The 230,686-nt window shown below is 60.6% G+C and carries 203 protein-coding genes, 6 tRNA genes, 3 pseudogenes and 2 CRISPR repeat arrays (2 of these 214 cut by a window edge); of the genes and pseudogenes, 99 read left to right on the top strand and 113 right to left on the bottom strand.

The window, feature by feature from the left end; translation table 11 throughout:
- The 6 genes from SPITH_RS04065 to SPITH_RS04040 form a co-directional block, all read right to left on the bottom strand.
- Nucleotides 1-705, bottom strand: partial view of an ABC transporter permease gene (locus SPITH_RS04065; protein ID WP_014624449.1) — the 5' portion only. It extends 54 nt beyond the left edge of the window; 705 of the gene's 759 nt are visible here — the first part of the coding sequence; its start codon is at nt 703-705; its stop codon lies beyond the left edge, outside the window.
- Complete coding sequence (tyrS, locus tag SPITH_RS04060) at nt 702-1,934, bottom strand: tyrosine--tRNA ligase (protein WP_014624448.1); 1,233 nt, start codon at nt 1,932-1,934, stop codon at nt 702-704. Before tyrS ends, SPITH_RS04065 begins: the two co-directional genes overlap by 4 nt.
- A complete protein-coding gene (locus tag SPITH_RS04055; protein WP_014624447.1) occupies nt 1,931-3,262 on the bottom strand; it encodes a glycine--tRNA ligase in 1,332 nt (443 codons plus the stop codon). Before SPITH_RS04055 ends, tyrS begins: the two co-directional genes overlap by 4 nt.
- A gap of 2 nt (nt 3,263-3,264) precedes the next feature.
- Nucleotides 3,265-4,743: a glutamate--tRNA ligase gene (gene gltX, locus SPITH_RS04050; protein WP_014624446.1), complete on the bottom strand. Its 1,479-nt coding sequence runs from the start codon at nt 4,741-4,743 to the stop codon at nt 3,265-3,267.
- 118 nt (nt 4,744-4,861) lie between these two features.
- The gene (locus SPITH_RS04045) at nt 4,862-6,109 is read right to left on the bottom strand and encodes a pyridoxal phosphate-dependent aminotransferase (RefSeq protein WP_014624445.1); all 1,248 of its coding nucleotides are present in this window, start codon (nt 6,107-6,109) and stop codon (nt 4,862-4,864) included.
- Nucleotides 6,106-6,906: a hypothetical protein gene (locus tag SPITH_RS04040; RefSeq protein ID WP_014624444.1), complete on the bottom strand. Its 801-nt coding sequence runs from the start codon at nt 6,904-6,906 to the stop codon at nt 6,106-6,108. The genes SPITH_RS04045 and SPITH_RS04040 overlap by 4 nt, the downstream gene beginning before the upstream one ends.
- Before the next feature lie 16 nt (nt 6,907-6,922).
- Between SPITH_RS04040 and SPITH_RS04035 the strand changes: the two genes are divergently transcribed.
- The gene (locus SPITH_RS04035; protein WP_052296255.1) at nt 6,923-8,134 is read left to right on the top strand and encodes an HD-GYP domain-containing protein; all 1,212 of its coding nucleotides are present in this window, start codon (nt 6,923-6,925) and stop codon (nt 8,132-8,134) included.
- 94 nt (nt 8,135-8,228) lie between these two features.
- Entirely contained in the window at nt 8,229-9,170 is a 942-nt protein-coding gene (locus tag SPITH_RS04030) for an AEC family transporter (protein ID WP_014624442.1), read from the top strand.
- Between the two features lie 79 nt (nt 9,171-9,249).
- Here SPITH_RS04030 and SPITH_RS04025 read toward each other — a convergent pair whose 3' ends face one another.
- The gene (locus SPITH_RS04025) at nt 9,250-10,326 is read right to left on the bottom strand and encodes an alpha/beta fold hydrolase (RefSeq protein ID WP_014624441.1); all 1,077 of its coding nucleotides are present in this window, start codon (nt 10,324-10,326) and stop codon (nt 9,250-9,252) included.
- A 319-nt stretch (nt 10,327-10,645) separates the two neighbouring features.
- On the opposite strand from SPITH_RS04025, the gene glgP reads away from it, so the two are divergent.
- Nucleotides 10,646-12,259, top strand: a complete 1,614-nt coding sequence (gene glgP, locus SPITH_RS04020; RefSeq protein WP_014624440.1) for an alpha-glucan family phosphorylase — start codon at nt 10,646-10,648, stop codon at nt 12,257-12,259.
- Between the two features lie 93 nt (nt 12,260-12,352).
- On the opposite strand, the gene SPITH_RS04015 is transcribed toward glgP, so the two are convergent.
- Entirely contained in the window at nt 12,353-13,324 is a 972-nt protein-coding gene (locus SPITH_RS04015; protein ID WP_014624439.1) for an LVIVD repeat-containing protein, read from the bottom strand.
- 221 nt (nt 13,325-13,545) lie between these two features.
- Here SPITH_RS04015 and SPITH_RS04010 point away from each other — a divergent pair, with 221 nt between their 5' ends.
- From SPITH_RS04010 to SPITH_RS03995, 4 genes are all read left to right on the top strand, one after another.
- Nucleotides 13,546-14,469 (top strand): biotin--[acetyl-CoA-carboxylase] ligase, encoded by a 924-nt coding sequence (locus tag SPITH_RS04010; RefSeq protein ID WP_041624006.1) that lies wholly within the window; start codon nt 13,546-13,548, stop codon nt 14,467-14,469.
- Nucleotides 14,470-14,545: 76 nt separating this feature from the next.
- The gene (locus SPITH_RS04005) at nt 14,546-15,091 is read left to right on the top strand and encodes a biotin transporter BioY (protein WP_014624437.1); all 546 of its coding nucleotides are present in this window, start codon (nt 14,546-14,548) and stop codon (nt 15,089-15,091) included.
- Nucleotides 15,088-15,801 carry an energy-coupling factor ABC transporter ATP-binding protein gene (locus tag SPITH_RS04000; RefSeq protein WP_014624436.1) on the top strand — a complete coding sequence of 238 codons (714 nt, stop codon included), beginning with the start codon at nt 15,088-15,090 and terminating at the stop codon, nt 15,799-15,801. The genes SPITH_RS04005 and SPITH_RS04000 overlap by 4 nt, the downstream gene beginning before the upstream one ends.
- Nucleotides 15,798-16,562: an energy-coupling factor transporter transmembrane component T family protein gene (locus SPITH_RS03995; RefSeq protein WP_169311809.1), complete on the top strand. Its 765-nt coding sequence runs from the start codon at nt 15,798-15,800 to the stop codon at nt 16,560-16,562. Before SPITH_RS04000 ends, SPITH_RS03995 begins: the two co-directional genes overlap by 4 nt.
- On the opposite strand, the gene SPITH_RS03990 is transcribed toward SPITH_RS03995, so the two are convergent.
- The 4 genes from SPITH_RS03990 to SPITH_RS03975 form a co-directional block, all read right to left on the bottom strand.
- A complete protein-coding gene (locus SPITH_RS03990; RefSeq protein WP_014624434.1) occupies nt 16,531-18,516 on the bottom strand; it encodes a heavy metal translocating P-type ATPase in 1,986 nt (661 codons plus the stop codon). The two genes, SPITH_RS03995 and SPITH_RS03990, sit on opposite strands and share 32 nt — an antisense overlap.
- Before the next feature lie 10 nt (nt 18,517-18,526).
- Nucleotides 18,527-18,829 (bottom strand): ArsR/SmtB family transcription factor, encoded by a 303-nt coding sequence (locus tag SPITH_RS03985; protein ID WP_014624433.1) that lies wholly within the window; start codon nt 18,827-18,829, stop codon nt 18,527-18,529.
- Between the two features lie 104 nt (nt 18,830-18,933).
- Entirely contained in the window at nt 18,934-19,929 is a 996-nt protein-coding gene (locus tag SPITH_RS03980; RefSeq protein WP_014624432.1) for a glycoside hydrolase family 5 protein, read from the bottom strand.
- Between the two features lie 60 nt (nt 19,930-19,989).
- On the bottom strand, nt 19,990-21,528 hold the full coding sequence (locus SPITH_RS03975; protein ID WP_014624431.1) for a sialate O-acetylesterase: 1,539 nt from the start codon (nt 21,526-21,528) through the stop codon (nt 19,990-19,992).
- A gap of 152 nt (nt 21,529-21,680) precedes the next feature.
- Here SPITH_RS03975 and trkA point away from each other — a divergent pair, with 152 nt between their 5' ends.
- The 3 genes from trkA (at nt 21,681) to ilvD (ending at nt 26,435) form a co-directional block, all read left to right on the top strand.
- Nucleotides 21,681-23,075 carry a Trk system potassium transporter TrkA gene (gene trkA / locus SPITH_RS03970; RefSeq protein ID WP_014624430.1) on the top strand — a complete coding sequence of 465 codons (1,395 nt, stop codon included), beginning with the start codon at nt 21,681-21,683 and terminating at the stop codon, nt 23,073-23,075.
- Nucleotides 23,072-24,517, top strand: a complete 1,446-nt coding sequence (locus tag SPITH_RS03965) for a TrkH family potassium uptake protein (RefSeq protein WP_014624429.1) — start codon at nt 23,072-23,074, stop codon at nt 24,515-24,517. Before trkA ends, SPITH_RS03965 begins: the two co-directional genes overlap by 4 nt.
- Nucleotides 24,518-24,584: 67 nt before the next feature.
- A complete protein-coding gene (gene ilvD / locus SPITH_RS03960) occupies nt 24,585-26,435 on the top strand; it encodes a dihydroxy-acid dehydratase (RefSeq protein WP_014624428.1) in 1,851 nt (616 codons plus the stop codon).
- Between the two features lie 83 nt (nt 26,436-26,518).
- On the opposite strand, the gene SPITH_RS03955 is transcribed toward ilvD, so the two are convergent.
- The 9 genes from SPITH_RS03955 to SPITH_RS03915 all read right to left on the bottom strand — a co-directional run bounded on the left by SPITH_RS03955 (nt 26,519) and on the right by SPITH_RS03915 (nt 37,502).
- Nucleotides 26,519-26,902, bottom strand: a complete 384-nt coding sequence (locus SPITH_RS03955; RefSeq protein WP_014624427.1) for a cytidine deaminase family protein — start codon at nt 26,900-26,902, stop codon at nt 26,519-26,521.
- Nucleotides 26,895-27,305, bottom strand: coding sequence for a hypothetical protein (locus tag SPITH_RS03950; protein ID WP_014624426.1), 411 nt, complete (start codon nt 27,303-27,305; stop codon nt 26,895-26,897). Before SPITH_RS03950 ends, SPITH_RS03955 begins: the two co-directional genes overlap by 8 nt.
- On the bottom strand, nt 27,302-28,561 hold the full coding sequence (locus tag SPITH_RS03945; protein WP_041624003.1) for a DUF1576 domain-containing protein: 1,260 nt from the start codon (nt 28,559-28,561) through the stop codon (nt 27,302-27,304). The genes SPITH_RS03950 and SPITH_RS03945 overlap by 4 nt, the downstream gene beginning before the upstream one ends.
- A 238-nt stretch (nt 28,562-28,799) precedes the next feature.
- A complete protein-coding gene (locus tag SPITH_RS03940) occupies nt 28,800-29,009 on the bottom strand; it encodes a hypothetical protein (RefSeq protein ID WP_014624424.1) in 210 nt (69 codons plus the stop codon).
- 105 nt (nt 29,010-29,114) lie between these two features.
- Nucleotides 29,115-31,385, bottom strand: coding sequence for a glycoside hydrolase family 3 C-terminal domain-containing protein (locus tag SPITH_RS03935; protein ID WP_014624423.1), 2,271 nt, complete (start codon nt 31,383-31,385; stop codon nt 29,115-29,117).
- Nucleotides 31,386-31,442: 57 nt separating this feature from the next.
- Nucleotides 31,443-32,378 carry a carboxylesterase family protein gene (locus tag SPITH_RS03930; RefSeq protein WP_014624422.1) on the bottom strand — a complete coding sequence of 312 codons (936 nt, stop codon included), beginning with the start codon at nt 32,376-32,378 and terminating at the stop codon, nt 31,443-31,445.
- 93 nt (nt 32,379-32,471) lie between these two features.
- Nucleotides 32,472-34,154 carry a glycoside hydrolase family 3 protein gene (locus tag SPITH_RS03925; protein WP_014624421.1) on the bottom strand — a complete coding sequence of 561 codons (1,683 nt, stop codon included), beginning with the start codon at nt 34,152-34,154 and terminating at the stop codon, nt 32,472-32,474.
- A gap of 24 nt (nt 34,155-34,178) precedes the next feature.
- Nucleotides 34,179-35,135, bottom strand: coding sequence for an AraC family transcriptional regulator (locus tag SPITH_RS03920; protein ID WP_014624420.1), 957 nt, complete (start codon nt 35,133-35,135; stop codon nt 34,179-34,181).
- Nucleotides 35,136-35,195: 60 nt separating this feature from the next.
- Complete coding sequence (locus tag SPITH_RS03915; RefSeq protein ID WP_014624419.1) at nt 35,196-37,502, bottom strand: glycoside hydrolase family 3 protein; 2,307 nt, start codon at nt 37,500-37,502, stop codon at nt 35,196-35,198.
- Nucleotides 37,503-37,732: 230 nt separating this feature from the next.
- Between SPITH_RS03915 and SPITH_RS03910 the strand changes: the two genes are divergently transcribed.
- Complete coding sequence (locus SPITH_RS03910) at nt 37,733-38,926, top strand: MFS transporter (protein ID WP_041624169.1); 1,194 nt, start codon at nt 37,733-37,735, stop codon at nt 38,924-38,926.
- A 3-nt stretch (nt 38,927-38,929) separates the two neighbouring features.
- Here the strand turns inward: SPITH_RS03910 and SPITH_RS03905 are convergent, their stop codons facing one another.
- From SPITH_RS03905 to SPITH_RS03885, 5 genes are all read right to left on the bottom strand, one after another.
- Entirely contained in the window at nt 38,930-39,727 is a 798-nt protein-coding gene (locus SPITH_RS03905) for an ABC transporter ATP-binding protein (RefSeq protein ID WP_014624417.1), read from the bottom strand.
- Nucleotides 39,717-40,730 (bottom strand): ABC transporter ATP-binding protein, encoded by a 1,014-nt coding sequence (locus SPITH_RS03900; RefSeq protein WP_014624416.1) that lies wholly within the window; start codon nt 40,728-40,730, stop codon nt 39,717-39,719. Before SPITH_RS03900 ends, SPITH_RS03905 begins: the two co-directional genes overlap by 11 nt.
- A 6-nt stretch (nt 40,731-40,736) precedes the next feature.
- Complete coding sequence (locus SPITH_RS03895; RefSeq protein WP_014624415.1) at nt 40,737-41,573, bottom strand: ABC transporter permease; 837 nt, start codon at nt 41,571-41,573, stop codon at nt 40,737-40,739.
- 1 nt (nt 41,574) lies between these two features.
- Nucleotides 41,575-42,585 carry an ABC transporter permease gene (locus SPITH_RS03890; protein WP_014624414.1) on the bottom strand — a complete coding sequence of 337 codons (1,011 nt, stop codon included), beginning with the start codon at nt 42,583-42,585 and terminating at the stop codon, nt 41,575-41,577.
- 63 nt (nt 42,586-42,648) lie between these two features.
- Nucleotides 42,649-44,397, bottom strand: a complete 1,749-nt coding sequence (locus tag SPITH_RS03885) for an ABC transporter substrate-binding protein (protein ID WP_014624413.1) — start codon at nt 44,395-44,397, stop codon at nt 42,649-42,651.
- Nucleotides 44,398-44,629: 232 nt separating this feature from the next.
- On the opposite strand from SPITH_RS03885, the gene SPITH_RS03880 reads away from it, so the two are divergent.
- Nucleotides 44,630-45,571 carry an ArsR/SmtB family transcription factor gene (locus SPITH_RS03880; protein WP_014624412.1) on the top strand — a complete coding sequence of 314 codons (942 nt, stop codon included), beginning with the start codon at nt 44,630-44,632 and terminating at the stop codon, nt 45,569-45,571.
- 8 nt (nt 45,572-45,579) lie between these two features.
- On the opposite strand, the pseudogene SPITH_RS03875 reads toward SPITH_RS03880, so the two are convergent.
- Nucleotides 45,580-45,951 (bottom strand): annotated as a pseudogene (locus SPITH_RS03875) (carbohydrate ABC transporter permease); the annotation flags it as partial.
- A 4-nt stretch (nt 45,952-45,955) separates the two neighbouring features.
- Nucleotides 45,956-46,816 (bottom strand): IS1595 family transposase, encoded by an 861-nt coding sequence (locus SPITH_RS11770; RefSeq protein WP_014624057.1) that lies wholly within the window; start codon nt 46,814-46,816, stop codon nt 45,956-45,958.
- 87 nt (nt 46,817-46,903) lie between these two features.
- Between SPITH_RS11770 and SPITH_RS03865 the strand changes: the two genes are divergently transcribed.
- The 6 genes from SPITH_RS03865 to SPITH_RS03840 all read left to right on the top strand — a co-directional run bounded on the left by SPITH_RS03865 (nt 46,904) and on the right by SPITH_RS03840 (nt 53,903).
- Nucleotides 46,904-47,692, top strand: coding sequence for a LamG domain-containing protein (locus SPITH_RS03865; protein WP_014624411.1), 789 nt, complete (start codon nt 46,904-46,906; stop codon nt 47,690-47,692).
- A 28-nt stretch (nt 47,693-47,720) separates the two neighbouring features.
- Nucleotides 47,721-49,010, top strand: a complete 1,290-nt coding sequence (locus tag SPITH_RS03860; RefSeq protein ID WP_041624001.1) for a hypothetical protein — start codon at nt 47,721-47,723, stop codon at nt 49,008-49,010.
- A gap of 73 nt (nt 49,011-49,083) precedes the next feature.
- Nucleotides 49,084-49,821 carry a LamG domain-containing protein gene (locus SPITH_RS03855; RefSeq protein WP_014624409.1) on the top strand — a complete coding sequence of 246 codons (738 nt, stop codon included), beginning with the start codon at nt 49,084-49,086 and terminating at the stop codon, nt 49,819-49,821.
- Between the two features lie 173 nt (nt 49,822-49,994).
- Nucleotides 49,995-51,239, top strand: a complete 1,245-nt coding sequence (locus SPITH_RS03850; protein ID WP_014624408.1) for an IS256 family transposase — start codon at nt 49,995-49,997, stop codon at nt 51,237-51,239.
- 101 nt (nt 51,240-51,340) lie between these two features.
- Nucleotides 51,341-52,894, top strand: coding sequence for an arabinan endo-1,5-alpha-L-arabinosidase (locus SPITH_RS03845; RefSeq protein ID WP_245523443.1), 1,554 nt, complete (start codon nt 51,341-51,343; stop codon nt 52,892-52,894).
- Nucleotides 52,818-53,903 (top strand): glycoside hydrolase family 43 protein, encoded by a 1,086-nt coding sequence (locus SPITH_RS03840; protein ID WP_342626130.1) that lies wholly within the window; start codon nt 52,818-52,820, stop codon nt 53,901-53,903. The genes SPITH_RS03845 and SPITH_RS03840 overlap by 77 nt, the downstream gene beginning before the upstream one ends.
- Before the next feature lie 112 nt (nt 53,904-54,015).
- Here SPITH_RS03840 and SPITH_RS03835 read toward each other — a convergent pair whose 3' ends face one another.
- The 3 genes from SPITH_RS03835 to arfA form a co-directional block, all read right to left on the bottom strand.
- A complete protein-coding gene (locus SPITH_RS03835) occupies nt 54,016-55,122 on the bottom strand; it encodes a sn-glycerol-1-phosphate dehydrogenase (RefSeq protein ID WP_245523442.1) in 1,107 nt (368 codons plus the stop codon).
- 91 nt (nt 55,123-55,213) lie between these two features.
- Nucleotides 55,214-56,704, bottom strand: coding sequence for an alpha-N-arabinofuranosidase (locus SPITH_RS03830; RefSeq protein WP_014624404.1), 1,491 nt, complete (start codon nt 56,702-56,704; stop codon nt 55,214-55,216).
- The gene (arfA, locus tag SPITH_RS03825; protein WP_014624403.1) at nt 56,697-58,202 is read right to left on the bottom strand and encodes an arabinosylfuranosidase ArfA; all 1,506 of its coding nucleotides are present in this window, start codon (nt 58,200-58,202) and stop codon (nt 56,697-56,699) included. The genes SPITH_RS03830 and arfA overlap by 8 nt, the downstream gene beginning before the upstream one ends.
- 449 nt (nt 58,203-58,651) lie before the next feature.
- Here arfA and SPITH_RS03820 point away from each other — a divergent pair, with 449 nt between their 5' ends.
- On the top strand, nt 58,652-59,911 hold the full coding sequence (locus SPITH_RS03820; RefSeq protein WP_245523441.1) for a DUF1015 family protein: 1,260 nt from the start codon (nt 58,652-58,654) through the stop codon (nt 59,909-59,911).
- On the opposite strand, the gene SPITH_RS03815 is transcribed toward SPITH_RS03820, so the two are convergent.
- Complete coding sequence (locus SPITH_RS03815; RefSeq protein ID WP_014624401.1) at nt 59,884-60,360, bottom strand: FtsB family cell division protein; 477 nt, start codon at nt 60,358-60,360, stop codon at nt 59,884-59,886. The genes SPITH_RS03820 and SPITH_RS03815 overlap by 28 nt on opposite strands.
- A 155-nt stretch (nt 60,361-60,515) precedes the next feature.
- On the opposite strand from SPITH_RS03815, the gene SPITH_RS03810 reads away from it, so the two are divergent.
- From SPITH_RS03810 to SPITH_RS03790, 5 genes are read left to right on the top strand one after another with little or no spacing between them, the layout of a single operon-like run.
- Nucleotides 60,516-63,068 (top strand): hypothetical protein, encoded by a 2,553-nt coding sequence (locus SPITH_RS03810; RefSeq protein WP_014624400.1) that lies wholly within the window; start codon nt 60,516-60,518, stop codon nt 63,066-63,068.
- A 3-nt stretch (nt 63,069-63,071) separates the two neighbouring features.
- Nucleotides 63,072-64,124: a hypothetical protein gene (locus SPITH_RS03805; protein ID WP_014624399.1), complete on the top strand. Its 1,053-nt coding sequence runs from the start codon at nt 63,072-63,074 to the stop codon at nt 64,122-64,124.
- A 6-nt stretch (nt 64,125-64,130) separates the two neighbouring features.
- Nucleotides 64,131-65,594, top strand: a complete 1,464-nt coding sequence (locus tag SPITH_RS03800; protein WP_014624398.1) for a 6-hydroxymethylpterin diphosphokinase MptE-like protein — start codon at nt 64,131-64,133, stop codon at nt 65,592-65,594.
- On the top strand, nt 65,591-67,195 hold the full coding sequence (locus SPITH_RS03795) for a 6-hydroxymethylpterin diphosphokinase MptE-like protein (protein ID WP_014624397.1): 1,605 nt from the start codon (nt 65,591-65,593) through the stop codon (nt 67,193-67,195). Before SPITH_RS03800 ends, SPITH_RS03795 begins: the two co-directional genes overlap by 4 nt.
- 51 nt (nt 67,196-67,246) lie before the next feature.
- Nucleotides 67,247-67,843 carry a LysE family translocator gene (locus SPITH_RS03790; RefSeq protein WP_014624396.1) on the top strand — a complete coding sequence of 199 codons (597 nt, stop codon included), beginning with the start codon at nt 67,247-67,249 and terminating at the stop codon, nt 67,841-67,843.
- Nucleotides 67,844-68,032: 189 nt separating this feature from the next.
- Here SPITH_RS03790 and rsgA read toward each other — a convergent pair whose 3' ends face one another.
- A complete protein-coding gene (rsgA, locus tag SPITH_RS03785; RefSeq protein ID WP_014624395.1) occupies nt 68,033-69,094 on the bottom strand; it encodes a ribosome small subunit-dependent GTPase A in 1,062 nt (353 codons plus the stop codon).
- Between the two features lie 218 nt (nt 69,095-69,312).
- On the opposite strand from rsgA, the gene SPITH_RS03780 reads away from it, so the two are divergent.
- Together SPITH_RS03780 and SPITH_RS03775 are read left to right on the top strand one after the other, a co-directional pair.
- Nucleotides 69,313-69,693 carry a response regulator gene (locus SPITH_RS03780; RefSeq protein ID WP_014624394.1) on the top strand — a complete coding sequence of 127 codons (381 nt, stop codon included), beginning with the start codon at nt 69,313-69,315 and terminating at the stop codon, nt 69,691-69,693.
- Nucleotides 69,694-69,743: 50 nt separating this feature from the next.
- Complete coding sequence (locus tag SPITH_RS03775; RefSeq protein ID WP_014624393.1) at nt 69,744-70,505, top strand: glycosyltransferase family 2 protein; 762 nt, start codon at nt 69,744-69,746, stop codon at nt 70,503-70,505.
- Here the strand turns inward: SPITH_RS03775 and SPITH_RS03770 are convergent.
- Both SPITH_RS03770 and lpdA read right to left on the bottom strand, forming a co-directional pair.
- Nucleotides 70,502-71,731, bottom strand: a complete 1,230-nt coding sequence (locus SPITH_RS03770) for a glycerol-3-phosphate acyltransferase (RefSeq protein ID WP_014624392.1) — start codon at nt 71,729-71,731, stop codon at nt 70,502-70,504. The two genes, SPITH_RS03775 and SPITH_RS03770, sit on opposite strands and share 4 nt — an antisense overlap.
- Before the next feature lie 114 nt (nt 71,732-71,845).
- Nucleotides 71,846-73,234 carry a dihydrolipoyl dehydrogenase gene (gene lpdA / locus SPITH_RS03765; RefSeq protein WP_014624391.1) on the bottom strand — a complete coding sequence of 463 codons (1,389 nt, stop codon included), beginning with the start codon at nt 73,232-73,234 and terminating at the stop codon, nt 71,846-71,848.
- Between the two features lie 189 nt (nt 73,235-73,423).
- Here lpdA and SPITH_RS03760 point away from each other — a divergent pair, with 189 nt between their 5' ends.
- Genes SPITH_RS03760 through SPITH_RS03735 form a run of 6 tightly spaced genes read left to right on the top strand, consistent with a single transcriptional unit; the run spans nt 73,424 to nt 76,050 of the window.
- On the top strand, nt 73,424-73,666 hold the full coding sequence (locus SPITH_RS03760) for a sulfurtransferase TusA family protein (protein ID WP_014624390.1): 243 nt from the start codon (nt 73,424-73,426) through the stop codon (nt 73,664-73,666).
- A gap of 14 nt (nt 73,667-73,680) precedes the next feature.
- On the top strand, nt 73,681-74,673 hold the full coding sequence (gene tsuA / locus SPITH_RS03755) for a thiosulfate transporter TsuA (protein ID WP_014624389.1): 993 nt from the start codon (nt 73,681-73,683) through the stop codon (nt 74,671-74,673).
- A 5-nt stretch (nt 74,674-74,678) separates the two neighbouring features.
- Nucleotides 74,679-75,035 (top strand): DsrE/DsrF/TusD sulfur relay family protein, encoded by a 357-nt coding sequence (locus tag SPITH_RS03750; RefSeq protein WP_014624388.1) that lies wholly within the window; start codon nt 74,679-74,681, stop codon nt 75,033-75,035.
- 12 nt (nt 75,036-75,047) lie between these two features.
- Nucleotides 75,048-75,404 (top strand): DsrE family protein, encoded by a 357-nt coding sequence (locus SPITH_RS03745; protein WP_014624387.1) that lies wholly within the window; start codon nt 75,048-75,050, stop codon nt 75,402-75,404.
- Between the two features lie 15 nt (nt 75,405-75,419).
- Complete coding sequence (gene tusB, locus SPITH_RS03740; RefSeq protein WP_014624386.1) at nt 75,420-75,686, top strand: sulfurtransferase complex subunit TusB; 267 nt, start codon at nt 75,420-75,422, stop codon at nt 75,684-75,686.
- Nucleotides 75,687-75,699: 13 nt separating this feature from the next.
- Complete coding sequence (locus SPITH_RS03735) at nt 75,700-76,050, top strand: glycine cleavage system protein GcvH (protein WP_041624164.1); 351 nt, start codon at nt 75,700-75,702, stop codon at nt 76,048-76,050.
- 278 nt (nt 76,051-76,328) lie between these two features.
- On the opposite strand, the gene SPITH_RS03730 is transcribed toward SPITH_RS03735, so the two are convergent.
- Nucleotides 76,329-76,541, bottom strand: a complete 213-nt coding sequence (locus SPITH_RS03730; RefSeq protein ID WP_014624384.1) for a hypothetical protein — start codon at nt 76,539-76,541, stop codon at nt 76,329-76,331.
- Nucleotides 76,541-76,942, bottom strand: coding sequence for a cytochrome b5 domain-containing protein (locus SPITH_RS03725; protein ID WP_014624383.1), 402 nt, complete (start codon nt 76,940-76,942; stop codon nt 76,541-76,543). Before SPITH_RS03725 ends, SPITH_RS03730 begins: the two co-directional genes overlap by 1 nt.
- A 379-nt stretch (nt 76,943-77,321) precedes the next feature.
- On the opposite strand from SPITH_RS03725, the gene SPITH_RS03720 reads away from it, so the two are divergent.
- The gene (locus tag SPITH_RS03720; protein ID WP_218915791.1) at nt 77,322-77,747 is read left to right on the top strand and encodes a class I SAM-dependent methyltransferase; all 426 of its coding nucleotides are present in this window, start codon (nt 77,322-77,324) and stop codon (nt 77,745-77,747) included.
- Nucleotides 77,748-77,849: 102 nt separating this feature from the next.
- Here SPITH_RS03720 and SPITH_RS12930 read toward each other — a convergent pair.
- Nucleotides 77,850-79,917, bottom strand: a pseudogene (locus tag SPITH_RS12930) (copper-translocating P-type ATPase).
- On the opposite strand from SPITH_RS12930, the gene SPITH_RS12270 reads away from it, so the two are divergent.
- A complete protein-coding gene (locus SPITH_RS12270; RefSeq protein ID WP_041624000.1) occupies nt 79,810-80,112 on the top strand; it encodes a hypothetical protein in 303 nt (100 codons plus the stop codon). The pseudogene SPITH_RS12930 and the gene SPITH_RS12270 overlap by 108 nt on opposite strands.
- 10 nt (nt 80,113-80,122) lie before the next feature.
- On the opposite strand, the gene SPITH_RS03705 is transcribed toward SPITH_RS12270, so the two are convergent.
- Both SPITH_RS03705 and SPITH_RS03700 read right to left on the bottom strand, forming a co-directional pair.
- Nucleotides 80,123-80,746 carry a class I SAM-dependent methyltransferase gene (locus SPITH_RS03705; RefSeq protein ID WP_014624382.1) on the bottom strand — a complete coding sequence of 208 codons (624 nt, stop codon included), beginning with the start codon at nt 80,744-80,746 and terminating at the stop codon, nt 80,123-80,125.
- A complete protein-coding gene (locus SPITH_RS03700) occupies nt 80,736-81,128 on the bottom strand; it encodes a DUF302 domain-containing protein (RefSeq protein ID WP_014624381.1) in 393 nt (130 codons plus the stop codon). Before SPITH_RS03700 ends, SPITH_RS03705 begins: the two co-directional genes overlap by 11 nt.
- A gap of 526 nt (nt 81,129-81,654) precedes the next feature.
- Between SPITH_RS03700 and SPITH_RS12725 the strand changes: the two genes are divergently transcribed.
- From SPITH_RS12725 to SPITH_RS03685, 3 genes are all read left to right on the top strand, one after another.
- Nucleotides 81,655-82,305 (top strand): SHOCT domain-containing protein, encoded by a 651-nt coding sequence (locus SPITH_RS12725; RefSeq protein WP_014624380.1) that lies wholly within the window; start codon nt 81,655-81,657, stop codon nt 82,303-82,305.
- Nucleotides 82,306-82,335: 30 nt separating this feature from the next.
- Entirely contained in the window at nt 82,336-82,791 is a 456-nt protein-coding gene (locus tag SPITH_RS12380; RefSeq protein ID WP_014624379.1) for a cation transporter, read from the top strand.
- Between the two features lie 102 nt (nt 82,792-82,893).
- Entirely contained in the window at nt 82,894-85,356 is a 2,463-nt protein-coding gene (locus SPITH_RS03685) for a heavy metal translocating P-type ATPase (protein WP_014624378.1), read from the top strand.
- A 67-nt stretch (nt 85,357-85,423) separates the two neighbouring features.
- Here SPITH_RS03685 and SPITH_RS03680 read toward each other — a convergent pair whose 3' ends face one another.
- The 6 genes from SPITH_RS03680 to SPITH_RS03655 form a co-directional block, all read right to left on the bottom strand.
- On the bottom strand, nt 85,424-87,064 hold the full coding sequence (locus SPITH_RS03680; RefSeq protein WP_014624377.1) for an alpha-glucosidase: 1,641 nt from the start codon (nt 87,062-87,064) through the stop codon (nt 85,424-85,426).
- Nucleotides 87,065-87,116: 52 nt separating this feature from the next.
- A complete protein-coding gene (locus SPITH_RS03675; protein ID WP_014624376.1) occupies nt 87,117-88,016 on the bottom strand; it encodes a carbohydrate ABC transporter permease in 900 nt (299 codons plus the stop codon).
- Nucleotides 88,013-89,107: a carbohydrate ABC transporter permease gene (locus SPITH_RS03670; protein ID WP_014624375.1), complete on the bottom strand. Its 1,095-nt coding sequence runs from the start codon at nt 89,105-89,107 to the stop codon at nt 88,013-88,015. The genes SPITH_RS03675 and SPITH_RS03670 overlap by 4 nt, the downstream gene beginning before the upstream one ends.
- 71 nt (nt 89,108-89,178) lie before the next feature.
- Nucleotides 89,179-90,453, bottom strand: coding sequence for an ABC transporter substrate-binding protein (locus tag SPITH_RS03665; RefSeq protein ID WP_014624374.1), 1,275 nt, complete (start codon nt 90,451-90,453; stop codon nt 89,179-89,181).
- Between the two features lie 48 nt (nt 90,454-90,501).
- Nucleotides 90,502-91,473, bottom strand: coding sequence for a LacI family DNA-binding transcriptional regulator (locus SPITH_RS03660; protein ID WP_281047836.1), 972 nt, complete (start codon nt 91,471-91,473; stop codon nt 90,502-90,504).
- Nucleotides 91,474-91,639: 166 nt separating this feature from the next.
- Entirely contained in the window at nt 91,640-91,846 is a 207-nt protein-coding gene (locus tag SPITH_RS03655; RefSeq protein WP_014624372.1) for a cyclic di-GMP-binding domain-containing protein, MshE-related, read from the bottom strand.
- A 148-nt stretch (nt 91,847-91,994) separates the two neighbouring features.
- On the opposite strand from SPITH_RS03655, the gene SPITH_RS03650 reads away from it, so the two are divergent.
- Both SPITH_RS03650 and SPITH_RS03645 read left to right on the top strand, forming a co-directional pair.
- Nucleotides 91,995-93,164 (top strand): iron-containing alcohol dehydrogenase, encoded by a 1,170-nt coding sequence (locus SPITH_RS03650; protein WP_014624371.1) that lies wholly within the window; start codon nt 91,995-91,997, stop codon nt 93,162-93,164.
- 145 nt (nt 93,165-93,309) lie between these two features.
- Entirely contained in the window at nt 93,310-93,894 is a 585-nt protein-coding gene (locus tag SPITH_RS03645) for a septal ring lytic transglycosylase RlpA family protein (RefSeq protein ID WP_014624370.1), read from the top strand.
- Nucleotides 93,895-93,980: 86 nt separating this feature from the next.
- Here SPITH_RS03645 and SPITH_RS03640 read toward each other — a convergent pair whose 3' ends face one another.
- A complete protein-coding gene (locus tag SPITH_RS03640) occupies nt 93,981-96,395 on the bottom strand; it encodes an endo-1,4-beta-xylanase (protein ID WP_014624369.1) in 2,415 nt (804 codons plus the stop codon).
- A 190-nt stretch (nt 96,396-96,585) separates the two neighbouring features.
- Here SPITH_RS03640 and SPITH_RS03635 point away from each other — a divergent pair, with 190 nt between their 5' ends.
- Nucleotides 96,586-99,054, top strand: coding sequence for an FAD-dependent oxidoreductase (locus tag SPITH_RS03635; RefSeq protein ID WP_014624368.1), 2,469 nt, complete (start codon nt 96,586-96,588; stop codon nt 99,052-99,054).
- A gap of 12 nt (nt 99,055-99,066) precedes the next feature.
- On the opposite strand, the gene SPITH_RS03630 is transcribed toward SPITH_RS03635, so the two are convergent.
- A complete protein-coding gene (locus SPITH_RS03630) occupies nt 99,067-99,975 on the bottom strand; it encodes a DMT family transporter (protein WP_014624367.1) in 909 nt (302 codons plus the stop codon).
- Nucleotides 99,976-100,092: 117 nt separating this feature from the next.
- Between SPITH_RS03630 and SPITH_RS03625 the strand changes: the two genes are divergently transcribed.
- Complete coding sequence (locus tag SPITH_RS03625; RefSeq protein WP_014624366.1) at nt 100,093-100,290, top strand: DUF6485 family protein; 198 nt, start codon at nt 100,093-100,095, stop codon at nt 100,288-100,290.
- A gap of 4 nt (nt 100,291-100,294) precedes the next feature.
- Here SPITH_RS03625 and SPITH_RS03620 read toward each other — a convergent pair whose 3' ends face one another.
- From SPITH_RS03620 to SPITH_RS03595, 6 genes are all read right to left on the bottom strand, one after another.
- Nucleotides 100,295-101,143 carry an MBL fold metallo-hydrolase gene (locus SPITH_RS03620; RefSeq protein WP_281047848.1) on the bottom strand — a complete coding sequence of 283 codons (849 nt, stop codon included), beginning with the start codon at nt 101,141-101,143 and terminating at the stop codon, nt 100,295-100,297.
- Nucleotides 101,115-101,498, bottom strand: a complete 384-nt coding sequence (locus tag SPITH_RS03615) for a NifB/NifX family molybdenum-iron cluster-binding protein (protein WP_014624364.1) — start codon at nt 101,496-101,498, stop codon at nt 101,115-101,117. The genes SPITH_RS03620 and SPITH_RS03615 overlap by 29 nt, the downstream gene beginning before the upstream one ends.
- A 99-nt stretch (nt 101,499-101,597) precedes the next feature.
- Nucleotides 101,598-101,933, bottom strand: coding sequence for a DUF5320 domain-containing protein (locus SPITH_RS03610; protein ID WP_014624363.1), 336 nt, complete (start codon nt 101,931-101,933; stop codon nt 101,598-101,600).
- 52 nt (nt 101,934-101,985) lie between these two features.
- Entirely contained in the window at nt 101,986-102,354 is a 369-nt protein-coding gene (locus tag SPITH_RS03605; RefSeq protein WP_014624362.1) for a NifB/NifX family molybdenum-iron cluster-binding protein, read from the bottom strand.
- A gap of 168 nt (nt 102,355-102,522) precedes the next feature.
- Complete coding sequence (locus SPITH_RS03600) at nt 102,523-103,896, bottom strand: sigma-54 interaction domain-containing protein (RefSeq protein WP_014624361.1); 1,374 nt, start codon at nt 103,894-103,896, stop codon at nt 102,523-102,525.
- A 40-nt stretch (nt 103,897-103,936) separates the two neighbouring features.
- Entirely contained in the window at nt 103,937-104,347 is a 411-nt protein-coding gene (locus SPITH_RS03595; protein WP_014624360.1) for a DUF134 domain-containing protein, read from the bottom strand.
- 167 nt (nt 104,348-104,514) lie between these two features.
- Between SPITH_RS03595 and SPITH_RS03590 the strand changes: the two genes are divergently transcribed.
- Both SPITH_RS03590 and cas6 read left to right on the top strand, forming a co-directional pair.
- On the top strand, nt 104,515-105,159 hold the full coding sequence (locus SPITH_RS03590; protein WP_014624359.1) for an ATP-binding protein: 645 nt from the start codon (nt 104,515-104,517) through the stop codon (nt 105,157-105,159).
- 66 nt (nt 105,160-105,225) lie between these two features.
- Nucleotides 105,226-106,269 (top strand): CRISPR system precrRNA processing endoribonuclease RAMP protein Cas6, encoded by a 1,044-nt coding sequence (cas6, locus tag SPITH_RS03585; protein ID WP_014624358.1) that lies wholly within the window; start codon nt 105,226-105,228, stop codon nt 106,267-106,269.
- Nucleotides 106,270-106,359: 90 nt separating this feature from the next.
- Here the strand turns inward: cas6 and SPITH_RS03580 are convergent, their stop codons facing one another.
- From SPITH_RS03580 to SPITH_RS03570, 3 genes are all read right to left on the bottom strand, one after another.
- A complete protein-coding gene (locus SPITH_RS03580; RefSeq protein ID WP_169311808.1) occupies nt 106,360-106,860 on the bottom strand; it encodes a CPBP family intramembrane glutamic endopeptidase in 501 nt (166 codons plus the stop codon).
- Nucleotides 106,811-107,038, bottom strand: coding sequence for a hypothetical protein (locus tag SPITH_RS03575; RefSeq protein ID WP_155816503.1), 228 nt, complete (start codon nt 107,036-107,038; stop codon nt 106,811-106,813). Before SPITH_RS03575 ends, SPITH_RS03580 begins: the two co-directional genes overlap by 50 nt.
- A 133-nt stretch (nt 107,039-107,171) precedes the next feature.
- Nucleotides 107,172-107,660 (bottom strand): flavodoxin family protein, encoded by a 489-nt coding sequence (locus SPITH_RS03570; protein ID WP_014624355.1) that lies wholly within the window; start codon nt 107,658-107,660, stop codon nt 107,172-107,174.
- A 310-nt stretch (nt 107,661-107,970) separates the two neighbouring features.
- Here SPITH_RS03570 and cas1 point away from each other — a divergent pair, with 310 nt between their 5' ends.
- From cas1 to cas4, 3 genes are read left to right on the top strand one after another with little or no spacing between them, the layout of a single operon-like run.
- A complete protein-coding gene (gene cas1 / locus SPITH_RS03565) occupies nt 107,971-109,014 on the top strand; it encodes a CRISPR-associated endonuclease Cas1 (RefSeq protein ID WP_014624354.1) in 1,044 nt (347 codons plus the stop codon).
- 2 nt (nt 109,015-109,016) lie between these two features.
- Nucleotides 109,017-109,289, top strand: coding sequence for a CRISPR-associated endonuclease Cas2 (gene cas2 / locus SPITH_RS03560; protein ID WP_014624353.1), 273 nt, complete (start codon nt 109,017-109,019; stop codon nt 109,287-109,289).
- Nucleotides 109,286-109,897, top strand: a complete 612-nt coding sequence (gene cas4 / locus SPITH_RS03555; protein WP_014624352.1) for a CRISPR-associated protein Cas4 — start codon at nt 109,286-109,288, stop codon at nt 109,895-109,897. The genes cas2 and cas4 overlap by 4 nt, the downstream gene beginning before the upstream one ends.
- A 177-nt stretch (nt 109,898-110,074) precedes the next feature.
- Nucleotides 110,075-112,420: a CRISPR direct-repeat array (repeat unit 37 nt; unit sequence GTTGCAGCCCCCACGATCCGCTAGAGGATACTGAAAG).
- Between the two features lie 44 nt (nt 112,421-112,464).
- Here the strand turns inward: cas4 and SPITH_RS12900 are convergent.
- The 8 genes from SPITH_RS12900 to SPITH_RS12080 all read right to left on the bottom strand — a co-directional run bounded on the left by SPITH_RS12900 (nt 112,465) and on the right by SPITH_RS12080 (nt 124,177).
- A complete protein-coding gene (locus tag SPITH_RS12900) occupies nt 112,465-113,256 on the bottom strand; it encodes a hypothetical protein (protein ID WP_014624351.1) in 792 nt (263 codons plus the stop codon).
- A 56-nt stretch (nt 113,257-113,312) separates the two neighbouring features.
- The gene (gene cas7d / locus SPITH_RS03550; RefSeq protein WP_014624350.1) at nt 113,313-114,287 is read right to left on the bottom strand and encodes a type I-D CRISPR-associated protein Cas7/Csc2; all 975 of its coding nucleotides are present in this window, start codon (nt 114,285-114,287) and stop codon (nt 113,313-113,315) included.
- The gene (locus SPITH_RS11765) at nt 114,280-114,987 is read right to left on the bottom strand and encodes a hypothetical protein (protein WP_014624349.1); all 708 of its coding nucleotides are present in this window, start codon (nt 114,985-114,987) and stop codon (nt 114,280-114,282) included. The genes cas7d and SPITH_RS11765 overlap by 8 nt, the downstream gene beginning before the upstream one ends.
- Before the next feature lie 12 nt (nt 114,988-114,999).
- Nucleotides 115,000-117,360, bottom strand: coding sequence for a coiled-coil domain-containing protein (locus SPITH_RS03540; RefSeq protein ID WP_014624348.1), 2,361 nt, complete (start codon nt 117,358-117,360; stop codon nt 115,000-115,002).
- Entirely contained in the window at nt 117,360-118,130 is a 771-nt protein-coding gene (locus tag SPITH_RS03535; protein ID WP_014624347.1) for an HD domain-containing protein, read from the bottom strand. The genes SPITH_RS03540 and SPITH_RS03535 overlap by 1 nt, the downstream gene beginning before the upstream one ends.
- Nucleotides 118,105-120,864: a DEAD/DEAH box helicase gene (locus SPITH_RS03530; protein ID WP_014624346.1), complete on the bottom strand. Its 2,760-nt coding sequence runs from the start codon at nt 120,862-120,864 to the stop codon at nt 118,105-118,107. The genes SPITH_RS03535 and SPITH_RS03530 overlap by 26 nt, the downstream gene beginning before the upstream one ends.
- Before the next feature lie 208 nt (nt 120,865-121,072).
- Nucleotides 121,073-122,014 carry a phosphotriesterase family protein gene (locus SPITH_RS03525; protein ID WP_014624345.1) on the bottom strand — a complete coding sequence of 314 codons (942 nt, stop codon included), beginning with the start codon at nt 122,012-122,014 and terminating at the stop codon, nt 121,073-121,075.
- A gap of 243 nt (nt 122,015-122,257) precedes the next feature.
- Nucleotides 122,258-123,928: a CRISPR direct-repeat array (repeat unit 37 nt; unit sequence GTTGCAGTCCCCACGATCCGCTAGAGGATACTGAAAG).
- A 3-nt stretch (nt 123,929-123,931) separates the two neighbouring features.
- Nucleotides 123,932-124,177, bottom strand: coding sequence for a hypothetical protein (locus SPITH_RS12080; RefSeq protein ID WP_155816502.1), 246 nt, complete (start codon nt 124,175-124,177; stop codon nt 123,932-123,934).
- A gap of 373 nt (nt 124,178-124,550) precedes the next feature.
- On the opposite strand from SPITH_RS12080, the gene SPITH_RS03520 reads away from it, so the two are divergent.
- The 3 genes from SPITH_RS03520 to SPITH_RS03510 are packed head-to-tail and all read left to right on the top strand — an operon-like array spanning nt 124,551 to nt 127,355.
- A complete protein-coding gene (locus SPITH_RS03520) occupies nt 124,551-125,831 on the top strand; it encodes an HD domain-containing protein (protein WP_014624344.1) in 1,281 nt (426 codons plus the stop codon).
- Nucleotides 125,828-126,658: a tRNA lysidine(34) synthetase gene (locus SPITH_RS03515; protein WP_014624343.1), complete on the top strand. Its 831-nt coding sequence runs from the start codon at nt 125,828-125,830 to the stop codon at nt 126,656-126,658. The genes SPITH_RS03520 and SPITH_RS03515 overlap by 4 nt, the downstream gene beginning before the upstream one ends.
- Nucleotides 126,645-127,355, top strand: coding sequence for a late competence development ComFB family protein (locus SPITH_RS03510; protein WP_014624342.1), 711 nt, complete (start codon nt 126,645-126,647; stop codon nt 127,353-127,355). Before SPITH_RS03515 ends, SPITH_RS03510 begins: the two co-directional genes overlap by 14 nt.
- On the opposite strand, the gene SPITH_RS03505 is transcribed toward SPITH_RS03510, so the two are convergent.
- The 3 genes from SPITH_RS03505 to SPITH_RS03495 are packed head-to-tail and all read right to left on the bottom strand — an operon-like array spanning nt 127,352 to nt 129,687.
- Nucleotides 127,352-127,639 (bottom strand): DUF503 domain-containing protein, encoded by a 288-nt coding sequence (locus tag SPITH_RS03505; RefSeq protein WP_014624341.1) that lies wholly within the window; start codon nt 127,637-127,639, stop codon nt 127,352-127,354. The two genes, SPITH_RS03510 and SPITH_RS03505, sit on opposite strands and share 4 nt — an antisense overlap.
- Before the next feature lie 5 nt (nt 127,640-127,644).
- Nucleotides 127,645-128,751, bottom strand: a complete 1,107-nt coding sequence (locus tag SPITH_RS03500; RefSeq protein ID WP_014624340.1) for an ion transporter — start codon at nt 128,749-128,751, stop codon at nt 127,645-127,647.
- 3 nt (nt 128,752-128,754) lie between these two features.
- Nucleotides 128,755-129,687 (bottom strand): hypothetical protein, encoded by a 933-nt coding sequence (locus tag SPITH_RS03495; protein WP_014624339.1) that lies wholly within the window; start codon nt 129,685-129,687, stop codon nt 128,755-128,757.
- Between the two features lie 58 nt (nt 129,688-129,745).
- On the opposite strand from SPITH_RS03495, the gene SPITH_RS12720 reads away from it, so the two are divergent.
- The 4 genes from SPITH_RS12720 (at nt 129,746) to mutL (ending at nt 139,866) form a co-directional block, all read left to right on the top strand.
- On the top strand, nt 129,746-134,449 hold the full coding sequence (locus SPITH_RS12720; RefSeq protein WP_014624338.1) for a hypothetical protein: 4,704 nt from the start codon (nt 129,746-129,748) through the stop codon (nt 134,447-134,449).
- A gap of 135 nt (nt 134,450-134,584) precedes the next feature.
- Complete coding sequence (locus SPITH_RS03485) at nt 134,585-135,928, top strand: hypothetical protein (RefSeq protein WP_014624337.1); 1,344 nt, start codon at nt 134,585-134,587, stop codon at nt 135,926-135,928.
- 10 nt (nt 135,929-135,938) lie between these two features.
- Entirely contained in the window at nt 135,939-138,131 is a 2,193-nt protein-coding gene (locus tag SPITH_RS03480) for a FecR family protein (RefSeq protein WP_014624336.1), read from the top strand.
- Nucleotides 138,132-138,144: 13 nt separating this feature from the next.
- Nucleotides 138,145-139,866 carry a DNA mismatch repair endonuclease MutL gene (mutL, locus tag SPITH_RS03475; protein WP_014624335.1) on the top strand — a complete coding sequence of 574 codons (1,722 nt, stop codon included), beginning with the start codon at nt 138,145-138,147 and terminating at the stop codon, nt 139,864-139,866.
- Between the two features lie 15 nt (nt 139,867-139,881).
- On the opposite strand, the gene SPITH_RS03470 is transcribed toward mutL, so the two are convergent.
- Both SPITH_RS03470 and SPITH_RS03465 read right to left on the bottom strand, forming a co-directional pair.
- Nucleotides 139,882-141,831, bottom strand: coding sequence for a tetratricopeptide repeat protein (locus SPITH_RS03470; protein ID WP_014624334.1), 1,950 nt, complete (start codon nt 141,829-141,831; stop codon nt 139,882-139,884).
- 8 nt (nt 141,832-141,839) lie between these two features.
- Nucleotides 141,840-142,607, bottom strand: coding sequence for a tetratricopeptide repeat protein (locus SPITH_RS03465; protein ID WP_245523439.1), 768 nt, complete (start codon nt 142,605-142,607; stop codon nt 141,840-141,842).
- Here SPITH_RS03465 and SPITH_RS03460 point away from each other — a divergent pair.
- From SPITH_RS03460 to SPITH_RS03450, 3 genes are read left to right on the top strand one after another with little or no spacing between them, the layout of a single operon-like run.
- A complete protein-coding gene (locus SPITH_RS03460; protein WP_014624332.1) occupies nt 142,606-143,982 on the top strand; it encodes a tetratricopeptide repeat protein in 1,377 nt (458 codons plus the stop codon). The two genes, SPITH_RS03465 and SPITH_RS03460, sit on opposite strands and share 2 nt — an antisense overlap.
- The gene (locus tag SPITH_RS03455; protein WP_014624331.1) at nt 143,979-144,635 is read left to right on the top strand and encodes a metallophosphoesterase family protein; all 657 of its coding nucleotides are present in this window, start codon (nt 143,979-143,981) and stop codon (nt 144,633-144,635) included. Before SPITH_RS03460 ends, SPITH_RS03455 begins: the two co-directional genes overlap by 4 nt.
- Nucleotides 144,636-144,657: 22 nt before the next feature.
- On the top strand, nt 144,658-145,590 hold the full coding sequence (locus SPITH_RS03450; protein ID WP_014624330.1) for a hypothetical protein: 933 nt from the start codon (nt 144,658-144,660) through the stop codon (nt 145,588-145,590).
- On the opposite strand, the gene SPITH_RS03445 is transcribed toward SPITH_RS03450, so the two are convergent.
- On the bottom strand, nt 145,584-146,216 hold the full coding sequence (locus tag SPITH_RS03445; RefSeq protein ID WP_014624329.1) for a hypothetical protein: 633 nt from the start codon (nt 146,214-146,216) through the stop codon (nt 145,584-145,586). The two genes, SPITH_RS03450 and SPITH_RS03445, sit on opposite strands and share 7 nt — an antisense overlap.
- A 108-nt stretch (nt 146,217-146,324) precedes the next feature.
- Between SPITH_RS03445 and SPITH_RS03440 the strand changes: the two genes are divergently transcribed.
- Nucleotides 146,325-147,107, top strand: a complete 783-nt coding sequence (locus tag SPITH_RS03440; RefSeq protein WP_014624328.1) for an inositol monophosphatase family protein — start codon at nt 146,325-146,327, stop codon at nt 147,105-147,107.
- 56 nt (nt 147,108-147,163) lie between these two features.
- Here SPITH_RS03440 and rpsU read toward each other — a convergent pair whose 3' ends face one another.
- The 6 genes from rpsU to SPITH_RS03410 form a co-directional block, all read right to left on the bottom strand.
- Nucleotides 147,164-147,388: a 30S ribosomal protein S21 gene (gene rpsU / locus SPITH_RS03435; RefSeq protein ID WP_013313455.1), complete on the bottom strand. Its 225-nt coding sequence runs from the start codon at nt 147,386-147,388 to the stop codon at nt 147,164-147,166.
- 11 nt (nt 147,389-147,399) lie between these two features.
- Nucleotides 147,400-148,314 carry a M23 family metallopeptidase gene (locus tag SPITH_RS03430; RefSeq protein ID WP_014624327.1) on the bottom strand — a complete coding sequence of 305 codons (915 nt, stop codon included), beginning with the start codon at nt 148,312-148,314 and terminating at the stop codon, nt 147,400-147,402.
- Nucleotides 148,299-150,428: a single-stranded-DNA-specific exonuclease RecJ gene (recJ, locus tag SPITH_RS03425; RefSeq protein ID WP_014624326.1), complete on the bottom strand. Its 2,130-nt coding sequence runs from the start codon at nt 150,426-150,428 to the stop codon at nt 148,299-148,301. Before recJ ends, SPITH_RS03430 begins: the two co-directional genes overlap by 16 nt.
- Nucleotides 150,429-150,455: 27 nt before the next feature.
- Nucleotides 150,456-151,754 carry a thymidine phosphorylase gene (locus tag SPITH_RS03420; protein WP_014624325.1) on the bottom strand — a complete coding sequence of 433 codons (1,299 nt, stop codon included), beginning with the start codon at nt 151,752-151,754 and terminating at the stop codon, nt 150,456-150,458.
- Nucleotides 151,755-151,924: 170 nt separating this feature from the next.
- Nucleotides 151,925-152,230 carry an AzlD domain-containing protein gene (locus tag SPITH_RS03415; RefSeq protein WP_014624324.1) on the bottom strand — a complete coding sequence of 102 codons (306 nt, stop codon included), beginning with the start codon at nt 152,228-152,230 and terminating at the stop codon, nt 151,925-151,927.
- Nucleotides 152,230-152,907, bottom strand: a complete 678-nt coding sequence (locus tag SPITH_RS03410; protein WP_014624323.1) for an AzlC family ABC transporter permease — start codon at nt 152,905-152,907, stop codon at nt 152,230-152,232. The genes SPITH_RS03415 and SPITH_RS03410 overlap by 1 nt, the downstream gene beginning before the upstream one ends.
- A gap of 116 nt (nt 152,908-153,023) precedes the next feature.
- Here SPITH_RS03410 and SPITH_RS03405 point away from each other — a divergent pair, with 116 nt between their 5' ends.
- Nucleotides 153,024-153,755, top strand: coding sequence for a polysaccharide deacetylase family protein (locus SPITH_RS03405; protein ID WP_014624322.1), 732 nt, complete (start codon nt 153,024-153,026; stop codon nt 153,753-153,755).
- 69 nt (nt 153,756-153,824) lie between these two features.
- On the opposite strand, the gene SPITH_RS03400 is transcribed toward SPITH_RS03405, so the two are convergent.
- Nucleotides 153,825-155,405 (bottom strand): FMN-binding glutamate synthase family protein, encoded by a 1,581-nt coding sequence (locus SPITH_RS03400; protein ID WP_014624321.1) that lies wholly within the window; start codon nt 155,403-155,405, stop codon nt 153,825-153,827.
- A gap of 130 nt (nt 155,406-155,535) precedes the next feature.
- On the opposite strand from SPITH_RS03400, the gene SPITH_RS03395 reads away from it, so the two are divergent.
- The 10 genes from SPITH_RS03395 to SPITH_RS03350 all read left to right on the top strand — a co-directional run bounded on the left by SPITH_RS03395 (nt 155,536) and on the right by SPITH_RS03350 (nt 164,624).
- Nucleotides 155,536-156,078 (top strand): Gx transporter family protein, encoded by a 543-nt coding sequence (locus SPITH_RS03395; protein WP_014624320.1) that lies wholly within the window; start codon nt 155,536-155,538, stop codon nt 156,076-156,078.
- Nucleotides 156,047-156,658, top strand: a complete 612-nt coding sequence (locus SPITH_RS03390) for a hypothetical protein (protein ID WP_014624319.1) — start codon at nt 156,047-156,049, stop codon at nt 156,656-156,658. Before SPITH_RS03395 ends, SPITH_RS03390 begins: the two co-directional genes overlap by 32 nt.
- A gap of 90 nt (nt 156,659-156,748) precedes the next feature.
- Nucleotides 156,749-158,125 (top strand): ABC transporter substrate-binding protein, encoded by a 1,377-nt coding sequence (locus SPITH_RS03385; RefSeq protein ID WP_014624318.1) that lies wholly within the window; start codon nt 156,749-156,751, stop codon nt 158,123-158,125.
- A gap of 7 nt (nt 158,126-158,132) precedes the next feature.
- A complete protein-coding gene (locus tag SPITH_RS03380; RefSeq protein ID WP_014624317.1) occupies nt 158,133-159,014 on the top strand; it encodes a carbohydrate ABC transporter permease in 882 nt (293 codons plus the stop codon).
- On the top strand, nt 159,008-159,967 hold the full coding sequence (locus tag SPITH_RS03375; RefSeq protein ID WP_014624316.1) for a carbohydrate ABC transporter permease: 960 nt from the start codon (nt 159,008-159,010) through the stop codon (nt 159,965-159,967). Before SPITH_RS03380 ends, SPITH_RS03375 begins: the two co-directional genes overlap by 7 nt.
- 68 nt (nt 159,968-160,035) lie before the next feature.
- A complete protein-coding gene (locus tag SPITH_RS11760) occupies nt 160,036-160,896 on the top strand; it encodes an IS1595 family transposase (protein WP_014624057.1) in 861 nt (286 codons plus the stop codon).
- A 164-nt stretch (nt 160,897-161,060) separates the two neighbouring features.
- Nucleotides 161,061-162,701: a carbon starvation CstA family protein gene (locus tag SPITH_RS03365; protein ID WP_342626131.1), complete on the top strand. Its 1,641-nt coding sequence runs from the start codon at nt 161,061-161,063 to the stop codon at nt 162,699-162,701.
- 80 nt (nt 162,702-162,781) lie between these two features.
- Nucleotides 162,782-163,063 (top strand): DUF7990 family protein, encoded by a 282-nt coding sequence (locus SPITH_RS03360; RefSeq protein ID WP_014624315.1) that lies wholly within the window; start codon nt 162,782-162,784, stop codon nt 163,061-163,063.
- A gap of 11 nt (nt 163,064-163,074) precedes the next feature.
- Nucleotides 163,075-164,001, top strand: coding sequence for an ArsA family ATPase (locus SPITH_RS03355; RefSeq protein ID WP_014624314.1), 927 nt, complete (start codon nt 163,075-163,077; stop codon nt 163,999-164,001).
- Nucleotides 163,998-164,624, top strand: coding sequence for a hypothetical protein (locus SPITH_RS03350; RefSeq protein WP_014624313.1), 627 nt, complete (start codon nt 163,998-164,000; stop codon nt 164,622-164,624). Before SPITH_RS03355 ends, SPITH_RS03350 begins: the two co-directional genes overlap by 4 nt.
- Before the next feature lie 64 nt (nt 164,625-164,688).
- Here SPITH_RS03350 and SPITH_RS03345 read toward each other — a convergent pair whose 3' ends face one another.
- Nucleotides 164,689-165,210, bottom strand: a complete 522-nt coding sequence (locus SPITH_RS03345) for a gamma carbonic anhydrase family protein (RefSeq protein WP_014624312.1) — start codon at nt 165,208-165,210, stop codon at nt 164,689-164,691.
- A 113-nt stretch (nt 165,211-165,323) separates the two neighbouring features.
- On the opposite strand from SPITH_RS03345, the gene SPITH_RS03340 reads away from it, so the two are divergent.
- The 3 genes from SPITH_RS03340 to hisI are packed head-to-tail and all read left to right on the top strand — an operon-like array spanning nt 165,324 to nt 168,392.
- Nucleotides 165,324-166,397 carry a glucokinase gene (locus SPITH_RS03340; RefSeq protein ID WP_014624311.1) on the top strand — a complete coding sequence of 358 codons (1,074 nt, stop codon included), beginning with the start codon at nt 165,324-165,326 and terminating at the stop codon, nt 166,395-166,397.
- Nucleotides 166,398-166,407: 10 nt separating this feature from the next.
- Entirely contained in the window at nt 166,408-167,979 is a 1,572-nt protein-coding gene (locus tag SPITH_RS03335) for a UTP--glucose-1-phosphate uridylyltransferase (RefSeq protein ID WP_014624310.1), read from the top strand.
- A complete protein-coding gene (gene hisI / locus SPITH_RS03330; protein WP_014624309.1) occupies nt 167,976-168,392 on the top strand; it encodes a phosphoribosyl-AMP cyclohydrolase in 417 nt (138 codons plus the stop codon). Before SPITH_RS03335 ends, hisI begins: the two co-directional genes overlap by 4 nt.
- Here the strand turns inward: hisI and mgtE are convergent.
- Nucleotides 168,389-169,747, bottom strand: coding sequence for a magnesium transporter (gene mgtE, locus SPITH_RS03325; protein WP_014624308.1), 1,359 nt, complete (start codon nt 169,745-169,747; stop codon nt 168,389-168,391). The two genes, hisI and mgtE, sit on opposite strands and share 4 nt — an antisense overlap.
- 157 nt (nt 169,748-169,904) lie before the next feature.
- Here mgtE and SPITH_RS03320 point away from each other — a divergent pair, with 157 nt between their 5' ends.
- Together SPITH_RS03320 and SPITH_RS03315 are read left to right on the top strand one after the other, a co-directional pair.
- Nucleotides 169,905-170,717 carry a hypothetical protein gene (locus SPITH_RS03320; protein ID WP_014624307.1) on the top strand — a complete coding sequence of 271 codons (813 nt, stop codon included), beginning with the start codon at nt 169,905-169,907 and terminating at the stop codon, nt 170,715-170,717.
- 40 nt (nt 170,718-170,757) lie between these two features.
- Nucleotides 170,758-171,438, top strand: coding sequence for a DJ-1/PfpI family protein (locus tag SPITH_RS03315; protein ID WP_245523438.1), 681 nt, complete (start codon nt 170,758-170,760; stop codon nt 171,436-171,438).
- Here the strand turns inward: SPITH_RS03315 and SPITH_RS03310 are convergent.
- Nucleotides 171,384-172,094 carry a hypothetical protein gene (locus SPITH_RS03310; protein ID WP_014624305.1) on the bottom strand — a complete coding sequence of 237 codons (711 nt, stop codon included), beginning with the start codon at nt 172,092-172,094 and terminating at the stop codon, nt 171,384-171,386. The two genes, SPITH_RS03315 and SPITH_RS03310, sit on opposite strands and share 55 nt — an antisense overlap.
- A 73-nt stretch (nt 172,095-172,167) precedes the next feature.
- Here SPITH_RS03310 and SPITH_RS03305 point away from each other — a divergent pair, with 73 nt between their 5' ends.
- The gene (locus SPITH_RS03305; protein ID WP_014624304.1) at nt 172,168-173,460 is read left to right on the top strand and encodes a cyclic nucleotide-gated ion channel; all 1,293 of its coding nucleotides are present in this window, start codon (nt 172,168-172,170) and stop codon (nt 173,458-173,460) included.
- Here the strand turns inward: SPITH_RS03305 and SPITH_RS03300 are convergent.
- The 10 genes from SPITH_RS03300 to SPITH_RS03255 form a co-directional block, all read right to left on the bottom strand.
- Entirely contained in the window at nt 173,446-173,916 is a 471-nt protein-coding gene (locus tag SPITH_RS03300) for a metal-dependent transcriptional regulator (protein ID WP_014624303.1), read from the bottom strand. The two genes, SPITH_RS03305 and SPITH_RS03300, sit on opposite strands and share 15 nt — an antisense overlap.
- Nucleotides 173,913-176,156, bottom strand: a complete 2,244-nt coding sequence (gene feoB, locus SPITH_RS03295; protein ID WP_014624302.1) for a ferrous iron transport protein B — start codon at nt 176,154-176,156, stop codon at nt 173,913-173,915. The genes SPITH_RS03300 and feoB overlap by 4 nt, the downstream gene beginning before the upstream one ends.
- Entirely contained in the window at nt 176,153-176,473 is a 321-nt protein-coding gene (locus SPITH_RS03290) for a FeoA family protein (RefSeq protein ID WP_014624301.1), read from the bottom strand. The genes feoB and SPITH_RS03290 overlap by 4 nt, the downstream gene beginning before the upstream one ends.
- Before the next feature lie 166 nt (nt 176,474-176,639).
- Nucleotides 176,640-178,433, bottom strand: a complete 1,794-nt coding sequence (locus SPITH_RS03285; RefSeq protein ID WP_014624300.1) for an NADH-dependent [FeFe] hydrogenase, group A6 — start codon at nt 178,431-178,433, stop codon at nt 176,640-176,642.
- Nucleotides 178,430-179,686, bottom strand: a complete 1,257-nt coding sequence (locus SPITH_RS03280; RefSeq protein WP_014624299.1) for a complex I 51 kDa subunit family protein — start codon at nt 179,684-179,686, stop codon at nt 178,430-178,432. Before SPITH_RS03280 ends, SPITH_RS03285 begins: the two co-directional genes overlap by 4 nt.
- Entirely contained in the window at nt 179,661-180,155 is a 495-nt protein-coding gene (gene nuoE, locus SPITH_RS03275) for an NADH-quinone oxidoreductase subunit NuoE (RefSeq protein ID WP_014624298.1), read from the bottom strand. The genes SPITH_RS03280 and nuoE overlap by 26 nt, the downstream gene beginning before the upstream one ends.
- 206 nt (nt 180,156-180,361) lie before the next feature.
- Nucleotides 180,362-181,642, bottom strand: a complete 1,281-nt coding sequence (locus tag SPITH_RS03270; RefSeq protein WP_014624297.1) for a malic enzyme-like NAD(P)-binding protein — start codon at nt 181,640-181,642, stop codon at nt 180,362-180,364.
- A gap of 63 nt (nt 181,643-181,705) precedes the next feature.
- The gene (locus tag SPITH_RS03265; protein ID WP_014624296.1) at nt 181,706-182,527 is read right to left on the bottom strand and encodes a metal ABC transporter permease; all 822 of its coding nucleotides are present in this window, start codon (nt 182,525-182,527) and stop codon (nt 181,706-181,708) included.
- 42 nt (nt 182,528-182,569) lie between these two features.
- The gene (locus SPITH_RS03260; RefSeq protein WP_014624295.1) at nt 182,570-183,268 is read right to left on the bottom strand and encodes a metal ABC transporter ATP-binding protein; all 699 of its coding nucleotides are present in this window, start codon (nt 183,266-183,268) and stop codon (nt 182,570-182,572) included.
- Nucleotides 183,252-184,208: a metal ABC transporter substrate-binding protein gene (locus tag SPITH_RS03255; protein ID WP_014624294.1), complete on the bottom strand. Its 957-nt coding sequence runs from the start codon at nt 184,206-184,208 to the stop codon at nt 183,252-183,254. The genes SPITH_RS03260 and SPITH_RS03255 overlap by 17 nt, the downstream gene beginning before the upstream one ends.
- 140 nt (nt 184,209-184,348) lie before the next feature.
- Here SPITH_RS03255 and SPITH_RS03250 point away from each other — a divergent pair, with 140 nt between their 5' ends.
- Nucleotides 184,349-185,086, top strand: coding sequence for a FadR/GntR family transcriptional regulator (locus SPITH_RS03250; protein WP_014624293.1), 738 nt, complete (start codon nt 184,349-184,351; stop codon nt 185,084-185,086).
- Here SPITH_RS03250 and SPITH_RS03245 read toward each other — a convergent pair.
- The 6 genes from SPITH_RS03245 to SPITH_RS03220 form a co-directional block, all read right to left on the bottom strand.
- The gene (locus SPITH_RS03245) at nt 185,080-186,126 is read right to left on the bottom strand and encodes a Gfo/Idh/MocA family protein (RefSeq protein ID WP_014624292.1); all 1,047 of its coding nucleotides are present in this window, start codon (nt 186,124-186,126) and stop codon (nt 185,080-185,082) included. The two genes, SPITH_RS03250 and SPITH_RS03245, sit on opposite strands and share 7 nt — an antisense overlap.
- A gap of 49 nt (nt 186,127-186,175) precedes the next feature.
- Nucleotides 186,176-187,660 (bottom strand): tripartite tricarboxylate transporter permease, encoded by a 1,485-nt coding sequence (locus tag SPITH_RS03240; protein WP_014624291.1) that lies wholly within the window; start codon nt 187,658-187,660, stop codon nt 186,176-186,178.
- A 19-nt stretch (nt 187,661-187,679) separates the two neighbouring features.
- On the bottom strand, nt 187,680-188,129 hold the full coding sequence (locus SPITH_RS03235; protein WP_014624290.1) for a tripartite tricarboxylate transporter TctB family protein: 450 nt from the start codon (nt 188,127-188,129) through the stop codon (nt 187,680-187,682).
- An 82-nt stretch (nt 188,130-188,211) separates the two neighbouring features.
- Nucleotides 188,212-189,189 carry a tripartite tricarboxylate transporter substrate binding protein gene (locus SPITH_RS03230; RefSeq protein WP_014624289.1) on the bottom strand — a complete coding sequence of 326 codons (978 nt, stop codon included), beginning with the start codon at nt 189,187-189,189 and terminating at the stop codon, nt 188,212-188,214.
- 39 nt (nt 189,190-189,228) lie between these two features.
- A complete protein-coding gene (locus tag SPITH_RS03225) occupies nt 189,229-190,344 on the bottom strand; it encodes a M24 family metallopeptidase (RefSeq protein ID WP_014624288.1) in 1,116 nt (371 codons plus the stop codon).
- Nucleotides 190,345-190,369: 25 nt separating this feature from the next.
- A complete protein-coding gene (locus SPITH_RS03220) occupies nt 190,370-191,362 on the bottom strand; it encodes a TRAP transporter substrate-binding protein (protein WP_014624287.1) in 993 nt (330 codons plus the stop codon).
- 247 nt (nt 191,363-191,609) lie between these two features.
- On the opposite strand from SPITH_RS03220, the gene SPITH_RS03215 reads away from it, so the two are divergent.
- The gene (locus SPITH_RS03215) at nt 191,610-192,167 is read left to right on the top strand and encodes a PCC domain-containing protein (protein ID WP_014624286.1); all 558 of its coding nucleotides are present in this window, start codon (nt 191,610-191,612) and stop codon (nt 192,165-192,167) included.
- Here SPITH_RS03215 and SPITH_RS03210 read toward each other — a convergent pair.
- The 4 genes from SPITH_RS03210 to SPITH_RS03195 form a co-directional block, all read right to left on the bottom strand.
- Nucleotides 192,164-193,633, bottom strand: coding sequence for a DUF438 domain-containing protein (locus SPITH_RS03210; RefSeq protein ID WP_014624285.1), 1,470 nt, complete (start codon nt 193,631-193,633; stop codon nt 192,164-192,166). The genes SPITH_RS03215 and SPITH_RS03210 overlap by 4 nt on opposite strands.
- A gap of 55 nt (nt 193,634-193,688) precedes the next feature.
- The gene (locus SPITH_RS03205) at nt 193,689-193,991 is read right to left on the bottom strand and encodes a cupin domain-containing protein (RefSeq protein ID WP_014624284.1); all 303 of its coding nucleotides are present in this window, start codon (nt 193,989-193,991) and stop codon (nt 193,689-193,691) included.
- A gap of 151 nt (nt 193,992-194,142) precedes the next feature.
- A complete protein-coding gene (locus SPITH_RS03200; RefSeq protein ID WP_014624283.1) occupies nt 194,143-195,372 on the bottom strand; it encodes an MFS transporter in 1,230 nt (409 codons plus the stop codon).
- Between the two features lie 2 nt (nt 195,373-195,374).
- Nucleotides 195,375-195,704: a PadR family transcriptional regulator gene (locus SPITH_RS03195; RefSeq protein ID WP_041623993.1), complete on the bottom strand. Its 330-nt coding sequence runs from the start codon at nt 195,702-195,704 to the stop codon at nt 195,375-195,377.
- A gap of 129 nt (nt 195,705-195,833) precedes the next feature.
- On the opposite strand from SPITH_RS03195, the gene SPITH_RS03190 reads away from it, so the two are divergent.
- The 6 genes from SPITH_RS03190 (at nt 195,834) to SPITH_RS03165 (ending at nt 202,488) form a co-directional block, all read left to right on the top strand.
- The gene (locus tag SPITH_RS03190) at nt 195,834-196,277 is read left to right on the top strand and encodes a MarR family winged helix-turn-helix transcriptional regulator (protein ID WP_014624281.1); all 444 of its coding nucleotides are present in this window, start codon (nt 195,834-195,836) and stop codon (nt 196,275-196,277) included.
- Between the two features lie 6 nt (nt 196,278-196,283).
- A complete protein-coding gene (locus SPITH_RS03185) occupies nt 196,284-198,002 on the top strand; it encodes an ABC transporter ATP-binding protein (protein WP_014624280.1) in 1,719 nt (572 codons plus the stop codon).
- The gene (locus tag SPITH_RS03180) at nt 197,995-199,848 is read left to right on the top strand and encodes an ABC transporter ATP-binding protein (RefSeq protein WP_014624279.1); all 1,854 of its coding nucleotides are present in this window, start codon (nt 197,995-197,997) and stop codon (nt 199,846-199,848) included. The genes SPITH_RS03185 and SPITH_RS03180 overlap by 8 nt, the downstream gene beginning before the upstream one ends.
- Nucleotides 199,849-199,912: 64 nt before the next feature.
- On the top strand, nt 199,913-200,797 hold the full coding sequence (locus tag SPITH_RS03175; protein WP_014624278.1) for a hypothetical protein: 885 nt from the start codon (nt 199,913-199,915) through the stop codon (nt 200,795-200,797).
- Nucleotides 200,798-200,877: 80 nt separating this feature from the next.
- Entirely contained in the window at nt 200,878-201,393 is a 516-nt protein-coding gene (locus SPITH_RS03170; protein ID WP_014624277.1) for a flavodoxin family protein, read from the top strand.
- 57 nt (nt 201,394-201,450) lie between these two features.
- Nucleotides 201,451-202,488: a zinc-binding alcohol dehydrogenase family protein gene (locus SPITH_RS03165; protein WP_014624276.1), complete on the top strand. Its 1,038-nt coding sequence runs from the start codon at nt 201,451-201,453 to the stop codon at nt 202,486-202,488.
- Nucleotides 202,489-202,502: 14 nt separating this feature from the next.
- Here SPITH_RS03165 and SPITH_RS03160 read toward each other — a convergent pair whose 3' ends face one another.
- From SPITH_RS03160 to SPITH_RS11910, 4 genes are all read right to left on the bottom strand, one after another.
- Nucleotides 202,503-203,090: a CDP-alcohol phosphatidyltransferase family protein gene (locus SPITH_RS03160; RefSeq protein WP_014624275.1), complete on the bottom strand. Its 588-nt coding sequence runs from the start codon at nt 203,088-203,090 to the stop codon at nt 202,503-202,505.
- Nucleotides 203,091-203,121: 31 nt separating this feature from the next.
- Nucleotides 203,122-204,351, bottom strand: coding sequence for an ArsB/NhaD family transporter (locus tag SPITH_RS03155; protein WP_014624274.1), 1,230 nt, complete (start codon nt 204,349-204,351; stop codon nt 203,122-203,124).
- A gap of 9 nt (nt 204,352-204,360) precedes the next feature.
- On the bottom strand, nt 204,361-206,307 hold the full coding sequence (locus SPITH_RS03150) for a methyltransferase domain-containing protein (RefSeq protein WP_014624273.1): 1,947 nt from the start codon (nt 206,305-206,307) through the stop codon (nt 204,361-204,363).
- Between the two features lie 145 nt (nt 206,308-206,452).
- A complete protein-coding gene (locus SPITH_RS11910; protein WP_014624272.1) occupies nt 206,453-209,362 on the bottom strand; it encodes an InlB B-repeat-containing protein in 2,910 nt (969 codons plus the stop codon).
- 180 nt (nt 209,363-209,542) lie between these two features.
- Between SPITH_RS11910 and SPITH_RS03140 the strand changes: the two genes are divergently transcribed.
- The 3 genes from SPITH_RS03140 to SPITH_RS03130 are packed head-to-tail and all read left to right on the top strand — an operon-like array spanning nt 209,543 to nt 211,858.
- Nucleotides 209,543-210,094 carry a shikimate kinase gene (locus tag SPITH_RS03140; RefSeq protein WP_014624271.1) on the top strand — a complete coding sequence of 184 codons (552 nt, stop codon included), beginning with the start codon at nt 209,543-209,545 and terminating at the stop codon, nt 210,092-210,094.
- Nucleotides 210,081-211,136, top strand: coding sequence for a chorismate synthase (gene aroC, locus SPITH_RS03135; protein WP_014624270.1), 1,056 nt, complete (start codon nt 210,081-210,083; stop codon nt 211,134-211,136). The genes SPITH_RS03140 and aroC overlap by 14 nt, the downstream gene beginning before the upstream one ends.
- 44 nt (nt 211,137-211,180) lie before the next feature.
- Nucleotides 211,181-211,858 (top strand): GntR family transcriptional regulator, encoded by a 678-nt coding sequence (locus SPITH_RS03130; RefSeq protein WP_014624269.1) that lies wholly within the window; start codon nt 211,181-211,183, stop codon nt 211,856-211,858.
- Here the strand turns inward: SPITH_RS03130 and alr are convergent.
- The 3 genes and pseudogenes from alr to SPITH_RS12205 all read right to left on the bottom strand — a co-directional run bounded on the left by alr (nt 211,807) and on the right by SPITH_RS12205 (nt 215,307).
- Nucleotides 211,807-212,973 carry an alanine racemase gene (gene alr / locus SPITH_RS03125; RefSeq protein WP_245523437.1) on the bottom strand — a complete coding sequence of 389 codons (1,167 nt, stop codon included), beginning with the start codon at nt 212,971-212,973 and terminating at the stop codon, nt 211,807-211,809. The genes SPITH_RS03130 and alr overlap by 52 nt on opposite strands.
- Before the next feature lie 9 nt (nt 212,974-212,982).
- Nucleotides 212,983-213,975, bottom strand: coding sequence for an ornithine carbamoyltransferase (gene argF, locus SPITH_RS12210; protein WP_174266718.1), 993 nt, complete (start codon nt 213,973-213,975; stop codon nt 212,983-212,985).
- Nucleotides 213,976-214,063: 88 nt separating this feature from the next.
- Nucleotides 214,064-215,307, bottom strand: a pseudogene (locus SPITH_RS12205) (IS256 family transposase).
- 148 nt (nt 215,308-215,455) lie between these two features.
- Between SPITH_RS12205 and SPITH_RS03110 the strand changes: the two are divergent.
- A tRNA-Ala gene (locus tag SPITH_RS03110) sits at nt 215,456-215,532 on the top strand.
- A 37-nt stretch (nt 215,533-215,569) separates the two neighbouring features.
- Here the strand turns inward: SPITH_RS03110 and SPITH_RS03105 are convergent.
- Together SPITH_RS03105 and SPITH_RS03100 are read right to left on the bottom strand one after the other, a co-directional pair.
- Complete coding sequence (locus SPITH_RS03105; RefSeq protein ID WP_014624266.1) at nt 215,570-217,228, bottom strand: Na/Pi cotransporter family protein; 1,659 nt, start codon at nt 217,226-217,228, stop codon at nt 215,570-215,572.
- A gap of 12 nt (nt 217,229-217,240) precedes the next feature.
- Nucleotides 217,241-217,891 (bottom strand): hypothetical protein, encoded by a 651-nt coding sequence (locus tag SPITH_RS03100; protein WP_014624265.1) that lies wholly within the window; start codon nt 217,889-217,891, stop codon nt 217,241-217,243.
- An 89-nt stretch (nt 217,892-217,980) separates the two neighbouring features.
- Here SPITH_RS03100 and SPITH_RS03095 point away from each other — a divergent pair, with 89 nt between their 5' ends.
- The 10 genes from SPITH_RS03095 to lon all read left to right on the top strand — a co-directional run bounded on the left by SPITH_RS03095 (nt 217,981) and on the right by lon (nt 226,495).
- A complete protein-coding gene (locus SPITH_RS03095) occupies nt 217,981-220,206 on the top strand; it encodes an AAA family ATPase (protein WP_014624264.1) in 2,226 nt (741 codons plus the stop codon).
- Nucleotides 220,207-220,295: 89 nt separating this feature from the next.
- Nucleotides 220,296-220,367 (top strand) — tRNA-His (locus tag SPITH_RS03090).
- Nucleotides 220,368-220,377: 10 nt separating this feature from the next.
- Nucleotides 220,378-220,451 (top strand) — tRNA-Arg (locus SPITH_RS03085).
- 11 nt (nt 220,452-220,462) lie between these two features.
- A tRNA-Lys gene (locus tag SPITH_RS03080) sits at nt 220,463-220,535 on the top strand.
- A 106-nt stretch (nt 220,536-220,641) separates the two neighbouring features.
- Nucleotides 220,642-220,723, top strand: a tRNA-Leu gene (locus SPITH_RS03075).
- Between the two features lie 17 nt (nt 220,724-220,740).
- Nucleotides 220,741-220,812, top strand: a tRNA-Gly gene (locus SPITH_RS03070).
- Between the two features lie 81 nt (nt 220,813-220,893).
- The gene (tig, locus tag SPITH_RS03065; protein ID WP_014624263.1) at nt 220,894-222,246 is read left to right on the top strand and encodes a trigger factor; all 1,353 of its coding nucleotides are present in this window, start codon (nt 220,894-220,896) and stop codon (nt 222,244-222,246) included.
- Nucleotides 222,247-222,280: 34 nt separating this feature from the next.
- On the top strand, nt 222,281-222,901 hold the full coding sequence (gene clpP / locus SPITH_RS03060) for an ATP-dependent Clp endopeptidase proteolytic subunit ClpP (RefSeq protein ID WP_014624262.1): 621 nt from the start codon (nt 222,281-222,283) through the stop codon (nt 222,899-222,901).
- A complete protein-coding gene (gene clpX / locus SPITH_RS03055) occupies nt 222,879-224,117 on the top strand; it encodes an ATP-dependent Clp protease ATP-binding subunit ClpX (RefSeq protein ID WP_014624261.1) in 1,239 nt (412 codons plus the stop codon). The genes clpP and clpX overlap by 23 nt, the downstream gene beginning before the upstream one ends.
- On the top strand, nt 224,114-226,495 hold the full coding sequence (gene lon / locus SPITH_RS03050; protein WP_014624260.1) for an endopeptidase La: 2,382 nt from the start codon (nt 224,114-224,116) through the stop codon (nt 226,493-226,495). Before clpX ends, lon begins: the two co-directional genes overlap by 4 nt.
- On the opposite strand, the gene SPITH_RS03045 is transcribed toward lon, so the two are convergent.
- Nucleotides 226,496-227,185 (bottom strand): SDR family NAD(P)-dependent oxidoreductase, encoded by a 690-nt coding sequence (locus tag SPITH_RS03045; protein ID WP_014624259.1) that lies wholly within the window; start codon nt 227,183-227,185, stop codon nt 226,496-226,498.
- 166 nt (nt 227,186-227,351) lie between these two features.
- On the opposite strand from SPITH_RS03045, the gene SPITH_RS03040 reads away from it, so the two are divergent.
- The 3 genes from SPITH_RS03040 (at nt 227,352) to SPITH_RS03030 (ending at nt 229,888) form a co-directional block, all read left to right on the top strand.
- Complete coding sequence (locus tag SPITH_RS03040) at nt 227,352-227,750, top strand: hypothetical protein (RefSeq protein WP_014624258.1); 399 nt, start codon at nt 227,352-227,354, stop codon at nt 227,748-227,750.
- Nucleotides 227,751-227,905: 155 nt separating this feature from the next.
- Nucleotides 227,906-228,877, top strand: coding sequence for a DHH family phosphoesterase (locus SPITH_RS03035; RefSeq protein WP_014624257.1), 972 nt, complete (start codon nt 227,906-227,908; stop codon nt 228,875-228,877).
- A 90-nt stretch (nt 228,878-228,967) separates the two neighbouring features.
- Nucleotides 228,968-229,888, top strand: a complete 921-nt coding sequence (locus SPITH_RS03030; RefSeq protein WP_014624256.1) for a hypothetical protein — start codon at nt 228,968-228,970, stop codon at nt 229,886-229,888.
- On the opposite strand, the gene sufU is transcribed toward SPITH_RS03030, so the two are convergent.
- Nucleotides 229,798-230,238: a Fe-S cluster assembly sulfur transfer protein SufU gene (gene sufU, locus SPITH_RS03025; protein WP_014624255.1), complete on the bottom strand. Its 441-nt coding sequence runs from the start codon at nt 230,236-230,238 to the stop codon at nt 229,798-229,800. The genes SPITH_RS03030 and sufU overlap by 91 nt on opposite strands.
- On the bottom strand, nt 230,231-230,686 hold the 3' end of the coding sequence (locus SPITH_RS03020) for a cysteine desulfurase (protein WP_014624254.1). The gene runs 786 nt beyond the window's last position; only the last 456 of its 1,242 coding nucleotides appear in the window; its start codon lies beyond the right edge, outside the window; it ends in the stop codon at nt 230,231-230,233. Before SPITH_RS03020 ends, sufU begins: the two co-directional genes overlap by 8 nt.

The raw sequence follows: 230,686 nt of genomic DNA, 5'->3' as shown, positions 1-230,686 counted from the left end.
GGAGAGACCGCTCAAGACCACCCCGATCAAGGTCCAGGCGAAGACCCCAGGGGTATCGATGAAGAGCTTGGCGGTGTAGAGGGCCGTCCCCACCCCCGAGGAGGGGAAGGCGATCACCTCTGCAGCGATGACCGCCTTCCAGACGAGGCTCAGCGCCGAGCGCGCCCCGGCCAGTACGAAAGGTATCAGCGAGGGGATGTAGATCCTGGTGATCTGTACCCTGGGAGAAAGCCCGAAGGCCCTCGCCATTTCCAGCAGATCCACCGGGGCCGCCTCCATCCCCTCCAGCGTGGTGATCAGGATGATGGGGAATGCCATGGCGAGTCCCACCCAGAAAGGCGTGAGCGCGCTCCCCACCCAGATGAGGAGGATGAGGATCACCGAGACCACGGGCACCGACTGGAGCACCACCGCAGCAGCCCTGAGGGGCAGAATGAGACCTCCGGAGACCCCCCCGAGCACTCCAAGCGCTACACCTACGGTCAGGGCGCATGCGAACCCGCCCAGGGCCCTGAGCGTGGTCACGGCCACGTGGGAAAGAAAGAGGGGATCCCGGAGGATCCCCACTACCTTCAGCACCACCTCTTCGGGAGAAGGAACGATCAACGGGCTTCCCGCGAGGAGGGACACCACCTTCCAGAGAAGGAGCGCCCCGAGCACGACGAGTACGAGACCGGGTTCCCTCCCCCATCCTCGTGTACTCATCTCACCACGACCCTGAAATATCGCTTCTTGCCCGCCCGGAGGAGGATCTCCCCCGCCTCGGGCACATCCTGCAACCGCACCACCTGCTCCAGATCCTTCACTTGTTCGCCCTCGATGTAGGCACCGCCCTGGGAGATGAGACGACGGGCCTCGCTCTTGGAGGCACAGAGATCGGTCTTCACGAAAAGCTCCACCACACCGATACCGTGCTCGAGCTCTTCCCGTGGGATCTCCACGAAGGGGATGGAGGAACGGTCCTGCCCCCCCTTCCCGAATGCCGCCCGGGAAGCCTCGAGTGCCTTGTCGGCCTCTTCCCTGCCGTGGATGAGCGCGGTGAGCTCGTAGGCGAGCCGCTCCTTGGCCAGGTTGATCCGCTCGTCCGTGTGGGCCGTGAGGGTCGCTATCTCTTCGATCGGAAGGAAGGTATAGTACTTGAGGAACGTAGCCACGTCCTGGTCCGGCACGTTCCTCCAATACTGGAAGAACTCGTAGGGGCTCACCATGGAGGGATCGAGGAACAGGGCTCCCTTCTCGGTCTTCCCCATCTTCTTCCCGTCCGAGCGGGTGACCAGGGGCATGGTCAGGCCATAGGCCTCCTCTCCCCTCACCCTCCGTATGAGGTCGATCCCGGCCACGATGTTGCCCCACTGGTCGTCCCCGCCTATCTGGAGGGTGCAGCCGTAGCGCTCGTTGAGCACCAGGAAATCGTAGGCCTGGAGGAGCTGGTAGTTGAACTCGATGAACGAGAGGCCGGTCTCGAGGCGCGCCTTGTAGGTTTCGAAACTGAGCATCCGGTTCACCGAGAAGTGCCGTCCGATCTCCCGGAGGAAGTCGATGTAGTTGAGGTCGGCGAGCCACTCGGCGTTGTTCAGCATGAGAGCCTTATTCCCGTCCACGGGAAAGAAACGCTCTATCTGGGCCTGGATGGCCCGGGCGTTGCGATCTATCTCCTCCACGGAGAGGATCCTGCGCATCTCGGTCTTGCCTGAGGGATCCCCTATGCGGGCCGTGCCCCCGCCTATGAGGATGATGGCACGGTGCCCCGCGTTCACCAGGTGCGTGGCAGCGAAGAGGGGGACGAGGTGTCCCGCGTGGAGGCTCGGACCCGTGGGATCGATCCCCAGGTAGAAGGTGACGGGGCCCTCCTGCATACGGGCCCCGAGCCCCTCGAGGTCGGTGCACTGCTTCACCAGGCCGCGTTCGGCAAGAACAGCGAGGGCGTCGCTCATGTGCCGACCCTCCTGTACTCCCTGATGGCCTGCTGAATGGCAGACACGACCTCGTTCCTGTGGACCCTCACCTGCTCCATCGAGTCCCGATACCGAAGGGTGACGGTGTCGTCCTCAAGGGTCTGGTAGTCCACGGTGATGCAGTAGGGAGTCCCCACCTCGTCCTGCCTCCTGTACCTGCGGCCTATGGCCCCGCTCTCGTCGTAGAAGGTGTTGAAGTGGTCCCTCAGCTCCTCCTCGAGGTTCTGGGCATAGGTATCGAGCCCATCACGCCTCATGAGCGGGAACACCGCCACGGTGATCGGGGCGATGAGAGGATGGAACCTGAGCACCGTACGTTTTTCACCGTTCTCGAGTTCCTCTTCATCGTAGGCATCGGAGAGGACCATGAGCACGCTGCGGGTGAGTCCCGCCGAGGTCTCGATAATGTAGGGGATGTACCGCTCCCTCGTCTCGTCGTCGAAGTACGATAGGTCCTTCCCCGAGAACTGCGAGTGCCGGCTCAGGTCGTAGTCCGTGCGGTTGTGAACCCCCTCCAGCTCCCTCCATCCGAACGGGAACTCGTACTGGATGTCGACCGCCTCCTTGGCATAGTGGGCGAGCTCGTCCGGTCCATGCTGGTGGAACCTGAGCTTCTCAGGCCGAATACCCATCTTCCTGTAGTACTCCATCCGCTCCGCTTTCCAGTAGTCGAACCACTTCTTGTCCTCGGAGGGGTGCACGAAGAACTGCATCTCCATCTGCTCGAACTCGCACGTGCGGAAGATGAAGTTCTTGGTCACGATCTCGTTCCTGAAGGCCTTGCCCACCTGGGCGATCCCGAAGGGAACCTTGAGCCTGCTCGACTGCAGGCAGTTCTTGTAGTTCACGTAGATACCCTGGGCGGTCTCGGGCCGCAGGTAGACCACCGTACTCTCGTCCTCGACCGGCCCCAGGTGGGTCTTGAACATGAGGTTGAACTGGCGCGGCTCGGTGAAGGAGTCCTTCGCACCGCACTCCGGACAGGGAGCCGAGAGATCTATCTGGTCGGCCCTGAACCTGGCCTTGCACTCCTTGCAATCCACGAGAGGGTCGTGGAAGTTCTCCACATGGCCCGAGGCCTCCCACACCTTGGGGTGCATGAGGATGGCGGCATCGAGTCCCACGATGTTCCGGCGTTTCCGGACCATCTCGTTCCACCAGAAGCGTTCGATGTTGTTCTTGAGCTCCACACCAAGTGGACCATAGTCCCATGCCGACGAGAGTCCACCGTAGACCTCGCTCGACTGAAACACGAATCCGCGGCGCTTACAGAGCGACACGATGGTATCGAGGGTCACCTGTGCCATGTCTACTCTCCTTCCGTGAGCGATGAAAGTTTTTCAAGTGCGCGGTCGATCCTCTGCAACGTCTCTTCCGCTCCCAGGAGCCGTATGGACTCGAGGAGGGGTGGGGAGACCGTGGAGCCGGTGACGGCCACCCTGAGGGGCATGAGGAGCTGTCCCAGCTTGATCCCCATCCGTTCCGCGAGGGCCCGCATCCTCTGCTCGTTCTCCTCGTCCGTACGCGTCCAGTAGCCTGCAAGCTCCTCCTTGAGGGCGGCGAGGATCCTCATCGTAGCAGACGCGTCGAGCTTCTTCGGCACCAGGAGAGCCGGCTCGTAGTCGGGAACCTCGTGGAAGAGGAACCAGAGGAGGTCCTTCACGTCGCGGAGCACCTTGAGGCGCTCCTTGACGATCGGCACCGCGAGCCTGAGCTTCTCCTTCTCCTCATCGGTGGGAGGGCTCGGGAGGAGCCCCGTCTCCTCTGCGACGGGGAGGAGGAGGGCGAACAGTTCCTCATCGGTCTTCGCACGGATATACACGCCGTTGAACCACTCGAGCTTCTTGTAGTCGAAGACCGCAGGGGACTTGTTGAGCTTCTCCAGGGTGAAGACCCGCTCGAGCTCCTCCCGCGTGAAGAGCTCCCTGGAGTCGTCGTAGGCCCACCCCAGGAGGGAGACGTAGTTGACGACGGCCTCCGGAAGGTACCCCATCCTCCGGAACTCCTGCACGCTCGTGGCGCCATGACGCTTCGAGAGCTTCTGGCCGTCGGGACCGAGGACCATGGGAAGGTGACAGTAGACAGGATGTTCCCACCCGAAGGCCCGGTACAGGAGGACATGGAGCGGTGTCGAGGGGATCCATTCCTGGGCCCTCAGGATGTGCGTGATGCGCATGAGGTGGTCGTCCACCACGTTGGCCAGATGGTAGGTGGGAAACCCGTCGGACTTGAGGAGCACCGGATCGGGGTTGACGTCCGCGTTGGGGTATTCCACCCTCCCCAGCAGGTAGTCCTCGAAGACCGTGCTCCCCTCGACGGGCACCTTGAACCGGATGACATGGGGCCTTCCTTCGGCGAGGAGCCGCTCCACCTCATCGGGGGGGAGGTTCCTGCAGTGCCGGTCATAGCCGGTGGCACGTCCCTTTCCCCGTTCCTTTCTCAGCTGTTCCAGACGCTCCGGAGTGCAGAAGCAGCGGTACGCATGTCCCTCTTCGACGAGGAGACGGGCGTGCTCCTGATAGAGTTCCTTCCGCTCCGACTGGAAGTACGGACCATACGGTCCGCCCTTGCCCGGTCCCTCGTCCCAGGTGATACCGAGCCACTCGAAGGTTTCGAACAGGTCCTGGAGGGCCCGCTCGTCGTAGCGCTCCCTGTCGGTATCCTCTATCCTGAGGATGAAGGTGCCCCCCTGCGAGCGGGCGAAGAAGTAGTTGAACAGGGCCGTGCGAAGCCCCCCTATGTGCTGAAGCCCGGTGGGCGAGGGCGCATACCGTACTCGGACGCTCATGGACACTCCAGAAGTCGAAGATGTGTAAGGGATTATAAGTGAGCCTCGAACGAGGGTCAAGGCGAGGGAACGCACCGGGAAGCCGGGCAGGTGGTGCCGTCTCCGGGCGTGTGAGCCTCTAGGCCACCCCCGCCCCGTTCTGGCGGTAATCCGCGAGGAAATCGGCCAGGCGCCCGATGGCGTCGCGAAGCGTGTCCTTGTCGGGAAGGAACACGATCCTGAAGTGGTCGGGGTGCGGCCAGTTGAAACCCGTGCCCTGCACCACCTGGACCTTCTTCTCCCTCAGGAAATCGAGCACGAACAGCTCGTCGCTCTCGATGCCGAAGCGCTCGGCATCAAGCTTCGGGAAGCAGTAGAGGGCACCCTTCGGCTTGCGACACGAGACCCCCGGAATCTGGTTGAGGAGCTCGTAGCAGAGGTTCCGCTGCTCGTAGAGCCTGCCGCCCGGTCTCACGAGGTCGTCTATGCTCTGATACCCGCCGAGGGCGGTCTGGATCCCGAACTGGGCGGTCATGTTGCTGCACAGACGCATGTTCGAGAGGAGCGAGATCCCCTCGATGTAGTCCTTGGCGAACGGTCGCTTCTTGCCGCTGATCATGAGCCATCCCGCACGGAGTCCGGCGGCTCGGTAGGCCTTTGAGAGGCCGTTGAAGGTGAGACACAGGGCATCCTCGGCGATGAGCGACATGGGAGAGTATGCGGCTCGCGCATCCTCGTCATAGATGATCTTCTCGTAGATCTCGTCCGAGAAGATCACCAGGTTGTGTTCACAGGCGATCTCGTAGATCTTCTCCAGCACCTCCCGAGGATAGACCGCACCCGTGGGGTTGTTGGGATTGATGACCACGATGCCCTTCGTGCGCGAAGTGATCTTCCGCCGTATGTCGTCTATGTCGGGTATCCAGTCGCTCTCCTCGTCGCAGATGTAGTGTACCGGTCTTCCACCCGCGAGACGGGTGACCGCAGTCCACAAGGGATAGTCCGGAGCGGGGATGAGCACCTCGTCCTCGGGATTGAGGAGGGCCTGGAGGCTTATGGAGATGAGCTCGCTCACGCCGTTACCTATGAAGATATAGTCGGTGTCGGCGTCGAACACCCCCTTGGCCTGGTAGTACTGCATCACCGCCTTCCGGGCGGGAAAGATGCCCTTGCTGTCTCCGTAGCCTTGCGCATTCGGTAGATTGATGATGATGTCGTGGAGGATCTCGTCCGGGGTGTTGAACCCGAACGGCGCAGGGTTCCCGATGTTGAGCTTGAGGATCTGGAATCCCTCCTCCTCCATCCGTCTCGCCTCGTCCATGACAGGCCCGCGGATCTCGTAACACACGTCGTCGAGCTTGTGCGATTTCTGGAAAAGTTGTTTCATACGTACACCCGTTCTACCGCATCGGCTATGAGTTTGTTCATGATAAGTACCACAAGCTCCTCCCTGTGTCCATCGAGGTAGCGTCTCAGGGCGGACTTGGGTACGGCACGGAGAAAGGCTTCCCTCTTCTCCTCGAGGAGCGTCTGCCGCTCCTCGTCCTTGGGAAAGAACTCGCTGAGGGCATGGAACGAGAGCAGACGGACGGCGGGGTTCTTTCCCCCGTCGAGGAGGGAGAAAAGCACCCGTTCCGCCTCTTCGTACTCGTTGCAGAGGATGAGTCCGTAGCCGTGGAACCACTGTGACCACTCCCTGTCGGCGCCTTTGAGCCGCCCGACAGCGTTCGCATAGTGATCCCGTATCGCCTCGCCTTCGTTCGAGAGTATCAGAGGAAGTCCGAGTTCGAGGAGAAACGTCCGGTGTACCGCGGGATTCACCTCTTCGAGAAAGACATCGAGCCTCCGAATGGCCTCCCACTCCCCCCTCATGGCAGCGAGCGTGAGATAGAGCTGCACGTCCCCCCGGGAGACCCGCCTCAGCTTGAAGATCCGGTTCGAGAGGAGCTCGTAGAGGGCATCCCACTGTTCTTCCTCTAGATAGGAGAAGAAAAGACGGTTCCTCGTATAGAACAGCAGAAGGAGCACGAGGAGGAGGAGAAATCCCGCGAGCAGGTACCAGTACGAGGACCAGAAGGACACGGCATACTCCCAGCCGAGCATCCAGAAGGGGAGCAACACGAGGAGGAGGGATGCGAGGACCACCACGCCGACGAAGGCAAGAAAAAGGACCTTAAATTTCACCGTGTTTTCTCCTATAATGAAAAAGAGTGTAACGTATACCCCATGGGGCGGTCAACAGAAGATGAAACAGATCCCGGTGAAAGATCTCAAACCCGATAGCTACTGTTCGGACGACCTGTACCTGGACGAGGAATACATCCTCCTCCCTCCCGAGGTGCCCGTCTCATCGGAGCTCATCAACCGTCTGGTGCGGTGGGGATTCCTCACCGTGTGGAGCAACGGCAGTCTCTCGGATAATCCACCGGGGGGGATACTCCCTGTAGAGGAAGGAGAAGGGGGAACCGGCCAGGAGGCACCATCCCTCGTGGTCGACGCCGCCGAGCAGAAGACGCTGCAGGCGGTGCGGGAGTTTTTCTCTGATCTCGTGACCTTCTGCGAGAAGACCTATTCCGCGTTTCTCAACAACCAGCGGCTCAACCCCGGCACGGTTGCCGACAAGGCCAAGGAGGTGATCACCGCCGTCCGCCTCCACCAGCCGTTCATCTTCAGGATCCAAGAGATGGACGATCCCCGGCGCAACTACCTCATCGTCCACTCCGCCAAGACAGCCATCCTCGCGGCGGGCCTCGGGCTGCGCCTCCAGATCCCCCAGTTCAAACTGGTCGACCTCGTGACCGCCGCCCTGCTCCACGAGATAGGGATGATCCGGCTTCCGCCCCAGCTCTACCTCTCGAACAGGGTGCTCACCCCCGAGGAGAAACGCGCGATCACCGCCCATCCGGTGATCGCCTACAAGACATTGCGTTCGTTCGGGTTCCCGATTCCCGTCTGCCTTGCCGTGCTCGAGCATCACGAGCACATGGACGGCTCGGGCTATCCCCGCGGCCTCAAGGGCGACCAGATCTCCGTGGCCGCACGGATCATGGGGATATGCTCCACCTACGCCGCGCTCACCGCGGAGCGTCCCTATCGTCCACCGGCCGAAGGGCACACGAGCCTCCTCGACATGATGAAACGGGCCGGCAAGTGGTACGATGAAATGCTCCTCAGGTCGCTCATCTTCATGCTCTCGCTCTACCCCATCGGCTCGTACGTGATGCTCCAGTCCGGCGCCAAGGGCCTGGTGGTGGAGTCGAACCCGGAGAACCCCCGGTGTCCCGTGGTGAAGATACTCTTCGACGACCGGGGCCACCGGCTCAAAGATCCCATCCTGGTGCGTACCGACGAAGGCATCAACACCATCCGCCGCGCCCTCACCCAGAAAGAGGTGGAGGAACTGTTGGGGTGAGGAGCCGGAGGGATCAGGGACGGCGATCCGCGCTCCTTTCCTCGTAGACACCCCCTTCGAATGAGTGAGAAGGACTCTGTATCAAGGAGGATCGGTGCTCCAGATAGTCGACAAACTGCTCCCCGTCCTGTTGCTCATCGCGAGCGGTCATCTACTCCGGAGAATCCGGGTTCTGGAGCCTCCCGGCCTCTCGACATTGAAGAACCTCGTCATCGACCTGGGATTACCTGCCGTCATGTTCCTCTCGTTTCTCCGAATCGAGCTGGACCCTCGGCTGACCCTGGTGGTGGTCCTTATCTTCGCCCTGAATCTTCTGCTCTTCTTCCTGCGGAAGATGGAGCCCATAGGGGGGAAGGGAACCTTCGCGCCGTTTCTCATGAGCGGCTTCGAATACGGCATGTTCGCCTTTGGGGTCTTCAGCGTGGCATACGGGGAGGAGCACATCCCTCTCATCGCAGTGACGGATCTGGGACACGAGCTCTTCATCTGGTTCATCTTCGTCCCTGCACTCATCGGCACAGCGGGTGGCAGAAGAGGACTCGGCAGGACCATCCTCTCGTTCATGACATCCCCAGTGATCATCGGGATAGTGCTTGGCCTCACGGCGAACCTCCTGGGACTTCGGATTCCGCTGGAAGGGGCACCTATCTCGGCCGGCATCATCCGCATGCTGGAGATGATCGCGAGTATGACTGGACCTCTCATCCTGCTGGTAGTGGGAGCAGGGCTCGAATTCTCCCCACACGGGTTCCATCTGGCATTCAGGACCCTCGCGGTTCGCTTCCCGACAGTCCTCCTCCTGTTCTTTGCACTCAGCCGGTTCGTCTTCAAAGGATGGCTGGACCTGCCATCCGGTTACAGCACGGCCCTCTTCGTCCTCCTCCTCTCCCCACCACCGTATGTGATCCCCATCTTCATGGGAGAGCGACACGACGAAGAACAGGGCAGGATCAACACCACCCTCGCATTGTATACGCTGGTGTCCCTCGGCGCATTCCTGGTGTACTTCGCACGCTTCCCCATGATCGGGACATGAGGACGGTAGTGCCTGTCTCTCCCCCTTTCGGACGAGGAGAGGATGCCCCAGTCCGTCTGGAGTGGTATCGACCACACCTTCACGGCATGAGGAAGAAGTCTTCGATCATTCGGACAAACAGTCCAGGCCTTTCCAGGTGTACCACATGAGCGGAATCCACTCTCTCATATCTCACATCGGCTCCATGTCCCAGCAGAGAGACCGCGTGCTCGGCCTGCTCTTGGGTCATGGCCCCGTTTAAGGTATCGTCCTCGAGGTAATCGAAGTTCGCGTGAATCAACAACACGGGACAGGTGATACGCTGGAGTGCTTCGGCATGATCGAAACCCCTGTTCCATTCCCCGGTGTAGAACGAGGCCCCGAAACGAGCATCATAACGATCGAGCCCCCGGAGCATCTCCTGGACCGTCACGGGAAGGAAAGGAAGTTCCAGGGGTTTCCCGGGATTCAGCGCCCTGTAGAGGCTCACGAGCAGCCTAAGCAGGTACTGCGATAAAGGCCCCGTGTAGGTCGAGAAGAACTCCTTTCCGTGTTGCACCCAGTAATCGAGGAAGTCGCCGTCAAAGCCAGGATCACGTAAAGCCTCATGTGCTTTCCGAAAAAGCTTGTAGGAGACCGTTCGCCTGACCTCCGGATACTCCGAAGAAAAGAGGGGCGGATCCTCGAGGGCGATCGCACGAATCAGATCGGGTCTGTTCGCCGCAAGCCATACTGCAAGGAGCCCTCCCGCCGAGTTGCCCGTGGCATAGACGGGTTCTCCGATGATCGTCTCGATGAACGTCGCAAGATCCGTGCCGATCCGCTCGGCGGTCATGGGATAGTCATCCGGCACAGTCGTCTTTCCGTGTCCCGGATAGGTCACAGCGAAGACGTGGAAACGGGAGCCGAGGTCCGGCAAGACCTTTCGGTAGGAATGCCAGTCCAGTGTCTGGGCGTGGAGCAGGAGGAGCGCGGGCCCGTTGGTCGGCCCCTCCACATAGTTGAAACTCACCTCCCCAACCACGGTGGTCTTCTCGGTGATCCCTGCGTGGATGAGCACCTCGTTCTCAGGAACCTCATAGCGGACGATGTACACACCAAAGGCGAGTACCACCACGGTCAACACACCCGTGACGAGGAGCAGCACCCTCAAGGTCTTTCCTGCTCTCCCACTCATGTGTAACCTCCCCCAGTTGCTCGGCGTGCAGCGCCAGTATACGTGTACCGACCCTCACACATCAACGCACAAGCGCCGTTTGGAGAGAGGGTAATCCTAAAGAGAGTCACAACAGCAAATCAACTCTCGGTTGGGATGGTGCGGGTTGACCTACTTTATCAGATGAGCTACCATCTGGACAACGTTACTCCCCCACCATCTGCTTGTCTCTTTCTCCAGTTTTTTCAACACCAAGTAGTACGGCCTCTCTTTTTATGCAAACGCTTGCATAATTCGAAAGACCGGGGTATACTAGGCGTATACCATCGAGGAGGGTGTAATGAGCGACCGAGTACTCCCGCGTGTGGCGTACTTTTCCATGGAGTACGGCCTGGAATCCGATTTCAAGATCTACGCCGGCGGGCTCGGCATCCTGGCCGGTGACTACCTCAAGGGCGCGAAGGATCACGATTACCCCATCGTGGGGATAGGGATCCTCTGGAAACAGGGCTACACCGATCAGCTCGTCGACGAGGACGGCAGGCCCTACGATGCCTACAAGAACCATCGCTATGAGTTCCTCAAAGACACGGGCGTGAAGGTGAAGGTGCGGATCAGGCAGAGGGATGTGTGGTGCAAGGTGTGGCTGGTGGACTGCTTTGGGAACGCCCCTCTCTACCTGCTCGACACGGATCTCCCCGAGAACGAGGACAGGTGGATCACCGGTCAGCTCTACGGGTGGTTCGGCGAGGAACGGATCGCCCAGGAGATGGTCCTGGGTATCGGAGGCGTGAGAGCCCTCCGTGCCCTCGGTGTAGAGGTGGATGTGTACCACTTCAACGAGGGCCATGCGGTATTTGCGGCCTTTGAGCTGATCCGTGAAAAGATGGAGAAGGGGATGGGCTTCGAGGAAGCGGTGCGGGCTACTCGAGAGGAGGTGGTGTTCACCACCCACACCCCGGTGAAGGAGGGGAACGAGAGTCACTACCTGGACCGCCTGATGTACATGGGTGCCAACCACGGACTCACCCTGGAGCAGCTCGTGCGACTGGGCGGGGCACCGTTCAACATGACGGTGGCGGCCCTGAGGCTCTCCCGCATCTCCAATGCCGTGGCCCAGCTGCACGCCGAGACCGCCAACAAGATGTGGGAAGGCGTGGAGGGAAGGTCGGAGATCATCGGGATCACCAATGCGATACACCTCCCCACCTGGGTTGACGAACGGATGCTCAGAGCGGCCGGGGGTGCAGGAGACCTGTGGGAAATCCACATGGAGAACAAGCGGGCGCTCATCGCCTCTGTGAAGGAACGCACCGGGGTGGAGCTCGATCCCGATGCACTGCTCATCGGTTTCTCACGACGCGCAGCACCGTACAAGCGGAGTGATCTCATCTTCACCGATCCAAAGGTCATCGATCCTCTCCTCAAGGCCCGGAAGGTGCAAATCGTCTTCTCGGGCAAGGCCCACCCGCTCGACGACACGGGTAAGGGGATCGTGGCCAACCTGGTGAAGATGACCAGGAAGTATCCGGGTTCGGTGGTGTTCCTGGAGAACTATGATATGAGGATAGGGCGCATGCTCACCCGGGGTGCGGATGTGTGGCTCAACAATCCCCGACGGCCCCTGGAGGCGAGCGGCACTTCGGGCATGAAGGCGGCGATGAACGGGGTGCTCAATCTAAGCACGCTCGACGGATGGTGGCCTGAGGCCTGTCGACACGGGGTGAACGGGTGGCAGTTTGGAAACGGGTTTACGAGCCCCAATGTAGAGGAGCACGATGCCCACGATGCGAGAGCGCTCTACCGTGTGCTCACCGAGGAGGTGATCCCCACCTACTACGAACATCGGGGGAAGTGGGTGGAGATGATGCGGCAGAGTATCCTCACCACCAAAGACCGGTTCGACGTGAAGCGGATGCTCGAGGAATACTACGAGCGCATGTATCAGAAGTAAATGAAGGCCCCGCACCACACGGTGCGGGGCACCCCGTAATGGGGATGGAGGGAGGGAACCCGCCATGAAGTACAGGGAGAAGGGGGCGGCGGGTCAGTAGCCCGGCTGTATGAGAGAAGAGCCCTGATCTCCTCCTGCATAGAGATAACCGCCGTGGATCTCGAGGCCTCCCACATAAGGAAGAGAAAGGGAGGCGACCTCCACGGGAGAGGCGGGATTCGAGACGTCCAGCATGGCGATGCGCTCAGCGTCCGAGAGGTAGAGGTAGGAGTCAGAAGCAGCCACGGCGTAGACCGTGTTGGTACCGCCGTTCACATCTTTCTGCGCAACCTGCTGAGGAGAGGAAGGATCGGTGACGTTCACCACCACGAGGCCGTCTCCATCCGTACCCACGTACGCATACCCACCCATGAGGGTAAGCGCAGAGGCGGTGAAACCAGAGACCTGGGCCGCGGCCACCGGTTGGGAGGGAGTACTCACATCCACGATGAGAAGCCCGTTGTCCCCGTCTGCGAGGTAGACGTAGTGTCCCTCTTTCACCACGGCACGGGCATCGCCGGCGGTGTCGAGCCACCCTGTCATGGTGAGGTTGGAGGGGCTACTCACGTCTACGATCCCAAGGCCGGCAGGCCCCCAGGCTACGTAGGCATAGGTCCCTTCGACCATCACATCCACAGGCCACTGACTGAGAAGTGTGATGCTCCCTTCCACGGCAGGATTTTCCTTGTCACTCACATTGATCACGCGGAAAGCCCCCTCGTTGGTCACATAGGCGTATCCAAATGCGACATCGAGCCCGTGCGCCGACACATCACCGGGAAGGAATGTGGTAGAGACCAAGACAGGGCTGGAAGGATCGGCCACATCAACGATTTTAAGAGTGGCGGAAACATACGTGGTGAGGTAGGCATAGTGCCCATCGACGGCAACGTCCACCGCACTCCCGACACCGAGGTCTCCCACCACCGAAAGGCCGGGGGAGACCGGGTCAGAATCTCCCACCGGAGAGCTACACCCTGCGAGGAGGAGGAATGTGAGGATAAGAATAACATGTACGTGTTTCATGGCATACTCCTTTACGGTAGCATAAACTTAAGTATATCACTCAATTTTATGGAATTCAAAATTCGAATTTTTTTATGAATAAGTCATATTAATGGATACGAACGCAATTCCCTCCTCTCCTGCAGTGGAGATACCGATACCGGCACGAGTGGAAATTTCACCCTCTCCCATACGACGCCTTCCTCCCCCGATTGACATGTGCGCGCACATATGTTAACCAAATGATTGTTATGGTTAACCCAAAGCGGCTCATCCTCACCCGGCTCAGAGAAGGTGGAGTGATCTCGGGACAGGAACTCGCCCGGGAGCTTGGGGTCTCTCGGGTGGCGGTGTGGAAGCACATCCAGAGCTTGGTGGAGCGCGGATACGGCATCATGAGCACGGGTGGTGGATATGTGCTGGAGGAAGACGGGGACTTTGTCTATCCCTGGGAGTTTTCGAATCCGGAACTCGTCCACTGGGAGGAAGAGACGGGGAGCACCATGGATCTCGCGCGGGAGCGCGCGGCATCGGGGGCGCCCGCAGGTACGGTGGTGGCGGCAGAACGGCAACGTGCGGGGAGGGGCCGGTACGGCAGGCGGTGGGAGACGCCGCCCGGGTCCATCGCGGCCACGGTGGTGTGGCGGCCCGGGGTGGGTCTCGACCGTGCGTGGGAGGTGCTCTTCGGGGCCGGGGCGGCACTGGCCGAGGTGTTGCGGGAGCAGGGGGTGCCTGCGGTGCTCCACTGGCCCAACGATGTGTACGTGGAGGGGAAGAAGGTGGCAGGACTCCTCCTGGAAGTGCTCGCCGAGCACACGCGGCTCGTGTGGGCGAGTGTAGGAATAGGGGTGAATGTCCACTCAAGGCCAGAGGTGCCGGAGGCAGGGGCACTGGACGAGTGGACGGGTGGGAGGATACGGCGAGTCGAGCTTCTGGAGGAGGTGATCGCCCGCATGAGGCTGATGCTGGGTGAGGGGCCACAGGTGGTGAGGGCACGATGGCGGAGGGTGTGCGGGCTGTGGGGGAAGCGTGTGGTGGTGGAGGAGCACGGAAAGGTGGTGCGGGGTGTGGCGGAAGACATAGGGAGGCGGGGTGAGCTGGTGGTGCGGACGCCAGAGGGGCAGGGGGTGAGGGTGGTGACAGGGGTGTGCACGGTGGAGGGATAGGGGACTGTGGAAACGGCGTTCGTGTGTGCGCTGGCGTGGCCAGCGATGGTAACTCGCATATAGTAAGGAGTGTTTCATGGATCAGAGGACGGTACGGTATGCCGTGGTGTGTGCGCTCTTCGCGGCGCTCATCGTAGTGGGGTCGTATCTTTCGATTCCCATCGGGCCGGTGCCCATCGTACTGCAGAACCTCTTTGTGCTCCTCGCAGGTCTCGTCCTGGGGCCGTGGCTCGGCGCGGCGAGCGTGGGGCTCTTCCTCCTCGCAGGTGCGGTGGGGCTCCCTGTGTTCGCAGGTGGAACCGGCGGGCTCGCACACCTCGTCGGTCCTACGGGTGGGTATCTCTTCGGCTACCTGGTGGCTGTGGTGCTGGTGGGGCTCATCGCAGGGCGACGTGGCGATCTGGCACGTATGGTCATCGCAGTGGTCGCAGGCTCGCTGGTGATCTACCTGCTGGGCGTGCCCTGGCTTAAGGTCTCGCTCGGCATGGACTGGGGCAAGGCCATCGCCGCAGGGATGCTTCCCTTCCTCATCGGTGATGCGCTCAAAGCAGCTGCTGCGGTGGCGATCGCCCGGGCGCTCCGTCCGCTCCTCATCTCGCAGGGGTTCATCGAGTCTGCATGAGTATCGTACTGGAAGGTGTGTCCCACCGGTTCCCGGATGGCTCGTGGGGTCTCAAGGATGTATCGCTCACGATCTGGGAGGGTGAGCGTCTTCTGGTGGTGGGCCGGAACGGCTCGGGGAAGACGCTCCTCATGCGCCACCTGGTGGGGCTCGCACAGCCTACCGAGGGCAGGGTCCTGGTGGATGGTCGCGATGTCCGCCAGGATCCGTTCTTTGCGCGACGCAGGGTGGGGCTGGTGTTCCAGAGTGCCGATGCCCAGCTTGTGCGCCATACAGTGAGGGATGAGGTGGCGCTGGGGCCTGAGAACATGGGGCTGCCGGGAGAGGAGGTGGCGCGTCGTGTGGAGCAGGTGATGGCTCGTCTGGGTATCTCCCAGCTTGCGGCCCGTCATCCTCGAACGCTCTCGGGTGGTGAGAAGCGGAGGGTGGCGATTGCAGGAGTGCTCGTGATGGAGCCCGCCTACCTGGTGCTCGACGAGCCGTTCGCCAATCTGGACCTGCCTGGTATACGGAACGTGCTGGAGGCCCTGGATGCGTTGGCAGAGGAGGGTCGGGGATGGGTGGTGATCTCGCACGAGGCGTGGTGGCTCAGAGGCCGGGCTGAGCGGGTGGTGGCGATGGAGGGGGGGCGGGTGGTGCTGGAAGGAAGGCCGGATGAGGTGGCGGGAAGGCTCGAGGCTCTGGGGATATGGGAAGGAGGGGGGTGGTGAGGGATACGCTCCTCTTTTTCTACCAGCCTGGTGATGGGGTGCTCCACAGGGTGGATGTGAGGAGCAAGGCGCTGGGGTTCGTGTGGGCGTGTGCGGCTACCATGGCGTCGGGGAGGTGGGGGCTGGGGGTGCTGGGGCTGCTGGGGGTGGGGTTGTGTGTAGGGGGCGGGGTGCGGGGGGTGTGGGGGAGCCTGAGGGGGGTGGCGGTGCTGGGGGTGCTGGTGCTGGTGGGAAGGGCGCTGAGCACGGAGGGGACGGTGGTGTGGGAAGGGCTTGGGATGCGGGTGACGGCAGAGGGGCTGGTGAGGGGGGCGGTGGGGGCGGGGAAGCTGGGCCTGCTGGTGGTGTGGGCCCACCTCTTCCTCGCCTCCACCCCCCTCTCCTCCTTCGAGGCCGCCCTCGCCTGGCTCCTCTCCCCCATCCCCGTCCTCCGCCGCCTCCGCGGCCTCATCGCCGGGACCCTCTCCCTCATGCTCTCCTTCCTCCCCCTCATCGCCCACCAGGCCGCCCTCATCCAGGACGCCCTCGCCGCCCGCCTCCTCTCCCCCTCACGCCATCCCATTCGCTACCTCACCCTCCTCTCCACCACCCTCATCCAGAACCTCATCCTCCTCGCCCAGGAGACCGCCGACGCCCTCACCGCGCGCACCTACTCCTTCACCCCACCCCCCCTCCCCACCGGCCCATCACTCCTTCCTCCACTCCCCTTCCTCGCCGTCCTCGCCCCCCTCACCGCCCTCCTCGCACTCCTTCCCTCCTAGCCCCCCACCCAAACGCCCTCAGCGCATTGAGCACCGCAAGGAGCGTGGTGCCCACATCCCCGATCACCGCCTCCCACATACCCGCAAGCCCCGCCACACCGGCTGCCATGAGCCCCACCTTGAGGCCCAGGATGATCGCCACATTCTCCCACAGCACCACCCGTGCCTTTCGCGCGAGCCGCACCGCCTCCACCACACCGTGGAGCGAATCCTCCATGAGCACCACATCCGCGCTCTCGCTCGCCACCTGCGTGCCACCCGCCCCCATCGCAATCCCCACATCGGCCTGCGCGAGGACCCCCGCATCGTTGACCCCATCCCCCACGAACACCACCCCCTGTGCCTGTTCTGCACACCGCGCCACCTCGGCCACCTTGTCCTCCGGGAAAAGCCCCGCCTTCCACTCCCGGATCCCCAGATCCGCCGCCACCTCCTGCACCGCCTCCTCGGTGTCGCCTGTGAGCACCACCACGCGCCGCACCCCCAGCTTCCCGAGCTCCTCGAGCACCCGCTTCGCCTCCTCCCTCACCTCATCCTGCACCCACAGCCTCCCCACATGCCGGCCATCCAGCGCCACCTCCACCACACCCCCGCCGGAGGAGCACCCCTCGTGCGGGATCCCCTCGTCGTGGAGCAGGCGGTCGCTCCCTGTCACCACACGCCGCCCCATCACCTCGGCCACCACCCCACGCCCCGGCACCTCTCGCCATGCCCCGGAGAGCCCCTCGAGATCCCCTCCCTTCTCCCGATACGTCCTCCTCACCGCCTCGGCCACAGGATGCGCCGCGTGGGCCTCGGCCCTCGCCGCCCACTCGAGCACCTCATCGGCCGAGAACCCTCCGGCCGGCTCCACCCCTTTGACCACGAACACCCCCCTCGTGAGCGTCCCGGTCTTGTCGAACACCACTGTGGACACCCGGGCGAGCGCATCAAGCACCGTTCCCCCCTTGAAGAGCACCCCCCTCTTGGCAGCCACACCCATTGCACTCATGTACACCAGGGGGATTCCCACCACCAGGGCGCACGGACACGAGATCACCAGGAGCACCAGGGCCCGGTACCCCCACACCGACAGCGGTCCAAGCCCCACCACAGGGGGCACCACCGCCACGAGCACGGCAAGCGCCACCACCAGAGGCGTGTACACACGGGCAAACCGGGTGAAGAACCGCTCCACCCGCCCCTTCCGTTCCCTCGCCTCCTCTATCAGCCGTCGAATCCTCACAATGGAGGACTCACCATACGGCCGGCTCGCCTCAATCTCGAGGAGACCCGTGAGGTTGAGAGCCCCTGCCTGCACCTCATCACCCTCCTCCACCGCCCTGGGGAACGACTCCCCTGTGAGAACCGCGAGGGACAGGTCACTCCTCCCCTCACGTACCACGCCATCCACGGGAACCCGCTCACCAGGACGCACGAGCACCACCTGACCCGGCCGCACCTCCTCGGGACGTACCTCACGGACTCGTCCACCCTCCACGAGGCGAGCCACCTCCGGCATCACCGACAGAAGGGCCGAGATCGACTCCCTTGCCCGACGCACCGCGCGATCCTGGAGGGCCTCGCCCAACTGATAGAAGACCGCCACCGCTGCAGCCTCGGCATACGCCCCCAGCACACAGGCCCCCAGGGTAGCCACACTCATGAGCACGAACTCGTCGAGGATCCCCCCGCGTAGGAGACTCCTCACCCCCTGTTGCCACAGGGGAAGCGCAGCCCACACGTAGAGGGCAAGGAAGGCAGCATCCCACACCAGGGACGGTACTGCAGGAATGACCTCACGAAGCACGATGAAGACAAGGAGGACTCCAGAGGCAGTGAAGTACGGCCAGAGCGGCGTCCTCTTCTCAGCAGGGGAGGCGCCCACCGCAGCACACGCACTGCAGGAGGCATCCTCTCCACCGCACGCCCGTGTGGAAGGAGGTATCTCCTGTGGAACGTATCGTCTTTCCATTCCGTGCTCCTCACATCTCCTCGAGGTGCTCCCGGGCGAGCTCGTACACCTGTTTCACGTGCTCGTCCGCAAGGCTGTAGTACACATGCTTTCCCTCCCGTCTCGAACGCACGAGCCATGCATGTTTAAGGAGCGCAAGCTGGTGGGAGACCGCGGACTGCGTCATCTCCAGCCGGTCGGCAAGGGTGTGCACGCAGAGCTCCTCGTCGAAAAGGAGGGAGAGGATCCTGATACGGGTGGGATCCCCCATCATCCTGAAAAAGGAGGCCATTTCATCGATGAGGACCTCCTGTTCCTCGGAAAACTCAGGCATACATGCTCCTTGAAATGAACATATGAACAACTATTCATATATTAACAGACGATATTCCTTTTGTCAACCTCTCACCATTCGGAGTAGTCCGTACGAGCGCTCCCCTACTCCACCCGCTCCCCCACCCTCACCGGGGCCTCCATGATCTTGGCCTTCACGAAACGTCCCGACTCGGTGAGCTGGTCGTCGGGCCAGGGCCCCGTGGTGCTCGCCCCGAAGACAAGGACCGAGGCACTCTCGCGCTTGTCGTTCATGGCCCAGTTCGCCCAGCTTATCATATGTTCATCCAGAAAGGCGAGCCAACGTTCGGATTCCTCCACATCAATCGGCCCATCTCCCGAGGCCTCACACGTACCCCACTCCGTTACAAAAATCGGAAGCCCCTTCGAAAGAGCATACCGGGCCTTTTCCCTCAACTCCTCCCGGTGCGTCCCTGCGTAGAAGTGGAGGGTATAGGCGATGTTCTCGTACCCGGTAATCGGATCGTCGGCCGCCACATCAACGTCCTGCGACCAGTGCGGCGTGCCCACAACGATGAGGTTCTTCGCCCCCCTCGAGCGTATGGTCTCGATGATGCGCACCGCATAGGCCTTGATCTCGTCCCATGTCTCGGTATCAGGCTCATTGTAGATCTCGAAGATCACGTTCGGTACGTTGCCATACCGCTCGGCCATCTCGGCAAAGAAGGCCTCGGCCTGCGGAAGGTAGATGTTGTGGGAGTGCCAGTCGATGATCACATAGATTCCCTCCTCGATCGCCGCATCCACCACCTTGATGAGGAGGTTCTTGTGGTACTTGTTGCTCGTGAGGTAGGCGTTCTCCACCCCCATGGCAGCTCGAATGAGGGAGACCTTCCAGGTACGGGCGAGGTTTCTCACCAGCTCCGGGTTCCAGAACGGCGCCGACCACTGACTCCAGAAGAGGCTCATTCCCCGTAGCTGTATCCTTCGGCCATGGGCATCGCAGATCGCATTGCCCCTCACCTGGAGCATGCCGTGCCGATCCACCACCGATCCGCCGGTGGCGAGGCTGAGACCCACCCCCACGCCCGCCGCGAGCACCACCACCGCCGCGAGCACGATGATCCACTTCCGCTTCATGAGACCACCTCCTCTGCCCTAAGTATAGAGCACGCCCTCCAGTTGGTCGAGATGTCCGCCCTACTCCACCCTCAGCGAGAACGGCATGGCGGGAAGTCCCGATTCGTCGAAGAGGTTCACCTCGGGGGTGTTGCGCCACGCGTACCGTACCTCCCGCACCTCCTCGGGGTGCTCCACCTGCAGCAGCACGGACTGTCCCTCGATGAGGGCCGGGGCCGGGACCACCTCTCCCGAGGAGCGCACCACGGAGAACTCGCGGGGCGGATTCCCGTCGTGTGTCACGAGCCTCTCCGCATGGGCGAAGATCACCCGCACCCCCGAGGGCTCCCTCACCACCCGCACCGCAGTGGGGGGGAAGGGGTCGATATCATCCCGCCCGTAGACATCGTGGAGGGCGAGGAGGGCGAGGCGCTCTCCCACCTCACGCTTGCGGCGGGGATGGATGTCGTCCGGATCGCCCACATCCACCGTGGGCGCCATACCCGTGTGCGGCACCTCGAGCACCGCCGCCTGGGCCTCCCAGAACCTCGGGAGGAGCCCCTCGGTCCCATAGTCCCACGGAGCGATCTGGGCGAAGAAAAACGGAAGCGCCGGGTCACCGAAGAGGCGCCTCAGTCCCTGGATGAGGGCGCGCATCTTCACCGTATAGAGGGGTCCATCGCCCACGTCGCTCTCCCCCTGATACCAGATCACACCCTTGAGGGCGAGGGGCACGAGCGGAGCGATCATCGCGTTGTAAATCGTAGCAGGCTTGAGCTTGTCGTAGTCGGTGATCCCCTCCCATGGGTGACGTGCAGCAGGATCACGCTTCAGGGCATCCTCGTACTCCGCGCGGGCCTCATCTATCATCTCGGCATACCGTGCCAGCTCCGGGAAGGCCCGAAGCTCTTCCTCGGGGATCCAGGCGTGGATGGGGCTTCCTCCATAGGCGGCCTGGATGAGGCCTATGGGCACGCCCAGCTCCTTGTGGAGCTTCCTCCCGAACGTGTAGGCCACCGCGGAAAACCCGAACCACCCTCCGGTCACGAGGTACTCGCGCTCGGAGGGGAACCACGCGCCCGGAACATCCCTTTCCGGGAAGGGACCGGTCGACTTGGGGATGAGGTAGAGGCGGATGTGCGGGTAGTCGATGTCCTCGAGCTCCCGGTCGCGATCGGCGATGGCGGCCATGCCCATCTCCATGTTGGACTGCCCGGCACAGAGCCACACGTCACCGACCAGCACGCCCCGGAGCACCCGGACCTCGGGCTCCCCTGCGATCCGCCTCCGGTCACGCTCCGAGAGCACATAGGAGATGGTCATCTCCTCGTCCCGGGTGGACGCCTCCATGGGATCGAGCCAGACCATCCACCTCCCCTCCTCGTCCACCACGCTCCGCTTCACCTGATCTCTGAATCGCACCTCCACCGTGAGGCCCGGATGTCCGGTTCCCCACACGGGGACCGGCACCTCACGCTGGAGGACCATGTTGTTGAGGAAGAGTCTCGAGGTCTTCAAAGGGACCAGGGGTTCCGTTGTCTTCTCCATGGTTACACACCCCACGAGCAAGAGGATACTGCTCACCAGTGCGAGCAGGCGATATCCACAGGTTCTCAGCATAGTATACCTCCTCGCACCCATCCTACCAGGATAGGATGTCCCTGACAAGAGAAAACGGTTTCTTTCGTATGCTCTGAGCTCTCCCCCGCGAAATTTCCCCAGCACGCTGAATCGAGATTGACAGGCGTTCCCTCCTGCCGTATCGTGGAGCTATGAACATCATCATCCATGGTGCGGGAAGGGTGGGGTTCCAGCTCGCCCGGACCCTCATCCAGGAAGGACACGCGATCACCATCATCGAACAGGATCCCGCCCTCGCACGACACGCGGCCAATCTCCTCGACTGCTTCGTGCTCAACGAGCCGGGAAACCAGATCGAGACCCTCCGAAAGGCGGAGGTGGATAAGGCCGACTACTTCGTGAGCGTCACCGACTCCGACGAGATCAACATCATATCGTGTGGGCTCGCCAAGAGCGTGTTCCATACCCCCAAGACCATCGCCAGGGTGAGGAAGTTCGACTACAGCGCGAGCGAGGTGCTCGAGACCCCCCTCTTCGGCATCGACATCATCATCAACCCGGAGATAGAGACCGCCCGGATGGTGGTGCGCGCCATCCAGAGCGGGGCCATGAGCCCCATCAGCCTGTTCGAGACCTCGCACTTCCAGCTCCAGGTGATAAAGGTCCCTCCCTCCTCGCCTTTCATCAAGAAACCCATACAGCACCTCCGCGCCGTCGTAGGCCTCCTCTTCCTCGTCCCCCTCATCCAGCGGGGGGAGGCCTACCAGGTCCCCTCGGGCCACACTCCCATCGAGGAAGGCGACCATCTCTACATCCTCGCCCGCCCCGAAGACTTCCCCACGCTCTACAAGGCCATAGGCATCACCCCCGAGGAGATAAAGAAGATCGTCCTGGTCGGCGGCGGCGAGTTGGGCTGCTACATCCTCGACATGCTCAACGCACGAAGGGAAGAGGGCGGCTTCTTCCGGCACCTCTTCAGGCGCATCTTCACACCTCAACGCTACCAGTTCCACATCATCGACCAGGACTACGACCGGTGCAAGTACCTCGCTCACCGGTATCCCGACGCCACCGTGAGCAACGTGGATATCTCTCAGGAAGGCTTCATGGAGGAGGGGAACCTCGAGGGGTACGACGTCGTGATCACCGCCACCCAGAGTCAGGAGCTCAACCTGCTCACCGCCCTCTACGCCAAGAAGGTGGGGGTGCGCAAGTCCATCGCCGTGGTCCACCGCATCCCCTTCATGCACCTGGGGGAACAGCTCGGCCTGGACGTGACCGTGAGCCTCAACCACGCCGTGCTCACCACCATCCTCAAGGCCATCTACCAGGAGAAGGTTCACACCATCTACCCCATCTCGGGGAGTCCGTACGAGCTTGTGGAGACCGTGATCCTCCCCACCTCCCCGTTCATCGGGAAGAAGATAAAGGAGCTCGGGCTCCCGGGGGAGACGCTCATCCTCCTCATCACGCGAAAGGAGGAGCAGATCATCCCCTCAGGGGACACAGAGCTGAGGGAGGGCGACAAGCTGGTACTCATCTTCAACCAGACACACCGGCAGAAGGTGGAGGAGTTCTTCGCGTGATCCACCTGAAGGGAATCGCCCGCCTTCTGGGGTTCCTCCTCCTCCTGCTCGCAGGGTTCCTCCTCATTCCCCTGGGCATCGCCCTCTTCGAGGGGCCGCGTACGTGGCAGGCCTTCCTCTTCACCATGATCATCATGGCAGTCTCGGGCCTCGTCCTGCTTTTCCTCTCCACGGGGGAGCGCTTCATCAAGCTTCAGGTCCGCCACGCCTTCCTCTTCGTCACCTTGAGCTGGATCTCGGCAGCCGGATTCGGAGCCCTTCCCTTCACCCTCTCGGGGAGCATCCCCTCCTACACCGACGCCTTTTTCGAGACCATGTCGGGGTTCACCACCACAGGGGCCTCCATACTCACCGAGATCGAGGGGCTGCCCCGTTCGATCCTCTTCTGGCGCTCGCTCACCCACTGGCTCGGCGGTATGGGGATCGTGGTGCTCACCGTGGCACTCCTCCCGCTCCTCGGGGTTGCGGGGGCCCAGCTCTTCAAGGCCGAGTCACCCGGCCCCACCCTCGAGAAGGTGACTCCCACCATCGCCCAGACCGCGAAGGTGCTCTGGAAGATCTACGTGGGCTTCACGGCGGCCGAGACCGTGCTCCTCATGCTGGGCGGGATGGACCTCTTCGACGCACTCACCCACACCTTCGGCACACTGGCCACCGGCGGGTTCTCCCCCCGGAATCAGAGCGTGGGGGCCTACCGCTCGGCCTATGTCGACGTGGTGATCACGGTCTTCATGCTCATGGCGGGATTCAACTTCGGTCTCTATCACAGGGTGTGGTCGGGAAAGGGCCGGGATATCCTGAGGAACACCGAGGCCAGGGCATACGCCGGCATATTCGCAGTGTCGACTCTCGCCGTGGCCCTCGCGGTGCGGCCTCTCTATGGATCCCTCCTTAACGCCCTGCGATACGCCGGCTTCCAGGTGGCTTCCATCCTCACCACGACCGGGTTCGCCACGGCCGATTTCGATGCCTGGCCTGCCTTTGCGAAAGGCGTGCTCTTCTTCCTCATGTTCGTAGGAGGATGCTCGGGGTCCACGGGAGGCGGGATCAAGGTGATCAGGCTCGTCACCCTGGCCAAGCAGGCGGTGGTGGAGTTGAAATACCTCCTCTTCCCCTACGGTGTCTTCAGGCCCCGCGTCAACGGAGAGCCGGTGAGGAAGGATTTCCTCATGAGCATCTCCGGTTTCTTTTTTCTTTATATAGCGATTCTTCTCGCCGTGACGCTGGTGGTGACCTCGGGAGGATACGACCTCACCACCTCGTTGTCCTCGGCCCTCGTGACCCTGGGGAACATAGGACCGGGATTTGCAAAAATAGGACCGACGCAGAACTACGCCTTTTTCCCTGTATACATCAAGTGGGTGCTCTCCGCCGCCATGCTCCTGGGAAGGCTCGAGCTCTACACGGTGCTGGTGGTGTTCCATCCCAGGTTCTGGCGCTAGGAGACGTTATTGACGTGGGAGGCGAATACTCTTTAGAGTAACGACATACCCGAGAGGAGGCCGAGCCATGGCGCAGACACCGAAGATCCCCTTACGGAGCAGCATCACCACGAGCGGGAGGCTGATGGCGGGAGCCCGGAGTCTCTGGCGGGCGGCGGGCATGAAGGAGGAGATGATCGGCAAGCCGGTGATCGCCATCGCCAATTCGTTCACCCAGTTCGTGCCGGGACACACCCACCTCCACGAGATAGGCCAGTATGTCAAAAAGATCATCGAGAGCCGCGGCTTCTTCGCGGCCGAGTTCAACACCATCGCCATCGACGACGGGATCGCCATGGGGCACGACGGGATGCTCTACTCCCTCCCCTCGCGCGATCTCATCGCCGACAGTGTGGAGTACATGGTGAACGCCCACAAGGCGGACGCCCTGGTCTGCATCAGCAACTGCGACAAGATCACGCCGGGCATGCTCATGGCGGCCATGCGACTCAACATCCCCACCATCTTCGTGAGCGGCGGTCCCATGGAGGCGGGCGCTCTCGATGGGAAAAAGTATGACCTCGTGGACGCAATGGTCCTCGCGGCGGACGAGGAGGTCTCCGACGAGAAGATCTCCGCCATAGAGCGGATCGCCTGTCCCACGTGCGGTTCATGTTCAGGCATGTTCACCGCCAATTCCATGAACTGTCTCAACGAGGCTCTGGGCCTCGCCCTCCCGGGTAACGGCACGGTGGTGGCCACCCACAAGAACAGAGTGAGGCTCTTCGAGCAGGCGGCGCATCGCATCTGCGATCTGGTGGAAGAATACTACTACGAGGGCGATGACAGGCACCTTCCCCGGTCGATCGCCACCCGTGAGGCCTTCATGAACGCGATGGCCCTGGATATTGCCATGGGGGGCTCAACCAATACGGTACTCCATATCCTCGCGATCGCCCGTGAGGCGGAGGTGGAGTTCACCCTCGAGGACATCGACGAGCTGTCCCGTCGGATCCCCTGTATCTGCAAGGTGGCACCCAGTTCGGAATACCACGTGGAAGATGTAAACCGAGCCGGCGGCATACTCGGGATCATGGGCGAACTCGAACGGGCAGGGCTCCTGCACACCGAGGTGAGAAGAGTGGACGGCCTCACCCTTGAGGAGGCCATCGCGCGCTATGACATAAGGCGTCCCACGGCCACCGAGGAGGCAAAGCGCCTCTATGCGAGCGCCCCTGCAGGGAGGCCGAGCCTCACCATGGGCTCGCAGGAGAGCTACTTCAAGGAACTCGATCTCGACAGGACGAACGGCTGCATCCGCGACGTGGAACACGCCTACTATCCCGACGGCGGGCTTGCGGTCCTCTACGGGAACATCGCTCGACGCGGGTGCGTGGTGAAAACCGCGGGCGTGGACCCGAGCATCTTCCACTTCAAAGGACCTGCGAAGGTCTTCGAGTCGCAGGAGGAGGCCTGCGAGGGCATCCTCGACCCCGAACGTGTGAAGGCAGGAGACGTGGTGGTCATCCGCTACGAGGGACCGAAGGGGGGACCGGGGATGCAGGAGATGCTCTACCCCACCTCCTACCTCAAGGCCCGCCACCTCGGCAAGGAGTGCGCCCTCATCACCGACGGCAGGTTCAGCGGCGGCACCTCGGGACTCTCCATCGGGCACGTCTCCCCCGAGGCGGCCGAAGGGGGTGAGATCGCCCTCCTACGGGACGGCGACGTCATAGAGATCGATATCCCCAACCGGCGGATCAACGTGCTGCTCTCCGACGAGGAGCTCGCCCAGCGAAGGAAGGAAGAAGAGGCACGAGAACGGCCCTACACCCCCAGACACCGGAATCGTCCCGTATCGAAGGCACTCAGGGCCTATGCCCTGCTCGCCACCTCAGCAGACACCGGTGCGGCACGGAAGCTGCCTGACGAGGGATAGAGGGAAGATCCGTCCTCCTTGGAAGGGGCTCCACCGGAAGGAAGGGGAGGAGAGGCAGAACACTGCAGTGAGAGAAGGACATCTCAATACCACCGGAAGGGCAGGAGCTCCTTCAGAGGCACCACCCGATCCTCGCCCACCACTACTGCGGTCCGTTCGTTTTCGTCATTGATCTGTAGCATGAACTCCCTGCATCTCCCACAGGGAGGAACGATGTGTCCTCCTTCTCTGATTGCTACCACCATCTCGATACGGGTCTCACGATGCTTCAGCATCTCAGCGATGGCGGCATGCTCGGCACAGAAGCCGATCCCACAGGAAACATCGATACTGATCCCGGTGTAGATCCTTCCTGAGGTAGTACGTATCGCCGCAGCCACACCCCCTGCCGTCATCCATTCCCTGGCCAATCCGAACTCCCCGAGGTACTTCCTCGCTTCCCTTATGAGCGATGCGACCTCATCCATCTTCCCGATCCCCCTCTTCTGCGGCATCATCGGTCGGGATACTGAAGGGGCGAGGATCGAAGCGCTCACTCCCCAACCAGAGGTCTATCTTCGTGCCCTCCTCCGTCCGGGATACTGTCGCATGCTTCACCTGCCATCCTATCATCTCGAGTCTCGAGGTACCGAAAAGATCGTGCCCCGTCATGGTTCCGTAGTATTCCGCCAGCTCCGGACGGTCCTGTATCCTGAGGGCCTGGGTAATCTGCCGGATCTCTTCATCCGTCCTCACGGTTGAATCGAGGAGTGTGAGGTGGAGTCCGTCCTCTTCCTGGTGGAGGGAGATCACCATTCGCTGGGGGGCCTGGGAGAGGCTGAAGTTCGCGAGTTCCCCTATGAGGTGAAGGATCATCTCTTTCCGTATCATGACGACTTCCTTTCCTCACGATGCGTCTTGAACCATTCCATGATGGCCACCAGCAGGGAGGCGGTCAATCCTCCGGCGAATCCATTGTTGTAGAGGGCGAACCCGCCATGCCAGAACCCCGTGCGGCTCACGACCACCAGGTGCATGAAGCCGGCTATGAAGCCGACGAGCGGGCCGAACTGCCCCGCGAGGGGGGCCAAAGTGGTCCCGAAGAGCGCCGCAAGGAGGGGGCCTGCAGAGGCCGGATCATACCCGAAGACGAGAGAACTCACCCACACACCCAGGACCACGGGCCAGGAGTTGCGGAGCGTCTTCCCGAATGCACCGAAACCGATCACCGTGAGGATCCCCCCCAACACCGGTCCGTTGAAAGCCCCTCCCACCACCCACACATATGCCGCCGAGGCCAAGCCCAAGAGCCCCATGTTCATAAGACTTCCCCCAGGCGCCACCATCGTCACGAAGTCGGAGGGAAGTCTGCCCGGGATGCTCAGGATCGACCGAAGCTCCCTGAACCCCCCGCCGTGGGAGAAGATGAGTCCTGCGAGGACCAGGGTGAGAGAGAGGAGAGGGACGAGCAGAACCATCGCAAGGGGAGGATCTTCGAGGAGACGGACCCCCAAGGGGAGGAGACTGTCGGCAGAATCGAGGATCGAGGCGATGAAGAGCCCAAGGAAACCGGAGGTGAACCCGATGTTGTAGAGGTTGTATCCCTGATGCAGGTGGAGGAGTGCCACCCCCACGGGGGGGATGAGCATACCCACCAGAATGGAGGCCCCCACCCCGAGGACGGCTGAAAGAGGCAACGGGAGTCCAACCTCGAAGATGAGATACGTCGTGAGGGGACCGAGGGCCGTACCGAAGAGGGCGAAGAGGATGTAGGATTTGAACGGCTTTCTCATGAGGAGGGAAGAGAAGTACACTCCGAGTATGATCGGAGCGATGTTCAGTATGGTCTTTCCGAAGAGCGCGAATCCCATCAGCGTGAAAACCGCGGCCATGGTGGGCCCTGCGAGAAGCACGCCGCTCCATCGAATGAGGAGCAGGCCGAAGATTCCCACGAGGACAGCGTTCAGGAACGCTCCCCCCACCCCACCCCATGAGGCGAAGTCGTTCAACAACCTCGCAGGAGAGGTCTGCAATCTCACGAATCCTCTCAACGCCTGGATCAGTCCATCCTCAGCAAGGCCGAGACCAAGGAATTCCAGGAGCACGATCCCCATCACCACATAGAGAAATCGTTCATTCCGTTCCACGGCTGGCTCCCACCGGAAGATCCGGGATATTCTAACACACATCCAGGATTTGTCAAATGAAATATATCAGATCTCAGAAAGGATCGGTGAAGACCTGTCAGGAGGGCGCCCCTCCCAAGAGAGGCACCCAGTGGAAGAGAGAGACATGTCTCCACGTATAGTCATACACCGTTGAGGCATTTCGAGACAGAGGGAAAAGGACGCAAGGGCACACGGAGGCAGGGCCTCCTCCCTGCCTTCAGTCTTCGCTTTTCTGTGCTCCACCACACAGGGCGATGATGGGCGAGATGATGAGTCCCAGTCCCAGCCCCGCGAGGATGCATCCCACAAAGGCAAACACCGATGTCTGGAGGAAGAAGAATCCCACCCCCAACCCGATCATCAGCCCGCCAGCTATCGCGAGCTCGCTCTTGTCCTCGTGCTTCTTCTGTTTCTGTTGTTCTTTCATTGGTACGACACTATCATGCGGGGGGCGAAGACACAACCCATTATGACTCCAAACAGAGGGACGGGGTTTCGTCCCGTCCCTCCCGCACGTGTGACTCACGATCTCTCAAGATGAAAGCGACTCGCTGCACCGCTCGATGATGTCTGCGAGCATCTCTTCGGTGAAGGCACCCCCGCTGAAGTTCACCAGATCCCTCAAGGGGAGGTACCTGATGATCGCCTGTGCCATGTTCGGGCTCCGCTTCATGATCCCTTCCATCGGGCCGCCAGGCCGGGTGAGCCCTCCCACCACCTCTTCGCCGATGGACTTGGTGGCAGGATGGGCAAGGAGATCCCCCAGGAGGGTGTTCCGACCCACCTCGAAGGGCACACGATCGTTCGACCGCACGGTCACCCGCTCCGAGAGCCGGATATCCCGCGAGGAGGCGCCCACCAGGATCTCGAACTCACCTTCCTCCACCACCCAGTCCTGCACCTCGGGCGCGTAGTAGGCAAAGGCCCGCCTATCGAGGGTGAAGCGCACGGTCTTCTCCTCTCCCGGTTCGAGAAAGACCTTCTCGAAGCCCTTGAGCTCCTTTTCAGGCCGCACCACCGAGCTCTCCACGTCCCGCACGTAGAGCTGTACCACCTCTTTCCCGGCCCGCTTCCCCACATTCTTCACCGAGACCTCCACCACCAGTCCATCGTCGGCCGATACTTCCCCGGCGCTCACCTTCATCCCGGTATAGGCGAACTCGGTGTAGCTGAGCCCGAACCCAAAGGGGAAGAGCACCTCCTTCCCCACCGTGTCGTAGTAGCGGTAGCCCACGAAGATACCCTCCCGGTACTCGACCCTGTCCCGCTCGCCCGGGAACCAGAGGTAGCAGGGGGTATCCTCCAGGCGCTGCGGGAAGGTCTCCGCGAGCTTCCCGCTGGGAGAGACCACCCCTGCCAGGATGTCCGCCACCGCACCCCCCACCGCCTGGCCGCCCAGGTAGGCCTCCAGCACCGCCTTCACCCTGCCCAGCCACGGCATGCGCACCGGCGCGCCGTTGTGGAGCACCACCACCGTGCGGGGCTGCACCGCTGCCACGGCCTCCACCAGCCGGTTGTGGCTCTCGGGCAGCTCCAGGTGCTCCCTGTCGTATCCCTCCGACTCCCACTCCTCCGGAAGCCCCACACACACCACCGCCACCTCCGCAGCCTTCGCCGCCTCGCACGCCTCCTGGATGAGCCGCTCGTCAACCTTCCCCTCCTCCCCCAGCACGTAGCCCGGCGCATAGGAGATCTCTGCTCCCTTCAGCACCTTCGGCAGCTCCTCGTAGAGGCTCTCCACCTTGAAGGCGTTGATGTGGGAGCTCCCGCCCCCCTGGAAACGGGGATGCCGGGCAAAGGCGCCCACCAGCGCCACCCTCCTCACCCCTTCGAGGGGGAGGATCCCCTCCTCGTTCTTGAGGAGCACCATGCACTCCCGCGCCGTCTCCCTCGCGAGACGGTGGTGCACCTCCTTGTCGTAGGTACCCGAATGGGCCTCCCCGGCCCGCGCGAGCACACCCAGTATCCGCTCCACGGCCCTGTCGAGCACCTCCTCGGAGAGCCGCCCCTCCCTCACCGCCTTCACCAGATTGCCCGGCCCCACCCCGAAGCTGCTCGGCATCTCCAGATCCATCCCGGCCTTGAGCGCCTCCACGATCTCGTCCACCGCCCCCCAGTCGGACACCACGAACCCGTCGAACCCCCACTCCTCCCTGAGCAGCCGGGTGAGGAGAAACGCGCTCTCCGTGCAGTACGCCCCGTTCACCCGGTTGTAGGCGGCCATCACGGTCCACGGACGGCCCCCCTTCACCGCCCTCTCGAACGCCGCCAGGTAGATCTCGCGCAGGGTGCGCTCATCGATCACCGCATCCACACTCATCCTGCGGTGCTCCTGGTTGTTCGCCACATAGTGCTTGACCGAGGTCCCCACCCCCTGCTCCTGCACCCCCCGGATGTAGGCCGCCGCGAGCTCGCCTGCGAGGTACGGATCCTCGGAATAGTACTCGAAGTTCCTCCCGCAGAGGGGCGAGCGCTTTATATTGATCGCAGGACCCAGGAGCACATCGATCCCCTCGGCCCTCGCCTCCTCGCCGAGCACCCGGCCCAGCCCATGGAGCAACGCCCTGTCCCAGGAACTCGCGAGCGCCACCCCCGAGGGGAAACACACCGCCGGCACCGTCATCTCCTCGGCATCCACCTCCGTCCCATCCTTCATCTTCCTGAGCCCATGCGGCCCATCGGAGAGGAGCATGGACCTCACCCCCAGCTCCGGAATATCCACCGTGAACCAGAAGTCCTTCCCGCTACACAAGGCGGCCTTCTGCTCGAGCGAAAGTCGTGCAACGATATCCTTCACCTGCATATATCCTCCATAAATTGTTGATGTCTCGTGTCGATCACACGGGCTCACGGCCCGCCTCTACCGCTTGCGATGCGAGAGCAGCCACCGGTAGAGGTCTTCACCTGCGTACACCCGAACCCACACATCGTGTCCCATATCCTGTTCCGTGGTGAACCGGTAGTCCCTGTGCCCCAGATCCTCCAGACGGATGAAGGCGGGGAAGAACAGACTCGTAGGCACCACCGGATCCCTTCCGCCGGAAAAGCACCAGATGGGCATCCTCGCCTCTGCGAGCGGCTCCATCATCTCCGGGTAACCGAATCCCACCACCGGGGCGATGGCCGCGAAACGCTCGGGATACCGTGAGGCGATGATCCAGGTTCCGATCCCACCCATGGAGACGCCGGACAAGTAGACCCTCGACTCGTCCACCCGATACCGGCCGGCCACCAGATCGAGGAGCACGGGGATATCCTCGGCCACGCGGTCCCATCCCGGTGGAAGGGCCTCGATCGGAGGAAGCACCTCTGCAGGCACCGCCCCGGTGTACGGCACATCCCACTCCATCGCCGTGATCCGGGGAGGCACGCCCTCCTCGAGCCTGCGGGGAATCTGGTCACGGGACCGTCCGGTGATGTAGGGAGGGGCATCCGGCCCCTCATCCCTTCCCCACATCGGCATCTGAGGCGCCACGATGATGAACGGGAGATCCCGCTTCTGAATCCACGCCTCGTAGAGCGGACCGTAGGAGAGCACGTAGTCGAGGTCCTCCTTGCCGTCACCCCGCTCACCGTCGCCGTGAAGGAAGAGCAGGAGAGGCCACGGGTCTTTCGTGTCCTCGTAGCCTGCGGGCACGTAGACAAAGGCGTCCCGCTCCTTCCCGTCGTCCACACTCACATAGGATACGCGCTCAAGTCGCGCTTCGCTTCCTTTCATCGATCGACCCTCCTTGAGACCTGCACATGAGACCAGCACTCCCACGAGTGCACAGCCGAGCATCAACCGTACCTTCATTCTAAGACCTCCTGGCGAAAAAAGCTAGTTTCACTATTCCACATACCATCCTCTCCCGCTACCCTTTTCTTGCACCCAATGCGCGCCCCTTCTTTACCCGCCACAGGAGACCCTCACGTCCTCCATTCCACAGAACGGATCCACGGGATTCCTCCCCCGGAACTCCCTCCTCCCCATGAGGAGATCGACCAGCACCTTGAGGCCCACCTCAGCCGGGGAATACACGTTCACATACGTCCCCACCGTGGGCGCCTCGAAGAGGAAATACGGACTGCTCAGGGAAATCATCACCGTGGGGATGTCGTCCCAGAAGCGCCACATCGATCGGAATGCTCCCCCATGCAACTCCGCCCAGGGGATCGAAGCCCGCCCTTCACTCATGAAGGTGTAGTGATCGAGCAGGTAGATGGCCAGATCGTAGAGATCAGGATCGGGGAGCACATCCGCCTCCATCCTGGTCACCCAGAACCCCTCCTGCTCGAGATAGTCCTTGAAGGGGGTGAACCCCGAAGGCCCGAAGACCTCGGGAGGCCGGCTCTCCAGCAGGAGCACCCGGCGGTACCGCTGCGGCGAGATGGGCAGGATATCGTTCTCGTGCTTCACCAGCGTGATGGACGAGGCGAAACACTCTTCGGCCCACCGGGCGTGTTCCTCCCTCGACGCCCTCGCCTCTTCCATGAGCCCTCTCACGTGCGAGGACCAGTCCTCAACGCGGTGAAGGCCGAGGGCCGCTTTCCAGGCGAGGATACGCAACACCGCCTCGTCCAACCGCTCGGGAGCCACCCGCCGCGACTTCACTGCATCGAGGACGATCTGGACATCTTCCTCAGGGTCCTCGGAAAAGAGTATGATATCGCATCCCGCATCGAGGGCACGGGGCAGGAGATCCTCCCTCTTCCCCTGTGAGGCGAAACCCGCCATGGGGGTGGCATCCGAAATCACCACGCCATTGAAACCCAGACGCTCCCGAAGGAATGTGATCGTGAGATCCCCCGAGAGAGAGGCCGGCACGAAACGATCGGGACCGTCCACGAGCGCAGGGGCGCAGATGTGGGCGCTCATGATGCTCTGCACTCCGGCCTGTATCACCCCTCGGTAGACCTCACCGTAGCTCGCATCCCACACATCGCGGGAAAGGCTGTTGCACGACGTCACCAGGTGCTGATCGCGATCGTCCACCCCGTCTCCCGGCCAGTGCTTCGCACAGGCTCCCATCCCCTCTTCCTGGAGCACCCTGACGTAGACCTCGGAGAGACGCCTCACCATGTCGGCATCGCTCCCGAAGGTCCTCGCTCCGGTGATGGTACTCCTGAAGTTGTAGTTTATGTCCACCACGGGGGAGAAGGTCACATTGTAGCCCAGGGCCCGCCCCTCCCTGGCAGCGATACGGGCCATCCTCTCCACATCCCTGAGGGGATCGGACGATGCGGCCACCCCCATCTGTGTCTGGAATTCGCTCCCCTCATCACCGATCCTGACCGCAAAGAAGGAAAACTCGAGGTCGCCGGTGAGGAGGAGGGGGACGCGTGAGTGTTCCTGGAGGAACACGGCCGAGGAAGCGAGCGTCTCCCACGAGACTCCGTTCGGGAATCTATGGATCCCCCCGGGCTTGAGTCCCAGGACGTACTGCATCTTCTCCTCGGAGAGCTCATCGCACAGTAGGACGAAGACCTGACCGACCTTCTCTTCGAGAGAGAGGGATCGGAACGTCTCCTCCACCCACCGCCGGTCCTGAGGAGAAAGAGAAAACGGTGCTCGGCTCATCCACTCCATCATGGTATCTCTCCTTGAAAAATTATCTTATCGGTCCTCTTCGGAGGACACATACCGCTCGAGAAGACGAAACGCCTTCTTCCTGGACAGGGGGTTGTACACAGAGTGAGGCGGGGGGGCCAGTCGCTCCATGGTACTGGAACGCCACGCAGAGGGGGTCGATCCATAGAACTTCCTGAACGACGTCTCATACGCCTTCACACTGGGAAACCCATAGTCCATCGCGATCTCCGTGATGGTGCGGGAACTCGTGATGAGATCCCGCAACGATTTCTGCAGACGTACCATCTGCAGGTAATCTTTGAAGGCAAGCCCTACCTTCTCGTGGAAAAACCTGGAAAGGTAGCTGGGATGCACCCCTTCCCGCTCGGCGAGTTCGGAAAGGGAGATACGATCCATGTAGTGGGTGTCCAAGTATTTGAGGATGCGCGCCACTCTCGAGAAGTATCTCATGCTCTCCTCGATCTGCGACATGTCCACCTGCATCTCCCTCTCCCCCACCCTGAACTCCGAGACGAGGAGCGAGAGGATGCGAAACACCCTTTCCATCATCCTGAGGCGTGCACCCTCCTCTGTCTTCCGGGACATGGCCATGAGGGAGGCGAGTTCCGTCCTCAACCTTCGATACTTCTCTTGGTCCTTCCCCTCTCTCGAGAGCGTGGAGTTACAGAGGAATCGCATCTGCGAGAACCCTGGTTCCCACTGATCGGCATAGAGCACATCCATCTGGAACACGAGGACGATATTCTGATCACCCATGGAATGGGTGAAGTGGAGCTCCTCGCCGTGCACCAGTACCACGTCGTCGATCCCGCATACGTACTGGTTTCCCTCCACCTGCACCAGGATACTCCCGTCCAGCACGAAAAGCATCTCCAACTCCTTGTGGAGATGGAATCCGCACTCCCTCACGTTGTGGAGGAACACCTTGAACGGAAGGTGCTCCTTGTACTCCACGTTCTCTATGTAGAAAAGACCTTCCATGCTCTCACCCACCAACAATGGCGAAGGGAAGGGGCGGATCGCCCCCTCCCCACATCGATCTCAGTCCAGTGGAATCACATCAGCCACATGGACCCTATGTCCAACGGAAAAAGGTATAGAACCTACGTCCATAAGGGACGACTTCGAGATCGTGAGACGGTAGTCGCCGGCGGGAATGATCCATGCATCCGCTCCCTCGTCGAAGACGGCCAGATATTCCCTGGGAATCCTGATCTCGACACGTTCAGAGGCGCCCGGCTCGAGGATTTCTGTCTTCGCGAATCCCACCAGAACCTTCGCCGGCTCGTCACCCACAAGATCTCTCTCGAGGTATACCTGGACGACTTCTCTCCCCGGCACATCTCCGGTGTTCGTCACCTCCACCCGGAGCCGGAGTTCCTCATCTCGTGTCACCTCCCCTTCGACCCCAGCAAGGGCCAGGTCGAACGTCGTATACGAAAGTCCGTATCCGAACTCATACGCGACCGGGACGTTGTCGGTGACGAAATACCGGTATCCGACCATGACCCCTTCTCCATACTCCACACGTTCCGGGTTGTCCATCGGGGTTCCGGGAAAGTAGGAACTCGAGGGGACATCCTCGTAGTCGAGCGGGAAAGTGGTGGTGAGCCGCCCGGAAGGATTGACGCGCCCCGAAAGCACATCTGCGATTGCATGGCCTGCCTCCTGTCCAGGTTCCCAGACCAGGAGGATCGCATCGACGAGATCCCTCCAGTCATCAACTTTTATCACCCCCCCGATGTTGAGGAGGACTACCACCTTCTTCCCTTTCGCATGAAAGGCACTGGAGACCTTCCGTAACAGGGACTTCTCTTCGCTGCTGAGATAGAATTCCTCCCTGCTCCTGTCGGCGAACTCACCTGAGATCCTCCCTATGGTGACGAGCGCCACATCAGTACGGGAAGCGAGAAGATCCACCATCTCCTCAGGAAGATCCCACTCTGCGATCCTCTTCTCCGGCTCCCACCAGTTCTTCTTCGGAGGGAGGTTCGCTTTCGCCTCTTCTATGTAGTGCAGATACCTCTCCTTCAGATCACTATCCACTTGATAGCCCGCTGCGGTGAGTCCTTCCGCAGGGGAGATGCGGTACGCCTCGTTCACATCACCGCTTCCCGTCCCTCCGATGATCACATCATAGAACGAAACCCCGAAACCCGCTACCCGAAGCCCAGGATCAAGCGGAAGGGTGTTCCCCTCGTTCTTGAGAAGCACCATCCCTTCGGTCGCTGCCTTTCGGGCAAGCAAGGAGTGGGCTTCGAGATCGGGCGCCTCTGGCCGTTCCACACCACGTGCCGAGGCACTTCCCAGAACGATACGGGCCACCCGCTCCGCGTTCCGATCCAGCACTTCCTCATCCAAACCTCCCTCCTTCACCGCCGCCAGGAGAGAAGCTCGCTGGAAGGGCGTACCCGGCATGAGGAGGTCGTTCCCCGCCTTCATCTGAGCCACAGGGTCCTTCCCTGCGAACCAATCGGTCATCACGAGTCCCGAGAACCCCCACTCGTTCCGGAGCACTTCTGTGAGGAGCCAATGGTGCTCGCTGCAGTAGAGCCCGTTCACCTTGTTGTAGGCGGACATCACGGCCCAGGGCTGCCCCTCCTTCACCGCAATCTCGAAGCCCCTGAGATAGATCTCCCGAAGGGCCTTCTCCGAAACCACCGTGTCGATGGACATACGGTTCGTCTCCTGGTTGTTCGCCGCGTAGTGTTTGAGACAGGCCCCTATCCCCTGGGATTGCACGCCCCGTACGAATGCTGCCGCCATCTTTCCGGTGATGAGCGGATCCTCAGAATAGTACTCGAAGTTCCTCCCCCCCAGAGGATGTCGGTGGATGTTCATGCCGGGAGCCAGGATCATATCCACCCCGTAGGCGAGGGCTTCCTCACCCATGGCCGTACCCACTTCCTCCAGGAGAGATGTATCCCACGATGAAGCGAGCATCCGAGCGATAGGGAACGCGGTGCAATAGTAGGTCTTCTCTTCCTCCCCCTCTCTCACAGGGCTGATACGCACCCCCGCAGGTCCATCCGCCATCACCATTGCAGGGATCCCGAAGTGGAGGAGAGGGAACGTGGTCCCTGCCGCTCCCGGGACGATCCTGTCCGTTCCCATTATGGAAGGCGCAAACGCCACATTCCCCATGCCGGTCCCCACAACGAAGTATACCTTTTCCTCAAGACTCATACGGGAGACCAGATCCCTGGCCCTCTCATCCAACGGAAGTGATGGGTCCTCATAGGGAAAGACCACAGGAGCGGAGGACGTGTGTTCCTTTCCTCCCGCCCCCCAGAGGCTCGAGGTACTGAGGGCCATCACACATACGAAAAAGCACAATACCCTTTTCATACAACCTCCCTCGTAAAAGGTGTACAACAGTGTACCGGCCTTCCCCGCCCCTGTCTTTCCTCTTTTTTACATGGTATCAAGGCGTTCCTTTACCGGAGCCGTGACCGGCGACGAGACGAAATGCGGCGGCCGTTCATCAACGCTCCATCATTGACAACAAAAAACGACTAGGCTATATGCTCTTTCTCCTTTATAACCCTGTAAGCATACCCAATGCGGAGGTAGCACGAGTGAAGCACCAGATCCGATCGTCCCTCGGAGGTCCACTTTTTCTGAGCGCCATGGCGGTCCAGTTCCTCATATCCACCAGCACCTTCATGCTGTTCACCGCGCTCCCGCTCTACTTCCAGACCCAAGGGTCACCCAAGACAGTGGCCGGGCTCTCCACCACGCTCTTCGCGATCGCCGCGCTCCTCGCCCGTCCCCTGGGAGGCGTACTCTTCGATCGGTACGATCGGACGCTCGTATTCCATCTCGGAGTGGGAACCCTGATAGGCGCCACATCCCTCATGGCCCTGCCCGCCGGAATCCCCTACCTCCTCACCTGCCGGCTCTTGCAGGGAGTGGGATTTTCCCTGTTCACCACCGGGATGGGAGTCCTCCTCCCCGACTTCGTGCCCCAGGGCCGCGTGCTCCAGGCCATAGCCATTCAGGGCCTCGTCGCGTCTCTGGGCCCTGCCCTCGGAGGACCGCTCGCCGTACAACTCCTGCCCGCCGGATTCGAGCTGGTGGTCGTGACCTCCACACTCATCGGCATCGCGGGAATGGGTCTGGCCGTCCCTACCTTCCCTCGGGCACCATCCTCACGCGATGGAGAAGGAAGCGCATCCTCCCAGGATCTTCCCCACAGACTCTGGTCTCGTCTATTCCACAAGGAGGCCCTCGCCCCTTCCGCCTTCGCCCTGCTCCTTGGTCTGAGCTACGGCGCGGCCCTCACCTTCATTCCCGGCTATGCACTCACCAGGGGCATACCCAACGGCGGCCTCTTCTTCACCAGCTTCACCCTGGCCGTCGTACTCACCCGACTCTTCTTCGGAAAGGTACAGGGCGACCTCTCTCTCCTCATGTCGGGATCCTTCATCGTGAGCGGCATCTCGTTTCTCCTCCTCATCCCACTTTCCGGTTACCTGCACCTCCTCGTCTCGGGGTTGCTCTACGGTGCAGGGTATGGCGTGGCTTTTCCCATCCTCAACACAGGGGCGCTCATGAGCGCAGCTCACCATCGGAGGGGTGCCGCCGCCTCTACCTTTTTCACCGCCATGGACGCAGGAGTGGCCGTGGGCTCCCTGCTCGCAGGGGGGATCGCACAGGCTCTTGGATTCCCCGCCGTGTTCCTCACCTTGGGGATAGGGCTCCTCCTGGGAGGAGGAGTCATCCTCCTCCCGGAGGTACGACGAGCGGGATTCCTCCATACCCGGGAGTAGCAGTTACTCGAGACTCCACTCGGCCATGAGTCTCGGCACATCGGCGAGGAGGCTTCTCGTGTATTCGTGCTGAGGATCCTCTATCACTCGCTTTGCCTCACCCTCCTCGCAGATCTTTCCTCTGTGCATGATGGCGATCCGATCGCTCACATAGTAGGCGAGCCCCAGATCGTGCGTGATGAACACGATGGTCATCCCGCGTTCCTTCCGGAGGGAGAGCAACATGTCGAGGATCGTCGAACGGGAGCAGGCGTCTATCATGGACGTGGGCTCATCGGCGATCAGTACACTGGGTTTGATGATGAAGACCCGGGCGATCATGAGACGCTGCATCTGGCCGCCCGAGAGCTCGAACGGGTATTTGTTGTAGATCTCATGATAGGGGAGGTTCACGAACGAACACGCCTCCTCCTTGATCCTGCGCGCCTCTTGTTCTGAGGCCTGAATACCCGCCACCTTGAGACAGTCCTGGAGGAACCTGTCCACTCTGAAGAACTGGTTGAACGAGGCGAAGGGATCCTGAAAGATGGCCTGCACCCCGCTCCAGTAGGCCCTTCGCTCCCGCTGGCCTCGCAACCGCAACACCTCTCCTCTGTAGCGCACCTCACCGGAGCTCGGCCTGAGGAGTCCCAGGAATATCTTGGCCAGGGTGGTCTTTCCGCTCCCACTCTCCCCCACAATGGAGACGATCTCTCCTTCCCGAAAGCCGATAGTCACGTGATCCACGGCCGCGAAGCGGAGTCGCCCTATACCGAAATATCGGGTGAGATCCACCCCTTCGAGCACGTATTCATTCCCCATGTACATACCTCTCCTTGAGATCTTCTACATCGATGAGACATCTGTACATCCTCTTTCCTACGGGCCGCTCCGCCACCGCATGTTCCCTGCACGCGTCAAAGGCGTACGGGCACCTGTCGGCGAACCGGCATCCCCTTATCTCCTCCTTGAGGTTCGGCGGAGCACCCGGAATCGTGCGAATCGTGCGGGAGGAACTCATGAACTCCTCGTCCGGCACCAGGATGGAACCCATGAGGGCGTGGGAATAGGGATGAAGGGGATCGAATATCACCTCCCGGGCCGTCCCCTTCTCCACCAGCTGCCCGGCGTACATCACGGCGATGTCGTCCGCCACGTGGTAGAGGAGTGGAAGCTCATGGGTGATGAAGATCATGGCCTTGATCACGCGCTCTCTCATGAGCAGCCTGAGCATCCGGATGACCGCCTTCTGGGAAGAGACGTCGAGTGCAGAGGTGGGCTCGTCGGCGATGAGGATCTTGGGGTCGAGGAGAGTGGAGATCGCGATCACCGTGCGCTGTTTCATCCCTCCGGAAAGCTCCGTTGGAAAGGCCCTCAAAATGCGACTGGGAAGGTTGAGAGACTCGAACCTCTCGGCCGCCATCGTCAGTATCTCCTTCTCGGTCAGGGACGGTCTGTGCACCTGCACCACATCCACCACGAAGTCGCCTATCTTCCGGGTGGGGTTCAGGGCGTTCATCGCGGCCTGAGGAATGTAGGATATCTCCTTACCCAGATAGTCTACCCTCAACTTCTCGTACTCGAGCTTCATGATGTCCACCCCTCGGATGGCGATCACTCCGCTCTTGTAGTAGAGAGGGGGGAAGTAGAACCCCATCAGACTGAGCGCGAGGGTGGATTTCCCGCACCCCGATTCCCCCGCGATACCGAGAACTCTCCCCTCCTCCAGTTCGAACGAGACCCCCGAGACGGCATGCACATGTTCTCCATCCCTGGTCCTGTAGTATGTGTGGAGATCTTCCACGGCGAGCAGTTTACTGTCCATGAGCGCTTATCTCCTGATCTTAGGATTGAAGATCTCATCCAGTCCACTGTTGATGAGAAAGAGGGCAAAGGTGAAAAGAGCGATGAGGAGGGCTGGAGGAATGAACGCCCACCACGCCCCGGCACCCATGGCCTCGAACATGATGGCCCAGTTCAGCATCGTCCCCAGTGAAATCGTGTTGTAGGGACCCAGGCCGAGCATGGAGATACTCGCCTCTGCCAGTATCCCGCTCGCGGTCTGGAGGATGAAGGCCATGAATACATAGGAAGCGATATAAGGGAGTATCTGCGTGACGATGATCCTCATCACTCCATAGCCCGAGATGCGCGCAATATGGACATGGTCCCTCAATCGCAACGAGGCAGTCTGGGCCCTCACCGCCCGGGCGGTCCACGGCCACGTGGTACACCCTATGATCACCCCCACAATCAGGAGACTCCGACTGTTGAGGCCTATCGAAACCAGGATGAGAATCATGAACGAGGGTATCACGATGAACATGTTGGTCACCGTGGTGAGGATATTGTCCCAGAAACCGCCGAGATAGCCGGCGAGGAGCCCTATGACCACGCCGATACACAATGCGATCCCCCCTGCGAGAATTCCCACGTACAGAGACGATCTCGTCCCATATGCGAGTTCGAGCAGGACATCGCGCCCGAAGTTGTCCGTCCCGAGGGGGAAATCCTTGGAAGGAGGCTCATAGCTGAGCCCCACCATCTCGAACGGATCCCGGATATCCACGAACGGGTATATGAGGACGAATCCTCCTACCATCACCAATAGAGCGACGCCGATGAGGAACTTCGGCGATCGCATGAGCACTCTGGTTGCACCTTTCATCTCACTTATCCTCCAGCTGAGCCATCTTGATACGTGGATCGAGGAATCCGTACACCACCTCTATGGCGAAGTTGGCCACGAGCACACTCACCGTTACGAGGAGGGTGCACCCCGAGATGAGAGGATAGTCGAGCTGTCTGATCGCAGAGAACATATAGGTCCCTATCCCGGGATAGTTGAACACGATCTCGGCGATGAGAGCCCCCGCCACCATTGTTCCAAGGGAAAGGGCGAGGCCGGTGATCTGAGGAAGCATTGCATTCCGAAACACGTACCGAACCACCTTTTTGTCCTCTAGTCCCAGGAGTTTGCTGTAGAGCACGTAGTCCGAATTGAGCTCATAGATGGCCATCGATCGCATCCCTATGGCCTGCGTTCCTATGGTGACTATGACGATGGAGAGGAACGGCAGGGCATAGTGATATAAGACCGATCCTATGAACCGCCACGAGAGGGATGGGAGGACATCGAAGGCATAGGCTCCTCCTATGGGAAACCATCCCAGGGTCATGCCGAACAGGTAGAGCATGAGTAAGGCCATCACGAAGAACGGGAAGGAACTTATGGCGAGCGATAGAGGCATGAATATCTTGTCGAAAAGCTTGCGGCGATAGGCGGCAAGGGCCCCCAGGACGTTACCCAGTATCCAGCCCACCAAAATTGCAGGAAGTTGAAGCCCCACGGTCCAGGGGATGGCATTTCTGAGTATATCCTTCACCTTCTTCGGATACTGACCGAATGATGTGCCTAGATCACCTCTGAGGAGGTTCCGTACGTAGATCAGGTACTGGTGCCAGAGCGGCTTATCCACCCCGAACTCACTATTGAAGGTCTCATAGATCTCCTTCACTCTGTTTTCATCCGAAATCCCTTGTACGAGGTCGGTTACTATTGCATCGACCGGATTTCCCGGGACCATCCGTGGGAGGAAGAAGTTGAGCGTCACCGCCACCACGAGGGTGAGGAACGTCCAGCCCAGCTTCTTCCCAAAATACCGCAGGTAATGTCGCATGCGTTTCCCCCTCTCTGTGGATGTAGTAAGAGGGGCAGGCACGATGTGCCTGCCCCATATCCACTATTTCGCCTGTATGTAGTAGAGCGCCTTCACGAATGCACCGGAAATGGGAGTGGGGGGGATATTGTAGGGATTGTTCTGCTCATCAGGGAAACCCGTCCATACTCCCTCGTATACTGTGTAGAATGCAGAGGGTCTATACATGAGGGGAATTTGTGGGAGGTCTCTGATGAAGATCAGGTTGAGCTCTGTATAGAGTTCTCTCAACGTGTTCTCATCTGTCACCGGAGGTATAAGAGAAAGCAGCTCGTTCACCCGCTCATTCTTGTAACGGCCGTAGTTGTAGTTGGCGGTAACGGGTTTGCCGATGGGAGGAAGATTCCTCGAATCCAGAAAGGCCCTGAATCGATCCCACGGCTGGGCCATACCAGGGTTCGTACTGAGCCACATGGCGATATCGAAGTATCCGTTCTGGACATCGTTGAGCCAGACAGGGAATTCAGGAAACTTGGTTCGTATCTCTATCCCGATCTTGCGGGCCGACTGGGCCACGATCTCGAGCGTGGCGTTCCAATCCGACCAGCCGTAGGGACACGAGGCCTCCCACGGTCCCAGTCTGGTTCCGTCGGGGAGGACCCGTATGCCATCAGGCCCGGGCTTTGCACCGATGGAATCCAGGAGGGCGTTCGCCGCATCCACGTCGAAACTGTAGGACACCGACTCGAGTGTCCTCGTGTCGATGAGTTCCTGCTCATGGTAGACGGGCAGCATGAGACCCGGTCGCACGATGGTGGAATAGCCGCTCATCGCCACATCGACCACCTTGGCGTAATCGATGCACATCGCGAGGGCCCTTCTCACCTCGGGCACATCGAGTCCCTTCTTGGTCATGTTGAAGAACAGGCTCGGGATACTTCCCGGGATATAATACGGAGGTTTCCTGAGATAGGTCTTGAACGGCGCCCCCTTTTCCCACAGCGTCCACACCTTGGGGATGAACTGCTGGTTCACATCGATCTGCCCCTGTCTGAAGGCGTTGGAACTCGCCTCGTTGGATTTGTAGATGAGATGGGCAATGTATTTCGGTGCAGGGAGTTTCCCGAATACTGCCTTGCCCCAGTAGTTGTCGTCCCGCTCGAGCACGATCCTCGTATCATCGTAGAAGGCGATCTTGTAGGGGCCCGAAGCGATGGGGTGAGCATTGAATTCTTGAATGATCTTCGTCCCATCGTAGTCGTACTTCTTTTCGATTTCACTCCACACATCGCTGGGGAGCACGTATACGTTTCCGAGGCTGTCCAACACATAGAGCCTGTTGGGATTCTCGGGCTTCATACGGATGAGGACCGTGTAGTCGTCCGCTGCAACGACTTCCTTTATATGGGTCATCGTTGCACTCCAAGGCACGGGATACTTCTCACCCAACAGGTAACTATAGGCCACATCTTCGGCAGTGAGAGGCGAGCCGTCGTTGAAGTGAATCCCCTTCCGCAGTTGTATCCGTAAGGTGAGATCATCAACCCACTCGTATGAGAGACCGATGTGAGGCTCGAGACTGTTGTCCAGCTGGTTGTAGAGGAAGAGAGTCTCATAGAGCAGAGGCATTCGCCATCCGTTGTTGAGAGGGAACGAAGCCTGTGTGGAAAGAGGATTGAAGTTCTGAGGCGGACCCCACTGAAGACCACCCACATAGAGGGTCTCCTTGCGGGGAAGAGAGGAGACACCTGCCGAGCCTGTCTCCTTGCCGCCTTCCGCCCAGACGGTACCAATCACCGTCAGCAACAGGAATACAAGAAAGAGTTTTTTCATCATCACCCTCCTGAAAAAATATATGGGAACACCACATGTTCCTGGAAACACAGCCATTCTCCCGCCTCCTTCCTCAAGCCGTCTTCCCTTTTGTTAACAAATATGTTGGATGGTTTTTTACCTCATATGGGAGGTCTTGTCGTGAATAGTTGGATTTCCAAAAATATGATAAATACCCGTCTAGACTGTTGAAGGTTGTCACGGAGCAAAATAAAGAGTATAATAAAAGATCATGGAGAGAAGTGAAAAATTCTTGCTCATCAACAGTTACGAAGATGCCCGCATCCTCAAGGCGCTTTCTTCGGAGATACGGATCAACATCCTCAACCTGCTGACCACCGAAACCCTGAATGTGAATCAGATCGCCGAGCGTCTCAAGCTCCCACAATCCACCGTGGCGACCAATATCGCCATCCTGGAAAAGGCGGGACTCATCGAAACCGAGATAGTGAACGGCAAGAAGGGGAATCAGAAGCTCTGCCGCACCCGCTATGAGGAAATCATGGTCCAGTTCATCACGGAAAAGAAGCCTGAAGAGGACAACACCATAGAAGTGGAAATGCCCATAGGCCTCTATACCAATTTCCACGTGACGCCACCGTGCGGCCTGTGCTCCTCGGAAAGCATCATTGGCTATCTCGATGTGCCGGACTCCTTCCTCCTTCCCGAGAGAGCGAAAGCCGCCCTCCTGTGGTTCGAGACCGGATGGGTGGAATATCAATTTCCGAACAACAGCCTCTACCGGAAAGAGCCGCTCCAGAGCCTCGAAGTGAGTATGGAACTCTCCTCCGAGATACCCGGCACGAACAAACAGTGGCCCTCAGACATCACGGTATGGATCAACAACGAAGAGATAGGAACCTGGGAATGTCCGGGAGACTTCGGCGACAAGCGGGGGAAATATACCCCCGTATGGTGGAAGCTGGAGGGATCCCAGTACGGCCTGCTCAAGAACTGGAGCATCACCGAATCGGGAGCCTATATCGACGGGGTGAAGGTCTCCGACATTACCCTCAGCGATCTCGATATTTCGAAACACCACTCCATCAGGGTGAAGGTGGGAGTCAAGGAAGAAGCTTCCCATCCCGGAGGGGTGAACATCTTCGGACGGGGCTTCGGTAACTACGACCAGGGAGTCGTCTTGAGGCTCTATTTCAAGAACCACAAGCACTAGGTGCTTCCCTAACCTTTCAAGCCCCCTGCCATGAGCCCCGAGACAAAATATTTCTGAAAGAAGAAGAAAAGCACAAGCATGGGAAGGACCGCGCCCGAAGCTCCGGCGATCAGCATATCATAATTGTTACCATACGGGGTAAGGAGAGTGTTCAACCCTATGGGCAAGGTGAATTTGTCTCCTGTCCGCAACACGATCAGAGGCCACACGAAGCTGTTCCACGAATTGAGTCCAACAAGGATACCCATTGCGGCATAGGCGGGACGCATGAGAGGCATCCCGATTTTGAAGAAGATACCATACTCATGTACCCCATCCATTCGTGCCGCATCCAAAAAATCTTGAGGAATACCTGCTGCATATTGTCTGAAAAAGAAAAGGTGATTATCCATTATTTGCCACCCGGGAGTACTCTCTAAGTACCTCCAGCAGAAGCTCGAATAGATCCTCCTCCCTATGATTATACCGCCACTCCAATTCTTTCAAGTACAGCGGAAAACGTTCTACACTCACCCCGTGATGCTGGAGCAGCCGCCCTTTCGCATAACTCCAAAACCCCTCTATCCCATTGATGTACACTTTCCCATTCGCAAATCGCTTCCCGTGATCAATCCGCTTGTGCCTGAATCCATAGCTCACAAGCCCATCATAGCTCTTGAACCGGTCGGTATACACAAGCGACCCCCGCTTCACTTTGGCCACTGCCAGTCGTACAAGCTCCTCCGCACTTACCTGCTCCACCACTTCCACCTGCACTTTTCCCCCTCGCTCAAGAATCCCAAACACAGGAATCTTCCCTGCCGCCCCTCTCCCCCTCTTCCCCTTTCTCTTTCCTCCAAAATAACTTTCGTCCATCTCTACTTCACCTTCGAGCAGGCTCTTCCCCTCCTTCTGGGTGTGGACCCATATCGCCTTCCGAAACAATGTGTAGAGCCTCAGCGTCACCTCATAGGAGAGCCGTAACTGCAAAGCCGCCTTGTGGGCGGTAACTTCCATCTCAAAGAGCTTCATTGCCCACAGGATCTTCTCCCAGGAGAGCTTCATCCCCTCGAAGATGCTCCCTCGTCGTATGCTCCACTCTTTCCTGCACTGGTAGCACTTGTACTTCTCTCGTCTCACCTCGCCTATATGCTCACTTCCACAGAAGGGACACCGGGTGTACGTGACGAGGAGACCTTTCTCTCTCAGATAGGAGACCGTTTTCTCTCTATCGCTTGCAAGTGTTGAAAGACTTACGACGTCCATATCCGTGCCACCTCTCTCTTCGGTATTATACCACAGGTGGCTCAAAAATGGTAATCACCATCAAATATTACGGTTAGGAGGTCGGACATGAAAGGAGTGATGAAAAGCGCGTTCATTCCTGTCATCGCGACCATGATACTGGCCTGCGGTGAGCCAACCATCGGGAGGGAAGAGGTGGAAGCCTCTCAAGACAATCCAGTCACAACCACACCTCTCGATCTCACCAATTCCACAGCAGTGGTGGTACTACAATTCGAGAACACTCTCGAGGATGATTCGGGAAACAGTAACGACGCCACCATAGGTGGAAGCTCTCCTTCCTCATACTCGTTCATCACAGGCTATAGAAACACATCCCTCTATCTGGAGAACCCCGACAACACCCTGGGCTATGTGTATCTCACTCTCCCCGACAACCTGGTAGGCAAGAGCTTCACCATTTCCTACTGGGCCAAGGTGATCACCTGGAATACGAGCTGGGGAGCCATCGCTCACATGATATTCAAGGACAGCGGGGGCACGTGGGAAGGGTTTGTGAGTCATGGCAGCAACTCTGATACGAGTTTCTACGCCCGAAACCGCAGCGATCTGGCTAACGACTGGGGTGACATATTCACGACCCTCCCATCGGCCGGGGAATGGTTCCATGTCACGGAGACCATGGATTCTTCTGGTGTCGCGACACTCTACATCAACGGTGAAGAGCAAGGCACCTACGATACCGCATATGAGGACTTCACCGCCGCCACTGTATCCATCATGTTCGGACAGGATACCTGGCAGGCTCAGGGAGCGATCCTCGATGACGTAGTGATCTACGACAGGGCCCTCAGCGCCTCGGAGGTGAGCGACCTCTATGCAGGAATCCTGCCTTGACAAGAAGAGAATCCAACAGGAGGAACGTATGATGAAGGCATTACGGATTTTTGGAGTAGCACTCATTGTGGCATGTGCAGGAGGTATCCTCGCCGCTCAACAGGTGATGTTCCACGGATATGCGGACTATTCCAACTACCTCCTCACCACCTATGCCACACAGACCGGGAGTGAAGACTGGGAACAGTTCGAATACGGAGCCGGATTCGGTTCGTGGTACGGCGGACGCACCGAAGTGAACATGTTCATGGACTCCCAGAATATCCACTTCGTCCTCGGGATACGTCTCGGCAACGATCTCGACACCTGGTACGATCTCTATGGCGATGACGTTCCCTTCTATCAGGGTAACGTACGGATAAACCTTCTCAACAATCAGGTCGACCTCCTCACCGGTAAGTTCGAGGAACAGCACTTCGGATACGTCACCAATGACCTCGCATGGGGGTTCATCTACGCGCACAACGTGGCCGATCGGGACGTAGGCCCCTACTTCACCGGGCTCGAGATCAAGCCCTACATGCTCGATGGGTTTTCGCTTCTCGTTGGGGTACCGATACGAGCCTGGAGTACCAACGACGGCTGGGGATCCATGCCGGCCAACAACTATTGGCAGAACCTGGTAGACCAGTTCAAGATCAACATGAGGTACAGTCTCCCCATGGGTGTCACTCTCAAAGCCGGGTATTACCACGGACTGTGGTACTCCGCTTCCGATTACAAGGGAGACGACGACGTGGTGAGAGAGGCCTATCTGAGCGCTGAGGGATTCAACTTCCTCGGATCGGGTTTCGATCTCGCCGCAGGTTACGACTTCCAGTACCGAACAGCTACAGAAGGAATGAAGCACAATATCAACGTCTCCGGAGCATATCGACCGATCTCATCTCTCCGCATTGCCCTTGGCAACAGATTCGCCTACGCGACCGAGTTCCATGACAACGCTCAAGAGATTCTCCTTGACAGAGTCGTGCTCGACGCGCTCTACGACCTGCCCCTCCCTGGAGTCCAGGTAGGACTCAGAGGGAACTTCACCTACATGTCGGACTCTTCCGGCCAAGTGGGAAACATGATGAGCGGCGACAGCGATGATCTAGGATTCTCCACCAACATCGATGCCGCATACGTGCCTGCCAATCCCACGGATGGAACGTCCGGAATGGCCATGGGCGGCGGGGTCTTCCCGTTCATAAAGAAAAATCTCTCCAACGGATACGTACAACTGGGGTATCAGATGCACATCAACTATTACGAATCTAAGACATCGGTGAAGGCCATCTCCCATTACGTACCCCTCAATGTCGCCTTCTGGTTCTGAATAGACAAAGGTGTCCCCTGTTCCTCTGAACGGGGGACACACCATAAAGAACCACATATCGTGGAGGAGACCTATGAATAGTTCGAGCGTAACCAAAGTGGTGGGGAGAGTACTCGTCCTCATCCTCACTCTTGCGGGATGTGCCTCGATGGAAAAGAAAGGAGCACCCCTTACGGTGGATTTCGACCTCCATGCGAGGGCTATCTACACCATGGACCATATCGAGGGAGATACCCTGAAAGACGATTCAGGGAACGGACTGGACGCGCTCATCAGGGGTAAACCGGCGACCACCGAAGGAAAGTTCGGGAAAGCGCTCGTATTCGATGGGACCCAGACGTATATCGAACTCAAACCCGATGTCCTGGAGGGTAAAGAGTGGTCATTCCTCGCCTGGGTGAATGCCGAGGCATGGCCTCCCTGGGCCAGGATATTCGATTTCGGTGACGGCGCCACCGCCGACATGTGGTTCGGGTTCAGCGGCGTGGAAGGTGTGATGAGGTGTGACATCTTTCATCCATCTGGTAGCGTGAAACTGCTCGGACCTGCCCTTCCTACGGGTGAATGGGTACACCTGGCCATCACAGTGAACGGGAGAGAGATGGTCATGTACATCGACGGTAAGCGCGTGGCATCCGGTTATACGGGACTCCTTCCTTCTCATGTAGAAAAGAAGGGACTCTACATAGGTGCGAGCAACTGGCCCGATCCGCTCTTCGTGGGAAAGATGGACGAGATCCTCATCGCCGACGCGGCATACACGGACCAACAGATCAAGGCCATCATGCAGTCGGGTATCCCTGTACGATAAGTTCCCTCCTCACCCCCTGCCCCACCCCGGGGCAGGGGTTTTCCCTCAACAGGCTGCAATGGGGCGTACTTTATGGTAAAGGGACTGTAACATCGAGTGTTGAAAAAGGCGGGGAAAAAAGATAAGGGGTATCTCCCACCACACTAATCCTTTTTTCAAGGAGGAGATACCCCATGAAGCGTGGTAACACACGCGCATTGACTGAAACACAGTATACCCTCTCTGCTCTGATGAAGCAAGTAGAGGCCCAACTCCGGGAGGAGGTGCGCCACACCTACAAGACGTACCTGGAACACCTCCTTGAGACGCTGAGAGAGGAGGCAGTAGGACGACCACGATATGCACGAGGGGAGGCTGAGAAGGCACCGTACTACCGGTACGGCTACAGAAAGTGGAAGACCGTGCAGACCCCCTGGGGGCCGATCGAGGATGTACGCGTGCCCCGCATCCGCACCGGCGGGGGGAAGGAGGTGAAGCTGGTCGCCTATGAGCAGAGGCTCGTGGCCCTCGCCGAGCAGCTCCTTCTCGGGTATGTGGGAGGGATGAGCGCGCGGACGTGGGCCATCCTGTTACGGGAGCTGGGGATAGGCGAGGCTCACCCGCAGACACTCCTGCGGCTCATAAAGCGTCTTCGTGAGGAGAAGGAGCAGTGGCGGAGGAGGTCCCTTAGAGGAGTGAAGGCCCTTGTGCTGGATGGAGTGTGGGCAAAGAGGCGTGGGAGGGGTCAGAAGAAGCTGGTTGTCCTGAGTGCCGTGGGGGTGAAGGAGGACGGATCTCATGAGCTCCTCGACTGGGTCGTTGCGGAGCAGGAGGACCAGGCGAGCTACGAGCGACTCCTTACCAGGCTCTATGAGCGAGGGCTTCATGAGGTGGAGCTGGTGGTGGCCGATGAGGCTGAGGGGATCCGGCAGGCCGTGGAGACGGTGTATCCTGAGGCGAAGAAGCAGGTATGCCTCTGGCACCTGCAGGGTACGCTTGAGCAGAAGCTCCTGCAGGACATGGGGGAACGGAAGGGGAAGAACGCAGACCTCCAGAAGGAGAGGCGAGCTTTTCGAGCGGAGTACTGGAAGCTCTTTGAGGCAGGAGGGAAGGAGGACGCAGCACGTGCGTTGGAGGCATTCGTGAAGAAGTGGGCGGCGAAGGCTCCCCGGATGACGGCCTCCCTCCTGTGGCGGAAGGACCGGCTTTTCTCCTATCTGGAGTTACCCTATGAGTGGAAGGAGAAGGTGAGGACGAGCAACCTTGCGGAGAACATGTTTCGGCACATGAGAAGCTTTCTACGGAGGTATCCTGGGTATATGAGCCATGCCCATGCAGATGAGGTGGTAGGCCTCTACGTGGTGGGCATGCAGGTGATACAAGAGGTGGGGAGACGCACCCCTTATCAGCTCCAGCTCAATTTCAACACTCCCCCTTGACAATCCCTATGGTAAAGCACACCTTTTTTCTTACTACATGGTATGTCATCCTTCTTCTCTCATGCCGAGTGGGGAGTGAATACTCACCCACGGACACTCCTGTGGATGGCGGAGAAGATCCTGCAATCACAGAAAAGTACACACGTTCCATCGACATCTACGATCCCACGACGTGGGGACCTTTGAACGTCCACGACCCCGAACTATTCCAGGACGATGACGGCACCTTCTATGTGTTCTCCACCGATGCAAGCATTGGAAACACCTGGCAAGGAGGCGTCCAGGTCCGTCGATCGAAGGACCTCGTACACTGGGAATGCCTGCCTGAACCGGCCCTCGGCATGTGGGACGAGGAGATGAAGGAGTGGCTCGGATTCTCCTCTGATGCAGAGGCCTATACCTGGGCTCCCTCAGTGGTGAAACTCAACGGCCGCTACTACATGTACCACGGGGTCATCGTGGACGTCCCCGACAATGACAACCGACCCCGTGCCTGGATCGGTCTTGCCATAGCCGACACGCCTATCGGCCCGTATCTCCCGGCCGACGAGTATGATCCCTCCACCTATTCTTGTTCCACTGTGGTCCGCTACACCTTCACGAGGACTCCCGGAACGATCGACGAGGATTGCCTCAACGAGAGCGGAGGAGACTGGTCGAAAGGGTTCGGAGCCATTGACCCCGAGGTGGTCTTCGATGTGGAAGGGCACATGTGGCTCACCTATGGCTCATGGAAAGGGGGGATCGCCATACTCGAACTCGATCCCACTACCGGCATGCCGATCGACGGTTATCCTGCGGATACCATAGAAAACGGATACGGGACCCTGATCGCGGGTGGGAATGGAATAGCAATCGAAGGAGCGTGCATCTTTCAATATGGAGAGTACTACTATCTCTTCTACTCCCTGGGAGACCTCCTCTATGACTACAGTATACGGGTGGGACGTCGTCCGATCTCCGAAGGCATCGTAGGGCCATATTACGATTCCGAAGGAAGAGATCTCACCACACTCACCTGGGAGGAATCCCATAGATACGGGAACAAGATCCTTGGTGCTCATCAGTTTGAATGTCAATACGGCTGGAGGAATCCAGGAGGACAATCGCTCCTCATCACTCAGGATGGCAGGATCCTCATGGCCCACCATACGAGGACTACATTCAGAGAGAGCTGGTACTTCTATCTCCAGGTGAGACAAATCTACTTCACTGAAGACGGATGGCCGGTGGCCAATCCCAACGAATACGCCGGGGAAACCTTGAGAGAGATGAATCCTACGGAATTCGCAGGGACCTATAAAGTCATCCACACGAAAAGAGGAACCAGTTGGGGATTCGTTTCAACCTATGAAGGTACCCAGAGCTCCGACGAAGTGAATCTGGAAGATGCGATCGAGACGGTATCCGAGAATGTGACCTTTCACCCGGAGGGTACGATCTCAGGAGCCTACCAAGGCACCTGGTCGATCTCGAACCACTACCACATCACCATCCAGCTCGAGGACAACCAGGGGACCCTCCTCGGGACCTACAAGGGCATCGTGAGCGATGCCCTGGACTGGTCACGAATAGGTGATGTGGAGAGACACACTCTCACCTTCACTGCATTCTGCCCGGAAACGGGAGAATATTTCTTCGGCAACAAGGAGTAAGCCTATGAAAAACACTCAGCATCATCTACCTGCTATTCTGGGGACGCTCTTGATCCTTTTTCTCTCCTATTCCACAGGGTGTCGAATCCTACCGGAAGGCGAGGTGGACCCTACCCCCTGGGACAACCCCATCATACGAGACATCTATTCAGCGGATCCTGCAGCACTTGTCCATGGAGATACACTCTATCTTTACGTAGGGCATGATGAGGCCCCAGAAGGTGCAACCACGTATGTGATGAACGACTGGTACTGCTATTCCACGAAAGACATGATCCACTGGACCAATCACGGTCCGGTGCTCTCCGTCAGGGATTTCGCATGGGCAGATGGGAATGCCTGGGCGGGACAGGTGGTACACCGGAACGGCAAATTCTACTACTATGTGAGTGTGGCCCAGGCCTCCACAGGGGGTATGGCGATAGGGGTAGCGGTTTCGGACAGTCCGACCGGTCCCTTCACGGACGCCCTGGGAAGGGCGCTCATCACCTCCAGCATGACGAAGTTCTCCGGGCAACCGAGATGGAGCTGGGACGACATCGACCCCACTGTGCTCATCGATGACGACGGTCAGGCATACTTGTACTTCGGCAACACCTACCCCAAGTATGTGAAACTCAATGAAGACATGATCAGCTTCGACGAAGAGACGGGGATACAACCTCTTCTTCTCCCCTTCGTGGCAGGACTCCCCTTTACAGAGGCCCTGTGGATTCACAAATACAAAGGCAAGTACTACCTCTCGTGGGCTGCCGGATGGGAGGAACAGCTGGTGTACGCCACGAGTGACCATCCGACCGGCCCATGGAAACCTGGAGGGAAACTGATGACCCATGCGGAAAATTGCAATACGAGTCACCATGCGATCGTCGAGTTCAAGGGGAAGTGGTACATCTTCTATCACAACGGTACGCTTCCAGGCGGAGGATCCTACCGGAGATCAGTGTGCGCCGAATATCTCACCTACGACGAGGAGGGGAACATACCTCTTATCTCGCCCTCACCTTGAGGATTCCCACTAAGGTAAAAAAGTGGTACCATCCACTAAAGAGGGACGTCTCTCTGGGACGTCCCTCTCCTTCTCCCATGAGGTTGCCATATGGCATCAAAAGTGTTCTCTTTTATCCCCCCAGGTGGGATACCACATAGTCGGCCATGTCATCGATGAGGTCCATCTCTCGTGCCATCTGTAATATGGTGTACCGATGGGGCCGCAGTTCACTCGCTTGACGGATACTGTCATGGAGGAGATTCCCATCGATACCCAATTGTGCCGGCCTGATCTTCAACCCCGAGGACACGAGCAAGGCATGCACCTCCGAAGGAGAAGGAGGGACAAGGCCCAGATCCGAAACCAGATCTGGAAGGCGTGCGCTCATGAAGGCATAGCAGTGGGCGATACACAACGTAGCGACTCCTACGGCAGACCCATGGAAAAAGGGAGGCTCCACTCCCGCATCGAGGAGTCTGTACTCCCAGTAGTGCACGAGGTGGTGCTCCGAGCCGGAGGCAGGGCGGGAACTGCCCACGTATTCCATCGCAAGACCGGAAAGGACGAGCCCCTCCATGAGGGCAGTGACGTCCACACCCGTTGCCCCGTCTCCGGATCGAAGGGAGTCGAGCGCCGCGTCCACCGCCTGCTCCATGAGGGATGCTACTTCTGGACAGTAGTATTCCCCCTTCCTCCTGTGGGAGAGCCGCCAGTCCGTGAGGGCGGTCCTTTTTCCTATCATATCTCCCATTCCGGCCCGGATCAATTCCGCCGGTGCCTCCTGGAGCACCCTCCGGGACGCAAAGACAGCGAACGGCACATGAGCGGGGAAGGTCTGCTTCTTCCCGTTCACAAGGAGAGGGCTCACGGAAGATGCATAGCCGTCCATCGAGGGAGCAGTCGCCACCACCAGGTATGGGATGCCCAGCACGAACGACACGAACCGGCATATATCGTTGATAGTGCCGGAGCCCACGGCCACGATCATGCCCACCCCGGAATGTGCGGAAATCGTGAGCGCTCCTACGGCGTGCTCATCTGGATGAAGTCTCTTCCGACCCGGAAAGACAAACGATCGAACGGATCGCCCCAGGTGGCCTCTAAGTTCCTGGTATACCTCCTTCCCCTGTACCTCCCATGTGTACTCATCCGCCACGCACAGCACATCCCCTTCCAGATGTAGACCTTCCAGAAGAGAGAGAAGGTCCTCCTCACAGGATGCTTCACAGATACGCACGCTTTGCACCTTACTCTCATGCACCCTTCCACAGGCACAGCCCCCCCCTCCCATCGACCCACTCCTGGACACCGGATCCCCCATCCTCAAGTCACGCTCCCTTTTCCCCGGACGAGAAGTTCAGCGCCACGACGGATCTGGGAGGAAGGGCCGTCCGCACCACCCCTTCCTTCGAGACAACTCCTCCATCGAAGGGCCGAGGCACGACCCTGTCCGGATCTTCGAACGTATTGTGTGCATCGAGCGTGTCTGCGGTGAGTATATGCCCCTCCCGGTAAGCGACAGAGGTGCCCATGAACTCGCAGGTGAGTTCCACCTGTTTCTCGTGATGGAGATTGCACAAGGTAAGGTGGATCCTCCCTTTTTTCCTCGATGCGGACGCACTCACGAGAGGAATCGCCTCCTTTCCCATCCGGTACTCATCTCCCTCGTAACGGAGGGGAAGATGTTCCCCCTCCTGATGGGGAGCGTAAAGGTCGAAGACATGGTACGTGGGGGTATAGACCACCTTCTCTCCTTCCGTGAGAAAGAGGGCCTGGAGCACATTGGCGAGCTGGGCGAGATTCGCCATCCTCACCCTGTAGGCGTGACGGTTGAACACGTTGAGATGGATCCCCGCGACCAGGGCATCCCGGATGGTGTTCTGCTGATAGAGGAACGCGGGATGGGTGCCATCTTCCACCCGGTACCAGGTACCCCACTCGTCCACAATGAGCCCCACCCTTCGTTCCGGATCGTACCGGTCCATGATCGTGCCGTGCCGCACAATGAGCGTTTCCATAAAGAGTGCCTTTTTGAGGGTCTCGAACCACTCCTCCTCGGGAAAACCCGTTGCGGCCCCTTTCTCCTCCCAGGTTCCCGGCACGGTATAGTAGTGGAGGCTCAGCCCATCCATGAGGTGGCCCGCCTCTCTCATGAGCACCTCGGTCCACCGATAGTCGTCTACGTTCGCTCCCGAGGCGATCTTGTAAATCGGTTCCTCTCCGTAATCACGGACATAGGTCCGATACCGCCTGTAGAGATCGGCGTAGAACTCCGGACGCATATTGCCCCCGCACCCCCACGTCTCGTTCCCTATCCCCAGATAGGGGAGCCGCCAGGGTTTCTCACGCCCATTCTTCCTGCGCCACTCCGCCATCTCCGAATCACCACCAAAGGTCATGTACTCTATCCATTCCCCCATCTCCTGCACGGTCCCGCTTCCCACGTTGGCCGCCACGTAGGGCTCACACCCCAACAGCTCGCAGAGGTCGAGGAACTCATGCGTACCGAAGTGGTTCGTCTCGATCACCCTTCCCCAGTGGGTATTGATCCTCCTGGGCCGGTTCTCCCTCGGTCCCACCCCGTCTTTCCAGTGATACTCATCGGCAAAACATCCACCGGGCCACCGGAGCACGGGAATCCTTATCCTTCGCAGGGCCTCCACCACATCCTTTCGGTACCCTCTGATGTTGGGTATGGGAGAATCCTCCCCCACCCATATCCCTTCGTAGATACACCGTCCGAGATGTTCTGAGAAGTGCCCATAGATCTCTCGCGGGATCTTCCACGATGGCTCTGGATACACTATGACTCTATTCATCACGATTCCTCCTGAACCTGAGCACGTTCCATGACAGTCTGGGGAGGGTAACCGAAAAGACATCCGTTTTCATCGGTTCCACACGTTTCTCTCGACGGGGGTGCACCTTGTCCGGCTCCTCGAAGGTGTTGATCGCATGGAGATCAGGACCATCCAGGACTATATGCTCCGCGAAGGAAACCCCATCGAAGGACCGGAAATCCAGCTCCACCTTCACGGGGACATCCTGGGAGGTGTTGAGCACGAACACCGTGATGTCACCCGACGCCTCATCGTAGGTGGCGGCAGGATAGACCAAGGGGACCTCCTCATAGCTCCTCGTTCCATAGGTGGGAGCCTTCACGATGGGTTTGAGAGCCTCACCTCTCCCATACCTGGCAGCGAGCCGGAAAGGATGGTAGATGGTCTGCTTGATGGCCCTCCCCCCCCGTTCAGTATAGATGGGCGCGATCACATTCACAAGCTGAGCCAGACACGCCATCTTGACCCGATCGGCATTGTTTATCAATGTAGAGATCAGTCCCCCCACCACCAGCGCATCGAGCAACGAATATCTGTCCTCGAGGATGGGAGGTGCCGTCTCCCAGGGCATGAGTTTCAGCTTCTTCTGATACCACACATTCCATTCATCGAACGAGAGCATGAGCGACTTGGCGCTCCTCTTCTTCGCCTTCACGAAATCCGCTGTGGCCACCACCGCACGGATGAACCGATCCATATCCACGAAAGAAGCCAAGAAATCATCCACGTCTCCCTCGTTCTCGTAATAACGATGGAGGGAGATGTACTCCACATGATCGTAGAGGTATTCGAGAATCGTCCTGTCCCATTCCGGGAACGTGGGCATGAAGGAGGTGGAACTCCCACTCGCCACCAGCTTTATCTCCGGGTCCACCCATTTCATGATCTTCGCCGTCTCCAGGGCCTTCTTGCCGTAATCGTCTGCCTCGAGATGGCAGATCTGCCAAGGACCATCCATCTCGTTTCCCAGGCACCATACCTTGATCGAATGAGGATCCTTGTGTCCGTACTCGATCCTGAGATCGCTCCAGTACGTACCCGACGGGTGATTGCAGTACTCGATGAAGTACCCCGCCTCCTGAGGGGTACCGGTCCCGAGGTTGACGGCAGCCATCACATCCACACCCGCCTTGCGGGCCCAGTCAACGAACTCGTCTATGCCCACCTCGTTCGTCTCGATGGAACGCCAGGCGAGCTCCAACCTTCTGGGACGACGATCTCTCGGACCAATACCATCGGTCCAGTTGTAGCCGGAGGCGAAATTTCCTCCGGGATACCTCACGATGGTGACTCCCAGATCCTTCACCAGCTGAAGGACATCCTTCCTGAATCCCTGCTCATCGGCATCCGGGTGCCCCGGCTCATAGATCCCGGAATAGACTGCTCGTCCGAGGTGCTCGATGAACGAACCGTAGAGATACCGATCCACCTCTCCGATCACGAAATCACGATCGAGAATGATCTTCGCCTGTTGCATGATGCCTCCGAAATCAAAAATCTCTTGATAAATATATGGCTCCTCACGAGATGCACTTCATTCCCTCGTATCCGCAATAGGGATTTCCTCCCGTCCGCTACGAAGGAGAGACGCATCCCACGTGCCCGCGCACGCCTGTTCCCGTACCTTCCTGGAGCACAACCATCGTAGTGCACCTATGAGATCCACGCCCCGGGACCTCCTCTTTTGGGAAGGATCGAGATTGCCGCATATTCCTCTTCTCCTTGCCTCGGCATTACCCCCCCGGGGGGAAAAGCCTCCTTGCCAGAATTTTATCTATTTTCATGTTCAATATCAATCTATCGGATATATTACCCATATTATTATACCACCCTGGGCTGAGTGTCAAGGATATTTCACTCAGTATCAACTTTTTCGTAGAACACACACACCTTGCCATCTCTGAACGAGATCACTATTGTATGTGCATGAACAAGAGCACATCGCCGGACGCACTTCAAACTCTCCCCCTACTCCCCACCACCATCCTCCTCCCCGACGAGGGCGTCGACCTCCATCGCTGGGCCGTGATCGCCTGCGATCAGTTCACCTCCCAGCCCGAGTACTGGCGCGAGGTGGAGCGCATCGTCGGGGAGGCCCCCTCCACCCTCCACCTCGTCCTCCCCGAAGTCCACCTGGACGAACCCGACCTCGAGGCGCGCATCGCCCGTATCCACCACACCATGCGCACCTATCTGGACTCCCGCCTCCTCCGCCCCCTCCCTCCCGGCGCCGTCCTCACCCGCCGCACCACCCGCTACGGCCGCACCAGAACCGGCCTCCTCCTCGCCGTGGACCTGGAGGCCTACTCCTACCAGGACCCCGCCTCCGTCTCCATCATCCCCACCGAAGCCACCGTCCCCGAACGCATCCCACCCCGCCTCCGCATCCGCCGCGGCGCCCCCCTCGAACTCCCCCACACCCTCCTCCTCGTCGACGACCGCCATGCACCCCTCATCGCCCCCCTCGCCCCGCACCACACCCTCTACCACACCCCCCTCATGCTCGGAGGCGGCACCGTGGCCGGCGTCTTCATCCCCGAGGAAGACATCCTCCCCCACCTGGAACGCACCCTCCCCCTGCTCGCCGCGCAAGGCATCATCGCCGCAGTAGGAGACGGCAACCACTCGCTCGCCACGGCGAAAGCCCTGTGGGAAGAACACCTGCGTGCAGGCGCCCCCCCCACCCACCCCGCCCGGTACAGCCTCGTGGAAGTGGTGAGCATCCACGACCCCGGCCTCGCCATAGAACCCATACACCGCATCCTCTTCGACACCCCCCTCTCCGCCCTTCTCGACCACCTCACCCCCCACGCGACATCCCACCGCCCCGCTCCGCCCGACGACATCCCCACCCTCCTCGCGACACACCCCTCGTCCGCCATCCTCTATGACGGGACCAGCGCCCACCACCTCCTCCTCCCCCCCGGCACCCTCCCTGTGGAGACCCTCCAACCCCTCCTCGACACCTTCCTCTCACAGCACCCCGGCACCCGCATCGACTACACCCACGGCCTCGCCCACACCATGGACCTCGCACCCCGAGGCACCGCCATCCTCCTCCCCCCCATCCCCCGGGAAGCCATCTTCGAGGCACTCTCCCGCCGCACCGTACTCCCGAGAAAAAGCTTTTCACTTGGAGAACCAGAAGAGAAGCGCTACTACCTCGAGGCCCGCTGCATCCTGTGAACCCCGTACGGACCCCCCTCTCTCCTCCTCCGCTCGCCCGCAGGTACCACGAACCACGACAACAGGAACACCAGCAACCCCACACTCACGGCCACTCCTCTGAGGAGCGGGCGCACATCCCTCTCGGCCCCCTGGAAAAAGATCACCGCCCCCGGACTCACCGGATCCTGCGGCACAGGGAGCCCCAGCACATCGATCACCCCCTCCCCCTCACCCACCAGGAGGAGTCGGCGGGCCTCCTTGCGCACCTCCTCTCTCGAGGAGAGGAGCCGCACCTGTTCCTTGAGCCTGTTCTGGATGAAGGAGAGCTCACGGAGATTTTCCTCCATCGCCCCCACCGCACGGGACACCCGGGCGTACGACAGGAGCCCCTGGTTCCCGAAAAAGAGCGAGAGCGACAAGTAGAGCACAACCGATACCCATACGGAGACCCACACACGCCACATCATCACTTATCTTACGGTAGAAACCCGCAGAGACTTAACCTCGGAGCCGCATCCTGTGTTCCGCATTGACATTGCACACGCAGTGGCATACCATTATACTTAAATAGAGAGACCCTCATGCCGAAGATGAAAAAAACAGCTCCAGCACGGGAGAGTACATGACCGATCGGGACCGAGAAGATCTTCAGCCCTCAGACGACAACCTCGAAGAATACGGGGTCTGGGTAAAAGCCGGACCCGAGGACATCCCCGAAGACGCCTTCGATGGAGAGGAACTCGTCCTCCCCGAAGAGAGCGGCCTCACCGAAGAAGAAGAAGCCATCCTCTCCGAACTCGAGAACAGAGGCATAGAAGAAGGGACCGAATATCCCGAAATCGAAGGACTCTCCCTCGAAGGTGGAGCACCCGGGGAAGAGACATCGATCGAGGACCTCGAACCCCCCTTCGAAGAGCCCTCCGGGGCATCCCTCCCCGAACCCACAGTCGACGAAGACCTCCAGGCCTTTCCCTTCGAGGAGGAGACAGGTGAGACCACCTTGGAGGCCTTCCCCTCCGAGGAGACGGAAGAGGCACTCTTCGAAGAGGAAACACCCGCGCCCGAAGAACCCCCGGAGGAACCCGCCGGCGAGGAGACCCACGAACCCTCCCTCGAAGAAGAGACCGGTGAAGAAGCCACACCGCACGTGGACCTCGAGGAATTCGAGCTAGAAGAACTCGAGCCAGAAGAACCATCCTCCCACGAAGAGCAGACCTTCTCCGGCGATCTCGAGGCCGGAGACTTCCTCGAGATCGATCTGGGAGAGGAGGAGGTCGCACCTCCGGAAGAAATCAGCGAGGAGGCGGCAGTGGAGGAAATCCCCGTCTCCGACTTCCTCGCCGAAGAAGCCCTTTCCCCGGAGGAACCCCCGCAGCAAGAAGAGACCCCACCCTCACCGGAGGAGCAACCCTTCGGAGAGCTCCCGGAGGAATCGCTCTCCCTCGAGGAGATCCCCTCCCCTGAAGAGGAGACACCCCCCCTCTCCCTCGAAGAACTCCCGTCCGAATCATGGGGAGAGGAGTCTGCAGAGGGCGAAGGAGGAATCCGTGCTGGGGAAGAGGAGGACCTCTCCTCACTCGAGCTCGAATCTGATCTGGACCTCTCGGAGCTCCAGAAGGAATCCGTCGAAGCAGCGCCCTCCTTTCTCGAGGAACCCGGTGAGGAAGGGCACCCCGAGGAAGCCCCCTCCATGGAGGAAGCATCGGAGGAAGCGTCCATCTCCCTGGAGGAATCTCCCGTGGCAGAAGAGACCTACGAGGAGTTCGAACCCATCCTCCCGCCGGAAGAAGCCGCACCCGAGGAACCCATCGTGGGGACCGAATCTTTCGAGTCCGCGGAGCTTCCGGAGCTCCCTCCTGAAGAGGAGTTCAGCGACATCGCCGCGGTAGCCGAGGCCATGAGCGCCCCGCTGAGCGAGGAAGAAACACCGGAAACACCACCGGAGCCCCACACCATGGCTCCGCCTAAGGTCTCTCCCGAAGAGAATCTCCTGAACAGGATCGAGGAAGAACTCGCCACCATCAAACAGGAACTCGCATCCCTCAAGGCGGAACTCTCCTCCCTGAGGACCACCTCGCCTCCCGTCGTACCTGAGGGAGAAGAACCCTTCCCGGCTGCGGAGGAACCGCAGGTACAAGAGCGAGAGGAATACTCCTCCATGGAGGAAATCAGCGGACTCCAAGAGGGGGAGACCCCCGCCGAGGAGGAGGAGCTCGCCAGCCCCTCCGGAGGCGGATTCTTCGATGAAGAAGAGGAGGACGAGACCATCGCCCTCACCGGAGAGGAGCTGGAGAACATCCTCAACACCGCTGAGATCGAAGAGAAGGAAGAAGAGGGCCTCACCGAGGAAGAAGTGGAAGAGCCTCTCTCCATGGAAGAGGAAACACCGGAAACCGAGGACATCATAGAGGAGTACAACAAGGAACTCGAGGAATTCAGTACAGAACAGATCCCCGAGGTGGAAGAGGAGATCCCACTCCCCTCCGAGGAGGAACTCGAAGAGATCTCCCTCGAAGAACTCGAGATGGAGCCCTCCGAGGAAACAGAGGAGCAGGCCTTGGAAGAAGAGGAACCCCTGGGGACGGCCATCCCACCCGCAGTGGAGGAAATCTCACTCGAGGAACTCGAGGCCGCCCCCATGGAGGAGACGGCGCAGGAGAAGAGCGGGACAGAAGGACTCGAGGCCATACCTGAAGAAGAGATGGAGCTCGAGATCACAGGGGAACCCGAAGAAGCGGTGGCCTACGGGTCGTATGAAGGAATCATCCCGGAAGAGGAGCCCGAAACCCCGCCCGAGGAGGAACTCGAACTCAGCATCACACCTCGAGAAGAGACGGAAGAACCCGTCGAGGAACCCGAGGAACTCCAGCCCGAAGAGGACCTCCTCCAGGCCGCCGAACTCATAGAAATGGAGCCCTCACTTCCGGAAGAAGTGGACATGGAAGAAGTCTCCCGGGTGGCTGAGGAGGCCTTCCAGAAGGAAGAGAGCGAGCGGGGCGCGGGAGGAGAAGGAGCTAGCCTCCCCGACACTTTGAAGGAGGAACTGAAGGCGGTCCTCTCCTACATGGATCAACTCCTCGAGGCCCTACCCGAGGAAAAGATCCAGGAATTCGCTCGATCCCCCTATTTCGACACCTACAAACGACTCTTCGAAGAGCTCGGTCTGGAGTCGTAACCGATGGGACTGCTCCACAAGGTGCAGACACTCAAAGACCAACAGGGAGGTGGTGGACTCTACTCGAAGGCACGTGCCTACAGAGAAGAGGTGACACGGCCATCACCCCCCTCCCAAGACGAAAAAAAAAAGACGCCACAGACAGCTGGTCCAGACCACAGGGAACCCTCGTCTCCACGATTCCAAGACCAGCTGGAATACCTCATCCATACCCTCACCACCACTCCTGCATGCCTCCTCTACATTCACGAGACCTTCCGGGCGCTCCTGCGTATCCTCAATCCCGAGAAGGCTGTCTGGTACGCTCCTGACCTCGCCGGGACGCGGTACCTCCCCTGGATCGTCCGGGGAGAGGAAGAACCTCCCGAGCTCTCACGGGACGAAGTGGTGGACCTCCTCACCTCCACCGATTCCTCGGAGGGACGTCCCGTCCAGGAAAAGATCTTCCCGAAAGGTACACCCTCCCGTATCATCCTCCTCCCTTTCACGGAGCAGCGACTCTTCCTCCCCCTGAGTCTCGTGGTGATCGAGAAACCGAACAGCCCCTCTTCCCCTTCCGAAATCGGAACTCTCACCACCGTACTCAGGGAATTGGGCACACCACGCATCAGGGAGGTGCAACACCTCTTCCAGATCCTGGAAGAAGATCCTCCTCTCGCAGTCCGAAAGGAAGACTGCGAGGAGCGGATCGGATCGATACGTAAAGAACATCACGGACCAGTCTCCCTCGCCACCCTCTCCCTCGTACCCCTCCAACAGAAACTGGACCTGAGCGTGCAGGACCTCTTCTACAAGAGAACCACAGGGTGCATCACGGCACTCGTGAACCGGCTCCTCAAGGACAAAGGGAACATCCTCGCCATCCATCGCGAGCACCTCCTCCTGGAAATCACGGGAGAGGAGGTGGACGTGGAACTCGTGCTCCACCAGATATGGCACAGGCTCTGCCTCCAGATAGGAGGCGGACAGTGTACGGTGGCCCTTCAGGCACGCTGGGCCTCCCTCGCCGAAGGAGAGGAACCTCCCGAAGCACTCTATACCCGACTCTTTTCATGAACGTCCATGGCTGAGAGACCCCGCCTCCACTCCGCCTATGATCCCCGCAGGGAAGCACTCCGATTCATAGAGGCGCAGGAAGCCCTCAGGAGAGCACATCCCTCGTGCATACTCCTCCTCGGCGCCGGAGAGGGACATGTCTTCAAGGCCATCAAGGAACGTTTCCCCGACATCCCGGTGATCCGGATATTCTACGATCCAGAACCCGCCTCACAGGCTGAGGGGGCCGAACCCTTTTGGTATCCCGGCACTTCCGAGACAGTGGAGGGATTCCTCTCCCGGCACATCCATGACACCCTCGTCCCCGGCCTCGTGGTGCTGGAATGGCCCCCCTCCGCCAGGATATGGCCGGAAACCTCCCGCACCACAAGGGACCTGGTAGCACAGTTCGTCAGGGAGAGGACAGGCACCATCCTCACCTCCCTCCATTCGGGGAGACGGTGGCTCAGAAACCTGGTGCGGAACACCCTCATCTTCGACACCTACTATCTTCCCGACACTCCCCCACCCGAGATCCTCGTCGCAGCCTCCGGCCCCTCCCTCACCACCCTCCTCCCTTCCCTCACCCGCACCCCCTACCACCTCTGGGCCCTCCCCTCCTCCCTCGCCGCCCTCTCTGCCCACCGCATCCGCCCCCACGCCGCCGTCGCCACCGACGGCTCCCCCTACGCCCGCCTCCACCTCTCCCACCTCCCACCCGACACCCCCCTCTTCGCCCCCCTCACCGCCGCCCTCACCCCACACGCCAGACTCATCCCCCTCTCCCTCCACAGCCCCCTCGAACAGGCCCTCCTCTCCCTCCTCCCCCTCCCCCACATCCGCCTCGGCCCCCACGGCACCGTCGCCGGCACCGCCCTCCTCCTCGCCCTCTCCCTCGGCGCCACACGGATCCTCACGGCCGGCCTCGACCTCGCCATCCTTCCCCCTTGGCAACACGTGCGGCCTCACACCTTCGATCCCCTCATAGAGACCGCAGCCACCCGCACCACCCCCCTCCTCCACCTGCGGCACACCCCCATCCTCCTCCACACCCGTCCCATTCCCGGCACCCCCTGGCACACCACCGAATCCCTCACCACCTACGCCGGCTGGTTCGCCTCCCATCCCCCATCCCCCTCCCACACCCTCATCCGCATCAACCCATCCCCCCACCCCTTCCCACACTGGAAAACCACCCCCACCCTCCCCGAACCCACCACCACCCCCCACCCACTCCACCTCACCCCCCACCCCGCCCCACCACTCCCCACCCGCAGACGAGCCCTCGGAGGCCTCCTCCACCTCCTCGAAGAACGCACCCTCCTCGCCCCTGACGACCCCCGCTTCACGGAACTCGGTTTTCTCCTGGGCGGTCCTCCATTCAGACATCTCCTCACCCCGCCCGTCACCCTTGAGAAAACCCACACCTTCCGCGAGGCGGTCCGCACCTTCTTCGACACCCTCCGCCACACCTATGGACTCGACACATGAACACCACACTCGCCCGCAACCTACAGGTCCTCACCCCCAAAGACCCCTCCCTCGCCCGGCTCATCGCCCACACCTCACCACACCCCGGACTCACCCTCGCCCACACCCCCCACGGCGAGACCATTCCCGCCCTCACCACCCCCACAGGCATCCGGACCCTCCACTCACGCATCGATCCAGACCGGGAAGCCCAGCGCCTCATCAAAGCCCAGCGCCCCAAGGGATTCTGCATCGTCCTCGGACTCGGCGCAGGCTACCACCTCAAGATCCTCCTCCACACCCCCGAGGTACACCACATCCTCGTCCTCGAACACGACCCCTCCTTTCTCGCCGCCCTCCTCTCCCTCGTCGACCTCTCCGACATCCTCTCACATCCCCGCATCCACCTCCTCCTCGACCCCTCCCCGGACCTCCTCTCCCGGACCATAAGCCGCCTCTTCATCCCCTCCCTCGACCACACCTACACCATCATACCCCTCCGCTCCAGGACCCTCCTCGCCCCCACCGCATTCGACCACCTCCTCACCACCACCCGCACCATCCTCGACACCCTCAGCTCCGACCACGCCACCCAGACACGCTTCGGCACCACATGGATGCGCAACACCCTCCTCAACCTCCCTCACCTCATGCGAAACACCACCATCCCCCCCCTCCCCCCTCGCCTCGCCATCACCGGCGCAGGCCCCTCTCTCATCCACACCATACCCCTCCTCAGAAACCACCCCGTCCTCGCCTCGGACACGAGCCTCCCCGTACTCCTCCACCACGACATCACCCCCTTCCTCGTTACGAGCATCGACTGCCAGCCGTACACCCTCCTCCACTACGCAGGACTCCCCTCCACCCGCTACCCCGTACTCCTCGACCTCGCCGCCCCACCCCCGCTCGTGCGCACCCTCCCTGCACCACTCCTCGCCGCAGGCCCCCACCCTCTCCATCAGTACCTCGCCGCACACCTTCCCCTTCCCCACATCCCCTCCCACACCGGCAACGTGGCAGCCACCCTCACCCTCTTCGCCCTCTCCCACGGCGCCCGAGAGATCCTCCTCGCCGGCACCGACTTCGCCTACCCCCACCTCCTCCCCTACCCCCCCGGCACCTTCCTCTGGCCCTACCTCCTCTCACGCACCACCCACACGAGCCCCCTCCTTTCCGGCCTCCTCTCCCTCACTCTCCCCCGGATCCACGGCGATCACACTCCTCCCACGAGCCCCCTTCTCTCACACTACCGCACCACACTCCTCGCGCACCTCGAAAAGGCAGGTGGCACTGTCGTGGAATACCGACCTGGCACCTTTCACATCAGCGCCCCGGAGACACCACCCGAGACCATTCCCAGCCGACCGCCCACACTCGAAGATCTCTCCCGCACCATGACCACCTATCGGAACTCTCTCGAAGACCTCCCCCCCCTCGCCTCCCGCCTCCAGTTCGACACCCTCCCGGACGAGGCACGCGCCCTCTGGGCAACCCTGCTCCCCCTCCTCGCCTCGACACAACGCCGCACGCTCAGCGCCCCCCTCGAAGAAGCGAGCCGCCAGACCCTCACCACCGCCCTCCGCCTCCTGGACCACCTCTCTCTCACCACGCTGACATAGGCCCCTCTTCATGGTATAACCCCCTTCACACCCTCACGATCAGGAGACCTCATGGACCTCACCGCCACGACCATCTTCGTCCTCATAACCAGCCTCACCCCGGGACCGAACAACATAAGCAGCGCATCCATGGCGCTCTCACACGGATACCGGAACACCCTGCCCTATCTCCTGGGTATCAGCACAGGATTCTTCATCTTACTCACGATCGCCTCCCTTCTCTCCAGCCTCATCCTGCAACACCTCTCCTGGATCGAAGCCCCCATCTCTCTCCTCGGCGGGCTCTACATCCTATGGCTCGCCGTTCACATCCTGAAGGCCCAGTACGACGTGGAAACCGACCCCCACCCCCCGCTTGGCTTCCCCTCCGGACTCCTCCTCCAGTTCGTAAACCCAAAAGGCCTCATCTACGCCCTTACCCTCCACACCACCTTCCTGAGGAACCTCCCGAGGACCATCCCCTGGACCCTCACCTCATCCCTCCTCCTCGCCCTCATCACCTTCCTCTCGGTCTCCCTGTGGGCGTTGGGAGGAAGCGCCATCCGCACCCACATGAGCAACGAGCGGGTGAGACTCTCCCTCAACATCACCCTCGCCGTGCTCCTCGCCTACACCGCCCTCTCCCTCTGGATTCACGCCCTGCGATGAAGAGCCCGGACCCTCACCCCGGGGGGATGAAGAGTCCAGGTGCGATACGAGAGCATCTCTATCGTGGGAGTCTTCCCCGTCCCCTTCACCCCCCGCAGGACGAAGAGCGATCCTCAGGAGATGCTCGGATCGAGATCGCATACGGACTGCGCACCCCGGAAAGAGAAGACACTCAGACGGACACCCGGGTCAACGCATCCTCTTCATCTTTTTGTACTGTCGCACCATCCTCCCGAACGCCCTGTCCTTCCTGCGTCTCTCCTGCAACGTGGCTCCGAAGTGTTCCTGCTCTTTCCTCATCCTGAGGTAGTTCTCATAGGCGGCCCTCTCTATCTCACCACGCTCCACGGCCTCGCGCACAGCACAGCCGATCTCCTTCACGTGGGTACAATCCCTGAACCTGCATCCCCGGGCATAGGCCGTTATGGCACCGAAGGCCTCGTCCACTCCCTCCGCCGCGCAGGCGATCCCCACCTCCCTCATCCCCGGATTGTCGATGATCATGGCTCCACAGTCGAGCACGATCAACTCCCTGTGTGTGGTCACATGGGTCCCCTTCTTCGTATGCTCACTCACCGCCCCGGTCTTCATCCTTGCCCGGCAGGCGAGGTTGTTCACCAGCGTCGACTTCCCGACCCCGGACGAGCCGAGCATGCAGTACGTCTTGGTCCTCTTCAGGAGTCGCATCAGGTCCCCATACCCCCGACGTGTGGTGTTGCTTATCGCCACGAGGGGGATCTCCCCGAGACGCCTTCGTATGCGGTCAGTGGTTTCCTCCACCCGTGCGACGGGTACCGTATCCACCTTGGTCAACACGACGATCGGTTCCACGCCGGCAGCGCGACAGATGGCGAGGTACCGCTCGAGTCTGTTGGGATTGAAATCCCGGTCCACGGACTGGATGAGGAGTCCGTAATCGACATTCGCTGCGATCACCTGGATCGAGCCGGCGGCACCGGCTGCCTTCCTGGAGATGACCGAAAAGCGAGGAAAGACCCGGTGGATGATACCACCGTCCTCACCATAGACCTTCAGGGCCACCCAATCCCGCACCACAGGGAAGTCTTCCGGCCCCTGGGCCGAGAATCGGAGATTCCCTGCAACCTGAGCCGTCACCTCACCCTCTGTGGTTCCGACGAGGTACCAGTCCCTGTGTACCGAGATCACCCTGCCCACATCGGACCCCTCGAGTCCCTGTTCCCGCCTGAATCGATCGAGTTTCTCGTGGTATCCCAGATCGAAAAGGGTCATGTGGTCCTCCAACGGATGGGATCCCCCATTACACTCCCATCCCCTCGGGAAGTCAAGTGAAGCGTTAAAAGAAATACTTTGACATCTCATCAAAACCGGAGTAAAATGAAGTCGAACAAGGAGTAAGGAGGAGCATATCACCATGTCAAGATGTCGAGCTCCCCTCACAGAGTGGGGAGGAAAGAGCGTGACCTTATTCGGTTACCGTGGGTGAGGAGATGAAAGACTCACGCGAATTTTCCCGCATCCTCGTGGTGGAAGACGAACTCCTCGTCGGCCTCGCGATCAAGGACATGCTCAAGGAGGCGGGCTATCTCGCGGAAGGCCCGGTCGCCGCTCCAGAGGAGGTGCGGTCCCTCGTGGCAGCCCTCAAACCCCACGTGGTGATCATGGATCTCAACCTGGGCGGCCACTTCGAGGGGATCGACCTGGGCAGGGAGCTCATCCAGCAGGGAATTCCCGTCATCTTCATCACAGGGTATGCAAACGAGCCCATCCTCCAGAAGGTGAAGGCCCTCAGCCCCCGGGGACTCCTGATAAAGCCTCTCACCCCCCAACAGGTCCTCCACGCCGTGGAAGCGGTAAAAACCGGGATCTAGACGCTGCTTTCCTTGCACCGACCCCTCGAGGTCTGATAGACTAACGCTCTATGCGAGAAACACTATCTTCTGCTGAGACGAGTCCTCCCACAGAGGGACACACGAGGCCCCTCTTCTTCTCCATCATCATCCCGGCCTACAACGAGGAACGGTACATCGGGAATACCCTCACCCATCTCGCCCAAGCGGACTACCCACACGAGTACTTCGAGGTGCTCATCGTCGAAAACGGGTCCTCGGATCGCACGAGGGAGGTGGTGGAGCAGACAGCCCTCCCCCACTGGCACATCCTCCACGTGGCGCAGCACGGGGTCTCCCGGGCCAAGAACGCCGGGATCGAGGCCTGTGCGCCCGAGGCGGACTGGGTCATCTTTCTCGATGCAGACACCTACGCGCTCCCCGGCTTTCTCCGAGAACTCAACGACTTCCTCCTCGCGCACAGAGAGCACGACCTCACCTGCGGCATGGTGCGTCTGCGGCCGTATCCCGAGACTCTCAAGGCCAGAGCCTGGTACGCCTTCTACAACTTCGCCAACAGAGTCACACACACCACCCGCTCCATCCAGATCGTGCGGCGCGACATCCTCCGAGAGGTGCGGTTCGACGAAGCCCCCGCCTTCGGTGAGGACACGAGGCTCCTCTCAGCCTGCAAGAGGCGGGGCAGATACTTCTACCTTCCCACGGACAAGGTATTCTCGTCCACCCGGCGGTTCGAGAAGAGAGGATGGATGAGGCAACTCTTCACGTGGATCTACCTCCACTTCCTCCCCTATGAGCTCAAAAAACGTGCCTCCTATCCGGCCCTTCGCTAGAGAAACCTGAGGGCCAGCTCCATGAGCACGCCGGAAACCACCGACACAGTGAAGTTGTCGTCCACCTGACCGGGAAGGGCCTCGACCACCGCGGCACTCACCCCCCCTATGAGGAGCACGGGCAGGGGCAGGGCGCCGCTCACCCAGAGGAAGAATCCCACTCCCAACGCCGCCGCGAGGAAGCCGAGCGTGCCCTCGAGGGTCTTCGAGGAACGCCTGAAGAGTACGCGCCTGCCGAAATTGATCCCCACGATCTTGCCGAACATGTCCCCAAGGGCCACGAAACCCACCGCGGCGTAGGCCACGTACCGGTCGAAGAGCAGGAAGCACAGGAGGATCCCGAACAGGAAGGTGGTGATGGAGGAGATACGTCCTTCCTCTTTCTTCTTGAAGATCTTGAGATCCGTGGCGACCTCCATCTGGAGGCGGTCCTCCATCACGGGGATGAGGAGTCTGAGCAGGTCGAGGATGAAGAAGACCCCCAGGACCAGGCCGAGGAGCAGGTAGACGAGCCAGCGTCCCACGAGGAGATCGAGGGGAATGAAGACGAGGGCGAGGGGACGGGCGAGTACGCGCCAGGAGGTGCTCTTCTCCGGATAGAGGGCGATGCCATCGCGGGCGAGATTCTTCCCCGCCTCGAAGGTGATCGTACCCAAGAGCAGCCACACAACGGCGAGTGAAAGCAGGTCCTCCACATGGAGGGCGAGCCAGAAACCTGTCATGGGGAGTATGCTCACCGCAAAGAGGTCACCGCTCCCATGGGTGGCGAGCAGGAAGATGAGGGCGTAGATCCCTACAAAGGCAAAGAAGGCAACGGTCTCCATAGGGGGCACGGTGGTCACGAGGAGCATGGCAAAGAGGAAGAGGAAGAGCCCCACCGTGGCGGCGATACCCCGGCCTCCCTTGAACCCGAGATAGAAGGGGTACTTGTGGCCCAGTATGGCACAGAACCCCGAAAGATAGGCGAGCGGAAGGGGGAGGCGGAAGAGGCTATACGCCACATAGAGGGCGACGAGGGGCTTGGTGACGTCGTAGAGGGCGGTCACAATACCGTAGGCGAGTCCCATCGTGCGGGCGGCGTTCACCACGCCGGGATTTCCGTCACCCACCGTACGGATGTCCGTGCCCCTGAACCCGAGCGAGAGGAAATAGGCCGGAAGGAACGAGCCGAGGAGATAGCCCGTGAGGAGGGAGAGGAAGATACGGCCGGAGTAGAGAAGATCCATGGCAGACTCCTTGTGCGATCTCTCCACAAGTGGTACCCCGTATCCTGAGATCTGTCAAGAAAAAAGCCCTCCCGCACACGCGGGAGGGCACGAGATGTCCGAACGGGTATTCGGCTAGACGTGGATGGCCCAGCCCTGGGCCATGCGGGCCGCCTCCATGACCCCCTCCGAGAGGGTGGGATGGGCGTGTACCATGTGTGATATGTCGTCGAGGAGGAGCTCGCTCCGCTTCGCGAGGAGGAGCTCGTGGACGAGCTCGGTCGCCTCGGGTCCCACGATGAAGGCACCCAGGATCTCTTCAGTTTCCGGATCGTATACGAGCTTCACGAACCCGTCTACCTCTCCCACGGCCACCGCCTTGCCCACTCCCCTGAAGGGGAAGACCGCGGTCTTGTAGGAGAGACCCTTCTCCTTCGCCTCCTTCTCTGTGAGGCCGAAGCCGGCCACCTGGGGCTCGGTATACACCGCGGAGGGGATCTCCTCCTGGGGCAACACCTTCTCCTTGGGCCTGCCCGCCATGTGGAGCACCGCGATCTCGCCCTCCTTGGAAGCCACGTGGGCGAGCTGCGGCGTAGGCAGGATGTCGCCAATGGCGTACACCCCCTCCACCGCCGTCTGGTAGTAGTCGCCCACCTTCACGAATCCCCGCTCATCGAGCTGCACCCCTATCTCCTCGAGGCCGATGCCCCTGGTGTTGGGAGCCCGACCTATGGAGACGAGGAGCTTCTCCGCTTGAAGTTCTTGCCTGCCCGAAGCCCCTTCCACCGTGAGGACTACACCACTCTCAGTCTTCACAAGAGAGGTGGCCTTCGAGGAGGTGAGGATGGTGATCCCCCGCTTGGAAAAGTCCTTCACGAGCACCTCGACCACCTCGTGGTCCATGAAGGGCAGCACCTGATCGAGCATCTCCACCACCGTCACCTGTACGCCGAAGCTGCTGAAGACGTAGGCGAACTCCATCCCAATCGCTCCACCACCCAGGATGATGATGCGCGTCGGCAGTTCCTTGAGCATGAGGGCCCCGGTGGACGAGAGCACCACCAGCTCGTCGATCTCGAATCCGGGGATGCTCCGGGGCGAGGAGCCCGTGGCAACAAGGACGAACTTGCCGGTGTAGCGGGCATCACCCACACGCACGGTGTGGGGATCCTCCAGCACCCCTTCCCCTGTGATCACATCCACCTTGTTCTTCTTGAGGAGGTACTGCACCCCCTTGCTGAGCCTGTCCGCCACCTGTCGCGAGTAGGAGAAGACCTTCTCGTAGTCGAACCCGGAGGTATCCACCTTCACCCCGGTCCGGGAGAGGGTCTCCTGGGCCTGCCGGTAGAGGGTGGCCATGTGGATGAGGGCCTTCGAAGGAATGCACCCTATGTTGAGACACACACCGCCGAGCTTGTCCTTCTCCACCACTGCGGCCTTGAGGCCGAGCTGGGATGCCCGTATGGCAGCCACATACCCCCCGGGACCGCTTCCCAGGACCACGAGATCATATTGATAGGACATGGAACCTCCCGTGCATGAGTATTGTGTGTTCAAGATACTACGTGAATCCGGGAATAACAAGCACGAAAGAGCCGATTTATACAGAATATATACATATTTTCATATACATCACCAAATTATAAATATTTCTTGACTGATATCATAGATGAGGTATAATCATCGTATACCATCAATCCTATAGGAGGATCTATGGCGAACTACCAGGTCAGCAAGGAAATCGACGTGAGAGGTGAAGTGTGCCCCATCCCCGACGTGGAGGCGAAGCGGGCCGTGCAGTCAGCAAACGACGGGGAGATCATCCTCGTCCGCATCGACTATCCTCTCTCGAAAGAAAGGATCCCGGAAACAGTGAAGAAGCTGGGGAGCGAGGTGCTGGAAATCGAGGAAGCCGCCCCCGGTGAATGGAACATCTACATCAAAGTGAAGAAATAACCTAGGAGATACGTATGATCTGGACAGGACTTCTGGTCGGATTCCTCTTCGGGATAGTTCTCCAACGAGGGCGTATCTGCTTCAATTCCGCCTTCAGGGACGTGCTCCTCTTCAAGGACAACTATCTCTTCAAGCTCGCGGTATTCACTCTCGCCCTTGAAATGATACTCTTCGTCCTCCTTTCACAGGTGGGACTCATGCAGATGAACCCCAAGCCTCTCAACCTGGTGGGGAACATCATAGGAGGATTCGTCTTCGGCCTCGGCATGGTACTCGCAGGCGGGTGCGCCTCGGGCGTGACCTACCGCGTGGGTGAAGGACTCACCACCGCCTGGTTCGCCGCCCTCTTCTACGGCCTCGGCGCCTATGCCACCAAGAGCGGCGCATTCTCATGGTGGCTCTCCTGGGTGGGGCAGTTCAAGTCACCACTCTCCGTGGAAGAATCGGCCTACTATGTGAAAGGCGCAGGTCCCACCATCTCGAGCGTCCTCGGCCTGAACCCATGGATCCCCGCTTTGGTGATCGCAGCCCTCTTCATCTTGTGGGCGTTCGGCACGAAGACCACCTCCCGAGAGACGAAGTTCAACTGGAAGATCGCAAGCGTCTGTCTCGCCCTCGTCGCAGGCCTCGGGTTCATCACCAGCACCCTCTCCGGACGGAAGTACGGACTCGGGATCACCGGCGGATGGATCAACCTCTTCCAGGGTTTCCTCACCAACAGCCCCCTCAACTGGGAGGGACTCGAGATCGTGGGAATCATTCTGGGTGCAGGAGTGGCCGCCGCAGTGGCCGGCGAGTTCAAGCTGCGCATGCCGAAGAACCCTGTGACCTACCTCCAGGTGGGTATCGGCGGACTCCTCATGGGCATAGGGGCGGTCACCGCCGGAGGGTGTAACATCGGTCACTTCCTCACCGGTGTACCGCAGCTCGCACTCTCCTCCTGGCTCGCTTCCATCTTCTTCATCCTCGGCAACTGGACCATGGCATGGATCCTCTTCAGGAGGTAGGCGGGATGAAACTCACCATTCAGGTCATCGCTCCGCCGTACAGCTACGAGGACATGGACACAGCGATCCATATCGCCGAGGCTGCCCTGGAGAAAGGCCACGAGGTGACCATCTTCCTCTTCGCCGATGCCGTCCTCGCCACCTCGAAGCACGTGAAGCCCATGAAGATCGACAGGAACATTCCGATGAAGCTTCAGAATCTCATCCAGGAGAAGGGACTCGATGTGCAGATCTGCTCGCTCTGTATGGAGTATCGAGGGCTCAGGGTGGAGGATATCATAGAGGGCTCGTCTCCGTCGGGGCTTCCGGGTCTTGCAGAGCTCATCACCACGTCTGATCGTTTCATCAGTCTCAGTCCATAGGGGAGGAAAGCGATGAAGAAGATACTGTTCGTGGTGCATCATGCGCCGGTAGGAACCATATGGGTGAACGAGGCGTTCCGCACCGCCCTCGGCATGTACGCCGGTGACGACTTAGAACCCTCCGTGCTTCTCCTGGACAGGGCGGTGGCGGCGCTCAATGCAGCCCTTGCGCCGGACAAGGTGGGACTCCTCCCCTGCTCCCTCGCACAGAAGCAGCTCAACCGGTTCGGGACTCAGCTCTACGCAGTAAAAGAGGATCTCTCGGCATACCGAGTGGAGAATCTGGATGAGGGGTATCCCGTCACGTTGGTGAGCAAAGAGCATCTCTCAAAGCTCTTTCACGAACACAACTTCGTGATCTGGATGTGAGGAAAGGGGGAACACATGGCACTCATTCTGGTGAAACACGGACCGGAACACAAAGAAGATCAGGTCAAACTGGAGTGCGCCACTGAAGAAGACGTGGTGGTGCTCATCCAGGACGGGATCTACTGGGTGGTGCAGGGCGAGCCCGTCCCTACGAAAGGCTCTGTCTATGTATTGAAAGAGGATCTCGTAGCCAGAGGCTATGGAGAACACATTGCTCCCCGGTGTGTGGACTACGGCGGACTGGTCGACCTCATCTTCCAGCAGGGAAACATCATAAGCTAGGAGAAACGAAGTGATAAAGAAATACACGAACGATCACGAGTACATCGTAGTGGAAGGACCTAAAGGGAAGGTGGGTATCACCTCCGCAGGGGCCGAAGAACTGGGAGACCTGGTGGCCATCGAGCTTCCCGAAGCGGGACGCACATTGAAAAAAGGCGAGATCATCGCCACCGTGGAATCGGTGAAGGCGACCCAGGAGGTGAAGGCCCCCGTAAGCGGCACCATCGTGGAGATCAACGGAGCACTTCGGGAGAACCTCGAACTCCTCAGCAGCGACCCTGAGGGCGAGGGGTGGATCGCGGTACTCGAAATCGAAGACCCCAAGGAACTGGACGATCTTCTCGACGAGGATCCTCCCGTCTGATTCCTCTCTGCGGGGCCCAGAGGACGATTCAGGGCGGCCGGACGGCCGCCCCTCTTTCTTTCCAGTACATCTGAAGGGACCGTACAGAGTAACGAGATTTTCAGATGATATGACTCGATCTATCAGATCACTGTTCCGACCTAAACCTGTGAAGGATATTCTCCTCGCTCTCTTTCACCTGGCTTCAGTGACTTCGATGTAACTCTGGAGAAAGACTCACACTACTCTCTCGGAAGAACCATTCCAGATGTTCGTAAACCAAAATACAATCCTGCTCCCTACACGTACGCTCCCAGGGCGAGGAGGCCGTGGAGGAGGGCGAGCAGAAGGGTGAGCTTTCCCATTCGCATGTGCCATCTGAGGGGAAGCTTCCTCCTTCGCGCCGCATAGGCGAATCCCACGGTGAGGATGAGGGAGAGGATGCTCAGGAGCCCAAGCCAGAAGATGAGAGGCTTTCCAAGGATGGGGTAGTAGGCGATCGAGAGAAACATCAGCGCGTCTCCTCTTCCTCGAGGTAACCGATGAGATAGCGGTCGAGCAGAGCCCGTGCCCTCTCGGAGTGGGGCGTGCCCGAGCCCATGGGCCTCGTCTCGAAGAGCTCGGTGGCATCCTTGCCGCAGCCTTCGAGTATGGCCTTGCCACCCGGATGCCGGGCCACGAACTCGGTGAGGTCGTAGACCTTGTCGTGGATCACCATCCAGCACTCACCGGCCTCGGCGCGGCGGGCCACCTCCTCCATGGTGTAGAAGGGAAGGTCCGGAGGCGAGGGGGAGGCCTCCTCCGCCTGGGGGGCGGGCTCCGCGGCCTCTCCTGCGCCGAGGGCTGTGAGCAAGGCTCCTCCGGAGAGGACGATCAGTCCGAAGAGGATGAGCAGTATCGGTATCCGTCTCATGAACGCTCCTTCATACGAGGATTCACTTAAAATATATCCTTTCTGCAAAAAATATCCAGCATTTTAGTAAGATATAAGGACTACAAACATCACGATGCGAGAGATCGATGCCCCTGCGTGGTGATATACACTCCAGGCGAATGTCTTTATAGTGGGACTGTGAGCAACACCAGGAGGAAGCCCATGTCCAGTAACGCCTATTTCGACGAGGTGGCTTCGCAGTGGGATGCCATGTGAAAGGAGTTCTTCTCCGAGGCCGTGAGGGAGAAGGCCTACAACCTTGCAGGAGTAGCAAGAGGAACCGTGGCGGCAGACGTGGGATGCGGCACAGGGTTCATCACCGAAGGACTCCTTTCAAGGGGGGGTGGAGGTGAGTGCGGTGGATCAATCAAGGGCCATGCTCGAGGAGCTCGCGCGCACGTTTCCCGATGCCCTCATCGAGTGCCGACAGGGTGAGGCCGCACACCTTCCCATCGATGACGAGTCGGTGGACTACGTCTTTGCCAACATGTACCTGTATCACGTGGAAGACCCTCCCCGGGCCATCCAGGAGATGGCACGCATCCTCAAGCCGGGCGGAAGGCTGGTGATCACCGACCTCGACAGCCACGAGTTCGAGTTCCTCCGGACCGAACAGCACGACCGCTGGATGGGGTTCGAGCGGGCCGAGGTGGAGCGGTGGCTCAGAGCTGCGGGGCTTCGCAACGTGAGGGTGGAGTGCATCGACGAGACCTGCTGTGCCAGCTCTACATGTGGGTGTTCGAGCGCCTCGGTGAGCATCTTCGCGGCCTACGGGGAGAAGTGAGGCCTCCGGTGTTCCCCGTACCGCTCTTCCCCCTCTCAACGGGGGATGGGGGGAGCACACCTGTGGGGGACCCCCGTCTACCCACAAGCCACTCCCCCCCGATCAACGCCTCACCCTGAGGAAGCTCGCATTGACGGCCACGATCACCGTACTCAGCGACATGAGGGCCGCCCCGACGGCAGGCGAGAGGAGGAGACCGGTGAGGGGATACAGGACCCCTGCAGCGAGGGGAATCGCCACCACGTTGTAGCCCGTTGCCCAGAGGAGGTTCTGCACCATCTTCCGATAGGTGGCCCGTCCAAAGTCTATCAAGGCCGCCACGTCCGCCGGGCTGTCGTGTACCAGGATGATATCGGCGGTCTCTGCAGCTATGTCCGTGCCGGAACCGATCGCGATCCCCACATCCGCCTGGGCCAGCGCCGGGGCATCATTGATCCCGTCTCCGGTCATGGCCACGAACTCGCCCTTGGCCTGGAGTTCCTTCACCTTCTCCTGCTTCTCATGGGGAAGGACCTCGGCGAACACCCCATCGAGCCCCAGTTCCTTCGCCACCGCCTCCGCCACCTTTCTGTTGTCGCCGGTGAGCATCCAGCAGCGTATCCCCTTCTTCTGGAGTGTGCGTACCGCCTCACGCGACTCCGACCGTATCCTGTCGGCGAGCACAATGGCCCCTCGCACCTTCCCCTCCTCCACCACGTAGACCAGCGTGCCTATGTGGGAACCCTCAGTCTCGGGAACCGTGTACCCCCCCTCCTCGAGGGCGCGACGGCTGAGGAGGGCGATCCTCCTCCCGTTCACCACGCCCTCAACCCCCTCGCCCTTCCTCACGTAGAAGTCCTCCACAGGGAGAGGCGCAAGGCCCCTCTTCTCGGCCTCCTCCACTATCCCCCGCGCCACCGGATGCTCGGAATTGCGCTCGAGCGAGGCTGCCAGGGTGAGCAGCTCCTCTTCGGATCCCACAAAGGCCGCCACCCCTGCCACACCGAACCTCCCCTCGGTGAGGGTGCCGGTCTTGTCGAAGACCACGGTGGAGATCTTCCTCGCGTTCTCAAATGCCGTGCGGTTCCGTATGAGAAGCCCGTTGCGGGCCGAAAGCGAGGTAGAGACCGCCACCACCAGGGGTACGGCGAGCCCCAGGGCGTGGGGGCAGGTGATGACCATCACCGTGACCATCCGCTCGATGGCAGCAGCGAGATCCCCTGTGAAGACCATCCAGAGCACGAAAGTGAGGGATCCCGCCCCTATGGCGATGAAGGTGAGCCACTGCGCCGCCCTATCGGCGAGCCGCTGGGTCTTCGACTTGGTCCGCTGCGCTTCTTCGACGAGGTGGATCACCTTTTGGAGATAGGAGTCTTCACCCGTACCGGTGATGCGCACCGTGAGCACGCCATCTCCTTCACCGAACCACCTATCACCCCATCCCCGGCTCCCTTCTTCACCGGCACGGACTCCCCTGTGAGCATGGACTCGTTCACATAGCTGGTCCCCTTCACCACTTCACCATCCGCAGGGATCTTCTCCCCCGCCTTCACGAGCACCAGATCACCAGTGGCAAGCTCGGAGGTACGGACGTCCACCACCTCCTCCCCCTCCACCTTGTGGGCGGTGTCAGGCAGGAGTTGGGCGAGCTTCTCCAGCGCACGTGAGGCCCCGAGTACGGAGGCCATCTCGATCCAATGCCCCAGGAGCATCACATCGATGAGGGTGGCGAGCTCCCAGAAGAAGAACTTTCCGGAAAGCCCAAAAACCACCGCGGTGCTGTACACGTAGGCCACCGAGATGGCGAGGCCGATGAGGGTCATCATCCCGGGTTGTCTGCGCCGAATCTCGTCTCGTCCGCCTACGAGGAAGGGCCATCCGCCGTAGAAGAAGACAAGGCTCGAGAGGGCCCACAGGAGGTACTCCTGAGCGGGAAGGTCGAAAGAGAAGCCGAAGACCTCCTGAATGAGGGGCGAGAGGGCCAGTATGGGAAGGGTGAGGAAAAGGGAGACGAAGAACCTCCTCCTGAAGTCGCGGATCATGGCCTTGTGATGTTCCGCATGATCGTGCCCCCCTGGTGCTCATGTCCCCCATGGTGCGCGTGCCCGGCCTCTCCGGTGGGCCCCCCGTGGTGCTCATGGCCCTCGTGTCCCTCATGGTGGACAGGGTGATCGCCATGGGAAGAGTGCATCGGGGACGATCCGTGATCGTGCCGATGGGACGCGGGAGCATCCTCGTGAAGGGAGCCCATTCCGCCCCTCGAACGGGGAGTCCCCTCGGATGCCGGTACGAGGGGTGTCCCGTCCATAGGACACACCCCCTCCTGCTCGAAGGTCATACCACAGGTAGGACAGCGATAGCGGGTCATACGGTCCTCCCTTCATGATAGGTCTTGCTCAGGGGACCCTGCACACAAAGCGTCTGAAGACATCCACAAGGCCGAGGATCTCGTCCCTCTCGAGCACGAGTCCTGCCTTCAGGAGATTACCCCTGGTGTCCCTGTTCACGTTGAATCCAAAGAGGCTCCTCGTGAGAGGATTGTGGAGGTGCTCCCAGAGGGCGATGAGGGGGTGTCTGCTGAGCACATGCTCGAGGAAGATGAGTCTCCCCCCTGGCTTGAGCACCCGGCCGGCCTCTCTCAGGGCCCTCACCGGATCCGGGATGGAACAGAGGACGAAGGTCCCCACCACGAAATCGAAGGTGGCAGGAGGGAAGAAGAGCTCCTGTGCGTCCATCTCGAGCAGGGTCACCTTCAGACCCAGTCGTTCGGCCCGGGCCTTTGCGCGTTCGAGCATCTTCGGGCTGAGATCGATCCCCACGAGCTCCACCCCCTCGGGATAGTAGGGGAGGTTCTTTCCCGTACCCACCCCTATCTCCAGCACCTTTCCCGAGACCTGTGAGAGGGTCTCGCGCCGCCAGGGGGCGAAGAGCCGTTCCTCCACCCACGCCTCCACCCTGTCGTAGAACCGGGCGAACCTGTCGTACCTGCGCCGCGTACGCTCGGTAGCCCTATCCGACATGGTCGATCACCCGCGCGAGCTTCTCCTCCACCTGGGATGCCACCTCGAGGAGGCGTGGGTTCCCCACTACCTCCATGGCCTTAGTGGGCCGTATGGCCGCCACCACGGTGTGACCTTCCTTTCGATACACCACCACATTGCAGGGGAGCATGAGGCCGATGTCCTCTTCCAGCGAGAGGGCCTGGTGGGCGAGAGGCGGGTTGCACGCCCCAAGAATCACGTAGGGCTCCACCTCTTTTCCGAGCTTGGCCCTGAGGGTGGCCTGCACGTCGATCTCACAGAGGATGCCGAACCCCTCGCGGGAGAGGGCCTCCTTCACCATCTCGCAGGTCTCCTTTACCCCACGCGCTACCCTTTTCTTCATGGCATAGGAGGTATCCATGGAACAAGTATACATCATGCAATAATTGGTGTCAAATTTCTCGAAAATTTCGAGATCTTTTCTTGAGAAAATTAGCAATTTTTAAAGTCACCTCCCTACACAGTAAGTATTTTGTCTCTACTCAGGAGATAATTGAGTTGTTCAATAATCAAGCCTGGTTCCACAGTCGAAGTGCGATTCCTTACTCCTCCTTGCGGTTCAGTTAGGCTTCATTAGGAATGCTTTTCTCCCTATTCCACAATCGGACAGAGCCGGATCTCGTCCCTGAGGCCATCGCCCTCAACAGTGCAGGGAGCATGATCGCAGGGGGGTAGGCCTCCTGTCCGCAGTACAGTGGGGATTCAGCTCCCTTCTCTTCCTCGCCGCCGGGGGATACCTGGGTGCAGCGCTTTTGGGATTAGCAAGTAAGGATAAAGGAAACTATGATCCATAAAATCTTATAATTTTTATATACAAATCTGTAACATTTCATTGGTTTTCTTGTTTTATGTTGTAGATTTTAGTACTATATTCTCATGGAGGACGTATGAAACGATGGCTTTTGGTAGGAGTGGTTCTCTTCTCTCCCCTTCTGGGGATGGCGGCCGATGAGGAGGGTCACGAGGGACTCAGTGTGGAGGTGGTGCTCCAGGAGATCATGGCATCCCAGGGGGTAGAGCGGATTCAGGACGTGGATCCCGACAGGGTGGCGTCGGAGCTCCTCGAGGAGCTGGGCGATGCGGTGATGGAAGAGGCGCACCCCGGCGAGGCACACGAGATCATGGACGCCATGATGGGGGGGGAGGGTTCGGAGAGCCTCGCCGCCATGCACAGGGCCATGGGCTACCGCTACCTGGTGGCGCTGGTGAATGGCAGGGAGGACCTCTGGGGGTGGGGGATGATGGGTCCTGGTACGATGGGGGCCGGTATGGGTCCCTGGATGATGTACGGATGGGCCGGGGGCGAACCCGGCACCTTCTGGTACAGATACGGAGGTATCATCATGATGATCTTTGGATTTCTCATCCTTGCGGGTATCATCGCCGCACTCATCGTGCTCCTCCAGCAGAATCGGGGTATCTTCCGATCGCTGGGAGGGCAGGAGGATCCTCTCTCGGTGCTCAAGGCCCGTCTCGCGAGGGGCGAGATCACCGAGGAGGAGTACGAACGTCTGAAGAGCCGCATCCTCTCCTCTTAGGAGGAGCGGCACTACCTGGAGGAGGTATGTATGGCAGGTCTTTTCTCCTCACTCAAAGAGGGCGTGAAGCGCTGGATCGACTCCCTCGCAAGAGAGAACACCCGGACCTTCGGGACCTCCGGAAACCTTGACTGCTGCAACCTCCCTGGCAAACAGCCGGGCTCCTCTTCTGTGGCGAGGAAGAGGAGGCTCCCTACGGAGGAGGCAGCAGTCCCTGCAGGTGAGTACGACACGTACCTGCAGGCATACCAATCCATTACCACGGGAGGTTCCAGGATGGCGACGACCATACGCCTCACGATCGAAGGCATGACGTGCGATCACTGCGTCATGTCAGTGAAGAGTGCCCTCGTGAAGCAGGAGGGCGTGAAGGATGCGAAGGTAAGGATAGGGAGTGCAGAGGTGGAGGTGGAGGGGCAGGTGGATCCTCAGGCCTTAGTGAAGGCGGTGGAAGAGGCGGGCTACACGGCGAAGATCGCCTCGTGAGTGAAGGGGCGCGCTCGCGCCCCTTTTTCGATAGGCGGCTCTCCCGGATGACGGGGGGGATCTCTGTCTGTATCTTATGGGATATCATGTGAAGGAGTGGTCATGGCCGAACGAACGAGAGAGATGAGAGGGGTGCGGCCCCTTGTGCTCGATATAGAGGGGATGAGTTGCACCTCGTGCGCCCAGCGGGTGAAGAAGGCGCTCTCCTCCCGCGAGGGCGTGCGGGAGGCCGAGGTGGACTTTCCGTCCCACAGGGCCAAGGTGGTGGTGGAAGGGGCGGTTGCCATGGAGGAGCTCCTCAAGGCGGTGGAGGAGGCAGGCTACCGCGCCCGACTCGCAGAGGTGGGAGAGGTGGCGGTGAAGACCTACCGGGTGGAGGGGATGAGCTGCACCTCGTGCGCCCAGCGGGTGAAGCGGGCCCTCGAGAAGGTGGAGGGTGTGCAGGAGGCCGAGGTCTCCTTTGCCTCGGGCGAGGCGCGGGTGGTGCTGCAGGAGGAGGTGCCGGACGAGGTGCTCGCCCACGCGGTGGAGGATGCGGGCTACAGGCTCCTGTGGGAAGAGGAGGAGGATGCCGAGGAGCGGTACCTCAGACAGGAGCGGCGCAGGCTCATTGCGGCATGGGTCCTCACCGGTCCTGCGGCCGTGCTCATGGTGATGAGGATGTTCTTCGGTATCTCCCTCGTTCCTGTGGCGATCGTCCCCTGGCTGGACCTTGCGATCGCAGGTATCGTGGTGCTGGCTCTGGGCTGGCCGGTGGTGAAGTCCACCTGGTACGCCTTCAGGCATCTCTCGTTCACCATGGATTCCCTCATCGGTATAGGGGCCCTCGCCTCGCTCTCCACAGGTGTGCTCCGGCAGGTGGGAGTGGATATCGAAGATTTCTCCCTCGTGGGGGCCATGATCCTCTCCATCCACCTCATTGGCAACTACCTCAAGCTGGTGGCCACCGGCAGGGCCTCACAGGCGATACGGCGCCTCCTCGAGCTGGGGGCCAAGGTGGCCCACCGGATCCGGGAGGACGGGCAGATCGAGGACGTGCCGGTGCAGGCCCTCAGGAAGGGAGACCTGGTGCTCGTACGGCCGGGCGAGAAGATCCCCTCCGACGGGGTGATCGTGGAGGGGCATACCGCGGTGGACGAGTCGATCGCCACCGGTGAGTCGGTGCCGGCAGACAGGGGGCCGGGGGATCAGGTGATAGGGGCCACGGTGAACCAGCAGGGGGCGATCACGGTGCGTATCGAGAAGGTGGGCAAGGAGACGTTCCTCGCGCAGGTGGCCCGGATGGTGCAGGAGGCGCAGGCGAGCAAGGTGCCCATCCAGGAGTTCGCCGACAGGGTGACGGCGGTGTTCGTGCCGGTGGTGCTCTCGATCTCTGCCGCCACCTTCGTGGTGTGGCTCCTCCTCCCCGAGGCGCTCGGCGAGGTGATGCGCTGGGCGGCGGGGTTCCTCCCATGGGTGGATCCCTCGCGGGGAGTGGTGTCCATGGCCCTGTTCGCCGCCATCGCCACCCTGGTGATCGCATGTCCGTGCGCCCTGGGACTCGCCACGCCCACGGCCCTCATGGTGGGTATGGGGCTGGGGGCCGAGCACGGGATTCTCATACGGAGCGGCAAGGCCATCCAGATCGCCCAGAGCGTGCAGGATGTGGTCTTCGACAAGACCGGGACGCTCACCGAGGGGAAGCCCCGGGTGGTGGGCGTGTGGGCGCCGGGGGGTGAGGAGGAGCTCGCGCGGCTCCTGTGGGCGGTGGAGTCGGCTTCTGAGCACCCGCTCGCGCGCGCGGTGTGCGCGTGGGCGGAGGAGCGAGGGGCAGGAGGTGCGCAGGCGCAGGGGGTGGAGGCGGTGCCGGGCAAGGGGGTGCGCGGCGTGGTGGGGGGGAGCGTGGTCCTGGCCGGGAGGCAGGAGTGGCTGGAGGAGGAGGGGGTGGCGACGGAGGGCTTCGCAGGGGAGGCGGAGGCGGCCTACGGCAGGGGCGAGACCGTGGTGTGGGTGGCGCAGGACGGGAGGCTCGTGGGGCTCGTGAGCCTGGCGGATACACTCAAGCCCTCCTCGAAGGAGGCGGTGGAGGCCCTGAAGGAGCTCGGGATCCGCTGCATCATGCTCACCGGCGACAACGAGCGGGCGGCCCGGGCCATCGCCTCCCAGGTGGGGATCGACGAGGTGCGCGCCCGGCTCCTGCCCCAGGACAAGATCGGGGTCATCAGGGAGCTTCAGGCTCAGGGCCGGGTGGTGGCCATGGTGGGAGACGGGATCAACGACGCCCCCGCCCTCACCCAGGCGGATGTGGGGATCGCCATCGGCACGGGGACCGACATCGCCATAGAGTCGGCGGACATCACCCTGGTCTCGGAGAACATGCTGGGAGTGCCGCGGGCCATCGGGCTCTCGCGCGCCACGTTCCGCAAGATCCGGCAGAACCTCTTCTGGGCATTCTTCTACAACGTGATCGCCATACCCATCGCAGTGCTGGGCCTGCTCCACCCGGTGGTGGCAGAGATCGCCATGGCGGCCAGTTCGGTGAACGTGGTGACCAATTCGCTGAGGCTGCGCCGGGCGAGGCTGTGACATAGAAACGGTTCCAGGAAAAAAGAGAGGGGCACAGCGCCCCTCTCTTTTTCATGTGCGTGGAAAGCTAGATCCTGTAGATGCGCGCCTCATAGGGTCGGAGCCTTCCGGTCTCCGCATCACCCAGAGAGGAGAGAACGAGGGCAGCATCCCCTTCTTCCCATTCCTGTTCCTCAGGGGTGAGGTTGAGCACGATCCTGAATCCACCGTGCCCTGCCGTCCGGTCGTAGACCCACAGGTGGTCCGAGTCGAGATCGCGCATCAGGAGGTCGCCGTAGACCAGGACGTCGGCGTGTTCCTTCCTCATGCGGATGAGCCGCCTGTAGTAGGAGAGCAGGGAGTCGCGGTCGCTCTCCTGCCGAGCCACGTTGATGGTTCGATAGTTGGGGTTGAGCGGTATCCACGGCTCGCCCGTGGTGAATCCCGCGTGAGGGGCTGATGACCACTGCATGGGGGTCCGCGCGTTGTCCCTGCTCCTCGCCATGATCTCGGCCATCACCTCTCCCGTGTCCCTCCCCTCCTCCATGGCCCGTCGGTAGTAGTTGAGGGTCTCCACGTCTCGGTAGCTCTCTATGGAGGTGAAGTGGGCATTGGTCATCCCTATTTCGTCACCCTGATAGAGGTAGATCGTCCCCGGCATGGTGAGCAGCAGGGTGGCGAGCAGCTTGCCCGAGGGGAGCCAGTACTCCCCGTCGCAGCCGAAACGCGAGATACAGCGGGGAAAGTCGTGGTTGCCCAGGTAGAAGCTCATCCACCCTGCGCGGGAGAAGGCCCGGTACCAGGTATGCACGATGCGCTTGAACTGCGACCACCGCCAGGGATAGGGGTAGGGGTTGCCGAATCGGTACCCGTCGGGCCCAAGGTCGAGGAACATGTGGTCCATGAAAAAGATGCTCTTGAGGGCCTTGTCGTCGCCTACGAGATGGGGGAGATCGTCCGGGTGGACACCCGCACACTCCCCCACGGTGAGCACGTCCCTCCCATGGAAACAGCGCCGGTAGAGCTCTTCGAGATACTCCCCGAGGTGCGGGCCGTTCATGAAGTACGGCGTCCCGGGGGCGAGACCATCGGGGCCCACCTCTTCGCCGTCGGGGAAATCGGGATGTTTTGATATCACACTTATCGCGTCGAGCCGGAATCCGTCTATCCCCTTGTCGAGCCACCAGTTGACCATGCGATACAGCTCTTCCCTGAGCGGCGGGTACGCCCAGTTGAGATCTGGCTGTTCCCTGGCGAAGACGTGGAGGTAGTACTCCCCCGTGGCCTCGTCGTACTCCCATGCCGGGCCTTCGAAGAGCGAGCGCCAGTTGTTCGGCCGGTCGCGCCATATGTAGTAGTGCCGGTAGGGATCATCCCGCGAAGATCGGGAGGCGATGAACCACGGGTGCTGATCCGAGGTGTGGTTGAGCACCAGATCCATGACCAGGCGGATGCCCCTCGCATGGAGGGCACTGAGAAGCTCCTCCCAGTCCTCCATGCTGCCGAACTCCTCCATGATGGAGAAGAAGTCGCTGATGTCGTAGCCGTTGTCCACGTTGGGAGAGCGGTACACAGGATTGAGCCACACGGCGTCCACCCCCAGGGAAACGAGGTAGTCGATCCTCTGGATGATCCCTCTCAGATCACCGATTCCGTCGCCGTTGCTGTCCATGAAACTACGCGGATAGATCTGATAGACGATCGCCTCTTTCCACCACTGTCGAGACATGCTCCTTCCTTTCTTTCGAGTAGACTCGCGAGTATCGCGTGCGTCCCGGCTTTCAGCCCTTTATGGATCCCTCCATGAGACCACGCACGAAGTACTTCTGCAACCCGAGGAAGACGATCACCGGGAGTAACATGGTGACGAAAGCCCCCGACGTGAGCAGGTGCCAGTTCTGGCCCCTGGTATCCACCATGTTGAGGAGTCGCTGGGTGAGCACCTCCATGTTCTGGCCCACGCCGCTCAAGAACACCAGGGCCACCAGCAGGTCGTTCCACACCCAGAGGAACTGGAAGATGGCAAAGCTCGCGAGCGCCGGAGCCGAGAGCGGCACGATGAGCCGCGTGAAGATCTGGAAGTGGTCGGCCCCGTCGATGAGCGAGCTCTCGATGATGCTCCTGGGGATGGTGGAGATGTAGTTGAAGAGCAGGTACGTGGCAAGGGGGAGGCCGAACCCCGTATGGGCCAGCCAGATGCCCAGAAAGGTGCCGTTGAGACCTATCTTCTGGTAATCCCTGAGGATGGGAATGAGCGCCACCTGAAGCGGCACCACGAGGAGTGAGACGATGAGGGTGAAGAGCAGCTTCCTTCCGGGGAAGTCGAGCCAGGCGAAGCCATAGGCCGCGAGGGCGGCGAGGAAGATGGGTATGATCACCGAGGGAATGGTCACCGCGAGGCTGTTGAAGAAAGCTGAAGCCATATTGTCCCCGCGCACGGTCACCTTCCTGCCGTCTCGGGTGATGTAGGAGTAGTCGGCCCCTGCGAGCACCTGGCGGTAGTTCTCCAGGGTGAGCCCGCCTGGAGAGGAGAAGACCGTCCACCATCCCGATCTGGTTGCCTCCTCTCTGGGCCGCAAGGAGGTGATGAAGAGCCCCAGGGTAGGTATGGTCCAGACCGCGCAGAGCACTGCGAGGATGAGCCCCATGATCACCCGCCGAACCGTGGACATCTCTCTCATTTGAATACCTCCCTTCTCCCGAACTGTCTGAGGTTGTACCAGATGATGGGAATCACGGCCAGGAATATGACCACCGCGATCGCCGAACCCCTCCCGTAGTGGAGGAACTTGAACATCTGCTTGTACTGCTGGCTCGCGAGCACCTCGGTACCGTAGAGTCCGTTCGTCATGGTGTAGACGATGTCGAAGATCTTGAGCGTCACCAGTATGATGGTCGTGGAGACCGAGACGATCGTTCCCTTGATACAGGGGATGAGTATCTTCACCGTGGTGACGAGTTCCCCCGCCCCGTCGATGTGGGCCGCCTCCCTGAGCTCCTTTGGGATACCCTTGAGTGCGGCCGAGAATATCACCATGGCGAATCCTGTATAGAGCCATACGAGTATCACGATGAGGAAGAAGGTGTTCCACGGCCTCAGTACGATCCAGTTCTGCGGCTCCCCTCCAAGGGCCACCACGAGGGCGTTGAGTACGCCGTACTGAGGAGAGCCTGGGGGCTGGTAGGCATAGACGAAACGCCATATCACCCCCGCCCCCACGAACGAGATGGACATGGGAAGGAAGATGAGCGTCTTGACCGTGCGCTCGAACGGCACCCTGTCGGCCAGGAGGGCCACCACCAGGCCGAAGAAGACCACCAGACCGGTGCCCACCACGAGCCAGACGAGGTTGTTCACGAAGGCGATACGCATCGTCCTGTCGGTGAATATGTAGAGGTAGTTGGCAAGTCCCACGAACCCGGAACCCATACGATCGAAGAAACTCAGGTAGAACGTGCGCACGATGGGGAGGAAGAGATACCAGCCCATCACCAGGACCGCCGGCCCCACGAACACGAAGGGGACGATCCTCCGTTGCCATTCCATGGGAAGGCTGCGTACCAACGTGCAGGCGGCGAGGAAGAGTCCGAGGAGGGTCCCGCATCCCCACACGATGGCGAGCAGCGTCATGAGGAGCCTCGCCTCACGCATCACCTTGAGGAGCGAGAATCCGACGTAGAACCACACCGACACCCCTGCGAGGAGGAGGATTCCCGCCAACACCCTCGAAGCCAAGAAGCCCGTATTGCGAATCTCATGAGAACCATGCATACTTTCCTCCACGAAGAAGGAGGCCGAAGCCCCAGGGGCTTCGGCCCCGGCATACGGAGCTGGCTCGGGTTTTACCTGGGCCAGCTTGCTTCTATCTGGTCGAGCACGGTTTCAAGAGGCACACCGGAGACCAGGTCCGCCATCCCGGTCCAGAAGGTTCCGGCACCCACTTCGGCGGGCATGAGGTCGGAGGCGTCGAACCTGAAGACGTCGGCGTTCACGAGGATCTCTGCCATCTTCCGCTCGAGCTGGGAGCTGTAGTCGTCGAGGTCCTGATTCTTGTAGGGGAAGAGTGCCCCACCGGCCTGCGCCCAGATCTTCGCGGAGTCCCACGTGGTGAGGAACTCGAGGAACGCGCGCACTTCGGGAGTGTCCCTGAACATCACGAACTGGTCGCCGCCGCCCAGCACCGGGGTTCCCCAACGCGGATCGATGGACGGAAGGGCGAACACTCCCACCTCCTCGTCGAGGTTGGCCTGGATCTCCTCTGGCATGAATCCGGTCACGAAGTTGCCCTGGCGGTGGAGGATGGCCCGGGGAGGATTCTCGAAGAGCGGGAGCACGGCATCCTGGAACCGGGTGGTGAGGATATTCTGCGGCCCGCCGAGCACGTAGCGCTCGTTACCCCATATCTCCATCATGATCTCGCCCGCACGCTTGACCGCCGGATCGTCGAACGGGATCTCGTGATTCACCCACTTGTCGTACACCTCGGGCCCCGCGGTCCGAAGCATGATGTCCTCCATCCAGTCGGTGGCGACCCACCCCGTGGCCGTCCCGCTCTCCATACCGATGGACCAGGGCACGTAGCCTTCAGATGCGATCTGCTCGGTGAGGGCCATGAGCTCGTCCCACGTGGCGGGGATCTTCCATCCCTTCGACTCGAAGAACTTCTTGGGGTACCAGACGAGGCTCTTGATGTTCACCCGGTGGAACACGCCGTACACCTTGCCCTCGTACGAACCGAGCTCCTTCCACACAGGCTTGTAGTTTTCGTCTATCTTCGCCACCACCTCGGCGGGAAGGGGGATGATCTGCCCCTTGCCCGCAAACCGTTTCATGAGCCCGGGCTGGGGGAGGGCGGCGATGTCGGGCGGGGTCCCCGCCTCCACCTGGACGAAGATCTGGGTCTCGAACTCGGGCGATCCCTCGTAGATCACGTCGATCCCGGTTCGATCCTCGAAGGGCCGTATGGCCTCCTCGAAACGGGCGGCCTCTTCACCGCGGAACGCGCCGAACACGCGCACCACACGGCCACCTGTCTGCTGCTGCTCCTGCGTGCCGGTGGCAAGCAACAGACTGCAGGTCGAGGAGATCACCAGGAGAAACAGTGCGACACGTCTCATTACTACACTCCTCTTTGCGAAATATGCAGGATCAACGATCCTGTATCGTCAGGTGGTGGATCGCTCCACCACCGAGAGCTCCAGAAACACCTTCTGGGCCGGCAGTTCAGGGTTCTCGAGGTGCGAGAGAAGGATACGCGCGGCGATCATCCCCGACTGATCGAGCGCCTGGGAGATGGTGGAGAGTCCCAGGTAGCCGGCCATGTCGAGGTCGTCGAACCCCAGTATGGCGAGCTCGCCCGGCACGCTGATCCCCCTGTTGCGGGCGGCCGACAGCAGGCGTGCGGCCACGATGTCCGAGGCGGCGAAGACCGCCTCTCCCACCGCGTGGTGGGCCACGAACTCCTCAACCTGGTCCTGTATCGTGTGCTCTTCGAATTCGCACATGGCGACTCGTACGGAAGATCTGGATATCCCTTCCTCCTCGAATCTGGAAAGGAAACCATCGAGACGCTGCTCGGTGGCATCCAGGGTGAACCGTTTCCTGGAGAACTCCCCTATGAAGGAGAACCGACGATATCCCTTCGAGAGCAGGTAGGAGGCGGCGAGCCTTCCCCCCTCCCTGTTGTCGATGAGCACGGACGAACAGCCGGGCAGGGCGCTCTCCACCGATACCACAGGAATGCGGAGATCGAGGAGACGTTCGAGGAGCTCTCCCTCCATCATGAGGCTGAGGGAGACGAGGGCGTCCACACGCCCCCCCATGGAGAGCAGCTCGAGATACTCCTCGAGGTGGGTCTCGCTCTTCACCGTATAGATGATCACCTCGAAGTTCTCGGGGCCGAGCACCTCGGAGACGCCTCGTATGCGCTGCACGAACGAGGCCTCAGTGAAGAAGGGGGTGAGGACGCCGACCCTTCGGAGATGTTTCCTCGCTCGGGCGGCTGCATCGGCCGCGGGTTCGAACCCCAACTCCGCAATGGCCGCTCTGACCTTCTCTCTGGTGGCGGGTCGCACCATCGAGGGTGAGTTGAGTACCCGGGAGACCGTCGAGATGCTCACTCCGGCCATTCTGGCCACATCGTATATGGTAGGACGTCTGGGCATGCTTCACCTGTATGAAAGTGCTTTCATGAATACTCTTTCATTATACCACAGAAACGTCATCTGTCAAGCAAAAATTGTCATATCGGGCACAAAGGAAACAGGCCCCCAGAAGCGGGGGCCTGTCCGGAGGGAACCGCGATCAGCCTACGGTGAGGCCTGCCTCTGCATACTCCTTGAGGGCCTTCTTGAGTCTGTCGTGATTGATCGCGTAGAGGGCGACGAGGATCTCGCCTACCCTGAGATGCTGCTGGCCCTTCTCCATGCGCTCCCGCTGAATCATGAGGGCCACGTCCACCTGGGTTTCGGTGACATACCCCTTAGACACCAGGAACTCTCCAAACTTCATAAGGACCTCCTGGGAGGGCTTACTTACAGTATAGTGCGTCGATGTCGAGAATGCAAAGGAAACGAGCAGGTTGTGGCCTTTTTTTCGAAATATCGTTATGTTTATGGTACAACACATTATAACAGGCACTCTATATTAGGGAGGCGACATGAAGAGTTTCACGTTCTGGAACTATACGAGGGTGGTGTTCGGTCTCGAGGCGGAGAAGGAACTTCCCTCCTACATTCCTCTACTGGGCAAGAAGGTCCTCCTGCACTACGGCGTCGGGAGCATCAAGAAGATCGGACTCTACGACGTGGTGGTGAAGGCCTTGAAGGATGCAGGGGTGGAATGGCTCGAGCTCGGTGGGGTGAAGCCCAATCCACGCCTCAGTCTGGTCCATGAGGGTATCGATCTCTGCAGGAAGGAGGGTGTCACCGGGATCCTCGCGGTGGGCGGCGGGAGTGTGATCGATTCGGCCAAGGCGATCGCGGCCGGGGTGAAGTACGAGGGCGATGTGTGGGACTTCTATGCGGGGAAGGCCCAGCCAAAGGAGACCCTCCCGGTGGGCGTGGTGCTCACCATTCCTGCGGCGGGAAGCGAGACGAGCGGGAGTTCGGTCGTCACCAAAGAGGAGGGGCAGCTGAAACGGGGTATCACCTATGATATCCTCAGGCCTCAGTTCGCCATCCTCAATCCCAAGTGGACGCTCTCCCTGCCGTGGTACCAGACGGCGTGCGGCATAAGCGACATGCTCGCCCACGTGATGGAGCGCTACTTCACCACGGTGCCTCATGTGGAGCTCACCGACCGTATGGCCGAGGGGGTGATGCGCACCATCATCCACCAGGCGTACCGGCTCAAGGAGAACCCCGACGACATCGACGCCCGGAGCGAGATCATGTGGGCGGGTACGGTGGCGCACAACGACCTGCTCGGCACAGGGCGCGAGGGTGACTGGACGAGCCATGGCATCGAGCATGAGATAAGCGGTATCTACGACCTCGCCCACGGCGCGGGGCTCAGTATCGTGTTCCCCGCATGGCTGAAGTACGTGCTCCCCAAGCGCACCGAGAAGATCGCCCAGTTCGCCCACAGGGTGTTCGGGGTGGACTACTACTTCGACAATCCAGAAGAGACGGCACGAGAAGGTATCCGGCGGCTCGAGCAGTTCTACCGGGACATGGGGCTGCCGGTACGGCTCAAGGAGGCGGGGATCGACGGCTCCCGCATCAGGGAGATGGCCGAGAAGACGCGGGACGGGAAACGGCCTGTGGGGAGCTTCGTGCAGCTCTCCACGGACGACATAGAGCACATCCTCACGCTCGCGCTCGAGTAGGTACGAGAGTGGGTCAGCAAGGGCCGCCCTTCGGGGCGGCCTTTTTCGTGAGGGGATTCGGGGGAGTCTGCGGGGTTCCCATAGGGGATGACAAGGAGAGTGGGATGAGTGAAGGAGGTGGGGTATCCTGCCGATAGCATGAACGATGAGACGTGTGCTCTTCCTGCTCGTCTTCAGCGCCACGCTCATGGCGGAGTCCTGGCACGAGGAGGGGCTCGCCTCGTGGTACGGACCGGGGTTCGCAGGCAAACTCACTGCTTCGGGCGAGGTCTACAACCCGGAGGAGATGACCGCGGCGCACAAGAGCCTGCCGTTCGGTGCGCTGGTGCGGGTGTGGTGCCGGGAGACGGGGCACGCGGTGGTGGTGCGGATCACCGACAGGGGGCCGTTCGTGGAAGGAAGGGTCATCGATCTCTCGCGCCGCGCAGCCGAGATGCTGGGGTTCCTGGAGGAGGGGACGGCCCACGTGAAGGTGGAGCTCCTCGCGAAAGAGGGGCTTCCTCAGGGTGGTGAAGGAGAGAGGGTGGTGTACCTGCAGGTGGGAGCCTTCCGGAAGGAGGCAAATGCCCTCAGGCTGGGGGTACGGCTCGCCGAGGAGGGGGTCTGGCCGGAGGTGCACCGCGGGGAGGATGGGGTGTACCGGGTGGTGGTGGCAGCGCAAGAGGAGGAAGAGGCGCGGAGGCGGCTGGAGGGCATGGGACTCCTCGCAGTGAGGTGGAAGCCGCGCTAACCCCAGCGTTCAATATTCCCGGGAAAAAGAAGAAGGGCGATCAAACTGATCGCCCTTCCCGAGGAGGGTATGAGACGCAAAGGGCATCACTGTTCCAGGAGGGCGTCCACCCCCACGGTACTGGACCAGCTCCCCTTCTTCCAATCAGGTTCCAGACTCCAGACGAGCGTACTGCCGTCCTTGAGCTTGAGTCTGTAGAGACCGACCACCGGATTCGCACCGGAAAGGTCGGTCACAATCCGTACGAATGCACCGCTCGAGATCCGAACCGGATAGGTGGCACGTCCGTCTTTCATCGTGATCTCGGCCGCATCTTTCACGGTATTCTGATCGTCCGAGACCTCTATCCTCACCTTCACCGTATCCCCTTCACCGAGCACGGCATTCGCCTCGAGCAAAGAGATGCCAGCCGAGAGACTCCGCCACTCAGTGGTGTGCGTGCCGCTCGCCGAAATCTTGAACTCATGCGTCTCGGCGAGGGTCCTGATCTCATCGGCATTGAGGATTCGCGGGATGATACGCAGGTCATCCATACCACCCACGAGCGGACCATGATCGGGGAAGTAGGTGGGGTCGGCGTCCGCACCGAGCACGAGCGGGGAAAGCGCGCCACTCTTCCCGGGGGTCACATCCCTGGATGCCACTTCCTCTCCGTTGATGTACACCCTCATGGGGATGGTGCCTGCATTGAACCCGCCCGTGACTGCGATGTGGTACCACTTCCCTACCTCAAAAGGATATTCCACATCGATCTGGAAGTCGGCGTCGGTCTCGTCCTCGTAGTACCACCCAAGCCCGGTGGGACTTGCGAAGAGCGCAAAGTAGATGGGATTCCGGGAGGCGTCGAAGATCGACCTGAGGCCTTCTTCGTCCGTGGTGGGCTTGTACCACAGGGAGATGGTGAACACCCCCTCAGGAGGAATCACAAGCCGCTGGGCACCCTCTGTGGCCTGATAGAGGGGATCCTCGAGCACGAGGCGGGAGGAGCCGTCGAACAGCACGGCCTTCCCTGCGACCCCTTCCTCAAACGTAATGTTGCCCTCCGGCACTGCCTTCACCCCGGAGCCCGAGAGGTTCACAAAGTCTCCGTCGAAGTTGAACCACACAGGAGGCTTCCTGAGCACAAGCCCTCCCTTTAACTCTATACGAATGGGCTCAAGCCCTCCTATCCTCACCTCATGTACCCCACTCTCCTCGAAGGTGTATCTGAACGTCACGGTCTCTCCCTTGCGTGGGGGGAGGGAGAGCTTCTTCTTCTCCACCACCTTTCCGTCCACCACGAACTCCACCACACGTTCCTCTGGTTCGCGCGTGACGTTCTGTTCCTCAACCTGAAACTGGTAGAGCCCGCCCATGCGGTTCACGGCAAGGAGCCTCTCCGCGGTCATCGCCATACGATAGGCGGTGAGCACCTCTTTGATGGCGTAGTAGGCGGGCTTGGGCCTGTAGTGCTCGTCGAAGATGAGGGCGGAACCCTCGCCCGGGAAGTGCGAAGGGATCCACGAGTACTTGTCGGTGAAGCCCCAGACCTGGATCGCCTCCACCGCAGGCTGCATGAGGCACTCACGCACCACGTTCCGGTAGATCTCGGCCTGTTTCTCGAGGTGTTCCCTCGTGTACGGCATGGGAAGCCGCACGTCCATCTCGGTGACGTAGAGTTTGAGTCCCAGGTCTGCGAACCGCTGCATGTTGCGCCTGAAGCTGAGGACGTCGAGGCCTCCCACGGTGAGATGCATCTGGAACCCTATCCCGTGGATCGGTACCCCTCGGTCGAGAAAGTCCTTCACCATGGCGTAGACCGCATCGGATTTCGGATTGATGGTCTCGATGTTGTAGTCGTTGTAGATGAGGATCGCCTCGGGATCGGTCTCATGGGCCCATCTGAAGGCCTTCTCGAGGTACTCGGGCCCTATCGTGGAATACCAGATACTCGACCGCAGATCTCCGTTCTCCTCGAACGCCTCGTTCACCACATCCCATACCTTCACCTTGCCTTTGTAGTGCGTCACCACTGTGGTGATGTGGTCGTGGAGGACGCGCTCGAGCTCCTCCTTGCTCCAACTCCCGAGGGTGAGCCACTTGGGAAGCTGACTGTGCCACACCAGGGTGTGACCGTGCATCACCATGCCATTCTCGAGGGCAAAATCTACAATTCTGTCCGCCACCTCGAAGTTGTAGTCGTCCTTCGAAGGACGGAGAGAGTCCCACTTCATGGAGTTGCCCGGTGTGACGATGTTGAACTCGCGCTTCACGATCCCGGCGTAGGTCTTCGCATCTTCAAAACCAAAAAACCAATCGTCGATGCCCAAGCCGATCTTTATTCCGAGCGCATCCGCATCCTCGCGGAGCGGGGGCGGGGTGAGCGTCGTGGTCATGTGGGGGGGGGCTATCCTATCGGTCTCCACCCGGTCAGGAGCGCCTCCCGCCTCCATGGAGGTGCATCCTGCAAGAAGAGCGAACAACATCCCGCCTGTAACCAGGATCAGGGGACGGATTCTCATGCGTACCTCCTCAAGCGTGCCATCATCCCAACAAATAAAAATAAAATTTTTTAAAAAGTCTTTTATTATTGTAGGGGCATTTTCTACATCTGTCAAGTTTTTTACATCTTGACTTTTTCCGGGAATTCGCTATAATTAGAACTATAGCATTTTATCTATATTAGAATACTATTATTAATCTGGAGGAATCATGAAATACCTCATCGTAGGTGGTGTGGCAGGCGGAGCGACCACCGCAGCGAGACTGCGGAGAGTCGACGAAGAGGCCGAGATCGTCATGTTTGAGCGGGGAAGGTACATCTCCTATGCGAACTGTGGACTCCCCTATTACGTGGGCGGGGTGATCCCTGAACGCGAGCGGCTCTTCGTTCAGACACCAGATACATTCAAGGCCATGTTCAACGTTGACGTGAGGGTTCGCCATGAGGTGCGATTCATAGATCGGGAAAAGAAAGAGGTGGTGGTGTGCAACCTGGAAAGCGGAGAAGAATACCGCGAGTCGTACGACAAGCTGGTCCTCTCGCCGGGTGCAGAACCGGTGCGCCCCCCCATCCCCGGCATCAACGACGAGCGCATCTTCACCCTGCGATCGGTCGACGATACCGATGCCATCGTACACTTCATCGAGGAGAAAAAGCCTCGCAGGGTGGTGATCGTGGGGGCCGGGTTCATCGGACTCGAGATGGCCGAAAACTTCCACTCCCGGGGACTCAGGGTCACCATCGTTGAGCTCGCACCCCAGGTCATGAACGTGCTCGACTTCGAGATGGCCGCCGAGGTCCACCAGCACCTCAAGACCAAGAACGTGGCCTTCTTCCTCGGCGATGCGGTGAGCGCCTTCGAACGCAACGGGGACGAGCTCCGCGTACAGCTCAAGAGCGGGCGCACCCTGGTGTGCGACTTCGTGCTCCTCTCGATCGGTGTGCGGCCCGACAGCCGCCTCGCCAAGGAGGCGGGACTCGAGCTCGGTCCTCGCGGGGGCATCAAGGTGAACGAATACCTGCAGACCTCTGATCCCGACATCTACGCCGTGGGCGATGCCATCGAGTTCCCCAACCCCATCACCGGCAAGTCGATGCCCACCTTTCTCGCGGGCCCCGCGAACAAGCAGGGCCGTATCGTGGCCAACAACATCGTCGAAGGGAACAGGTACACCTACAAGGGCGCCATCGGCACGGCCATCGCAAAGGTGTTCGACCTCACCGTGGCCTCCACGGGCATGCCCGAGAAGGTCCTCAAGGAAGAAGGCATCCCCCACCAGGCGGTCATCGTGCATCCGGGTTCCCACGCAGGCTACTATCCCGGCGCCCAGCCCATGACCATCAAGCTCGTCTTCTCCCCGGACGATGGCCGGGTACTCGGCGCCCAGATCGTGGGCTACGAGGGGGTGGACAAGCGGATCGACCTGCTCGCCTCGGTGATCCAGCGTAAAGGCACGGTGGTCGAGCTCACCGAGATCGAGCACGCCTACGCCCCGCCCTACTCCTCTGCAAAGGATCCGGTGAACATCGTGGGCTTCGTGGCCGAGAACGTACTTCTTGGAAAGAGCCGACACATCCACTGGTACGACATTCTCAACGCACCCCAAGGTGAATACTACCTGGTGGACGTGCGGACGCCAGAGGAGTACGCCCTCGGCACCATCGAGGGGGCGGTGAACATTCCGGTACAGCAGCTTCGGGCCCGTATTGCGGAGATCCCGAAGGACCGGAAGGTGGTGGTCTTCTGCGGGGTGGGCTTCCGCGCCTACGTGGCGGAGCGCATCCTCAGGCAGCATGGGTACACAGAGGTTTTCAACCTCTCAGGTGGCTACAAGACCTACCAGCACGTCACCCAAAAGCAGGGCAACGAGGACATCTTCGAGGGCGACGTGATAGAGAAAGACGACATCCTCTACCAGCGGGGCACGGGACGACAGGGTGTGCTCGAAGTGCGCAGGTTCGAGGTGGATGCGTGCGGGCTGCAGTGTCCCGGTCCGATCATGCGTCTCAAACAGGCCATGGACGAGGCCTCCCCGGGCGACCGCATCGTGCTCAAGGCCACCGACCCCGGATTTGCGAGAGACGTAGAGGCCTGGTGTTCCATGACAGGTAACAAGCTGGTGAGTCTGGAACAGGAGCGCGGCGTGATCACGGCTGTGGTGGAGAAGGCCGGCCCCCATGGAGCCCAGACCGAGCCCGTACCTCAGGGAGAGGGGGCTACCATCATCTGCTTCTCCGACAATCTCGACCGCGCCCTCGCCGCATTCGTCCTCGCCCAGGGAGCTGCGAGTGCAGGGAAGAAGACCACCATGTTCTTCACCTTCTGGGGACTCAACATCATCAAGAAGCGGAAGAAGCCCCGGGTGAAGAAAGACCTCATGGGGAGACTCTTCTCCTGGATGCTCCCCTCCCATGCAGGAAAGCTCGGTCTCTCCAAGATGAACTTCGGCGGCATGGGTGCGCGGATGATGCGCGGGAGAATGAAGGCCAAGCAGATCGCATCGCTCGAGGAGATGATAGAATCGGCCCTCGAGGCCGACGTGCGAATCGTTGCCTGTCAGATGTCCATGGACGTGATGGGTGTATCGAAAGAGGAACTCATCGACGGCATCGAGATAGGCGGGGTTGCCACCTACATGGAGGCGGCATCCAGGAGCACCATCAATCTCTTCATCTGAAACAGTGCCCGTTCAATGAGGGGCCGGTTCCCTCGCGGAGCCGGCCCCCTTCTTTCTCCCGGGCATGAGGGCGAGCGAAACGCCTGCCACCACCACCGCCCCTCCCACCCACTTGAGGGGTGAGAGCGCCTCCCCCAGCACCACCAGGGCCGCAAGCACGGTGATGAAGGGAATGAGATTGATGAAGACATTGGCCACCGCCACCCCCAACCGGTGGATGGCCACCTGATACGTCCAGTAGGCCAGGGCCGAACACCCAACACCGAGGAAGACGACATGGACGAGGATGAGGCCATCGAGCAGCTCAACGTGCTGGGCCTCTGTGGGAAGAAAGGGGAGGAACGCGAGCGTCCCTGCCACGAAGTGCCAGAAGACCACCACCAGGCGGTCGTTTCTTTCGAGAACGGGTCGTGAGAGAAAGCCGTAGGCCACCCAGCTTGCCGCAGCACCGGCCATGAGGAGGTATCCTGCAGGCCGGCCGGTGAGCCTGAGCCCCTCACGAACGATGAGGTATACCCCGGCAAAGGAGAGGAGGGCACCGATCCCCTCCCGCACTTCCATACGCCTGTGGAACACCACCACCTCAGCGAGAAGGGACACGATGGGAATACTCGCAACGATGAGGGAGGCATCCGAGGCCGGAAGGTGTACGAGTCCATTGTTCTCAAAGTAGAAATAGAGGGTCACCCCTATCACCCCTCCTGCGATGAGGAGAGGAACCTCCCGCTGACTCACCCGAAAGTTCTTTCCCTGCAAACGCAGCAGGAGCGCGAGCACCCCTACCCCCATAGCGAACCGTATGAAGGCCAGCATCATGGGCCCGAAGGCGGCAAGGGCAATCTTTGTGGAGACAAAGGAGATGCCCCACACCACCACAGAGAAGAGCATGGCCGCCACGCCGATGAGCTTGTCTCTCTCCATGGCGTGATACTAGAAAAAAGGCCTTCCAATTGCTAGTATGTGGGCGTCCGTTCCCATCACGTGTCACGGTTGGAGAGACACATATCCCGTCACCATCACACGAGAAGGAGGCAGGCGATGCGGACCTGTACCATCGAGAAGAACAAGGCCCGGTGCAACTGCACCTATCCCTGTTCCAAAAAAGGAATCTGCTGCGAGTGCCTCGCCTACCATCGAAGCATGGGGGAACTTCCCGCCTGTTACTTCCCTCCCGAGGCGGAGAAGACCTACAACCGTTCCATCGAGTACTACCTCAAGGTGACGGGCAGGGCATAAGGAGCTAGAACGAGAGACGGAAGCCCACCTCACCGGTCACCACGCGACCTTCGAGGGAGCGGGAGAGAAAGGAGACCGCATCCTCCCCGGTACAGTGACAGGGTACGAGGGTATGCACCCCCAGACGCGCAAGGTGTTCGGCAGTGTAGGTAAGACGGGCTACCGAGGCGTGGGCGAGGTGGAATCCCCCAATCACCGCCCTGATCTTCGAGGCTCCTGCCACCCGAATCACATACTCGAGGGTGGAGACGATCCCTGCATGGGCACACCCGGAGATCACCACCAGTCCTTCCTCTGTCTCTACCCACATCGCCTGGTCCTCGAGCATGGGATCCGGGAACCTTCCTTCCTCATCGAGGAAGTACGGACCACCGGTATCCTCATGGGGACTCCTGGAAATGGGGCCAGTCACCCAGCACCCTTCCTCGATCATATGCGGTTCAGTGGTCCACACAACCCGATCGGGGGGGAGACTGTTCACCCATGCACGGGCCTCTGCCGGCATTCCGATGGGGCGTGCCTGTCCAGCCCTCACGCTGTAACGGGACTGTAACGCATAAGGAGAAAGATAGAGGGTGGGAGAGACCTCCCCCTCCCACCAGGTGAGACCTCCTGTGTGGTCGTAGTGCCCATGGGAGAGAACCACCACCTGAATCTCATCCCTGCCCACTCCCAGGACCGAGGCATTATGAGAGAGCGCGGCTCCCGCCCCTGTATCGAAGAGGATCGATCGCTGTCGCATACGTACGAGCACAGAAAAACCATGCTCAGCACGGAAACGTGGTGAAGCCTTATTGTCTACCAGGATGAGTATCTCCACCCGCTCATTCCTCCTCGTGATGGTGGTGGGCATGGTGGTGGTGATGATGGTGATGGTCGGTGCACGGTTCCTCTGCTTCGGGGAGACGCCCTTCCACATACGCTCTCACCACTTCACGGGGATCCTCGGGGGGGACACACGATCTCACTTCGATTCCCAATCTCTTGAACATCGCAAGCGCCCTTGATCCAATGCCCCCGGTGATCACCACGTCCACTCCCTGCTGTGCGAACCAGCGAGGAAAGGCACCTGGCTCGTGAGGAGGAGGTACGAATTCCTCATATGAGCGCTCGTTTCCGTTCTCGTCAACTTCGATGATACAGAACCTTTCTGAACCACCGAAATGGGAAGAGACTTTCCCTTTCTCAAGCGGCACCGCAATACGCATGGAAACCTCCTATGTGAGACCTAGGCGGGAGAGGACCTCTCTGCGACCTCTCTCCCTCGTTACGATAGAGGCGGGGAGAAGCATGTCTCCCCGTCCTCCTCACGCTTCACCGGATTCCCTGGAGAGCTCTTCCATCCTCTTCTTCAGTGCCTCCATCTCCCTCTCAAGCGCCGAAGCCCGTGCTTCCAGGATCTTCTTCTCCTCCTCGGGAGAAGGGGACGTCCACCATCCGGGGGCCTCTGGCCCCATCCAGCCCCTGGCCCAGCCTGGAAGCCCTGTAAGGTAGTACCAGTTGCGATGGCACCACCCACGACCCCATCCGCCCCCAACCCACGGGTTCGCATAGCCGGGCCTGCCAAAACCTGCACAGTATCCGGCCGCTCGCCCGGTCCTGGGGCCGGCTCCCCAGGGTCCAGTTCTATCTCCGTACGGCATATGTACCTCCCACTCATGTAGAATCAAAGGCCCACTACAGGACCTCCTATTGCTAATGCCACATCCAACCCCGTCGTCTACATCCCTTTCCCCGACGCCTGCATCCGGGCATCGTGAAAGAGCCGGTCGCAAGACGCCCCTGGTTCCACGCCTCCCATACCTCCTCCACCTCACCCCGGACGAAACTCACTGTCCTCACCCCCGCACTCTCGAGCATCTCTGCAAGTGGCCTCGAAATTGCCCCACAGATGAGCAGGTCCACCCCCCATCCCAGAAGCTCGTACACCTTTGCACTTGGGAGAGGACTCGAGAATTCCCTCACCTCCCCATGCCCGCTCCCCTCGTCGAAGATCCGTACCTTCTGTGAGGCATCGAACACCGGGGCCACCACCCCGTTCCACTCGGAAATCGCGACACGCATCGTACGACTCCTCATCCTTACCGAGCAATTTTCGTGCCATAAAGGAAAAATCAGCTTTTTCACTCTATAAACAGGATTTACACTTCTCTCACCCTTCTCCCGTACCCCATGTGTCGCACTTCTGCGACAATCCGCCTCCCCTCATGTCGCATATGCGCAACAGATTCGTCACCTTTCCTGCCGGATCCCCAACCGCTGCATCTTCCGGTAGAGCGTGCTTCGGTGCACGCCGAGGAGTCGCGCCGCCTCTTTCACTGATCCTCCTGAGGCCGCAAGCGCCTCGAGGATACGTCGCCTCTCCACACGTTCCTGCTCCGTCCGGAGGCCTCCGTACGCGGTCTCCTCCGCCCCACCAGCCTCCCTCACGAGCTCCTCAGGCAGATGCCCTACCTGGATGAACTCCTCGTGGCACACGATCACCGCCCGCTCCACCACGTGCTGGAGCTCTCTCACATTCCCCGGCCAGGAGTAGAGAAGAAACACATCCACCACCTCAGGGCTAAACCCCCTGATCCCCCGCTCGTAGGCCCTGTTGAAACGCGCAAGAAACGTCTCGGCAAGGAGAAGCACGTCCTCTTTGCGATCCCGCAGAGGAGGGAGATGAATTCTCACCACGTTGAGTCTGTAGTACAGATCATCTCGAAACCTCCCGGCCTTTACCTCCTCCTCGAGGTTCCGGTTGGTGGCCGCAATGATCCTCGCATCGAGCTTCTCAGGCCTCACCCCACCTACTGGCTCATACGCCCTGTCCTGGAGAACCCTCAAAAGCTTTACCTGCAGATGGAGGGGGAGCTCACCAATCTCATCGAGAAAGAGAGTCCCCCCTCGTGCGAGGGAGAAGCGTCCTGGCTTATCCCGATCTGCCCCGGTAAATGCCCCCTTCTTATACCCAAAAAGCTCGGCTTCGAGGAGGGATTCAGGGAGTCCTGCGCAGTGTACAGGAACAAACGGACCATCCTTACGCTGACTCATGCGATGGATGGCACGTGCCACCACCTCCTTCCCTGTGCCCGTTTCTCCTGTGATGAGTACCACTGCCTCGGTACGGGCTACTTCAGGGAGGAGTTCGAGCACGGGCTTCATCGCAGGACTCCTGGCCAGAAGATCGTCCCCCGCCGGGTCAGCACCGTCTGCACCACCTCCCCTCACCGGCCGGAAGAGCTCCACACCCCACTTCATGCGCCCCTCACCCTGAAGCACCATCCGGGAGGAGACCACCACCGGGATACGCTCCCCCTCTGCGCTCACGATGTACCCGGTTCTCTCCCGTACAGGCACACCTCTCCTCATCGCCTCCCTGAGCGGGCACGCCCCCTCACACATGCTCGACCTGAAGACCTCCCAGCAAGGTCTCCCCTCTGCCTCTTCGCGGGATACCCCGGTGATCTCAGCGGCCGTCTCATTGAAATACACAACCCGCCAGGATTCATCCACCACAAAAAGTCCGTCGGGCAGTGTATCGAGGAGCTCGAGCGTGTCGAACGTGAACCCCACCCCCCGGTCTGTGTAGCGGAATCGCTCATCGGACATCGATCGCCCCATCCTCCCCCTCCAGTGAGTACTTCCTCAGGCCTCCGGTCCCTCAGGAGGAGGAAAGCTCCACGAACTCCTCGTGACCGCACCCTCGGGCCTTCATCGACTCCGGGGTGAGCACGCCCTCCCACTGGTGCCCGCACTTCCTGCACCGAAAGTGGAGCGGCGCGGGATAGTCCACCGGCCCTGCCTCCACCCGGAGGGCCGCGCCCTTCAGCAGTGCCTCGGCCACCTTCCGCCGCGCACTCCGCACGATGGATGAGACCGTCTGCCGGGAGACCCCCATCAGGCGGGCCGCATCCTCCTGGGAGAGATCCTCGAGGTCCACGAGCCTGAGCGCCTCACACTCGTCCAGCGAGAGCCCAATCACCTCGAGATCGCTCAAAGGCACCCCTGCCGGCTTGTACACGAGATGCCGGGGAAGGCAGACAACACGTCTCGGTCTCACAGGTCGAGCCATGCCACACTCCACACATGGTGTCTTCTGCCTTCAACATACGAAGCCTTAGAATTATTGTCAAATGCTAGTTATTTCACAGGGGGTAGTACGACACTACAGCGTATCACACAAAATAGAGTATATTCTCTTTACAATATATTTTCCTTCACAGAAAGGCAGGAACCCCCATGATCCGCACCCTCACCTACACGTCAGGCTATCCCACCGCACTCCCAGGTATCCGACGCAGACCCCTTGCCTTTTCGCCCGACCTTACCGTGGTCTACGGCCCCAACGGGAGCGGCAAGACCACCATCATCCGCACCCTCGCCCACGCCGCCGGGCTCATCACCGATCCCCTCCCCTTCACCTACTCCATCGATCGCGATGCAGCCCCTGTCGTGCTCTTCGACCCGGAAGACTTCGTACGCTCAGACCTCTTCCTCTCGCGGCCCGAGCTCAGGTCTTCCGGCGAGATCCAGGCCGGCGCGATCAACACCTTCATCGACGCCATCCTCTCCCGCTTCCCCCTCTACCGCCTCTCTCCCCACCTCCGCCCCACCCTCCTTCTGGACGAACCGGACCACCACGTGGGCTTCGGCGCCCAGTTCATCCTCTGGCGCCACATCCTCCCCGCGCTCGCCCGCCACTTTCAGGTCATCGTCTCGAGCCACAGCATCTTCCCCGTGCTCCTCGCAAAACACACCCTCCTCCGGGACGACCTCATCATCGAGCTCCACCCCGGCTACACCGATTACTGCATCGACGCCCTCGCCGAGGCTGTGGACTTCTACAACGAACAGCACACCCCTCCCGGCGACGGCCCGGTATGATCCCCCGGCCGCCCTCTGGAACAACCGGCTCATCTCGTGCACTATACCCACAAAGGAGGTGATGAGATGAAGCCCTCCTCCCGCCCATCCACATCGTCCCCTTCATGCCCTGCGGCACTCCCCTTCCCCCTCACCGCCCTGAGGATGCGCCTCACCTGCGTCCCGGAGACCCCGGTGCACCTGGAAGGCCTTAAGGCCGGAACCCTGCTCCGCGGCGCCCTCCTCTCGGTGATGCTCCGCACCACCTGCCCGCTCACAGGCGTACCCTACGAGCGCCGGAAGGAAGTGGACCCCGAGCACGTCGCCACCTGTCCCGTGTGCTGGCTCATCCAGGCCAACGAGCAGCCCGGCAACGAACGCCGCGGCTACCTCATCACGCCCCCCCTCCCCCCGGCCGACACCTACCTCCCCGGACAGCCGTTCAGCTTCCACATCACCCTCCTCGGAAAAGCCACCACCTACATCCCCTACTTCATCATCTCCTCCCACGAGATGGGCAGAACCGGCGTGGGCAAGGGACGAGGCCGTTTCACCCTCCACCACATACACGCCGAGCTCTCCCCCCCGGGCACCACCTCCCGCCCCGAAGAGTGGGAGATGCGCGCCCCCGACGACCTCACCGTCCGCATGCCCCCCACCTACCTCACCCACCAGCACATCCTCAGCGCCGCCGAAGCCCTCCTCCCCCGCATGAGGCGCCCCCGGCTCACCCTCCATTTCCTCACGCCCCTGAGACTCGTGCACGAGAACCACCTGGTGAAGACCCCCGAGTTCCTCCCCTTCTTTACCCGCCTCCTCGAGCGCGTGGACATGCTCGCATCCCGTCACGCCGATGCCCCACCCCGCCCCCCTGGAGAGCGCACCCGGCTCCACGACCTCGCCGCCCGCGTCCGCCTCCACCACCACACCACCCGGTGGGAAGACGTGAAGACCTGGTCGTCCCGCACCCGCAGGCACACATGGATAAGCGGCCTCGTCGGCAGTGCCACCTACACCGCCCCGCCCGAAGTATGGGAAGCCCTCCTCCCATGGCTCCTGTGGGGCACCGTGGTCCAGGTGGGAAAAGATGCGGTGAAGGGCAACGGGGTCTTCCTGGTGAGCCTTTCGTGATCGCAGCCCCCTCTCCGGATTTCCCGTCTCTCGACCCGCCGTCCCACTCCACCCAGGCGGTACGAGGCCCCCACTCCTCCACACAGCGGGTCACTGGGTGAGCACGCGGGAGAGACTCAACGACAAGAAACCGCTGTAGGCCATGACCCCGCTGATCCCGTGACCGATCGCACTCCACCTGGCCGATTTCGTGGCATACGCCACGAACCCGTACACGAACCCGAGGGGAAGTGTAGAGGCCACGAAGAGGACCACATCATCCGCCGGTATCGCGAATTGTGGAGCCACGTGCCACAACGAGAAGAACAGAGAGGGGATCACGACTCCCCACACGACACTGTCGGGGAACTCCTTGATATACAAGCCCCTCCAGAAAAGCTCTTCGAAGAATGCATGTACCAAGGCCAGCGGCACCGAAAGCAACAACACGAGAGGAGGAGTCGACGAGAACCTGGGAAGAAAGTACATGAAGAAGGGCGAGAGTATCGTTACCGCGAAGAGGAGGATGACCCACCAGTTCTCCTTGACCCACAACCTCTTCTCATCCATGAAGAAGTCCCTCAGCGGCCTCTTCGAGATCAGCAGGGGCACGAAGAGACACCAGAATACCCAATACGAAGAGGAATCCCACGAGGTAGCCCCCGTACCTTCCCAGCGCACGGGAAGCGAGAAAGAAAACCGCCGACATGCCGGCGATGAGAATCACCGGCAACGACACGAACAGGAGCTTCCTGGACAGGGCATCATCTCTTCGCATTCTCCGCTTCACCTTTCCTCCGGCGTCCATCCTCCCAGCGGTCGGGAGGATCCTACACCCGTCCGACGCTTCGTTCAAGCACAAGGCACAGGCATCCCTTCCATGTCGCCGCCCCTCGCCTCTTCACGCGCGGGGAGCACAGCCATCACCCCCCGGCCCCGACCACGGCCTGTACCCACGCCTCGGCACGTTCGATCTCGCCCTCCACCAGTGGACCCTCGACCCCTTCCACGAAAAACCCCTCGGGAGGCACCGCGACCTCCCCTCCCCTCTTCTCCAGGATCTCAGCCATGGGGCCTGCGGCATACCCGAAGACCCGCACCAGAAAGGGGAGGAGGAAAAACGCCGACTTCATCTTCTCCAACGGGAATCGGGTATCGAATGCAGCCGTTCTCACCCCCTTCAATCCACCGTGAGGAATCCTCTTGAGCAGGAGCTTCACGGCCGGCGTGGGTCTGAAACCTCGGGTGGGGGACCCGACGATGAGCACGTCCGCCCCCACGACCTGATCCGGCGTGGCCTCGCTCACATGGAGCACCTGCACCTGGTTCCGCCCTCCGCACGCCTCGCCCATCACACGGGCGAGCCGCTCGGTGTTGCCGAAGATCGAATCATAGACGATCAGAACGTTCATGACGTATCCCTCCTTTCGAACAACGTACCGCCCCGGCACCTCCCTCGACATCTCACAGAGAAGCACCGGCCATCTCATCATAGCCCCTGCCGAACAAACATACTACCGCCGGTCCGCTCCCCTCCCTCTGCATTCTCCCCAAAGGATACGCTATCCGAGAGGCATCGAGACATGATGACCGGACTTCCTCCACCCATGTGAAGGACGCGATGTATCCCATCCGCGAGTTTCTCGAGTGAATTTCCATCCCCCTGAGGCACAAATTTTATCCCCTCTTTGCCGATAAATTTACCTGTTCCGGAGGAAGGAGATGGCCGTACTTCCCCACCTCATCGTCGATGAATACGGCGCATTCATAGGTAAGCACAGCGAACGCCTCGTGGTCACCAAAGACAAAGAGCGACTTGCCCAGGTGCCCCTCATCCACCTCGAGGCAGTGCTCATCACCGGCAACGGAGTGGGCATCAGTAGCGATGCAGTCCACGCCTGTACCGAGAGGGGCATACCCATCCACTTCCTCACCCGGAACGGCACTCCCTACGCGAGCCTCTACAGCGCCGGCCTCACCGGAACCGTGGCCACCCGCAGGGCCCAGCTCCTCGCCTACCACAACGGTCTCGGTCTCGCCCTTGTGGTGAAGATCGCCTCAGGCAAGCTCACCAACCAGGCCGCCTTCCTCAAGTACCTGGCCAAATACCGCAAGGAGACCGATCCCCCCACCCATGAGGCACTCACGCACGCCATCGAGACCATCACCACCCACAGGCGACAGCTGTCACGCATCCTCGAACGCACCCCATCCCCCGGCGACCACCTCACCCGCCTGCGCAGCGACATCATGGGCGAAGAAGGCAGGGCGGCGAACGCCTATTGGGAGGCCATCGCACACATCCTCCCCGCCTCCCTCGGCTTTCCCGGTCGGGTACGCAGGGGCGCCCGCGATCCCCTCAACTCGGCCCTCAACTATGGGTACGCCATCCTCTACGGAGAGGCAGAGCGCGCCCTCCTCCTTGCAGGCCTCGACCCCTACGCAGGCTTCCTCCATGCCGACAGACCGGGAAAACCGGCCATGGTGCTCGACTTTGTGGAGGAGTTCCGCACGCCCGTAGTGGACAGAACCATCATTGGCCTCGCCACAAAAGGCGTCTCCTTCGATCAGGAAGAAGACGGCCTCCTTGCCAGAGAGACCCGACTCATGATCGCAGAGAAGATACTGGAACGCCTCGAGACTCCTGCCCCCTTCCGGGGCAAACGGCATCCGCTCAGAGCCATCATCCAGATCCAGGCCCGCAGCATCGCCACCTTTTTTCGGGGCGAACGGAAAGACTACACCCCCTATCGCATGAGATGGTAACCATGGAAGAAAAAGACCCAAACACCCTCGTGGTGTACGACATCCCCGACGACAGAACACGCAACAAAGTAGCCGACGCATGTCTCGACTACGGCCTCGACCGCATCCAGTACAGCGCCTTTCTCGGATGGCTCCTTCCCACCCAACAGGACGAGCTCTTCCTCAAGCTCACCCGCATCCTCGGGAAAAAAGAAGGCAACATCCAGCTCTTCACCTTCTGCTCCAGAGACTGGAAGAAGCACAAAACCATAGAACAAAAGGGAAAACCCAAGTGAACGAATCGACCCACACGGTGGCGTATTCCACTTCTGAACCGGTCTTCACCGTCACCGATCTCAAACAGTGGCTCTATTGCCCCCGCATCGTGTACTATCACCTGTGCCTCCCAGACATACGGCCCACCACCTTTCACATGAGAGCAGGTAAAGAAGCAGGAAAAGGAGAAGAAACCAGGGAAGCCCGCCGAACCCTCAGGTGGTACGGAATCGAGGGAGGAAAACGACACTACAACGTGTACCTCAGCTCAGCCCACCACGGACTCCGCGGCACAGTGGACATGGTGATAGAGACCGAAGACGAACTCATCCCCGTCGACTTCAAGCTCTCTCGCAGGCCCAGATACCACTTCCGTCTCCAGGTGGCCGCCTATGCACTCCTTCTCGAAGACTGCTGGAGAAAACCGGTCCGCAGAGGATTCCTCTATCTCATACCGCTCAAACACCACTGCGAGATCCCAATAGAGGCCCCGATAAGGGAGACGGTCCACTCCACCATTGAGGCGATGTACCGCATGCTCCAGAGCGAAGCCATTCCCCCGGCCACAGAGAGCCACCACAAGTGCAGGGTGTGCGAGTTCAGACGCTTCTGCAACGACACTGTGTAGGAAAGTTCGCAAATCCCCCCGGTTTTTCTTACAAATTTCGATTTGCGAACCCACGCGGCCTCTCGCTCAAAAGAAGGAACACAGGCGCATCAACCCCCTTTTCTAATTCCAGAATACGTGGTATAATAGGGTTGTATATGGGCCGACCATCAGGCCCACGGGGCTGCAGAGGGGGCTGTTGCAGCCCCCACGATCCGCTAGAGGATACTGAAAGTTCGAACCGCACGAGCTCGAATGGCGAATCTCACGGTGTTGCAGCCCCCACGATCCGCTAGAGGATACTGAAAGGATACATATAAGACAGTAGATAAGGAGAAATTAATATCCGCAGTTGCAGCCCCCACGATCCGCTAGAGGATACTGAAAGGCGCAGTCCAAACAAGTGATCGTACTTGATGGCCCACGTTGCAGCCCCCACGATCCGCTAGAGGATACTGAAAGGCAATAGTGCCGGCTGCACCTGTAATTAATCCTCCAGTTGCAGCCCCCACGATCCGCTAGAGGATACTGAAAGACCAAATGGTAGTGTCTGAAAAGGCGCAATGTGATATACGTTGCAGCCCCCACGATCCGCTAGAGGATACTGAAAGAGCTGCCGGGGCGCTGGAGATGTATACACGGCCGCAAGTTGCAGCCCCCACGATCCGCTAGAGGATACTGAAAGTTGATCAGAGATTACCTCATCGTCATCATCGACTATGCGTTGCAGCCCCCACGATCCGCTAGAGGATACTGAAAGACATCAATTATCGCCGCAAGATAATAGATACAATGCTTGTTGCAGCCCCCACGATCCGCTAGAGGATACTGAAAGTCTGATCAGAGATTACCTCATCGTCATCATCGACTATGTATAGTTGCAGCCCCCACGATCCGCTAGAGGATACTGAAAGGGGATTTGCGCCATATTTCCGAGTTTATCGATGACTTGTTGCAGCCCCCACGATCCGCTAGAGGATACTGAAAGGTAGAACGAGCAGCTGCTCTCTGGAGAGCATATAAGTTGCAGCCCCCACGATCCGCTAGAGGATACTGAAAGCTCCTTGCGATGTATCTTTCTTTGAGTTCAGAAAGGTTGCAGCCCCCACGATCCGCTAGAGGATACTGAAAGCATTAATCGCTAACGGACGCCGTACCCAGAGGGCTAGTTGCAGCCCCCACGATCCGCTAGAGGATACTGAAAGGTTGGGAGCCCAAATGAGATAAGCTCACCAGCAGCAAGGTTGCAGCCCCCACGATCCGCTAGAGGATACTGAAAGTGATCCGCATATTTTCTGCATATTTTTTTCACCGCCGGTTGCAGCCCCCACGATCCGCTAGAGGATACTGAAAGGCGCATCAGAGCGGCCAGTCGCGCCGGTGTGCTGTAGTTGCAGCCCCCACGATCCGCTAGAGGATACTGAAAGCCACAAATAAGTTTGATTACCATGCAGCCTCCATCATCGTTGCAGCCCCCACGATCCGCTAGAGGATACTGAAAGGGCTGGTAACTCCCGCGATGTCTAGTATCGCATCTATGTTGCAGCCCCCACGATCCGCTAGAGGATACTGAAAGTGATACAGTGATATAGCAGGTGCTACACACCTACATGTTGCAGCCCCCACGATCCGCTAGAGGATACTGAAAGTACCCAGAGGGCTACGCCTCACGCGAGCGTGGCCCTCGTTGCAGCCCCCACGATCCGCTAGAGGATACTGAAAGCACCTGCACTTGCACTAGCTGAGGAGCACTACCTTACGTTGCAGCCCCCACGATCCGCTAGAGGATACTGAAAGCATTTGAAAGATCTTTTGCTGCTTTTGCCTGCTTTTGGTTGCAGCCCCCACGATCCGCTAGAGGATACTGAAAGTGACATGGACACTGTGCAGCTGTACACGCCAAGCGCCTGTTGCAGCCCCCACGATCCGCTAGAGGATACTGAAAGGCCTTTGCGGCCTGAGCAATAGCGAGGCTTATATCGAGCTGTTGCAGCCCCCACGATCCGCTAGAGGATACTGAAAGTCGTCGTCGTAATAGACCACTGCGATGTCATCGTCAGGTTGCAGCCCCCACGATCCGCTAGAGGATACTGAAAGACACATCCGGGCGAAGGATGGGTCGAAGTGATGAATAGTTGCAGCCCCCACGATCCGCTAGAGGATACTGAAAGATACGGCCTGTACAGTCTGATATCGTCGCGGTATGTCGTTGCAGCCCCCACGATCCGCTAGAGGATACTGAAAGAAGAATTTCTTTATTGACTGTTTGATATATGAGAATAGTTGCAGCCCCCACGATCCGCTAGAGGATACTGAAAGTTCCCGTGGGCACGATAACCGCCCCATCGACACGACGTTGCAGCCCCCACGATCCGCTAGAGGATACTGAAAGAGATAGAACGGCATCAATACCGACTTTAACGCCGCATTAGTTGCAGCCCCCACGATCCGCTAGAGGATACTGAAAGGTAGATGGTTATACGCATACACCCTGCACGTCTGGTATCGTTGCAGCCCCCACGATCCGCTAGAGGATACTGAAAGTGGTGAGGAAGCGGGGGAGTCCGCTCGGTGCCCCACGGCAGCCCCTACGCTCTGTCATTCAAAGGAACTGTTTTGAGATAAAAGTAAGGCAAACGAATTGTTCTCCCGTCAGAGAAGTTGAACTCCACATAGTCTAAACTATCTTTTGTCATGCCCCGCAAAATAAGATATCGCATAGTTGCTCCTAATACTTCAAAACGTTGAAACTTATCACCAAAAACCGGGGGAACTTCTATCCACCACTCTGTATCACAGTAGCCTTTCTTGTGACTTCCCTCTATTACATCAGATAGTTCTGTGATCTGAAACATCGTTCTTTTTTTCCCTAAAAGGAAAATCTGATTTCTACTAAACATGTTCAGTTCCCCTAACGAATAAGAGAAGCCATATGCTACTAGAGTATATCCAGGTAATATTGTCTCTATTTTTCCAAATGTGGGCACCCAAAAATCCCGAGGGCTTCCTAAAGGAGTACTACTTGTACTGGGATAACCTTCTGAAATCACGTTAAAATCATGAGTATCAGCAATTTTATCTTGTTTTGCAAGTTGTCTCATGCACTCGTCTACAAATACTCCGGGTGTAAACCATATAGGCTTCTGGGTGATATCATAGTCCCAGAGAAAGTAATCCGGGCTGGTAGACTTTTTTGCATCGGTTTCCAGGTCTACAAATCGCCCCTGGTGACGCCAGGTTACTCCACGGGTCAGACTGGCGTAGAGTGCCTCGGATGTGACAAAAGTATGCGTGTGGTACTGCGAGCCAAAGTCTGAACTGATGTGGGTAAAGCGACCGCAGTTACGCAACCAGATGGCTCGTGCATACAGAGTTTTCATAGCCCACCTCTTTTTGCTCTGCGCCCACGGTTTGGCTTCTCTCCCCGTGCTTGAGATTATTGTTTGGTCAAGGCTTCCATATACGCCCGGAATTGACCATCCAATTTGCTCCGAATCTCATCAATCTCTTCGCCGAAGAGAGTCACCGGATTGTTCACGGCTGTCTCAAAGTGTAATTTCTCCTTTGGGTTGGTTAGTTCTCCATTTTCCAGCCAGGTGAGCAAATCCAGAACCGAGAAGAGCGGGTAGCCGGTAGAGACGGCCAGAAACTCTGTTTTAAACTTGCCGTGGTTGGCCGAGTACTTGCCATAGCCGTGCTGATCGGCCAGTTTGACCGCAGCCAGATAGCCGGCCACATCCAACAGAGTGGGACTTTCGATAATGGTGATGAAGGGGAAGCGTGTCTCGGCCTTCACGTACTCATAGCGATGAAATGAGGCCTCGCTGCGCTCGACGCTCAGGTCTTCGCCCACCGTGTTGCCGATAGCCATCCCTTCTGGAGAGTCGTCGCTCTGGATGCACTCAGCAGCATCCTCGACCGAGAAAGTGTCAAAGTAGCGGATACGCGAGAACGTGGCTCCTTTGCCTGCTTCCATCCCACCAAAGAGGGAACAGTTCCAACAGGCCACACAGAGGCTGTCAGGAATGGTGCAGGCTTTGCCAAACTTTTCCTCGAAAAACGTTTGCCAACCCTGCTGTCCTCCGCCGTTGTTTCTCAGGTAAGTTTCTACCTTTTCGCGGAACAAGGCCATATGCGCCCTACGCTCGACGCCCTTCAGTTTGCGGGCAATAAATTCGGCGCGGGTTTTGCCCCAAAGCTCCACCTTGTCCACATAGGTCTCGTTGGAATAGCCCTCGTGGGACACGGGTAGGAAGCGAGATGTGGTCGTTTTCACACCCACAATAGTCACAACTTGACGGGTGTAAATGGCCTGGGCGATTTTGCCTACTTTTTTGTGGTCGCGGGGAACCAGTGTAGCAACAGCGGCAAGTTGGTTGGTGAATTGGTCAAGTTTGGTTTGCTCAGTCATTGGTATCCTCCTCCATAAATTCTTCTTCGAGTTCTTCTGGCTCCGGCTCGGCCTCGAGAGGCTCTTTGCCGGTCAACACTTTCAAGTAGTAATGAACATTGGTTGACAACGATTTGCAGGCATCGTCAGCAATGACTTGCCATTCATCATCGTTGTACAGTTCTTTCAATTTTTGAACGCTTGCCTCAATGCTGGACGGCAGGTTTTCACGAAACCATTCTTCCAAGTCCTGTCGTCTCGCCTCCCGTTCTGAGGCATCTTTGGCGCTGGTGACAGCTTGGAATTTTGCAATCGCCTCCTTATTACCCTTGTATTGCTGGCAAAAGGCGTTTGCCAGAACCCGCCGCGGGTAGAGATACTGGAAGACACGAGACAAGAGACTTGTTCTGAGATGTTGCATATTCGCTTTATTGGTGAAAAAGTCCGCCTGATCGTTCATCCAGCGACGCAGTTCTTCCAGGTCTGGGTAGCGCTCTTCTCTGCGAAATTCGGCGACACGCAAGATCCGGCTTTCCCATTCGCGGAAGCCTGCGTCTACGTCGTTATAACGCTGGATACTGCCGAAGAGTAGCCGGGGGTACTTTTCAAACTCCGTGGGCTTTGCCCTCAACTGCCGTGGGAGCAAGCCCAGTTCGTCCAGCACCCGAAACAGGCGAGGACAAAATTCATCTGCCAATCCACGCTCTATTTGTACAGCCATACGACTTTCCTCCTACAGTTCAGCAAGCTGTTGTATGAATCGGACATACTCGGTGAAATCCCACGAAGCCCAGTCTTGACGGTATTCAGTCTTTAACCATTTGTAACCTCCTTTCTTTTGTCCAAAGATGGTACTGTCTCGCATCACAGCGGAGAAGGTGCCTAACGGGTCGGCCAACAGTTTCTCGGCCAGTATTACTTTCTTGACAAATCCCTTGGAGCCACGTTGTGGAACCAACTGCCAGGCCAGATTGTAGACAGCGGCGTACCTGCGCTGTACTTCCTCAGCCCGGATGGCTCGGTTGCGAATGTAGAAAGTACCCGGCTGGAACGCTTCGGGAGTCAAGGTGGGTAAAGACTGGTAATAGAACGGTCCATTACAACCGCACAGGTGATTCAGAAACGATAGGAAAGCACTGATCGTGAGCCAACTGTTAGAAAAGCGACTTTGGGAATAGTCGTGCTCCTTGGCATCTTTTGGTTTGCGGATTTGAGGCAAGACAAAGAGTATCATCCGGTAGCCACCCATTCCCAGACCCAAGACGTGGCGTTCCACTTTGCTTTTGGAAAGCGAAAGATTGCTGAGCACATCTAAAGCCGGATTCTCCGGGGGTGCAGGGGATTCGCCTCCATCGCGCATCCAGGGACAGGTAGCAAAGATGTCATCTTCTACCTGGGCCACAACAGTTTGTGCTTGCTCTAAGGCAGCCTGTTTTTGAGCCACTTCTGTTTCCAGTTCCGTTCGCTCTTTCTTGCTCCGCGCTTTCTCAATCTTGGCATTCAGTTTGGTGATTTCTTCTCTAATTTCGCTTATCTTAAAGGATCCCTGACGGTGCTTGCTTACCAGGTCCCATACCTTGTCTATCTGGTCAGCCAATGCCGATATTTTATCGTCGGTGTGTTTGCCGTAGTGGAAAATGAGGTTATATGTTTTAGGAACTTGGGGTTGACCAACCGCTTCTGACCCCAGCAGCTTTACCATCAGGTAGGTAAAGATAGCACAACGCAGGCAAGCCTTGGGACCTTCCACCCCTTTCTGCTTACTTGATTGATTGTGAAATTTGTGCGTGTGTTGCCCCATCAAAATGCTTTTGTCTTCAGCTTCTGGAATTTGCATCCCACATATTCGACAACTTATCGATGCGAGTTGGCGAGAGGAAGATGCGAATGTGAAATAGCCAGCCTGGACGGGAATTAACAACTTTTCTGATAAGGTGCGTGTATCTGTAGAAAGGAATTTATCCGAGATATAGGGCATCAACCAATTATTCGGATCAGAATCCACACGCTCCCCCAGTTTCTTTACCAAAGCATTCAATAAATCCTTAAGAGCAGTGGGAGAACACATACCGATATTTGACAAACAGTATGCGGTTGAGTTTTTTAGCACCTCTTCCCAAATTTCCTTGCTACTCATTTGCGACATTTTTCTTAGCAAGCGAGCCACTGGCTTTTGATCCGAAGATTTACCTACGTCCAATGCCCACTTGCCTTTGTCAGTTTTGGCAAAAAATATTTTCAGCCACCCAAACTGTCCAGGACTCGAGAAGGTTGAGTCTATGTAATCCAACATTTCCAGAATTTTCTTGTGTCTAGATGGTTCTTCCACCAACTCATCTGGCAAAACATTAGCTGCCTCATCCTTTGCCAAAGGGACAATGTTGAGTGCTTCTTCCAACTTTGTGGCATATTTAGGGAAATACTTATAAGCAAGGAGCGCCAAGAATCTCGGAGGGCTTTGCATTTCCGTACCATCATGGCAGTAGAAGAAGGCCAGATTAGCCATAATCGAGGTTGGATTCCGCTCCATAGAACTGTTCTCAATCTTACGCAAGAGGGACTCCCTCACCGCTTTCTCCAGACGTGCTTTGTACTCTTCCGGCATTATAAATACCGGAAATGGTTCCACGTTCGCTTTGTTGAAGTCGAGCATCGTCTCGACCGAGCCGTAGATTCCTCTCGAGGGATCAGGCTCACCAAAAAACAACTCCGGCAGGCTGTTCTCCACCTCAGAGCGGAATCCATCTACTAACTTGCGTAAGTCGGTGCTGGTGCGTACAAGAAAGTAATAGTTTTCCAGATCATTGGCCACAAGTGCAGCCTGACCACCAACTTGTTTTACAGCTCGGACAAAAGCCTTACTTAAAAAATCGTTGAACAAAATGTTGCCCAGGAAGACCTCCTCACGCATTACTACCGGTGAAAGCAGACGGACAAACAGCAGTTTGTCACCACCAGCCAAAGGTTTTTCCCAGTAGACAACCTGGTGGAGAATGCTATCGGCAATCTCCGCAGGGAGAACAGCCCCTTGAGCATTTAGTTGCTGCAAGGCCTCTTCTGCTTGCTGTTGAATGATTTCTTCAGCACTTTCCATCAGTTCAAACCTCCTCCTAACAGAGCTAATAGATTTCGTAAACCGTACGTACGCGGATCGTATGCTCGAATGCTTTTTTCTACTGCTTCTACCACACCACCCTCTAAAATCCCATCTATCAACTCCCGTAGAGAACCTGCCTGGTTCAGTAAACTATCAACATCCGCAATGCCCTGCTCATAGCTAAAAGAACCCAACAAGTCACTGATAATGACCAGGCCGCCCAGCGGATGATAGTCAAATAGCAGGTCAGTCAGGGTGATTCGTCGCTGTTCACCATAGTTAAAAACTGTCCATTCCCGCCGGACACGCGGTACCACGTTATTTCCTCGTTGTTCAAAAGACAGATAAAACAGCCCGTGATGTGTCACGGCAAAAGCCAGAGTGTCATCAAGGTTATCTATTGAGCCGGAAAACTGATAACCAAACTCATTCTCGAGGTGTTGACAAACATCATCCACATTCTCACGCAGCAGGACTTCCAATTCCAATGTGCTGGCTTCGTGCTTGACCCGTTTGGTAGGTAAGGGCTTCCCACTGCGGGCAGCCTCCAACATTTTTTGAAAGTCCGGATTGAGTTTGCCCAGATCATGCATAAAGACGCTGAAGAAAAGCTGGTCCCGTTTCTGTTTGGGATAATCAGTCGGCATAAAACGGCCGTCTGTAAGAATTGTATAGGCAATCTTGGTGCAATCCATTACGTGCTCGTATAGCGTTTGTCCACCTTTTGAAGATTTCCCTAGCTTACTTTTGAACTCTCTGATTAACATACTTCAACCACTCCTCGTAAGCGGCAAAACAAGCGCCCGCCGTTTGCTCCAGCACTACTAATGAGTTATTGAATTCGACCCCATCCCAATCGTAATACAGTTCTTCCCACCGGGAGATGGGCGAGCCAGTGAGCAACTCTTGCGCCTTTTCTACGTCATCCCATCCAATGAATACAAGGTAGTTCTGGGCCGGGATGCACAACGGGTCTTGCTGGTCGTCGCATACCGGGTCAGGCTTAGGGTAGGTTATATCCTTTTCGGCCCTCTGCAGATATACGTCGCCGTGCAGGAGCAGGAAATTGCCTGGCTGGAAGGGATCCCACGTTCTCTGTTGAGGGAAATACTTTTTCATCCTCGCAATATAGTGAGAACCAACACCCGTCTGCACCCGCAATTGCCATTCCCCATTCGCCAACCAGAACCATACCCGGCTGGTCCGAAGGGTGGCTTTCAGATCTACCATCACCCTAAAGCGAGCAGACTGGAAGAGCAATTCGGTGAACCACTTGTTGGCCTGAGCTACTTCAAAGGGAGAATTCGCTGGACGTAGGTCATCGTCATCCACATAGCGAAGCACATAAAAGGGGTCCTTGCCTACCCCATCCCGAAGAGTGATTTGGGGCATTGTACTGCGGAGTCCAAAGCCAATCGGAATCTCGGCTGCTCGCAGTTTATCGGCCAGTGATTGCGCAGCCACAAGGGCCGGGTCTTGATTGAGACGCATGCCAATGCGTCCGAGTTGTTCGTTGACCAGGTAATGAGCAGCATCCACCAGGGGTGAAGCCTCGGCATAGGAACGGGTAGGGAATGTAGCCAGTATTTTCTGAGAAAACTCTTCCCGACTCATCTTTTGACCGTTCAAGTCTTGCCACTCCGCAGCCACATCACCACTCACCAGTACAATCACCCGGCTATCATTGCCGTGTCGTCCCACTCGTCCAAAGCGTTGAAGGAAACTGTTGCCTTCACACTCTTCGGTAATCAGTGTGTCAGCAGCAAAATCTACCCCTACCTCCACTGCCGAGGTAGAAATCAACACAGCACGCTCCAGATCGGCAAACGCTTCAATCAACCCCTCACGAGCCCTTTTTGCCATACTGCCGGAATAAACGATAACCGGCACATCTGTTTCCTTCCACACTCCAATGTGGCGGCAGTCGGCTTTCAGTGCGCCTGATTCCAGCCCTGTTTGTACCAGCGTACGAATGTGATCCACTTGGGATTTCTCAACCATCCAATCCAACCAGCGCAAATAAATCGGGCGGTCGTTTATATCTATGCTTTCCAAGTCTGTCTCGCCTGGGTCAACTTTAAGTTGGTGTACGAGACGGTTTACCAGCAAATCAGCCAGGGTGCTGTCCAATCCGGCGTTTTCTAGCACCTTTGCTAATTCTCGAAAATTCGGAGAGGTTGTGATTACCTCATCCTCGGAAATATCTTCCAAGTTTCGTAAGGTGTCTGCCAACCACTCATCAATCAACACCTGCTGTTGGTCCAGATTAGCCTCCATTAGACGGTTACGAATAAACCCGATAATGGTACAGGGAAGACGCCGATTGTGAAGCAAAGATTCCCAGGTTTCGCCAGGTTTCTGTTTCTGTTCCCACAAGATCCGCTTGATGTACCAGCATTGACGCTCCAGAATATCCGTCACACTCTCAATAATTTTTTCGACCGGTAGTTTAACGGAGGTGTCTGGTGCCACTTCGCTGAGAGTTATTTCCTCCTCCTGGTAGAATCCAGCCCGCAGATTATCCAAGAGAGTCTGCTCAACGCCGGAATTTTCTAACCATTTCAACAGATTTCCCAACTGGACCTTACCAAATCGAAGTTGGTATTTGACGGGCAGACCACTAGCCTTTCGTTTGTACTTTTCAAAGAGCTGGTGGGCTCTTCGGGCCGAGTTGCATACAACTAAAATCTTCTTTCGCCCCTGTTCCAAACTCTCGTTAAGAGCATCTACCATTGCAACGGCGCGGCCAAAAGGTCCGCTGGGGCGGATTTCCACAGTTACATCCTGGCATTTGGAACGACCAACGACGCGGATACCATTATTCAATCCCTGCAATGCTGCTGTAGGAGTAGCCGTAAGGATGTGCAGACGTGGTGTCTTACCCAATATTCCCGCTAGGCTTTTGATACGTCTCCACAAATGTTTAAAGTTTTCCAGCATCAAACCATTAAAAAGGTGTGCTTCATCCAGTACAAACTCATCTACTAAAGAGAGACCATAAATCAATAAGGAATTATACTTCACATTCTTTCGAAAGAACCAGTAGATTTCATCTGGTGTAGCAAGAATAATATCTTTAGTAAGTGCTTCAAGTAATTCCTTTTGAGTAAGTCCTCCTTTCAATTCTCCAATCTCAATTGTGGTTTCTTTTTGGTTTTCTTTAATAATCTCGGAGAGTCGCATCAGAACCTTCCGCTGATCCTCAAGTAATGCAACGGTGGGATAGAGAAGCAGTACTTTTTGTATTTGCTTAGAAATCACTTTCTGGAATAGAGGTATTGCAACTGCGAGGGTTTTGCCAGCCGCAGTACCAGCCACCAGAAATACCTCTCGATCGTTTTGAATTTCAGAAAAAACTCTAGCCTGATGCTCAAAGGGAAGGATATCCTTTCTATTAAAATACCTACAAAACAGTTCTTTATACGAACTTGGTATTTCTTTACCTTTGGAAAGCGAGGGAGGTGTATTCACTACAAGTATTTCACAATACTTCGGTCCCATATTCTCAATATTACATCATCTGAGTTGCAATTTATGCAAATATTGAAGGCAAATTCTATTTTTCCTTCTTTAAACAAGAGACAAAGCATATAAGAGATCTCACAACAACTATATGTTTTTCCTTCACGTTGCACAACAAGAGTCCCTCCTTTTTTATCGATGCCAGTATACTACGGTTTTGTGATCAGCGCAACTGTCCCTTTCCCCCCTACCCTCTCCTCACCCTGATACGGAAGGCCTCGCGGGGGTTGGTGACAAGGAGCTGCTCCTCCACTTCATCCCCATAGCCGCGGGCTTTCAGGGCGGGTATGAGGCTACGAGCCACGGCGGTGTAGGGGCGGTTCGAGTCCTTCCCGCCTTCCGGTTCTCCCACGGTGTACCATCCGGCATCGTGTGAGAGGAGGACTCTGCTGCCGACCCCGTGCTTCATCACCGTGCTGATGAGCTCAACGTGATACTCGAGTGGTTTGAGGCCCACGTTGTCGTACTCCAGCCAAAACCCCCGCTCGAGGAGCGAAAGGTGAAAGGACATATCTTCGACCTGATCGGCATGCACAATGATGAGGGCCGAGGGATCCACTCCCTGCTCTTCAATCACCCCGGCTACACCAAGGGCGCACTCCTTCTCTCCGGTGTGGCAGGCAATGGTGAGTCCCGTCTCAAGGTGCGTGAGAGCCGCCGCGATGATGAGTCGCCTATCGAGATCTCCAAGCGGACCGTGGTTCACCGAGGTCTTGATGAATCCGGGCTTCACCCCTGTGCCTTCTATGCCGTGGCTGAACTCGTCTATCCACAGAGAAGCAAACGTCTCCGGCGAGGCATCTCGCAGTGAGAGTGGAATGTGTTTGTAACCGCCGAAGGCGTAGAACCCGGTGTTGGAGACAATGTGGACGCCTGTAGCGCGGGAGATGCTGATCAGAGTTTCTATATCCCTTCCAAGGAATCGGGGCGTGCACTCGAAGAGGGTGCGGAAGCCGAAGTCTTTCATCTCTTGAAGGTAGGGGCTCATGATCCGCACCACCTCTTCTCTCATCGAATCATCGAGGACGTGCTGCTCGTCGGCAGGAGAGAAATCCACCATGATGTGCTCGTGCACAAGGGCCTTGCCCATCTCGCTTTCATCGATAGCACCAAGGACAGTGTATAGCATGAGAGAACCTCCTCTCCCATTGTGTAGGAAGTGAAAGGGGGTGTCCAGATATGCAAGAGGGAACCTGCTTGTTCGCAAATCCCCCCGGTTTTTCTTGCAAATTTCGATTTGCGAACCCACGCGGCATCTCACCTGAGGGGACAAAACCACGATGAAAAAACCCCTTTGCTAACTCGCGAAGATATGGTACAATACACATGTGTCTGGGGAAGAACCTCAGCTCAGGGGACTGGAGAGGGGGCTGTTGCAGTCCCCACGATCCGCTAGAGGATACTGAAAGATTCTTGATAGGCGCATCGATACGCGGCGGATCATATCGGAGTTGCAGTCCCCACGATCCGCTAGAGGATACTGAAAGCCTGGAGCGTTTGGCGCAGCCGCAGACGACTGGGGGTGTTGCAGTCCCCACGATCCGCTAGAGGATACTGAAAGAGCAGATGGTGGTGTCTGAAAAGGCACAATGCGATATGTTGCAGTCCCCACGATCCGCTAGAGGATACTGAAAGCCGATGAGGCACCATACCATATACAACCTTACTATAAGTTGCAGTCCCCACGATCCGCTAGAGGATACTGAAAGTACATCACTCAGAGGGCTACGTCTCACGGGGGCGTGGCCGTTGCAGTCCCCACGATCCGCTAGAGGATACTGAAAGGTACAGGAGGAGAGTATTATGTTTCTGTGGGATCTGAGTTGCAGTCCCCACGATCCGCTAGAGGATACTGAAAGGCAATAGTGCCGGCTGCACCTGTAATTAATCCTCCAAGTTGCAGTCCCCACGATCCGCTAGAGGATACTGAAAGGGCGATGGCAGCGCTGACATCAGCTATCGTCGTAGAGGTTGCAGTCCCCACGATCCGCTAGAGGATACTGAAAGCGTTACTATTGCATTTATCGAGCTGCTTATCAGCCAGGTTGCAGTCCCCACGATCCGCTAGAGGATACTGAAAGTACGAATGATGTATCTGTTGGCATCACAGCTTTTAGTTGCAGTCCCCACGATCCGCTAGAGGATACTGAAAGCTGGAGTTGGTTTGTGTTCGAGCGCTCGGTATATTGCGTTGCAGTCCCCACGATCCGCTAGAGGATACTGAAAGGACATGGGTAGCATGCCACCTGGGTGGGACTCGTTGGGGTTGCAGTCCCCACGATCCGCTAGAGGATACTGAAAGGACCATCCGCGACACACGCACCACATCACCAAGGCATGGTTGCAGTCCCCACGATCCGCTAGAGGATACTGAAAGTGGGCATGTCGGCAAGACAAACCGCCAGGGCCAGGGGGAGTTGCAGTCCCCACGATCCGCTAGAGGATACTGAAAGACAAATATAAGATCTGCATTATCAACGCGTACTGTGGTTGCAGTCCCCACGATCCGCTAGAGGATACTGAAAGTTTAAATCGCCAAAATCCTCACCTTGTACGTGCACTGTTGCAGTCCCCACGATCCGCTAGAGGATACTGAAAGGATGAGCAGACTGTCATCTCCGAGGAAACACAATGTGAGTTGCAGTCCCCACGATCCGCTAGAGGATACTGAAAGCTTATTAAGACCCCGCGCGAGTCGTAATCGCTATTAGAGTTGCAGTCCCCACGATCCGCTAGAGGATACTGAAAGTATTTCTCGAGGGTTGTATTGATATGATTATACAGAGTTGCAGTCCCCACGATCCGCTAGAGGATACTGAAAGCTGGAAAAAAGATGCGGTATCTCATGCAGAGGAAGCATGTTGCAGTCCCCACGATCCGCTAGAGGATACTGAAAGATCATACAATTCCAACAGCCTATCCACCACTTCATCGGTTGCAGTCCCCACGATCCGCTAGAGGATACTGAAAGCTATGAGCGCCAAGAACCCCTTTGGGGGGTTATATGTTGCAGTCCCCACGATCCGCTAGAGGATACTGAAAGTTTCTAGTGGAAGGATCGACTCTTCTCGTGATGGCCATCCACATAAAAGCTCACTGTGGGAGACGCACGCTTTATCAACTCCAGCTCAATTTCAACACTCCACCTTGACAGTGTCCTGCAACACTTCTCGTTTTCATGAGACCACCTCCTTGATTCTACACGTAGCAACTCCTCTATTTTACCATCACTTTCCCCCACGTCAAGGAAAATTTTCCCCAGTTCCCCCTGTTGTTGGGGATCACCTCTCACCTCAGAAGCCGAGAGATTTCCTCGCAGCGTTCCTCTCCTGCGCCCACCAGGAGAGGGGATGAAGTGTAGACCGAAAAAATAAGGGGAAGCCCCATGAGAGAGGACGTGCCATTTCGAGCACCCTCATCAAACCCTTTGTTTGAAGACGGAAAGACCGAGGAGTCTCCCAGAACATCTTCCCCGGCCCATGGGGACGCCTCTTCGCCGGTATGCCGGGCATACGAGAGACGCCCATGCGTATGAGAATGCATATAAAAGCACAGGCGGGGAGACGCCCCTACGAGCTCCAGATCGATGTCAACACTCCCCCTTAGACAGAGCCTTCTCATCCCCGCCCTGGACACGCCCGGACCCTCCCGCTACCATACACCCCATGAGCACCCATCCCCTCTCCTGGCTCCTCGCCCTCCCCTCCCGTCCTCTCCGCGACCCCATCTGGCGCCACATCCACCTCCCCGAGCCACTCCTCCCCCTCCTCCGCACCCCCCCCTTCCAACGCCTCACCCGCATCCGCCAGCTCGGCCCCACCCACCTCCTCTACCCCGGCGCCACCCACACCCGCGCCTCCCACAGCCTGGGCGTCTTCGCCCTCGCCTGGCGCATGCTCCTCTCGCTCGCAGAGCACCCCACCTTCCCGCACCTCACCAAGGAAGAAACCCTCGGCTTTCTCATCGCATCCCTGCTTCACGACCTCGGCCACTATCCCTACACCCACTCCCTCAAGGACCTCGTCCTTCCCGACGGTACCACCCTCACGCCACACGAACACCTGAGCGCCCGCCTCATCCAGGAGGAACCCCTCGCATCACTCATACGCGCCGCAGGATGCGACCCCCTCATCCCCGCCGCCGTCATCGACTCCACCCTCCCCACCCCCACCCCTCACACCCCCTTCCTCCGCGCCCTCCTCTCCGGCGTCCTCGACCCCGACAAGCTCGACTACCTCACCCGCGACGCCTTTTTCTGCGGCGTCCCCTACGGCGTGCAGGACATCGACCACATCCTCACCACCATCCGCCCCACCGCCTGCGGCCTCGCCATCACCCCCTCAGGCATTCCCTCCATCGAACACATCCTCTTCAGCAAGTACCTCATGTACCGCACCGTGTACTGGCACCGCACCGTGCGTGCCGCCACCGCCATGGTGAAAAAGACCATCTACCACGCGCTCACCGAAGGGGTGATCATCCCCGACCGGTTCTACCTCCTCGACGACGCCGGTCTCCTCCAGCTCATCCCACGCTCCGCAGGACCCGCCCGAACACTCATAGAAGACGTCCACAGAGGAACGCTCCACACCTGCATCTGGGAAGTCCCCTACGACCCCTCATCCCCCCTCCACCGTGCGATCGAACACCTTCCCACCCGAATCCGTCTCGACACCCACCTCGCCCGCACCCTCTTCCCCAACGCCCCTGACCACTCCATCATCCTGGACCTCCCCGAACCCCTCATCTTCGAGACCGACATCCACATCATCACCGAGGACGAACACACGATACCCTACACAGAGGCCCGCAGCGTCTTCACCCCCGAAACCGTCCACGCCTTCACCACCACCATCCGCACCATCAGACTCTTCGTGCCCCCCTCACTCGCCGACACCCGCCCCTCACCTCGGGCCATAGAAGACACACTCATGGAGGCACTATGAACACCACCGGGTTCGACCACATCCGCCGGCTCTTCGAAGGCCCCCTTCCCCCCTGGCTCACGCGCCTCGCCCGCAAGGCAGGGAGGGGCATCAACCGGTACGGGATGCTGGGCGAAGGCGACCGCGTACTCCTCGGCATTTCCGGCGGCAAGGACTCCCTCGTCATGGCCCTCATCCTCTCTCTCAGGCGCAGGTGGCTCCCCATCCACTATCACCTCGAGGCCGTGCACCTCAACTGGCAGGAATACCCCATCTCCGACGAAGAGACCGACCGCCTCGCCGCCTACTTCGACGCCATCGACGTGCCCTTCACCCAGATCACCACCACCATGTTCCCCGGGCACTACGACGGCCAGTTCAACTGCTACCTCTGCGCCCGCAACCGCAAGCGCCTCCTGTTCACCTACATGAAGGAACACGACATCCCCATCCTCGCCCTCGGACACCACCTCGACGACATCGTGGAGACCACCCTCATCAACATGGCCATGCGGGGACGCCTCTTCACCATGATGCCGGTCCAGCCCTTCTTCGGAGGCCTGTTCACCCTCATCCGTCCCCTCTGCGAAGTCCCCGAATCGCAGGTACGCACCGCCGTCGAAAAACTCGGCCTTCCGGTGGTGAAACCCGACTGCCCCTACAAGGACACCAACCTCAGGCTCAGAGTGAAACCCCTGGTGGAGCAGCTCGCGACCCTCGATCCCCTCGCGCGGGAGAAGATCTACCGTTCCCTCCTCAACATCCAGCCCGACTACCTCCCCATCTCCTTGAAAACCGGGCACGAGTACACTACAGTAGAACCAGAGGGAACAGATGAAGGTCCATAACCTCATGGAGGACATCGTCACCCGTGTGGTGGACGATCTCTGCAAGGAGAAGGCGCACACCGAACCAGACAAGTACTGCCTCACCGAAGAGTGCAGACAGGACATCGTCTGTTACGTGCTCAACAGGGTGCCGCCACGGTACGTGAGCTCGGCCCGCGGCGTGGCCTACACGAGCGTCCACTACGAGGAAGACCCCCAACTCCTCATCGACATCCTCACCCTCGCCACCGAGGGCCTCAAACGCATCACGAGCATCAGGCGCCCCTACTACCAGGCATCCTCCCCCTCGCCACCGGCCGCCGACTACCTCTTCCACTTCCCGGTCATCAGGGGCAGACTCCTCCTCGCCCCCACCTTCGAGCCCGCAGCCGACATCACCGTGCTCCTCGTCCACGAGGGGAAGGCCGTGCCCATGATCGACGCGCGCTGGCAGAACCCCTACTACATCACCAAGGCCCTTCCCGGCACCTTCGTCTTCCTCCCCGCCCCCTTTCCCGCCCCGCGGAAGGACGAGAAGGCCTCCTTCGAGCTGTGCATCCATGTCGACAAGGAGGGATACCTCCCGCTCCGGCACTACTTCACCATCGAGCTCTCCTCCCGCCCCGCCGAGGCCGAAGGCCCCCCCGAAGAGACCCTCGTACTCCCCGACCTCTACCTCGCCCCCCCCGACGAGGAGTCCGAAGAGGCCCTCTCCTAGTACTGCTCGGAGTGGATCCACACGTCGTAGACCCGGCCCGGCACCTCGGCCTCCACGAAGGCGAGGACCTTCTGGAGCACACCCTCCCCGAAGGCCGACGAATTGGAGACCACCGCACCCCCCATCTCGGCGAACCCCAAGCTGTCGTGCAGGTCCACCTCGGCGAACGAGATCTTGAACCGACGGATGAGCTTGTCCTTGAGCGACGAGACGATGCTCCGTTTCTCCTTGAGGGAGTGCACCCCAGGGAGCTCTATGAGGATACGCAGCACCGAGACCACCATAGGCACTACTCCTCCCCCAACAGATCCTCTATCCCCCCCACGGGGGTCCACCCGCCTTCCGAGAGCTTGCGGGGGAGGAGCTCCTCGTTGTAGAGGCGGGCCACCCGGAAGACCTCGTGGTCTCCATACTCTGGGTATACCCGTGCGGCGAGCTCGTAGTCCGGCTCGGAGAGACCCCGTTCTACCACCCGCAGGGGATCGGTCACCGTGAGGGCGAAGTGCGGGGCATAGACGAAGAGGAGGAGGAAGAGACACACCAGCACCGTGGAGAGCGCAAGGAGCGAGAGCCGTGCCGACTCGACATGTACGGGCCGCATGTCGAAGAAGACCTCCAGCGGACCTTCCCTGTAGTAGGCGTAGTCCTGCGGACCGAACATCCGATCGTAGAACGAGTCGTCGTAGCGGGAATAGAGCTGCTGCCCCCCGGTGCGCACCACGAGTACTTCCTCGTGCGCAGCCGCGAGGGTGAGGACCTGGTCGCGGGTGAGGGTGTCCTCCATCTCGGTGAAGACATGGCCGGTGCGCACCACCCTGGCCACGTACCGCTCCTCCACGCCCTTGAGGGGAAGGAAGACCGGGAGGATGCTGTAAACGAAGAGCACCACCAGCTCGGCGGTCACCACCAGGGAGGCGATGCGGGAGATGTGGTGCTGGGTCATGGGAGAGTCGATGTAGGCGATCTGCTTCACCAGTTTGAGCCCCCTCAGGAGCCTGAGGATACGGGCCATGCGGATGATCTTCACCACCTTGAGGAGCTTGAGTTTGCCCGCCACCCCCACGAACGCGGCCCCGCCGTAGAGGAGCGAGAACACCTCGGGCCCCGAGTTGAAGACGAGAAGAGGCACCGAGGCGAAGAAGTCGATCCACCCGCGTTCTTTCGAGAAATAGCGGGCGAACCGCCCTTCCGATGCAGCCGCGATGCTCCTCACCAGGAATTCGAGGGTGAAGAACACATCGAACCCGAAACCTGCGAGGAGGAGAGCCTTCCTCCACCTCCACTCCCACATGAGGAGCACGGCCAAGTCCTCGAGCACGGTCTGCACGAGGACGAGGAGTATGGCCGCCGTCACGAGACCTTCCAGAAATCCTCTTCGCGTCGTCTTGCCGTCCATAGGTCACCACCCGTATTCCGCAGAGATTCGGTAGAGCTCGTCGAGCATCTTGTGATCGAATCCATAGAGCCGCCACGTCCTCCTCGCCGCGGCGAACCAACTCTTGTCGGGCGACTCGGCCCCCCGGTCCACGGTGATGTCGGGGCGGAAGGTCCTGCAGCGGTGGGAAAACACGGCCACGAGACGGGAGGAGGCGGGAAGGCCGGGATTCTCCTCGAAGGAGACGTGCGAGAGGACCGCCGCTTCCACCACCTTCGTCGGGAGGAGGGGGATCTCGCGGGCGAGGGCACGTGAGAGGCGTTCGGCAAAGGAGGCACGCACCACGCCCGAGACGCGCTCACGGAAGTCGGTACCCGAGTCGGGAGTGAGCAGGTAGAGGGCGGGCCGCAGGAGGAGGAGGGTCGACAGGAACCCGCCCAGCTCCTCCTTGCCCATGGAGAGGCGTTCCACCTTGGAGAGCTCGAAGTACACATATCCCCGCTCCGCGCAGATGGCCTGGAGGTAGCGATCGAAGACCCGGTGGAACAGGGCCGTGGAGGGACCGGTGAAGGCGAGCCTCGCGTCCTGCCGGGCGAGCACCTTCCGGAGGAACGCGAGCACCTGGTCGGCCACCTGGGCGTGGGGGATGGGCTTTTCATCGAGGAGGGCGAGGAACTTCCAGGAGAGACCACGAACGATCTCCTCGAGCCGGGGGAAGAGGGCCTCGTCGGTCACCTCCCTCAGGGCGGGCACCAGGAGGGCGAGCACCTGGTTCCATGTGGAGCGGGGGAAGTAGTCACGGATGAGCCGGGGAGCGAGGACGTCGCCCTGCTGACCGAGGAGCTGGATGATGCGCTCCTCCCGCTGGAGGGGGGTGAAGGAGGAGAGCATGGGGTTCTCGAAGAAACGTCGCATAAGATCCAGGGCCGCATCCGGGATCGTTGCGGAGCGCTCCATGGGAATTCCTCTCCTTTTTCGTTTACATATTGAGGTGTTTCGACGAATAATACAAGAGGTGAGACCTCGCACGATCATCCCCATCGTCCTCGGCCTCCTCTGGGGCGTGGGGGCCCAGGAAGCCCCTCCCCCCCTTCCGGAGGAGGCGCCTCAGGAACTTTTCGCCACCACAGTGGACGACGAGGACCTCGTGCTCTACGCGGCCGGCACGTGGGAGAGCAGCGCCACCTTTGCTGCGGGCTGGGCCCGCATGCCCGACGGGACGTGGATATCCGGCTACGTGCCTGAGGATCTCACCCCGGGATTCGCCTACACCCAGCAGGCGGACTTCCTCCTCTCGCTCTGGTACATGGAGCGATACTTCGTGGAGATCACGGTGCAGGACGACCTGGACGACAGCACGTATCTCTTCGGTTACCGGGGAAAGGAAGGAGAGGTGGTGCAGTCGGTGAGGGCGGGGAACACCGGGGTGGGTATCGGGAACTACCGGTACCTCGACCTTCCAGGTCCTTCGAGGGGATCGCTCGGGGTGTCCGCCTCCTTCGTGGGACCATGGAGCTTCCACGAGTTCATGGTGCGGCTCGACCCCTCCACCACGGGACACATCCGCTACCGCGGTCTGGCCACGGTGGACGAGATCCGGAAGGGCCTCGGCTCGTACACGAGGGGACGGTTCTTCGTGCTCCCCGACACCGACCTCGACAGTCTCACCGTGTACCTGGAAGACGGGGAGGGTACCCTCACCGCAGACGACGGCACGAGGTGGAGGCGGGCGCGGGAGGACGAACTGAGCTACTCCCTGAAGGAGGGTACCCTCGCCCTGAACGAGCCGCCACCCGGCCGGGTGGCCGTCTACTACACGGTGGGGGGTGTTCCGGTGGGGGACGCCTCGCTGGGCCGCGAGGCCTTGTGCGGCACCACAGGCGGACTCCTCGATCCGGAGGCCCCGGCCGAGGACTTCGACTGGGGCACGAACTACCTGGGGATGGACATGAGCCGACTCAGGATCGACCTGGAGTCGAGGACGGCCCTCCTCGTCTACGTCCCTGCCGGTTTCACCCCCTTCGAGGCTCTCTGGGCCTACGAGGTCCCCGAGGACACGGAAGAGATACTCCTGGTCGAGCGGGATTCCGAAGAGGAGGCCGTCCTCACCCCTTCGGCCCGCCTGGTGAAGGAAGGGAGTCTGGTGACAGTCCGGAGGGAAGGTGAAGATGCGCGCACCCCTGCGGCGCGTTACCCCTTCGCCCGGGAGTATCCCCTCCTCTACGGCCCCCGGCGCACCACGCACCCGGAGTATCCCGGGCACGAGATCCTGCTCCGCACCCTCTCACCGGTGGAGGCCCTCACCATACCCGCGGACGCCCAGCCCGGCACTGTCCGCGTGCTGGTCAACGGGCAGGAGGAAACCGCGGCGCAGGTGGACTACGAGACAGGCGTCATCACCCTTCCGTACCAGGTCTCGACCGCCCACACCATCGACATCTACTACCGTACCCGGGAAGGTGAAGCCGGAACAGACCTGGTCGCAGCCAGCGGCAACACCTTCTCCCTCTCGCCCCATACCACGCTCAACCTCGCAGCCTCGGTCCGGTATCCGCTCACAGAGGAGCGCTTCACGTCCTCCCCCGGGGAGGCTTCGGGCGATATCCGGGGATCGGTCGAACTTGACCACAGGGGGGAGGGCCTCGACCTCCGGGCCGACGTGGGCATCCGCCACACCCTCACCGACACCACCGGTTACCTCAGGCTCCTCACCATGGAGAAGGGCTCGCTCACCCTGCGCTACGACGAGGCATCGCTCTTTCCCGCCGCTCCCCCCGCCGACACCACCCTCGTGAGGGATCCGGCCTCCCCGCTCTCCGACGTCGGAGATCTCACCGGACTCTCCCCCGCGAACCGGGGGAAACTCATCTACAAGGACTACTACCACTACACCGTCTACGGACGGGGCTCGCTGCAGGACTACACCTGGACCCCGCCTGAGGAGCAGATCCATCCCTACACCACAGGCGAGAAGACCGGTCCCTACCTGGTGGCGGCGGAAGGAGCAGGATTCGACGAGGCGTGCATGGCCCTCGACTTCGAACTCGCAGACGGGGAATCCTGGACGGGAGGGCAGATACCGATCGGTGATCCGCCCGACGAAGTCGCCGGGCTCTCCCTGTCATGGAAAGCCGACCGCCTTTCCGGCAGCACCTTCGATCTCTACCTCCAGATCGGTCCCCTCGCCGAGGATATCGACGCCGACGGAGTCCTGGAAGAGGAGGGAAGCCCTTACGACCCCGGCTTCCCCTTCCATGACACCGCCCACCAGGCGGTGCTCCGCCTGGGCACCGACCCCTCGAACCTCCCCGACAACCGCATGAGCAGCGAGGATGCGAACGGAAACGGCCTCCTCGATCCCGAAGACACCTCCCGCACCCTCACCTTCAGGATCGCCCAGGGGATCTCCTCGACCACCGGGTGGAACACCCTCACCATCCACCTGCCCCCCCAGCTCCGAGCCCTCGCCTCCCAGGCCCGCACCCTCCGCCTCCTCGCCGTCCGCACCGCCACCACCGGCGCCTCCTCGGGCCGCATCCTCTTCTCGGCCCCCACCCTCCTCGGCAGTCCCTTCCACACCTCCTCCACCGACCCCGACGCCACCATCACCGCCTCCACCGGCCCCGACCCCACCCTCCCCGCCTCCAGCACCCTGGTCTCCTCCCGGTTCGAGGAGGAGGCCGACCAGAAGTCACTCACCGTCACCTGGGACAACGCAGCCCCCGACCCCTCCTGGTCGTGGGCCGCCCGCACCTCCATCCCCTCCCTTCCCGCGGGTTCCTATCGACGCATCTCGATCTTCCTCAAGAACGGCGCAGCCTCATCCCTCTCCCTCCTCCTCTCCCTCACCACACCCGACGGCCGCGGCCTCCACGCCTCCGGCATCACCCTCCCCGCCGACGACACCTGGCACCTCCTCACCCTCGACACCACCGGAGGCGGCGTACTCCTGGACGAGACGCCCCTCTCCGGCGCATCCCTCGAGGACGACGCCGCGACGGGCTCCCTCACCCGCCTCGCCCTCACCTGCATCGATCCCCCCGCCACAGGCAGACTCCACGCCGACGAGGTCTTCGCCCACGACCCGGAGAACCCCACCGCCCTCCTCTCCTCCCTCACCCTCACCCTCTCCCATCCCTCCCCCCTCGTCTCACTCGGTTCCACCCCGCTCCTCCACCGGCTCACCCTCACCCAGCAGGTCGCCGCCGTCACCCCTCTCGACGAAACCCCCACCACCACCGCCTTCTCCACCCACGGCTCCCTCTCCCTCCTCACCGCGATCCTCGGCCTCGGCCTCTCCGGCACCTTCCACGGATCCGAGCCGGAAGCCTTCCACCTGGATCACTCCCTCACCCTCCCCGCAGGTCCCCTCACCCTCACCGACACCTTCGGCCACACCATCCTCCCCACCTCCTCCCTCACCCACTCCTCCTCCCTCGGCCTCTCCCTCACCCCCGTCAACGCCTCCCTCTCCCACTCCCTCTCACACACCCCCACCATCCTCAACCGCACCTGGACCCTCACCGCCGACCTCACCCCCTCTCCCTTCGGCCTCTCCGGCCGCAGCACCCTCTCCCAGACCATCCAGGACACCCCCGCCCCCCCAGACACCTACCCCGACTCCTATCTCGCATCCTGGGAGGAAGCCGTCCCCCTCCCCTCCGACGGGACCACCACCCGCACCTCCTCCCTCACCCTCTCCCCCACCTACCAGACCCCGCACCAATCCACGACCCTCACCCTCACCGCACAGACCACCACCTCCCCACCACTCGCCACCCGCACCCACACCCACACAGTCTCCCTCACCACCTCCCACACCCTCACCCCGCAACTCACCCTCAGTCCCTTCTACACCCGCACCCTCACCCTCGAAGAAGAACCCTCACCATCCGACCACTTCCCCGAGGACTGGACCTCCCACACCAGAGCCCTCGCCCGGATCCCACTCCCCTACACCTCCATCCCCTTCTACGAGCTCTTCCTCACCTCGAACGACCTCCACGTCCCCGCCACCGACACCCTCACCTACACCCCCCGAACCGGCCTCTCGCTCACCCTGCCCCCCTCCCTCACCCCCCTCGACCTCCTGATCCCGCGGACCCTCTCCTCCTCCTTCGGCGTGACGTACACACTCACCGAAGGCAGACCCCTCACCACCCGCACCCTCACATCCTCCCTCGCCTTCCAGGCCATCAACCTCTTCGGCGCCCAGGCAGCCCACCCCCTCACCACCCTCTACCTCCTCGACGAGTTCACCCGGATCCTCACCCTCACCTTCTCCCACGTACTCGAGAGCGCCCACACCACCTGGACCCTCACCTGGAACGAGACCGCAGGATTCTACATCGAAGCCCCGCAGGGGCTCCTCCTCTCACACACCCTCACCCTCTCACCTGGGAGCCCCTCCCCCTGGAAGGAAGAGGCCTCCCTCTCCTACGTATGGGACACCCCCGCCCCCTCCTGGACCTACGCCCCACCCCTCGAACCGTGGAAAGCGCACCCACCCGTCCTCCGCCACACCGAACAGGCAGACCTCACCCTCACCGGCGGGGAAGACGGAGACACGGACTACGCCGTCTCCCTCACCCACACCTCGACCCTCCTCTACGGCACCTCCGGCAACTTCAGGGCCTTCCTCTCGGCCGCTGTGGAAGAAGAGAACCAGGTGACGGTCCTCGGATGGATGGCAGGCCTAGCCATGACCCTGCAGTTCTAGTCGACCACGACTCCACGGACTCACACCTGTGAAAAAGACTCGTGTATGAGCTATACTTTAGTACTGGACAGGATCACGGACCTTACGTAGAGTGGACGGAGAGGCCCATCCTTACCATATCTTGAGGAGGCATGGATGAGAACCATACGCACAGGCGCGATACTCCTCCTGCTACTCGCCTTCACGATCACGGCGCAGGAAGCAGGGGATAGCCCATCACAGACGAGCTTCGGCATGGGGGTGGCCTTCGGCGTGGCGGCCTTCCCCAACCCGGACGGTACGGTGGAGACCTACAACGCACTCTCGCTCAGACCCGACATCAGCATCGGGAAGTTCGGCATAGGACTCAACCTCACCCTCCACTACCGCTTCGCCGACAGCGAGGGCGAGTCGGGATTCGAGGTGCGGGAGGAAGACTGGGTGCCCGACAGCGACACCTCGTTCCTCGAGCTCTACCTCCCGAAGATCCGCTACGTGCGGTACGGATTCAAGGGCGACCCCCTCTACGTGAAGGCAGGCACCCTCGACGCAGTGAACCTCGGGACCGGGTTCGTGGTGGGAGGCTACTCCAACGCCAACTATCTCCCCGACTTCCCGGTGTGGGGGCTGGAGTGGGACATGGACGGCACCCTGGTGAACTTCCCCTTCATCGGGTTCGAGAGTTTCGTGGCCAACCTGGCGGCCTTCGAGCTCTTCGGCGTACGCGGCTATGTCCGTCCCCTCGCAGGGAGCGGTATACCGATGATCAAGGACCTCCAGGTGGGGGCCACGGTGGCGGTGGACCGCGACCCCTACTACTATGCGCGCAAGAACGAGAACTATACGGGCCCGGAGGAAGCCGACGACCCGGTGGTCGCGTGGTCGCTCGATGCCATCCAGCCGATCCTCGCCTCACCCCTCATCTCCCTCTCGGCCTTCGGGGCCGTGGCCATGGAGGACGAGGCGGCAGGGGCCATGATCGGTGCAGGGGGCCGCGCCTTCGCCTTCCTCCTCTACGGCGCACAGCTCCGTTTCCTGGGCGACGACTTCATCCCCTCGTACTTCGACGTGTCGTACGACCTCTACCGGCCCCAGAAGTACGCGGTCTACGCCGGAGAGGCGCACGTTCCGGGCTCCATAGGGTGGCTCGCCACCCTGGGTTTCTCGGTGCTCGAGGACAAGATCGTGCTCAAGGCCACGATGGACGGGCCCTTCGGCTCCTCCGAGGAGGCCCTTGCGAGGCCCCATCTCCTCGCCTCCTTTGTGATGGCCGAAGGGGTGGTGCCCGGATTCTTCTTCGACATCGTCTACGACAAGAAGGACATAGGAAGCTTCTCCGATCTGGGAAGATGGCAGGAGGACTCCTACATGGTCTTCAACATCCACTACCGCAGCGGCCCCGCGGTCCTCACCCTGTTCTACACCCTGCGGTACGAACTCACCGACGAGGGTTACGAGCCGGTGACCACCAGCGGCACGGAAGTGTCCATCCAGTTCTAAGGAGGCAGGTATGAGACGTACCATCATCATGGTGAGCGCCCTTCTCCTCTTCGTGGGGGCTCTCGCGGCCCAGGAGCAGCCCATGGCGGTGCTCGAGTACTTCGACGACCCCTCGGAGATCGAGGTGATCGACAGTCAGGGTTTCCAGGTGGAGGGCGTGTACTTCGGCATGGAGATCGCGGAAGGTGAGACCATCACCACCTACAACAGCTCGGCGGAACTCAGACTCTCCCCCAACGGCACGATCATCAAGCTGGCTCCCGACACCACCTTCACCGTGGAGCAGATCCAGAAGTCCGAGGACCAGGAGAACCGCTTCGCCCTCGTGGCCGGGAAGCTCAGGGCGGTGGCCGCCAAGATCCCCAGGACCAGATACACCATCACCACCCCCACCGCGGTCTGCGGCGTGCGCGGAACCGACTTCGGCATTCTCGTGGTGCCCGGACAGGAGGAAACGCTCTTCGTGAGGGAAGGGCTCGTGGCCTTCAGCAGGGGTACCGAGGAGGTGATGGTGGGAGCGGGGCAGATGATCGACGCCCTCGCCGATGTCTTCCAGCCGGTCGCCATCCCTCCCGAAACCCTCCAGGAGCTCTATGAAGACCTCGAGTTCCAGGTCCTCGACCCACAGGAGGTGCCGGGACAGGTGGAAGAGCCCCTCGGGACGACCGAGGCCCCTGCCGCCGAGACGCCGACGCCCCAGCCGGAACCGGCCCCTTCCCAGGAGGAGAGCGCCTTCATGGCATGGCTGCGGGAGGCACTGGGCCTCGAGCTCGGGTCGGTGACCATCAACGGACAGACCTACTCCAAGGCCGTACTCCAGCCCACATTCGCGGTGGGCAAGTTCAGGGCGAGCCTCTATCTTCCCATCATCTACACCAGGGACCTCTTCGACCCCTCCGACTGGTACAGGCCGAAGGGGAACGACGAGTGGTCCTTCGGCACCGACTACGACTGGGGTGACGACCCGGTGGGAGGCGTGAGCGACTTCTTCCGCGACCTCGCATTGAAGATCCGCTACATCGAGTACGGCGAACTGCGCGACCCGTTCTTCTTCAAGGTCGGCAACATCCGAGGAGTCACCACCGGCCACGGGACCATCATGCGGAACTACGCGAACGACACCGACTTCCCCTCCGTGAGGAGAGTCGGGCTCAACATGGGCATCGACGGCGAGAAGGGAGGCATGGAGCTCGTGGTCAACGACCTGGCCGAACCCGAGATCATGGGGACACGCCTCTACACACGTCCCCTCGCCCCCTCGAGCAGGCTGGCCTTCGGCCTCACCGCCCTCGCCGACATCGATCCTGCAGGCGACATCCCTGAGGACAGCCCCAACCCCTTCGACGCCCTCGCGCGCCAGGCCGACCCCGTCTTCCTCAACCTGGGACTCGACCTCGACATCCCCCTCTACGAGGGCGAGCAGCTCAGCTTCATCCTCTTCGCCGACCTCGCCGGCATGCTCCCCTACCTGCGACACGCGGCGGAAGACCCCTGGGTGGGCTCGGTCGATTCGGGCTTCCAGTGGGACGCCCTCCTGTACGTGGACGAGTCGGAGAGAAAGGCCGAGTTGCGGAACTACGGGGTGAGCACGGGACTCTTCGGCACCATCGTGGTGGTGGACTACAGACTCGAGTACCGCTTCTTCCAGGGGACATTCAGACCGGGCTTCTACGGCCCGGACTACGACAGGATGCGGGGTCAGTACGCGAGCGCCCTCATGGCCTATCTCACGGACAAGGACGACCCTGTGTTCCACACCACCACCATGGGGATCTACGGAGAGGCTGGCTTTGATATCCTCGACAGACTCTCGTTCCAGGCGGGGTACTTCTGGCCCTGGGACCTCACCTCCTCTGGCGAGATCACCTTCTCGGACAACGACTACCTCACCATGAGACTCACGGCCGAGAAGGGCTTCATCCCGGCGGGAAGACTCAAGGACGTCTCGGCCTCGTTCCTCTACCAGCGCTCCTTCTTCATCCCCACCATCCTCGGACGTGACGGCTTCGAGAATGCCTCCCTCTTCGATGCCAACACCGTGTTCCAGGGCGAGATCGTCTGGGGTGTCGCACCCACTCTCGACATCGTCATGCTGGTGACCACGAACGTGATCTACAACGACGACGGCACCATTGCCTACGACGAAGACGGGAGCCCGAAGTGGGCGCCCTCCGTCACCATTGAAAGCAGGGTGCACTTCTAGTACACTCGTCTCCATGAACGACCGCACATCCGCCGCCTCCCCCAGGATCAAGCTCCTGGAGGAGGCGGTTTTTCGCAAGATCGCCGCGGGTGAGGTGATAGACAGACCTGCGGCCGTGGTGCGGGAACTCCTCGACAACGCCCTCGACGCCGCATCCACGGAGATTACGGTGGAGATCTCACAGGGCGGGATCGAGCGGATACTGGTACTCGACGACGGGGAAGGCATGGTCCCCGAGGACGTGCGACGCTGCTACCTCCCCCATGCCACCTCCAAGATACGCTCGGAGCAGGATCTCCTCGCAGTCACCACCCTGGGCTTCAGGGGCGAGGCCCTGGGAAGCATCGCGGCCGTGGCCACGACCCGGATCGCCAGCCGCGCACGCGGCACTCCGAGCGGGTACTTCGTGCTCGTTGACCGCGGAAGGCTCGTGGAGGAGGGCGAAACCCATCTCCCGGAGGGCACGCGGGTGGAGGTGGAGAGACTCTTCTCCTCCTTTCCGGCCCGGAAGCGGTTCCTCAAGAACCCGTCGACCGAGGGACTCCTCTGCAGGCGGATGGTGGTGGAGAAGGCCCTCCCCTTCCCCCACGTGGCCTTCCGGTTCGTGAGGGACGGACAGATGGAGTTCTATCTTCCGCCTCAGGACCTCCTCGCCAGGGTGTGCGCCGCCCTCCCCGAGCTGTTCAAGCCTTCGGCGTCGGAACGCTTCGAGGTCGAACAGGATGAGGTACGGATAGAGGGAGTCCTCCTTTCCCCGGCATTTCCTCAACGCGACAGGAGACACATCCGCATCTACCTCAACAGGCGGCTCGTCCAGGAGTTCAGCCTGGCCCAGGCCGTGGCGTACGGCTACCGGGGGGTGCTTCCGGGAGGCCAATACCCCGCCGCGGTGGTCTTCCTCACCCTTCCTCCGGAACGGGTGGACTTCAACGTGCACCCCGCCAAGCGGGAGGCGAAGATAAGAGGCCTCTCCTCCCTCCACGCCCTGCTCGCCCGGGCCGTGGAACAGGCCCTCAAGGACTGGATCGGTGTCCGGAGGATCGCCCCCACTACGGGGAGGCCGGAGACGGTGGGGGAGACCGAACGGGTCTATCGCCCGCACCCCGAGCCCTCCCGGTCGGGAACGGGCGAGCTCTTCACCGGACCTTCGCACACCTTCACCCTTCCCTCCGACTCGGGGCATCCACCCTCCCCCCGCACCGGTGAGGGCTTCACCTACCTGGGACAGGCCTTCGGCGTGTTCCTCGTGGTGGAACGGGAGGGAACACTCCTCCTCGTGGACCAGCACGCGGCCCATGAGCGGATCCTCTACAACCGGCTCACATCACACCCCTCTTCTCAGGAACTCCTCTTCCCCTACGCCTTTCCGGTGGACGCAGACGAAGCAGCCCGGCTCGAAGACGCGAGGGAGGAGATCGAGGCCCTGGGGATACGGTTCGTGCTGGAAGAGGGGAGATGCACGCTCACTCATCTCCCCGCACCCTTGAGCGACGCCCCGCACGTGGTGGCCCAGTGGCTCAAGGGGGAACGGCTGGCGGATCCCGAGAGAGACGCCTACGCCACCCTCGCCTGCAGGGGGGCGATCAAGGAGGGTGAGGTGGTCGACAGACTCACCGCCCTCGACCTGCTCTCACAGACCTTCTCCCTGGAGGAACCGTTCTGCCCCCACGGCAGACCCCTCTGGGTGGAGATCACCCGCGAGGAACTCTTCCGGAGGATACGGCGGATCGTCTGAAGTCGGTTCCAGGCCTCACAGGCCCGAGAGGAGCTTCTCCACCTCTGCTCTGCGGGAATAGTCGGGTTTCTTCTCGAGGAGGGTGGAGAGGACCTTCTTCGCCCCCTCCGAGTCCTCCAGGGTGATGAGGAGCTTGCCGAGCTGGTAGTAGGCGTCCCAGTAGGACGGATCTATCTTGAGGAGCTCCTGGAAGACCCTCACCGCCTCGTCGTACTCCTTCGCATCGAGGTACGAGAGGGCCAGGTTGTAGCGTACCAGGGTGTCCTTGGGGTCCGCCTCGATGGCCGCGCGGTAGTGCTTGATGCTCTCGGAGTAGAGCTTCTTCCGGGCGTAGAGATTCCCCAGATTGTTGTTCACCTCGAAGGAGGTGGGCTCCAATTTGTAGGCCTCGAGGAGGAGACTGAGGGCCTTGTCGTCTTCGCCCTTGTCCTGATGGAGGAGTCCCAGCTGGACCCTCGGCTTCACGTAGTCGGGCTTGAGCTCTATGGCCTTCCCGAAAGCCGTCTCCGCCACGGTATAGGCCCCGAGCTTGTAGGCGGCCAGCCCCAAGGTATACTGGTACTCCGGTACGCGGGGCGCCAGATCCACGGCCTTCTGGGCGTACGAGAGGGCTTCCTGGGCCTTGTCCTCTTCTATGAGCACCAAGGCGAGGTTGTAGGCCGAGACGGGATCATCGCTCCCCTTCTCCGTTGAGAGGGCCTCCTTGAAGGCCTTCTCGGCGTCCTGGAGCCTGCCGGCGAGGTAGTAGGTGAGGCCCAGCCCCCGCCAGGCACGGTAGTCGCCGTCGTACTCGAAGATCTTCTTGTAGTGCTTCTCGGCCTCCTGGTAGTCACCCTTCTCCCGTGCGTACTCCCCCAGCTTGAGATAGGCACCGGTGTTCTTGGGGTCGAGGGCGATCACATTCAGAAACTCCTTCTGGGCGTCGTCACGTCGACCGAGTCGTTCGTGCGTGAGGGCGAGATTATAGTGGGCGTTCACCCACGAGGGTTTGAGGTCGAGGCACCTGGTGAACGAGAGCCGTGCGTCGTTGAATTTCTGCCTGCTCCGCTCCCTGTCGCTGGAGGCGAGCGAGAGCCCCATCATGTACTGTACTTTCCCCAGCTCGTAGAGGGTCTCTGCACTCCGGGGATTGAGCTTGAGGGCCTTCTGGAACTGCTCTTCGGCCGCGGGATAGTTCTTGTTGTCGGCGTAGATCTTGCCCAGTACATAGTAGGACTGCCAGACGTTCGGATCGGTTTCGATGGCCTCCTGCGCCGTACTGACGGCCTCCCTCACGTCGCCCTCCTCGTAGTAGCTCTCCGCGCTATAGGCGAGGGCTGTCGCATGATGCTGCCTCTGTCGGGTCGTGTCTTTGAGGGAGATATCGAGCACCTTGTTGAAGTTGTCCCTGGCGGTCATGAACTCCCGCTTCTCCAGGGCCTTGGTTCCCGCCTCGAGGAGGGCCTTGATCTGCTCTTCCTTCTTCCGCTCCTCCTCACCGAGCCGTGCGAGGCGCTCTTCTTCCTGTCGCTTCACCTCTTCTTCCTGCCGCCTGCGCTCCTCCTCCGCCTTCCGGGCCTGCTCCTCCAGGGCCCGGGCGCTCTGCCCCTCGAGGGCTTCGCTCAGCTCGGAGAGCGACCGCGAGAGCTGCTCCTGCTGACGGGCGAGCTCCTCGAGCTCCTTCCGTCGCTGATCCTCCTCGTAGGCCCGCTTCTCCTCGAGAATCCGCTGTTTGAGGGCCCTCACCTCCTCGTCTCCCGGGTTCTTGAGGAGGAGGGTGTCGAGTATGTCGAGGGCCCGCTGGTACTCGTGGGCCGCGGCGTACTCCTGGGCGAGGAGGAGGGCGTTCCGGTACTCGGCCCTTGCCGACTGCACCACGAGGTAGGCGGTCCCCCCCCCGCCGGCGAGGAGCAGGGCGGCCACGATGCCTGCGATGAGGAGTCGTCTCCTCGATCGATCTTCCTTTGGATGGTCTTGCCTCGACATGGTCCCTCCTAGTCGGCGAGTTCGAGCTCTTCCGAGAACTCCTGAGCCCCTTCGGTCCCGGCCTCGACGTCCTGTGTCTCTTCGGCGGCCTCCTCCAGGGACTTGAGCACGGAGTCCAGAAGCTGTTTCCTCCTCGCCTCCTCTTCCTTCCGCCTCTGCTCCTCTTCTTCCTGCCGGCGCTGGGCTTCGAGGAGCTTCTCTCCGAGGAGGGCGATCATCTTCTCTATGTTCGTCCTCTGGGGCGTGGTGGGATCCAGCCTGAGGTAGATCGTATAGTCGTCGATCGCGTCCTGGTACTTGCCCAGCCGTACCCGGGTGTTGGCCCTGTTGAGGTAGGGCTTGGGGAATGTGGACTTGAGGGAGATGGCCTCGGTGTACATGAGCTCCGCGGTATCCTGATGCCCCAGTGCCAGATAGCTGTTACCCATGTTGAAGAAGAAGATTGCATCGTACCCATCGGTGCGGTCGATCCCCTGCTTGAAGACATCTATCGCCTTCTCGTGGAGCCCGAGGGCCTGATAGGCGGCCCCGAGGTAGAGGTAGACCTGGGGAGTAGAGGGATTCTCCCCGATCGCCCCCTCCAGGAGAGGGACCGCCTCCTGGAGTTTGTTCTGCATGAAGAGTTCTTCCCCGCGGGCGAAGAGCGAGAGCTCCTCGGCCCCGGCGGGCCATTCCCCCACGAGGGAGAAGACCAGAAAGGCGCCGCATTTGACACACACGAGAAAACGCTGTAGTGTTTTTATAAGACTCACCCGCGAGGGAAGGTGCACCTGCATGTTCATTATCATACCCGTTATTATCGTCGGTATCGGACTGGGAGTGTTTATCTTTTTCCTCTTGAAGGCCATCCTCCTCCCCCGTCGGATCTCCTCCATCGCCCATCTCATCTCACAGGAACGCTACAACCAGGCCATCAAGATGGCGAAGGCCATCGCCGAGCGGGACCCCCGCAACAGCGAAGCCCACTACCTGCTCGGCCTCGCCTACCTCAAGACAGGACGTCCCGAACTCGCCCTCATGGAGCTCAAGATGGTAGGCAGGATAGGCGTGTTCACCGAATACTGCCCCGAAATCCAGTACAGGGAAACCATAGCCGAACTCTACAAAAGCTTCAACCAGCCGGAAGAGGCGCTCAAGGAGTACCTGCTCCTCCTCAAGCGGTATCCCGAGATGCCCGACTACTACTACAAGTGCGGACAGCTCTTCGAGATGAGGAATCAGAGCGACAGGGCCTTCATCTACTACCGGAAGGCCATCGAGCTCAACCCACGGTACGCCGACGCCCACTTCAGGCTGGGAGCCCTCCTCTACCGCATGCACAAGTACCCGGAAGCCCGGTCCGAGCTCGAGACCGCACTCCGCTACGATCCCGACATCCTCCCGGCCTACTACTATCTGGGCAAGATCTACCGGGAGGCGAAGGAGTATCACGCGGCACTCCTCTCCTTCGAGAAGTCCGTCCGGCATCCCGACTACAAGCTCAGATCCCTCATCGAGCGGGGGACCTGTTACCTCAACATGGGCGATTACGAGAGCGCGATCATGGAGCTCGAGCGGGCCGTCAAACTCAGTCCCGAGGCCACCAACCCCGAGATGCTCTATGCCCGCTACTTCCTCTCCATCGCCTACGAGAAACGGAGGCGGATCGAAGATGCGCTCGAGCAGTGGGAGTTCATCTATCGCATCAATCCCTCGTTCCAGGACGTGGGGGAGAAACTGGCCCAGTACCAGGATGTGCACCACGACGACAGGATCAAGGACTTCCTCACCTGCAATGAGAACCTCTTTCTCGAGATCTGCAAGAGCATCATCCAGGCGATGAACCTCGCGGTCACCACCATCAAGCCCATCCCCAACGGGGCGGAGATCATCGCCGTCGACGTGGAGACGAAATGGAGGAACACCAGGAAGCTCCCCCGCCTCGTGAGGATCTACCGTACCACCGAGATGATAGACGAGGCCACGGTCCGGGCCACGCACGAGGCCATGAGGGAACAGAACCTCGTACGCGGGGTCATCGTGGCGAGCGCCCCGTTCTCGAAGCTCGCCCGCGAGTATGCGGAAACGCGCCCCATCGACCTCCACGACAAGAACGTACTCCAGAAGCTCCTCCAGCGCATAGACATGGATTCCGGGGTCCTCAAGGTATGAGGATACTCTGCGTCTCCGACGAGGTGGATCCGATCATCTACAGCCCCAGGGTCAAGGAACACTTCCCCGATATCGACCTCGTCATAAGCGCGGGCGACCTTCCCATGGAGTACCTCGGCTTCCTCGCGAGCATGTTCAACAAACCCGTGCTCTTCGTGTTCGGCAACCACAACCTCAAGTACCTCGGGCTCTTCAGGCCCAGTATCCCCATCCCCTTCTCCGCCCAGCCCGTCCCTCCCCACAAGTTCGGCGCCACCTACATAAGCGACAGGGTGCTGAAGGTAAAGGGACTCCTCATCGCCGGTCTCGGGGGCTCCTACCGGTACAACAACGGACTCAACCAGTACAGCGACTTCCAGATGTGGTTGAAGGTCCTCCGCCTCGTCCCCCGACTCCTCTACAACAGGATCCGCTACGGCAGATTCCTCGACATCCTGGTGACCCATGCGCCGCCCTACGGGATCAACGACAGGCCCGATCCCTGTCACCGCGGATTCAAGAGCTTCCTCTGGCTCCTCAAGACCTTCAAGCCCCGCTACCACCTCCATGGGCACATCCATCTCTACAACGGCCTCGAGAAGAGGGAGTCCCGGTACCAGCAGACCACGGTGATCAATGTCTTCAAATATTACCTCCTCGAACCGTCTCTTTGATCGAGGTATATAAGGGGGATCCATGTCCGACTTCCTTCGAGAGCAGGCGAAAAAAGACTTCGAACGAGCCCGTATGCGGGAGTTCTTCGAACGCATCCTCTCCTTCACCTCACCGCAACGACAGGAGCTCCTCCCTCTCGATGAGGTGAAGAAACTCTTGAGACCGAAGGGAGAACGCTATCTGGGGCTCAAGACCGTGCCCATCGACAAGATCGTGGGGAGCGAGGGGAGGTACCTCGACTTCAACAAGAAATTCCTCCCCCGGCATGGGCACACCCGAGGGAGATGGGAGAGCATCGATCAGGCGCACCTCGCCTACAAGGAGCTCCCGCCCGTGAAGCTCTACGAGGTGGGGGGCGTGTACTTCGTCAGAGACGGCAACCATCGGGTCTCGGTGGCAAAGAGCAAGGGGTCGAAGTTCATCGACGCCGAGGTGACGAGTCTCAACGCCGAAATCCCGCTCCACCCCGACATGACGCTCGACGAACTCCGGAAAAGGGTGATCGATTACGAGTACGCCGAATTCCGGGAGAAGACCGATATGGAGAGGGTGCTTCCGGGGGTCGAGATCAGGTTCAGCACCCCGGGACGATACGACGAACTCTACGAGCACATCCTGGTCCACAAGTACTACATCAACATGGACAAGGACTACGAGATCCCCTTCGAAGAGGCCTTCCGGTCGTGGTACGAGAACGTGTACCGTCCCATCGTGGAGGTCATCCGCAAGGAGAACATCCTCAGCATGTTTCCGGGACGCACGGAGGGCGATCTCTACCTGTGGTGCGTGAAGCACTGGGATGATCTCAAGCGACAGTACGGACAGGACTACGATTTGCGCACCGCGGTGATCCAGTTCGCCCAGCGGCACGGGACCACGTGGAAGAGGCGTCTCTCCCGCTGGTGGAAGAGGCTCACCTCGTGGCTGAGGAGACCTCCGGCCGATCCTCAGTAGACGGCGTAGGGCCCCGAGCGGAGGAGATAGTCCTCCCGCTCGATGAGGGCGTAGAGCACCGCCACCTGTTCGGGGATCTGCTCCCGAGAGAGGAAGGCGCCGGGCTTGAGCTCGCGGGAGAAGAGAAGTCTTCCCTCTCCATCGTATCCTATCACCTTGAGGGGCTCGGAACTCTTCGACTGTACGCTCCCCTGTTGTACGAAGAGGGAGGGGAACCTCTCGGCGGGGTATGAGGCCGGGTGTTCCTTCACGAGAAAGGTGCGCTCCGCCTCCCTCCCCCCGTAGTCGCGGACGAGGAGACGGTAGGTGCCGCTCGGAAACGGATCGGCTCCCGGCGAGGCGAGGGTGAAGGAGAGCCAGTGCTGGCCCTCCTGAGAAAAGATGTCCCACGCCTCTTCGTTGACCTCCCAGTAGAGACCCGCCTCGTCTCTGATCACGTACACCACCTCGATGTCGTCGATCCCGTCGTCGTCCAGGACGGCGGCGCTGCAGAGCAGAAGGAGTTCCTGTTCGCCGGATGCGGGATTCCTGGAATAGACGAGGCTGTGGGATACTTCGAGCACCGAAGGCGGGGCCCCCGTACACGCGAGCAGGAGAAAGGGTAAGAGGAACAAGAACCGTCTCATCACCGCATTTTCTCAGAAAACGCCCTCCGCTGCAAGCCGAAGGGCCTCGCTTTCCTCCCCTCGCCCTTTCTGTTATAGTAAGGCCACCTAGCATCACGAGGAGGAACGATGTCTTTCCTGTCCGTCGCACGAGAAGCCGCACTCATAGGAAGAGAGGTGCACCTCCGTTACCTCACGGGAGGCTTCCACATCTCCACGAAATCCGGGATCCGTGACAGAGTGACCACTGCCGACATAGAGGCGGAGAAGGCCATCGTAACCTTCATACGAGAGGCCTTTCCCACCCACAACATCCTGGCCGAGGAACACTCGTACGAACCCACCTCCTCTCCCTACACCTGGATCATCGATCCACTCGACGGGACCAACAACTTCTCACGGGGATTCCCCTTCTTCGCCTGTTCGGTGGCCCTCAAGGAGGGAGACGAGGTGATCGTGGGGGCCGTGTGCGATTCCGTGAGAGGGGAGATCTTCACCGCAGAGAGAGGCGAGGGGGCCTTCCTCAACGAGGAGCCCATCCACGTCTCCGAGGTGAGCGACCTGGCCACCTCGCTCCTCGTCACCGGGTTCTACCAGACCCAGACCGAGGAGGTGGTTCGGAACCTCGAGGTGCTCAGGCGTCTCTTCCGGCGGGGTATTCTGGGCATACGGCGCACCGGCGCGGCCGCCCTCGATCTGTGCTATGTGGCCTGCGGAAGGGTCGACGGATTCTGGGAACCCATCCTCAACCCCTGGGATTTCGCTGCAGGGGCCCTCATCGTGCAGGAGGCGGGCGGGATGTGCACCACCTATGAAGCCGAGCCGCTCCCTTTCGAAACATCACCCATTCTCGCCACGAACGGGAGGCTCCACCCCGTCCTCTCCGAGGTCATCAGGGAGGCCCTCTCATAGGTGTGGCACCGACCGTGCACGAACGCACAAAAAAAGAAGGGCGCCTTCCTGCGCCCTTATCGTCTGCTGGATTCTTTTTCCTGCATCTTGCGGAGCTTCTTGAGAAGCTTTCTCTGGAGAGCCTTTTTCTTCTGGTTCTTGAGTTCCGAAGGCTTTATGTAGAACTCCCGCTTCTTCCATTCCCTGATGACGCCTTCCTTCTCCACCACCCTCTTGAATCGTTTGAGGGCCTTCTCGAGAGGCTCTCCGTTGTCCACGGGTATGTGTATGATGACAATCACCCCCTCTCTCTCTAGGATCGTTCCTCCATTATAAGGAGTTCCCTCAATTTGTCAAGGAGGCTCCCTCCCACGAGCGCGAGGGGATCCACAGGCACGCCCTGCACCCGCACCTCCCAGTGGAGGTGCGCTCCGGTGGCAAGTCCGGTGGACCCCACCGTGCCCAGGAGATCGCCGGGCTCGACCTCGTCTCCCTCCTCCACCGAGATGGAGGAAAGGTGATAGTAGAGGGAGTAGATACCGGGCCCGTGTCGCAGCACCACCGTACGGCCCGTGACGATCCTGTCGCGTACCAGGACCACCATCGCCCGCGAAGGGACACGCACCGGTGTCCCTTCGGGTGCCGCGATGTCCACCCCGGTGTGGCGCGAACTGTCCGTTCCTCCGTTCGCATACCGGTAGAGGCGCTCGTCACCGAACCAGGAGGAGAAGCGTCCCTCGGAAACCGGGAGGAACCAAAGACTGGAAAGTCCCAGGGCGTCGGGAGAAACCGTGAAGAGGAGCTCGGAGAGCTCACGTGCCTCGCGGATCCTTCGTTCCGATTGATCGGTACGGATCTGCGTGAGCCCCGGGGTGAGGGGGATCTCCTCCTTGCGGTAGGCGCGGGGAAGCAGTGTGACCCTCCTGGAGAGGAGGATCACCCCTTTCCCGTCGCGCACCACGAGGGAGACGGTCGAGGAGCCGTACCCCGGAGGGACGGCGAGGAATCCGTAGAGGGTCCTTCGGGTCCCTTCAAGGGGGAAGAGAGGCGAGGCGGCGAGCGCGCTCCCCGCTTCCGACACGAGCACGGCCGTGAGGGGTCCGGATACCCGTGTGATCAGGACCGGGTAGACCTCCCCCTCCCGTGCGAACGAGGGGGCGAGGAGGGTGGGGGGATCGGCCAGGAGAGGTATCGCCGCAACGAAGAGAACGATCAGGATCCTTCGCATCGCTTCATGTCCACGACCGTGAGCTGGATGGTCTCCTGGTTCTGAAAGGTGTTCCATGTGGGGGTGAACACCACGTCCACTTCGTCGTTCTCGGAAAACTCCACGTTCACCTTGTCCGACGCCCCCCAATACACGGCAGGCCAGAGAGAGCCTCCCATGGCGAGGTGGAACTTGACGTGCGGCTGTCCGTTGCGGCCGATGAACTGGATGTCACGGACCACGGCCTCCCGGTAGAGCAACCTGAGGGGGGGGTTCTGCTCCCCGTACGGGGCGAAGAACTCCACCACCTTCATGATATCGGGCGTCATCCATGAGGGAGGTATCTCGGCGTCGATGATGAGCGGTTCCTCATCGCGAAGCGGAAGCCCCAGGTCCTCCACCACCTCGACGAGTCGCTCGATGAACTCCTCCAGGCGCTCGGGGTGCAGGGAAAATCCTGCGGCGAAGTCGTGACCGCCATACTCCATGAGGAGGTCCTCGCATGCCGTGAGAAGATTGAGCACCCCTACGCCCTGGAAGCTTCTCAAGGAACCCACGAGCCTCCCCTCTTCTTCGAGGGGGGCCAGAATGGCGGCGGGTACCTTGAATTTCTGGGCGAGCCGGGCCGCGAGGATCCCGGTGACGCCCCGCTGGACCGCATCGTGATACACGAGCACGAACTTCTCTTTGAACCGGGTGAAACTCTCGTAGGCCTGGGGCTGTATCCTCTGCCACAGGTCCTCCCCGAGTCGCTTCCGTTCGTCGTTGAGCTTGAGGAGCTCATCACCCAGGGCCTCCGCTTCGGCAGAGTCCCGACAGAGGAGGAGACGCACCGCCACGTCCGGAGATCCCATCCGTCCCGAGGCATTGATGACCGGCCCCACCTGCCAGAGCACGTCCCGGGGAGCGAGCTTCTTGCCCAGGAGTTTCTGACGTGCCATGAGGGCCCTGAGCCCCGGCCGTTCCGGATCGGAGAGACGGACGAGCCCCTCTCTCACCAGGATCCGGTTCTCGTTCCTGAGGGGCATGAGATCGGCGAGCGTTCCCAGCCCCACCAGGTCCATCACCCGCTCCATGGAGCGGAGCACCCCGGTCTCCTCCATGAGTACGGCCTGAAAGAGGGAGAAGAGGACGTCGATCTCCTCGGGAGGCTTCTCCCTGTAGAGGGCGCCCCGGGACCTGTCCTTCAATCTGAGGAGGCTCCTGCCCTTCAGCGAGGGGTAGAGGCGTTCCACCAGCGGCTTGAGGTCGAAGGCCTGGAGTTCCACGCCCCTGCCGAACGTAGCCTGGAAAAGCCGCTGCTGGAGCGGCAGATCGTACACGTAGATGGGGGACTGGGCGATGAGATCGTAGATTCTGGTGCGGTCCACCGGGACCATGCCCGGTACGATCGATTCCTGCACCCTGTCGAGCTCTATGAGGTTCTCGGTGCGTATCACTTCCACTATGTAGGCCTCGTTACCCGGCCGTATATTGAGGAGGCTCACCTCCTGGTTGAAGTGGTCGGTGAGGCCGAAGGTGAGAGCCCAGAGGAACTTCGCCACCACACCGCATCCGGCCAGATCGCGGAACGGGTAACCGGCCCCCTCCACCTTGGGATCGATGATGGCGTAGGCGGGAGGGAGTTCCTCCTTGGGTTCGTGGTGGTCGAGAACGATGACGTCGAGACCGAGCTCGGCAGCTCTCGTGATCTCCCGCACACTGGAGATGCCGCAGTCCACGGTGATGATGAGCGATCCCCCGTTCCGGGCATGTTCCTCCACTGCATCGAGGGAAAGCCCGTACTGTTCGTCCCCCATGGGGACCCGCCAGTCCACCTCCATACCCATCTCCTCGAGGAACTCCGTGAGGAGCACGGTGGAGCTGATCCCGTCCGCATCCCTGTCCCCGAAGACGAGTATACGTTCCCTCTCCTCCTTCGCCTGGATCACGCGTTCCACGGCAAGGGGCATATCTTCGAACAGGAAAGGGTTGTGCAGGTATCGGAGGTGTCGTTCCATGAAGAAGGAAAGTTCCTCGGGAGAGTCGAGCCCCCTCCTCACCAGGATGGTGGAGGTGAGAAGGTCGAGTCCGAACCGTTCGGAGATTCCGAGCACCCTGTTCTTATCGATAGGCGGTTTCTGCCAGCGTGCCACGCCCTGTCCTCCTCGTGCTGTATGATGTCATGGCGAAATCCGTTCCAGTACGAGCGAGCCGGACGGGGTCTCCTCCCCTACCCGGTACGCCTCCCCCACCATCCTCGCCGCCTCCTCCGCCCTCGTCTCGTCCCGCGCATACACCCGCGCGAGCACCTCTCCCCGCGCCACACGCTCCCCCCGTTTCCGCACACACTCCACCCCCACATCCGGCAACACCGCATCCTCCACCCTGCTCCTCCCCACCCCCAGCACCACCCCCGCCAGCCCCACCCGGTACGCATCCACCGCACCCACCACCCCCTCCTCGACCGCCCGCACCTCCCGCACCACCGGCGCCCGCCACTTCCCCAGCCGCCGCTCGAGCTCCTCCACATCCCCGCCCTGCGCCCCCACATTCTTCACCCAGCGCTCGTAGGCCCGTCCGTCGTCCAGGACCTCGCCTATCATCCGACGCCCCTCTTCCAGCGAGGCAGCCTTTCCCCCCAACACCAGCATCTCGCCCCCCAACACGCACACCAGCTCCCGCACATCCGCAGGCCCACCCCCACGCAGCACCTCCACGGCCTCCTCCACCTCCAGGAAGTTCCCCACCATCCGACCGAGCGGTTGACTCATATCGGTCACAAGGGCCACCGCCTCCCTCCCCAGCTCCCGCGCCCCCTCCACCAGCGACCGGGCGAGCGATCGGGCGTCCTCCTCCCTCTTCATGAAAGCCCCGCTCCCGGTCTTCACGTCGAAGACCAAGCCCTGCGCACCCTCGGCGCACTTCTTGGAGAGGATACTCGCCGTGATGAGGGGGATCGACTCCACCGTGCCCGTCACATCCCTGAGGGCGTAGAGTTTGCGGTCTGCGGGCACCATCTGTTCGGTCTGCCCGAACATCGCATACCCGCACTCGCCGAGGAGACGTTCCACCTCCTCCGGAGAGAGGACCGTCCTGTAGCCCGGGATGGACTCCATCTTGTCCAACGTACCTCCCGTGTGACCCAGGGCCCTCCCACTCATCATGGGCACCGGCACCCCGCAGGCAGCCACCGCAGGGGCGAGCGGAAGGGAGATCTTGTCACCCACCCCGCCCGTGGAGTGTTTGTCCACACACCTCAGGCCGGGAAAGGAGAGCACCCTGCCCGACCTCATCATCTCCCGGGTGAGGGCCGAGACCTCCTGCGGCCCCATCCCGCGGAAGAACACCGCCATGAGCCAGGCCGCCACCTGATAATCTGGCACCTCGCCCGCCACATAACCCCGCACGAGCGAGGCGATCTCCCCCGCCGAGAGTTCCCCCCCGTCGCGCTTCTTCACGATGATATCGACGATCCGCATGCACTCAAGTATAGCACGATCACCCCCTTCCTGGAAGGGAAGCCCCCCTGTTTCAGAGGAAGAGCCTTCAGGACCCACGACGACACGGCTCCCCGAGGAAGCGCCACACCATCCGGGACGCGTTCTTACACGTCGCACGCGTGGGGACACCCGCGCCCGCCCCCACCGCCTCATCCCCCCCACAGGGAAAGGAGGGCGTGGAGTCCCACCCCCACGAGGACCGAAACCCCCATCCTCCGCCAGAGGAGATAGGAGCCCAATACCCCCAGGAGGGCCAGTCCGTCACGCACGAGGGGCCACCCCTCGAGTGGAAGCGAGACGAACGAGGAGATCCAGAGCGCGGCCATCACCGCCGCAGCCGAGTCCTTCAACACCCGCTCCATCCCCTCACCCGTGCCCTCCTTCCGGAAGAACGGGAGCAGGCGGATGAGGTAGGTGCCCACCGCCACCAGGAGAATCGCTGCGTACCGGTCCATCAGCGCCTCCCCCTCAGCACGAGCGGAGTGGCAAGCCCGGCCGCGAGCACCCCCAGCGACGAGAGTCCCAGCACGTGGAAGACCAACCCTATCCCGGCCCCCCAGAACACCGCCCGGAGCCGTCCCTCCTGCACCGAGGGGATGACGAGCACGAAGAAGAGCGCGGTGAGAGAGAACACGAGCGAGCCCTCGATCGGGGACCCCACGAGGAGGGCGGCTCCACCGAAGGCACCGAGGGCCGTCCCCCCCACCCATGCGAGGTAGGCCCCCAACGCCACACCCTGGAGGAAGCGCTCCTCGGCAGGCCCTTGGAGGGCCACCGCAAAGACCTCGTCGGTGAGTCCGGCCAGCGTGAGTGCAGGGCGCGAGAGGGGGATGCGCCTCGCGACGATCCCCGTGTAGACCACGTGCCGAAGGTTGAGAAAGAGAGGGAGCACCACCGCCGGTAGGAGCCCCTGGGGGAGCAGGGAGACCAACACGAACTGGCTCGCCCCGGCGAAAACGAGGGCGGAGGTGAGCGCTGCCGTCCAGGCCGGGAACCCCGTGCCCACGGCCGCAAGTCCGAAGGTCATCCCCACCGGCAGATAGCCGACCACCACGGGGAGGCTCGCGAAGAGCCCCCGGACGAAGAGGGATCGGGGTTTCCCCCTCCGCACCTGAGCTTTACGAACACGCATGACCGTACTCTATCAGCAGAGAAACCACGAGGCAACAGTTTTCCTTGACCACACCGACTTTCGATGATAAGCTTTCATAAGGAGATTATAAATTATCTTACATGCAGGAGGTACCGATGAACACGAAAACCTTGGGCCTCTGTATCGCCGCCGCCGTCCTCCTCGTCGGGGCATGCGGGACCCAACCCGCCTCGAGGGAGGCCACACCCGCTTCCGGAGGTACACAGGTGAAACTCGTCGCCCTCACCTTCGACGACGGACCCGATCCGGTGATGACCCCTCGCGTCCTGGACAAACTCGAGAAGTACGGGGTGAAAGCCACGTTCTTCCTCATCGGTCAACTGGTGAACGATCGAACGAAACCGGTGCTCGATCGCATGGTTGCCATGGGATGTGAGTTCGGGAACCACTCGTGGGAGTGGGAAAGCCTGAACAACAAAACGGCTGAAGAGATCAGGGAGTCGGTGGAGAAGACGAGCAAGGTGATAGAACAGTACACAGGTCAGCGGCCTCGATTCTTCAGACCCCCCAACCTCGCGGTGAGCGACACCATGTACGAGGTGATCGACCTGCCCTTTGCGAGCGGCATCCTCGCCTTCGACTGGGCGGGCCAGAACACCACCGCCGAACAGCGGGCGAAGAACGTCCTCGACGCAGTCCGCGACGGCGCCATCATCCTCATGCACGACGTCCAGCCCGAACCCCATCCCACACCCGAGGCCCTCGACATCATCATCCCCGAACTCCTCTCGCAGGGGTACGAGTTCGTCACCCTGAGCGAGCTCTTCGAGCGGAAAGCCGTTGACCCACGTTCGAAGACTCACGACATGTGGGTCTTCGTGGAATGAGCCCCCTCATCCACAAGGAACACAAAAAGGGCCTCCTGCAAAAGGAGGCCCTTTCTTTCGTCTGAACACTCACCCCTCCAGGATCCGCTCCGCCTCTTCGCGATAGGCATCCATGACATAGGGGATTCCGGAAATCCGGGCCGCCTCCTCGGTGAGGGCCATGAGATCCTTCCGGGAGATCGAGGAGAGGGTGAAGTTGCGACTTCCCGCCATGAGCTGCTGGAGTCCCACCTTGAACTTCTGTGCATAGGTGTAGATCCCGATGGCACCCCAGGGGAACTTGTCCACTTCGTCTCCATACTTGGCCTTGAGTTCCTCGTAGGTGACGAAGATCTCCTCCTTGGTGGTACCGTACTGCGCCACGGTCTTGGGCAGGTCGTTGTTCTTCGCCCAGTGTTCGAGATTCTTGCCCACCATGCCGGGGATCATGAGTGCCCGGCCCATACACACGGCCTTCACATAGGGAGCACCCATGGCGATGGCCTTGAACACCCCGTCCTCAGAAGAGAACCCGCCCGCGATCGCGAGATCGGGCACCCGCAGCCCCTTGGCGGAGAGCTTCTGAGCAAACTCATAGGCGAGGGCCTCGAGGTAGAAGGTGGGGATTCCCCACTCGTTCATCATGGGCCACGGGCTCATGCCGGTACCGCCCGGCGCACCGTCTATGGTGATGAGATCGAGCTGGGCCTCGGCACCCCACCTGAGGGCCTTCGCGAGCTCGGTCATGGCATAGGCACCGGTCTTGAGGGTGATCCGCTCGAATCCCAGTTTCCGCAGCCGATCGACCTCGGCGAAAAAGCTCTCCTTGTCCACGAAACCGAGGCGCGAATGCCGCTCGAACTCGTGGATGGCTCCATCCTTGTACGCGGCCTGGATCGCAGGGTTCTCCGGATCAGGGGTGACCACGTAGCCCCGCCTCTTGAGTTCGAGGGCGCGCTCCAGGGACTTCACCCTGATCTCACCGCCGATACACTTGGCTCCCTGACCCCACTTGAGCTCAATGGTCTTGATCCCGTGCTTCCCGATGATGTACTCGGCCACACCCAGACGGGTGTCCTCCACGTTCATCTGGACGAGGATCTCTCCATACCCCTCATGGTAGCGCCTGTAGGTGGTGATGCGGCGATCCATCTCGGGCGAGTTCTTCACCTTCCCGTTCTTGTCCAACTCGAGCTGCGGATCGACACCGCACACGTTCTCCCCACACACGATGGTGATCCCTGAGATGGCCGCTCCCACCGCGAAGTGTTCCCAGTTGATCCGGGCGATGTCGGTGGAACCGAGCGCCCCCGTGAAAATGGGTACCCGCATCTTCACCTTCTTCGACCACCCGTACTCGGTCTCGGTCTCCACGTTCGGGAAGATCGCGGTATCGGGACTCGGGTTCTCGATCCCTTTCGCCCCGCTCGCATACCCGTGTATGTTGAGGTGCGAGTAGTCCACCGGGTAGTCCTTGTCCGCCCCGGCGGTCACCTCTCCGAACGGGCCGGGATAGAGGACCTCCCTTCCCCGGAACGAGGCGAGCCACACCTCGCACCCGCCGCGGCACCCGTCTACACACCGACTGCAGAGACCGGACATGGGCACCACATTTCGTGAGCGGTTGAATGTTGCCGTTGCTTCATTCGCGTTCGGCCTGCGCAGATTCATGAAAGCCCCCCTTGGAATATGAGATATGTACCTAATTGTATCATGGAATATCGCAAGCGCAAGTATTTTCTGTATATTTACAGGCACCTTCCATTGACACTGAGGCCTTCCTCCCCTACCCTCGTATCATATGAGGGAGTCCCCTGCTCGGCTCATGGACCTCACCGCCTTCCTGGGCGCCCTGTCCATGTTCTGCGCCACCCTCGAGTACCTCGTACCCAAACCCCTCCCCTACCTCAGACTCGGGCTGGCCAACATCCCTCTCATCCTCGCCCTTCCCCTCCTCCCCTTCCGCTACTACCTCCTCCTCATCCTCACCAAGGCCGCCGGCCAAGCCCTCGTGAACGGGACCCTCGCCTCCTATGTCTTCCTCTTCTCGCTCGGGGGGTCCGCCGCGAGCGGCCTTGCCATGTACGCCATCTTCCGACTCTTCCGCTCTTCGGTGAGCCCCGTGGGACTCAGCACGGTAGGCGCCCTGGTGAGCAACGCCGTGCAGCTCGCCCTTTCGGTGTGGTTCATATTCGGCCCCTCTTCCATCGTCATCGCCCCCCTCTTCCTCACCGTTGGCACGGGGAGCGGCCTCGCGGTGGGCCTCCTCACCCTGGCCTTCGTACGATCCTCGACCTGGTACAGGAGCCTCCATGAACAAGCTGCAGACCATCCTCCTGCATGAGACCCACCCCATCGAGGCCCTGTTCACCGGGATCCTCGTCTTCCTGCTCTTCCTCGCCCAACCCTCCCTTCCGCTCCGGGCCGTGCACACCGGGATCCTCGCCTTCATGGCGGTGCTCTCCGGCAAGCGCCTCAAGACCGGGTACTTCATCCTCTTCGTGGGGGGTATCACCTTCTTCCAGCTCCTCATCCCCAGGGGGAAAGTGCTTCTGGAGCTCGGTCCCTTTCCCGTTACAGAGGAAGCCCTGCTGGTGGGTCTCGAAAAGGGCCTCACCCTCTGCGGCCTGATCTTCCTCTCGCTGTTCTCGGTGCGGAAGGATCTCCCCCTTCCCGGCCGTCTCGGGACCTATTTCTCGCGTGTCTTCGGCTACTACGCGGCCCTCATGTCCACCCGGGACCGCATCTCCCTCCGCCACCCCCTGGAGAGCATCGACAGAATCCTCCTCCACACCGCATCCTCGCTTCCCCCTTCCCCCGACGCCCCCACACGGAGCACACTCCGAGGCCGCATGCTCCTCGCTATCCTCATCCTCTTCCACACCGCTCTCACCTCACTTGGATGGATCATCCCCGAAATTTGACAAAAAAACAGTTTATTGTATAATGAAATAGATGGCTTTTTCGAGCGATCGTACAAAAGTCCTCGAACCCATCCGGATAAGGAGGAACGCATGAGAACACGTCCATACGCGCTTCTTGTCATGATCGGCCTCATCCTTCTCGTGACCGCATGCGGCAAGCAGGAGGCACGGAAGCCACAGGAGCCCGTGGCCTTCGAGTTCTGGACCTCGCAGACACAATCGGACAGGATGGCCACGATCCAGCTCCTGGTCGATACCTTCCAGGCCACCCATCCGGAGATCACCATCAACGTGATCCCTGTGGAGGAGAACGATCTTCCCACTCAGATCCACGCAGCCTCGGCCGCGGGTACCCTCCCCGGCCTCGTGGAGATGGGAGCAGAGAACGCCGTGGCCTTCGGGGCCGAAGGGCTCCTCGACACCGCGGCGGGCACCCGTGTGATCGAGAAGGTGGGCAAGGACAGGTTCTACGAGGGGGCTCTCAAGCTGGTGGACGACGGGAGCGGCACCTACTACGCGGTCCCCTTCCACGGGTGGGTCCAGGGGCTCTGGTACAGGATCGACTGGTTCGAGGAGGCGGGGCTGAAACCGCCCTCCACCTGGGAGGACATGCTCGAGGCAGCCCGATACTTCTACAAACCGGAAGAGAATCAATACGGCATCCTGGTGGGGACGAAACCCGAGGTCTATGCAGAGCAGTGTTTCACCCACATCGCCCTCTCCAACAACGCGAGGCTTTTCGACAGGGACGGCAACCTCATCTTCGATTCCCCCGAGATGCGTGAGGCAATCGAGTTCTACGCCGAACTCGCGAAGTACACCCCGCCCGGTCCCCAGACATGGAGGGCGAGGGACTACTACTTCCAGAACAAGCTCGCCATGTTCTTCTACTCCACCTATATCATGGACGACCTCGCCCTCGCCGAAGTGGCGCAGGGCTCGCTCACCGGCGAGAACTTCCCCGAACTCACCGGGGCCGAGTTCGATCCCGAGCTCGTGAACAAGACCGGATTCGTACCCATCATCACCCACACACAGCCTGCAGGCTACGGGGTGGTGGTGACCATGGGCATCACGAAAGGCCTGAGCGAAGCACAGCTCTCTGCGGTTGAGACATTCCTCCTCTACCTCTTTTCCGAGAACGCCTATGTCTCCTACCTCCACATGGCTCCCGGCGGCATGAACCCCACCATAGAAGGGATCGCGGAGACAGACCGCTTCCTCGAGGATCCACGGGGTGTCTACAAACGGTTCGGGAAGGAGAAGCTCGCCCAAATCATCTCCGGACTCAACAGTATCCAGACCTTCAGCATCGTGGAAGGCAGGCGGATAGAGGCGGCCAGCACCATCTTCAGCAAACAGATCATCCCACAGATGATCTATGCCATCACGCAGGAGGGAGTCCCCATCGATCAGGCGATGCGTGAAGCCGAACAGAAGATGAGAGAGATAGTGGAAGGCCGGTGAGGACGGCATGATCGCCATGAAACGGGAACTCCGCATAGAGGAACGGGAAGCGCTCCTGGGGAGGATGCTCATCCTCCCCGCGCTTCTCGTGATCACGGGACTCATCGTCTATCCCATCCTCTACAATATCTATCTGAGTTTCTTCGACGTCCATGTCTACGAAGCGAACCGTTTCATCGGCTTCAAGAACTACCTCGATATCGTCCTCGACAGGGAGTTCTGGGGAGCCTTCTACACCACCATCGTCTACGTGATAGGGACGACCCTGGGCACCACCCTCATGGGCCTCCTGGTCGCCCTGGTGATGAACCGGGAATTCCCCCTCCGGGGGCTCGTGCGGAGCCTCATCCTCCTTCCCTACGTGGCCCCGCTCATCTCCGTGGTATTCTCCTGGCAATTCCTCTTCGACCCCGTCAACGGCATCGTGATGCACACCCTGGTGGAGCAGCTCCGCCTGCTTCCCGAACGGATCAACCTCATAGGCTCTCCCAAGAATGGAATATGGGTGGCCGTACTCTTCAGCATCTGGAAGAACTTCCCCTTCACCTATCTCATGCTCCTCTCACGGCTCCAGGCCATCGATCAGAACCTCTACGAAGCGGCTGAGATAGACGGTGCCTCGGCCCTCCAGAAGTTCTGGTACCTGACCCTCCCCGAGCTCTACTTCGTCATGGGCGCCGTGATCCTGCTGCGTTTCATCTGGAACTTCAACAAGTTCGAGGAGATATTCCTCCTCGCCCCCAACGTGAAGGTCCTCTCGGTGTACACCTACTACACCGCGTTCACCGGCACCCTCGACCTCGGAAAAGGTGCGGCCCTGGCCGTGGTACAGTTCTCCATCCTCATCATCTTCATACTGTTCTATGTGAGGAAGGTACTCAAATGGTGAGGAAACGGAACATCCTGAAGAGCCTGGGGTTCTTCCTCCTGGTCGTGGGGATCGTGCTCTTCGCGTTCTTCCCCTTCCTCCAGATGATCTCCACCTCCCTGAAATACCAGTGGGACTGGGGGAACCCCTCCCTCATCCCCCGGAAACTCAACCTCGAGGCCTACGCCGAGCTCCTCAACATCGGACAGGAACTGAAGAACGTCCCCGAGTCGGTGAAGCGGCTCCTCGAGGAGCAGGAGCTCACCGAAGAGCAGAAGAGGGCCATCCTCGCCCGGTATCGCGATACGAGTGATGTCTTCCCCTTCCTCCAGTACTTCCGCAACTCCCTCTTCCTCTCTTCGTCGGCCGCGCTCCTCTCGCTCCTGATCGCCACCTTCGGCGCCTATTCCTTCTCGCGTACGAGGTACAAGGGAAGGGGGCTCATCCAGCGCGGGGTTCTCTTCGTCTACATGTTCGGAGGAATCCTCCTGCTCATCCCCCTCTACCAGATCTTCGTACGCATGGGCTGGTTGCAGACGAGCGGAGGCACCCTCGCCGCCCTCCTCATCATCTATCTCGTACAGACTCTTCCGGTGTCCCTCTACATGCTGGGAAACTACTTCCGAACCATCCCCTTCTCCATCGAGGAAGCGGCCCTCATCGACGGATGTTCCCGGTTCGGCACCATATGGCGGATCATCATCCCCATGTCGATCCCCGCCCTCTTCACCGTGTTCATCTATGCCTTCATGATCGCCTGGAACGAATACCTCTTCGCGAGTGTGTTCCTCAAATCCTACAAAGAACTGTATACCCTCCCCTTCGGCCTCAGGTCCCTGTATCATTCGAAAAACGCGATATGGGACAGGATCATGGCGGCTTCGGTACTCACGGCCCTTCCGGTGATCCCCATATTCATGGCGATCCAGAAACGCCTGGTGGCCGGACTCTCCGCCGGAGGAGTGAAAGAGTAGTGATTTTTTTGTGATTACCATTTTTGAGCCACCTGTGGTATAATACCGAAGAGAGAGGTGGCACGGATATGGACGTCGTAAGTCTTTCAACACTTGCAAGCGATAGAGAGAAAACGGTCTCCTATCTGAGAGAGAAAGGACTCCTCGTCACGTACACCCGGTGTCCCTTCTGTGGAAGTGAGCATATAGGCGAGGTGAGACGAGAGAAGTACAAGTGCTACCAGTGCAGGAAAGAGTGGAGCATACGACGAGGGAGCATCTTCGAGGGGATGAAGCTCTCCTGGGAGAAGATCCTGTGGGCAATGAAGCTCTTTGAGATGGAAGTTACCGCCCACAAGGCGGCTTTGCAGTTACGGCTCTCCTATGAGGTGACGCTGAGGCTCTACACATTGTTTCGGAAGGCGATATGGGTCCACACCCAGAAGGAGGGGAAGAGCCTGCTCGAAGGTGAAGTAGAGATGGACGAAAGTTATTTTGGAGGAAAGAGAAAGGGGAAGAGGGGGAGAGGGGCGGCAGGGAAGATTCCTGTGTTTGGGATTCTTGAGCGAGGGGGAAAAGTGCAGGTGGAAGTGGTGGAGCAGGTAAGTGCGGAGGAGCTTGTACGACTGGCAGTGGCCAAAGTGAAGCGGGGGTCGCTTGTGTATACCGACCGGTTCAAGAGCTATGATGGGCTTGTGAGCTATGGATTCAGGCACAAGCGGATTGATCACGGGAAGCGATTTGCGAATGGGAAAGTGTACATCAATGGGATAGAGGGGTTTTGGAGTTATGCGAAAGGGCGGCTGCTCCAGCATCACGGGGTGAGTGTAGAACGTTTTCCGCTCTACTTGAAAGAATTGGAGTGGCGGTATAATCATAGGGAGGAGGATCTATTCGAGCTTCTGCTGGAGGTACTTAGAGAGTACTCCCGGGTGGCAAATAATGGATAATCACCAATTTTTTCTATCGGATCATACCTGAAAGTAGAGAAAAACACATTTTTTTTGACCAATCCGAGAAACCTGGGTTATAATGCTGAGAAAATCAGTTGATAAGGAGGGATCCATGAGTACCTGGATCGTCCTGGGAGCGCTCGTTTTCTACTTCATCTTCTATTTTTTCGTACGGACGTAACATCCAGAAACGGCTGCTCAGATCGCACGAGGCACCCGAAGCGCCTGCGAAGAGGCTCTACGACGGGGTGGACTACGTGCCCACCAGCAAGTACGTGCTCTTCGGGCACCACTTCGCCTCCATCGCAGGGGCGGGTCCCATCACCGGTCCGGCCATGGCAGTGGCCTGGGGATGGCTCCCGGGCCTTCTGTGGATCTGGATCGGAAACGTCTTCATCGGTGCGGTCCACGACTACCTCTCGCTCACCGTCTCGGTGCGGTATGACGGGAGATCGGTTCAGTACGTGGCTCAGGATCTCATCGGCAAGGCGGCGGGAAAGGCCTTCGGATGGTTCATCCTGTTCCTGTGCATCCTCCTGGTCGCGGCCTTCGGAGACATCGTCGCAGGACAGTTCGCGAGCAATCCCCACCTCTTCCCCACCTTCCTTTTCTTCTGTATCTCCGCCATCTTCACCGGTCTCATCATGTACCGCACCAAGGTGGGCATAGGGTACGGATCCATCATCGGCGCGGCCCTCATCGTGGTCTCCTTCTGGCTCGGATCCATGGTCTCCATTCCAGCCACGAAGACCACCTGGTTCCTCGTGATCTTCGTGTACATCATCATCGCCGCCTCACTGCCGGTGAACATCCTCCTCCAGCCCAGGGACTACCTCAACAGCTTCCTCCTCTACTTCGGACTCCTCGCAGGAGGTATCGCCGCACTCATCGGGTTCTCGGGCTTCGACTCGCTTCCCGTCTACACCTCCTTCTCCGCCAAGGTGATAGGAGGACAACCGTCGCCCTTCTGGCCCACCGTGCCCCTGGTGATCGCCTGCGGCGCCCTCTCGGGATTCCACTCCCTGGTGGCCTCGGGTACCAGTTCGAAACAACTCAGGGAAGAGAAGGACGCCCTCTTCGTGGGTTACGGCGGCATGCTCACCGAGGGGTTCCTCTCGACACTGGTCATCGTCTCCATTGCCACCTTCGGGAACGAGGTGTTCGGCGATCCTGCGAAGGTGCTTGCGGCAGGGCCCCTCGACAGGTTCGTGAAGTCCTACGGGGCCATGGTGAGCGGCACCATTCCCTTCCTCTCGGCCAGTTTCATGCAGCTGTTCGCGGCCCTCTGGGTAAGCTCCTTCGCCCTCACCACGCTGGACACCACCAACAGGCTCGGACGATACATCCTCCACGAGCTCGCCCTCCCGCTCAAGGATCGCTCGCCCGGGCTCTACGGCATCTTCCAGAACAAGTGGATCGCCTCCTTCGTGGTGGCGGCCATCGGCCTGCTCCTCGCCTCCTCGGGCGGCTACACCAGGCTCTGGCCCGCCTTCTCGGGTGCGAACCAGCTCATCGCTTCCATCGCCATGCTTACCGCCACCATCTGGGTGAAGAAGAAGCTCAACCCCAAATATACCAACCTGGTCTTCATCCCGGCCATCTTCCTTTGGATCACGGTCACCGCCGGCCTCATCTGGTACGAAATCGTCATCGTACCCACGTACTTCGGCGACTTCACCAATGCCCTCAAGGTGAGTACGGGCATCATCGTGGGGACCATCAACATCGTGATGCTCATCCTCAACGTGGTGATCATGGTCGGCTTCTTCCGCCACTTCCGGGAACAGGGAGCCTCGGTATAAGGTGGACGTGCAGACATACGCAGACATACATCGGGGGGTCGTGCACGACCCCCCTTCTTCGCTCGATCGGGGGAGGCGGCGTGAAAGGAAAGCTAAGAAGGCTATACACAACCCTCAAGGAGACGATCACACAGGTCCACAGGAGGAAGGCCACGGAGATACTCCTCTTCGAACTCTCCGAAATGGAAAACATCTTCGCGCTCCTCGTACTGGGGAGTTTCATCGGCATCCCCTCGCCGAATCCCATCCTCACCCTTGAACTCCTCCCTCACATGGAGGAGGAATTGTGGACCATGGTCTCCCGCGCCGATTTTGCACAGGATCCCCTGGGAGGCCTCATCAGCCTCCTCGAACTGGACTAGAAAGGAGCAGCATGAAACAGGCCGTGTTCTTCCTCGGGAAGGGCGGGGTGGGAAAAACCACCACCGCCAGTGCCTTTGCTGCAGGATGCGCCACATGGGGAGGCATGGACGTGCTCGCCGTCTCCCTCGACCCCGCCCACAACCTGGGCGACGTGCTCGGCACATCGCTGCGCGAGAACCCCTCGAAGGTCGGAGAGCACCTCTCGGCCATGGAGATAGACGTGGGGAAGTGGATCGCCCGCTACCTCGCCTCGCTCAGGAAGGAACTCTCGAGCACCTACGCCTATACGAGTGTCGCATCCCTCGATTCCTACTTCTCTCTCCTCCGCTACTCTCCGGGTACCGAGGAGTATGCCCTGCTCTGGGCCATCGAGGAGATCGTGAGTCGACACCAGGCATACGACCTCGTGGTCTTCGATACCCCGCCTACGGCCCTCACCCTCAGATTCCTCGCCCTCCCCTTCCTCTCCGAGAAGTGGCTCGAGGGTCTCAAAGGCCTGCGCAAGGCCATCCTCGAGAGGAGGCAGACCGTCCTGAGGCTCGACCCGGAGGCTCCGGTACGGGGGGCCCGTAGACCAGAAGAAGACCAGCTCTACCACAGGCTCCTCGGACTCCAGCGGAGGCTCGCATCGCTGCGGGAGCTCTTCCTCGCCCGCAGCACCGTGGTCCTGGTGGTGAATCCTGACGAGCTGAGCCTCAGGGAGTCGATCCGCATCAGGGAAGAACTCGCAGGGCTGAGGATCCCCATCGCCGTGGTGTGCCACAACAAGGCGAGGGAAGCGGACGGCGTGTGGGAGAGGAAAATCAAGAGTACCTTTCGTAGTATCCCTGTAGTGCGGATACCCTTCACTGAAGACGAGACCCTCCATCCGGATCGGCTCCCGGTAAGGGAGCTGGTGGATCGGATCATCGACCACGTGCGCAAGGAGCAGTCATGAACTACCTCATACCCATCCTCGTACTGGGAATCACCGCCACGGCGGCCTACTTCTGGGGGAGGAGGAAGAACCGGTGGATGAGCGGGTTCATTGCTCAGGAGACCGAAGAGGTGCTCACCCCTGAGGACACGCACTATGTGAACATCGGCGGTACCATAGGGTACCACTTCACCTACCGGCTCAAAGCACCGTTTACCGAGGCGAAGGGGACCTTCACCCTCCTGCCGAGACAGTCCATCCTCTATCTCCCCTTCTCCTTGCTTCTGGGCCACAGGGACAGGTACTTCCTCACGTTGTTCACGGACAGGCCCCTCTTGGGCGAAGGCCACCTGGTGCACGAACCCTACTACCGGAAACTCCTTCGCACCATCCCCAACAGAGCCGCCCTCACCGAGGAGCGCATCACCTGCGGTGGAAAGTCTTACGTCCTGCTCTACGACAGGAAGAAGATAGCCGACCGGCTCAAGGAACTCGCATCGCGGCTGCCCGATGTGGAAGGCCTCCACCACTTCTGCGTGTATGCGGACAACAGGAACTTCTACCTGTTCATGGAGCCGGTGAGGGGGAGGATACAGCGTCTCCTCTCCGCCCTCCTGCCGCACCTCTCCTCGTTCTTCGCATGAAGAGGCTGTGTTCTTGAACCGGCTCCAAAGGGCTCGCCCCTGCAGGTTTCACCGCAACGCCACTTCACCGCACCTCGCGGTACTCCTCCCGTGCAGAGCGGGCAAGATCGGCGTAGAGGAGGGCGTTTTGACGGATGCGCGCCACCTCCTCATCGGTGAGGGAGCGCATCACGCGGGCCGGGCTCCCCAGGATGAGCGAGCGGGGGGGGAACTCCTTGCCCTCGGTGATAAGGGCGCCTGCCCCCACGAGGCTCTCCTCCCCGATGACCGCGCCCGACAGGACCACGGCGCCCATCCCGATGAGGGATCCGTCCCCTATGGTGCACCCGTGGATCACCGCGTTGTGCCCTATCGTCACATAGGAGCCGATGACCACCGGAAGGTCCACGTCCACATGCACACTCGCGTTGTCCTGGACATTGGTATGGGCCCCAATGGTGATGGGGGCGATATCGGCCCGGACCGAGGCGCCGAACCACACGGAGGCATGGGGGCCGAGATCCACGCTCCCGCACACCTCTGCGTTCCACGCCACGAAGGCGGTCTCGTCCATCCGGGGGACCCTTTCTCCTATCGCATGCAGCATACGCATCACTCCTTTCTCTCCACGTGGTCTACACGCACGCACCACCATACTACGGTGAAGGGGCGTACGTCATCCTCCTTGCAATTTCTTCCCCTGTGTGCATAATTTTTTCCATGAAGAGAGAATGGTTTTCGCAACACCCGCCTGCAGGGGCCGTGCTTCTCGCGGCCGACATCGGAGGAACCAACACCAACATCGCCCTCTTCGAGCGACAGGGCGGGCGACTCGCCATGCTCGCCCACTGGGAGTTCGCGAGCAGGGAACTCGCGAACCTGGAGGAAGCCCTCTCGCAGGTGATAGAGGACATCCAGGAGACCCTCGGGACAGGGATCCACATCCACGGGTTGTGCGCATCCGGCGCAGGACCGGTGGAGGAGAACGTGTGTCACCTCACCAACCTCCCCTGGATCATCGACGGCGAGGCCATACACAGGGATCTTGGGGTGAAGACGGTGGTCATCAACGACTTCTCGGCCATCTGCTACGGGGTACCCATCCTGGAGCGCCAGGCCGAGGAGAAGCTCGTGCCCATACCCCACACGGACGGGCGCATCCCTCCGAGGAGGGGGGTGGTGCGGGCCGTGATCGGAGCCGGGACCGGGCTCGGCGTGGGGTTCCTCGTGGAGGACAGGGGGGAGTTCCACGCCTATCCCTCCGAGGGGGGCCACATCGACTTTCCGGCCGATGATGAAGACGGGGATGCGCTCCGGCGCTACCTCGCCTCCCGCTACGCCCCCACGCCCGACGCCGAGGCGGTGGTCTCGGGACAGGGGATTGCCAACCTCTTCGCCTTCCTGGTGGAGACAGGCCGGATCGAGCAAGACGAGACCACCCGCACCATCCTCTCCCACCCCCCTGAAGACCGCCCCCCCCTCATCGCCCGGCACCGCGGCTCGCACGAGGGGTGCCGCCGCACCATGGAACTCTTCGCCCGCCTCTACGGGCACGTCGCCGCGGCCTTCGCCCTCACCTTCCTGCCCACCGCCGGCCTCTACCTCGCGGGCGGGATCGCGGCGAAGAACATCCCCCTCTTCCTGGAGAGCTCTGCCTTCATGGAGGCCTTCGAGGCGAACTGCAGACCCAACATCCGGGCGGTGCTCTCCCGCATCCCGGTGTACATCATCACCGACTACAGCATCTCGCTCTACGGTGCAGCCTACGCCGCAGGGATCCTCATCCATGACTGAAGGAGGAGCTGTGCAGGACGATGCCCTCATCCAGAAGATGCGCACGGCCGGAATCGACCCCGATCTCACCTACGCGATACTGGAGCGGGTGAACGCCGCCGGACCGGAGGCCGCCCCCGCCTTCGAGCTCCCCTCGGCCGGCGATCCACGCATCGTGGACGCCACCCAGTCCCTCTCCCTCACCCTCCCCCGCGCCGCATTCCTCTCCCGAGCAGAGGAACTGAGCATCCCCTCATCCCTCATCGATCGGTACGGGAGGGAAGCTCCGGTGGTGCTCGACGATGCGGCGCTCTTTCTCCTGGGCGTAGCCCTCTACCCCCGCACCGCCTACGGCGTGCTCAACGGAGGGGCAGCCACGAGCTATGCGGACCTCACGCGGAACCGGGCCTTCGAGCCCGACCTGTTCGAGGTCTACCGCACCCCCTTCGAGGCGGTCGCCCCCCGCGTGAAGGGGTCGGCCAAGGGGGCGTGCCCCGCCTTCTACCAGGAGGACACCTCGGGCGGGCCGAGCTTCCTGGCCCTCACCCTGCGCAACCTGCTCTTCTGTGTGGCCCTCTACCGGCGCATGGCAGAGCAGTGGCACACCCCCTTGAGGGGCACGGTGCTCCCTTTCTTCCAGATGACCAGTCCCGCGACCCACGAGCAGGTGATGGCACACCTCGAGGAGCTCAGAGGCCATCCCCTCCTCGAAGAACTCTTCGCGCATACAGGCTATCGCGTGGACCCCACCCTCTCCGCCCAGCAGCCCCTCGTGGCGGCCCTCACGCACCGCGAGGAGGGACTCCCGCGGCGGATCTTCACCCGGGCGTACGGGAAAGACGGCGAGGTCCTTCCCCTCCCGGGCGGCCACGGCCAGAACTTCATGGTCCTCGAAGGCATCTACCGGAGGCTCCACGAGGAGGGGTTCCGCTTCGTCTACCTCACCAACGTGGACAACCTGGGCGCCTTCGTGGAACCACGCACCCTCGCCTACACGGCCTTCTCCCGGGCCCAGGCCTCGTTCGAGTTCTCCTACAAGACCCCGGTGGACGTGAAGGGCGGCATCCTCGTCCGTGCAGGCGAGGTGCTCTCCTGCAGGGACATAGGCCCGGCCATTCCCAAAGAAGCCGTGGCCGCCTTCGAGAAGGAAGGCAGGCCGGTCCTCTTCAACTGCGCCATCGGGCTCTTCGACCTCACCCATCTCACCGCGCACCTCGAGCACATCATCCGCACGCTCCCCCTCAGGGTCTCCGAGCAGGAGAAGGACGCAGGGCGGTACGCCCAGGCCGAGCAGATCACCTGGGAGGTGATGGACCTCATCGAGCGGCCGCTCGTCTTCGGGGTGGACAAGTTCCGCAGGTTCCTCGCGGCAAAGCTCCTCCTCGAGACCTTCCTCACCGGCGGCCTCCACTTCGGCAGGTCCGAGCTCGAAGCCTTCTTCGCCTCCAGACCAGAGCTGGCCCGGACCGCGCGCGCCCTCTCCGCCGGCTTTAGGCGCGTGATGGAGGAGGCCTACGGCTACGTCCGCACCGAGGGGATGTGGCGGCCTCTCCGGATGGACGAGGCCCTCGCGCGGATGCAGGCGCAGGGAGGCATCGCATGAGCCGGTGGCGCAGGCTCCCAGAGGAGGCACGGGATCTCCTCGACTTCGGCAAGATGGGGGGCCTCGTCCCGGTGGTGACCCAGGAGGTGCACACGGGCGAGGTCCTCATGGTGGCCTTCCTCGACCCCGAGGCCTGGGAGCTGTCCCTCGCCACCGGCTACGCCCACTACTACTCCCGGACGCGGCGGCGCATCTGGAAGAAGGGGGAGACCTCGGGACACGTCCAGCGCATCGTGGAGGTTCGCATCGACTGCGACAACGACGCCGTGCTCTTCCTGGTGGAACAGGAGGGGGGGACGGCCTGCCACACCGGCCGCCGCAGTTGCTTCTACCGGACCCTCACCCCTCAAGGGCTCACCGAGGAAGAGGCGCGCCTTCCATGGCGAGGGGTCTCCCCGAAGGACCGGCCCTAGAGCAACACCAGGGTGGTGACGGTGAAGTAGATGAGGAGCCCGGTCACGTCGAGGATGGTGGAGAGGAGCGGGCTGCTTATGAGGGCGGGATCTATCCCCACCCAGGTGCAGAGGAGGGGGAGGGTGCTTCCGATGAGGTTGGCCCACAGCACGATCCCCACGATCGAGAGCCCCACGGTGAGGGCGATCCCGGTGTCTCCCGTCCAGAGATACCCTATCGTGGCGAGCACGAGCCCCAGCGAGCCTCCCAACAGGAGCCCCACGAGGAGCTCCTTCCTCACCACCAGGAACCACCTCCGCGGGGTCAGTTCCCCCACCGCGAGGGCCCTGATCACCAGGGTGGCCGCCTGGCTGCTCGTATTCCCCCCGGTGCCCATGAGCATGGGGATGAAGAGACTCAGGCTGATGAACGAAGAGAGCACGCCCTGGAACCGGGAGATCACGCCCGAGGAGAGAAAGCCGGAGATGCCGAGAAAGAAGAGCCACACCACCCGCTTGGTGTAGAGGAGGAACGGTGAGGCCTGGCTGTAGCTCGTCTCGAGCGGGACCACGGCGCTCTCCTTGTGTACGTCCTCGGTGGTCTCCTCGTCGAGTACGTCGATGATGTCATCGACCGTGACGATACCCAGCAGGATGTTGTCGTCATCCACCACGGGGAGGGCGTTGAGGTCGTACTTACGGATGAGGCGAACCGCCTCCTCCTGGTCGGCATAGGCGTTGATCGCCACGTAGTGCCAGTCCATGATGGACTCCACCGTGGCATCTGGCGGGGCGAGGATGACCTTGCGCAGGAGGATGTCGTCCATGAGGTGCCCCTCTTCGTCGATCACGTAGAGCATGTTGATGATCTCGGCGTCCTTCCCGTACCTGCGGATGTGGTCGAGTGCCTTCTCAATGGTCCAGTGCGGCTTGAGCGAGACATAGTCGGGTGTCATGAGACGGCCGACACTGTCCTCAGGATACCCCAGAAGCTCGAGGGTGATGGACCTGTCGTCGGGCGAGAGGAGGTTGAGGACCCGACGGGTGAGGTTGCCCGGAAGGTTCTCGAGGAGCTCGATACGGTCGTCGTGGGAAAGCTCGGAGAGGATCTCCTTCACCTGATCGCTCGTGATCCGCTCGAGGATCTGGCGCTGAAGCTCGGTGTCGAACTCGCTGAAGACATCGCCTTTGAGCTCGGGAGGCAACATGAGAAAGAGGATGAGCGCGTCGGTGGATGCCTCTTCCTCCTCGAGGGAACCGAGGAACTCGGCGATGTCGGAGGGGTGCCAGGAGACGAGTTCCTGCTTCACCTTGTGCCACAACCGTTGACGTACCCACTCCAGTACGACATCCCGGGAGACGTGTTCCCTCTCCATGGTCACCTCCTCGCTCCTGGTATCGGGTGAGTATAGCCGGAAACCCTCCATTTCACAATAGAAACGCGAGGCCCGCTTGCCCCTCTGCTCATTTTTCTCTATCTTTGCCTCACCTGTACATACACCCAGGTGCGTCCCACGCAAGGAGTGAAATCCGATGGAGTGTCTCCTCATCCTCGACTATTCCGGAACCCTGAGCCTGGAGAGCGTGCGCTTCGGCACCGAGGAACGGCTGAAGGAGGCCCTCGAGGAGAGCGGTCTCGCCGCCTTGGGGGCCACCCCCTCCTTTCTCTGGAAACAGGTGATCGAGGCCTACTGGGATCGGGCGAGCAAGGGGGGTATCACCTACGTGGAGAGCATCGTCCGGGCACTCGGGACGGTCTCCGAGGCACCCGAGTCCCAGAGAGAACAAGCGGCACGCGCCTTCGTGAGGAGCTACCTCAGGGCCTCCACGGTGGACCCGGTATGGGCACGCTTCCTCCGGATCGCAGGCCCGCACCTTCCCATCCTCATCGCTACCGATCACTACCTCGAGGCGGAACAGGCGATCCTCACTCACCTCGAAGATGAGGGCATAGCGGCAAGGCCGTGGCCCGACGCCTCCCGGGGGTGTATGGTGGCCTGCTCGGCCCGCATCGGCGCACGGAAGGAGGAGACGGCCTTCTGGGAGGAGATCCGCAGGGCATACGGCACCCACCCGCGGGTGATCCACCTGGTGGACGACTTCGGCGCCAACGAGGTGCCTGCCCGACGGTACCCCCTCAAGCGGCGTCTCCAGGGACGCATCGAACGCATCTCCACCGCCCTCCTTCCCCTCGAAGCCCGCGAGATCACCATTCACCCCTTCGTCCTCCCGAGGCTCGACGACGAGGATCAGGTCACGGATGCGGTGCGGGACTTTGTCCGGAGCCTTGCCGATACCCTCACCGCCGAGGGCTTCCTCCCAGGAGACGCACGGGAGAGGGTGTGAACAATTGCCCGCTCCGGTTCCCGGTGGTATAATGGAAACCATGAGCGAACGAGCCTCACTTCCTTCACAGGGAAAGGGGCTGCTCGTGAGGGCGCTCGTCTTCTCCCTCGCCCTCCTCGGCGTCTATCTCCTCGCAGACGGGGGGAATTCGGCCGAGACCTCTACCGAGAAGGAGGATACCATGGCCTCGCTTTCAGGGGTAAAGGTGGTGATGATCATCGCCCACGAGAACTTCAGGGACGAGGAGCTCCTCGAGACGCGTGAGGAACTCCTCGACGCAGGGGCCTCCGTCACCGTGGCGAGCTCCTCCCGCACCCCGGCCACCGGGATGCTGGGCGCCCGGGTGACGCCCGACAAGACCCTGCAGGAGATCCGCGTAGACGACTACGATGCGGTGATCTTCGTGGGGGGAACCGGGGCCCACGAGTACTTCTCCAACCGCCAGGCCCTCGACCTCGCCAGGCAGGCCTATGAGAAGGGCAAGATAGTAGGAGCCATCTGCATCGCCCCCTCGATCCTCGCCAGGGCCGGGATCCTCAGAGGCAAGAAGGCCACCTGCTGGTCAGGCGAGAGCGGCACCCTGGTGGCCAACGGCGCCACCTACACCGGAAGGCCGGTGGAACGCGACGGCCGCATCATCACGGCGAACGGTCCCTCGGCGGCCCGTCAGTTCGGAAGGGCCCTCGTCGAGGCCCTCTCGGCCGGGGTCACCTCACCCTGAGCGGATCGCTTGAGGTGGATGAGGGCCCACCTGGGCCCCGGGAGACGTCCTTCCTCGGTGCGTACGCAGTCGAGGAGACCGAGGAGGAGGCCCGCGAGCGCGAGCTTCTGGAGGAACTCGTGAGAGGGCGCATCGAGGAAGAAGCGGATGGCGTACACCACGAGCACCAGGTGCACGCACAGGTGGAAGGCCTTTCTCGCACCTGAGAACGCCCCCCAGTTCGCACGGCTCAACACCACCGTGCACAGCCACAGCGACCCCACGAGAAGGGTCGCTCCCAGGCGATGGAGGGGGTTGAGGAGCGTGCACGGTGCGAGCATGAGGAGCGATCCTATCCCTGCAAGCGTGAACAGGAAGGAAAGCCCGCCGCCTCCCTCCGCCTGTACCCGGGAGGCGATACGGAAGGAGAAAAGGCCGTCCACGAGAAAGGCGAGCACGAAGAGGCCCATGCCCCAGGGATTGGGGAGTCCCTCCTCTTCGGTGAAGGGCACGCCGAGGAGGCTCACGGGATCGTTCCGGATATCGAAACCCTCGGGGTAGAGGAGCGCCGAGAGAGACACCAGGAGGAAGGTCCACCATACCAGGAAGGAGATCTCCGCCCGTACCTTCTGGGAGAGGGCGTAGGAGGAATGGTGCACCGCTCCCTCCTTCCCCATCGCTCTCCTCCGTGAAGGGGACTCAACTTTCCATAGGTTCCCTGCCGATAACATACTACAAAAAGGAGCGGTGATGAAGTCCTCGGGCGTTTCAAATCCCACATACACCCTTGTGTGGAAGGTGTGGATCCTTGCGGTCACCCTCTACTACGCGATCCGCATCCCCCTCACCCTGGTCTTTCCCTCCCTCTTTTCCCCCCTTCTTCCCCTCGACATCCTCGCGAGCCTCGCCCTCATCGCCGACATCCCCCTCGACCTTGCCTTCGAGTCCCGGCGGACCTCCGGCCGAAAGCCCACGCTCCTCGCCCCCTCCCGCCTTCCCGACCTCCTGGCGGCACTCCCGCTCGATCTCTTGGTGTTCGCCCTCCACCTCCCCTCTCCCCTCTCCCTCCTCTCGCTCGTCAGGCTCCTCAAGCTCATCTCGGTGCAGCGGAGCGCCACCCGGATCCTCTCCTACAGGATCAACCCCGCCCTCCTCAGGCTTCTCTCCCTCGTCGGGTTCATCCTCCTCGCCGCACACGGCATCGCCTGCGGATGGATGAGCCTCCAGCCTCCTTCGGAGAACCCGGCCGGAACGAGGTACCTCTCCGCCTTCTACTGGACCATCACCACCCTCACCACCATCGGATACGGCGACATCACCCCCTCGACCCCCACCCAGACCGTCTACACCATCGTGATAGAGCTCCTCGGTGCGGCCATGTACGGCCTGGTCATCGGTAACATCGCGAGCCTCGTCTCGAAACTGGACGCCGCAAAGCTCCTCCACAGGGAGCGGGTGGAGAGGGTCACGGCCTTCCTCTCCTATAAGAGGATCTCACCCGAGCTCCAGCGACGCATCATCGAGTACTTCGACTACCTGTGGGAGACGAGACGGGGCTACGAGGAACGCGAGGTGCTCAAGGAGCTCCCGCATCCCCTCCGCCTCGCAGTGGCCATGGAGATCCACGGCGACGTGATCGAGAAGGTGCCCCTCTTCAAGGGGGCGGGCGAGGAGTTCATCCGGGACATCATCCTCCACCTCGAACCGGTCATCTATGGACCGGGGGAGTACATCATACGGGCGGGAGAGATGGGTTCCGACGTGTACTTCATCAACCGCGGTTCGGTGGAGGTCCTCTCCGCCGACGAAAAGACCCGCTACGCCATCCTCTCGGAAGGACAGTTCTTCGGCGAGATGGCCCTCATCCTCAGGGCTCCCCGCACCGCCACCGTGCGGGCCCGAGCGTTCTGCGATCTCTACCGCCTCGACAAGGAGACCTTCGACAGGATACTCTCACGGTATCCGGAGATCGCAGCCCAGATACAGGAACTCGCCGTCAGGCGGAAAGAGGAACTGGAGGGCGGGACCTCACGCCGGGGGTGAGACATCCTCGTCTTCCCTGTCCTCGCACACGAAGGCACCCTTCTCGGGATCGTAACGGAAGGGCGCAGGCACACACTCCTGGATGAACTCGAGGTACTGCACGAGTCGCTCCAGGAGCTCCTCCGAAATGGCGTGCTCGATGCGGCAGGCGTTCTCCTCGGCCATCTGCTCCTCCGCGCCGAGGACCAGCCGGAAGAACCGCTTGAGGATGGTATGTCTCCGGAAGACGTCCTTGGCGGCCTCTTCCCCTTCCTCGGTGAGACTGATGATGTCGTACGGCGCATACTCGATGAACCCCTTATCCGAGAGGGTATGGAGGGTGTTGGAGACCGTGGAGCGGGACACGCCGAGGGCCTCGGCGATGTCCCGCACCCGGGCCACCCGCTTGGTCTTCGCGAGCACGTAGATGGCCTCCAGGTAGTCTTCCATCCGTGAGGTGAGATCCTCTTGTCTCATGAGACAGCCTCCTTCGATCGTGTGCTCCTTCCCACAAGGTAGAGGACGACCATCAGGCCGAGGAGGAGTCCTCCCGCGACCCCGAGCCACAGGAGGCTCCCGCCCTCCACCACCTGGAAGTAGAGGGTTGCGATGATCCATGCGAGGAGGGTGAGGTAGCCCGCGTTCGCGAGCATGGTCCCCACTCCCGCCTGCTGGAGGATCGCCGAGAGGGCTGCCACACACGGCGAGTAGATGAGGACGAAGAGGAGATAGGCATAGGCGGCCGCCGGGGTGAAGCGTTCCCGCACGAGCGAGAATCCTCCCGCTTCCTCCTCCCCTCCGGGAGAAGGCACGAGCAGCTCATACAAGCCTCTCAGGAGGGCCCTCCCCGCATCGACAAGGCCCGAGAGGGCCACCTGGAGGGAGAAGGGCTCCTCCGCCTCCTCCTCCGCTTCGATACCGTACATGGCCTGAAGGGTACCGATGATGGTCTCCTTGGCGAAGAGGCCGGTGAACAGTCCCGCCACCGCCGGCCAGTTCTCCTCTTCCACGCCCATGGGCTCGAAGACCGCTGTGATGGCTTTGCCCGTCCGGATGAGGAGCGAATCCGGCGATCCGCTCTCGAACGAGACCCTGCCATTCTCGATGACCACCGCATTGAGGAGCGAGAGGATGAACACCGCGGTGGTAATGGTGATGCCCGCCCGCTTGATGTAGGCGGAGAACCTGATCCAGGTGATCTTGAGGACCAGGGACATGTTCGGGAGGTGATAGGGCGGAAGCTCCATCACCAGAGGGGTGCGCTCGGCCTTGAAAAGGGTGTGCTTGAAGAGGAGCCCGGTGCCCACCGCGAGGACGATCCCCACGAAGTAGAGGGAGAAGACCACGAGCCCGGCGGTTCGGGGGAAGAGCGCCGCCGCGAAGATCACGTAGACCGGGAGCCGGGCGCCGCAGGACATGAGCGGCGCCATGAAGATGGTGAGCAGCCGCTCCTTGCGACTCTCCAGGGTCCGGGTGGCGAGGACCGAGCTCACGGTACACCCGAATCCAAGGAGGAGCGGGACGAAGGCCTTTCCCGAAAGCCCCAACCCTCTCATGCCCCTATCGGCCACGAACGCGGCCCGCGCCATGTACCCGCAGTCCTCGAGGATCGTGAGGAGGAAGAAGAGGATGTAGATGATGGGGACGAACGTGGCCACGGTCTGGATACCCGTGCCAACCCCCTCCACGAGGGTCTGTACGAAGGGGCCTGCGCCTATCCGTGAGAGCCCGTAGAGCGGGAGGTCCACGGCCAGGATCTGGAAGATCCCGTCGAAAAAGTCGATGAAGACCCCTCCGAAGGAGGTGGTGGCCCAGAAGAGCAGGAAGAGCACGGCCCAGAAGATCGGGATCCCCCACACCTTGTGGAGGACCACCCGGTCGATCCTCTCGGTGAGGGTGAGCTTTTCTGCGGCCTCGTGCGCCTCCTTGAGGATCGATTCGATCTCCTCGTAGCGTCGCCGTGCGAGGTACATGTCGAGGTCCTCGCCCACGCGCGCCTCAAGCCGGGTCCTGCTCTCTGCGAGTTCGGCCTTCCTCTCACGAAGCGAGGGATGGAGGGAGAAGAGCGCCTCCTCGCCTTCCAGGAAGAGGAGCAGAAGGGTGCGCAGACGGGGGGACGGGATCCCGAGGAACGAGAGCTCGTGTTGCCACCGGGAGAGCCACTCCTCCACCGCCTCGTCATAGGTGACGGGACGGGGCGGCGAGGGAGGGGAGAGGCAGGACTGGACGAGGGAGTCCACCAGGAGACGGGCGTCCTCCCTGCTGTGGGAGTTCACCAGGGAGACCGGCACCCCGAGACGCCGCGAGAGGACCTCTGGGGAGATCCGGATCCCGTTCTGTTCCAGGAGATCCTTCTTGGTGATCACCACGTGCACGGGAAGCCCCTCCTCGAGGAGCTGGAGGGTGAGGTAGAGATTCTTCTGCAGGGAGAGCCCGTCCATCACGTTGATGACGAGATCCACCTTTTCATTAAGGAAGAACTCGAAGGCCACCCTCTCCTCGGGGGCGGAACTCCCCAGGTGGTAGATCCCCGGGAGATCCACGATCCTCAGACGGACGTCCTCCCCCTGATACACGGTGGTGAGGATGCCGTCGGTCCGTTCGATGGTCACCCCCGGCCAGTTCCCTATGTATTCGGTGCGGTTGGTGATGGCGTTGAAGATCGATGTCTTCCCGGTGTTCGGGGTACCGATGAGGGCGCAGGTATAGGTCCTCATGAGGCCCTCCTCAGAAGAAGGATCTCCGCCTCATCCCTTCGCACCGAGACGAGGTACCCTCTCAGCTCCACCTCCACGGGGTCGCCGAGCGGGGCCCTCCGTTTCACGGCGATGGGGGTCCCGGGGATGAATCCCATGGCGAGGAGCTTGCGTCTGTACGGGCCGGGACCGCCCTTGAATCCCACCACCACGGCCTTCTCCCCCTCCCTGAGCCGGGAGAGGGTCACGGTGCCACCCGGATCCGCCTCTTCGAGCGGGAGGGGCATCCCCAGATGGTGCATCCTCCCGTGCCTGTGTCGGTACCCGAATCGCGGCATGGTTCCTCCTCGAGTTTCAACTTCAACTTTTTGTTTTATCGTTAAAACATTATCGCATCCCGCTTTCTCTGTCAAGCACCCCGAAACAGTTCCTTGAGGCACCAACCGACCATAAAGGCAGGGGAGGCCGACGCATCGACCTCCCCTGGAGTGGAAGTGAACGTTTTTATTCCGGCGTACTCACCTGTTCCCGTAAAGGGCTCTTCCTGAGCCGGTAAGGATCGCGTGGTTCGTAGTGGGTGTGGAGCAGGGTGTGCGGGAGTTCGCCGTTGGGCTCCTTGAGAAAGTGCTCGTAGAGGGCCCGGACCTCCGGGTTCTCGTGCGATTTGCGCACAGAGAGGGCGCCGTCCTCGGCGTAGAGTCCCATGAGCCGTTCCTCGCGCTTCTTGAGCGGACTCGGGAGCGGCTGGCCTCCCCCTCCCACACACCCGCCGGGACAGGCCATCACCTCGATGAAGTGGTAGGGAAGAGGCTCCCCTCTCTCCTTCGCCTCGCGCACCCTATCGAGGACCTTCCTCGCGTTCGACAGCCCATGGGCCACGGCCACTCTGATCTGCGTACCGTTCAGCTCTATGACCGCCTCCTTCACCCCCTTCACTCCTCTCACCTGGGCGAACTCCACTCTCGGGAGGCTCTTGCCGGTCTTGAGCTCGTAGGCCGTGCGCAGGGCCGCCTCCATCACACCGCCCGTGGCACCGAATATGGTGGCGGCACCGGAATACGAGGAGAGCACCGGATCGGCGGGCTCTTCCTTGAGTTGATCGAAGCGGATGCCCGCCTGACGGATCATCCGGGCGAGCTCCCTGGTGGTGAGTACGATATCCACGTCCCAGAACCCACTGTCACGCATCTCCTCACGCTGGGCCTCGAACTTCTTGGCCGTACACGGCATGACGGAGAGCGAGACGATCCTGGAAGGCGGGATCCCTTTCGCCTGGGCGAAGTAGGTCTTCACCACCGCACCCATCATCTGCTGGGGCGACTTGCAGGTGGAAAGGTGCGGCAACAGGTCGGGATAGTAGGTCTCGGCGAACTTTATCCAGCCCGGACTGCAGCTGGTGATGAGGGGGAGGCGCTCCCCCTTCTCGAGCCGGTGGAGGAACTCCGTGCCCTCTTCCATGATGGTGAGATCGGCGCTGAAGTTGGTGTCGAACACGTAGTCCACCCCGAGCCTTCGGAGCGCGGCGTAGATCTTGCCGATCACCAGCTCGCCTGGCTTCATCCCGAACTCCTCGCCGAGGGCCACGCGCACCGCAGGGGCGATCTGTGCCACCACCACCTTCTCCGGATCGGCGAGGGCCTCCCACACCCGCTCCACTGCCTCCTTCTCGTAGAGCGCGCCCACCGGGCAGTAGACCACGCACTGACCACACGCCACGCACACGCTCGTCCCCATGGTCTGGCCTGCGGCGTTCGCCACGATGGTGTGCGATCCCCTGTGGTGGAAGAATATGGCGCCCACCGACTGCACGTTGTGGCACACTTCGATGCACCGGCCGCACCCTATACACTTGTTCATGTCGCGCACGATGCTCGGCGAGGTGCGGTCTACCGGGAGCCCACGCTCGTACTTGTCGTAGGGGATGCTCCTGACTTCGAGCCGCTCTGCGAGATCCTGGAGCTCGCACTTACCGTGCTTGATGCACTTGAGACAGTCGTCGGGGTGTGTCGCGAGGATGAGCTCGAGGATCTTCCGCCTCGTCTCCCTGATGACCGGGTCGGAGGTGACCACCTCCATGCCCTCCTGGACCCGCGTGATACAGGAACGCACGTACTCGCCGTTCACCTTCACCAGGCAGATGCCGCAGATACCCCGCGGCGAGAGATCCTCATGGTAGCAGAGGGTGGGGATCTCCACGTCGGCCCGTGAGGCAGCTTCCACGAGGAGCGTGCCCTCCTCCACCTGCAGGGGTGTGCCGTTTATGGTGATGGTCACCGTCTTGGCTTGTCTTGCCATCATCCGGCCTCCTTCACGTAGCGCTGGTGTGCGATGAACGTGCGGATCTCGTCACCGAAGAGGTCCAGCACGTTCCCCACGGGAAGGGCCACCGACTTGCCGAACGGACAGAACGAGGCCACGGTCATGGTTGCGACGATATCCCGCATCTCGTCCAGGTACTCCTCCTTGCCCTTTCCCATCATGATGTTGCGCGCCATGAACTCGAGCTGACGCGTGCCGTACCTGCAGGGGAAACACTGGCCGCACGACTCCTCGGAGAAGAAACGGGTGGTCACCTCGAGGAACTCGGCCATGTTGCGGGTGTGATTCATCACCACCACGGCACCCGAGCCGAGGGCCCCTCCCTCGGCCCTGAGTGAATCGTAGTCGAGGGGGAAGGAGAGCGCCCGATCGTCATACACCGGGCCTGCGGTACCCCCGATCTGCACCGCCTTGAGCGTCCCCTTCACCCCTCCGGCGGCCTCGAGGAGGTCGTGAAGCGGCACCCCCATGGGCAACTCGTAGAGGCCCGGAGCGTGGACGTCACCGCTCACGCAGAAGAGCTTGAGCCCGGGCGAGTGCTCGGGACCGATCTGCGTGAACCACGACGCTCCCTTGGTGAAGACTGCAGGCACGTAGGCGAGGGTCTCCACATTGTTCACCAGGGTGGGGTGGCCCCACAGGCCCTCCTCGGTGGGATAGGGAGGCTTCATCATGGGGTAGCCTCGGTTCCCCATGAGGGAGTTGAGGAGCGCGGTCTCGTCCCCCACCACATAGGAGCCACCTCCCAGCTTGATGGAAATGTCGAATGAGTAGTCAGAGCCGAGTATCTTTTCTCCAAGGAAGTGGTGCTTTCTCGCTTCCTCCACCGCCTTGATGAGCCCTTTGGCGATGGCAGGATACTCGCCACGTATGTAGATGAACCCGCGCCTGGCTCCCACCGCATACCCCGCGATGGTCATCCCCTCGATGAGGAGGTACGGTGCGTGCTCCATGATGTACCGGTCCTTGAAGGTTCCGGGCTCGCCCTCGTCGGCGTTGGCCACCACGTAGGGCTCCTTGTGCCGCTGCACACTCTCCCACTTCACCCCGGTGGGGAACCCGGCTCCACCCCTTCCCCGGAGGCCCGAAGCCTTGACCTCGGCGATCACCTTTGCAGGGGTGCGGGCGAGGGCCTGACGCAGCCCCATGAACCCGCCCCTCGAGAGGCAGGCCTCCAGGTCGAGGGCATCCCCGTCCGATGCGAACTCAAGAATGAACCGTGCGTGGTTCATAGGCCACCCCCTCCCTTCTCGCGAGTTCCTCGAGGAGAAGGTCGAGCTTCTCCCGGGTCATGCGGGTATGGAGCTCGTCGTTCACCATGAGCGAGGGGCCCTTGTCGCAGCACCCCAGACAGTTGACGAGCTCCACGGTGAAGAGGCCGTCGGGCGTGGTCTGGCCTCTCTTGATCCCCAGCCCTTCCTGAAGGGCGAAGTAGAGGTCGAGCGATCCGGCCAGCCTGCAGGCCAGCGAGTCGCACATACGGATGACGTATCGCCCCCGAGGCCTCCGGGAGAACATGGAGTAGAACGAGATGATGCCGTCGAGCTCCGATACCGGGATACCCAGGTACCGGGCCACCTCTTCCACTTCCTCGTCGGGGAGGTAGTTGCGGGGGTTATGATCCTGGATATCGTGGAGGATGAGGAGGAGGTTGTCTCTCCGGGGAGGATACGCCTTCCACGGCCGGTCAATATGCGCCATGGGGCCCTCCTGAAAGATGATTTTGGTATCTATAATTTTAAATCCATACCGGAATGCTGTCAAGAAAAATTTCTCGAAAGATGCCTTTATGAGGCACTATGACTCATATTTGTTTCTTTTTATAGAAATACTTGAGACAATACACCACCATCCCGAATACTTTTTTGAATATTGGCTGCTCGTTATATAGAAGCCTTCATCTATCCTCATGTGCCCCAGTACCGCGCTACCCGGCGGAGGAGAGAGTCCCGGTAACCATCCCAGTCGGTGATGGGCCTGCGGGCCACCCCTTCTTCACAGGCGGCACGGGCCACGGCCACGGACTCGTAGGCGATCACCCGCGGATCGAAGGGTTTGGGTACGATGTACTCAGGGCCGAACGCGAATCGTACCCCCCCGTAGGCCCGGGAGACCTCTTCTGGCACCGGCTCTCGGGCGAGTTCGGCGAGGGCACGCGCCGCCGCCATCTTCATGCCCTCGGTGATGCGGCTCGCCCGTACGTCGAGCGCTCCACGGAAGATGAAGGGGAACCCCAATACGTTGTTGATCTGGTTGGGAAAGTCGCTCCGGCCGGTGGCCATGATGAGGTCGGGCCGCACCGCCTTGGCTTCGGGATAAGGGATCTCGGGGTCGGGGTTCGCCATGGCAAAGATGATGGGACTCTTCGCCATGCTCCTCACCATCTCCTGGCTGAGCACCCCTCCCACCGAGAGCCCCACGAAGACATCGGCTCCCTTGAGGGCTTCTGAGAGGGTCCGCAAGGGTGTATCGACGGCGAATGCGGTTTTCTCCGGGCTGAGGTCATCCCTCCCTCTATGGATGACGCCCTTCCTGTCGCACATCACGATGTGCTCCTTCTTCACTCCGGCCGCTATGAACATGCGGGCGCATGCGATCCCCGCCGCGCCGGCGCCGTTGAAGACCACCCGTACGTCCTCCAGCCTCTTCCCTGCGAGCTCGCACGCGTTGATGAGGCCGGCCGTGGCGATGATGGCGGTGCCGTGCTGATCGTCGTGGAACACGGGGATGTCACACTCCTCGATGAGCCGCTGTTCGATATGGAAGCACTCCGGGGCCTTGATGTCCTCGAGGTTGATGCCTCCGAAAGTGGGGCTTATGAGCTTCACGGTGCGGATAAACTCGTCGGGATCGGTGGTGTCCACCTCTATGTCGAAGACGTCGATGTCGGCGAATCGCTTGAAGAGCACGGCCTTGCCCTCCATGACGGGCTTGCTCGCGAGGGCCCCCAGGTTCCCGAGGCCGAGGATGGCCGTGCCGTTCGAGACCACTGCCACGAGGTTCCCCTTGGCGGTGTAGTCGTAGACCTCCTCGGGGAGGCGGGCGATCTCGCGCACCGGCTCGGCCACGCCGGGGGTGTAGGCGAGCGAGAGCTCCTCCGCGGTGTCACAGGGCTTGGTGGGCCTCACGGCGAGCTTGCCCGGGACCGGGTCTTTATGGTAGGCGAGTGCGCGCTCCTTCAGGGACATGGCTCCTCCTCCACAGGGGTGTGGCTCACAGGATGTCAAAAAGCGCCCAAAAGGGGAAGGGGTTCACGACCGGGAGCGCACCGCCCGGTGGAGGAGGGGGATAAGGGCAAGGAGCAGGAAGACGAGGGCGTAGGCGAGGACGATGGCCGGGCCCGTGGGGAGGTTCCAGGCGAGGGAGGCGGTCATGCCGATGACCACGCCTGCCACTCCGACGAGGGCCGTGACGGTGAGGGTGACAGCAAACCCCTTCCGGAGGAGGAAGGCGCAGCTCGCAGGAAACACGATGAGGCTCGAGATGAGGAGCACCCCCACGAGCCGGATCCCCAACACCACGGTGACTGCGGTGGCCACCATGAGGGCCCGCTCGTACCGTCGCACCCGGAGACCCTGGACCTGCGCGAACTCGGGGTCGTATGTCACCATGAAGAGGGGGCGATACCACACCACGATCCCCGCGACCACGACCCCGGCCCAGAGGAGGCTCGTCCACACCTCCCCCCACGTCACGGTGAGGATGCTCCCGAAGAGGTAGGCGAAGAGGTCCACGTTGAATCCGCCCGCCACGCTCGCGAGCACCACACCCAGGGCCACCGCAGCACCTGAGATCATGCCCACTGCGGCATCCCCGTACGCCCCCCGCCGCTCCACGAGGAAGAGAAGAAGGAGCGAGGCGGCGATCACCAGAGGGAGGGAGAGGAGGAAGGGTTGCGTGCCCACGAGGAGACCCAGGGCCACGGTGGCGAAACTCACGTGCGCGAGACCGTCGCCCACCATGGAGAACCGACGGAGGATGAGGAACATCCCCAGAAGCGAGGCCGGAAGGCTCAAGGCGAGGCCTGTGAGAAAGGCCCTCTGCACGAAACCGAGGGAGAGGAGATCGATCATGGCAGCACCCTCGAGGTGACGTACCGGCGTATCATAATACACCTAGTCACAGGCGACCTCCCCGTGCGAGAAGTAGTGCCGTGCGGCCTGGTTCGCAAACTCCTCGGGCGTGCCGAAGAACTGGACCCTCCTGTCGAGGAGGAGGACCTTCTGCACATAGGGGAGCACACCGGTGACGTCGTGGGTGACCATGATCACCGTGACGGGGTGGCGCCCCTTGATGTCGCTCAGCGTGAGGTAGAAGCACTCCCTCGTCCTCGGATCGAGGGCACCGGTCGGCTCGTCGAGCACGAGGAGGTCCGGATCGGCCACCAAGGCACGGGCGAGGAGGGTCCGCTGTCTCTGGCCGCCGGAAAGCGCATCGAGTCTCTTCCGCCTCAGATCACGTATCCCCAGGAGGCCGAGCAACTCATCCACGCGCCGACGTGCTTCGGGTCGCGGCAGTCTGCGCGTATAGAGGCCGGAACACACCACTTCCTCCACGGTGGCCGGGAACTGCGCACGGGTGTCCACCTCCTGGGGCACGTAGCCTATGCGGAGGCCCTTCGTCCCGAACCGCACATCCCCTCGCATCGGGCGGACGAACCCCAGGAGGGTGCGGACGAGGGTGGTCTTCCCCGATCCGTTGGGGCCCAGGATGACCAGGAATTCCCCCTCCTCCACCGAAAAGGACACGTCGGTGAGGACCTCCTGCGTGCCGTAGCCCGCGGCAAGGCCCCTCACCTCAATCAGTGGCGCCATACAGCACCTTCCTGAGAGAAGCGAGATTCATCTCCCACACCTCCACGTACCCATATCCCTCATCGGCCATCTCCTTGGGGAGGGTGTGCAGCCCGTAGAAAGGATACACCGCGATACCCTCGGCCTCGAGGAACCCGCCGAGCCTCACCTCTGAGACCGCTTCGTAGAGTACGCCGGGAGCATCCTCTTCTTCAAGAACGTGTCCGAGCACCTCTCTCACCTGGCGGGGGAGGACCTCGGCCGAAGGGGAGGCGCTCTCGAAGGGATAGATCACCTGCACCCCGTACCGTGCGGCCCATGCGTCGAGCATCCTGTGGCCGGCGAAGACCACCGTTCTTCGAGGCGCAGCATCCACCAGCTCCTCCATCCTCCGATCGAGGACCTCCAGGCCCTCGAGGTAGGCCGAGAGCCGGGACCTTATCTCCTCCTCGCGATCGGGCACGGCCTGCACAAGCTCCTCGGCATAGGCACGGGCAAGGGCCGCGAGGGTCAGAGGATCGAGCCACAGGTGGGGGGCATGGTGGTTGCCTTCCGAGGCTTCGTGATCATCCTCCCCCGCATGTTCCTCCTCATGGGGATGGAGCCCCCTGCCTGCGACATCTTCCAGGGTGAGCACCTTCACCTCATCGGGAAGCCCTCGGGTGAGCCTCCCCATCCACGGCTCGAGCTCATCGCTGGTGTAGATCACATACTGCGCAGACTGCACCACCTGTATGTCACGAGGCGTGGGCTCGTACCCATGAGGGCTCGCGCCCCAGGGGAGGAGGAGGTGGACCTCGACCGCATCGCCTCCTACGCGGCGTGCGAGGTCGTAGTAGGGGAAGAGCGAGACCGCCACCCTCACGGTGGAACGGTCATCGGCTCCGCTCTCCTTTCCACGTTCGCATCCGGCGAGCAAGAGCACGGCGATGAAAAGAAGACCGAACAGACGACGGTTCATTATCGTATCCCTTCCCGACAGTTTTTAGCGTATGCTAAAAATAGTAACATCTGCCACCAGAGGCAAGCCCCGGCTCTCACCAGCCTCTCCACCTCCTTGATCATGCCTTCGAGAGGTTCTACCATACCAGTGGAGGATGCATGTACAGACGGGTGAACGGGAAGACCCACCTCTCACGGGAGATTGCGGATCATATCAAAGACCTCATCCGCCGGAAGAAACTCAACCCTGGAGAAAAGCTTCCCAACGAGATCGAGCTCGCACAGCTCTTCGGCGTGAGCCGCCCCACCATCAGGGAGGCGATAAAGACCCTCGTCTCACAAAACATCATAGAGATCGTCCGGGGGAAGGGCACCTACGTCTCCCGGACCCCCGGGCTCCAGGAGGATCCCTTGGGGCTCGAGTTCCTCATGGACGAGAACCTCCAGCTCGCCCTCATCGAGGTGAGGCTCATCGTGGAACCGCCGGTGGCAAAACTCGCCGCGGAACGGCGTACGCCTGAAGACATCGCCCACATTGAGGATATCCTCGCCCGGATGGAGCAAGAGATCCGTGACGGTCAAATCGGTCTCGTGCCCGAGATGGAGTTTCACCGGAGCCTCGCGGAGGCCACCCGGAACCCTGTGATCATGCGCCTGGTACCCCTCATCACCGACGCGATCAGGAAGATCTACGGGGAGGCACCCCGCACCCTCGAGGAACACAGAGAAGCCCTCGAGGAACACAGGGATATCCTCTCCCACATCCGCGAGGGCCACGGGGAAAAGGCCGGCCAGGCCATGAAACACCACCTCGAGAAGAGCTACAGGAGAACCCAGAGGAAACAGTGGGCAAAGACCATTCCCCACGCTTTCCCCAGTCGGGAGGAGACTCAGTAGTCCACCTTCACCTTCCGACCGGTCTTCGCGCTCTCGTAGATCGCCAGGATGATCGCCACCGCCTTGCGCGCCTCGTAGCCATCCACGGGTGGTTCTCTTCCCTCTCTCAGCGCATCCACGAAGGCCTGGAACTGACGCACATGCCCCTCGAGGCTGATCGCCCCTGGATCAGCGGCACCGCCTTGTGTTCGTGTGGCGCCTGAGAAGCGCCGGCGGATCTCCTCGTCCTCCGGGATCTCCTTCGCAAACGTCCAGGCCTTGAAATCCTCCTCCTCCATGATGGCCGATCCCTCGGTCCCGGAGATCTCGATCCGCTTGAGGAAACCCGGATACACCGCGGTGGAGCCCTCGATCACCCCGAGGGCGCCGTTCTCGAATTCGAGGGTGGCCACCGCCGTGTCTTCGACCTCTATCCGCTCGTGGCCGAGTATCTTGGCGTAGGCCTGCACCGTGTCCACTCTGCCCATGTACCACTGCAGGAGGTCGATCGCGTGGATGGCCTGCACCATGAGGGCCCCTCCCCCATCGAAGCGCCACGTCCCTTTCCACTCACCCCTGTCGTAGTACTCCTGGGACCTGTACCACTTCACGTACGCATCCCCCAGCACAAGCCTCCCGAACCTGCCCTTCTCCACCGTCTCCTTGAGCACCCTGGAGGCATCGTAGAACCGCGACTGGAAGATCCCCATCACCTTCACTCCCTTTTGGGCCGCAGCTTCGATGATGGCGTCGCATCGCTCCAAGGTGATCTCGAGGGGCTTCTCCACCACCAGGTGTTTCCCTGCCGCTATGGCCTCGAGAGCCGGCTCCATGTGGTACCCCGATGGAGTACAGATGGAAACGATATCCAGTTCAGGATCGTCGAGGAACTCCGACATACTGGTGTACGCCCTGCACCCATGCCGTTCGGCAAACGCCTTCGCGCGCTCTTCCGAGCGACTCATCACCGCCACGAGCTCTGCACCCTCAACCTGCCCTACGGCGAGTGCGTGCTTGTCCGCAATACCTCCTGTACCCACGATACCTATCCCATGGCTCATAACATCCTCCCTGATCTCATAGTGATCTCATGGTAGACTCAGATACACCTCAAAGACTAGAGGTGTGACCATGCCCTCTCGACCTCCACAGGGCATACCCTATGGAGAGAACCGCCAGCACATAGAAGGCCACCGCGATGGGAGACCTCACGAGGGTACTCCAGTCGCCGTGGGAGATGATGAGGGCCTTGCCCAACTCCCGCTCCGCGAGAGGGCCCAGGATCACACCGAGGACCATGGGCGCCACGGGGAAGGACGCCTTCCTCATGAAGTAGCCCACCACCCCGAACGCCAGGGCCACCCCCACGTCGTAGAGGCTGTTGTTGAGGGAGAAGGCCCCCACGAGGCACAGCATGAGGATGACGGGAAAAAGGTGGGACACCCGTATTCTGAGGATGAGGGGGAAAAGACGGGCGCCCACCAGGCCGAGCAGCAGTATGAGCAACTGGGCCACGAAGAACCCCACGAAGAGCGAGGAGATGAGCTGCGGATCTTCTTTGAAGAGGAGCGGCCCGGGCCGTACGCCTATGAGGATGAGGGCGCCGAGCATCACCGCGGTGATCACATCGCCGGGAACGCCCAGCGTGAGGAGCGGCACCATGGCCCCTCCTGTGGTGCCGTTATTGGCCGCCTCCGGCGCCGCGATCCCTTCGGGGACCCCTTTCCCGAAGCCATCCGGGTCCTTCGAGAATCGTCTGGCCTCGTTGTAGGCGAGGAAGGAGGCGATCGTACCCCCCGTCCCGGGGATGATCCCTATGAACGTGCCGAGGAACGAGAAGGGGATGATCACCTTCATGAGCCGAGCCAGTTCACGGAGGGGAGGGATGACCCGCTCTATCCTCTGATGATACCGGGGAAGCTCCTTGCCTATGTTCTTGAGCTCGATGAAGACCTGCGATATGGCGAAGAGCCCTATGAGCACGGCGAGCATCGGAAAGCCCGCCATGAGTTGTGGTATCCCGAATGAAAACCGGGCATAGCCCGTGAGTTCATCTATCCCCACGCAGGCGATGAGGAGCCCCAGGAACCCGGAGATGAGGCCCTTCAGGATCATGCCGGTGGAGACCGAGGCGATGATGGTGAGGGCGAATATCATGAGGGCGAAGTACTCCTCGGGTCCGAAGGCGAGCGCCACCCTCGCGAGCTGAGGAGCGATGAGGATCATGCAGAGGGTGGAGACGATTCCACCGGTGGCCGAGGCGATGGTGGCGATCCCCAGGGCCCTCCCGGCCTCCCCGCGTTGCGCCATGGGGTATCCGTCGAGCACCGTGGCCGCGGAGGAAGGAGTCCCCGGCGTGGAGATGAGGATCGCAGGGATGGAACCTCCATAGATGGCGCCACAGAACATCCCGCTGAGCATGAGGAGGGCGCTCGCAGGTTCGAGGTAGAAGAGGAAGGGGAGCAAGAGGATGATCCCCACCGATCCGGTGATACCCGGGAGGGCACCCACCACTATACCGCCGGCTACTCCGATGAAGAGATAGACGAAGTGAAGCGGCGTGAATACGTAGAGCATTCCTTGCACGAAGTCCATGTCCTTTACTCCTCGTCGTTCACCAGAGAATTCCCCGTGGGAGGGGGACCTGGAACCCGAGCCTGAAGACCGAGTAGATCACCAGTGGTATGCCGAATGAGAGGAGCCCCACCATCAACGGACGTCGCTCTCCGAAGATGAGGAAGACCATCGCCATGTAGGGGATACCCGCGACGACGAACCCAAGGAACCCGAGGGAGAAGACATACCCGACCGAAACCACCACCAGGAGGACGAGCCTCATCCATACTGCCCGCTCATCCGAGGCGCCTTTCCCCGGTTTTCCGGTCCTGAGCTGCAGCCCTCCCCTCACCGCGAGGAGGATGGAGAGGACCATGAGGACCCCCCCGATCACCCTGGGAAAGACCGCGGGCGAGAGGGCTATCTGGGTCTCGGGAAATCCGAACGTCGCCGCTACGAGGACCACTGCGAACAGGAAGACCACGACACCCCACACCACATCGATCATAGGCCATGTTCCTTTCTATAGACAAATAACATATATCGAAGCGATAAGGCAGTGCCGCCCCCACGGGGGCGGCACTCCTCTGTCATTGATACCTGTCACCCAGCTTGTTCTCTATGATGATCTGCTTGTAGAGCTCGCTCTGTTCCAGGACGAACTTCTTGAACTCCTCGGTTCCCTTGTAGTCGGTGAGGATTCCGGCCTTCTCCGCGAGCACCTTGAAGTCGGGATCCTCCATGGCGGCCTTGAAGGCATCGTGTATGATCTTGATCTTCTCTGGATCGGTACCCTTTATGGCGGCCACTCCCCGCCACTGTCCGAGGGTGAAGTCTATCCCCTGCTCACGGGCGGTCGGATAGTCGGGGAACTGGGGAAGCCTCTCGGCCGAGAAAACCGCCAGGCACCTGAGCTGCCCGCCCTGGAGCTGGGGAACCCCCTCGGGTGGGCTGCAGATCACCGCATCGACGTGACCACCCACCGCCGCGGTGACAGCCGGACCACCTCCCGCATGGGGGACGTGATTCACCTTGATGCCCGCCGCCCGCTCGAACGCGAGCATGATGAGGTGCGTGCCGCCTCCCGCCCCTGCATTCGCCACGTTGATCTGCCCGGGCCGCTTCTTGGCATCCTCCACGAAGTCCTTGAGGTTCTGATAAGGGGAATCCGCGGGTACGAGGAGCCAGCACGGTGCGTTCACCAGGTTGATCACCGGTTCGAAGGAATCCACATCGTATGGGGTCTTACTCATGTGGATCTTGGTGATGGAAGGAGTGGCCCATGCCACGAAGTAGTAGCCGTCGGGCTTCTTGCCGAGTGCCTCGGTGTATCCGGGCACGGCCCCCCCACCCGGCCTGTTCACGATGATGACCGGTACCGGGAGGTACTTGGGGAGTACCATCTGGAAGGTCCTGAACACCACGTCGGTGGCGCCTCCCACGCTCCACGGCACCATGATCTCAATGGGACGAGAGGGATACGTCTCCTCTTCCTTCTGTCCCTCAGCCCAGAGCACACCGCCGACGAGCATGCACAACAGGATGAATGTCAGACCTCGCCATCTCATACCATGCCTCCTGGTTATGTAGTGTGCGCCTCACGGCGCTCAGCCGGGCATCTCAAGTACACCCGGCCGCTCGAATCGTATCCCATCCACCTCCAGAGAGATGGAGGGAAACAGTATCGGTTTGCTGAGAAGCTGCGGTCCCTCGGTGGTTGCCACCATGGTATCCTCACTCTTGGTCCCAGTGATGGATGGATTCCAGGTGAAGGCCTGATTCGTCTGTACCACCTCCTGGGTGGTGAAGGTGACCTTGTAGTCCCTCCCCTCATAGCCGATGGCTCCTCCCTGGTGGTGGAGCTTGTACTCGTCTGGATACCCCAGGGCCTTGTAAGCCTCGATACCTCGTTTGAATGCTTCCACTACCGGGACCCCAGGACGCGTCGCCGCCATGAACGTGCAGTCGATCCTCACGTTGTCCAGGTACTGGCGGTACCAGTCCTCAGGAATGGGTCCGAAGTTGACAAACCGGGTAAGGGACACGACGAGTCCATATTTACGAGCATTCACACAGAGCATGGCTCGTTGTTTCACTTCTTTTTCTGTGGAGATGGGGTGTCGGTAGGCGCTGATCCTCTCGTCGGCGGCCACGAAGATGGTCACATAGTCGAGCCCATGTGCCCACAGCTTGTGGGCGAGCCTCCCCACGACGGCGCACTCCTTGTCGCCCGGACGCACCTCCCTCGCGGTCTCCTCGATCGCGAGGGAGGTGAGGTAGCCCACCTCCCTGTAGCGCTCCACCTCCCAGGGGGTGAGGGCATATCGCAGCCGCTTCACCTCGGCCGACAGGTCCTCCGCACCGGGGAAGGGATGATCGGCACCCAGTCTTCCCCCTCCGGAGAGCTTCCGCACGATCTCGCCCTCCCTGTCTTCGTACCAGAGGAAGTCGTGGACCTCGAATCCCTTTTCCTCGAGTCGCTCCTCCTCTCTCATCCGCGGGGACTCGATGTTGTTGCACACCGCGTAACACCGGGTGGAGGTCACGAGGATTCCCGCCACGCCGAGTTCGAGGGTGATCCCGACTACATTCCGACCTCCCCCTGTGATCCAGGAGAAGTTCGTCTGCCGTTTGAGGTAGACGGCCTCAAGTCCCTTTTCCTCCATGAGAGCTCTTACCCGTCGCAGTTTTTCCGCGATCTCATCAGGATGCCACGTCGTCATCTCTTCTACTCCTTGGTATGGACATTCACTGGGAGAGCACCTCCTCCCAGGTGGTCACCGACCAGAGCGTGCGGAAGAGCTCCTCCACCGCAGTCTTGCCCTTTTCCCTGAATGAGGCCGCATCGGGGATGATCACCTGCATCCCCTTCTTCTGGAGATCCACGAGGAGCATCCCCTCCTCGCTCATCACCTTGTTGGTGGCCCACTCAATGGCCTCGACGGCCGCATCCCACACAGCCTTTCTGTCGGCCTCGGAGAGCGACTCGCAGAAGGGCTTGTTGATGAGCACGCCGCCTGTCTGCACCAGGTGGTTGGTGATGATGAGGTACTTCTGGACCTCGTAGAGCTTGTAGCTGTGGATCTGAGGGATGTCGCCCTCGGATGCCTCGGCCTTTCCCGTCTTGAGGGAGTCGTAGAGCCCGCTGAGTGGGACGGTCACAGGATCGGCTCCCATGGCCTTCCACACCGTGACCCACGTCTGGACGCCAGGAAGCCTGAGTCGAAGCCCCTGGACATCCTCAACCGAATAGATGGGCTTGTTCGCAGTGGTCTGGCGGAAGCCGCGGTAGACGTTCCCTATCCAGAGCATGTTGCCCTTCTCCGCGACCATCCTTCTGGCCGCATCCCCGAGAGGCCCGTTCCAGACCCGCGTGAAGTGGGCGAAGTCCTTCATCACATAGGGAGCGTTGAAGAAGGAATACTCGGGAGCGAAGACCTGGAGCGGATACCCACCGGTGAACTGGAGATGCGCCGCTCCGGAGCTGCACAGCTCGTTGGCCTTCTCTTCGGTTCGCTCCACATCGAGGATCTGGACGAGGAACCTCCCCCCACCGTCTCGTTCGAGTACCTCTTTGAACCTGTCGGCCGTGAGGCTCATGATGTTCTGCGGGGCAAAGGCATTGACCACCTTGATGGTGATCGTATGGGAAGCAGGGGCAGGTTCCTCCCCTGACTGAGAAGTGGTCGCACAGCTCATGAGAAGCACCAGCACAGGAACGAGGATAGACTGTCGTTTCATGATCCCCTCCCTTGTGTGGTATGTCCATATTATATGACGTCAGACAACATATGTCAAGGGAAACATATGCCTGGTGTGTCCTCGAGGTGGTACCCACCTTCCGAGGAGCCACGGAAGAGAGTGTGGGATGGTTTCACCCTCCTCCATCAGAGGGTGTCTCCATCACTTTGGGGGAAGGAGACGCTCCGTCCCACGAAGATGTGCAGGAACGCACGATACCTACTATACTTCCAGTAAGGGGGGACGTATGGAACATGCGGTAACGTTCATCCGCAAGGCCCTGGTGGTGAGGGCAGAGCCGGGGGAAGACCTCGTGCCCGCCCTCATAGAGGCTGCGTCGGCCGCTCACGTGCGGGAGGCCCTCATAAGCCCTGTCCTGGGGAGCCTCGAGCGGATCAGGCTGGTGATCCCGGTGGGAAGGGAAGCCGGTCACCTCATCTTCAGCGATCCGATCGACTATGAGGGGCCGGTGGAGATCATAGGAGGGGGAGGCTTCCTCTGCCGGAACGAGGGGGGAGAGCCGGAGCTCCACCTCCACCTGACAGTCTGCCTCGCCTCGGGAGAGCTCGCCGGCGGGCACGTGCTCCCCTCTGGCAACCCGGTGCTCGCCACGGTGGAGTGCGGGCTCCTCGTGCCAGGAGGGGTGAGGCTCGTCCGCAGGCGCGATGCCCGTCTCGGAGTACCGGTGCTGCACCCCGAGGCCCGGCACGGCCAGGCCCACCCGGGACACGGCGGACTCCACGCCGGAGGGGGAGGACGGACCAGGCGGCTGCGGGTGTCCCTTCACCCCACCAGGCAGGTCTAGTCCTCCCAGTCGAGGAGGCGTTTTTCCCCCTCCAGCTTCCTGATATCGGTCACGTCCTGAGAGACTTCGAGGCACCCTCTGTAGCGCCCCAGGGCATCGCGCACCGCGAAGTACCTGATGTGGATGAACCTGCCCTGGAGTTGGATCCAGAACTCGGCCACGTCCTTCTTCCCCTCTTTGAAGGAAGTGAGGATCTTCTCCACGATGTGCACGCTCTTTGGAGGATGGCAGTTGCGCACATCCCGTCCTATGACACCGGGGCTGCGGGGGAAGATCCTGTGGGGGGTGTCGGTGTAGTAGCGTACCTTGTCGTGCTCGTCCACAAAGGAGATGTCCACAGGCAGGTGCTTGAGGATCAGGTCGGCCTGCTCCACCGTGAGCTCGCCCGTACTGAAGGGAAAGAGTATCGAGGTAGCGAGGACGGAAGGGAGTTCTCCTGCGGGACGCAGTCCTTCAGAGGGCGCAGAGGTCGTACGGGTCGATGGAGACGGCCCTCTCGATGCGCCAGGAAAAGGAGGCGGGGGACTCACCCACGCGTAGCCTATTTCCTCCTCCCCTTCCCTCACCTTTCGCCACTCCTCCTCTGAGAGGGTCTCCAGGGCAAGGGGAAAGAGGATGCGCTCCTCTTTGTAGATCATCTCCCTTATGGCTGTAGCCACTTCCCTGAAGAGGGGTTCAAACCGCCCTGCATCCCGGCTGGCTGCGAGGCGGGCGAGTTCCTTGAGCCCTGCACGAATCTCGTCGTGAAGGGCCCACATCACCTGGGAGGGGCCGGAGACGCCGTGCTCCTCCAGGCGGGGGAAGAGCTGGTTCTCCTTGCGAAGGTAGTGGCGGTCTATCTGAGAGAGCGTCTCGAGCAGGGAGGTGATGGTATCCCACTGCGGGCCATCGCGGAAGGCTGCATCGATCCGGTCGAGGAGCTGGGCTGCGTGCGAGTTCTCCTCCATGAAGGTGTGGACCGGGTGACCAGGAGGCACAGAGGGGCGTTCCCGCTCCTCCAGGGCCTCTTTGAAGACCTGGACGTGCACGTCGCAGAGGCGCTGCACCTCTTCGACGGGCAAGCCTTCTGCGATGAGCTGTTGTTCCATCTCGGCGATCTCGGGGGCATCCACGTCTTTCACGAGTTCTGAGAACCTGCGTTTCACCTCATCGAAGGGGGCTCCTCTGTGCAGGTCCATGATGAGGTCTTTGAGGATGCGCACACGCTCCTCCCGTGCGGGCTTCGTCTCGAGCTCGACTTCCACCCCTCGATCCTTAAGGAGCGTGGCGATACGGTCGAGGAGCTCCTCAACCTGTATCTTTGCCATGGAGGCAGCCTTCTCCACCGTGGCGACCTTTGCCACCGTGGCCCTGGCGATGGGGTTCTTGAGCAGGTTGAACTCCGGAGCGAGAGAGGCGAGGGCCTCGGGCATGTCGGGGTGTGCGGCAAGGATCTCGGCGATCCTGGTATGGGGACTGAGTTTCATGTGTTCCTCCTCATGGAGCAGGGTGTGGGTTCATCACGCGCATGCCACAGGCCGTTCAGGCCTTGAGCATGACGAGCAGGAACCGGGAATCCTCGAGGGCCTCGAGGGCGTGGAGTACCATTGCAGGCATGAGGATTCCTGTGCCGGCGGTGAGGGTGGCGGTCTCCTCACCCACGGTGACCGAAAGTCTCCCCTCGAGGAGTACGATGTAGGCGTCGTACGGCGCGCTGTGTGGGGAGAGCCGCTGTCCCTTGCCAAAGGCGAAGAGGGTGAGGCTTCCTGAGGGACGTTCCAGCAGGGTCTTGCTCACCACGGCCCCTTCCTGAACGGTAAGATCGAGGTTCACCGGTTCTGCCATCTGGGGTCCTCCCTGGTGTGGTATCTCTCTACATATCCAGGATACGCGAGAAAGGGATTCTCGTCCACATTTACGACAAAAATAGTCGCATATAAACGTAACATATGTTACACTGTACGGGGAGACCCGAACATTGAGGGCGGCCTGTGGACTATGCGGCCCGGTCCTGTCGCTGGATGTGCCAGGCGATGAGGAGGGCTGCCACAGAGAGGACCTGAACCGCCACCGAGAATCCCACCAGGTAGATTGGGGCCCTGTCGTAGAGCAGGCCCATGAGGGCGCTCCCGGCAAACCAGGCGCCGCCGAACACCGTGTGGAACAGCCCATAGGCCGTGGCCCTGCGGTCGTGCGGCACGAGGTCGGCGATGACTGCGCGCATGACCGACTCCTGGGTGCCCATGCTGATACCCCACAGGGCCATGCCGGCCACCACGGCCGCAGGGCCGCCCAGGAAGAGAAGGGGGGCGGTGAAGACTTCCAGGGTCCACATCACGGGGAGGACGGTGAACCCCACCCTGTCGTAGAGCAGGCCCACCAGGAGGGCGGCGCCTGCATCCACGGCCATGGCGCCGGCGTAGAGGGCGGGTATGAGGGCCTCGGGGAAGGAGCCGAGCCGGCCGAGGTGGAAGGCCACGAGCGGGAAGTCCGCCACACCGGCGGCCAGGAGGGCGGCGGAGGCGAGGTACCACTTGTAGGCGGGGGAGAAGGTCGTCCGGGCGAGGTGCGGTGCGTGGGAGGATGCCTCGAGTTCGGAGGGGCGGGGGAAGAGGAAGCGCGCGGTGAGCACGGCGAGCACGGCGAGCGCGGCAGGGATGCCCAGGAGGGCGAAGCCGAGCCGGTAGGTGGCCTCTGTGTGGGCGCCACGCGTACCGGCAAGGAAGAGAAGGAGGGAGAGGAGGGCAGGTCCGAGGAAGGCGCCGATCTGATCCATGGCCTCGTGCAGGCCGAAGCCCAGGCCGCGGCCGGTGCGCGAGGCGGCGTAGGAGAGGAGGGCGTCGCGGGAGGGGTTGCGCAGGCCCTTGCCAAGGCGTTCGGTGAACACCAGGAGGACGGCGAGCTCCCAGCGACCCACCAGGGCGAGGAGGGGGATGGCCCCCAGCTGGATCGCATAGCCGGCGATGGCTACGGCCCAGTACCTGCGTGTTCTGTCGGCGAGCTTCCCGGAAAAGAGGCGGATCGCGTAGCCCAGGAACTCGCCCGCCCCCACCGCAAAACCCACGGCTGCGGCCGAGGCGCCGAGCACCTGCATGAACTGGCCCACGAGACTGCGGGCACCTTCGTAGGTCATGTCCGCAAGCAGGCTCACCACGCCGAAAAGCACGATGAAGGCAAAGGCCTTTCTTCGCAACCTCGCATCTTCAGGTCGCACCATCTCGCTCATACTCATTCCTCCCGCTGTTCTCCATGGAGCACCTCTCGGACGAGCTCTCTGATCCGGTGACGGGCCATCTCGAGCACCCTCCTTCCCTCCTCGGTAATGGTGTAGTACCTCCGTCTCCTTCCGCCTTCGCTGCGCTCCTCTGAGGAGAGAAAGCCCTCAGCCTCAAGGCCGTGGAGCGCAGGATAGAGCGAACCGGGACTCAGCTCGTACCCATGCCGTCTGAGTTCACGTATCATCGCAAGCCCGTAGATGGGCCCCTCAGAGGCGTGGTGGAGGATGTGGAGCTTGATAAACCCTGTGAAAAACGACCGTACGATCCGATCGGTGTCCATGATAGTATCGTATTGCGTTATCGGATTCCGATATAACATCAAGAACCGATTCAGTCAAGGGATTATTGACAGAATCCCATCTTTTTCAGTATCGTTTAAATGTCTAATTATCAACCCCAGGATGGACCCATGATCGAAGCACTCTCTTCGGCCTTCGAGCGGCTCATGTTCCTCAAGCGAAAAATCTTCCGACATATCCTGGCCGAAGAAGACGTGTACCCCGGCCAGCCGGGGGTGCTCTTTCACCTCTTCCACCATCCCGAGAGCGACCAGAAGGCCATCGCCGAGGCCCTGGGCATCACCCCGGCGAGCGCCACGGTGATGCTTCGTCGCATGGAACAGGCGGGGCTCATACAACGTGCGCGTGACCCTGCAGACAGACGACGCATACTCGTCTCCCTCACTCCAAAAGGAAGGGAAAAGGTGGAACGGCTTAAGGAAAAGATCGACTCCTTCCACCGTACCATGTTCGGAGTGCTCTCGCCCGAAGAGCAGAGCACCTGCATCGCACTCTTCCGCCGCCTCGCCTCTCACCTCTCCCGCACCTATGGGATTCAGGAACCAGAGGAGTAGATCCGCATGAAGATACTCGGACGCTACATCGCGCGCTACTGGTATTTCGCCCTCGGCTCCCTTGTGTTCATGGGGACCGAGGTGGCAGTGAACCTCGCCCAGCCGGCCCTCATGGGACGGGTGGTGGACGAGGGGATCATCCCGGGGGATATGGGGGCCATCGTGCGCCTCGGCCTTATCCTCCTGGGGATCGTGCTCATAGGAGTGGCAGGCGGTATCGGCTGCACCATCACCGCGAGCGCGGCCGCCACCCGCACCGCCCGTGACCTGAGGAACCTCCTCTACCGGAAGGTCCTCCGGCTCTCCCTCAAGGAGGAGGCCAGGTTCGGTGCAGGCACCATCATCACCCGCCTCACCGGCGACATCGTGCAGGTGCAGACCATCGTGCACATGCTCCTCAGGATGATGATCCGGGCCCCGCTCCTTGCCATAGGGGGCATTGCCATGTCGTTCGTCCTGAGCCCGCGTCTTACCCTCATCATGCTCGCAGCCCTCCCGCTTCTGTCCCTAATCCTCATCCTTCTCATCAGAAAAGGCATTCCCCTCTTTGTTGAAGCCCAGAAGGAGACCGACCGGCTCAACACGGTGGTGCGGGAAAACCTGGAGGGCGTACGGGTGGTGAGGGCCTTTGTCCGGGCAGACTACGAAGAGGCGAGGTTCGGCAAAGTAAACGACAGATTGAAGGAGGTGATGACCCGCGCCTCCCGCCTCATGGGACTCGCGTTTCCCCTCGTGTTCCTCATCATGAACCTCTCCATCGTGGCAGTACTCTGGGCAGGTGGGCTGCTCGTACAGCAGGGGGACATTCAGGTGGGGACGATCATCGCGCTCACCAACTACCTCCTCCAGATCCTCTTCGCCCTCATGATGATAGGCTTCTTCTTCATGGGACTCTCACGCGCCCAGGCCTCTCTCCTGAGGATCGCCGAACTCGCCGACGCCCCTGAGGAATCCCTCACCCTGGGAGGCAAGGACCTTCAGCCTTTGGGGAGGCCCGCCTCTCTGGTGGTAGAACACCTGTCGGTCTCGTACGACGGCGTACCCGCCCTCTCAGACCTCTCGTTTGAGGCACCACCGGGCACCAGGATCGGGGTGATAGGTCCTACTGGATCGGGCAAGACCACCCTGGTGATGACCCTCCTTCGCATGGTAGAACCTGCAGAGGGGAGAGTGCTCCTCGACGGCACGGACATACGGGATCTTTCCCTCGAGGAGCTGCGGGCCCGTATCGCCGTGGTCTTCCAGAAGCCGGTGCTCTTCCGCGGCACGGTGGCCGAGAACCTCAGGTGGGGCTTCCCCGATGCCACCGAGGACCAGATGATCGAAGCGCTCACGCGCGCCCAGGCATGGGAGTTCGTCTCCCGGCTCCCCGGCGTGCTCGAGGCCCGCATCGAGCAGGGCGGTACCAACCTCTCCGGCGGCCAGCGCCAGCGCCTCGCCATCGCCCGCACCCTCATCCGCCCCGCCGGCCTCCTCATCCTCGACGACGCCACCAGCGCCCTCGACGCCGCCACCGAGTCCCGCCTCCTCGCCTCCCTCCGCACCCTCCCCATCACCACCCTCCTCATCTCGCAGCGCATGAGCGCCATTACCACCTGCGACCTCATCCTCGTGCTGGACGACGGCCGCCTCGCAGGCGCAGGCCCCCACCACCTCCTCCTCCAGCAATGTCCCCTCTACCGGGAACTCTACGAGACCCAGATAGAAGGAGCCCTCCATGCGTAGCCCCACAGGCCCCGGCCCCTTCCGGCCCCGCGCCCCCTTCGAAGCCCCCCGCCCTACCCGCATCCTCCCCATCCTCAGGCGCCTCTGGCACTACCTGCGCCCCTACCGTATCCCCCTCACCGTGGCCGTGCTCGCCGTGCTCGCCACCAGCGCCGCCGCCCTCGCCGCCCCCCTCTTCATCAGGAACGCGGTCAACGCCATGGCATCCGGCCCCGGCACGGTCGACCTGTCCACCCTCCTTGCCGCCGTACTCACCATGGCCGCCCTCTACCTCGCCTCCACCGGCCTTACCTGGATCCAGGTCCGCTCCCTCATCACCGTCACGCAGGGCGTACTCTATCGCCTCCGACGCGACCTCTTCTCACACCTCCAGCGCCTCCCCATCCCCTTCCTCGACCGCACCCCTCACGGCGACCTCATGAGCAGGCTCACCAACGACGTGGCCACCCTGGAGACCACCCTCAGCCAGACCCTCACCCAGCTCGCCTCCAACGTCCTCCTCCTTGCAGGTTCCCTCGCCATGATGCTCGCCCTCTCCCCCCTGCTTACCCTCCTCACCGCCATCATCATCCCCCTCGCCATCCTGGTGACCCGCACCCTGGCCCGTCTGAGCCGCGAGGCATTCCGCACCCAGCAGCAGCTCCTCGGGAGCCTCAACTCCCTGGTGGAAGAGACCGCAGGCGGCCTCCGCGAGATCAAGGCCTTTGGCAGGGAAGGCGTCTTCCTCGACGAGTTCACCACCACCAACGAGCAGTTCACCGCCACCGCCTACCGGGCCATGGTGGTCTCCAGCGTCCTCCCGCCCATCATGAACGCCCTCAACGGCCTCTCATTCCCCATCATCGCCCTCGCAGGGGGATACCTCGCCCTCAAGGGACAACTCTCCGTGGGTGTGGTGGCCGCCTTCCTCACCTATGCCCGCCAGTTCTCGCGGCCCATCAACGAGATCTCCAACCAGTTCACCCTCATCCAGAGCGCCCTCGCAGGGGCCGAGCGCATCTTCCAGCTCCTCGACGAACCCATAGAGCAGGATCTCCCCGAAGCAGAGAATCTCAACACCACCTCCGGCCACCTCGCTCTCCACAACCTCACCTTCGGCTACGACCCCACACGTCCCGTGCTCCGCGACATCACCCTCGAGGCACCACCCGGGAGCCTCATCGCCATCGTCGGCCCCACCGGGGCAGGCAAGACCACCCTGGTGAACCTCCTCATGCGGTTCTACGATCCCCAGGAAGGCCGCATCCTTCTGGACGGGCGGGACACCCAGCACATCAGGCGCGCCTCGTTACGGCGGCACATGGGCATGGTCCTCCAGGACACCCACCTGTTCACCGACACCATACGGGAGAACATCCGGTACGGACGACCCGATGCCACCGACGAAGAGGTGGAAGAGGCGGCCCGTATCGCCGAGGCCCACCACTTCATCCGGCACCTCCCCCAGGGATACGACACCCTCCTCACCGACAGGGGAAGCAGCCTGAGCGAAGGCCAGAGGCAGCTCATCACCATCGCCCGGGCCCTGCTCGCCGACCCCGCCATCCTCATACTCGACGAGGCCACCAGCAGCGTGGACACCCGCACCGAACGCCACCTCCAGAAGGCCCTCCGGACCCTCATGAAGGGCCGCACGAGCTTCGTCATCGCACACCGCCTCAACACCGTGCGGGAAGCCGACCGCATTCTGGTGATCCAGGAAGGGCGTATCGTGGAGCAGGGCACCCATGACGAACTCATGGCCCGGAAAGGCCTCTACTGGCAGTTCCACCAGAAGCACCCACAGGACACCATGGATACCATGGAAGAGCCCCGACCCGCCCGGGAAGACACCCGCCCCCTGTGATCCTCGATACCCGGCGGCGGCCTCCCCATACCCCATTCTGCCGACCCGTGGTATACTCTTTCCCATGAGGCGCGCGCTCCTCCTTGTGCTCGTGCTCCTCCTCACCCTTCCCCTTCACGGCCGCGACTTCCCTCAATCCATCCTCACCATCCACCCCTTCCCCGCCCCCTACACCTCCACCATTCTCCCGCACGGAACCCTCCGCCTCTGGTACGAGACCTACACCCTCGAGGAGAGCCCCACCGACAGCTTTCACATCGGCATCTCGGGCGCCGCAACCCCCCTTGCCTGGCATAACCTCCTCGCCCTCCGCATCTACTTCGACTCCATCCTGGTGGTAGGCCCCCTCGCCCCCGGCGACGAGGCCGCCTCGGTCATGGAGTGGTGGATGAACGCCGTCCAGTACCAGTACGGCGCCCTCCTGGGCCTGCGCCTCCCTCCCCTCGTCCTCGCCGCCGAGTACTCCCGCATGAGCTTCCACCCCTTAAGGTGGCGCATCCACGACGACCTGCACCTCACCGATCCGGCCACCGACAGGCTCGGCCTCCTGGCCACCACCCCACCCCTCACCCCCCTCCCCTGGCTCACCATCACCCCCTCGCTCAGGGCCGCCTACGTCGACCTCTTCGACTACTGGCAGGCCGAGGGCCTCCCCGAGTTCAGGGAAGACGCCTACCTCAGGGCCGGGCTCCTCCTCACCTCCCCCGTGCATCGGCTCATCCATCCCTATCTCGAGACCTGGAACGACATCCTCTTCTTTCCCGATGGCACCGGGTACGCCTTCCGCCTCGAGACGGGCCTCCTCATCCCCTCTCCTGCAGGAGAGCTCCGACTCTTCCTCGTGGTCAACTCCTTTTCCGACACCCAGGAGGTGGAGGAAGGGCCCTTTCCCATGACCACCGCAGGATTCGGTTTTGCCTTCATCGTGGCCTCGCCCGGTGGACGGTAGGGGCCACCTCTGCTATCTTCGAAACGAGAGCACTGTGTAAAAAGGGGTCCATCACCACGTCCGTACTCCAAGGAGGAACCATGCCGAAGATCACCGTCATCTACGATTCAGAGAGCGGCCACACAAAAGCCCTCGCCGAGGCAGTCGCAGAAGGCGCCCGGGAGGGCGGGGTAGAGGTGGCAGTCAAGCACGTGGACGAGGCCCGTGCGGACGACATCCTCTCCTCGGACGGCCTCATCGTGGGCTCTCCCACCTACTGCGGCGTCATGTCGTGGAAGCTCAAACGCTTCTTCGACGAATCCGTGGGCGCAGCGTGGGGCAAGGCCAAAGGCAAGATCGGCGCGGCCTTCACCACCTCGGGAGGACTCGGCGGCGGCAACGAAGCGACCCTCTTCTCCATCCTGAGCGCACTCATGAACTACGGCTTCCTGGTCTTCGGTCTTCCCGACTACTCAGGCCCGGGAGTGACCGCCCACTACGGTGCCGTGGCCGTAGGAGAGCCGGGCGAGGCCCAGAAAAAGGCCGCCCGCATGCTCGGACGCCAGACTGCAGAGTACGTGAAGCGGATGGCCGGCCCGCACACCACTGGAGACTGACTTTTTCACGAGAGGAGCCGGTAAGGCGAGCAGGCCCATTACCCTAGGAGGAGCAACATGACATCGTATATGAGTGCAGTGGTGATCACCTCCCCCCATCAGGCCAAGATAGAAAAACGACCCATACCCACCCCCGGCCCCCACGAGCTGCTCATCAGGGTACACCGTGCCGGGATCTGCGGATCGGACATGCACATCTACGAGGGCTCGAACCCCTTCGTCTCCTACCCCCGCATACCGGGACACGAACTCGCAGGCGAAGTCGTCTCCTGGGGGAGCGAGGTGACGACCGCCCCTCCCCCGGGCACGCGGGTGGTGGTGGACCCGGTGATAAGCTGCGGGAAGTGCATCGCGTGCAGGACGGGCCACCCCAATGTGTGCCGCAACCTCCAGGTCGTGGGAGTTCACCGGGACGGAGGCTTCGCCCCCTACCTCACCGTGCCGGCGACGAACGTCCACCCCATACCGGACGGTCTCACATGGGAAGAAGCGGTCTTCATCGAACCCTACTCCATCGCGGCGAACGTGCGACACAGGCTCCAGGTGACCCCAGACGATATCGTACTCATCATAGGAGCGGGAATCATAGGAACCCTCTCCCTTCAAGTCATGCGCCTCACAGGGGCGAGAACCATCATCTGCGACATCTCTGAATCAGCCCTCGAGAGGGCGCGACGCATGGGTGCCGACGAGACGCTCAACACCGCAGGAAAAGACCTCGCCGGCGAGGTCCTCGCCCGCACAGACGGGGAAGGAGCCACGGCCGTGGTGGACGCCGTGGGAGCGCCCTCGCTCTTCGAGTCCATCGTCAGGTGCAGTGCGCCGGGAGCCCGTATCGTCCTCCTGGGCTTCTCCAGCACCCCCACCCCCATCCCCCAGGCAGAGATCATCCGCAAGGAACTCTCCATCCTGGGGAGCAGGCTCAACAACCGGAAGTTTCCGGAAATAGTCTCCTTGCTCGCCGAAGGGAAGCTGAATCCCTCCCCACTTCTCGCCGGGGTCCACCCCCTCGACGAAGCCCCCTCCCTCCTCGAACGTGCCGCGGAGGAACACACACTCCCGGGGAAGGTCCTTCTCACCTGTGAGGAGGAGTGATCACCGGGTGCACGCTAGGAACGAACGTGTCCCCATGCAGTCTTCAGGTAATCGAAGAAAGAGACATACGCGGTGATGAGACCTGCTCCCAGCAGCACCAGGAAGAGTATCCCTGCAATGGAAAGGAGTGACGCCCCTGCCCCTACCTGCGCGAGTGTGTACCACACAAGCCCCGTGCTCGTGGCCGCCGCATAGAGCGCCGTCTTCACCTTACCCCCCATCCGCGCCCCCAGGGCGATCCCCTTCCGCGCGAGCATCATCCGAAGGAAGGTCATCCCGAGCTCCCTGTAGAGCACCAGCAGGAACACCCACGCAGGCATGAACCCCGCCTCCACGAAACACAGGAAATAGGTGAGGCGGGCCACCACATCGGCGAACGGATCGAGCACCTTCCCGAGGTCGGAGACCGTGCCGGTGGAACGTGCCACCATGCCGTCGAAGAGATCGGAGATCTCCATCACGAGATACAACACCCACACGAGGCCCAATGCGAGCCATGGAGAGGTGGGGATCCATTCAGGCACGAGAAGAAAGAGCACAAAGAACACCGGTGCGAGGCCAATCCTTACCACCGTGAGCAGATTCGCCGCATGCTGCCTCATACCCTTACCCTAGTACGGCATGGGAAATCTGTCAACGAATGAAGAGCCATGCAGTCCCCACACTCAACGAGACAACGGTCACAGGGATGCCCACCTTGAGATACTCCATAAACGTAAGGAGAACCCCCGCCGACCTCGCCCGCTCCGCCACAATGAGGTTTGCCACACTTCCGAGCAGGGTGAGATTCCCCGCATAGGTGCTCGCAAGCGAGAGCACGAGCCACCCCGTCTCTGAGCTCATCCGCTCCACCATGGGAGAGAGGAGCATCACCGCAGGCACATTGGAGACCAGGTTGGAGAGCACCGCAGCGAGAGGAGCGAGTACCCATCCCTTCAAGGAGAGCAGCGTTTCCACCCCCCTCAAGGCCGCAAGGATTCCTGTAGCCTCTACCCCTTTCGTAAGGACGAAAAGTCCGCCAAAAAAGGTGAGGATGGAGAAGTCCACCTGCGTGAAGATCTTCTCAGGATGAATCCTTCTCGTGATGAGAAGCACCGAGGCCGCCACCATAGCGGCATACACGATGGAAGTCCCCACCATGAGGAGAATCACCAGGAGGGCCATGCTCGCATAGCATTTGTAGAGGAGCGGACGGTAGATCCTGAGCCGTTTCACGTGTCCCTGAGGAGACTCCCACCTCACCTCTCGAAACTCCTTTCGATACACCAGGACTACCACGCCATAGGCAAAAGCAAGGGAGAGGAGTGAAGGCCCTACCATCCTGAGGAAAAACCGCCCGAAGGGAATCCCACTCACCGCACCTATGTACATGTTCTGGGGGTTTCCAACGAGCGTCATAGCAGAACCGATGTTCGCAGAGACCGCAAGTCCAATAAGGTAGGGAACTGCGGGAAGTCCATATCGCTCAGTGAGGAGAAGCACAAAAGGGGTGATCACCACACACACGGTGTCGTTTACGAAAAAGGCCGAAAGAATCGCCGTACACATCATGAGAAGCGCAAGGAGTCTGAGAGGGCTCTTCCCCCTCAAAATCACCCAGTCGGCCACCAGGTCGAAGAACCCCGCATAGGTGAGATTCGAGGAAACGATCATCATGGAGAGAAGAAGCACGATCGTCCGCATATCGATTGCACTAAGAGCCTCCTCCAGGGGGAGAAGGCCGGTCACCACCACTAGCGTGGCGCCCACAAACGCAAAGCCCGTACGATTCATCCGTAGCCAGGGCACACGCCCCACAGCGATGAGCACAAAAGAGAGTACTAGCACCCCTCCCCGGAGGACAGAGAACACCCCACCTCCCATGCTCTCCTCCTACGACCGTATCCCCAATCGCTTCTCGGCCGCCTTCAGGATGGCCTCCAGCATCCGGGGATACTCCATACCCGCGAGGCGTGCCATCTTTGCGAGGTGCCCGTCCCAACACCAACCGGGGTTGGGGTTCACCTCCAGAAGATACGGATTCCCATCCGCGTCGCATCTCCAGTCGAACCGGGCGTAGTCCCGACACTCCAGCCGCTCGAAAAGACGGACACACCACTCCACGATGGACTTCTCCGTCTCCTCGGGAAGCCCTGCGGGAATCGACCGGAGGGCCTTCCAGTAGGGAGAGTCGGGGAGCCATTTCGCCTCGTATCCGCAGATCCGAGGAAGCTCCGGCGGGAGCGCTGAGTAGTCCTCTTCCACTATGGGGAGCACCATGTAGTCGTCCGTCGGATTCCCGATGATCCCCACCGTCAGATCCTTCCCCGTGAGGAATTCCTCCACAAGCACCGGCTTTTCGTAGCCGAACGTATCCCTGATCTCGGAGATGCAGGCGGAAAGCTCATCGAGCGACCACACCACGCTCTTCTGCGTGATCCCGAAACTGGAATCTCCGAGGTTCGGCTTGACGATCATGGGAAAACCGAACGGTACCTCGAAGACGATCGACGTGGGATCTATGAAGAAGGCACGAGGCACGGGCACTCCCATCTCCTTCGCCACCCCCCGTACGAGCGACTTGTCGTAGCAGAAGGCGAGCCCCTGAGGTGTCGCGCCGGTATAGGGGATGCCGAGCATCTCGAGGAGCGCCGGCACGTGCAGCTCCTTCCTCGGATCGTTGAAAAATCCCTCGTCACACAGATTGAACACGTAATCGACCTTCCCCTTGAGCCTCATAAGATCCTGTATGAGAGTCTCGTGGCGCGAAAGATAGGTGAAGGAATAGCCTGTACACTCTTTGAGCGCAGCCTTGAGCCGATCGATGGTGTAGAGATCATCGTCGTCGAACACCATGAACGGCTTGAGCGGATCGGGCTTCGAGGGGTCGCCCATCACCACCGCCACCTGAGTGGACACATTCTTCTTTCTCGATTTTACAGGTGCCCACTCCTTCCGTATCCTCGCACTCACCAGGATGCGCCGCTCCATCATCCCGAGGTCCTGTCCCCGTGCCGAGTCGGGGGTGAGACTCCCGTGGAAGGACACCTCCTGGAAGCCCGCCTCCTCGAGGAGAGATCGTATGAGCTCGGGTGTGTAGAGCCTCTCGGCATAGAACTGATCCACCTCCACCCCCTTCTCGGTATGGACGATCACCTCCCGTGAGATGAGCCTCTGCCGATCAGCCGAGAGGGCCCGCTCCCTGCAGACAAAGTGCTTTGCATCGATCCACTCCCATGAGCGGGGAACGTAGTGTGCTCGTAGATACTCACCATCGGCCAGATCGAGGAGTATCCGTCCCCACGGTTTGAGGACACGCGCCACCTCCTTTAGGACAAGAAGATCGTCCTTGCTGCTCTCGAAGTAGCCGAAGCTGTTGCCCAGGATCATCACCACGTCGAACTGATCCGGGGGATAGGGCAGTTTTCGTGCGTCCCCTTCTCTGAACTTCACCGGCAGCCCTTCTTTCGCCGCCTGGGCCTTCGCCCTCTGGATGAGGTAGTGGGACCTGTCGAGTCCTTCCACCCTGGTGAAACCCCTGCGTGCGAGCTCGAGGGAGTGCCTCCCCTGACCACAGCACAGGTCAAGCACCACCTCCTCTTTCTTGAGACCAAGGACAGAAGTAAAGAGATCATCCTCCTTCCGCGTGATGGCAAGATCGTCCACCACATCGCCGTCGGTCTTCATGTAGTAGGAGTTGAAGATCCTGGACCACCAGTCCGGGGCCACGTGGGATTCCAGATCGGAAAGCGGACCAAGACACCGGGCCCGTGCGGCAGGGATCCGTCTTCGCCTCCGTTCCGGAGGCTTGTCTGTCTCCTGGGTCTTCTCTTCTATCATGGGCCACCTCCTCATACCGATCGGAGAGGAGCGTATGCCCACCCCCCTCATCGTGTCAATCGGGACATCGACAAAAAGTGTCTCAGTACAAAAAACACACCCCGGGAACCCCCGGGGTGTGGAGTTATCTCTCGCTCGTCTTTTCCTAGAATTGCACATAGAACAAGGTATTGAGGAGGCCGGTATCATCATCGTAATTATCCGGCGTCCCGTGGGAGTCGATGACCCACGTGTTGCTTGTATCCTCTACGAACGAGAGCGGATAACTTACGCCGGAGCCACGCACGTAGGCCGAGGAGTGAGTTACCGTGAGAAGATCTCCGGTCGAGGCATCATACACTCCCATCATGTAGTACATAGAGATGCCGCCGGGCTCGGCACCGAGTTGCGCCTGGTAGTCGCTGCTGTGCCATTCGGCTACCACCGCCGAGGAGACGGCGTTCGCCAGTATGGTGGCAGCTGTCTCTATCTGCGTGTTCCCCGCAAAAACCGAGAGCATGGCCTGGGCGAATTGCCCCAGATCTGCGTGGAAGTCTACATACTCATAGGTTCCATCACTCCCCTGAGGGCTTGCAAAGAGTGGTGTAATGGCTGTAGCTACGGCCTGCTGTGTGGTCGCATCCGTGATGGCCTCATCCACCAGGCCTGCAAGGTCGTAGAAGGCGGGGATCACGCTGTTCATGAAGGCATCGAGATCCACCGCAGCAAGCGTCACCCAGGACTCTCCCGCATAGTGCTGGGAGTAGGCATCCACCACCGCCTGGCAGAAGGCCTGCGCGGTCTTCCCGTTGGTGATGAAGTCCGGTATCCAGAGGGAGTACTCCCAGCCATCACCAGGCTCGAGGTCCTCCGAGCCTATGAAGTAGTCTGCATACGATGCCACCTCGTACATGATCTCTGCCATACCGCCGAGACACAGATCAAAGCCCACCACATCCAGGGTCTGCGAGCCAAGCCCGGCTGCAAGACCGGCGCCAATCTCCTGGGTATAGAGGTAGTCTCCAGAGTACTCGTCGAGACATATCACCTTGGTGTCGTGTCTCTCTCTCACCGGGAGCGTGGAGAGCGAACCGGGGAGCGACCTTGTGGAAAGGCTCCGCCACCCACCCCCGTGGTTCCAGAAGATGAGGGCATAGTGAGCGGCAGGGTAGGCCGACATGGCGTCCTGGATGAAGCCGCTTATGGTATCCGGATCGCCCATGTTGCGTTCCACACTGCTGGTAGGAGTAATCCCAAGCGTAGGCAGGGAGATACGTTCCGAGACGATCGTCGAATCGGCCCCGTTGGGATCCTTCACCACCCGGTACGCACGGGTGCTCGTCCAGCTTCCGTTGGAATAGTCGTACCCGCTCGCCCTGTCGAAGAGCACCACGATCTCCACACCCGAACCTGTTCTATCGACCTCTTCCATCTCATTAAAGTCTGCAATGGCATTGGGCTCGAGGTCGTTGTCACCCGCCATGTACACCATGATGAGCCAGTCTCTCTGGACGAACTCTGGATCGAGGGTAAGATCATCTTCCAGGGTCACGGTGAAGCTCGTGTAGCCGGCGTACTCTTCCGGAACCCATGTGGGGAGAGCGATCCAGGAGTCGAGCATCTGCCCGGAAGGCGGCGTCACGGTGACGGTGATCGAATCTCCAGTGTAGTAGGGGCCGGTGGAAGGATCGATTGTTACATACGATACATCTTCTGGGGCAACAGAGATAGTGCACTCTTTCAGGAAATGGGCGGTGATCTCTACTGTGGAAGTAGAATCTATGGGCTCCATCGACACTTCGATTTGACTCTGTGTAAGATCAGAAGGTACATTCTGCAGATTCGAGATATCCCATTCCTTAAACACCCACCCTTGCGAAGGTATTGCGGTAAAAGCCACCTGTGTTCCCTGCTGATAAATAAGTTTCCCATCGGCTTCTTTTTGGGGAGCAGGATCGTAAGAGATTGTACCGCTTCCCTCAGTTGTCAGACTTACACTCACTCCTCTTTCGAATACCGCAGTGAGAGACATATCACCTGTAAGCTCAATCTGAATTTCAGCATCTGTGGAAGCATAATCTCCCGTCCATCCTGTGAAGAGGTAGAAAGTGCTTTCGACTGCAGTAAGAGTAACCTGGCTTCCTGGGAGATAAAGGGCGGCCCCATCATACTCTCCCGGAGCCTGGGGCGAAACATTTACAGAACCACCATTGGAGGGATTCACACTTACAGATAGAGTGACCCCCTCTTCAAATACAGGTTCAACGGTAATATCAGAAGAGGAAAATGTAATCTGGAGAGGATTATCCTGGAATTCCTGTGATGTACCGCCTACTGTCACGATCCACTTCTCCAGAAGGTAACGAGAATTTTCCTCAGGATGAGCAGTAAGTGTAACCGTTTCCCCACTTTGATAGTAGTTCTTCTTAAGATCGACAGAGACCGTACCTCCCGTGGCTTCTTCTATCGTAAGTGTGTACCCAGGACTCTGCTCGTTAACGAAGTGGGCTACAACGGTTTCTAATCTCCCTACCTCATACTGTAGAGGATTATCATTGGAAATACTCCCATCCGAAAATTCCCAGTAGTTGAACAGATATCCTGTAGCAGGGTCGGCGGTAAGTTCTACATTCTCACCGTCCTTGTAATCTTCCTTATCTGGATCCTTAAGGATTGTCCCCGCCCCTTCGGGCTCAACCTCCAGAGTAAGATTACGCAAAGTGAAAACTACTCCAATCGAGACATCTTTTGTAACTGTAAAAGTGAGCGTCTCTTCGGTTTTGATACTCCCCGAATAGGACCAATAACTAAACTTGTAGTTGTTGGTGGGAATCGCAGTGAGTGTAACCTGAGTACCCTCTTTGTATTTCTTTGAGCTGGATTCGCCTTGGAAGGTAAAGCCCTCCTGATCCACTACTACTCCCCTGTTGGGGGCATTATTATCAACAGTTACCGTGAAAAAGACATCCGTTCCCCCTCCTCCTTCATCCTCAGAACCTGTGGGTATAGGACACCCGGTGAGCACGAGGAGAAGGAGTGCTGACACGCTGAGCCACGCCATGAAGACACGTTTCATTTTAAACCTCCTGGTCAATCTCCAAAGTCTCTAAAATCTCTAAAATCGTTACTATGCGAAATAACACTCCTACTCCAACCTTATACCACGACTTTCGTAGAATTTCAAGAAAAAATGACTGGGTACCGTCCCTTTTCCCCTCTGTTGCACTCCTGTATCCTCCAAGCTATACTCCCTCTCATGCAGAGCATCGTCCTGGTGGGACTCAAACACGTGGGGAAAACCTCGGCAGGTGTGGCGCTCGCACGACTTCTCGGCCTTCCGTGCTTCGATGTGGACGAGGAGGTGGTGCGCATCCACGAGGCCGAGACGGGCACCAGGCGCCCGGTGAGGGAGATCTACCGACTCCTCGGGAAGGAGGGCTTCCAGGACCTGGAGCGCCGGGCCGCCAGAGAGCTCGCTGCACGGGCACGGCTCAGGCCATGCGTCATCGCCACCGGCGGGGGCATCTGCGACAACCCCGGGGCCCTCTCAGCCCTCAAGGAGGTGGGCGTGGTGGTCTACCTTCAGGAGGAGCCGCACATCCTCTTCGAGCGCATCGTGGAGGGGGGACTGCCCCCCTTCCTCGAGGGACCAGACCCCTGGGAGGCCTTCCTTGCCCTCTACGAGCGCAGGCACCAGGCATACCTGAGCCAGGCCCACGTGGTGGTCCGCGCACGGGGCACCTGGGAGGACGAGCTCGCACGCTCGATACTTGCTGCACTGGAGGAACACGGCTATGCCAGGAAATAGCTTCGGCACGCTCTTCAGGATCACCACCTTCGGCGAGTCGCACGGCCATGCGGTGGGCGTGATCGTCGACGGGGTGCCTCCCCTCCTCGACCTCTCGGAAGAGGACATCCAGAAGGAGCTCGACCGCCGCAAGCCGGGTCAGTCGGAGGTGGGCACCCCGCGCAAGGAGTCGGACATCGTCCACATCTACTCCGGGGTCTTTCAGGGCAAGACCACGGGCACCCCGCTCATGATGATCCTCTACAACCAGGACACGCGGCCCGGAGACTACGAGGCCATCGCCCGCCTCTTCAGGCCAGGTCACGCCGACTACACCTATCACAAGAAGTACCGGATACGCGACTACAGGGGGAGCGGCCGCGCCTCGGGGCGGGAGACCGCAGCCCGGGTGGCCGCCGGGGCCGTGGCCAAGAAGATCCTCGCCCAGCGGGGCATCTCCATCATCGCCTACACCCTGCGGGCTGCAGGGATCCAGTGCCGCACCTTCGACCCCGGCGTGATAGAGAAGAACCCCATGCGGGCCTGCGACCCTGAGGCGGCCGAGAAGATGGTGGAGCGCATCCGCAGGATAAAGGAAGAACGCGACAGCGTGGGGGGGATCGTGGAGTGCCGGATCAGGGGGGTACCGCCGGGGCTCGGGGAGCCGGTCTTCGATAAGCTCGACGCCGACCTCGCCAAGGCCATGCTCTCCATCGGTGCGGTGAAGGGGATCGAGTTCGGGGCAGGGTTCAGGGCGGCCGACATGAGGGGAAGCGAACACAACGACCAGATGAACGCCCAGGGCTTCCTCACCAACAACGCGGGAGGGATCCTCGGCGGCATCTCCACCGGGGAGGAGATCGTCTTCCGCGTGGTGGTCAAGCCCACCTCCTCCATCGCACGACCGCAGCGCACCATCGACATCGATGGCAACGAGACCGAGATCATCACCGAGGGCCGACACGATGCGTGCATCTGTCCCAGGATCGTGCCCGTGGTGGAGGCCATGGCGGCCATCGTGATCGAAGACCACTACAAGCGCCAGGAGGCCATGTGGAAGTAGGGTGCATTGAAGCCCCGCCGGTGATGTAGTATCCTCGATGCAAGATGAGCACACGACGGCGCCCGCCTCGTGAACGGGCCTCTGACAGGGCCTACCGCACCATCAAACAGGCCATCATGGAGGGGAAGCTCCCGTGCGGCACCCGCCTGAGCAAGCGGGGCATGGCCGAGTTCTGCGGGGTGAGCGTCATCCCCGTGGTGGAGGCGCTCAACCGCCTCGAGAGCGAGGGGCTCGTGGAATCCCACCCCTACTACGGCTCGCGGGTCATCGTCCCGAACGAGGAACAGCTCGCCGACATGTACATCCTCCGTGAGGCGGTGGAAGCCCAGGCCGTGAGGATCCTGTGCTACACCATAGGAATCGACGAGATAGAGGCCCTCAGAAAGACCGCCGCCTACGTGGACTCGCTCGCAGGCAAGGCACACGAGGATACGGATTTCGACGAGGCGCACTACTCCTTCCACTTCGAGCTCGTGAAGCTCACCGGGAGCACGCTCCTCCTGGAGAGCCTGGAACGGATCCACCTCTTCACCCTGCTCGTGAAATCGGAAGAGAAGTACCAGGAAGTGCCGCTCATAAAGGAGTACTCACACCTCGACGTGGTGAACGCCATCGCCCGCCGCGACCCCGACGAGGCTGCCCGTACCATGCGGCGTCACATCTATCGATCCTACCTCGTGAGTCCGCCTCTGTGGGCAGAGCTCGATCCCCCAGAAAGGTAGGGACTCTCCTCCACGTACACACGCGGCACCCGGCGTGAGACCGCGCAGGTGATCTCATAGGGAATCGTGCCCACCAGTCGGGCGAGCTCCTCGGCCGACGGACCTGCAGGATCAGGCCCGAAGAGCACCACCCGATCATAGCGGGCCACCTCAAGGTGGGGCCCTACATCCACCATGAACTGGTCCATGCACACCCGACCCACCACAGGGTAGCGCCTCCCCCGTATGAGCACCTCGGCCCGTGAAGAGAGGAGCCTGCTATAGCCGTCGGCATAGCCTGCGGCCACGGTGGCGATCCAGGTATCACGCGGCGCGCGCCACGTGCGGCCGTAGGAGACAGGGGTGCCCTTCCGCACCTTCTTGAGAAAGACCACCTGCGAGACGAACTCCATCACCGGGAGGAGGGAAAGGGTTCGCTCCTGCTCCTCGGAAGGGTAGTAGCCGTAGAGGGAAATCCCTGGTCTCACCATGTCGAGCCAGGAAGGAGGATGCCCGATAATCCCTCCTGAGTTGGCCGCGTGGAGCAGCCCCGGCGAGATCCCCCGCGCCCTCACCCGCCCCACCACCTGGAGAAACCGCTCCACCTGGGCCTCGGTGAACCCGTCATCGGCCTCGTCCGACGAAGGGAAGTGCGTCCACATCCCCGCAAGCTCCAGCACCCCCGCCCCCTCCACCTCCTCCACCACCCCCACCGCCTCCTCGGGCGCACACCCCGTCCGCCCCATCCCCGTGTCCACCTCCACGTGCACCCGCACCCTCCTCCCCTTCGCCCTCGCCACCCTCACCACCTCACGCACATACTCCCTGTCCCCCACCGCGAGCTCCACCCCCGCCTCCACCGCGAGCTCCAGCCCCGCGCCATCCGTGAGCCCAAGAAGCAACACCCTCGCCCCCACCCCCGCCTCCACCAGCTCCGCCCCCTCCTCCGGCGTCGCCACCCCGAGCATCTCCACCCCCTCCTCCACCAACACCCTCCCCACTCGAACCGCCCCATGGCCGTACGCATCCGCCTTCACCGCCGCACACACCATCCGCCCCTCCCCCACCCGCCGCCTGATCTCCCGCAGATTGTGCCTGAGGTGTGGGAGATAGATCACCGCATGCGTGCCACGCACCCCCACCTCCTACACCGCCCCCAGCGTGGCAAGCATCACCGCCTTGATGGTGTGAAGCCGGTTCTCCGCCTCCTCGAACACCACCGAGTGCCGGCTCCTGAAGACCTCGTCGGAGACCTCCATCTCCTTTATGCCGAAACGCTCGTACACAAGGCGCCCCATCTCGGTATTCGTATCGTGGAACGAAGGGAGGCAATGGAGGAAGAGCACCTCGGGATTCCCCGTCCGGGCTATGAGGGCCATATCCACCCTGTACGGCTCGAGGAGACGGATCCGCTCCTCCAGCTTCTCCTCCTCGCCCATGGAGACCCACACATCGGTGTAGAGGGCATCCGCCCCCTCAACCCCATCGAGGTCATCGGTGATCTCGATACGGGCCCCCGTCCCCCGCGCCACCTCCTCTGCCCGTGCGAGGAACTCCGCATCCGGAGAGAGGGCAGGAGGACAGACCGCCACGAAGTGCATCCCGAGCTTGGCCGAGATCACCAGCAGGGAGCGGGCCACGTTGTTCCGGGCATCCCCTACGAAGACCAGCTTCACCTGCGAGAGCGGCTTGCGGACGTATTCCTCTATGGTCATCACATCGGCGAGGGCCTGCGTGGGGTGGCACTCATCGGTGAGCCCGTTCCACACCGGAACCCCGGAGTAGCGGGCGAGCGCCTCCACCGTCTCCTGGGCATACCCCCTGAAGCCGATCCCATCGTAGAACCTCCCGAGCACCCGCGCCGTATCCTCGAGCGACTCCTTCTTGCCGAGCTGACTGTTGGTGAGGAACGTCACATGCGCCCCCTCGTCCGCAGCCGCCACCTCGAAGGCACACCGCGTCCTCGTGGAGGTCTTCTCGAAGATGAGGACCACGTGTCGCCCCTCCAGGAGACGTCTCCTCACCCCCGCCCTGCGCAGCCCCTTGAGCTCGTGCGAGAGCCGGAGGAGATACCGGATCTCCTCGGCCGTAAAGTCGAAGAGCGAGAGGAACGAACGTCCTGCAAGGTTGACCCCCATGGGCTCCCTCCTCATGCCGGAAAAAGATACCCACAAGAGTAGCCCGGTTTTCCCTAAGAAGGCAAGGAGGGGGTGGACCCCGGCACTGTCAAGGAGGAGTGTTGAAATTGAGCTGGAGCCCGTAGGGGTGCGTCTCCCCACCTCTTGTATCACCTGCATGCCCACCACGTAGAGGCCTACCACCTCATCCGCATGGGCACGACTCATATACCCAGGATACCTCCGCAGAAAGCTTCTCATGTGCCGAAACATGTTCTCCGCAAGGTTGCTCGTCCTCACCTTCTCCTTCCACTCATAGGGTAACTCCAGATAGGAGAAAAGCCGGTCCTTCCGCCACAGGAGGGAGGCCGTCATCCGGGGAGCCTTCGCCGCCCACTTCTTCACGAATGCCTCCAACGCACGTGCTGCGTCCTCCTTCCCTCCTGCCTCAAAGAGCTTCCAGTACTCCGCTCGAAAAGCTCGCCTCTCCTTCTGGAGGTCTGCGTTCTTCCCCTTCCGTTCCCCCATGTCCTGCAGGAGCTTCTGCTCAAGCGTACCCTGCAGGTGCCAGAGGCATACCTGCTTCTTCGCCTCAGGATACACCGTCTCCACGGCCTGCCGGATCCCCTCAGCCTCATCGGCCACCACCAGCTCCACCTCATGAAGCCCTCGCTCATAGAGCCTGGTAAGGAGTCGCTCGTAGCTCGCCTGGTCCTCCTGCTCCGCAACGACCCAGTCGAGGAGCTCATGAGATCCGTCCTCCTTCACCCCCACGGCACTCAGGACAACCAGCTTCTTCTGACCCCTCCCACGCCTCTTTGCCCACACTCCATCCAGCACAAGGGCCTTCACTCCTCTAAGGGACCTCCTCCGCCACTGCTCCTTCTCCTCACGAAGACGCTTTATGAGCCGCAGGAGTGTCTGCGGATGTGCCTCGCCTATCCCCAGCTCCCGTAACAGGATGGCCCACGTCCGCGCGCTCATCCCTCCCACATACCCGAGAAGGAGCTGCTCGGCGAGGGCCACGAGCCTCTGCTCATAGGCGACCAGCTTCACCTCCTTCCCCCCGCCGGTGCGAATGCGGGGCACGCGTACATCCTCGATCGGCCCCCAGGGGGTCTGCACGCTCTTCCATTTCCTGTAGCCGTACCGGTAGTACGGTGCCTTCTCAGCCTCCCCTCGTGCATATCGTGGTCGTCCTACTGCCTCCTCTCTCAGCGTCTCAAGGAGGTGTTCCAGGTACGTCTTGTAGGTGTGGCGCACCTCCTCCCGTAGCTGGTCTTCCACTTGTTTCATCAGATCAGAGAGGGTATACTGTGTCTCAATCAGTGTGCGTGTGTTACCATGCTTCATGGGGTATCTCCTCCTTGAAAAAAGGATTAGTGTGGTGGGAGATACCCCTTATCTTTTTTCCCCGCCTTTTTCAACACTCGATGTTACAGTCCCGTGGACCCCCATCTTGCCAAAAACCCCCGATTCACGTACTATATACCTGTATCGTGGGGCTGTAGCTCAGTTGGCTAGAGCGCATGGTTCGCATCCATGAGGTCGTGGGTTCGACTCCCATCAGCTCCACCAAGAGGCCTGCCCAGCACGGGCAGGCCTTTCACGTCTCTCAGCCGGCCATCTCTTTTATCGCCTGTGACACGTCGAGCGAGTAGTCACCCACGTGCTCCAGGTGTCGCACCACGTCCATGAAGAGGAGCTCTCCCCTCACGTCGGCCCCCTTGGCGAGCTTCTTCCTCGCCCGTTTCCTCAGGGAGTCTCGCATACCGTCGATCCGTTGCTCGAGCCTGTAGGCGTGCTCCACATCGTAGGCCGCCAGCTCTCCCGAGAGGTAGCTCACGTTGTAGCGCAGAAAGTCGAGGATGATCTGGAGGTAGTCCTGCAGCTCCTCCATCCCCTTCTTGTGGAAGGGGATACTGAGGTCACCCCGCTGTTTGAGGAGCCGCGCCACCCGGTAGAGGCTGTCGCTCATGCTCTCGAGGGCCCGGCTTATGAGCTGATACGCCATGAGTCGTCTCGCCTGCTCCTCAGCCATCGATTCGGTCGCGCACCTGGTGAGGGTCACGTGGATGGCCTCCTCCATCTCGTCGAAACGCAGCTCCATCTCGCGGGCCTGCTCCGCCATCCGGTCGAGGTCGGCGTCGTCTCCTCCCAAGGAGTGGAGGATCACCAAGGCCATGTCGAAGACCCGCTCGGCCATCCTGGAGAGGGCCTTCTCTATCAAGACCAAGTTGGACTCGAGGCTCTCGGGGAAGGGCGAGGCCACGAGCACCAGCTCTTCTTTCGCCGCCTCTTCCGGGAGGATACGCCTCAAGAGGGCGGCGTAGGGCTTCACGAACCAGATGAACAGAAAGGTGTTGATGATGTTGAACATGGTGTGGAAGGCCGAAAGGTGGTAGGTGACGAGCCCGGCGTCACTCACCGGCCCCGGCACCACGATGTCCACGAGCTTCACGAACCACGGGAAGACGGCGAGCATCCAGAGCACCCCGGTGATGTTGAAGAGCGTGTGGGCGTAGGCGATCCGTTTGGCCTGGCGGTTCATGGGGATGGAGGCGAGGAGCGCGGTCACCGTGGTACCGATGTTCTCACCGAGCACCGCGGCGCACGCGAGGGGAAACGAGATCCACCCCTTGTAGAGCAGGGTGAGGGTGATGGCCACCGTGGTACTCGACGACTGAAGGATCATGGTGGCGAGCGTCCCCAGGAGGACGAAAGCGAGTACCGAGAGGAAGCTCTCATGGTGGAAGAACCTGAAGAACGTCGCGCTCTGTTCGGTCACCTGCACATCGGGGACCTGGTCCTTGATGATCGAAAGCCCCAGGAACACCAGGGAGAACCCGAAGAGGGCCTCCGCCACCTCCCTCACCTTCTCGTTCTTGTTGAACATGAGGGGGAGGGCGAGGGCGAACACAGGAAGCACGAGGGATGAGAGGGAGAACTTGAAGCCGAAAAACGAGACGATCCAGGCGGTGAAGGTGGTGCCGATATTGGCACCGAAGACGATCCCGATCGCCTCCTCCAGGGCGAGGAGGCCCGCGTTCACCAGACTCACCACGAGCACCGTGGTGGCCGACGAGCTCTGGACCACCGAGGTCACGAACGTACCGGAGAAGACCCCTTTGAGGGGCGTGTCGCTGAAGGACTTGAGCACCTTCCGGAGTCGCCCGCCTGCGCGCTTACGCAGTCCCAGACTCATGAGGCGCATGCCATAGAAGAAGACCGAGAGGCCTCCTATGAAGTTGATGATCTTCCAGACTACCGCCATCGACTCGCTCCTTCACGCAAGATAACGGGCATCACCGTGCTCCCGGAACAGCCTCATGAGCCGCTTCTTCGCCTTCTTGAGCGGGAGTACGGTATCCAGCACCTTCTCCTTGGAGGAGAATTTCACCGCCCCCGAGAGCTCGAGGTACTCGTACCCGGTCTCCGGGGTCACGATGAAAGGGGGAAACCCCTCGCTCACGAGGAGGTAGTTCACCAGAATGTTGCCGCTCCGGTGATTCCCCTCTACGAAGAGCTGGGGATGACTCAGGCACTTTATATAGAACTCCGTGATGAAGGCAAAGGGGGGGAGCTTTCCCCTCGCCTTGCGCACCCAAGGGAGGATGAGGTCGATGTTCTCCTGGTAGCGCCTGCGGGTCTCCTCGATATGGAGATGGAACGAGAGGCGTGTGGCGGGATCGTTCCCGCACATCACCAGGTGGTTCACCTCGAGGAGGGCGTAGAGGCCTGCAGGGGAGAAGATGTCGATACCCCGGGAGAGGAGACGGTTGAGGAATTGATAGGCGAGGAGGATGTGCTCGAGCAGGGTATCCGTGAAGTCCTCACGCTGCACGGAGAGACGCCTGTTGATCGAAGGGAAGGCCTTCTTGAAGCCTTGCAGACTCTCCCTGATGCGGGGGATACAGAAGGTTCCTGCAATCGGCATTGTTCCCTACTGTAAGGAGAAAGAGGCGCCGGTGTCAAGGAAACAAAACGCCTCTTCTGCAACACGGCTCCTCGTGATATCATAGCCGTGTGAACAGGGCCGACAATCTATTCGAAGCAGCGAAATCCCTGCACGACGAGCCGCTGGCCGCCCGCATGCGTCCCCGTACCCTGGACGAGTTCGTGGGACAGGAGCACATCCTCGGTCCGGGGAGGCTCCTCCGTCGGGCCATCCAGGCCGACAGGCTCTCCTCGGTCATCTTCTACGGCCCGCCCGGATGCGGGAAGACCACCCTCGCCCGGGTCATCGCCAACCACACGAAGAGCGCCTTCCTCTCGCTCAATGCGGTCTTGAGCGGTGTACAGGAGGTACGGGCGGCCATAGAGAAGGCCAGACAGGAAATGGCCTACCACGGTCGGCGCACCATCCTCTTCGTGGACGAGGTCCACAGATGGAACAAGGCCCAGCAGGACGCCCTCCTCCCCTGGGTGGAAAACGGCACGGTCATCCTCATCGGCGCGACCACCCAGAACCCCTACTTCGAAGTCAACTCGGCCCTCATCTCGCGGAGCAGGATCTTCCAACTCAAACCCCTCACACGCCAACACCTCAGGACCATCGCCGAACGCGCACTCTCGGATCCTGAACGGGGCTACGGGAAGTACCGCATCATCCTGGACGAGGATGCCCTGGAACACCTCATCACCGTGGCAGACGGCGACGCGCGGACCCTGCTCTCGGCCATCGAGCTGGCGGTGGAGACCACCCCGGACACCTTCCCCCCGCCTGAGGGAGAGGTGATCCACATCACCCGCGAGGTGGCGGAAGACAGCATCCAGCGCAAGGCCGTGCTCTACGACAAGGAAGGGGACTTCCACTACGACATCATCAGCGCCTTCATCAAGTCGCTCCGCGGCTCCGACCCCGATGCGGCCTTCTACTGGCTCGCCCGCATGGTGGACGCAGGGGAGGATCCCCACTACATCTTTCGGCGCATGCTCATCCTCGCATGCGAAGACGTGGGCATGGCCGACCCACACGCCATCACCGTGGTCCTCTCCTGCGCCCAGGCCTTCGACCGGGTGGGGCTCCCTGAGGGGCAGTATCACCTGGCCCACGCCGCGCTCTACCTCGCCACCTGCCCCAAGAGCAACTCGGTGCTCGGTTACTTCGACGCCCTCAAGGCGGTACGAGAAGAGAAGACCCACGAGGTGCCGCGCCACCTCAAGGATGCATCCAGGGACGCGAAGGGCTTCGGCCACGGAGACGGGTATCTCTATCCTCACTCCTACCGTGAGCACTGGGTGGCCCAGAACTACCTCCCCGCGGAGCTGAAAGGGCGCGTCTTCTACCAGCCCAGCCGGCAGGGATACGAGGCCCGGATCAGGGAGGAGGTGCTACGACGGCGGGAACTCCAACTCACAGCGGCCGCCCAGGTGGAAGAGGAGGTCCTCACCTTCACCCCGGAAAAGGGGATGGGGGAATGGTGGCGCAGGACCGAGACCGATCTCCAACCTCACCTCGAGGAGCTGAGGGACAGGATCTTCCAACGCGCACAGATCGTCCGGCACCACCGGGTGCTCGTGACGGAACGGCCGGCCGGATTCCTCGTGTGGGAGGCGCTCCGGCAGGCCCCGGAGGGACAGGTGGTGTGCGCCGTCGCCTCGGAGGAGGAGGCCCAGCGCATCAGGCACCAGGCAGCCGGCATCGACGACCTGCTCGCCCCGATCCTTATCACAGGCACCGCCCCCCTCGTCTCTCTCGTGGACGAGGCGAGGCTCGGTTACCGCACCTTCGAGCGCATCCTCGCGCGCAACATCCTCGGCCCCTCACCCGACAAGGAGCGCATCCTCGCCGACCTCGCCTCGCTCCTGGAACCCGGAGGAATCGCCGTGTGCGCCGAAGCCTTCTTTCGCGCATCCCAGCGGCTTTCCTCCCTCGTTCCCTGGCGACGCGACGAGACCCCGCTTCGCGAGGCCCTCACCTCGGTGGAGGAGCGTCTCTTCGCCGATCCCGAGGACCCCAGAGTCAACTGGGACGAAGCGACCCTCGCAGAACTCGCCCGGCGTGCCGGCCTCGCACTCACCCAGGTGGAACGCTACGAGTACGCCACCAGGCGTACCCTTACCAGAGAGGATGTCCTCAGATGGGTGGGTGATCCCCACAAAGGCTACGGGCTCCATCTCTCCTCCCTCGAACCCGCTCTCGCGGCCACCATCAGACAGAAACTCCTCGAGACGCTCCCCGGCAGGGAAGTACCCTGGCGGCGCACGATACTGATCTTCAGGCTCTCTCTTGCAGGCCTCTCCGGTTGACAGAGCCGGCCTTCCCATAGTATCGTAGAGACAGCCGGTAGGACTTGACAAACGACCCGAATTTTTGCACATTTACACCCGCAAACAGGGTGGGTGTAGTTCAGTGGTAGAACACCAGACTGTGGATCTGGGTGTCGCGGGTTCAAGTCCCGTCATCCACCCATCCAGCATGCGCCTGTAGCTCAGCTGGATAGAGTGCCGGACTTCGAATCCGTGGGTCGTAGGTTCGAATCCTACCAGGCGCGTGAAGTACTGTGGGCCGTTAGCTCAGCTGGTAGAGCAGCAGACTCTTAATCTGCGGGTCGAAGGTTCGATCCCTTCACGGCTCACGAGGGCCCCCGAAAGGGGGCCTGTTCTTTGTCTCCTGCCCGCATCTTCTCGGCAGCAGCTCTTGACACATACCGGGCTTTTCGCTACTATACTCCTCGCACACGTGCGAGAGTGGTGGAACTGGTAGACACGCTAGACTTAGGATCTAGTGCCTTCGGGTGTAAGGGTTCGAATCCCTTCTCTCGCAGGTTCACCACTCCAAGTGCGGGAGTAGCTCAGTGGTAGAGCTCCACCTTGCCAAGGTGGATGTCGCGGGTTCAAGTCCCGTCTCCCGCTTGGCGATCTGGTCCTTTCCAGATCGCCTTTTTTTTGCTATATTCCCTTCCATAACAAAGCGTATCGAAAGGATGGACCACTGTGATCAAGGACAAGGAGATTCAGAAACTCGACAATTCGGCCGTACGCCTCACCATCACCATCGATCAGCACGATGCCCAGAAGATGTATGACGAGCTGCTCGCCCGGCTCCAGAAGGATGCGCAGATACCCGGCTTCCGGAAGGGCAAGGTGCCTACGTATATCCTGGAGAAGAAGTTCGGCGAAGGGCTCCGCTACGAAACCGCCGAACGCCTCATACAGGAAGGGCTCAGAGAGGCCTTCGACCAGATAGACGAAAAACCGCTCGCCTATTCCGTCCCCTCCCTCACCACCGACTTCCCCACCGACTTCTCCAAGGACGTCACCTTCACCGTGGAGTACGACGTGTACCCCGAGTTCACCCTCCCCGACTACAGCGACATCACGGTGGAAGAGCCCAAGGTCACCATCTCGAAAGAGGACATCGAGCGGGAGCTCGAGAAGCTCAGGAAACAGAACTCCTATGTGGTGGAGAAGCAGGACGGCGAGGTCAAGGAGGGTGACATCGTCACGGTGGACTACTGGGAGCTCGACGGGGAAGGCAACCCCGTGGAAGAGTCCCGGAGAGAGGACTACGTCTTCACCGTGGGGACCAGGTACAACCTCTACGAGTTCGACGACGATCTCATCGGTGCGAAGAAAGGGGAGGTTCGTACCATCACCAAGGAGTTCCCCGAGGACTACCGGTTCGAGGAGTTCAGGGGCAAGACGATCACCGTACAGGTGGAGATCAAGGCCATCAAGGAACAGCGTCTGCCGGATCTCGACGACGAGTTCGCCCAGGATATAGACGAGGCCTACCAGACCCTCGACGACCTCAAGAAGGCGATCGAGGAACGGCTCATGGAACAGGCCAAGGCGGTCATCCGACAGAAGAAGATCGACCAGTTCCTCACCGAGCTCGCGAAACGTACCGAGATACCCATCCCCGCCTCCATGCTGAAGGCCGAGATGGACGCATCCTACCAGCAGCTCGCCCAGCAGTACCGCACCACGGTGGAGGCGCTCGACAAGGTGCTGGAACAGGATGGGAAGACCAGGGAACAGATCTACGAGGAGTGGAAACCCTCGGCCACAGAGGCCCTCAAGAAGCGGCTCATCATCACCCGGCTCATCGAGGAAAGGAAGATAGAGGTCTCCGATGATGAACTCGAGACATTCTTCAAGGAAGTAGCCGAGGGCGCGGGGGCGTCGGCCGACCAGGTGAAGGCCTACTACGCCCAGATGGGACAACTGGAACAGATCCGCTACGACCTCAAGGAGCGAAAGCTCTTCGACCAGCTCCTGGAAGAGATCAAGGTAAAGAAGGGTCCCAAGGTCCCGTTTGTGGACTTGGTAGGGGCAAATGAGTAATTTAATACGAGAATACACCACCTAAGGAAGGAAGATGAACGAAAGGATGAGCCATCTGGTTCCCATCGTCATAGAGCAAACCGGGATGGGGGAACGCTCGTACGACATCTACTCCCGTCTCCTCAAAGACCGTATCGTCTTCATCGACGGGGAGATCAACGACCTGACCGCGGATCTCGTGGTGGCCCAGCTCCTGTTCCTGGAATCCCAGGATCCGGAGAAGGACATCAGCGTGTACATCAACACCCCTGGTGGATCGGTCACCGCGGGTCTCGCGATCTACGATACCATGCAGTACGTGAAACCCGACGTGCAGACCATCTGCCTCGGTCAGGCGGCCTCCATGGGGGCGCTCCTCCTCACCGCAGGCACCCCTGGAAAACGTCTCGCCCTCCCCTCATCCCGCATCCTCATCCACCAGCCATGGGGAGGCGTGCAGGGGCAGGCCACCGACATCTCCATACAGGCGCGGGAGATGGTGAGGATCAAAAAGCTCCTCATCCACTACTTCGCCCACCATACTGGCCGTCCCGAAGAGGAAGTGGCACAAGACCTCGAGCGTGACTACTACATGACGCCCGAGGAGGCGAAGGCCTACGGCCTCATCGACGACATCCTCATACGGAGTAAACATGAGTCGCGTCATGAAAAATGACAAAGCCTGCTCGTTCTGCGGCAAGAGCGTCCAGTACGCCCGTAAGCTGATCGCAGGGCCGGGTGTGTACATCTGCGACGAGTGCGTCAATGTGTGCAAGCGCATCATCGACGAAGAGGAGGAGAACCTCACCTGGGAACTCACCGAGGAACTCCCCACACCCCAGGAGATACACTCCTACCTCGATCAGTACGTGATCGGCCAGGACCACGCGAAGAAGGTCCTCTCGGTGGCCGTCTACAACCACTACAAGCGCATCCTCCACGGCCACAAACTCTCCGAAGACGTGGAACTCGAAAAGTCGAACATCCTCCTCCTCGGTCCTACGGGGAGCGGAAAGACCCTCCTCGCCCGGACCCTCGCGAAGAAGCTCAAGGTACCGTTCGCCATCGCGGACGCCACCACCCTCACCGAGGCGGGGTACGTGGGTGAGGACGTGGAGAACATCCTCCTCAAGCTCATCCAGGCGGCGGGCAACAACATCGCCGCCGCCGAGCGGGGTATCGTCTACATCGACGAGATCGACAAGATCGCCAAGAAGGGCGAGAACATCTCCATCACCCGCGACGTCTCGGGAGAGGGGGTGCAGCAGGCCCTCCTCAAGATCGTGGAAGGTACCGTGGCCTCCGTTCCCCCTCAGGGTGGGAGGAAGCACCCCAACCAGGAGATGATCCGCATCGACACCACCAACATCCTCTTTATCGCGGGCGGCGCCTTCGTGGGGCTCGACAAGATCATAGAGAGCCGGGTGAGCGAACACCCCATGGGCTTCGGCGCCGAGGTGAAGTCCAGGCGGGAGAAGAACCTGGCCGAGCTCTACGCACAGATGCACCCCGACGACCTCATCAAGTTCGGCATGATTCCGGAGTTCGTGGGACGCTTCCCCATCCACGTGGGCCTCAGGGAGCTCAAGAAAGAGGACCTGGTGAGGATCATCAAGGAACCCCGCAACTCGGTGCTCAAGCAGTACAAAGCCACGCTCAAACTCGACGACGTGGATCTGGTGGTGGAGGATGAGGCAGTCGAGGCCATCGCGGATCTCGCCATACACAGGAAGACGGGGGCGCGCGGCATCAGGGCCATCTTCGAACACATCATGATGGACGTGATGTACGAGATCCCCTCGATCCCCGGTCCCAAACGGGTGGTCATCACCAGAGACGTGGTTCAGGGAGAACAGAAGCCGGAAATCCAGCTTCTCAAGAAGAGCGCATGAAGTTGTTCGAGAGGAACCGCACCCGCGGATCGCTCATCCTCCCGGTGATCCCGGTGAGGGATACGGTACTGCTCCCGGGGATGGGCATCCAGATGGCGAGCGAGAAACCAATCGGGATTCAGGCCGTGCTGGAGGCCCGCGACCACGCCCAGAACCGACTCTTCTTCTGTCATGCGAAACCGGAGGCCCCCCCGGACTTCAAGCCCGAGGCGGTATACGAGGTGGGAACCATCGGACAGATCATCCACCTCCAGCAGAACAGGGAAGGGCACGTCCGTATCCTCGTCCAGGGGTTGGAGCGCGCCCGTATCCAGCAATTCACCAGCCTCACCATCCCCCTCAGGGCCCAGATCAAACCTCTCGAAGAGAACCTCGAGATCACCGATGAGGTGGCGGCTCTCATGCGCCTCCTGAGGGAGGAGTTCCTCGAATACGCCCGGAGCGCAGGGGGCGTCCCCCCCAAGGTGAAGGAGACCGTCGAGCAGACCGACTCTCCCCTCGTCCTCTTTTCCTCGATACTCCACCACCTTCCGCTTCCTACCGCGACCAAGGCCGCACTCCTCGCCCTCGAGAATCCCAGGGAGTACCTCTCCCGGCTCGGCGAGGAACTCAAGGCAGAACAGGAGGTGCTCTCCCTCAGACAGGAGATCACCGCCAGGGTGAAGCGGCGGATGGAGCAGAGTCAGAAGGAATACGTACTCCAGGAACAACTCAAGGAGATACAGCGGCAGCTCGGCAAGGACGTGGACGACCCTTCAGGACTCAAAGACCTGGAGGAACGCCTCAAGGCGAAAGTCCTCCCGGATGAGGTACGGACAAAGGCAGAACGCGAGCTCGACCGCCTCAAGAAGCTCCAACCGCTCTCACCAGAGGCCGGCGTGCTGCGGACCTACCTCGAGTGGATAGTGGACATTCCCTGGACCGAACGCACCACGGACAGCAAGGACATACGGAGGGCCCAGGAGATCCTGGACGAGGATCACTACGACCTCGTGAAGGTCAAGGAGAGGATCCTCGAGTTCATCGCGGTGAGACAGCTCTCCGAGGAGGGGCGGGGCCCCATCCTTTGTTTCGTGGGACCTCCGGGAACCGGCAAGACCTCGCTCGGCAGATCGCTCGCAAGGGCCCTGGGACGGAACTTCGTCCGTATGTCCTTGGGCGGAGTCCGCGACGAGGCGGAGATACGGGGCCACAGGAAGACCTACGTGGCAGCCCTCCCTGGCAAGATCATCCAGACCATGAAGAAGGCCGGTTCCATCAACCCGGTCTTCCTCCTCGACGAGATCGACAAGATGAGCAGCGACTTTCGAGGGGATCCGGCCTCAGCCCTGCTCGAGGTGCTCGACCCCGAACAAAACCACGCATTCGTGGATCACTACCTCGAAGTCCCCTACGACCTCTCCCACGTGATGTTCGTCACCACGGCCAATTCGCTCCACACCATACCCTACCCCCTCAGGGACAGGATGGAGATCATAGAGGTCTCGGGCTATTCGGACGTGGAGAAGTTCCATATAGCCGTGAACCATCTCATCCCCCGGCAGCAGAAGGAGAACGGCCTCGATTGGGCCGCGATCACCTTCAGGAGGGAGGCCGTATACCATGTGATCCACCACTACACGCTCGAGTCGGGAGTGAGGGAACTCGACCGAACGATCGGGAGGATCATGCGGAAGATCGCCACCGAAGTGGTGGAGAAGAAGGTGCACCCGGAGAAGGAGGGGCGCCCCTTCTCCAAGGTGATCACGGCGAAGGCCGTGGAACGCTACCTGGGCCCGCCCCGGATTCCCCGGAACACCAGGCCGCTCGAGCCTCGAGTAGGACTCGCCTACGGCCTTGCTTGGACCGAACTCGGGGGGAGGCTCCTGCCCGTGGAAGCGGTCTCCTTCGAGGGAAGGGGGGATCTCATCCTCACCGGGAGCCTGGGTGATGTGATGAAGGAGAGCGCCTTCGCCGGTCTCTCGTTCCTCAAAGCCCACGCGAGAAGCTTCAATCTCAACGACGAGGTCTTCTCCCGCCGGGACATACACATACACGTCCCCGAAGGGGCAATCCCAAAGGACGGTCCCTCGGCCGGCATCACCCTCACGGCCGCCATGCTCTCGGTGCTCACAGGGATTCCCCCTCGCCACGATGTAGCCATCACCGGTGAGATCACCCTCACCGGCCGGATACTCCCGGTGGGAGGGATCAAGGAAAAGGTCCTCGCCGCCCACAGACACGATATCCCCTCGGTGCTCCTCCCGAAGGAGAACGAGAAAGACCTCGCCGACGTTCCCCGGAAGGTTCGTCAAAAGCTCTCGTTCGTCTTCGTGGAATCCCTCGCAGAGGCCCTCGCCATACTCTTCCCCGAGGCACAGTTCACACTCAGGACCTGATCACCAGGGAAGCTCCTTGCCCTCGAGGTCCACGTAGAGGGGATGTTCGGGGAGGGTGAGGATGACATCCGCCACCTTCGCCGCCGCCTGGTCTGGGGTGATGGGAGCGGCATCGCCCCCCATGTCGGAACTGAACCAGCCTGGGTGGATCGAGCGGACCACCGCCCCCTCCTTGCCGAGGCGGTTCTGGAGGATCCGGGTGGCCATGTTGAGGGCGGCCTTCGACATGCAGTAAGAATACTCGCTCTCCCTCCAGCAATTCCCTATGGAGCCCGCCTCCGAGGAGATGTTGGCGATCCACTTCCTGGGGCTCCTGAGTATGAGATCGAGGAACGCGCGGATCACCATGAGAGGAGCCACGCTGTTGGTCAGGAACGTGGGAAGATACACGGAAAAATCCACCAGGGGGAGGTCGGGCCTGTCCTGCTCGAGGTGGACACCCGCATTGTTCACCAGGATGTCGATCGCATCCACGCGTTCTCCGACCTCCCGACGGACCGTCTCGAGCTGCGACTCCTCGGTGACGTCGACCGCATAGAAGAAGCATCGATCGGGATGGGCCTCGACGAGCGCTTCCAGTTCCTTCGAGAGACTCCTCCCCAAGGCATGCACGCTATGTCCCCGTGCAAGGAACGTCTCCACGAGGGCCCGCCCCAGGCCTCTCCGTGCGCCGGTGACAAGGATCTGCATCTCTCCCTCCTCTGCCGATGGTCTTCTCAAGACTATAGATCGACACGGCCATGGTATTCCAGCCCGGAATCGCCCCCTTTTTTCGAATTCCGCTTGATTATCGGATGGTATCTCTTATAATCATAAGAGGAGGAAGTCCTTACCATTCCTCAAGGAGGCTCCGGATATGAAGACCATGCGTCATGTTGCAGGATTCCTGCTGTTCCTGGTTGCAGGACATCTTCTCCTCGCCGAAGTGCTGCCCTCGGACCTCTACGTGAAGACGGTGTACGTGACCAAGGTGTATGCCCACGAAAAAGGGTACAAGGTGCTCTACGTGAAGAGCAACCTCGATATCGGTGAAGTCTACATCCCCCTCTCCTGGGTCGCCGAGAAAAAGGCCGTCATCGTCCCGGGGAACGATCCCGCCTTTCCGTACATGAGCATCTACTGGAAGAAGGGCGAGTTCTTCAAGGTGATCCTCTACGTTCCCGAAAAACCCGATCACCCCGGCTGGGGGATCCTGCCCCGAACCGAGGATGTTTCGGCCCTCTTCGAGGTCGATACCCTCCAGATGGAGTTCTGAACCAGGAACACGGCCCATCCTCGAGTCCCCCTTTCGTTCTCCGGAGAGGGGATGAGGAATCTCTCATTACGAGCGGACATCTCGTAAAGCGCCGGGACCATCCCGGCTGTTCTCATTTTATGAAAACCCGTGTATGATGGGGCCGGAAGGAGACCATGCAGGTACCCCAAGACGTGATAGACTGGATACAGAAACGATACCACATCCTCGTCATAGGTCACAAGGATCCTGACGGCGATTGTGTGGGCTCTCAGATGGCCCTCTCCCTCTTCCTCGGGAGGGTGGGGAAGAAACCCCTCCCCCTTTCGCCAGGCCCCTTCACCTCAGCCGAGGTGCGACAGTTCGCCCCCTTCTTCAAGACACGATTCGACGAAGAAGAGCTGTCCTTTCTCGAGAAGGTGGGGATCGTGGTGGTGGACACCTCGAGCCCAGAACGTACGGGCCCCTTCCGGGATCTCATATCCAGACACCCCACGCTGGTGATCGATCATCACAGCGCCGGAACCCCCTTTGGCGACCTGCGGTGGGTGGAACCCTCGGCTCCCTCCACCACGTTCCTCGTCCAACTCCTCATAGAGGCGATGGCGGGGCACATCTCCCAGGAGGAAGCCTTCTATCTCTTCTACGGACTCGCCACCGACACGGGGTTCTTCAGATTCCTCGAGCAAGGATCCGGTGAGGCCTTCAGGGCCGCATCCCGCCTGGTGGATGCCGGGATAAGCCCACGCACACTCTCCCTCGCGATCAACGGAGGCCAGAGCTTCCTCTCGCGGCGGTGGATAGGGATGATGCTGGAACGGATGGAGCCCCTCTGCGACGGGAAGTTCGTGATCCTCTGCGAGACCAGGGCCGACAGGGAACGGTTCTCCGACGAGCATCGGGAGTCGGATCTTCTCTACCACCTCGTCCTCGACATAGAGGGGTGCGAGGCCCTCGCCGCCCTCCGAGAGGAACCGAACGGCAGGTGCAAAGTGAGTCTCCGATCGAAGGTTTTCCTCGATGTAGGGGCGCTCGCGCGGGAGTTCGGAGGGGGAGGACACGTGCACGCCGCGGGGTTTGAAACGGATTTACCGCTCTCCGAAGCGAAGGCGCTCATCATCGAGCGGTTTCTTCAATTTTGTAAATAGATGTAAAGTTTTCTCGAAATACCCACTCCCATCCTGGCATGCCATTTGCTTCCCCACGAGAGACACACGGTCTCTCGAAAGGGGGTACGGATGGATCACCTCACCGCTCTCGTGCTCGCGTACCAACGTGGCGGGGTGCCCTTCGAGGCGCTCTTCCACCATCTCTCATGGTTCGTGTACACCTACCCCTCACGGGAGGAGGAACGCTCCGACTTCCTCCTGTTCTTCTACCCACGTCTCAAGGCACTCGCCCGCAGGTTCGTCTATACCGGCGTTCCCTTCCTCCACTACCTGCGTTCCTCCATGAGGTGGCAGTACCGTACGTTCAAGAGGGTACAGCGGGAACGGGCCTTCCTGGAGCGATCCCTCGTCCGGAGGGAGCACGAGGAGGCGGTGCTCCTCTTCGATCCCTCCATAAAACTCGAGGAAGGGGAAGCCGATGCAGTGATGGAAGAGATCGTCGAGTGGATAAGGGGCTCGGCCCCTCATCGGAAACGGAGATTCCTCTGCCTCCTCCTGAGGGAACTCCCATCCCTGCCTCCCCGATGGGAAAGGCCTCTGGCCGCTGCCCTGGGCATGGAGGAGGAAAGACTCGCGGGCTGTTTCCTCATGCTCCAGGAGAGGGTCACAGAGAGGAAGGCGAGGTATCTTCGTCTCTCCCGGAAGATCAACGAACTCCGCATGGAGATACGCCTCCTCGAGGACAGACTCTCCCGGGAGGGGGAAGGATGCGATCGGGATGCGTTCAGGAAAGGCCTGGAGAGGAGGCGACGCCAGCTCGCCCGGCTCGAGAGGAGGCGTAACGGTATCCCCCTCAAGCCGCGTCACAGCGATATCGCCGAGGTCCTGGGCATTCCCAAGGGTACCGTGGATTCGGGGATCCACTACCTCCTCAAGGAGCTCTCCTCGAAGAGGCCGCCTCAGCGGGAGGGGATATCGCTCCGGAGTTTCGAGATTTCGTCGAGGAGGGCGTGCCAGGGGAGTGTGGCGCACTTGACTCTCACGGGATAGGCGGAAAGCCCCGAGAATACCACCAGGTCACCGAACTCCTCGAAGGGGGTGGGATCCTCCCCCCTGATCATGCGGATCACCTTCTCCGCCAGGGCGAGGGCCTCCTCCACAGTCTTTCCCTTCAACAGCTCGGTCATGATGGAAGCCGATGCCGTGTCGATGGCGCATCCCTTCCCGTCGAAGGCCACCTCTTCGATCACTCCGTCATGGAGCTTCACCTCCAGCTTCACCGAATCCCCGCACGTGGGATTCTCGTGGGCGCGGGACTCCGGTATGTGAGGAAGCGGCCTCTTGTTCCGGGGATGCCGGTAGTGGTCGAGCAGGATCTCCTGGTAGAGGTCATCATGCATGGCGAAAGAACTCCTGCACCTTGATGAGGGACGAGACCAGTATATCGATCTCCTCCCTCGTGGTGTAGAGGCCGAAACTCGCCCTCGCGGTGGCCGGTACGCCGAGCTTGCGCATCGCGGGCTGGGCGCAGTGGTGTCCCGCCCGGACCGCCACCCCTTCCCTGTCGAGGAGCTGTGCGATGTCGTGCGGGTGCACCTCTTTGAGCGTGAACGAGACGATCCCGGCCTGGTGGGGGACCCCAGGGCCGTAGAGGGTGATGTCAGGCACCCACTTCATGGCCTCCAGGGCATAGGCGGTGAGCTCCTGCTCGTGCGCCGCCACCGCCTCCATCCCCACCTCCCGGAGGAATCGCACCGCCTCAGCGAGGCCCACGGCCCCTTCCACGTTGGGCGTACCTGCCTCGAACTTGTGAGGCACCTCGTTCCATGTGGCTGTCTCCAGGGTGAC

Source organism: Spirochaeta thermophila DSM 6578 (genome assembly GCF_000184345.1).
Classification (GTDB): domain Bacteria; phylum Spirochaetota; class Spirochaetia; order Winmispirales; family Winmispiraceae; genus Winmispira; species Winmispira thermophila.
Note: the sequence above shows the minus strand (reverse complement) of the source record. Positions and strands in the feature narration are given on the sequence as shown.

Bases quoted from the DNA above. Each gene is read 5' to 3' on its own strand.
- tyrS (WP_014624448.1), bottom strand. From the start codon at position 1,934: ATGAGCGACGCCCTCGCTGTTCTTGCCGAACGCGGCCTGGTGAAGCAG.
- SPITH_RS04055 (WP_014624447.1), bottom strand. From the start codon at position 3,262: ATGGCACAGGTGACCCTCGATACCATCGTGTCGCTCTGTAAGCGCCGC.
- gltX (WP_014624446.1), bottom strand. From the start codon at position 4,743: ATGAGCGTCCGAGTACGGTATGCGCCCTCGCCCACCGGGCTTCAGCAC.
- SPITH_RS04045 (WP_014624445.1), bottom strand. From the start codon at position 6,109: ATGAAACAACTTTTCCAGAAATCGCACAAGCTCGACGACGTGTGTTAC.
- SPITH_RS04035 (WP_052296255.1), top strand. From the start codon at position 6,923: ATGAAAAAGAGTGTAACGTATACCCCATGGGGCGGTCAACAGAAGATG.
- SPITH_RS04025 (WP_014624441.1), bottom strand. From the start codon at position 10,326: ATGAGTGGGAGAGCAGGAAAGACCTTGAGGGTGCTGCTCCTCGTCACG.
- glgP (WP_014624440.1), top strand. From the start codon at position 10,646: ATGAGCGACCGAGTACTCCCGCGTGTGGCGTACTTTTCCATGGAGTAC.
- SPITH_RS04015 (WP_014624439.1), bottom strand. From the start codon at position 13,324: ATGAAACACGTACATGTTATTCTTATCCTCACATTCCTCCTCCTCGCA.
- SPITH_RS04010 (WP_041624006.1), top strand. From the start codon at position 13,546: ATGATTGTTATGGTTAACCCAAAGCGGCTCATCCTCACCCGGCTCAGA.
- SPITH_RS04005 (WP_014624437.1), top strand. From the start codon at position 14,546: ATGGATCAGAGGACGGTACGGTATGCCGTGGTGTGTGCGCTCTTCGCG.
- SPITH_RS04000 (WP_014624436.1), top strand. From the start codon at position 15,088: ATGAGTATCGTACTGGAAGGTGTGTCCCACCGGTTCCCGGATGGCTCG.
- SPITH_RS03990 (WP_014624434.1), bottom strand. From the start codon at position 18,516: ATGGAAAGACGATACGTTCCACAGGAGATACCTCCTTCCACACGGGCG.
- SPITH_RS03985 (WP_014624433.1), bottom strand. From the start codon at position 18,829: ATGCCTGAGTTTTCCGAGGAACAGGAGGTCCTCATCGATGAAATGGCC.
- SPITH_RS03980 (WP_014624432.1), bottom strand. From the start codon at position 19,929: ATGAAGCGGAAGTGGATCATCGTGCTCGCGGCGGTGGTGGTGCTCGCG.
- SPITH_RS03975 (WP_014624431.1), bottom strand. From the start codon at position 21,528: ATGCTGAGAACCTGTGGATATCGCCTGCTCGCACTGGTGAGCAGTATC.
- trkA (WP_014624430.1), top strand. From the start codon at position 21,681: ATGAACATCATCATCCATGGTGCGGGAAGGGTGGGGTTCCAGCTCGCC.
- ilvD (WP_014624428.1), top strand. From the start codon at position 24,585: ATGGCGCAGACACCGAAGATCCCCTTACGGAGCAGCATCACCACGAGC.
- SPITH_RS03955 (WP_014624427.1), bottom strand. From the start codon at position 26,902: ATGGATGAGGTCGCATCGCTCATAAGGGAAGCGAGGAAGTACCTCGGG.
- SPITH_RS03950 (WP_014624426.1), bottom strand. From the start codon at position 27,305: ATGATACGGAAAGAGATGATCCTTCACCTCATAGGGGAACTCGCGAAC.
- SPITH_RS03940 (WP_014624424.1), bottom strand. From the start codon at position 29,009: ATGAAAGAACAACAGAAACAGAAGAAGCACGAGGACAAGAGCGAGCTC.
- SPITH_RS03935 (WP_014624423.1), bottom strand. From the start codon at position 31,385: ATGCAGGTGAAGGATATCGTTGCACGACTTTCGCTCGAGCAGAAGGCC.
- SPITH_RS03930 (WP_014624422.1), bottom strand. From the start codon at position 32,378: ATGAAGGTACGGTTGATGCTCGGCTGTGCACTCGTGGGAGTGCTGGTC.
- SPITH_RS03925 (WP_014624421.1), bottom strand. From the start codon at position 34,154: ATGATGGAGTGGATGAGCCGAGCACCGTTTTCTCTTTCTCCTCAGGAC.
- SPITH_RS03920 (WP_014624420.1), bottom strand. From the start codon at position 35,135: ATGGAAGGTCTTTTCTACATAGAGAACGTGGAGTACAAGGAGCACCTT.
- SPITH_RS03915 (WP_014624419.1), bottom strand. From the start codon at position 37,502: ATGAAAAGGGTATTGTGCTTTTTCGTATGTGTGATGGCCCTCAGTACC.
- SPITH_RS03905 (WP_014624417.1), bottom strand. From the start codon at position 39,727: ATGGGGAATGAATACGTGCTCGAAGGGGTGGATCTCACCCGATATTTC.
- SPITH_RS03900 (WP_014624416.1), bottom strand. From the start codon at position 40,730: ATGGACAGTAAACTGCTCGCCGTGGAAGATCTCCACACATACTACAGG.
- SPITH_RS03895 (WP_014624415.1), bottom strand. From the start codon at position 41,573: ATGAAAGGTGCAACCAGAGTGCTCATGCGATCGCCGAAGTTCCTCATC.
- SPITH_RS03890 (WP_014624414.1), bottom strand. From the start codon at position 42,585: ATGCGACATTACCTGCGGTATTTTGGGAAGAAGCTGGGCTGGACGTTC.
- SPITH_RS03885 (WP_014624413.1), bottom strand. From the start codon at position 44,397: ATGAAAAAACTCTTTCTTGTATTCCTGTTGCTGACGGTGATTGGTACC.
- SPITH_RS03880 (WP_014624412.1), top strand. From the start codon at position 44,630: ATGGAGAGAAGTGAAAAATTCTTGCTCATCAACAGTTACGAAGATGCC.
- SPITH_RS11770 (WP_014624057.1), bottom strand. From the start codon at position 46,816: ATGGACGTCGTAAGTCTTTCAACACTTGCAAGCGATAGAGAGAAAACG.
- SPITH_RS03865 (WP_014624411.1), top strand. From the start codon at position 46,904: ATGAAAGGAGTGATGAAAAGCGCGTTCATTCCTGTCATCGCGACCATG.
- SPITH_RS03860 (WP_041624001.1), top strand. From the start codon at position 47,721: ATGATGAAGGCATTACGGATTTTTGGAGTAGCACTCATTGTGGCATGT.
- SPITH_RS03855 (WP_014624409.1), top strand. From the start codon at position 49,084: ATGAATAGTTCGAGCGTAACCAAAGTGGTGGGGAGAGTACTCGTCCTC.
- SPITH_RS03850 (WP_014624408.1), top strand. From the start codon at position 49,995: ATGAAGCGTGGTAACACACGCGCATTGACTGAAACACAGTATACCCTC.
- SPITH_RS03840 (WP_342626130.1), top strand. From the start codon at position 52,818: ATGTGGAGAGACACACTCTCACCTTCACTGCATTCTGCCCGGAAACGG.
- SPITH_RS03830 (WP_014624404.1), bottom strand. From the start codon at position 56,704: ATGAATAGAGTCATAGTGTATCCAGAGCCATCGTGGAAGATCCCGCGA.
- arfA (WP_014624403.1), bottom strand. From the start codon at position 58,202: ATGCAACAGGCGAAGATCATTCTCGATCGTGATTTCGTGATCGGAGAG.
- SPITH_RS03820 (WP_245523441.1), top strand. From the start codon at position 58,652: ATGAACAAGAGCACATCGCCGGACGCACTTCAAACTCTCCCCCTACTC.
- SPITH_RS03815 (WP_014624401.1), bottom strand. From the start codon at position 60,360: ATGATGTGGCGTGTGTGGGTCTCCGTATGGGTATCGGTTGTGCTCTAC.
- SPITH_RS03810 (WP_014624400.1), top strand. From the start codon at position 60,516: ATGACCGATCGGGACCGAGAAGATCTTCAGCCCTCAGACGACAACCTC.
- SPITH_RS03805 (WP_014624399.1), top strand. From the start codon at position 63,072: ATGGGACTGCTCCACAAGGTGCAGACACTCAAAGACCAACAGGGAGGT.
- SPITH_RS03800 (WP_014624398.1), top strand. From the start codon at position 64,131: ATGGCTGAGAGACCCCGCCTCCACTCCGCCTATGATCCCCGCAGGGAA.
- SPITH_RS03795 (WP_014624397.1), top strand. From the start codon at position 65,591: ATGAACACCACACTCGCCCGCAACCTACAGGTCCTCACCCCCAAAGAC.
- SPITH_RS03790 (WP_014624396.1), top strand. From the start codon at position 67,247: ATGGACCTCACCGCCACGACCATCTTCGTCCTCATAACCAGCCTCACC.
- rsgA (WP_014624395.1), bottom strand. From the start codon at position 69,094: ATGACCCTTTTCGATCTGGGATACCACGAGAAACTCGATCGATTCAGG.
- SPITH_RS03780 (WP_014624394.1), top strand. From the start codon at position 69,313: ATGAAAGACTCACGCGAATTTTCCCGCATCCTCGTGGTGGAAGACGAA.
- SPITH_RS03775 (WP_014624393.1), top strand. From the start codon at position 69,744: ATGCGAGAAACACTATCTTCTGCTGAGACGAGTCCTCCCACAGAGGGA.
- SPITH_RS03770 (WP_014624392.1), bottom strand. From the start codon at position 71,731: ATGGATCTTCTCTACTCCGGCCGTATCTTCCTCTCCCTCCTCACGGGC.
- lpdA (WP_014624391.1), bottom strand. From the start codon at position 73,234: ATGTCCTATCAATATGATCTCGTGGTCCTGGGAAGCGGTCCCGGGGGG.
- SPITH_RS03760 (WP_014624390.1), top strand. From the start codon at position 73,424: ATGGCGAACTACCAGGTCAGCAAGGAAATCGACGTGAGAGGTGAAGTG.
- tsuA (WP_014624389.1), top strand. From the start codon at position 73,681: ATGATCTGGACAGGACTTCTGGTCGGATTCCTCTTCGGGATAGTTCTC.
- SPITH_RS03750 (WP_014624388.1), top strand. From the start codon at position 74,679: ATGAAACTCACCATTCAGGTCATCGCTCCGCCGTACAGCTACGAGGAC.
- SPITH_RS03745 (WP_014624387.1), top strand. From the start codon at position 75,048: ATGAAGAAGATACTGTTCGTGGTGCATCATGCGCCGGTAGGAACCATA.
- tusB (WP_014624386.1), top strand. From the start codon at position 75,420: ATGGCACTCATTCTGGTGAAACACGGACCGGAACACAAAGAAGATCAG.
- SPITH_RS03730 (WP_014624384.1), bottom strand. From the start codon at position 76,541: ATGTTTCTCTCGATCGCCTACTACCCCATCCTTGGAAAGCCTCTCATC.
- SPITH_RS03725 (WP_014624383.1), bottom strand. From the start codon at position 76,942: ATGAGACGGATACCGATACTGCTCATCCTCTTCGGACTGATCGTCCTC.
- SPITH_RS12270 (WP_041624000.1), top strand. From the start codon at position 79,810: ATGTCCCCCATGGTGCGCGTGCCCGGCCTCTCCGGTGGGCCCCCCGTG.
- SPITH_RS03705 (WP_014624382.1), bottom strand. From the start codon at position 80,746: ATGTCGGATAGGGCTACCGAGCGTACGCGGCGCAGGTACGACAGGTTC.
- SPITH_RS03700 (WP_014624381.1), bottom strand. From the start codon at position 81,128: ATGGATACCTCCTATGCCATGAAGAAAAGGGTAGCGCGTGGGGTAAAG.
- SPITH_RS12725 (WP_014624380.1), top strand. From the start codon at position 81,655: ATGAAACGATGGCTTTTGGTAGGAGTGGTTCTCTTCTCTCCCCTTCTG.
- SPITH_RS12380 (WP_014624379.1), top strand. From the start codon at position 82,336: ATGGCAGGTCTTTTCTCCTCACTCAAAGAGGGCGTGAAGCGCTGGATC.
- SPITH_RS03685 (WP_014624378.1), top strand. From the start codon at position 82,894: ATGGCCGAACGAACGAGAGAGATGAGAGGGGTGCGGCCCCTTGTGCTC.
- SPITH_RS03680 (WP_014624377.1), bottom strand. From the start codon at position 87,064: ATGTCTCGACAGTGGTGGAAAGAGGCGATCGTCTATCAGATCTATCCG.
- SPITH_RS03675 (WP_014624376.1), bottom strand. From the start codon at position 88,016: ATGAGAGAGATGTCCACGGTTCGGCGGGTGATCATGGGGCTCATCCTC.
- SPITH_RS03670 (WP_014624375.1), bottom strand. From the start codon at position 89,107: ATGCATGGTTCTCATGAGATTCGCAATACGGGCTTCTTGGCTTCGAGG.
- SPITH_RS03665 (WP_014624374.1), bottom strand. From the start codon at position 90,453: ATGAGACGTGTCGCACTGTTTCTCCTGGTGATCTCCTCGACCTGCAGT.
- SPITH_RS03655 (WP_014624372.1), bottom strand. From the start codon at position 91,846: ATGAAGTTTGGAGAGTTCCTGGTGTCTAAGGGGTATGTCACCGAAACC.
- SPITH_RS03650 (WP_014624371.1), top strand. From the start codon at position 91,995: ATGAAGAGTTTCACGTTCTGGAACTATACGAGGGTGGTGTTCGGTCTC.
- SPITH_RS03645 (WP_014624370.1), top strand. From the start codon at position 93,310: ATGAGACGTGTGCTCTTCCTGCTCGTCTTCAGCGCCACGCTCATGGCG.
- SPITH_RS03640 (WP_014624369.1), bottom strand. From the start codon at position 96,395: ATGAGAATCCGTCCCCTGATCCTGGTTACAGGCGGGATGTTGTTCGCT.
- SPITH_RS03635 (WP_014624368.1), top strand. From the start codon at position 96,586: ATGAAATACCTCATCGTAGGTGGTGTGGCAGGCGGAGCGACCACCGCA.
- SPITH_RS03630 (WP_014624367.1), bottom strand. From the start codon at position 99,975: ATGGAGAGAGACAAGCTCATCGGCGTGGCGGCCATGCTCTTCTCTGTG.
- SPITH_RS03625 (WP_014624366.1), top strand. From the start codon at position 100,093: ATGCGGACCTGTACCATCGAGAAGAACAAGGCCCGGTGCAACTGCACC.
- SPITH_RS03620 (WP_281047848.1), bottom strand. From the start codon at position 101,143: ATGCCCACCACCATCACGAGGAGGAATGAGCGGGTGGAGATACTCATC.
- SPITH_RS03615 (WP_014624364.1), bottom strand. From the start codon at position 101,498: ATGCGTATTGCGGTGCCGCTTGAGAAAGGGAAAGTCTCTTCCCATTTC.
- SPITH_RS03610 (WP_014624363.1), bottom strand. From the start codon at position 101,933: ATGCCGTACGGAGATAGAACTGGACCCTGGGGAGCCGGCCCCAGGACC.
- SPITH_RS03605 (WP_014624362.1), bottom strand. From the start codon at position 102,354: ATGCGTGTCGCGATTTCCGAGTGGAACGGGGTGGTGGCCCCGGTGTTC.
- SPITH_RS03600 (WP_014624361.1), bottom strand. From the start codon at position 103,896: ATGGGGCGATCGATGTCCGATGAGCGATTCCGCTACACAGACCGGGGG.
- SPITH_RS03595 (WP_014624360.1), bottom strand. From the start codon at position 104,347: ATGGCTCGACCTGTGAGACCGAGACGTGTTGTCTGCCTTCCCCGGCAT.
- SPITH_RS03590 (WP_014624359.1), top strand. From the start codon at position 104,515: ATGATCCGCACCCTCACCTACACGTCAGGCTATCCCACCGCACTCCCA.
- cas6 (WP_014624358.1), top strand. From the start codon at position 105,226: ATGAAGCCCTCCTCCCGCCCATCCACATCGTCCCCTTCATGCCCTGCG.
- SPITH_RS03570 (WP_014624355.1), bottom strand. From the start codon at position 107,660: ATGAACGTTCTGATCGTCTATGATTCGATCTTCGGCAACACCGAGCGG.
- cas1 (WP_014624354.1), top strand. From the start codon at position 107,971: ATGGCCGTACTTCCCCACCTCATCGTCGATGAATACGGCGCATTCATA.
- cas2 (WP_014624353.1), top strand. From the start codon at position 109,017: ATGGAAGAAAAAGACCCAAACACCCTCGTGGTGTACGACATCCCCGAC.
- SPITH_RS12900 (WP_014624351.1), bottom strand. From the start codon at position 113,256: ATGAAAACTCTGTATGCACGAGCCATCTGGTTGCGTAACTGCGGTCGC.
- cas7d (WP_014624350.1), bottom strand. From the start codon at position 114,287: ATGACTGAGCAAACCAAACTTGACCAATTCACCAACCAACTTGCCGCT.
- SPITH_RS11765 (WP_014624349.1), bottom strand. From the start codon at position 114,987: ATGGCTGTACAAATAGAGCGTGGATTGGCAGATGAATTTTGTCCTCGC.
- SPITH_RS03540 (WP_014624348.1), bottom strand. From the start codon at position 117,360: ATGGAAAGTGCTGAAGAAATCATTCAACAGCAAGCAGAAGAGGCCTTG.
- SPITH_RS03535 (WP_014624347.1), bottom strand. From the start codon at position 118,130: ATGTTAATCAGAGAGTTCAAAAGTAAGCTAGGGAAATCTTCAAAAGGT.
- SPITH_RS03530 (WP_014624346.1), bottom strand. From the start codon at position 120,864: ATGGGACCGAAGTATTGTGAAATACTTGTAGTGAATACACCTCCCTCG.
- SPITH_RS03525 (WP_014624345.1), bottom strand. From the start codon at position 122,014: ATGCTATACACTGTCCTTGGTGCTATCGATGAAAGCGAGATGGGCAAG.
- SPITH_RS03520 (WP_014624344.1), top strand. From the start codon at position 124,551: ATGAGCACCCATCCCCTCTCCTGGCTCCTCGCCCTCCCCTCCCGTCCT.
- SPITH_RS03515 (WP_014624343.1), top strand. From the start codon at position 125,828: ATGAACACCACCGGGTTCGACCACATCCGCCGGCTCTTCGAAGGCCCC.
- SPITH_RS03510 (WP_014624342.1), top strand. From the start codon at position 126,645: ATGAAGGTCCATAACCTCATGGAGGACATCGTCACCCGTGTGGTGGAC.
- SPITH_RS03505 (WP_014624341.1), bottom strand. From the start codon at position 127,639: ATGGTGGTCTCGGTGCTGCGTATCCTCATAGAGCTCCCTGGGGTGCAC.
- SPITH_RS03500 (WP_014624340.1), bottom strand. From the start codon at position 128,751: ATGGACGGCAAGACGACGCGAAGAGGATTTCTGGAAGGTCTCGTGACG.
- SPITH_RS03495 (WP_014624339.1), bottom strand. From the start codon at position 129,687: ATGGAGCGCTCCGCAACGATCCCGGATGCGGCCCTGGATCTTATGCGA.
- SPITH_RS03485 (WP_014624337.1), top strand. From the start codon at position 134,585: ATGAGAACCATACGCACAGGCGCGATACTCCTCCTGCTACTCGCCTTC.
- SPITH_RS03480 (WP_014624336.1), top strand. From the start codon at position 135,939: ATGAGACGTACCATCATCATGGTGAGCGCCCTTCTCCTCTTCGTGGGG.
- mutL (WP_014624335.1), top strand. From the start codon at position 138,145: ATGAACGACCGCACATCCGCCGCCTCCCCCAGGATCAAGCTCCTGGAG.
- SPITH_RS03470 (WP_014624334.1), bottom strand. From the start codon at position 141,831: ATGTCGAGGCAAGACCATCCAAAGGAAGATCGATCGAGGAGACGACTC.
- SPITH_RS03460 (WP_014624332.1), top strand. From the start codon at position 142,606: ATGTTCATTATCATACCCGTTATTATCGTCGGTATCGGACTGGGAGTG.
- SPITH_RS03465 (WP_245523439.1), bottom strand. From the start codon at position 142,607: ATGCAGGTGCACCTTCCCTCGCGGGTGAGTCTTATAAAAACACTACAG.
- SPITH_RS03455 (WP_014624331.1), top strand. From the start codon at position 143,979: ATGAGGATACTCTGCGTCTCCGACGAGGTGGATCCGATCATCTACAGC.
- SPITH_RS03450 (WP_014624330.1), top strand. From the start codon at position 144,658: ATGTCCGACTTCCTTCGAGAGCAGGCGAAAAAAGACTTCGAACGAGCC.
- SPITH_RS03445 (WP_014624329.1), bottom strand. From the start codon at position 146,216: ATGAGACGGTTCTTGTTCCTCTTACCCTTTCTCCTGCTCGCGTGTACG.
- SPITH_RS03440 (WP_014624328.1), top strand. From the start codon at position 146,325: ATGTCTTTCCTGTCCGTCGCACGAGAAGCCGCACTCATAGGAAGAGAG.
- SPITH_RS03430 (WP_014624327.1), bottom strand. From the start codon at position 148,314: ATGCGAAGGATCCTGATCGTTCTCTTCGTTGCGGCGATACCTCTCCTG.
- SPITH_RS03420 (WP_014624325.1), bottom strand. From the start codon at position 151,754: ATGCGGATCGTCGATATCATCGTGAAGAAGCGCGACGGGGGGGAACTC.
- SPITH_RS03415 (WP_014624324.1), bottom strand. From the start codon at position 152,230: ATGGACCGGTACGCAGCGATTCTCCTGGTGGCGGTGGGCACCTACCTC.
- SPITH_RS03410 (WP_014624323.1), bottom strand. From the start codon at position 152,907: ATGCGTGTTCGTAAAGCTCAGGTGCGGAGGGGGAAACCCCGATCCCTC.
- SPITH_RS03405 (WP_014624322.1), top strand. From the start codon at position 153,024: ATGAACACGAAAACCTTGGGCCTCTGTATCGCCGCCGCCGTCCTCCTC.
- SPITH_RS03400 (WP_014624321.1), bottom strand. From the start codon at position 155,405: ATGAATCTGCGCAGGCCGAACGCGAATGAAGCAACGGCAACATTCAAC.
- SPITH_RS03395 (WP_014624320.1), top strand. From the start codon at position 155,536: ATGAGGGAGTCCCCTGCTCGGCTCATGGACCTCACCGCCTTCCTGGGC.
- SPITH_RS03390 (WP_014624319.1), top strand. From the start codon at position 156,047: ATGAACAAGCTGCAGACCATCCTCCTGCATGAGACCCACCCCATCGAG.
- SPITH_RS03385 (WP_014624318.1), top strand. From the start codon at position 156,749: ATGAGAACACGTCCATACGCGCTTCTTGTCATGATCGGCCTCATCCTT.
- SPITH_RS03380 (WP_014624317.1), top strand. From the start codon at position 158,133: ATGATCGCCATGAAACGGGAACTCCGCATAGAGGAACGGGAAGCGCTC.
- SPITH_RS03375 (WP_014624316.1), top strand. From the start codon at position 159,008: ATGGTGAGGAAACGGAACATCCTGAAGAGCCTGGGGTTCTTCCTCCTG.
- SPITH_RS11760 (WP_014624057.1), top strand. From the start codon at position 160,036: ATGGACGTCGTAAGTCTTTCAACACTTGCAAGCGATAGAGAGAAAACG.
- SPITH_RS03355 (WP_014624314.1), top strand. From the start codon at position 163,075: ATGAAACAGGCCGTGTTCTTCCTCGGGAAGGGCGGGGTGGGAAAAACC.
- SPITH_RS03350 (WP_014624313.1), top strand. From the start codon at position 163,998: ATGAACTACCTCATACCCATCCTCGTACTGGGAATCACCGCCACGGCG.
- SPITH_RS03345 (WP_014624312.1), bottom strand. From the start codon at position 165,210: ATGCTGCATGCGATAGGAGAAAGGGTCCCCCGGATGGACGAGACCGCC.
- SPITH_RS03340 (WP_014624311.1), top strand. From the start codon at position 165,324: ATGAAGAGAGAATGGTTTTCGCAACACCCGCCTGCAGGGGCCGTGCTT.
- hisI (WP_014624309.1), top strand. From the start codon at position 167,976: ATGAGCCGGTGGCGCAGGCTCCCAGAGGAGGCACGGGATCTCCTCGAC.
- mgtE (WP_014624308.1), bottom strand. From the start codon at position 169,747: ATGGAGAGGGAACACGTCTCCCGGGATGTCGTACTGGAGTGGGTACGT.
- SPITH_RS03320 (WP_014624307.1), top strand. From the start codon at position 169,905: ATGGAGTGTCTCCTCATCCTCGACTATTCCGGAACCCTGAGCCTGGAG.
- SPITH_RS03315 (WP_245523438.1), top strand. From the start codon at position 170,758: ATGAGCGAACGAGCCTCACTTCCTTCACAGGGAAAGGGGCTGCTCGTG.
- SPITH_RS03310 (WP_014624305.1), bottom strand. From the start codon at position 172,094: ATGGGGAAGGAGGGAGCGGTGCACCATTCCTCCTACGCCCTCTCCCAG.
- SPITH_RS03305 (WP_014624304.1), top strand. From the start codon at position 172,168: ATGAAGTCCTCGGGCGTTTCAAATCCCACATACACCCTTGTGTGGAAG.
- SPITH_RS03300 (WP_014624303.1), bottom strand. From the start codon at position 173,916: ATGAGACAAGAGGATCTCACCTCACGGATGGAAGACTACCTGGAGGCC.
- feoB (WP_014624302.1), bottom strand. From the start codon at position 176,156: ATGAGGACCTATACCTGCGCCCTCATCGGTACCCCGAACACCGGGAAG.
- SPITH_RS03290 (WP_014624301.1), bottom strand. From the start codon at position 176,473: ATGCCGCGATTCGGGTACCGACACAGGCACGGGAGGATGCACCATCTG.
- SPITH_RS03285 (WP_014624300.1), bottom strand. From the start codon at position 178,433: ATGATGGCAAGACAAGCCAAGACGGTGACCATCACCATAAACGGCACA.
- SPITH_RS03280 (WP_014624299.1), bottom strand. From the start codon at position 179,686: ATGAACCACGCACGGTTCATTCTTGAGTTCGCATCGGACGGGGATGCC.
- nuoE (WP_014624298.1), bottom strand. From the start codon at position 180,155: ATGGCGCATATTGACCGGCCGTGGAAGGCGTATCCTCCCCGGAGAGAC.
- SPITH_RS03270 (WP_014624297.1), bottom strand. From the start codon at position 181,642: ATGTCCCTGAAGGAGCGCGCACTCGCCTACCATAAAGACCCGGTCCCG.
- SPITH_RS03265 (WP_014624296.1), bottom strand. From the start codon at position 182,527: ATGATCGATCTCCTCTCCCTCGGTTTCGTGCAGAGGGCCTTTCTCACA.
- SPITH_RS03260 (WP_014624295.1), bottom strand. From the start codon at position 183,268: ATGGCGCCACTGATTGAGGTGAGGGGCCTTGCCGCGGGCTACGGCACG.
- SPITH_RS03255 (WP_014624294.1), bottom strand. From the start codon at position 184,208: ATGAACCGTCGTCTGTTCGGTCTTCTTTTCATCGCCGTGCTCTTGCTC.
- SPITH_RS03250 (WP_014624293.1), top strand. From the start codon at position 184,349: ATGTACAGACGGGTGAACGGGAAGACCCACCTCTCACGGGAGATTGCG.
- SPITH_RS03245 (WP_014624292.1), bottom strand. From the start codon at position 186,126: ATGAGCCATGGGATAGGTATCGTGGGTACAGGAGGTATTGCGGACAAG.
- SPITH_RS03240 (WP_014624291.1), bottom strand. From the start codon at position 187,660: ATGGACTTCGTGCAAGGAATGCTCTACGTATTCACGCCGCTTCACTTC.
- SPITH_RS03235 (WP_014624290.1), bottom strand. From the start codon at position 188,129: ATGATCGATGTGGTGTGGGGTGTCGTGGTCTTCCTGTTCGCAGTGGTC.
- SPITH_RS03230 (WP_014624289.1), bottom strand. From the start codon at position 189,189: ATGAGATGGCGAGGTCTGACATTCATCCTGTTGTGCATGCTCGTCGGC.
- SPITH_RS03225 (WP_014624288.1), bottom strand. From the start codon at position 190,344: ATGACGACGTGGCATCCTGATGAGATCGCGGAAAAACTGCGACGGGTA.
- SPITH_RS03220 (WP_014624287.1), bottom strand. From the start codon at position 191,362: ATGAAACGACAGTCTATCCTCGTTCCTGTGCTGGTGCTTCTCATGAGC.
- SPITH_RS03215 (WP_014624286.1), top strand. From the start codon at position 191,610: ATGGAACATGCGGTAACGTTCATCCGCAAGGCCCTGGTGGTGAGGGCA.
- SPITH_RS03210 (WP_014624285.1), bottom strand. From the start codon at position 193,633: ATGAAACTCAGTCCCCATACCAGGATCGCCGAGATCCTTGCCGCACAC.
- SPITH_RS03205 (WP_014624284.1), bottom strand. From the start codon at position 193,991: ATGGCAGAACCGGTGAACCTCGATCTTACCGTTCAGGAAGGGGCCGTG.
- SPITH_RS03200 (WP_014624283.1), bottom strand. From the start codon at position 195,372: ATGAGCGAGATGGTGCGACCTGAAGATGCGAGGTTGCGAAGAAAGGCC.
- SPITH_RS03195 (WP_041623993.1), bottom strand. From the start codon at position 195,704: ATGGACACCGATCGGATCGTACGGTCGTTTTTCACAGGGTTTATCAAG.
- SPITH_RS03190 (WP_014624281.1), top strand. From the start codon at position 195,834: ATGATCGAAGCACTCTCTTCGGCCTTCGAGCGGCTCATGTTCCTCAAG.
- SPITH_RS03185 (WP_014624280.1), top strand. From the start codon at position 196,284: ATGAAGATACTCGGACGCTACATCGCGCGCTACTGGTATTTCGCCCTC.
- SPITH_RS03180 (WP_014624279.1), top strand. From the start codon at position 197,995: ATGCGTAGCCCCACAGGCCCCGGCCCCTTCCGGCCCCGCGCCCCCTTC.
- SPITH_RS03175 (WP_014624278.1), top strand. From the start codon at position 199,913: ATGAGGCGCGCGCTCCTCCTTGTGCTCGTGCTCCTCCTCACCCTTCCC.
- SPITH_RS03170 (WP_014624277.1), top strand. From the start codon at position 200,878: ATGCCGAAGATCACCGTCATCTACGATTCAGAGAGCGGCCACACAAAA.
- SPITH_RS03165 (WP_014624276.1), top strand. From the start codon at position 201,451: ATGACATCGTATATGAGTGCAGTGGTGATCACCTCCCCCCATCAGGCC.
- SPITH_RS03160 (WP_014624275.1), bottom strand. From the start codon at position 203,090: ATGAGGCAGCATGCGGCGAATCTGCTCACGGTGGTAAGGATTGGCCTC.
- SPITH_RS03155 (WP_014624274.1), bottom strand. From the start codon at position 204,351: ATGGGAGGTGGGGTGTTCTCTGTCCTCCGGGGAGGGGTGCTAGTACTC.
- SPITH_RS03150 (WP_014624273.1), bottom strand. From the start codon at position 206,307: ATGATAGAAGAGAAGACCCAGGAGACAGACAAGCCTCCGGAACGGAGG.
- SPITH_RS11910 (WP_014624272.1), bottom strand. From the start codon at position 209,362: ATGAAACGTGTCTTCATGGCGTGGCTCAGCGTGTCAGCACTCCTTCTC.
- SPITH_RS03140 (WP_014624271.1), top strand. From the start codon at position 209,543: ATGCAGAGCATCGTCCTGGTGGGACTCAAACACGTGGGGAAAACCTCG.
- aroC (WP_014624270.1), top strand. From the start codon at position 210,081: ATGCCAGGAAATAGCTTCGGCACGCTCTTCAGGATCACCACCTTCGGC.
- SPITH_RS03130 (WP_014624269.1), top strand. From the start codon at position 211,181: ATGAGCACACGACGGCGCCCGCCTCGTGAACGGGCCTCTGACAGGGCC.
- argF (WP_174266718.1), bottom strand. From the start codon at position 213,975: ATGGGGGTCAACCTTGCAGGACGTTCGTTCCTCTCGCTCTTCGACTTT.
- SPITH_RS03105 (WP_014624266.1), bottom strand. From the start codon at position 217,228: ATGGCGGTAGTCTGGAAGATCATCAACTTCATAGGAGGCCTCTCGGTC.
- SPITH_RS03100 (WP_014624265.1), bottom strand. From the start codon at position 217,891: ATGCCGATTGCAGGAACCTTCTGTATCCCCCGCATCAGGGAGAGTCTG.
- clpP (WP_014624262.1), top strand. From the start codon at position 222,281: ATGAACGAAAGGATGAGCCATCTGGTTCCCATCGTCATAGAGCAAACC.
- clpX (WP_014624261.1), top strand. From the start codon at position 222,879: ATGAGTCGCGTCATGAAAAATGACAAAGCCTGCTCGTTCTGCGGCAAG.
- lon (WP_014624260.1), top strand. From the start codon at position 224,114: ATGAAGTTGTTCGAGAGGAACCGCACCCGCGGATCGCTCATCCTCCCG.
- SPITH_RS03045 (WP_014624259.1), bottom strand. From the start codon at position 227,185: ATGCAGATCCTTGTCACCGGCGCACGGAGAGGCCTGGGGCGGGCCCTC.
- SPITH_RS03040 (WP_014624258.1), top strand. From the start codon at position 227,352: ATGAAGACCATGCGTCATGTTGCAGGATTCCTGCTGTTCCTGGTTGCA.
- SPITH_RS03035 (WP_014624257.1), top strand. From the start codon at position 227,906: ATGCAGGTACCCCAAGACGTGATAGACTGGATACAGAAACGATACCAC.
- SPITH_RS03030 (WP_014624256.1), top strand. From the start codon at position 228,968: ATGGATCACCTCACCGCTCTCGTGCTCGCGTACCAACGTGGCGGGGTG.
- sufU (WP_014624255.1), bottom strand. From the start codon at position 230,238: ATGCATGATGACCTCTACCAGGAGATCCTGCTCGACCACTACCGGCAT.